A 220,502-nucleotide genomic window follows, 5' to 3' on the forward strand; every position below is an offset into this window, starting at 1 on the left:
ACCAGCGCGATGTCGAGAACATCGTCAACGCTATCCTTGACGGCATCATCGATGCGCTCGCTCGCGGCGATCGGGTGGAGCTGCGCGGGTTTGGGGCGTTCTCGGTCAAGGCGCGCCCTGCTCGCGTCGGCCGGAACCCGCGGACAGGCGAGCACGTTCCGGTCGACGGCAAGGTCGTGCCGTTTTTCAAGACCGGCAAGGAGATGCGCGTGAGGCTGAACCGGGACGAGGCCGAGGGCGCCCGGGCATGACGCTGCGTCGTCTGCTCGGAGGGCTGATCGGGGTTCCGCTCGCGATCGTCATCGTGCTGTTCGCGGTGGCCAACCGTCAGGACGTGGTCGTCGGCTTCGATCCATTCGCGCCGGACGCGCCGGCGCTTTCCGTCACCCTGCCCCTGTTCGCCGTGATCCTGGTCTCGCTGATGGCCGGAGTGGTGGTCGGCGGCGTCGCGTCGTGGCTGCGCCAGGGGAAGTGGCGGAAGGAGGCCAAGCGGCGCCGCGTCGAAACCTCAAGGCTCGAGGCCGAAAAGGAAGCGGCGCGTCGCGAGGTCGCCAGCGCCCGCGTGGCGCTACCCGCTCCGCCGCGCCACGCGGCCTGAGCCGTTTTTCCAGACGATAAGAAAATGGTCCGGGTGGACCCATGCATGTTCGAGCGTAAGCCTATCCACGCAGCTTTTGGTCAAGACCAGAGGGCGGCGGGGCGGAGAGGCCACGACGGCGGTCCCCGCCTCAGGGCTGGCCTGCGAACGTGTTGCACTTCTTCGGGTCGCCGCCGTCGACGCCCGTGCGGAACCACTTGACGCGTTGCGCCGAAGAGCCGTGCGTGAAGCTGTCCGGCACCACTGCGCCGCCTGAACGCCGCTGCAGCGTGTCGTCGCCGATCTGCGTCGCAGCCCGAAGCGCGCTCTCGACGTCTCCCTGCTCGAGGATGTGGTATTTCTTGTCGGCCCAATTTGCCCAGACGCCGGCGAAACAGTCGGCCTGAAGCTCGATCCGCACTGAAATCGCGTTCGATGCCTCCTCGGAGCCCGCGCGCTCGCGGGCGGCGTTGGCTTTCTCCATGATGCCGAGCTGGTTCTGCACGTGGTGGCCGATCTCGTGCGCGATGACGTAGGCGCGGGCGAAGTCGCCAGGCGCCTTGAACTTGCGCGCGAGCTCGTCGAAGAACTCGGTGTCGAGATAGACGCGCTGGTCGGACGGGCAATAGAACGGGCCCATCGCCGATTGCGCGCGTCCGCAAGCGGAGCGCGTCACGCCGCTGAACAGCGTCAGGCGCGGCTTCTGATAGGTCGAACCGGACTGCTTGAAAATGTCGTCCCAGACATCCTCGGTCTGGGCGAGCACGGCGCGCACGAAATCCCCCTGCTTCTGCTCCTCAGGGCTCAGCTCGCGCTGTTTCTGACCGGGCTGGTCCTGCTGGCTGTAGCCGGATCCGCCCCCGCCCTGCACGGTCTCGAGTCCGGCGAGGATCAGCCGGGGGTCGACGCCAAGCGCCCACGAGATCAGGCCGACGACGATCAGCCCGCCGATGCCGACGCCGCCCCCGCCGCCCGGAAAGCGAAAGCCGCCCCCGCCGCCGCCCTCGTCGCGGACGTCATCGACATTGCTGCTCCGTCGAAAATCGTCCCAACGCATGGCGCTTCCCCCAACTCTGTCCGTCGTTTGCGGACATAGCGCATTTCCGAGAGCCGGAAACGGCAGATCGGTAATCCGAAGCGGCGCCTCGACCGAGACCCGCCGCTCGTTTTATAATCATTCTGAGAAGCGATGACGCGATCCGAAGCGTCGCGTGTCGCCGGAGGCGATTGATGCACCTCGACCCCGACATCCTCGCGCGGCTGCAATTCGCCTTCACCGTGTCGTTTCACATCGTGTTTCCGGCGTTCTCGATCGGCATTTCGGCCTATGTGGCGACGCTGCTGCTGCTCTGGCAGAAGACCGGCGCGGATCGATTCCACCGGCTGGCGCGGTTCTGGACCAAGATATTCGCCGTCTCCTTCGCGATGGGCGTCGTCTCAGGCATCGTGCTTAGCTACCAGTTCGGCACCAACTGGAGCCGGTTTTCGGAGGTCGTCGGCAACGTCATCGGTCCGCTGATCGGCTACGAGGTGCTCACCGCCTTCTTTCTCGAAGCCACCTTTCTCGGGATCATGCTGTTCGGCTGGGACCGGGTGCCGGCCTGGCTGCACGTGCTCTCGGCCTGCGTGGTGGCGTTCGGCACCGCGATCTCCGGTTTCTGGATTTTGTCGGCGAACAGCTGGATGCACACGCCGGCGGGCTTCGAGATGCGGGACGGGATCGCTTATCCCGTCGACTGGGTAGAGATCATCTTCAACCCGTCCTTCCCGTACCGCTTCGCGCATATGATGACAGCGGCCTATCTCACCACCGCCGTCGTCGTGCTCTCGGTCGGCTGCCGCTACCTGCTCGCGGGCCGATTCGGCGAGGACGCGCGCACGATGGTGCGCATGGCGGTCGGCATGATCGCGATCGTCGCCCCGCTGCAGGCCTTCATCGGAGACGAGCACGGACTGAACACGCTGGAGCACCAGCCGGCGAAGGTCGCCGCGATGGAGGGCCACTGGGACGGCTCGGCGCCCGTGGCGCTTTCGCTGTTCGCGATCCCGAACGCCAAGACCGAGCGCAATGACTACGAGATTTCGATTCCGCGGGTTTCCGGCCTGATCCTGACCCACCAGTGGGACGGTCGGATCAAGGGGCTGCTCGACTTCCCCAAGGAGGACCGGCCGCCGCTGATCGGCGTGTTCTTCGGCTTCCGGCTGATGGTCGCGATCGGCTTCCTGCTGATCGGGACAGGCCTCGCCGGCGCCTATCTCCTGTGGAGAGGCGAAATCTGGGATGCGCGCTGGTACCAGCGCGGCGCCTCCTATCTCTGGCCGCTCGGCTTCGTCGCGATCCTCTCGGGCTGGATCGTCACCGAGCAGGGCCGCCAGCCCTGGGTCGCCACGGGAATTCTGCGCACGGCTGATGCGATGTCGCCGGTCTCGACGACAAGTCTCCTGATCTCGCTGAGCCTGTTCGTGCTGGTCTACTGCTGTGTGTTCTCGGTCGGCGTCTACTACATCAACCGCCTGATCAATCGCGGTCCCGATCCTTCGATCATCGCCCCGCCGCGTTCCGGCGGCGCGAGCCGCCCGCTTTCGGCGGCAGAAGACGCCGCCCGAGACGCCATCGAAGGCTCCGGGCAGATGACGCCGGCTGCGGGGTGATGGGCATGGAATGGTACCTACCGCTCGCATGGGCGTGGATCATCGGCGCCGCGGTCGCGATGTACGTCATCCTCGACGGCTTCGACCTCGGGATCGGGATCCTCTTTCCCTTCACCAAGGACGAACACGAGCGCGACCAGATGATGAACACGGTCGCGCCGTTCTGGGACGGCAACGAGACGTGGCTGGTGCTCGGCGGCGGGGGGTTGTGGGTCGCGTTCCCCAAGGCCTACGCGGTCATCATGCCGGCGCTCTACCTGCCGGTCATCGTCATGCTGCTCGCCCTGATTTTCCGCGGGGTGTCTTTCGAGTTCCGCTGGGTCGCGAAGCCTAACAAGAGCGTCTGGAACGTCACCTTCGCAGGGGGCTCGATCGTCGCCGCCTTCTGCCAGGGCTTGATCCTCGGCGGTCTGATCCAGGGCGTGGACGTCCAGACGCAAGGCGCCCTCGGCCCCCAGTTCGCCGGCGGCGCGCTCGACTGGGCGACGCCGTTCGGCGCGCTTTGCGGGATTGGCGTGGTGCTCGGCTACGCGCTGCTCGGCGCGACCTGGCTCGCCATGAAGACGGACGGCGAAGTCGCCGCCCGCTCGCGTCGGCAGGCCGCGCCGCTGCTGATCGCGATGATCGTCGCGATGGGTCTCGTCAGTCTCTGGACGCCGCTCCTCGTCGATCGAATCTGGGAGCGCTGGTTCTCGCTGCCGAACCTGCTGTTCCTGTGGCCGATCCCGCTGGTGACGGCCGGCGTCGCCTGGCTCGTCTGGCGCGGGATCGAGAACGGCCGAGAGATCGGTCCCTTCGTAGGCTCGATCGCGCTGTTCGTGCTCGGCTTCATCGGACTCGCGATCTCGACCTACCCATATCTCGTGCCACCTCATATCACCTTCTGGGACGCGGCCGCGGCGCCGGCGTCGCAGATCTTCATGGGGGTCGGCACGGTGGTGATGTTCCCGATCATCATGGGCTACACCGTCTTCGTGTACTGGATCTTCCGTGGAAAGGTGCGCGCCGGCGAGGGCTATCACTGAAGCGCGGTTGGATCGAGCGCTAGCCGGCGGCTGATCGATGTCCGTTCCGTCATCAAGACCGCCTACCCGCCGCGGCGTCGTAAAGGCTGCAATCGGGACCGCCGCCACGGTTTTCGGCGCCATGTTGCTCTGGCGCGCGCTTAGCCGGTACAGCGGCGCCCAACTCGCCGCCGCAATCGAGGCGGTGCCTGTCGCGCGGCTGGCGGGAGCCGGCGCCTTCAGCGCAGCATCCTATCTCTGCCACACCGGCTATGACGCGCTGGCGTTGCGCTACGCCGGAGCTCCGCAGCGGTGGCGCCGGGCCGCGCTCGCCTCGTTCTGCAGCACATCGATCTCTCATACGCTGAACCTAGCGGGCTTCGGCTCAGCCATCCTGCGCTGGCGCTTCTATGCGCGCTGGGGGCTGACGGCGGAGCAGATCGTCACGGCCCTGGCGTTTCTGAGCGCGACCGTGGTGCTAGGCCACATCGTGCTGGCTGGCTTCGCCTGCCTGCTTGCGCCCGACGTCGCGGCGCTTGCGACCGGCCTGTCGGCCGGCGGCGTCCGCGCCTTGGGCCTCGGATGCCTCGCCGTCATCGGCGTCTACCTCTGCGCCGCCGCGATGAGCCGGACGCCCTTCACGGTCAGGCGGCGCGTGTTTCGTATGCCGTCCCTGCGGCTCGCGATCGCGCAGGTCGCGGTCGGGGCCGTCGATTACGCCTGCGTCGCGGCGTCCCTTCATCAGGTCATCGCGGCTGTCTCTGAGGCGTCCTATCCGACCGTCGCCGCGGCCTACGCGGCGGCGAACGCCGCGAGCGCCGTCACCCGCGCGCCAGGCGGCCTCGGCGTGCTCGAAACGGTGGTGCAGCGTCTGCTGCCGGCTCAGGACCTCATCGGCCCGCTGCTCGTCTACCGGGCCGTCCACTTCCTCGCGCCGCTCGTGCTCGGACTGTCGGCCTTCGCGCTGAGCGAGATCGTAGCCAAGCGTCGCGTCCTGAAAGTAGAATAAATAGTCGCTGACGGCGAACATCTAGACATTTGAGGCGCTTGTCGTTTGCAAAATCTTCCTCCTATGATGGAGGCTCACATGTAGTCGTTATCGATCATCCTCGATGGAGGATCTGATCGGACAGCTTGGAGGCTCCCCCATGCTCGACTCATCGACCACCAAACTCGGCGCGTGTCCGCATGACTGTCCCGACACCTGCGCGATGATCTACACGACGGAGGAGGGCAAGCTCACCTCCGTCAAGGGCAACGCCGAACACCCGATGACGCGCGGGTCGCTGTGCGTGAAGGTCAAGGACTTCGAGAAGCACCACTACAATCCCGACCGCCTGATGTTCCCGATGAAGCGCGTCGGGCCGAAGGGCGAGGGAAAATTCGAGCGCATCTCATGGGAGGAGGCGCTCGACACGATCCACGCCCGGTTCAGCGAAACGATCGCGACACACGGGCCAGAGGCCATCCTGCCCTACAGCTATCTGGGCAACGAGGGCCTGGTGCAGGGGCTGACCGTCGGCGACGCGTTCTTCAACAAGCTCGGCGCGACGGTCGCGGAGAAGACGTTCTGTGGCTCGGGCTCCTCGACCGCGTGGCTGTTGACCAACGGACCGACCAACGGCACCGATCCGCTGTCCTTCACGCACTCGAAGTACATCGTGATCTGGGGCTGCAACTCGATCTCGACCAACATCCACCACTGGCACATCGTGAAGGACGCGCAGCGCCGCGGCGCCAAGGTGGTGGTGATCGACCCCTACCGCTCGCGGACCGCCAAGGAGGCCGACTGGCACATCCAGCCGAAGCCCGGCACCGACGGCGCGCTCGCGATGGCGATGATCCACGTCATCATCAACGGCAACCTGACCGACATGGACTATGTCAGCCGCCACACCGTCGGCTTCGACCAGCTGAAGGAGAGGGCGCAGGCCTTCACGCCAGAATACGCCGCCACGCTGTGCGGCGTGCCGGCCGAAGACATCCGCATGCTGGCGCATGAATACGCCACGACCAAGAACGCAGCCCTCCGGCCCGGCGTCGCGGTCGAGCGGTCGGCTGGCGGCTCCCAGGCGCTGCGCGCGATCTTCTCGCTGCCGGCGCTGACCGGCTCGTGGAAGGATGCGGGCGGCGGCATCTATGCGATGCCGATGTGGGAGTTCCCGGTGCACTGGGACCGCGTCTGCCGACCGGACCTGATCCCCGAAGGCACCCGCACCGTCAACGTGCTGAAGCTTGGCGCGGCGCTCACCGGCGAAAGCGATCTCAAGCCCGGAATCCACGCGCTGATGGTCTACAACTGCAACCCGGTCTCGCAGTCCGCCGACACCGACAAGATCGTGAAGGGGCTCGAGCGCGAGGACCTGTTCACCGTCGTGTCGGAGCACTTCATGACCGACACCGCCCGCTACGCCGACATCCTGCTGCCGGCGACCATGGCGGCAGAGCACGACGACCTGATGTTCTCGTGGGGCCACTTCTTCTTCACGCTGAACGAGAAGGCGATCGAGGCGCCGGGCGAGACGGTGTCCAACGCCCAGCTGTTCCGCATGCTGGCCAAGCGCTTCGGCTTCGACGAGCCGCAGTTCTCGATGGACGAGAAGGAGCTGATGGAGTGGTACGTCGACTGGTCGTCGCCGAAGATGGCGGGCTGCGACATGGACTACTTCCGCCGCCACGGCTTCTGGCGGCTCGCGGTCGGCGATCCCTCGACGCGCACCCCGCACGCCGAGGGCGATTTCCCGACGCCGTCCGGCAAGGTCGAGTTCTATTCGCAGTCCGCCGTCGACAACGGCAACTTCGTCGCCCCGCCGTTCCGGCAGATGTACGAGAAGATGCAGGGCGGCGAGGCGCTCGATCCGCTGCCCGGCTATGTCGCGCCGAACGAGGCGCGCGAGACCAACCCGGCCGCCGCCGCCCGCTTCCCGCTCAACATCGTCTCGCCGAAGAGCCACGCCTTCCTGAACTCGCAATACGCCAATGAGGGCCGCAAGATCGCCGTGCAGGGCGAGCAAGCGATCCTGATCAACCCGGCGGACGCGGGCGCCCGCGGCGTCGGCGACGGCGCGATCGTGCGGGTGTTCAACGACCGCGGCCAGTTCCACGGCGCCGCCAAGGTGACCGAGGACGTGCCGCCCGGCGTGGTCGTGGCCTCGCTCGGCTACTGGCGCACGCTGAACCGCGGCGGGGCGGTGAACATCATCTCCTCGTCGACCTACGGCGGCATGGGCCACTCGCCGACCTTCTCGGACAATCTCGTCGAGGTCGGGCTCGCGGTCTGAAATCGTGCTCGACGGCGGCCGGCTATGCCTCGTCGCCGTCGAGCGCGCGCCTGATCGCCTTCAGGTCGCGCCAGGCGAACTTCTTCTGCGCGGGGCTGCGGAGCAGATAGGCCGGGTGCAGAGTCGCCATCGCCTTCACCCGGCGTTTTCCGGTCTCGTAATCGAGCCAGCGGCCGCGCAGCTTGAGGATGCCCTCCCTGGCGCGGAACAGGCTCTGCGCCGCCGAGCCGCCGAGCGCGACCAGGACGTCGGGGTCGCAGAGCTCGATCTGCCGGCGGATGAAGGGCAGGCAGGTCTCGGTCTCCTGCGGGGTCGGCGTGCGGTTGCCGGGCGGGCGCCAGGGGATGACGTTCGCGATGTAGACCGACGTGCGGTCGAGCCCCACGCTCGCCAGCATGCGGTCGAGCAGCTGGCCGGAGCGGCCGACGAAGGGCAGGCCGGAAATGTCCTCCTCGCGGCCGGGCGCCTCGCCGACCAGCATCAGCCGCGCGCCCGGAGCGCCGTCGGCGAACACGGTGCGGCTCGCTGTGGCCTTCAGCGCGCAGCCGTCGAAGCGCTCGAGAATCGCGCGGAGCTCGTCCAGCGTCGCGGCCGTGGCCGCCGCCGCGCGGGCGCCGGCGGCGCTCTCCTCGGGGGTCGCGAGCAGGGCGGAGGCGGGCGTCGCGGGACGGGGACCCGGCTGCTCGTCCCGCGCCGGTGGCTGCGGCGCGCGGCGCGCGGCGCTTTCGGCGTAGCGGTCCTGCGGCGTCTCCTCGATCGCGACGTCGGCGCCCATCGCGACGTGCCATTCGAGCAGCGCGCGGACGTCTTCGCGGGAGGGCGGGGGGGCGGTCATCGCGGCTGAGCATACAGCCCGCGGGGCCGCCCCCGAAGCCTCACTTGTCGGCGCCGGGGGTGCGGACGACCTTGCCGTCGCTGAGGATGATGTCGCCCGGCTTCTGCCCCGGCTCGCAGTCGCCGAGACGGCGGTTCTCGATCACGGTCTTCAGCGTCAGCGGCTCCTTGAGGCCGGGGATGCCGGTCATGGTGGTGGAGGTCTCCATCCTCACCGTGGTCTCGAAGTCGCCGGTGATGACGCCGCCGCCCTTCGCGGTGACGTCGCCGACTTTGCAGTTGGTGGCGACGGTGTAGCCCTCCGCCGTCTTGGTCACGATGGTCTTGTCGCAGGCGTCCGGCGCGGCTGCCTGGGCGAGCTTGTCGGTCGAGGCGTCGACGCATTGCCGGGCGACGGTCTCGCCGTCCTTGCCCATGGTCTTCGATTCCCACAGCCCGGCCTTGCGGGCCGGCAGTTCGTCGGCCGCGGCGGGGCCTGCGACCGCGAGCGCGGCGAGGGCGGCTGCGAGCATGGGTCTCATGGGTGTCCCCCGGAGGTTCGTTGCGGGCGCGCGCCTCACCGGCCGGCGCCCTCGACGTGGATGATCTGCCCGTTCGGCAGGATGATGTCGCCGGGCGTCTGCCCCGGCTCGCAGTCGCCGATCCGGCGCGCCTCGATGGTGGTCGAGAACGAGCGCGTCCCGCCGTCGCCCGACAGCCCCGTCATCTCGGTCACGGCGCGGGCGCGGGCGAAGGTCTCGAAATCGCCGGTGACGGTGACGAGCGTGTCGGTCGACATGCCGCCGGAGCTGCACTTCGCGCCGGCCGACCAGCCGTCCGCGGTGCGCTTGAAGTCGTCGTTGCGGCAGGTGAGGCCGGAGGTCGCCTGCCGCACCAGCCGGTCGGTGCGGGCGTCGACGCATTCTCGCGCGCCCGAACGGCCGGCGTTGGTGATGGTCGCGGTCTCCCACAGGCCGGCCGCGCGCTTCGGCGGCGTGTCGGCGAGCGCAGGGGCCGCGAGCAGCGCTCCCGCGAGGACGGCGCAGACGGCGATCGGCTTCATGGTACGGCTCCCTCGTCGCTTCCCGGCGCGACGGTCCGGGACCGGCGGTTCGAGCCGGCACGGATGCTTTAGCGGAGCGGCCGCGATCGGCAATGCGGTTTTGGGATGACGGCGCGCCAAATCCGCCGCCGGCTAACGCCCGCGGCTGGCTTCAGTCCTCGCTCTGGTCAACGCCACGCTACAAATTCAACGGGGGAGGGCGCAGAGCGCCGGGCCACCGTCATGGGGCATTTCCGTTAGTCGGTCGCCCGGCGCTCCGCGCGCGGCGATTTCTGATCCCCTGCGGACGAATTCTCGGCGCACATGGTTCTCATGGGCGAGCCCTCCCTCAGGGAGCCAGCTCGCCTCGGGCCAAGACCCCAGCCTGTCGGCCTTTGGAGCCGGAAGCCGAAAATCCCGCCGCCACGCGCCTTACNGAGAGGAACGAGCGAGCCCCGCGGGCGCCGCAGATGCGAACCTCCCGGGGCGGAGACATCCGGTCATCCCCGCCGCAGGCGCCGCTCCTCCCCCGCATGGCCGGCCGGTCCGGACACGCCTCCCGTAACGGGGAAGGACGCCGGAAAGGTGTGCGAGGAATGAGGAAATGTCAAGGACTATGTTCCTAGCGCCGTCCGCATCCCGCTACGCCGTCATGCCGGGCTTGTGCCGGCATCCATTCCCGCGACGCTCGCAAGACCGGCCGCCGCCCGGCCGTCGCGCGTCTTCCGCCTCCCGTCGCGCGTCTGGATTCCGGCATTCCGCTGACGCTCCAGCCGGAATGACGGCGCGCTCGCGCCCGTCGCGCCGGCGCAAGCGGGATGGAACGGGAGGCGCGCTCGCGGGCTTTAAAACGAGATGCCGCATGCGCTCCCCGCGAGCGGCTGGAGAGGGACAGCCGCATGGCCAATGGATCCGGAGACGTCTGGCTGCTGATGACCGTCATCGGCGTCATCATCCTGGGCGGCGCGCTTGCCTACGCCATGGTCCGCAACCGCGGCATGACGCGGCGGCAGAAAGAGGTCTCGGAGAACGCGACCGAAGATCTTTACGCCCGCGAGAACGCCGACCCCGCGAACCGCGACTGACGGCGTTCGACTGGGCGCGCCGTCATGCCCGGCGCAGCCGGGCGTCCACGACTTCGGCGTCGGGCGCGGCGGGGCAGGCAAGTCGCGGATGCCCGCAAAGGCGCGGGCATGACGGGAGCCGGTATTCGCCGCCTTTCTAGGCCCCGTCGGACAAAACGCGTCATGCCCGGCGCAGCCGGGCATCCACGACTTCGGCGTCGGGCGCGGGCGGGGCGGGCAAGTCGTGGATACCCGCGAAGGCGCGGGCATGACGGCTGAGGGCTTCATCGACCGTTGCGCCAGGTCCTGACGTGCAGGACGATCCCGCCATGCGGTTCTCCTTCGTCTACCTCATGGCCAACCGGCCAAACGGCGTGCTGTACGTCGGCGTGACGAGCGACCTCGTCCGTCGGGTCTGGCAACACCGGACAGGCGCGCTTCCTGGCTTCACCAGCCGCTACGGCCTGAAGACGCTGGTCTGGTTCGAGGCCCATAACGACATCATGGCGGCGATCGCGCGGGAGAAGGCGATCAAGCATTGGACGCGCGCCGCGAAGGTTCGGCTGATTCAGGACGCAAACCCGGATTGGCGCGACCTCTGGCCCGACATCTCAGGCTGACAAAGCGCCAGCGCCGTCATGTCCCAACGACGTCATGCCCGGCGCAGCCGGGCATCCACGACTTCGGCGTCAAGCGCGGGCGGGGGCAGGCGAGTCGTGGATACCCGCGAAGGCGCGGGCATGACGGAGCCGGTATTCGCCACCTTTGTAAGCTCCGTCGGACAAAACTCGTCATGCCCGGCGCAGCCGGGCATCCACGACTTCAGCGTCGGGTGCGGCGTGGGCGGGCAAGTCGTGGATACCCGCGAAGGCGCGGGCATGACGGGAGCCTGTATTCGCCGCCTTTCTAAGCTCCATCGGACAAAGCGCGTCATGCCCGGCGCAGCCGGGTATCCACGACTTCAGCGTCGGGTGTGGGCGGGCAAGTCGTGGATACCCGCGAAGGCGCGGGCATGACGGGAGCCGGTATTCGCCACCTTTCTAGGCCCCGTCGGACAAAGCGCGTCGTGCCCGGCGCAGCCGGGTATCCACGACTTCGGCGTCAAGCGCGGGCGGGGGCAGGCAAGTCGTGGATACCCGCGAAGGCGCGGGCATGACGTCGTTGCTGTCCCGCGATTAGCCTATACTTGCACCCATGACCGAGGCCGCCCCGTCCGACGACCCCGCGCTGAAAAAGCTCGCGACCCTCGCCGTGCTGGCGGTCGCGCTCGGCTTTGCCGTGCAGGTCGCGGTGCTGGCGGCCAAGCTCGCGGCGGGCGGGCCGTTTCCGGGGATCGCCTTCGCCGCCGACGTCGCGGGCGGGGTGGCGTGGTCAGGAATCGTGTGTCTCGGCGCCGGGATCGGGACGGCGCTCTATCCTCTGCGCGCCAGCCTCGCCGGGCTGGTCGCGGCGCTGTTCGCGCCGGTCGCGGTCGCGGTTTCCAAGGCCGCGAACCAGGTCGTGGCGTCGGCGATCCGCGCGGTCGACCAGCCCGCCGCCGCCTCGCTGATCGGGCTCGCCGCGGTGAAGGCGGTCGAATACGGCCTGCTCGGCTTTCTGCTCGCGACGCTCGCCGCCCGCGGCGCCAAACTCCCGGCGTTTCTCGGAACCGGCGCCGCGGTCGGCCTGACCTTCGGCGCGGCGGCCCTCGCCCTCCGCTGGGGCGGTGCGCCCGCCGCGGAGCTCGCCGCCACGGCGGTCAATGAGATGGTGTTCCCGGTGGGGTGCGCGGCGGTGGTTTATGCGGGGACGGTGGTGGGGGGGGCGAAGTAAGTTCAGCTTATTTCTTCAGCCATTTTTTTACGTCCGTCGAACAAAGAAACTCGACAACGACGCCTATTGCGGTGAGGTCCGTTAGATGTTCCAGCCAATCAGTATCAACCGCGTTTGCGACGGGGCACTTAGCCCTGATTGCCAAAGCGGCAAATTTGCGGTCACTTTGGTCGAACCGCCTCAAGGAGCCCGTGACAGGAAAGTCGGTAAATTCCCCTTGTCTGTTTTTTGTAATATCAACTCGCGTAAGTCGCGAAGAGGCAGTGGTTAAAAAGGCTTGGATGAATCGATTGCCCACGCCGGGTTGGCCGAACGATAAGTTTTTCTTGTATTCTGCTTCCACCTCACCGGCGAGATCAACGATGAGCGTTCCAGATGTCATCATATTCTCTAGGAAGTCTATAGTAGCGATCCTGCATTCTGGCGTGGCATCTGAACGCTGGCCGTTTGCAACGACCGCAACATTTGTGTCGACCACGTACCTCATGCTTTGCTTTTCATCCGTTTGAGGCGTGCCCTCTCCGCAGCAACCGTCTCGCCGAATGCATCCCCCATAAAATTTTCAGGCCAGTTCGATATCTGGCCATATTCATCAATCTCTAAACGGGAAAGCTTTGATTTATTTTTGTTCGTATCACAAAAATAGAGGCTGACGTCGGACGAAAGAATTTTTTCCTCAGCGATCCTGCGCTGCAACCGCAAAAGCAGGTGCTCGGAATGGCTCTCAAAAATTACCTGAACATTCCTGTTTTGTGAAACATTAATAATAAGATCGGCGAGATTTGCTTGCGCCAGAGGATGTAGATGAATCTCAGGCTGCTCTAGTATGACAGTTGACCCTTCGGGTACAAAGTAAAGCAGAGTTATTATAGGTAAAACTTGCGAAATCCCGAATCCCACGTCTGTAAGAAGGGCTGTAGAGCCTCCCTCCCTAACAACGACCTTGGCTTGCCAATAATTCGAGCCTTTTGCAAGTTCTGTTACTTGGAAGTCGTGAATAAGACCTAACTCCTTTAGCCAATGCGCAACCATTTCTTGAAAGCTCCACAGTCGAGTTTTGGGCTTAAGGTTGCGTCGTTCCTTCGTTACGGTCGCAGAAAGTAAGGCATCAATAACTTTTTCGCCACGAATGCCAACATCTCGCGGTCGGGACCGCGCCCACGTATACTCACGCTTAGGATGTTCTCTTAGCGGGCCTAGATAATAGATATCGTCCATTTGCCGTTCATAGGCGACTTCAAGATCGGACAAGAACGAGGCGTTCTGAAAGTATGTTCGGGCTTGGTCAGGATACGCATAGCTCTTGATCGGGCCTGGGATTTGCCAAGCGCGCCCGGAATTTCTAATAAAGCGAAAGTCCGTTCCGTTTGAGCGTAAGTCAAACGCTGCAGAATCTTCTTTTTTCTGAGAAAGAGAGAACGTCGGATCCGTTCCAAGACGGTATGAAAGTCGGCGAGATGCGGGCCCAGACGGGCCGGACCCCACTGCACCCGAAACGGTTAGCTCGCGTGCGCGAATAAAGGGTCGGGTTCGACGCTGCGTCGCACTAAACAGGCTGAGAGGTTCTGGGAGTGAAAAGGAAAGCTCCCAACTCAGCTCGTTTTTCTCATCATGGCTAAAAATAATATCATTAAAATTTCCTAAATTCACGTATTGATCATTTAAATCAAGAGATGTCGTGCGATCAGTTGCTTCACGCGTCTGTTTTAGCAAGAGTAGAAACTGTATTATACTAGATTTTCCAGAAGAATTTGTGCCAAATAGGCCAGTAATCGGACCGAAGCCAATATTCAAGTCGGACCAAGCTTTGAAATTTTTTACATTAAGAGATTGAAGCATGTTGAGCGTCCAGAATTCGTCTCTTTATGTTTCGGGAGCTTGTGCATTTATTTGTTAATTTGGTCTCACATCCCCGAATAATTCGGTCCCCCGCCACCTTCCGGCGCGACCCACACAATGTTCTGATTCGGGTCCTTGATGTCGCATGTCTTGCAGTGCACGCAGTTCTGGGCGTTGATCTGGTACCTGGGCTCGTCCCCGTCCTCCAGCCATTCATAGACGCCCGCCGGACAGTAGCGCTGGCTGAGGCCCGCATAGACATCGTGCTCGGACGACTTCTGCAGCGCAAGGTCTTTCACCACGAGATGCGCGGGCTGGCCTTCCTCGTGGTTGGTGCTGGAGAGGAACACCGAGGACAGCTTGTCGAACGAGATCACGCCGTCCGGGCGGGGGTAGGGGATCTTGGCGTAGTCCTTGCCCGGCTTCGTCGCGGCGTAGTCGGGCTTGCCGTGGCTCAGCGTGCCGAACAGCGAGAAGCCGAACTGGTTCGTCCACATGTCGAGGCCGCCCAGCACGACGCCGAGGCGGGTGCCGAACCTCGACCACAGCGGCTTGACGTTGCGCACGGGTTTCAGATCCGCGCCGACCGGACTGTTACGCCAGGCGGCCTCGTAGGACGCGAGCTCGTCGTGGGAGCGGCCGGCCTTCAAGGCCTCGGCGAGGTGCTCGGCGGCCAGAATGCCGGTCAGCACCGCGTTGTGGCTGCCCTTGATGCGGGGCACGTTGACGAAGCCCGCGGCGCAGCCGACCAGCGCGCCGCCGGGGAAGGCGAGCTTCGGGACCGACTGGAAGCCGCCCTCGGTGATGGCGCGCGCGCCGTAGGACAGGCGTTTTCCGCCCTCGAGCGTCGGGCGCACCGCCTTGTGCTGCTTGAAGCGCTGGAACTCGTCGAACGGCGAGAGGAACGGGTTCTCGTAGTTGAGATGCACCACGAAGCCGATCGCGACGAGGTTGTCGCCGTAATGGTAGAGGAACGAGCCGCCGCCGGTCCGGTTGTCGAGCGGCCAGCCGAAGGAGTGCTGGACGAGGCCGGGCCTGTGCTTCTCGGGCGCGACCTGCCAGAGCTCCTTGAGGCCGAGGCCGTATTTCTGCGGGTCGCGGCCCTCGTGCAGCGCGAATTTCTGGATGAGCTGCTTCGAGAGCTGGCCGCGGGCGCCCTCCGCGAAGATCGTGTAGCGGCCGCGCAGCTCCATGCCGCGGGTGAAGTTCGGGCCGGGCTCGCCGTTCTTCTCGATCCCCATGTCGCCGGTCGCGACGCCGATCACGGCGCCGGCGTCGTCGTAGAGCACCTCGTTCGCGGCGAAGCCCGGATAGATCTCGACGCCGAGCGCCTCCGCGCGGGCGCCGAGCCAGCGCGTGACGTCGCCGAGCGACACGACGTAGTTGCCATGGTTCGACAGGATTTTCGGCATGCCGAAGCCGGGCAGGCGGACGGTTGCTTTCTCCGTGAGGTAGAGGAAGACGTCGTCCGTCACCGGGGTCTTGGCGAAGCCGTCCGGATCGTCGCGCCAGTCGGGGATCAGCCTGTCGAGGCCGATCGGGTCGATGACGGCGCCGGACAGGATGTGGGCGCCGACCTCCGAGCCCTTTTCGAGCACGACGATGGAGAGCGCGTCGTCGAGCTGCTTCAGGCGGATGGCGAGGCTGAGGCCCGCGGGGCCGGCGCCGACCACGACGACGTCGAAGTCCATCGCCTCGCGCTCGGGCAGCTCCGCCCCCGCCTGCTCCTGCCCAGCCGCCATCCCTAACGCTCCCTGCCCGAATCCGCCGTTCCCTTGAACGGTTCGCATTCGCTGCGGCGCAAAACTAGGGCGACGTTCGTCCGAGGGGACGTCACCAATTGCTGCGCCGGAGCGAATCCGGTTCGGGGGAAAGCCGCCGTTGCGTTCAGTGCGGGCGGCGCTCCTCGACGACGACGGTGTCGACAATGCCGGCCGGCTCGTAGAGCCAGCGCGCGATCACGCCCGCCAGCATCGCGCCGGCGATCGGCGCGAGCCAGAACAGCCAGAGCTGCGCGATGTGCTCGCCGCCGGCGAACAGAGCGGGGCCGGTCGAGCGCGCCGGGTTCACCGAGGTGTTGGTGACCGGGATGGTGATGAGGTGGATCAGCACCAGCGCGAAGCCGATCGGGATGCCGGCGAAGCCGGTCGCAGCCCCCTTGGAGGTCGTGCCGATGATGATGAACAGGAAGAAGAAGGTCGCGAGAACTTCCGTCAGCAGGCAGGCGGCGAGGCCGTACTTGCCGGGGCTGAGCTCGCCATAGCCGTTCGAGGCGAAGCCGCCCGGGACCCAGCCGGCCTGGCCCGAAGCGATCACGTAAAGCACCGCGGCGCCCAGGATCGCGCCCAGGACCTGCGCGACGATGTAGGGGACGACATGCTTGTTGGCGCAGCGGCCGGCCGACCACAGGCCGAGCGTCACCGCCGGGTTGAAGTGGCCGCCGGAGATGTGGCCGACCGCATAGGCCATGGTCAGCACAGTGAGGCCAAAGGCGAAGGCGACGCCGAGGAAGCCGATGCCGAGCGCAGGAAAGGCTGCGGCGAGCACCGCCGCCCCGCAGCCGCCGAAGGTCAGCCAGAAGGTGCCGAAGAATTCCGCGACCACGCGGCGCGTCAGGTCGTCGCCCATGCCCATTCCCCCTCGATGAGGCCGCCCCCCGGCGGATCCATTGATTGCGAGTTAGACCCCCCGACGCGTCGCAGTCGAGCGATCATCTCGTCGAATAAGGAGCGGGGATACAGCGCTTCGCCGCGACGCCAGACCAAAGCGGGGGCGCGCGGCCGCCGATTGGGCGCTATACCCGGCCTCGAAACCCGGAACGAAAATCCCAAGGGAGAACGCTCATGATGTCCACCATCGCAGTCCTGACGGCAGCGCTCGGCATGTCGTTCGCGATGGCCGCAGTCCCCGCGGCCGCTGCGGGGGCCGAAACGGTCACCACGGCGTCCGGCCTCAAATATCAGGACGTCAAGGTCGGCGACGGCGCGCCCGCCGTCCCGGGCCGCGGCGTCAGCGTCCACTACACCGGCTGGCTCTACGAGGACGGCAAGAAGGGCGCGAAGTTCGACTCTTCCGTCGACCGCGGCCAGCCCTTCACCTTCCGCCTCGGCGCCGGCAACGTCATCGCCGGCTGGGACGAGGGCGTCGCCGGCATGAAGATCGGCGGCAAGCGCACGTTGATCATCCCGCCGGAGCTCGGCTACGGCGCGCAGGGCGCCGGCGGCGTCATCCCGCCGAACGCCACGCTGATCTTCGACGTCGAGCTGCTCGGCGTGAAGTGAGTCCGGCGCCTCAGCGCTTCGAGAGCGCGCGGGCGCACAGGATGTCGATCACCGTGACGGCTGCGACCACGGCCACCGCCGCCGCAGCCGCTCTCCGCCGCGGGTTGCGACGGGAGAGCGCGGGGGCGAGCGCCGCCAGGTCCATGGCGTCGCCCGCGACCCGCGCCCAGACGAGAAAGGGGCGGGCGCGGCCGCGCTTCCAGTTGAGCAGGCCGGTGCCCGTCGCCATCTCGCGCATGCCGAGGCCTTTGAGGAAGGCGTGGTCCTGCCGCAGCCCGATCGAGCGGGCGAGCGCGCCGGGTTTCGCGAGTTCAAGCGCGGCGATCGCAAGCGACAACAGGCCGAGGCCGACAGTGATCCGTTCCGCTTCGTGCTCGGTCGGGACGGGAATGGCGGGCAGCGGCATCGGGCGTCTCCTCCGGACCGGTCCTCATGACGGGCCAGACGATGGTTTGGAGCGGGCCGTCTCCGTGTCCAGTCCGGCCGCGGGCGCCTGACGCGTGGACCGCGCGCCCTAGCTTTGCATCGACGAGGCGCCGTCCGCGCCCCTCATCCGGGAAAACGATGTCCGCACACGGTTCGACCTCCGTCATCTATGCGGCGCTCGCCGGCAACCTCGCGATCGCCGTCACCAAGTTCGGCGCCGCCGCCTATACCGGCTCGAGCGCCATGCTGTCGGAGGCGATCCACTCGCTGGTCGACACCGCCAATCAGGGGCTGCTGCTGCTCGGGATCAAGCGCGCGGCGCGGCCGGCGGATTCGAGCCACCCGTTCGGGCACGGCATCGAGATCTACTTCTGGGCGTTCGTCGTCGCGCTGCTGATCTTCGCGCTCGGCGGCGCCGTGTCGATCTACGAGGGAATCCACAAGCTCTCCGCCCCCGAGCCGATGGAGCGCGCCTGGGTCGCCTTCGTGGTGCTGGGCGCAAGCGTCGTCATCGAGGCGCTGTCATTCCGGGTGGCGTTCCGGGAGCTGCGTTCGGCCTATCCCGGCGTCTCGGCCTGGACCGCGATCCGCCGCAGCAAGGACCCGAGCGTGTTCGCAGTGCTGTGCGAGGACGCTGCGGCGCTGGGCGGCCTCGCGATCGCGCTCATCTGCGTCACGCTCTCCTACGTGCTCGACGAGCCTGCGTTCGACGCCGCCGGCTCGATCGCCATCGGCGTGCTGCTCGTCGTCACCGCGATCTTCCTGTCGCGGGAGACGCTGAGCCTGATCACGGGCGAGAGCGCCGCGCCCGAAACCCGGGCGGAGGTGCGGGAGATCCTCGCCCGAGATCCCCGCGTCGCTTCGGTGCAGGAGCTCCTCACCATGCATCTCGGGCCGCAGGAAATCCTGCTGGCAGCGACCCTCGACCTGAAGGACGACCTCACCGGCGCCGAGCTCGAACAGGCGGCGCGCGACCTCACCGAGCGGATCGAGGCCGCGCATCCCGAGATCACCCGGGTCTTCCTGCGGCCGGCGCTGCGGACCGGCGTCGTGCTTCCAGTCGGCGCGGGCGCCTCCGAGACGATTGCGGCGCCCGCTGGCGGCACAGCCTGACACGCCGGTCCCAGGCGCGGGCGCTGAGCGCGAGCCTTCCGCCTCACTGCACCGTCGCGCCGGCGTCCTGAACGCGGGCGGTCTCGGCGATCTGGTTGTTGAGCGACTGCAGCAGCGTGCGCATGAAGGGTCGCGCCTCCAGCCCGATGGTCAGGATTCCGCCGGTGTTCTCCGAGGTCTCGGACTTCGGCGCGGACAGCGCGGTCTCCCAGCCGAAGGTGTCGATCAGCGGATAGATCGTGTAGCCGAGCATCGGCACGCCGTCGGCCATCGCCTGCGCGCATTCGAGCAGCATCTGGGCGTGCCAGCGGGCGCCATAGGCGTAGAACGGCGTGCCGGTCTCGCCGATCATCATCGGCAGGCGATAGCGGTTGTAGTAGTCGACCAGCAGCGGGTAGAGGCCCCGCCGTTCGCCGGCCGCCATCTGCGCGGCGTAGAGTTGCGGCTGCGGGTCGAGCCAGGAGCCGCTGGCGCCGCGATCCTCGTTGTGGGCGTAGTAGTCGGCGGCGAACAGCGTGTCGGTTCCCATCGTCACGTGGAAGTCGCGCGCCAGCGCCTGGTGCAGCGCGCGAAGACCGGACACCAGCGCGACCAGCCGCGTCCGGTTGGCCTCGCGCTCCTCCTGGTCGTGGGGCCACAGCACGTAATGGCGAATCAGCCAGTCGAGAGAGGTGCGCGCGGCCGCCGTCTTCAGCCGGTCGAGCCGCGCCAGCGTCGCGAGCGGCTGGTCGGTCAGCGGCTTGAGATCGGACGTCATCAGCCAGTCCTGCCCGAGAATGAGGTCGCTAGGCAGGAAGCGCGTGAAGCGGTTGAACTCCGGCCGGCCCGGTTTGAACACCGCGCCCTCGGTGTGCATGAAGAGGACGCGCCGGCCGGTCTTGCGCATCTCGGCCTCGATCGCGACGCGCGCCTTCACGGCGGCGGTCGCGATCGCGAAGGCGCGCTCGACGTAATAGAAGCCGTGCCTCGGATCGCCCCAGCCTGGGAAGGCGCCGTTCCACATCTCACTGTTGAAGCCGACCGTCGTCTCCGGTTCGTTGATCAGCGTGACGGCCCTGATCTTGTCGCCGTAGCGCGCGAACGCCTCGGCGGCGAAGCGGGCGAAATAGTCAGGCCACTCCGGGTGGAGGTAGTAGCTCGCCTCGTTCAGCGTCGTCCCGTCGTCGGCGACTGAGCGGAACCGGTCCTCGACGCCGAAATGATGCAGGTCGAGGCTTAGGTTGAGGCCGGCCGCGGCGAAATCGGCGACCAGCGCGTCGTGCTCCTTCCAGGTCGATGCGTCCTCGAGGTCGATCTCGTGGTTCGACAGGCCGATCCGGACATTGGTGAGGCCCAGAGCCTGCAGTTCCGAGACGACCTTAGCGCGCTGTTCGGGATCGAACAGTCCCTGGTCGCGCAGCGAGTTCCAGCGGTAGCCTTCGTTGCGCGTCAGCGGGTTGCCGGTTTCGATTCCGGTCCACAGCAGGGTTGACGGGGCGTTGGCGCCGATCGCCGCGCGATAGGCGGCGACCGTCCGGTCGCTGCGCGCCTGCTCGGCCGCCGTCAGCCGCCTGACCATGGCGCCGCCGATGGCGAGCGGGACGGGCTCGTCGTAATTGGCGTCCGCCGGGCTCGCCGCCGCGTCGCTCGCCCGGATCTCGATCGACTTCTGCGCGGCCCAGTCGCTGAGCCACGTCTGCTGGGCGAGCGCGGAGGCCGGGCGAAGAGCTCCGAGAAGACAAAGGGCAGCCAGCCCGACTGCGAATCGACGCGCCAATCATCCCCCTTCTCGCATCTGCGAGATTCGTCGTGTGAGCGACGACGATGGCAGTCGGGAGTCCGCGGCGAAAGCCGTGTCACGCGGTTGTGCGCGGTATTGAGGTGAGGTGTGACGCAAACGCGCCGCTGCGTTTCGCCGCCGCCGCGGCCGGCCGCCGGCGTCGCCGGACCGAGCTGCGCAAACGCAGGCCGCGCGAGCCCTGCGACGTCACGGCCGGCTCCCTAATTCCGCCGGGCTTGTGGCGTGGGGTGCGCCGGTTCATCTTGCGCGCTCACGCGCGACGCGTCGCGGTCCGCATGGCGGCGCAGCCCGGAGGCACCTAGACACGTGACCCTTATCGATCGACGCATCGCGTCTCTCGCCCTCGCGGCCGCGGTCTTCGCGGCGTCTCCGGCCGTCGCCAATTCCGGATCGGACGCCGAGGTCGCGGCGGCGCGCACCTCGCTCGCTGGCAACTACCTCGCCGGCCGCGCGGCCGGCTCGCAGCGCGACGCCGCCGCCGCGGCCGCCTATTTCCGCGCGGCGCTCAAGGAAGATCCGCGCAACGCCGAGCTTCTGGAGCGCACCTTCCTGCTGACGCTGGTCGAGGGCGACATGGACGGGGCGATGCGGCTCGCCGAGCGCGTCGTCTCGAACGACCCGTCCAACCGCATGGCGCAGCTCGCGCTCGCGGCGCGCGCGGTCAGGTCCCACAATTACGCCAGCGCCCGCAAACACCTGGCGCGAGGGGCCAAGGGCCCGCTCGCCGACCTCACCGCCAACCTGCTGACCGGCTGGACCTGGATCGGCTCGGAGAAGACGGCGAAGGCGCTCGAATCGGTCGACAAGCTGCAGGGCGCCGACTTCTTCGGCACCTTCCGCGACTACCACGCCGCGCTGATGGCAGACCTCGGCGGCCGTCGGGAGGAGGCATCGAGGCGTTTCGCGGCGGCGCTCTCCGGCGACGGCGCGGCGCTGCGGATCGTGCAGGCGGCGGCGATCTTCCGCGCCCGCAACGGCGACCGGGACGGCGCGCTGAAGCTGCTCTCGGATTTCGAGAAGACGGCGCCGCGGCATCCGCTGATGCGCGAGACGCGCACGGAGATCGAGCAGGGCCGCGAGGTCCGCAGGACGGTGACCGACGTCAGCGACGGCGTCGCCGAGGTGCTCTATGGCATCGGCGGCGCGCTCGGCCGCCAGGGCGGCGAGGACCTGTCGCTCGTCTACCTGAAGCTCGCCCTCTACATCGAGCCGACGCACCCGATGGCGCTCGTCACCATCGCCGACCTCTACGACCAGCTGAACCAGTTCCAGGACGCGATCGATTCCTACGCCAAGGTGCCGGACAGCTCGCCGCTGAAGCGCAACGCCGACATCCAGAGCGCGATGGACCTCGACCGGCTCGACAAGACCGACGAGGCCAAGGCGACGCTCTCCAAGCTGATCGCGGCCGACCCGACCGACCAGGAGGCGATCGTCGCGCTCGGCAACATCGAGCGCGGCCGGGAGCAGTTCAAGGAAGCGGCCGAGACCTATTCGCGCGCGATCGCGCTGGTCGAGGCGCCGCCCTCCCAGACCGGCGCGACGCCGGCGAAGGCGGCCGAGCCCACCGCCTACGTCGTGAAGTCGGGCGAGTCGCTCGCCGACATCGCCCAGGACGTCTACGGCGACCGCAACCGCTGGCGGGATCTCGCGGCCTTCAACCGCACGCCCGAGGCCGAACGCGCCAATGGCGGCCCGCTGCCGAAATCGAACGGGGTGAAGGCCGGCCAGAAGCTGTTGCTGCCGCCGAAGGCCATGACCGGCGACGAGGCGGTCGAGAAGGCGCCGCCGAGCGCGCTTGCAAATGGCGCGAAGCCGACGGGCGAGGGCGCCCCGGCCGCCGGCTCCTCGCCGCAGCCCGACCCGAACAACTGGTCGCTCTATTACGTCCGCGGCATCGCCTATGAGCGGTCGAGCGAGTGGGCGAAGTCCGAGGGCGACCTCAAGAAGGCTATGGAGCTGTCGCCCGACCAGCCGCTCGTGATGAACTATCTCGGCTATTCCTGGATCGATCAGGGGATCAACCTCGACGAGGGCATGAAGCTCATCAAGCGGGCGGTCGAGCTGAAGCCGGACGACGGCTACATCGTCGACAGCCTGGGCTGGGCCTATTTCCGCCTCGGCAAGCTCGACGACGCGGTTCGCGAACTCGAGCGCGCGGTCGAGCTCAGGCCGCAGGACCCGGTGATGAACGATCATCTCGGCGACGCTTACTGGCGCGTCGGCCGCAAGCTCGAGGCCCGCTTCCAGTGGAGCCACGCGAAGGACCTGAAGCCGGACGAGAAGGATCTTCCGAAGATCGAGGCCAAGCTGAAGGACGGCCTGCCCGACGAGAAGAAGACCGACGCGGCCGAAATGCCCGACAAGAAGAACGGCGGCTGAGACCGCAGTTCGCTTGCCCACGCGCTGGCGGGGAGGGCGTCGCGCTCTGACGCGTCCCTTCGCCCTTATGCGCCGGCGCCGGCGATGCTAAGTCGCGCGGATGCTGCTCCGCGCGCGCGCCCCCGCCAAGGTCAACCTCACGCTGCACGTGCTCGGGCGGCGCGCCGACGGGTTCCATGAGCTCGACAGTCTCGTCGCCTTCGCGGGCTGCGCGGCCGACGCGCTGACGCTGGAGACGGGACGCGCGCTCGCGCTCGGCGCCGTCGACGGCCCGTTCGCTGCGGCCGCGGGCCCGGACGGCGACAATCTCGTGCTGAAGGCTGCGCGCGCGGCGCAGGAGCGCATCGAGGGACTGACCCTCGGCCGGTTCTCGCTGACGAAGCGCATCCCGGTGGCGGCGGGCCTTGGCGGCGGTTCGGCGGACGCTGGCGCCGCGCTGCGGCTGATCGCGGAAGCGAACGGGCTTCGCCCGGACGATCCGAGGCTGGTCGAGGCGGCGGAGGCGACGGGTTCTGACGTCGCGGTCTGTCTCGTCTCGCGCGCGGCGATGATGCGCGGCCGCGGCGAGAGCGTGACGCCGGTCGCGATGGCGCCGGTCGCGGCGGTGCTCGCGAACCCGCTGAAGCCGCTCTCGACCGTGGCGGTCTATAAGGCGCTGAAACTCGCCGCCGGCGAAGCGTTCGACGGCGCGCCGTCTCCGGTTCCGGCGGAGGGCGGCGTCGACGGAGCGCTCGGCGCCGTGGCGCGCGGCCGCAACGATCTCGAGCCGCCCGCTTGCGCCTTCGAGCCGGCGGTGAGGGTGGGGATCAGCGCGCTCGGGGCGAGTGAAGGCTGCCGGCTCGCCCGCATGTCGGGCTCGGGCGCCACCGTCTTCGGCCTGTTCGACGATCTGCGCGCCGCCCGCCGCGCGTCGCGGGCTCTCGCAGCCGCGCTGCCCGGCTGGTGGCTGCGGCCGACGACCTTGCGCTGAGGGGAGACCGAATGACCGCCGCCATCTATGTCGCCGCGGCGCTCGCCGAGATCGCCGGCTGCTTCGCCTTCTGGGCCGTGCTGCGGCAGGGCGCGTCCGGGCTCTGGCTGATCGCGGGCTGCGCCTCGCTGCTTGTCTTCGCCTGGCTGCTCACCCGCGTCGACGTGGACGCCGCGGGCCGCGCCTACGCCGCCTATGGCGGAGTCTACGTCGCGGCCTCGCTCGGCTGGCTCTGGGCGGTGGAGGGCGTCAGGCCCGACCGCTGGGACCTCGCCGGCTCCGCGCTGTGCGTGGCGGGCGCCGCTGTCGTGCTGTTCGGTCCGCGGGGGTAAGCCTCGCAACCATGTCGAGAAAGTTGGGGCGCCCATAACCGAAAATTAGCGGCGGCGCGCTTTGCTGCTCGCGGACGACCGCGAGAGGAAGCCGCGCCATGATCGACAAGCCGCCCGGGGCGTTCGAGCTCGCGAAGGAGGCGTTCTCAGGCGCGGCCGCGGCCGCCCGCGCCATGCCCGCTCTCTTCCTTGTTTCATTTCTGCTGTTCGCGGCCGCATCCTGGTTCACTGAGCGGAGTCAGCCCGCCGATCCGAAGGACGCGCTCGCGGTCGCCTCGCTTCTTCCAGTCGTCGTCTTCGGGGCCATCGTCAGTTCGGTTCTCGCGGTCGCCGTTCACAGGTTTTACCTGCTTTCGGAGCGCAACGGGCTCATGTCTCTGCTGGAGCGACACAGCAGGACGGTCGCCGAGTTCATGGTGACGATGCTGGCGTTCAACTTCATCCTCATCATCACCATGCAGATATTGCGTCTGGGAGACGTCGAGCGGCCTCTGACGGTCCTCATCGCGTTTCTGCTGTTCGTCGTCGTGTGCCTCGTATTCCTCTACGGAATGCTCCGTCTCTCGCTGATTTTTCCGGCGATCGCGGTCGAGACGCCTGGACGAAGCCTTGCAAGCGCCTATCGCGCCGGGCGCGGATTGGTCTGGAGGCAGATTTGCGCCGGCGCTCTTCTCGCGGTTCCGCTCTTCGTCCTGCCTCTGGCCGCTCGGCTCGCCCTGGCCGGTTCGCCCGCGGGCGCTGTGGCGGCCGCGCTCGTGAGAGGTGCGGCGACGTTGGCCCTCACGGCGGTCTTCGTGGTCCTAGCGTCCCGCCTGTTCGTCTGGCGACAGGAGCGCTGGAACGGCACGGACGCATTCCGGATCGGAGCGACCTGAGGGCCGCCGCCCCTCGATCGGACGTCGGCGGACTTCAGTGCGCGCGGGCCGTCACGAACCCGACCACGTCCAGCAGCGCGCGGGTCTCCGGGCGGTCCTGGAACAGGCCGAGCGCGTCGCGGGCGATGGCGCCGTAGTGGCGCGCGCGGGCGAGGGTGTCCTCGATCGCGCCGTGCCTGACCAGCAGCCGGATCGCCTCGGTGAGGTCCGAATCCTCGATCTCTCCGTCCTCCAGCGCGCGCTTCCAGAACACGCGCTCGTCGGCTGAGCCGCGGCGATAGGCGAGCACCACGGGGAGCGTGATCTTCCCCTCGCGGAAATCGTCGCCGACCTTCTTGCCGAGATTGGCTTCGCGGCCGCCATAGTCGAGCGCGTCGTCGACGAGCTGGAAGGCTACGCCGAGATTCATCCCGTAGGAGCGGGCGGCGGCCTGCTCGGCCTTCGGCCGGCCGGCGATCACCGGGCCGACCTCGCAGGCGGCGGCGAACAGTTCGGCGGTCTTGCCGCGGACCACCGCGAGATAGTCGTCCTCGGTCGTCGTGGTGTTCTTCGCGGCGGAGAGCTGCATCACCTCGCCCTCCGCGATCACGGCGGCGGCTTCGGAGAGGATGCGCAGCGCCTCGAGCGAGCCGACCTCGACCATCATCTTGAAGGCCTGGCCGAGCAGGAAGTCGCCCACCAGCACGCTGGCCTCGTTGCCCCAGAGCATGCGGGCGGCGAGCTTGCCCCGGCGCATCTCCGAACCGTCGACCACGTCGTCGTGCAGCAGGGTGGCGGTGTGCATGAACTCGACGGCGGCGGCGAGCTTGACGTCGCCGTCGCCGGAATAGCCGCACAGCGCCGCGGTCGCGAGGGTGAGCATCGGCCGGAGCCGCTTGCCTCCGGACGAGATCAGGTGGTTCGCGACCTCCGGAATCATCGCCACGTCCGATCCCGTGCGCGACAGAATGAACGCGTTGACGCGCTCCATGCCGGGCGCGACGAGCTGCGCCAGCGGCTCGATGCCTGCCAGTTCACCCGCGCCCGAGCGGTCCTCCAACGGTACGACGACGCCCAAGGTCGCGAAGCTCCTATCCATTTCGAGACAGGCGCGGACCGTATCCAGACCCCTTTTGGCGGGCAAGCCGTAAAACGCCCGGCGCTCTCAGCCGACCCCGAGCGCGCCGCGCGCCGCGAGCAGTTTCTCGGAGGCGATCAGCAGCAGGACCAGAGCGACGACGAGCGCGGTGAGTTCGGTTCGCATGGGCGGCGGGCTCCGGCGCCGACGACGCGCCGGCGGGGACAGTGATCGCCGCGGCGGCTGGCTGAAGTTGGGCGCGGGCGTGGCGTTTTCCGTCTAATAGGTAAACGCCCGTAAACACGCGGCGGCGGAGCTGAAAAATGGCCGGCGAGCGCGCCGTTGCCGCGCGCTGCTCCGCGGCCCATTGTGACGGGGGAGTCTCCGTGAAAGGCGTCAGTTCTTGCAAGAAATCCTGCGCTGCAACGATCCGGTCCTGCTGTCCTTCGTCCGCGCCACGCTGACGCAGGAGGGCGTCGAGCATGTGGTGTTCGACGGCAATATGAGCGTGCTCGAAGGCTCGCTCGGCGTTCTCGCAGCGCGCGTGCTGGTCCACGAGGACGACGCCCCGCGGGCGCGCCGCGTGCTGAGCGAGAGCGGCCTCTCCCACGAGTTGCGCCCCGAGGCGCCGTGACGGCCGACCTCACCGACGACCTCTTCTTCGGCGGCCGGCTGCGCCTGCTGCAGCCGCGCCGCGGTCACCGCGCAGGCAGCGACGCGGCCTTGCTGATCGCGGCCGCGCGTTCGCGGCTCGGCGAGGGACTCTCAGTGGCGGACCTCGGCGCCGCGACCGGGGCGGTCGGCCTGTCGCTCGCGCTCGCAGGCGCCGGCCGCGTCGCCCTAATCGAGATCGATCCGGGGCTTGCGGTCGTCGCAGAGGAGAACGTGGCGCGGAACGGTCTTCGCGACCGCGTCGTCGTGGCCGCCTGCGACGTCGCAGCCGCCGGCGCCCGGAGCGGGCCGCCGTCGATCGCCGCCGGGGCGTTCGGCCTCGTGGTCGCAAATCCGCCCTTCGACGCGGTCGTCCGCTTCCGCGCTTCCCCCGATCCGGCGAAGGCGCTGGCGCACGCCGCGCCCGAGACGCTGATCGACGACTGGTCGAAGGCGGCGGCGCGCCTGCTCAAGCCGGGCGGCTCGCTGGTGATGATCCACCGGCCCGAAGCGCTGGACCGGCTGCTTCGGGCGGTCGGTCCGCGCTTCGGGGACGTACGGGTCCTTCCGATCCACCGCGACGCCGCGTCGCCCGCGTCGCGCATCCTTATCGCTGCGCGCAAGGGCCGCCGCGGCGCGCTCGCGCTGCTGCCGGGGCTGGTTCTCCACGGCGAAGACGGCGCCTTCACGCCACGCGCCGACGCCGCCCAGCGCGGGGACGTCGTGCTGGCGATGGGATAGGGCCGTCGCAAACAGAAAGGGCGCCCCCGACGGGAGCGCCCTCGATCGGCGTCATGAACGCCGCGCGCTCAGTAGTACCGCCGGCGGCAGTCTTCACGGGTGCGGGTGACGTAGCGATAGCCGTTCCAGAAGCGGGTGGTCACCAGGCGACATGCGGGCCGGTAGGCCGGGCGGTAATAGCCATAGGGCCGCGGACGATACCGCGGCGCGTAATAGCCGTAGGGCCGAGGCCGATAGTAGCCCCCTCCGTAATAGGGGCGATGCCGGTAGTATCCGCCATAGCCGCCGCCGGCGTCGACATAGATCCCAGCCGATGCGGGCGCGGGGGCGGCCGCGAAACCGCCGGCGGCGAGAGTTGCGGCGAGAGCCAGATTGCGAAACATGACTTCCTCCTCGAACAGTGATGACGCTCGACGACGGTTCTTCCGCCCGTCGCCCGAGGCCCCGCCCGCGCCTCTTCACGGTGACACGGCGTACGGCTTGGCTCCATGCGTACGAAAGTTGCGCTGAACTGGTCGTGAGATCGTCATTCAACGGCGGTTCATCGCGGCGGTTCGGCTCATTGTGGCGGCGTCGCGCGGCCCTATCTTAGGTCGCCATGAGCACATCGTTTTCCGACCGTCTCCGTCGTTTCGCCGCTCCCATGCTGCCCGAGCGCATGCGCGGGGAACGCCCCGTGGTTCCGGTCGTGCGCCTGTCCGGCGCAATCGGGATGGGCGGCCCCTTGAGGCCCGCGCTGACGATGGCGTCCGTCGCCGCCTCGCTGGAAAAGGCGTTCGCGACGCCGGGGGCGAAGGAGGTCGCGCTCGTCATCAATTCGCCCGGCGGCTCGCCCGTGCAGGCCCATTTGATCTTCCTGCGCATCCGTGCGCTGGCGGAGGAGAAGGAGATCGGCGTCGCCGCCTTCGTCGAGGACCTTGCGGCGTCCGGCGGCTACATGATCGCCTGCGCGGCCGACGAGATCGTGGCCGACCCCTCGTCGATCGTCGGCTCGATCGGCGTGGTCTCCTCCGGCTTCGGCTTCGACCGCGCGATCGAGCGGCTTGGCGTCGACCGGCGGCTCTACACCTCGGGCGAGAACAAGGCGATCCTCGACCCGTTCAGCCCCGAGAAACCGGACGACGTCGAGCGGCTGAAGGAGCTGCAGCGCGAGGTCCACGAGCAGTTCATCGCGCTGGTGAAGGACCGTCGCGGCGCTGCGCTGTCGGGCCATCCCGACCTGTTCACCGGCGCGTTCTGGACCGGCGCCTCGGCGCTCGGCCTCGGCCTCGTCGACCGCGTTGGCGACCTGCGCTCCACGATGCGCGAGCGCTGGGGCGACAAGGTCGAGCTCCGGGCGATCACGCCCAAGACCTCGTTGCTGAAGCGCCTGACGGGCCGGGGCGACGGCGGCGTCGCCGCCGGGCTCGCCGAAGAGGCGATCGCCGCCGTCGAGGCGCGCTCGCTCTGGAGCCGCTACGGGCTTTGATCGACCGCCGCACGGCCGCCAAGATCGCGGGCGACGTTCGCGCCTCTCACCGCCTCACCGGAGCCCGACGCGGATGCCGCCCTTCCTCCTGATCGCAGCCGCAGCCGCGGGTGCCCTGTTCGGAGCCAAGGCGCTGAAGCGCGAATGGCTGCGCGTGAACCGCGAGCTCGAACGCACCGAGCGCGAGCAAGCCGGTGACGCCGAGCCGCGCCCGACGTTGAAGCACGACAAGACGACGGGCGAGTGGCGGCCGCAGTAGGGTGACGCGTGTCCCGGCCGAAGAGCCGGGATCCGGAGCCGTCGCCGGTCAGAAGGATCCGGATCGGCCGACAGTCTCGTCTTCGACCGCTGCGGGTCTGAGGGCCGCCTCGTCGGCCGGGACGCGGCTCCGCCTTGACCCCCCACCGGCCCGCAACTAGCGTCCGCGCGCTTCTTCCGACCCCGGACGCGACATCTCCATGACCTACGATCCGATGGCCCCCGAGAACTCGTTCCAGGGGCTGATCCTCACGCTCCAGCGCTACTGGGCGGAGCAGGGCTGCGTCATCCTGCAGCCCTATGACATGGAGGTCGGGGCAGGCACCTTCCATCCTGCGACCACGCTCCGCGCGCTTGGGCCGCGACCCTGGAAGGCGGCCTATGTGCAGCCCTCGCGGCGCCCGAAGGACGGGCGCTACGGCGAGAACCCCAACCGCTTCCAGCATTATTACCAGTTCCAGGTGATCCTGAAGCCGTCGCCTGACAACCTGCAGGAGCTTTACCTCGACAGCCTGAAGGCGATCGGCCTCGACCCGACCGTCCACGACGTGCGCTTCGTGGAGGATGATTGGGAGAGCCCCACGCTCGGCGCCTGGGGCCTGGGCTGGGAGTGCTGGTGCGACGGCATGGAGGTCAGCCAGTTCACCTATTTCCAGCAGGTCGCGGGCGTCGACTGCAATCCGGTCTCCGGCGAACTGACCTATGGGCTGGAGCGGCTCGCGATGTACATCCAGGGCGTCGATCGCGGCTTCGACCTCAACTTCAACGGCCGCCAAGGGGCGGAGAAGATCACCTATGGCGACGTGTTCCGGCAGGCTGAGCAGGAATATTCCCGCTTCAACTTCGAGCACGCCGACGTCGAGCTGCTGAAGCGCCATTTCCGCGACGCCGAGCAGGAGTGCCAGGCGCTGCTGACCGCCGGCGACAAGGACGGCCGCCACGAGATGGCGATGCCGGCCTACGACCAGGCGATCAAGGCGAGCCACGCCTTCAACCTGCTCGACGCCCGCGGCGTGATCTCGGTCACCGAGCGCCAGAGCTACATCCTGCGCGTGCGCGAACTCGCCAAGGGCTGCGGCGCCGCCTGGCTGAAGACCGAAGCGGGCGGCGCGGTCGCCGCATGATTGCCTCCGCACGACCGACGCCCGGCCTCACCCTCACTTTCAGCCCCCGCCTGCTTCGGCGAGGGGAATAGAGCGCGTCATGCCCGATTTCCTGCTCGAACTGTTCTCCGAAGAGATTCCCGCCCGCATGCAGGCGAAGGCGGCGGATGATCTGCGGAGGCTCGTCACCGACGCGCTCGTCGAGCGCGGGCTGACTTACGAGGGCGCCAAGGCGTTCGCGACGCCGCGACGGCTCGCTCTGGTCGTCGGCGGGCTCGCCGCCCGCCAGCCGGACCGGCACGAGGAGCGAAAAGGCCCGCGCGTCGGCGCGCCGGAGAAGGCGCTGGAAGGGTTCCTGAAGGCGGCCGGCCTCGCCTCGATCGACGACGCGGTCGTCCAGTCAGATCCCAAGGGCGACTTCTATGTCGCGCGCATCCACAAGCACGGCCGCGCGACGACCGAGGTGATCGCCGACGTCATGCCGGACATCGTGCGCGGCTTCCCCTGGCCGAAATCGATGCGCTGGGGCTCGGGCTCGCTCCGCTGGGTGCGGCCGCTGCACGCGATCGTCGCGACCTTCGCCGCGCCGCAGGAGGAGGCGGAGGTCATCCGCTTCGAGATCGACGGGATCGTCTCCGGCGACGTCACCCGCGGCCACCGCCTGCACGCGCCGGGCGAGATCCGCGTCAAGCGCTTCGATGACTATGTCGACAGCCTGCAGAAGGCGCATGTCGTGCTCGACGCGGAGCGCCGCCGCGACATCATCCGCGCCGACGCCCGCACGCTGGCGCAGGCGCAGAATCTCGAGCTGGTCGAGGACGCGGCGCTGATCGACGAGGTCGCAGGCCTCGTCGAATGGCCGGTCGTGCTGATGGGCTCGTTCGAGCCGGAGTTCCTGGAGGTTCCGGACGAGGCGATCCGCGCCACCATCCGCGCCAATCAGAAGTGCTTCGTGCTCAGCGACCCTGCGACGGGCCGGCTCGCGAACCGCTTCATCCTCACCGCCAACCTCGACGCCGCCGACGGCGGCGCGGCGGTGATCCACGGCAACGAGCGCGTGGTGCGGGCGCGGCTGTCGGACGCCCGGTTCTTCTGGGAGACCGACAAGAAGATCCGGCTCGAGGATCGGCTCGAGAAGCTGAAGTCGATCACCTTCCACGAGAAGCTCGGCACGCAATACGAGCGGGTCGACCGCATCGCGCGGCTCGCGAAGGAGCTTGCGCCGCTGGTCGGCGCCGATCCGCAGAAGGCCGAGACCGCCGCCCGGCTCGCCAAGACCGATCTCGTCACCGAGATGGTCGGCGAGTTCCCCGAGCTTCAGGGCCTGATGGGCCGCTACTACGCCGCCGCCGAAGGGCTCGATCCCGAGATCGCAGCCGCGATCGAGGAGCACTACAAGCCGCAGGGGCCGTCCGACCGCGTCCCCACCGCGCCGGTCTCGATCGCGGTGGCGCTCGCCGACAAGATCGACACGCTGGTCGGCTTCTGGGCGATCGACGAGAAGCCGACGGGCAGCAAAGACCCGTACGCGCTGCGGCGGGCGGCGCTCGGCGTGGTTCGGATCGTGCTGGAGAACGGGCTGCGGTTACCTATCCTAAAAATATTAATTCTTGCCTTAGTCAATTATATTTACCAAGGTTATCCTGATATTGACGAGCAGCATTTTGAAAATCTCGAATTTCTTAATCGAATAGAACTTATAAAAAATATACAAGCCGCCGTAACGAGCGAAATGCGCAGCCCTACAATAATGCAGGGTGCTGAACGTTTTAGCCTTCGTAAGGGGGGCAATGCATTAGTTAACTTGATATATTTTATGGCCGACCGCCTGAAGGTCCAACTCCGCGAGCAGGGCGCGCGGCATGATTTGGTCGACGCGGTGTTCGGATCGAGTGCACCCTCTGCCCTTGAGGGAGAGGGTAAGGTGAGGGGTGATGGCGGCGGTTCGTCCGGACAGGGCGCAGCCCCCACCCCCGAACCCTCCCCGCAAGGGGGAGGGGAGAGCGCCCCCGCATCCGGCGCCCGACAAAACGACGACCTCGTGCTCGTGGTCCGCCGGGTCGAGGCGCTGGCGAAGCTGCTTGCGACCGAGGACGGCGAGAACCTGCTCGCGGGCTACAAGCGGGCGGCGAACATCCTGAAGGCGGAAGAGAAGAAGGACGGGGCAGGGGCGTTCGAGGGCGCTCTGGACCCGGCCCTGCTGTCCGATCCCGCCGAGATCGCCCTGTCGGGCGCGCTCGACGTCGCGGAGCCTGCGGCGGCGGACGCCGTGGCGCGCGAGGACTTCGCTGCCGCGACGTCGGCGCTTGGCGCCCTTCGCCCCCAGGTCGACGCGTTCTTCGACCAGATCATGGTCAACGCGCCCGATCCGGCGCTCCGTGCGAACCGGCTGAAGCTGCTTGCGCGGCTTCGGCGCGCGACGCGCGCTGTCGCCGATTTCGATCGCATCGCCGGCTGAGCCGAGCGTCAGGCCGTCGCGAAGCGAAAGCGTTCGCGGCGCGCGGCCGGCGCCGGATAGTCCAGCGGCTTCGCGAGCTGCGCCTCGGCGAAGCTGCGATACAGCGCTCGCTCCTCGAATGTGGCGGCCTCGGCCCTGCTGCGATCTTGCAGGCCGGGACGCCACGAGCGTTCGGGATGATCGCGTCGGAACAGGTTCATCGCCAGCGCTTCGGCCCGGTCCGTCCTTATCTCCATGCCCATCGGACTTCCTCATGACGATCGATAACGGTCAGCGCGGGAAGGAGTTCTGGCCGGCTCCCGCCAAGTCTAAAGGGGGTTAACGTAGTCCTGCTACAGCCTATTCTCGCGCCTCGATCTTGCGTCTGTCTTAAGTCTACCCGGATTTCATAAACGCCAATGATCCGAAGAGGGCGCTGAAGCGTTAAACGCGCGTGACCGTCCGCTTGTGCGCGGTTTTAGGATGTCCGTGCCGTGAAATTCCCCCTGGCGGCCCCCCCTTCGGCAGCGGTGCTCGTCGAGCTCGTCGGATTGCTCTATTCGGCCGCCGTTCCGATCGTGCTCATCGGCGCGGCCCTGACGTCCGTTGGTGTGTTCGCGATGACGATCGACGACGACGGAATCGTCGCGGCGCTGACCTATTCGAGCATCGTCATCACCGGCGCGCGGCTGCTGCTGGTCATTCTGTACCGGCGGCGCGCAGCGCGGCTCGCCCTCACCGTGGAAGAAGCGAGGCGATGGGAGCAGGCGTATGGCGCGGCGTGCATCGTGGCGGCGCTCTGCGTCGGCGGATTTGGCGCGCGTTTCACGCTGCTTGAGTCCTCCACGCTTCAAACCATGGGGGTCGCTCTCCTGTTCGCCTATTGCGCGGGACAGGTCACGCGCGTCTGCATCCGACCCTGGATCTGCGTCCCGACCCTCATAGCGGCGGCCCTTCCCGTCATCGTCGCGCTGGCGTGGCGCGGGGGAACCGACGCGTTCGCCCTCGCTGCTTTCCTTCTGTTCTTCCTGTTCGCGAGCTTCGAGACCGTCGCCTACGGTCATCGCACAGCGCTGACCCTGATCCTCGCCAAGCAGCAATTGGCGGCGCTGGCGCGGCGTGATCCGCTGACCGGATTGGAGAACCGCGCCGCGCTCAGGGAGACGATCGCCGCCGCCGCGCTCGGACTGGAGGGGACCGGCGAGTCGCTTGCGGTCCACTGCCTCGATCTGGACCGGTTCAAGGAGATCAACGACCAGCACGGGCATCCGCTCGGAGACGCCCTTCTCAAGGCGGTCGCCGCGCGATTGACCGGCGCGATCCGTGCGCAAGACACTGTGATACGCCTCGGCGGGGACGAGTTCGTCGTCGTGCAGGCCGGCGGCGTCGATCCGACCTCCGCAGAGATGCTCGCCCGCCGGATCCTCCAGTCGATCGGCGCCCCCTTCGCCATCGATGGCGTCGAACTCTGCGTCGGCGTCAGCATCGGCATCGCGCTCGCGCCGAAGGACGGCTCGACCATGGATGCGCTGATGGCGCGGGCGGATCAGGCGCTCTACGTCGCGAAGGCGAAGGGGCGCAACAGCTTCCGCTTCTTCGATCCGAACGACGGGCTTGCCGCGAACGACGCCATCGTCGCGGCCTGGCGAGCTCGCAAGGAGACGGCGTGACGGAAGCGGCGGCCTACTCGGCCGCCTCGCGCTCCGGCTCGTCCTCGAGGAAGCCGCCGGACTGCCGCCGCCAGAGCGAGGCGTAGAGGCCGTCGCGCGAGATCAGATCGGCGTGGCCTCCTTCCTCTGCGATCCGGCCCTTCTCGAGCACCACCAGCCGGTCCATCCGCGCGATCGTCGAGAGCCGGTGGGCGACGGCGATCACGGTCTTGCCCGCCATCAGCGCTCCGAGGCTGGCCTGGATCGCGGCCTCGACCTCGCTGTCGAGCGCGCTCGTCGCCTCGTCGAGCACGAGGATCGGCGCGTCCTTCAGGATCACGCGGGCGATCGCGATGCGCTGGCGCTGCCCGCCGGAGAGCTTGACGCCGCGTTCGCCGACATGGGCGTCGTAGCCCGTGCGGCCGTTCAGGTCCGTGAGGCCGAGGATGAACTCGTGCGCCTCGGCCTTCTTCGCGGCCGCCACGATCTCGGCGTCGGTCGCGTCCGGCTTGCCGTAGGCGATGTTGTCTCGGATCGAGCGGTGCAGCAGCGAGGTGTCCTGCGTCACCACCGAGATCTGCGCGCGCAGGGATTCCTGCGTGGCGTCCGCGATGTCGGCGCCGTCGATCAGGATGCGGCCGGAGGCTGTGTCGAAGAAGCGCAACAGCAGGTTGGCGAGCGTCGACTTGCCCGCGCCGGAGCGGCCGACGAGGCCGATCTTCTCGCCCGGGCGGATGTGCAGCGAGAAGTCGTCGATCACGGTCTTCGCCTGTCCATAGCCGAAGCTCACATGATCGAAACGGATGTCGCCGCGCGAGACCTCGAGCGGCCTCGCGCCGTCGCCGTCGAGCAGCTGGAGCGGCCGCGCGATGGTGCCGAGGCCCTCCTGCACGACGCCGACGTTCTCGAAGATCGCCGACACCTGGAAGGCGACCCAGCCGGACATCGACACGACCTGCCATGACAGCGGCACCGCCATCGCGACCGCGCCGACCTCGATCGAGCGGCCGGAAGCGAGCGCGATCGCGGCCACCGTGATGGCCGAGACGAGCAGCGCGTTCAGCAGCTGCAGCGTCACCGCGAACATCGTGACCAGCCGGAACTGGCCCTTGAAGCGATCCATCAGCACGTCCATCGCGCCGCCGACATAGGTGTCCTCGTCGCGTGCGCGCGCGAACAGCTTGACCGTCAGGATGTTGGTGTAGGTGTCGACGATGCGTCCGGTGAGCTGCGAGCGCGCCTCAGAGGCCAGCCGCGAGCGGTCGCGCATGCGCGGCACGAACCACCAGAGCAGCGCGGCGTAACCGACGAACCAGACGGCGAGCGGGATCGCGAGCCGGGCGTCGGCGTGGCCGAGCAGCAGCAGGGCGCTCGTGCCGTAGATCGCGATGTACCAGATCGCCTCGACCGTCTGGACCACGCTCTCGCGCAGGGCGGGCCCGGTCTGCATCACCTTGTTCGCGATGCGGCCGGCGAAGTCGTTCTGGAAGAACCCCCAGGACTGGCGGACGACGTGGTAATGCGCCTGCCAGCGCACGAGGTTGGAGAAACCCGGTCCGATCGCCTGGTTCGCGATCAGTCCGCGGGCGAACAGCACCGCGGGCCGGAACACCAGCAGCACGCCGACGAGGCCCGCGATGACCGGCCAGCCCTCGGCGAGCAGCCGCTCGGGCGGCGTGTCGCTGACGAGGGTCACGATGCGGCCGACGAAATAGGGCACCGAGGCGTCGCCGAGGGCGAGCAGCAGGCCGGCGCCGAGCAGTCCGGCGAACAGCGCCTTCGCCTGCCTGAGGAAGTGCCAGTAGAAGGCGATCAGTCCGGACGGCGGCTCCGGCCGCTCCGGCGTCGCAGTCGGATCGATGAGGTTTTCGAAGAAGCGGAACATGCGGCCGTTATATGGGAGCAGGCCCGCGCGCGCCTAACGTGGCGCCGAAAAGGCCGCAGCCCGCGTCATCCCGCCTTGAACAGGTCGGCCACCACGTCCTCGCCGATCGCGAAGGCGGCGCTTGCGCCGGCGCCTGCGCCTGCGATCACCACGCGGACGTTGTCCTCAGGCGCTTCGACGAACAGCGGGCGGTCGACGGAGAATGCGTAGGTGCCGGTCCAGCGCGACAGGATCTGTTTCGGCCGCTTGCCGAACACGGCCGCCAGCTCCTCGAGAATCAGATCGTCGATCGCCTGGGACTGGAACGGGTCGGGCGTCGCCTCGAGCGTCCGGCTGGAGCCGACGACGAGCGAGCCGTCGGCCGACTGCGACGCCAGCATCACCACGCCGTGCTGGATGTGCTCGGGCTGCTCCGCCTCGAGCCTCGCGCGCAGCGCCTCGACGCCGTCGAGGCCCTCGAGCCCGGGCATGCGCGGCACCGACAAGTCGGTCGCGACGGCGCCGGGCAGCTCAAAGCCTTCCTCGTAGCGCACGCGCAGCATCTGCGATTTCGCCCGCGTCAGTCCGGCCGCGGCGAGGCGCTCGCCATAGAGCGTGCGGAAATCGTCGCCGGGGCAGACCACCACGGCCTGCGCCGAGACCGGCCCGCGCGAGGTCCGCAGCACATCGCCCTCGATCGCCGTCACCGCGGTCTCCCAGCGGAACGCGACGTCGTGGGTGTCCTCGAGCCACGCGGCGATCTTCGGCAGCGCGGACTTCGCCTCGACGCGGATCTCGTCCGGGCTCCAGAACACGCCGGCGATGTCGCCCCTGAACTGGGGGAACAGCGCGTGGGCGTCGTCGGGTCGGTAGAAGGCGCAGCCGGGAGCGGGCTCGGTCGCGGCGTAGGCCTCGAGCGCGGTCGCAGCCTCCGCGCGACGGGCGACGATCGACAGGCCCTCATGTTCGATCCTGAGGCCGGCCTGAGAACATACCTCGGCCCAGACGTCGCGCGAGCGCTTCGCCCGCCGGGTCGCTCCGCCGGCGGCGTGGCCGGCCACCGTGACGAGGCCGGACATCCTGACGGACGCGCCGTTCGCGCGCGCATCGCGCTCGAACACGACGACGCGCCGTCCGCTCCGCGCCGCCGCCAAGGCATGCGCGAGTCCCAGAATGCCGCCGCCGACGACTGCGAGATCGTAGTTTTCCGTCATGTCCGCCTCAGTGAAGTCGGCGGACGCTGGCCAGAAGTGGCGGCCTGCGTCAATACGCGGGCGCACTGCGGCAGTGGAGCGAATGTCCCGGGGCGGACCCCCTTCAGGCGCGCCCTTCGGCCCAGCGCTCGCGCTTGCGGTAGATCGTCGAGGGGCTGATCTCGAGAGCGGCCGCCGCCCGCGCGGTGTTGCCGCCATAGGCCGCGACCGCCGTCTCGATGATCCGCCGCTCCTGGATCCAGAACGGCTCGATCGCACCGCCGGCCGCTGCGACGGGAGACGCCGCGCGCGCGCCGGAGAAGTCCGGCGGCAGCATGTCGAGCGTCACCTCGTCGCCGTCGCCGAGCACCACTGCGCGGCGGATGACGTTCTGCAGCTCGCGGACGTTGCCGGGCCACGGATAGCTCAGGAAGCGCTCGACCACGGCGGGTGAGAGCCTCGGCGTCGGCCGGCCTTCCTCCCCCGCGAAGCGTTCAAGAAAGGTGTGAGCCAGCGCGATCACGTCGTCGCCGCGCTCTCGCAGCGGCGGCGTCCGGATCGGCAGGACGTGGAGGCGGTAGAACAGGTCCTGCCGGAATCGGCCGGCTGCGACCTCGGCGAGCGGGTCGCGATGGGTCGCGCACACGACGCGGACGTCGGCATGTCTCGGTCGCGCCTCGCCGACCCGGCGGTACTCGCCGGTCTGCAGCACGCGCAGCAGCTTCGCCTGGAGACCAAGCTCCATCTCGCCGATCTCGTCGAGGAACAGCGTGCCGCCGCCCGCGACCTCGACCGCGCCCGGCCGGTCCTCGGTCGCGCCGGTGAACGCGCCGCGGACATGGCCGAAGACCTCGCTCTCCATCAGCTCGCGTGGGATCGCCCCGCAATTGAGCGCGACCAGAGCTTTGCCCGCGCGGCCCGAACGGGCGTGGATCGCCTCGGCGCAGAGTTCCTTGCCCGAACCGCTCTCGCCCGTGACGAACACCGCGGCGCGCGACGGCGCGATGCGCGCGATCTCGGCGTAGAGCGCGCGCATCGGCTGCGACTGGCCGACGAAGCCGCCGAAGTCGCCGCTTCCGGAGACCGGCGCGGGGCCGCCGCTCGGGCTCTTGCTCGCCTTGGCCCTCCCTTCGCCGAAGCGGGGCGCGAGACGGCGGGCGAGCGAATCCGGCGAATAAGGCTTGAGGACGAAATCGATCGCGCCCCGGCGCATCGCCTCGACCGCTAGCGCGACCGAACCGGAGCCGCTGGTCGCGACCACGACGAGGCCGCGGTCGACGAAGCGCTCCACCAGCGCCAGCGCCTCCCGCCCGGGAATGTCGATGATCGCGATCTCGGCGTCGTGGCCCACATCCCCAGCGATCGCAGCATTCGGGGCGATGGTCGTCAGGACCTCGCCCCCCGCCGTGGCGATCGCCGTCGTCGCGACCCGCACCGACGCGGGATCGGCGTCGATCAGCAGGACGCGCGTCCGCGCCGCGACGCGGGAGGCCTGAAGGTCCGAGATCTGCGTGTTCGGCATAGGGCGGCTCGCCTCGGGCCGCCGCGGCGTCGAGCCGCGTCTGGCCGACCGAAAGTCGCCCAACACGGTAAACGAAAGGTGTTCATTCGGATGAGAGCGGCGCCCGATCGTCCCAACGCGCGCGCCGCAACGCCTCTTAGGCGGCGGGCCGGGCTTCGTAGCCGGCGCCGTTCACAGCGGCTGCGGCCTGCTCGGGCGACAGCGTGGTCTCGATCTCCACCCGGCCTGCGGCGCGGCTCACCGTCACCTTCGCGGAAGGGTCGTCCGCTTCGATCGCGCGGGCGACCGATCGCGCGCAGCCCTCGCAGACCATTCCTGAAACTTCGAGCGTGACCATGACGCCTCCCGGAAGCCGGTTTTCCGCTTTTCATATGGAGACGAAGGGGATCCCTTGCGAGGGATTGGCCCGGGAATCACGAATCGAAGATGATCGGGGCGCGCATTTCCCTGGACCGAACGACATGACGAAATCCGCTGCGTTCTTCGTCGCCGCCGCGATGGCGGTGACGGCGGCGTGCGTCGGCGTCATTACGTTCTACGGTCTTGATCTGAGCATCGGGGTCTCGGCGCTGGTCGCGTTTTGCGCGCTGGGCGGCATGGCCGTGACCCAGCTCGCCTTCACCCGCGCACCGGCGGGAGACCCCGGCCGCCTCGATGATCTCGACTGGGTGGTGACGGACCTGCAGAGCAGGCTGGAGACCATCGAGGCGCGGATGTCGACGCTGGACGCCGCGAGCGGCGAGCGCGCACGCAACGCGACCCGTCCGGTCGTCGAGGAGCTCGCGGCGCTCGGCGGCCTCGTCACCTCGATCGCCAAGGAAGTCGCCGCTCACGACGTTAAATTCGCGCAACTGGCGGCCGAAAAGGCGCGCGAGGCCGCAGAGGCGCAGATCGCGGCCGAAGGCCCCGCTCCACCGTGATTTGCTTGACCTCTCCGGCCCGCGCGCTTAGCGGGAGGCGAGATGTCCGACTCCTCCCCCGTCTTCGCCCGCTTCGCCCCGCTCGCCGCGGCCTACGACGTCGCGCTTTGCGATGTCTGGGGCGTGCTGCATGACGGCGTTCACGCCCACCAGGAGGCCGGCGACGCGCTGACCCGCTTCCGCGCCGGCGGCGGCGTCGTCATTCTGGTGTCGAACGCTCCGAAGCCGTCGGAATGGGTGATCGAGCACCTCGACGAGCGCGGGGTGCCGCGCAGCGCCTGGGACGCGGTGGTGACCTCCGGCGACGTCGCGCGTCACATGCTGGCCGTGCGCGACTGCTGGACGGTGCATCACATCGGCCCCGACCGCGACCTGCCGTTGATGGGCGATTCCCGCCTCAAGCTCGTCGGCCCCGACGAGGCGCCGATCGTTGTGGTCACCGGGCTGATCGACGACCAGACGGAAACCCCCGAGGATTATTCCGATCGTCTCGCGGCGCTCAAGGAACGCCGCCTTCCGATGATCTGCGCCAACCCCGACCTTGTCGTGCAGGTCGGCGAACAGAAGCTGTGGTGCGCCGGCGCGATCGCCGATCTCTACCAGACGATGGGCGGCGAAACGCTGTTCGCCGGCAAGCCCTATGCGCCGATCTACGACGCCGCGATGCGGATGGCCGAGGAGATTCTGGACCGCAAGCTCGACCGCTCGCGTGCGATCGCGATCGGCGACGCGGTGCGGACCGATCTCGCCGGCGCGACGGCGGCCGGCGTCGACTGCGTGTTCGTCGCCGACGGCATCCATGGCGAGGAGCTCGGCCGAGGCTCGCCCGACCCCGAGAAGCTCGCCGCTCTGTTCGCCGAGCACGGCTATGCGCCGGTCGCCGTCATGCCGAGGCTCGTCTGGTGATCCCGGACTAAGTTTTTCTTATATCGACCGCACGCGCCGCCGCTGCGTGAAGTGCGCGGCGTCCACGCGCCGCCAAGACCCATGGGAGACACCGAAATGAGCAACCGAATCGTCCTGCGCGCCGGAGAGGCTCTGGTCGCCGGCGGCCCTCCCGGCACCGCCGCCGAGCCGGAAGTCGTGATCGGCGAACTGGACGGCCCGGTCGGAACCGCGCTCGCGACGCTGACGGGCGACCAGGTGAAGGGGCACACCCGCGTCTTCGCGCTGCTCAACACCGACATCATGGTCCGTCCGGTGACGCTGTGCGTCTCCAAGGTCACCGTCGACAACCCGCGCTACACCAACATCCTGATGGGCACCGTGCAGTTCGCGATCGCGAACGGCGTGCTCGACGCGGTCCGCGCCGGCTACATTCCGAAGGACAAGGCCAACGACCTCGGCATCATCTGCTCGGTCTGGCTGGCGCCCACGATCGTCGACGTCGAGAACCTCGACCACAAGGTGCTGTTCGACATCCATCGCAAGGGCATGCTTGAGGCGATCCGCAAGGCGATGGCCTCCGAGCCCTCGATCGACTGGCTGCTCGAGAACCAGGAGAAGATCACGCACAAATATTATCAGATGGGGCTCGACGGGAAGGTCTGAGGCCTGACTCGAGCTCGGGCGCGCGAGGCGTCCGAGCTCGATAGCCTGGAGCGGAGAGGCGCTCAGCCCTCCTCGGAGGCCGCGGCCGCCCGCCAGCCGATGTCGCGGCGGCAGAAGCCTTCGGGCCAGTCGATGAGGTCGACGGCGGAATAGGCGTTCATCTGGGCTTCGGAGGCGTCGGCGCCGATCGCGGTCACGGCCAGCACGCGGCCGCCGGCGGCGACCAGTTTTCCGTGATCGAGCGCGGCGCCCGCTATGAACACGGTGACGTTCGGCCGCTTCTCGGCCGCCGCGATCCCGCGGATCTCAGAGCCCTTCTCATAAGGCCCTGGATAGCCCTTCGCAGCCATCACCACCGCGAGCGCGGTTTCCCGGCGGAAGACGGGCTTGCGGCCCGCGAGCTCGCCGGAGACGGCGGCCACCATCAGCTCCAGCAGGTCGTCCTTCAGCCGGGGCAGCACGACCTGCGCCTCCGGATCGCCGAAGCGGACGTTGTATTCGACCAGTCTCGGACCGTCCGGCCCGATCATCAGCCCCGCGTAGAGGAAGCCGACGAAGGGCGTCCCGTCCGCCTTCATCGCGGCGACGGTCGGCCGGACTATCTCGGCCATCGCCTTCTCGACCAGCGCATGGCTCAGCACAGGGGCCGGCGAATAGGCGCCCATGCCGCCGGTGTTGGGGCCCTCGTCGCCGTCGAAGGCGCGCTTGTGGTCCTGCGCGTCGCCGAACAGCAGGGCGGTCGTCCCGTCGCACAGCGCGAACAGGCTGGCTTCCTCGCCCGCCATGAACTCCTCGATCACGGCCTCCGCTCCGGCGTCTCCGAGCTCGCCGCCGAACACGTGATCGACCGCCTGATGGGCCTCCTGAAGCGACGTCGCCACAACGACGCCCTTGCCGGCGGCGAGGCCGTCAGCCTTCACCACGACAGGCGCGCCGAACGCCTCGACGGCCGCGTGGCCCTCCTCGGCGGAGCGGCAGCGGCGGAAGGCGGCCGTGGGGATGCCGTGCGCCTCGCAGAGCTCCTTGGTGAAGGCCTTGGAGCCTTCGAGCCGCGCTGCGGCCGCGCTCGGGCCGAAGGCCTTGATTCCGGCCAAGGTCAGCGCGTCGACGACCCCTTCGACCAGCGGCGCCTCGGGGCCGACGACGACGAGGTCGACCTTCTCGGCCTTGGCCAGCGCCACGACGCCCGCGACGTCGTCGGCCGCGACAGGCCGCAGCTCGGCGTGCGCCGCGATTCCCGGGTTTCCGGGCGCTGCGATCAGCCGGGTGAGAAGCGTGCTCCTTGCGAGCGAGGCCGCCAATGCGTGCTCGCGTCCGCCGGAGCCGAGGAGAAGTACGATCATAATGAGAACGTCGCCGGCTCTGTGGGACCCGGCGACGTTCTAGCGGCCTTGGGCCTGGCGCGAAAGCTCGCTCGCTCCCGCGCTACTCGACGATGACCTTGCCCTTCATCACCGCCGAATGCGGCGTGCAGATGTAGTTGTAGGTGCCCGGTTCGACGAACTTGATCGCGTAGGAGTCGCCTGCGTTGAGCATCGGGCCCATGGCGCCCTTGACCGTCTTGGCCGGACCCTGGCGCATGTGCACGTTGTGCGCCATGCCCTCTTCCTTGTTGGTCCAGCGCACGATCTGCCCCGACTTGATCGTCACCTCAGGCGTCAGGAACGCCATGGAGTTGATTTCGATGTCGGTGATCTCGCCCGTCGCCGCCTTGGCGTCCGGCAGGATCTCGATCGGGTCGGCCGCATAGGCGACGCTGAGCGGCAGCACGACGCAGAGCGCCGCGAGCAATAGTGAACGCATGGGCTTTTCCTCAACTACGAAAGCTTTGTGGGAGCTGCGCCATTCCGGACTGCCAGCGGCGCTGATCGGCCGAATATACCCGCTTCGGCCAGATCAGAAGGGAAATCCGGAGTGCAGATGCAATACCATATCGGCCTATACGCCACATGGCAAATAGCGCCGCCGGCGCAGCCGGCATTGCGAACAGGAAGTCACTATCAAGCATCGGCTCTTCCACATAAGAACTGATATAATTCAATTTCTCGTTATTATATACCTGATGGATATGCGCCGACCTCGTGATCAACAAGGATAGAGTGACTCTAAACCGATCAGAATTTTATGATCATAATCTTATGTTTCTAGATTGGCGGCTCACGCGCGCTGGGCCCGAAATGCGCAGGCGCGATGATGAGCCTGGGGAAGGCCGTGTTGAGCCGGGGCCCCGACCCATCCGGTCGGAGGTCGCCTGCTTCCGGATAAGCGGCTAGGATTCGCGCCATGCCAGACGCGGTCCTCAGCAACGCCCCCGAAGTCTCCGTCACCGAGCTCAGCCAGGCGCTGCGCCGCACGGTCGAGGACACCTTCGGCTATGTCCGGGTGCGGGGCGAGATCTCCGGCTATCGCGGGCCGCATTCGTCGGGCCACGCCTATTTCGCGCTGAAGGACGACGGCGCGAAGATCGACGCCGTCGTCTGGCGCGGGACCTTCGGCAAGCTGAAGTTCAAGCCGGAGGAGGGGATGGAGGTGATCGCCACCGGGCGGCTCACGACCTATCCCGGCAAGTCCGCCTACCAGATCATCGTCGACGTCATCGAGCCCGCCGGCGTCGGCGCGCTGCTCGCGCAGCTCGAGGAGCGCCGCAAGCGGCTGGCGGCGGAAGGCCTGTTCGACGAAGACCGCAAGCGCCGCCTGCCGTTCCTGCCGGGGGTCGTCGGCGTCGTGACGTCGCCCACCGGCGCGGTGATTCGCGACATCCTCCACCGGCTGGCGGACCGGTTCCCCCGCCGGGTGCTGGTGTGGCCCGTGCGCGTGCAGGGCGAAACGGCGGCCGCCGAGGTCGCGGCGGCGATCATCGGGTTCAACACGCTTGAGCCGGACGGCGTCATCCCGCGGCCGGACGTGCTGATCGTCGCCCGAGGCGGCGGCAGCCTGGAGGACCTCTGGGGCTTCAACGACGAGGCGGTGGTGCGGGCGGCGGCGGCAAGCGCGATCCCGCTGATCTCGGCGGTCGGCCACGAGACCGACACCACGCTGATCGACTTCGCCTCCGACCGCCGCGCTCCGACGCCAACCGCCGCCGCCGAGATCGCGGTGCCGGTGCGCGCCGAGCTGCTGGCCGCGACCGTGGAGCGCGGCGCGCGGCTGCGCGCGACGATGGCGCGGGGTCTCGAGATCCGGCGCACCGAGCTGCGCTCGGCGTTCCGCGCGCTGCCGAAGCTCGAGGCGCTGGTGCAGCTTCCCCGGCAGCGGCTCGATCACGCAGCCTCAAGACTCGCGCCCGCGCTGACCGCGAACGCCGCCCGCCACCGCGCCAGCCTCGCCGCCGCCGGCGCGCGGCTGTCGCCGATCGCGCTCAGGAACCGGATCGTGCTGTCGCGCGAGAAGCTGGAGACCCTCCACGCCCGGATGGAGCGGGCCGAGCGCGCGCTGACGGACCGGCGCCGTGCGAAGCTCGAATCCATCTGGACGCTGGTCCGCAGCCTCAGCCACGAGGGCGTGCTCGAGCGCGGCTATTCGCTGGTGCTCGACGCGGACGGCCATGTGCTGCGCCGCGCGGCGACGGTCTCCGAGGGTCAGGCGCTGACGCTTCAATTCGCCGATGGCGCGGTGCCGGCCATCGCCGGCGGCGAGCCGGCGCCGCCGAAACGCATGGCCAGACCGAGGCCGTCCGGCGCGAAGCCGCAGCCCGATCTGTTCGGTTGAGGCCAGCGATGACAGAAGCGCTTCCGGACCTGTTCCCGGGTTTCGAATCCAGGCTGATCAAGGTCGGCGAGGTCGAGATCTTCGCGCGGATCGGCGGAGAGGGCCCGCCGCTGCTGCTGCTTCACGGCTATCCCCAGACGCACGTGTGCTGGCACAAGATCGCGCCGGCGCTGAGCCGAAGCTTCACGCTGATCCTCGCAGACCTCCGGGGGTACGGGGCGTCCTCCGCGCCGGCGCCCGTCGCCAATGGCGCGAACTACGCCAAGCGCGAGATGGCGGAGGACATGGTCGGCCTGATGCGCGCGCTCGGCCAGAAGCGCTTCGCGGTCGCCGGCCACGACCGGGGAGGGCGGGTCGCCTATCGCATGGCGCTCGACCATCCGGAGCGCGTCGCGCGCCTCGCCGTGCTCGACATCGTGCCGACAGCGCGGATGTGGTCGGGCATGGACTCCCGCATGGCGATGAAGGCCTACCACTGGCTGTTCCTCGCCCAGCCCGCGCCGCTCCCCGAGACGCTGATCGGCCGCGATCCCGACTTCTTCATTGACTGGACGCTCGCGAGCTGGACGGCGTCGAACAACCTCGAGCCCTTCGACCAACGCGCGCTCGCGCACTACCGCGCCTTCTTCCGCCAGTCCGCGCGCATCGCGGCGACCTGCGGCGACTACCGCGCGGGCGCGACCGTCGACGCCTCGCACGACGCCGTCGACCATGAGGCCGGCCGGCGCATCACGGCCCCGCTGCTCGCGCTTTGGGGCGCGAAGGGGTTTCCGAGCGAAGGCTCGGGGCCGCTGGAGATCTGGCGGACGTGGGGGACCGACGTGCAGGGCCGCGGGCTTCCCGGCGGCCACTTCCTGCCGGAGGAGGTGGAGCAGGAGACGGCGGACGCGCTGCTTGCGTTTTTCAGCGCGGGGGAGCGGTGAGGCGCGCGACCGGTCAGCCGTCGCGCATCGGCCTGGCGCTCGGCGGCGGCGGCGCGCGGAGGCTCGCGCATCTCCATGTCCTCGAAGCCTTTGACGAGCTCGGCGTCCGTCCCGCGGCCATCGCCGGCGCCTCGATCGGATCGGTGTTCGGCGCTGGCTACGCTGCGGGACTGACTGCGCTCGAGCTTCGCGCCCATGCTTCCGCAATGCTGAAGAATCGCAGCGTCGTCGTCGCCAAGCTGCTGAAGGCTCGCGTGGGCCGGATCACGGACCTGTTCGGGGCGGGATCGCGCAATCCCGCTCTGATCGACGCAGAAAAGCTGCTGCCGCTCTTTCTGCCGGAGAGGGTGCCGGCCACGTTCGAGGAGTTGGAGATCCCGTTTCTCGCGATCGCCACCGATTTCTTCGGGCACGTCGAGATCGTGATCAGCGACGGACCGCTTCTTCCGGCCATCGCGGCGTCGTCGGCGATTCCCGGGATATTCCGTCCGGTCCTTCACAAGGGACTGACGCTGATCGACGGAGCGATGACCAACCCGCTGCCTTTCGACGTGCTTTCGGATAAGGTCGACTCCGTCATCGCAGTCGACGTCACGGGCGGCCCGGTCGTGTCCGGCCGCGCATTTCCCAACGCGTTCGAGACGATGCTTGGCGCAACTCAGATTCTTCAGGCGACGATCATAGGCGCGAAGGTGGCCGGCGGCGGTCCCGACGCGCTGATACGCCCGGACGTCCGCGGCGTGACCCTGCTCGACTTCTTCAAGACGACAAGCGCGCTGCGCAGCAGCGACGCGGCGAAAGATGAGGCGAAGCGCGCCATCGAGAGGCTGATCGCAGGCTGATTGCTACTCCCGCCTCGTCCCTAGCGCCGCCCCTCGAAGTGCCGCCTCAGCAGCCTCATGTTGCGGCGGTTGGCCTTGAAGGCGGCGTCGAACACCGTTCCGATCACGGGCACGCTGCCGGCCACCGTGTCGAAGGCGACGTTGCCGACCATGCGCGCCAGCACATGTCCGGGCGCGCCGAGGTCGTGCGCGCGCTTGATCATGTAGATCGAGACGATCGCGGTCGAGACGTCGCCCGCCACCGGCACGATGCTGGCGATCGCGTCGACGCCGAAGCGCCAGTTGGTTCCCGGGATGCGCCAGCGCGAGTCGAGCAGGTTCGCCAGCCGGTCGAGTTGGTCGAGCGTCTCGGCGAGACGTGGAGCCGGATCGTGCATGCGGCCGGCGAAGCCGGTTGCGGCGCGTGCGGTCATTTTCTGAGGATCACCCAGATGGCGTGGATGACGCCGGGCAGCCAGCCGCACAGTGTAAGCAGGATGTTCAGCCAGAACTGCAGGCCCAGACCGACCTGGAGAAACACGCCCAGCGGCGGCAACAGGATCGCTAAGAGGATGCGTACGACGTCCATGGCCTCGCCCGTGAAAGCACCGGGCCTCCAGATGCGGCCCTACCGCGATGCAACGCGAAAGAACGGCTTTTCGTTCAGTCACGCGCTCGTGCGCGGCCCTCATGGCTTTTGGAGCCCCCGGAGTTCAGCGTGTCTGGAGGCCGTGACAACCCCGGAATGACGGTGGAGGGTCAACCCTCGCGACGCTCGCGGAAGAACGACCGCAGCAACTCGGCGGACTCCCGCTCGGCGAAGCCCGGATAGACCTCGGGCGCGTGGTGGCAGGTCGGCTGACCGTAGAGCCTGACGCCGGAGGTCACGGCGCCCCCCTTGGGGTCGTCCGCGCCGTAATAGAGCCGCCGTATGCGCGCGAAGGAGATCGCCGCCGCGCACATCGGACAGGGCTCCAGAGTGACCCAGAGATCGCAGCCGACGAGGCGCTCCGAGCCCATCGCGTCGCAGGCCATGCGGATCGCCAGCATCTCGGCGTGGGCGGTCGGATCGGAGAGCTCGCGGGTGCGGTTTCCAGCCTGCGCGATCGCCGCGCCGTCGCGCAGGACGACCGCGCCGACCGGGGTCTCGCCGCGCGCGGCGGCCGCGCGGGCCTCAGCGAGCGCAAGTTCCATCGGGGATGTGTGGTTCGTCCTCGTCAACGGCCCGCCGCCATGCTATCGCCCGCCTTGTCATGACAGAGCCGACCGAAACGCCGGACGCCGCCGAAAAGGCCGCGCCGCAAGATCACGCGCCGACCCATCCGGGCGAGCGCCTCGCCAAGGCCATCGCCCGCGCCGGCCTCGGCTCCCGCCGCGACGCCGAGGTCTGGATCGGCGAAGGCCGCGTCAAGGTCAACGGCAAGGTCGTGGAGAGCGCCGCGCTCAACGTCGTCGACAGCGACAGGATCGAGGTCGACGGCCGCGCGCTGCCCGCCCGCGAACGGACGCGGCTCTGGCTCTACCACAAGCCGCGCGGCTATGTGACGACCAACCGCGACCCGGAAGGACGGGAGACCGTGTTCTCCGTGCTCCCGGCCGGGCTGCCGCGGGTGATGACGGTCGGGCGGCTCGACATCAACACCGAGGGGCTTCTGCTCCTCACCAATGACGGCGGGCTGGCGCGCGTGCTGGAGCTGCCCGAGACCGGGTGGCTGCGCCGCTACCGCGTCCGCGCCTTCGGCCGCGTGACGCAGGAGGCGCTGGCTTCGCTCAAGGACGGCGTCACCATCGACGGCTTCTCCTACGGGCCGATCGAGGCCGAGCTCGAGCGCCAGCAGAACGACAATGTCTGGCTCCAGATCGGCCTGCGGGAAGGCAAGAACCGCGAGGTGAAGCGCCTCGCAGAACATCTCGGCCTCGCCGTCAACCGGCTGATCCGCATCTCGTTCGGCCCCTTCCAGCTCGGCGCGCTGGCCGAGGGCGAAGCCGAGGAGGTCCGCACCCGGACTTTGATGGACCAGCTCGGCAAGCGCCTGACGGAAGAATCCGGCGCCGAGTTCGAGGCGCCCGTCGCGCATAACGAGGAAGCGCCGCGCATGACCGGCGGCCGCGGCGCGGGCCGCGCCCCGACGCCGGAGCCGCGCGCCGACAAGTCCCGCCTCGCCGATCCCTCGCAGCGCGTCGGCCGCCGCGCGCCGATCTCGCGTCCGCGCGAGATGGCGCCGCCGGCCGAAGGCGTCGCCGCCGAAGACGCGCCGGCCCGCGTCAAGCGCGGCGCTCCGATCGCCGATCGCCGCGGCCGCAAGGTTGCGGTCGAGCGCGTGTCGCGCACTGTCGACGAGCCGGCGCCGAAGCGCGTCAGCAAGCGCGACGCCAACGCCGCCGAACGCTTCGGGGCGGCCGGCCGCCCCGCACGGCCGCCGCGCGCCGGAGCCAAGCCCGCCGGAGCCAAGCCCGCCGACGCCCGTCCGCCGCGGCGCGAGGACGGCCCCCGCGAGGATCGTCCGGCGCGCGCTCCCTACGGGGACAGGCCCGCGCGGGCGCCTTACGGCGATCGTCCCTCGCGGCCGCCCTCAGGCGACCGGCCAGTTCGCGCCCCATATGGCGACAAGCCGTCCCGCGCGCCCCACGGCGAACGGCCGTCGCGTCCGCCGTCCGGCGATCGCCCGGCGCGCGCGCCCTATGGCGACCGTCCGGCCCGCGGCGAGCGGCCTTACGCGCCGCGCCCGCCGCGCGACGACGCGCGCCCGGATCGTCCGGCCCGCGCGCCATATTCCGATCGGACGGAGCGTCCGCGCTCCGAGGCTCCGCGCGCCGCCCCGCAGTGGCGGGACGACGCCGCGCCGCGCGCCGTGACGGAACGCCCGCAGCGCGAACGGCCCTCGCCTCAGGGCGAGCGCCCGCCGCGCCGCGAGTGGAAGGACCGGCCGACCAACGGCCGCCCTGCGCGCAGCGAAGGCGGCCGTCCGCCGCGTCGCGCGCCGGGCGACGCGCCCGAGCGCCCCCGGTCCGATCGTCCGCAGGGCGACCGTCCGGCGCGCGCTCCCCGTGGCGAAGGCGCCGCGACCTCCGAGCGTCCCGCGCGGCGCGAATGGCGCGACAGGCCCGCCGGCGGCAAGCCGGAAGGCGGCCGCCCCGCCCGCAGCGGCGATCGCCCGAAGGCCGGCGAGCGCCCGACCGGCGCGGCAGGCCGCGTCGCCGGCAAGCCGCGGCCCTCCGGCGGCGGCTTCAAGCCGGGCGGACCGGGCGGCAAGCCTCGTCCGGGCGGAGCAGGCAAGGGTCGCCCGAGCGGCGGCGGCAAGGGACGGCCGGGCGGCGGTGCGGATCGTCGGCGGTAGGTTCAAGGGCCGCGCGCTGAAAGGCCCGCCGGCGGAGTCGCGCGCGATCCGCCCGACCAGCGACCGGCTGCGCGAGGCGGTCTTCAACGTGCTCGCGCACGCCTATGACGACCCTGTGACGGACGCCCGCGTGCTCGACCTGTTCGCCGGCACGGGAGCGCTCGCGCTCGAGGCGATGTCGCGCGGCGCGCGCTTCGCGCTGTTCGTCGACGACGGCGCCGAGGCCCGCGCGTGCCTCCGCGAAAACGTCGAGGCCTTCGGGCTCGGCGGCCAGACCAAGATCTTCCGGCGCGACGCCACCGCACTCGGCCCCGCGATCGCCCAGGGGCCGTTCGACCTCGTCTTCGCCGACCCGCCCTACGGCAAGGAGCTCGGCCAGCGCGCGCTCACCTCGGCCCGCGATGGAGGCTGGCTGAAACCCGGCGCGCTGGTCGTCTGGGAGGAGAGCGCGGAGGCCGAGGCGTCGGCGCCGGAGGGATTCGAGACGCTGGAGGTCAGGGCTTACGGCGACACGCAGGTTTCGATCCTGCGGGCGGCCTAGGACGCGTCAGCCGGGCCACCATCCAAGCGTCTTTGCGAAGTGAGGCTGGGGCGCGCAGAACGCCCGCGTCGTTATGCCGAGCTTGCTCTGAACGTTCGCCGGGACAGGCTCGAACCCGCCGCGTCGGTACGACCAGTTCATGACCCGTCTGCCGTCGCGGCCTTCGATCGTCAGCAGCATGTGAGGGTCATTCGAGAAGACGGACAGCGACGTCATTCTGAAACCGGTGAGATCTACGAGGTTTCGGACGGGCCTTGTGTGGCGTCCCAAGCAATATGGATCGTCACCCGCGGCCGCCTCGGCCGACGCGACCACCGACGGCGGCAGCCGGGCCGCCCAGACGCTTGCGCCTGCGAGCCAGCCGCCGAGGCAGGCGGCCATCGCACCCGACCACAGAAGCGGCGTAAACCGCGTAGCGCGCCTGACGTACAGAGCCAGGGTGAGCGCCGCTGTCTCCATGTAGAACATCGCGTAAAGACCAAACATGATGAGGGGGGCGAAGATTTCGCCAACGCCGCCGCCGTGCTCAGTTCGGGCCGTCAGCGCCATGACGATAAGGAACGACGTGAAAGCTGCGTGATGAATTTTAAGGGCGTCGATCGCCGCGGGATTGCGGGCGAAGGGCGCAAGAAATGTCAGCGGCAGCCATAAGAAAATCAGAACGAGCAGAAGCGCGGCCGGTGCTGCAAGAGGCGAGCCGCGGTCTTTGCGAGGAACAGCCCAGTCGTTGAGCACGAGAAACGTGCTGGCGGCGACGATGATCGCAATAAGGACGCAGATTTTGAGCGGGATGATCCGGTGAGACGCGATCGTGGTGGCTTTGCTCTGCTCGATCATCGTCGATTGCGAGTCTTCCCAGACTGGCCGTTTCGATTCTGCGCGCGATCTGGCCGTCCGTCACCGTAGCTCCATCGTCTCGGCCGAGACGACGCAGTTGCGGCCTGCGGTCTTCGCCGCATAGAGCGCGACGTCGGCGCGCGCGACCATCGCGTCGATCTCGATCTCGCCCGGACGGCGGCTCGCCGAGCCTATGCTGACGGTGACGGTGAGGTCGGCCATCACAGGCTTCGCCATGATCGCGCGCCGCAGGCGCTGGGCGATCGCCGCCGCCTGGGCCGGCCCGGTTCCGGGCAACAGCACGGCGAACTCCTCGCCGCCCATGCGCGCGAGCAGGTCGTCCTTGCGCAAAGCGACCTGCGCCCGTCGCGACACCGCGGTCAGCACCTCGTCGCCCACGCTGTGCCCGAACGTGTCGTTCACGGTCTTGAAGTGGTCGAGGTCGATCATCAGCACGGTCAACGGTTTCGCCGCGCGCCGGTCCGCGAGCAACGTCTGCGCCCGCTCGAAGAAGCTGCGGCGGTTGGCGAGCCCCGTGAGGCTGTCCGTCCGCGCGATCTCGCGCAGTTCGCTCTCGAGCCGGCGCTGGTCGGTGACGTCCCACAGCACGAGCGAGAAGCCCTGATCCGCGTGCCTGTAGTAGAACTGGATCGCGCGGCTCAGGCCGTCGCGACAGGTCACCTCCCATTCCGCCATGTAAGCCCGGCCCGGATCGCGCGCGGCGTTGCGGGTGATGACCCGCCATTCGGCGCGCGCCGCCTTGCGGCGCTTCGCGTCCGGGAAGGCGAGCTCCCACCAATCCTCGTGATTGTTCATGGGACGGTCGGAATAGTCGAACAGATCATCCGATTTCTTGTTGTAGAACAGTGCGTTGAAGTGCCGATCGTAGAGCTCGATACCGACCGGGAGGGAGTCCAGCGTCGCCCGCGCCTGGGCGAGCGCCTCCATGCCGGTGAGCGGAGCCTCCGCGCGCAGCGTCAGCACGAAGGAGTTCGCCTCGCCCGGCGTGCGGGCGACGTCGACCGCCAGCGACCGTTCTCCCGCCGGGGTGACGCACTGGAGCCGCAACGACGCGCCGACGCCGTGCTGCGGCAGGGCGCGCAGGAACTCGGAAAGCGTCGCGGCGGCGTCCGCACCGACCAACTGCTCGAGCGGCTTCACTTCGCCCGCTCGGAACCGAAAGCCGAAGAGGCGAGCCGCGGCGGGATTTGCGGCCGTCTGCGGCGTGGACGTTCCGGCGACCACCACCACCGGGTGATTGACGGCCTCGAGCGGCCCGAGTTCAGGATCCATCCCTTTCATCTTCGCCCGAAAAGCTTCTCCAGGTCGACCGTGCTCAGCGTCACGAACGTCGGGCGGCCGTGGTTGCAGGTGGAGGCCGCCGGCTCGGCCTCGATCGCACGGAGCAGGGCGTTCATCTCGTCGGGTTTGAGGCGCCGGCCGGCGCGCACCGATCCGTGGCAGGCGATGGTCGCGAGGATCAGGTCGAGGCGCCGCGCCATCGGGGTCGCGTCGGTCGCGCCCTCCGCCAGCGTCTCCGTGATGTCGCGCACCAGCTGCGCGCCGTCGCACGGGCCGAGCGGCGCAGGAGTCGCGCGCACCAGCAGCGCGCCCTGCCCGAAGGACTCGACCACGAGGCCGAGCGTCTCGAGCTCACCGGCGACGGCCAGCACGCGTTCGGCGTCGGCGGGATCGAGATCGACGACGTCGGGCACGAGTAGCTCCTGCCGCGGCACGCCGGCGACCGCGCGAAATCGCTTGAGCGCCTCGTAGGTCAGCCGCTCGTGGGCCGCATGCGCGTCGACCAGCACGACGCCGTCGCGGGTTTCGGCGAGGATGTAGGTGGCGTGGAGATGCGCTTTGGCGGCGCCGAGCGGACGGTCCATCGCGTCTGGCTCGGCTTCGGTCACGCGGGCGGCGGGCGCAAGGTCGATCAGGTCGGCGGAGAAGGCGGCCTGATCGCCTTCCGCGAAGCCAGGGGAGGCGGCGGCCCAGCCTCCTCCTGCCGGCCGCGGATAGGACGTCGGCCTGGTGAAATTCGTGGCCGGCGGGGGGGCGGCGAAGCGGGCGATCTCCGCGCCGCCGGCTGCGTAGGGCTGAGGCCCGGCCTCGCCGAGGGCCGCACGCACCGTCGACACCACCAGCGCGCGGATCAGCCCCGGGTCGCGGAACCGCACCTCGGCCTTCGCCGGGTGGACGTTGACGTCGACCTCGCCGGGACCGACCCGGATGTCGAGAGCCGCCACCGGCCAGCGGTCGCGCGGCATGACGTCCTGATAGGCCGCCTTCAGCGCGCCGACCAGCAGACGGTCCTTCACGGGGCGTCCGTTGACCGAGAGGTGGACGGAGCCTGCGGTCGCGCGATGCAGATGGCCGAGCCCGATATGGCCTGAAAGCCGCGCCGCGCCGCGCTCGCCTGCGACCGCCACCACGGCGTCCGCCACGTCGGCCCCCAACACCTGAGCGAGGCGCTCCGACAGGCGGTCGGCGGCGACAGCGGGGAAGCGGAGCGTCCGCTCCTCGATCACCAGCGTCCAGTCGACATGCGGGCTCGCGAGCGCGAGGCGGCGCACGACGTCGGCTGCGGCCTGCGCTTCAGAGCGGTCGGATTTCAGGAATTTTGCGCGCGCGGGCGTGGCGAAGAACAGGTCGCGCACGTCGATCCGGGTGCCCTTCGGCAGCGCCGCCGGCACCGGCGCGCCCTTGGCGCCGCCCTCGACCTCCAGACGCCAGCCGTGCGGCGCGTTCGCCGTCCGGGTCTGGACCGTGAGCCGCGCGATCGCGCCGATCGAGGGCAGCGCCTCGCCGCGGAAGCCCATGGTCGCGACGCCGACGAGGTCCTCGTCCGACGTGATCTTGGAGGTGGCGAAGCGCTCGACGGCCAGGGCGAGGTCCTCGCGATCCATCCCGCAGCCGTCGTCGACCACTCGGATCAGCCGGGCGCCGCCGGCCTCCAGCACGATCTCGATGCGGCTCGCACCGGCGTCGAGCGCGTTCTCGGCGAGCTCCTTCACGACGGAGGCCGGGCGCTCGACCACCTCGCCGGCGGCGATCCGGTTCGCGACCGTGTCGGCGAGAAGACGGACGGGCATCGGCGCTCGCGAGGTGGAATCAGGATGGGCCGAGCCTAGCACGGCGGACGGCGCAGAATCCCTGCCGCACGCCTGAAACGCATGATGGCGAGGGGAAATAGTCTTGCCCGAAGTCCCCGGCATGGGGCACATGGAAGAGACTTTCAAAGGACCCTTCATGGAACATGCGACGACCGCAGGGCCGCTGATCGGCGCGCTCGTCTTCCTCGGGGCGGCGGTGGTCGCAGGCCCTCTTGCGCGGCGCATCGGGCTCGGGGTCGCGGTCGGCTATCTCGTCGCCGGGATCGTGATCGGCCCCGCGGGTCTCGGTTTCATCGAGGATCCTGGCGCGGTGCTGCAGGTCGCCGAGATCGGCGTCGTCATGCTGTTGTTCCTGATCGGGCTCGAACTGCGCATCGAGCGGCTGATCGCGCTGCGCCGGCTGATCATCGGGCTTGGCGGTCTGCAGATCGCGCTCACGACCGCCGCGCTCGCCGCGGTGGCGTGGGAGCTCGGCATGACGCCGCCGGCGGCGCTTGCGATCGGCATAGCGCTCGCGTTCTCGGGCACGGCGATGGCGCTGCAGATCCTCGGCGAGCGCGGCCATCTCAACCGGCCCTATGGCGAGAAGACCTTCTCGGTCCTTCTGGCGCAGGACCTCGCGGTCGTGCCCGCGCTGGCGCTGATCCCGATGCTGGGCGACGGCCCGACCGAGCCCGCCGACTGGATGCAGGGACTGATCTCCGCGGCGATCGGGGCGGCGGCGCTCGCCGGCATCGTGTTCGCCGGACGCTACCTCCTGAACCCGTTCTTCAGGTTCCTCGCGGGCGTCGGCGCGCGCGAGGTGATGACCGCGGCGGCCCTGCTGGTGGTGCTGGGCGCGGCCGAGGTCGCGCACGCAGCGGGGCTTTCGATGGCGATGGGCGCCTTCCTCGCCGGCGTGCTGCTCGCGGGCTCGTCCTACCGGGTGGAGCTCGAGGCCGACGTCGAGCCGTTCCGCGGCCTGCTGATCGCGCTGTTCTTCATGGGCATCGGCATGACGATCGATGTGAAGGTGGTCGTCGAGAACTGGGCGCTGCTCGCCGTCGGCGTCGTCGGCTATCTCGCGATCAAGCTGCTGGTCGCGACCGCGCTCGCGCGCGCGTTCGGCTCGCCGCTGCCATACGCGCTACGGATCGGCGCGCTGCTCGCCGCCTCCGGCGAGTTCGCCTTCGTGCTGATCCCGCTGAGCGCGACGGAGGGGCTGATCGACCAGGGCGCCGCCAGCCTGCTGTCGGCGCTCGCGGCCCTCAGCCTGATGGTGGCGCCTGCGATCGCGATCCTCGCCGAAAAGGTCGCCGAGCGGGCGACGCCGCCGGCGGCCGGACCTATCGAGGACTACTCCGACGTCAAGGGCGAGGTGCTCGTGATCGGCTTCGGCCGCGTCGGACAGATCGCGGCGCAGCTGCTGCTCGCCGAGGGCGTCGAGGTCACCCTGATCGACGCAAACGCGGCCCGCGTCGAGCAGGCCGCCAATTTCGGCTTCAAGGTCTATTACGGCGACGGATCGCGGCTCGACGTGCTTCGCGCGGTGAAAGCCCACGAGGCGCGGGCGATCGTTATCTGCGTCGACGACGCCGCGGTGACCAAACGCATCGTCGAGGTCGCGCTGACGAGCTTCCCGCTGACCAAGCTCGTGGTGAAGGCCTACGACCGGGGGCACGCGCTGGACCTGTTCGCGCTGGGCGTCGAGCAGGTGGTGCGCGAGACCTTCGAGAGCGCGCTGCTGCTGGGACGCCTCGCGCTTGAGGCCGCCGGCGTCGATCCCGAGCGCGCCGCCGAGATCGAGGCGGACGTGCGCCGCCGCGACGCCCAGCGGCTGGAGATCCAGCGCGTCGAGGGCATCAGCGGCGGGCGCCACCTCGCCTACACCAACAAGCCGATCCCCGAGCCGCTGTCGCTCCCGAAGCGCAAGGGCGAGATGCTCGACGGAACTGAAGCCGAGGTCGTTGGCGCGCCTGCGGAATAGAGCGGGGCGTTGGCTCCAAGAACGAAACGCACTGGCCGCCATGGCCGGCCCGTGTCGACCCCTCGCAGCGGGAGAGGTCGGCCCGTGGGGGCCGGGGAGGGGGAATCTTCCGGACCTCGGCTCTTTCCCTTCACCGCCCTTCGTCCCGTTGCGCGGCGGACGCAAGCGCCTAGTCTTCTCCGATAACGAGCGCCGTCGGGCGCCGGCGAGGGGGACGCGCGATGTTCAACATGTTCGATCTGTTCCGGCAGGCGCAGGGCGGCGCGGCGTTCGACAATCTGGCCCGGGCCTACGGCATGCAGCCTGAGCAGATGCGCGCGGCGGTGGCGGCGCTGACGCCGGCCTTCGCGCAGGCGTTCCAGCGCCAGCAGGCCACGGGGGACGCGCAGCGCTTCGCCGACCTCATGCAGACGGAGGCCTATGCGCGCGCCTTCGAGGCGCATGCCGCGGCGCTCGACCCCGAGAACAAGAGCGCCGGCGACGACGCGCTCGGCGCGCTATTCGGCTCCAAGGACGTGTCGCGCGCGGTAGCCGCGCAGGCCGCGGCCGTGTCCGGCGTCCAGGCGGAGATCATCCGGAAGGTGCTGCCGGTGCTCGCCAGCATTCTGGTCGGCGGCTTCATGAAGGCGGCGCAAGGCGCCGCGCAGCCAGCTCCTGGCGCGGGCGCGGGGCTGCCCGGTCAGATGGCCGAGTTCTGGAGCCAGATGATGCGCAATGCGGGCGCCGCGCCGGGCGCGTCGTCCGGCCCTGCCCCGAAGGAGGGCCGGCCGCAGGAGGCGGGGGCGATGATGATGGGCGACATGATGGCCGAGATGCTCGGAAGCATGTTCGGCGGCGGGGCCGCCAAGGCGGGGCGGGGCCCCGAGCCCGAAGCTCCGAAGGAGCCTCCGGCCGGCGACGGGAGCCGGCCGGAGGGGCCCGCGGCGGGGACCCCGTTCGACGAGATCGTCGAGACGGGCCGCGAGCTGTCCGCCCAGAACGCCAAGGCGATGGAGCAGATCTTCGAGGCGTTCTTCAGCACCCGGAAGGACGGCGGCTGAGCGCGGTCCTTCCGATCACCCGCCGACGTTGAGCGCCGCCGAGGCGCGCCGCTCCTCGGCGAGCTCGTTCAGCCGGTCGGTCGGATCGCCCCACAGCGACCAGCGCGAGGCCTCGTGAAGGTCCGAGCGGGTGAGCCCGAGATCCGACAGCATGCGGTCGTCGAGGCGGCCGAGATCCTCGACCATCTTGCGGCGCGTCAGCGAGGCGCCGAAGGCCCTGAGGCCAGCGAGCAGGCGGCCGGCGCCGCCGCTCCGATGAAGTCCGGCGCCAGCCGGCCGGTAAGAGTCGCAATGAGCCGACATGGCTCCCTCCAGCGTCCTTGTCTCCCGTGGCCGGGGACGTCGATGATGCGGACCGAACCGTCCGCCTGTGACGCTGAGATAGTCGGCCCGCATTGATCAGTGAAACGAATGTTCGTAATATAGGCCATCATAAGCAGTGATGATTGGGAGAGCCATGAACGCGCTTCTCGACGTCGACCAGCTCCGCACCTTCATCGCGATCGTCGACACCGGGTCGTTCACCCGCGCGGCCGACGTCGTGTTCAAGACGCAGTCGGCGGTCTCGATGCAGATGAAGCGGCTCGAGGAGCGGGTGGGACGCGCGATCTTCGCGCGCGACGGCCGCGGCGTGAAGCTGACCGACGACGGGGAGCGGCTGCTCGATTACGCCCGCCGCATCGTCCACATCTCGCGCGAGGCCGTCTCCGCATTCGAAGACGACGCGCTGACCGGCCGGGTGCGGCTCGGCCTGCCGGACGACTACGCCGAGCGCTATCTGCCGGAGATCCTGGCGCGGTTCTCGAGCTCGAACCCGCGGGTGGAGGTCACGGTTGTCTGCGAGCCGTCGGACTACCTGACCGAGATGATCGACCGCGACGAGGTCGATCTCGCCATCATCACCCACGCCTCGCGCAAGCCCGTCGGCGAGATCATCCGCCAGGAGCCGCTGCTCTGGGTGACGTCGCAGCGCTCGGTCGTGCACGAGGACGCCGTCATCCCGATGGCGCTCAGCCACGCGGCCTGCACGTGGCGCGAGAGCGCGGCGGCGAAGCTCGAGGAGATGGCGAGGCCCTACCGCGTGCTCTATTCGAGCCGCAACTTCGCAGCGGTCGGCGCCGCGGTGCTGGCGGGGCTCGCGGTGTCGGTCGTGCCGGAATCAGCGCTCAGGCCCGGCATGCGCGTGCTCGGGCCGTCCGACGGCTTCCCGACGCTTCCGAGCTGCAAGATCGCGCTGCTGCGCAATCCAGGCGCGGTGACGGAGACCGTCATGGCTCTGGCCGACCACATCGTGGCGAGCCTCGACAACATGTCGACGAGCTTCGAGCCGGTCGCCGCCGAGTGACCGGCCGGCCTTGACGAGCGACGGCTCTCGGCCGATCTCACGAGCCTAGGCCCATAGGGAGCCTCCGATGCATCACTCCGCGGCCCACCGCCACGAGGCGTCGTTCGAGCACGAGCACCGCTTCCTCGGCGGCGATCACGCCCGGAACGCGCGGCGCACGCTCGCGGTCACCGTCATCACGGCCGCGACGATGGTGGTCGAGATCCTCGCCGGCTGGGCCTTCGGCTCGATGGCGCTGCTCGCGGACGGCTTCCACATGGCGACGCACGCCGGCGCGATCGGCGTCGCGGCGCTCGCCTACAAGATCGCCGCGTCGCGCTCCTCCGACCCGGGGCTCGCCATGGGCGCCGGCAAGATCGGCGACCTCGCAGGCTTCGCTAACGCCATCGTGCTCGGCGTCGTCGCGATCGCGATCGGCTGGGAATCGCTGTGGCGACTCGCGGCGCCCACGTCGGTCGCCTATGGCGAAGCCGCGATGGTCGCCGTGCTCGGCCTGATGGTCAACATCGCCTGCGCCGCGCTGCTCGGCGGACACGGCCATGCCCACGCCGACCATGATCACGCGGGTCACGCCCACGATCACGCCGGCCACGATCACGCCCACGCCGAATCCCGCGGGGAGCATGGCGGCGACCGCAATTTGCGGGCGGCCTACGCCCATGTGCTGGCCGACGCGCTCACCTCGGTGCTCGCGATCGCGGCGCTGTTCGCGGGGTGGACGCTCGGCTGGCGCTGGATCGACCCTGCGGTCGGCGTTCTCGGCGCCGGGATGATCGCGTCCTGGGCCGTCTCGCTCGCCCGCGAGACAGCGGCGACGCTGACCGATTCGCCGGCCGACCCCGCGCTCGAGAAGACCATCCGCGCGCGGCTCGAGGTCGGCGACGTCCGCGTCTGCGACCTGCATCTCTGGCGCGTCGGCCCCGGCCACCTCGCCGCTATCGTCGCGCTTGTGACGCACGAGCCGCAGGAGCCGGAAGCCTACAAGGCCAAGCTCGCCGACCTCGACGCGCTCAGCCACGTGACGATCGAGGTCAACCGCTGCCCCGGCGACCGCTGCGCGGCTTGATTCGCCGCCGGCGCGCGCCAGACGTTTCTTCGTGAAGTCGTCCTCGGCCTGCGAAGCGGCGGCGCGCCTGAGAAAAGGTCGCGCGTCTTACCTCGCCCCGTTCGGCTCCAGCAGCCTGTGCAGGTGCACGACGAAATAGCGCATATGGGCGTTGTCGACGCTGGCCTGAGCCTTGGCCTTCCAGGCCGCGCGGGCGCTGTCGTAATCGGGGAAGATGCCGACGATGTCGAGGTTCTCGACGTCGTGGAACGACACGCCCGACACGTCCTCGAGCTCTCCGCCGAAGACGAGGTGGAGAAGCTGCTTGGGCGCGACGTCGGTCATCGGTAGGGCTCCAGGGCGGCGAGGGCGTCGCGCTCGACTTCGAGGGCGGCGAGAAGGGCTGCGCGACGGGCGTGGGGGGCTGCGACCAGCCCGCCGTGACGCGTCGTTTCGCGGTTGTAGGTCGGAGGGACGCCGTCGAAGCCGGTGAGCCCGGCGCCGGCCTCCTCCAGGATCAGGTGGGCGGCGGCGATGTCCCAATCATGGGCGTTGGGACGGGCGAGCGCTGCGTCGAGGTCGCCGGAGGCGACCTTCACCAGCCGGTTGGCGAGCGCGTAGAGCCATGGGCCCTTCTGAACGCCATGGCTCTTCAGAGGGCCGAGCAGGGACTGCGGGCCGCCGACCCGCACGCCCTCGAGCGAGCTCGAGTCGGCGGGCGAGAGCCGTTCTCCGTTGCGCCAGGCGCCGCCGCCGCGGACCGCGCTGAACGCCACGTTATGGCAGGCGTCGAGCACGATGCCAGCGATGGGCGTCCCGTCCTCGACGAGCGCGACCGATACCACCCATTCCGGCGCGCCCTCGATGAAGGCGCGGGTTCCGTCGATGGGATCGACGACCCAGACGCGCCTCAGTCCGAGCCGCTCGGCCGAATCGGCGGTCTCTTCCGACAGCCAGCCCGAACGTTCGACCAGCTTCGGCAACTCGGCGAACAGGAAGCGGTCGACCGCGATGTCCGCCTCGGTCACCGGACTGTCGTCGGCTTTCGTCCAGCGCTCCGCCCCGTTCTTGAAGAAGCCGAGCGCGATCGCGCCCGCCTTGCCGACGATGTCGGCTAGCGGGCCCGCGAGGCGTTCAAGGTCGATCGGCGCATCGGTCGAGGGCACGTGCTGAGGAAATCCGTCTGAGGGCTGGATGGAGGCGGTGATGGCGAGCCCACAAAGTGTCGGGTTGATGGCCCGGGCGCAAGCGCCGCGGTCGCCGCAGCCCCGCGACCCGGACCTGCCGGCTTGCGGAGCCGCCGAACGGAAGGACCCGACGTCGCCGCTGCTCTTGTCATCGGGCCGAGATGGAAGATCAGGCGGCGCGCTTCATCCAATTCTTACCCTTCGCCGAAAGGTATTCTTCAGCATGGCGGCAGACGAATGCCCGAAACGGTCGGGATTACGAAGGATTCACCAGCTCCGTTAAGCCGATGCTTCCTGCTCGCCAGTCATGGTGCAGCAACAAGCGAAGAGCCCAAGACCACGGCGGGCCTTCAGGGAGACTGTACATTGGGACGTCTAACCGGAACCGGCGCACGAGCGTGCGCCGCAACGGGGTCGGCCGACCGGCTCGATCCCTTCGCGCTTCCCCACCGTTTCGCGGCGCCGGACGCCGCGGCCGATGGCGGCGAGCGACGCGTCACGCTGGAGAGCGGCCGCGTGGTGGTGGACAGGATGGTGCGGAGCATGGTGATGCGGATTGCGGTTCCTCTGGTCAGCTTCTCGGGCGTCGCGATGCGCGTCGCACCGGGCGACAAGCCCGAGGCCGACCGCGTCGAGGTCGTCCTCGCCCACCGCGACCGCGCGCTCGACGTTCCGCTTGCGACCGAACCCTTCGACGGCGACGGCTTCGCCGAATGGCGCTCCTGGGGCCGCTCGCTCAACCTGCCGCTGCTGATCGAGGACCTCGACGGCACCCGCAAGACGCCGAGCGTCCATCTCGGCGCGCTGGAGGTCGGCCGGCCCCGCGCTCGTCGGCGCCACAGCCTGCTGAAGGGGCGCCGCACCCGCTTTCAGGCCAAGCGCAAAACCGGCGAACTGACGGCCGAGACGCCGGTCCATCGCGACGAGCGCGAGATCATCGCGCGGAACTGAGCGGCGCTACCCCCGCGTAAAAAACCATGCGCCGATCGCGATCACCACCACTGCGGCGATCGCGAGCCTGAGCGCAGCCTGGCTGAGCACGAAGCGCTTGTGCTCCGGCGGGAGGGGGTCCTTCACGACGGGGTCTGGCATCGAGCGATCCTCTAGAGCCGCAGCAGGCAGTCGGCGCACAGGCCGGCGAAGAACAGCGCGCCGGCGTCCCGATTCGACTTGAACAGTCTAAGGCAGAGCGCAGGGTCGGCGATGTCGAGCCTTACGGTCTGCCAGGCGCAATGCGCGGCGAAGGCGGCGACGCCCGCAAAACTCAGGACGCCGCCGCCGGCGAGCGACGTAGCGAGCGCCAGCAGCGCCACGGAGCCGGCGTAGAAGCCCGCGAGGATCGGCTGGGTCCGCTCGCCGAACAGCAGCGCGGTGGAGCCGACGCCGACCAGAGCGTCGTCCTCCTTGTCCTGGTGGGCGTAGATCGTGTCGTAGCCGATGATCCACAGCAGGGCGGCTGCGAACAGCGCGAGCGGCGCCGCGTCGAGACGCCCGAAGGTCGCGCCCCACCCCATCAGCGCGCCCCAGCCGAAGCAGACGCCGAGCATCGCCTGCGGCCACCAGGTGACGCGCTTCATGAAGGGATAGAGCGCGACCGGCAGCACCGAGCAGATCCCGATGAGAATCGCGAAAGGCGGCAGCGAGATCAGCACGGCGAAGCCGATGGCGAGCAGTGCGGCCAGGAAGATCGCGGCCCCCCTCGGCGTCACCTGTCCGGAGGGCAGGGGACGCGAGCGGGTGCGCGCGACCTTGGCGTCGATGTCACGGTCGACAAGGTCGTTATAGGTGCAGCCAGCGCCGCGCATCGCGATCGCGCCGATCGCGAACAGCGCGATCAGGAGCAGGCTCGGATACGGCGCGCCGGAGGCGACGGCGGACAGAGCCGCCGACCATGCGCAGGGCCAGAACAGCAGCCACGCCCCGATCGGCCGGTCGGCGCGGGCGAGCCTGAGGTAAGGCCGCCACGCGCGCGGCGCCACGGCGTCCACCCAGTTCCTGGGGACGGCGTCGGCGACGATCTGATCGGGGAGGGCGTCGGTCATGGGGCGAAGCGACGCCATTGCGGCGTGGGGGTCAAGCGCCGCGTTCGTCTGGTCCGGCTTGACCGGACCACCTACCGGCGGCGTAGAGCTAGCCGCGCGTGGGTCCTCCGGTCGAGCCGGAGCACGACGAGCTCCGGGAGTCCGATGGCCGCCTACGACTTCACCTCCACCCGCCTTTTCGTGGACGACGCGCTCGCCGAGGGCGCGGAGGTCGCGCTCGGCGATTCGCAGGCGAACTACGTCCGCAACGTCATGCGGATGGCGGCGGGCGATGGTCTGCTGCTGTTCAACGGCCGCGACGGCGAGTGGGGCGCGCGGATCGCGGAGGTCGCGAAGAAGCGGGTCGTGCTGGTCGCGGAGCGGCGCCTGAGGGAGCAGACCCCGCCGGGCCGCCTGCGCTACCTGTTCGCGCCGCTGAAACACGCGCGGCTCGACTACATGGTTCAGAAAGCGGTCGAGATGGGCGCCTCGCGCCTGTCCCCCGTCATCACCCGTCGCACCCAGGCCGCCCGCGTGAATCTGGACCGCATGCGCGCCAACGCGGTCGAGGCCGCCGAGCAATGCGGCGTGCTGGCGATCCCCGAGGTCGACGAGCCGGCGCCGCTGGCGCGGGTTCTCGACGGCTGGCCCGAAGGCGACGCGCTCATCTTCTGCGACGAGGACGCCGGCGCCGGCGATCCGCTCGTCCCGCTCGTGGCTCTCCGCGGACGCCCCGTCGCGGTGCTGATCGGCCCGGAGGGTGGGTTCGACCCGGAGGAGCGGGCCGCGCTGCTGCGATCGCCGTCGATCGTCCGGCTGACGCTCGGGCCGCGCATCCTGCGGGCCGACACGGCGGCTGTCGCGGCGCTGGCGCTTGTCCAGGCCGTAGCCGGAGACTGGCGGGTCTAAAGCGGGCCGCATCCTCGCTTCACCGACGTTGACGGCCTGTTAACCATAGCTTCGCAACGTTGAAGGACGGACAGCGCGCGATGGGCTGGCCGGCTTTTCCTGCGTTGCCGAAATATCGCACTGCGGGGCGATCGCCGCGGGCCGGCAAACTTGGCATGCCGCGGAGACGCGGAGCGGCGTATAGCCGTGATGGCGCCGTCGACACGCGACGGAGTTGGATCTTTGAGTCGAGTGCGAACGTCTCCCATGTCGACAGCCTTTATTCCCGCAGGCGTTCGCGCCGCTGCAACAGTTTGGGCGCGACGCGCCGTCGTGGCGGCGCTGCCCGTGCTGCTCGCCGCCTGCGCAGCCTCGCAACCGCTGCCGTCCGCAAGCCCCGCCGCGCCGATCGCCTTCGCGCCGGCGCCCGTGCCTGCGTCCCCCGTGTTTTCGTCGGATGCGTCCGACGCGGTCCGCTACAGCGACACCGCGAACCCCGACGAGCCGTTCCCCGTCAAGGCGGTCAATCTCGCGAAGGTCGATCCCCAGTTCCTGAAGCAGGTCGTGCCGAACACCACGGGCGAAGCGCCGGGCACCATCGTCATCGACCCGCATGAGCGGCACCTCTACCTCGTCCAGAACGACGGCACCGCGATCCGCTACGGCGTGGGCGTCGGCCGCGAGGGCTTCGCCTGGAGCGGTCAGGCCTATATCCGCCGCAAGCTCGAGTGGCCCGACTGGCACCCGCCGGCAGAGATGGTGGCGCGCGATCCGCACGCCCGTCCCTACGCCGACGGCATGCCCGGCGGCCCCGGCAATCCTCTGGGCGCGCGCTCCATGGCGCTCTGGGAAGGCAATCGCGACACGCTGTTCCGCATCCACGGCACCATCGAGCCGTACTCGATCGGCAAGGCGGTGTCGTCGGGCTGCATCCGCATGATGAACCAGGACGTCATCGACCTTTATTCCCGCGTGCCGCTCGGCACCAAGGTCGTCGTCCGCGGTTGAACCACCGTTCCGGATCCGCCTCGGGGGAGAGCGGGTCCACGTCGGGCGCCTTGAGCGCCCGCCAGTGATCGGCCGGGCCGCCTTTCGGGGCGGCCCGGCCGAGACGCTCTGTTCAAAACGGATCCTCCCTTATGACAAAACGCATCGTGACCCAGCAGGCCGTCATCGGCCTGAGCCGCCGCGCCTTCGTGTCGGCTCTCCCGCTAGCGCTCGGCGCCTGCGCGGGGATGCCGAGCTTCGACATGGGCGATCTGTTCGACGGCGACAGTGGCTTCGACTATTCCGAGATCTACGGCCCCAAGCCGCAGGAGCAGTTTCCGCTTGCGGCGCTGCCGTGGCGCTCGCTCGATCCGACGGTGCTGCGCCGCCGGGTCGACGATCCGACCGGCGAGGCGGCGGGCACCATCGTCGTCGACACCTACAAGAAGCACCTTTATTACGTGCAGGGCGGCGGCAAGGCGGTGCGCTACGGCATCGGCGTCGGCAAGGAAGGCTTCGAGTGGCAGGGCCGCGCGACGATCGCGCGAAAGGCCAAATGGCCGACCTGGACGCCGACGCCTGAAATGATCCAGCGCGACCCCAAGCTCAACAAGCCGTGGGCAGGCGGCATGCCGGGGGGCCTCAGCAATCCGCTCGGCGCGCGCGCCCTGTATCTCTATCAGAACGGCCGCGACTCCTCCTATCGCATCCATGGCACCACCGAGCCGCGCTCGATCGGCAAGGCGATGTCGTCGGGCTGCATCCGGATGTTCAACCACGACGTCATCGACCTCTACGACCGCGCGACCGTCGGGACCGAAGTGATGATCCTGTCGTAAGCCGACGACCTACTGGACGCTCCCCGGGCGACCACATAGTTGTCTGCGGCTGCGCCCTCAGGAGCCGCCATGGCCCGCGACCAGAACGATCCAACCTTCATCGCCTCGCGGGACGAGCTCGTCGGCTGGTTCGAGGCCGGCTGCAAGCCGGTCGAAGCCTTCCGCATCGGGACTGAGCACGAGAAGTTTCCCTTCCGTCTCGCCGATCATTCGCCCGTCGAGTATGACGGCCCGGCGGGCATCCGCGCGCTGCTCGAAGGCATGCAGGGCCTCCTCGGCTGGGAGCCGATCCTCGAGGGCGACCACATCATCGGGCTCTACGACGTCACCGGCGGCGGCGCGATCAGCCTGGAGCCGGGCGGTCAGTTCGAGCTTTCCGGCGCACCGCTCGAGACGATCCACCAGACCTGCTCGGAGCTTCACGCGCATCTCGCGCAGGTCCGCGAGATCGCGAATCCGCTGGGCCTCGGGTTCCTCGGCCTCGGCATGAGCCCGAAATGGACGCTGGCCGAGACGCCGGTGATGCCCAAGGGCCGCTACGACATCATGACCCGCTACATGCCGAAGGTCGGTCGCTACGGCCTCGACATGATGTACCGGACCTCGACCGTGCAGGTGAACCTCGACTTCTCGGACGAAGCCGACATGGTCAGGAAGATGCGGGTGGGCCTGGCGCTTCAGCCGATCGCGACCGCGCTGTTCGCCAATTCACCGTTCACCGAAGGCAAGCCGAACGGCTTCCTTTCGATGCGATCCGAGATCTGGCGCGACACCGACAACGCCCGCGCCGGCATGCTGCCCTTCGCCTTCGACGACGGCTTCGGTTTCGAGGCTTACGTCGACTACGCGCTCGACGTGCCGATGTATTTCGTGAAGCGCGGCGACCGCTATCATGACGTCGCCGGCGCCTCGTTCCGCGACCTGATCGACGGCAAGCTCGCGCAGTTGCCGGGCGAACTCCCGACCGTATCGGACTGGGCGAACCACCTCTCGACGATCTTCCCCGAGGTTCGGCTCAAGCGCTACATCGAGATGCGCGGCGCCGACTCGGGACCGACAGGCCGGATCTGCGCGCTGCCGTCCTTCTGGGTCGGACTGCTCTATCACCAGCCGAGCCTCGACGCGGCCTGGGAGCTCGTGAAGCGCTGGTCGGCGGAAGAGCGTGAGGCGCTGCGCGACGCCGTCCCGCGCGAGGGCCTCGCCGCCCGGATCGGCAACCGAACCGTGCTCGATGTCGCCCGCGACGCGCTCGCGCTCGCCGACGCCGGGCTGGAGGCGCGCGCCCGGATGAACAGCTTCGGCGACGACGAGCGCGTCCACCTGGCGCCGATCATGCGCGTCGCGCAGGAAGAGAAGAGCCTCGCCGAGACGCTGCTGCAGAAGTTCGAGGGGCCCTGGCGGCGCTCGGTCGAGCCGGCCTTCGACGAACTCGCCTATTAGGGTCCCCGTCTCGGGCTGACGCGCGAAGTCAGCCCTTGCCGAGAGCGCGGGTTAGCGCCGCGTCCGGGCCGGAATAGGCCTCCTGACGCTCGACGCTCCAATAGCGCAGCTCCTCCAGCGGGATTTTCGCGCCGGTGACCGCGCAGCGGACGAAGCCGCCCGGGCGGATCACGCGGAAGTCGGCGTCGAGGTAACGCAGCTCCGCCTCCTCGGACGAGGGCGGTCGCTCATAACGGTTCATCGGCTCAAGGGTCTCCGGTCCGGCCTCCATATAGGCGTCGGACCGGGACGAGGCAAAGAGCGCCCTGTTCAGTCGTTCCTGACGGCAGTCGAGAATCGGTTGCTCCGTTCGCGCCCGCGCGTCCGACAAAAGGCGCGTTGCGTCGCAACAGAGGCCGCCGCAGAGTGCCGCCTTTCCAAAAGAAGACCGCGCCATTCATGACCGCCGCCCTCCAGCCGCTGGACGACGCCCACGAACACGGGCCCAAGATCGCGTTCGAAGATCTCGAGGTCGGCCAGACCGCCGAGATCCGGCACGAGGTGTCGGAGGAGGGCGTGAAGACCTTCGCCGCGCTCACCGGCGACACCAACCCGATTCATCTGTCGGAAGCCTATGCGGCGAACACGCGCTTCGGGGGGCGGATCGCGCATGGGCTCTACACTGCGAGCCTGATCTCCGCGGTTCTCGGCACCCGGCTGCCGGGACCGGGCGCGGTCTATCTCTCCCAGACCATCAAGTTCCGCGCGCCGGTGCGGCTCGGCGACGTCGTGGTCGCGCAGGTCGAGATCACCTCGCTCGACCCCGGCCGGCAGCGCGCGACGTTCTTTTGCACCTGCACGGTCGGCGACAAGGTGGTGCTCGACGGCGAGGCCCAGGTCATGGTGCCGACCCGCGACGAGATCGAAGCGGAGCTCGCCTGATCGGCCGCACGCACTGACGCGACCCGCCGGCGGGCGCTTGCGCCGGGTCGATGCGGCGACCTCGCCCTTGACGGTGGACGCCCGCGCAGGCCATCTCGCGTCCGCGAAAAACCGTCGGACCCGATGGCCGTTCCTTCTGCTTCCCCGCCGCTGCTGATCGACCCGCCCGACCTTCCCGCTGACCTGCGCGACGGTCATGTCGTCGTGGGCAATTTCGACGGCGTGCATCGCGGCCATGCGAGCGTGCTGCGTGAGGCGGCGGCGCCCGCGCACGCCGCCGGGCGCCCGGTCGTAGCCCTCACCTTCGAGCCGCATCCGCGGACCTTCTTCCGGCCCGACATCCCGCTGTTCCGCCTGACCGAGCGGGACGAGAAAGCCCGAATGCTCGCCCGCGCCGGCGCCGACGCGACGGTTGTGCTGACCTTCGACGAGACGCTCGCCGCGATCGACGCCGAGGCCTTCGTCGCCGATGTGCTGGCGAACCGGCTCGCCGCCCACACCGCGGTCGTCGGCTGGGACTTTCATTTCGGCCGCGGCCGCGAGGGCTCACCCTCGTTCCTGGCCGAGGCGGGCCCCCGTCATGGCATGTTCGTCGAGGTCGTCCCGCCTTACGGCGGGGCGACGCCGGTGTCGTCGAGCGCGATCCGCGACAAGCTGGCGAGCGGCGACGTCGTTGGCGCGAACCGGCTGCTCGGCCGTCGTTGGATCGTCGAGGGCGAGGTCGTCCACGGCGACAAGCGCGGCCGCGAGCTCGGCTTTCCAACCGCGAACGTCCGGCTTGCGCCGGAGACGCGGCTCGCCCACGGCATCTACGCGGTCAAGGCGCTGGTCGACGACAGGGTCGTGGAGGGCGTGGCGAACTTCGGCCGCCGCCCGCAATTCATGGAGAACGGCGCGCCGCTGTTCGAGCCTTATCTGCTCGATTTCTCGGGCGATCTCTACGGCAAGCGGTTGCGCTTCGAACTCGTCGCGCATCTGCGGCCGGAGGCGAAGTTCGACAGCGTCGAGGCGCTGATCGCCCAGATGGCCCGCGACGTCGAGGCGGCCCGCATGGCGCTCGCCGCCCCGGAAGACCCGCTCGCGCCAAGCGCGCTGACGTGAACGCTGTCCCGGCCGGTGGGAAGGTGGGCGAGCGCTGCGCGACGACGCGAAATAGCTCTGCAATTTTTGCCGGCCTAGAGTTCGGAGCCATGAAGCGTGCTGGCGCGATCATCCTGAAGTCGGCCGTTGCGGCGTGCCTGTCGGTCGTCGCGACCCTCGCGGTCGTCGTGACGGTCGTCCCCGCGATTGGCGGCGTGGTGGACGGCAACGCCTGGCTTATGTGCGTGATCTGCCCTCTCGTCGTGGCTGCGCCGGCGAGCGCGTGGCAGTTCTGGCAGAACGACCGGCAGCGGATGGCGCGGGCCGAACTCGCGGCTGTGCATGTCAAGCTCGACGAGGCCCACAGAGCGCTGGCGGCCGCCTATGACGAACTGGCTGAAAGGGCGAAGCACGACGATCTGACGGGGCTGCTCGGGCGAGGCGGCTTTCTCGAGGTCGCCGCGGAACGCCGCAGGTCGGGGGAGGGCTGGCTGATGATCCTCGACGTCGACCACTTCAAGACGATCAATGATCGCTTTGGTCACGCGATCGGGGACCGCGCCTTGCGCCAGGTGGCCGCGACGTTCATCGCGGCCGGACCCGCCGACGCCGTGTTCGGCCGGATCGGGGGGGAGGAGTTCGGCGCGGTCCTGTCCGCCAAGGACAGGGACGACGCGGTGCGGATCGCCGAAGCTCTGCGGCGTGAAATCGCGGAAGCGCCGCTGCGGCTCGACGAGCCTGAGGCCGTCTCGTTGACCGTCAGCGCCGGCGTCGTGAGGCTGACGACCGGCGACACGCTTTCCGACGCCGTCCTGGCGGCCGACGAGTTGCTCTACGAGGCCAAGAGGAGCGGGCGCAACGCCGTCGCGTTCGCCGAGGCGGCTCCCCCCGCCGACGAACTCCGCGAACTGACGCCGGTCGCCGCTCCGTCGCTCGCCGCCGCCGCGCGGTCGGCCCTCCGCCCCTCTGGCTTGTGCGACGGCGCGACCCTGCTACAAGGCACGGGCGCTTCGACAGCCTGACGTGAGACGCGCCGCTTCAGCATCAGGTCGCTGACCGCCGCGGCGCGAAGCCAGTTCGACGAACATCCGGACGCCCGATGCCCTCCGACGCCACCGCCGCTTCGCGCGACTATTCCGAAACGCTGTTCCTGCCCAAGACGGATTTCCCCATGCGCGCGGGGCTGCCGCAGCGCGAGCCGGAATTCCTTGAGCGGTGGGCGCGCATCAAGCTCTACGAGCGGCTGCGCGAGGCCTCGGCCGGGCGGCGCAAATACGTGCTGCACGATGGGCCGCCTTACGCCAACGGGCACCTCCACATCGGCCATGCGCTCAACAAGGTGCTGAAGGACGTCGTCGTCCGCACCCGTCAGATGGGCGGCTTCGACGCCAATTACGTGCCGGGCTGGGACTGCCACGGCCTGCCGATCGAGTGGAAGGTCGAGGAGGGCTACCGCGCCAAGGGGCTCAACAAGGACGACGTGCCGGTCATCGAGTTCCGGCAGGAATGCCGGACCTATGCGCAGCACTGGATCGGCGTGCAGTCGGAGGAGTTCCAGCGCCTCGGCGTGACCGGCGACTGGGCCGACCCCTACACCACGATGAAGTTCTCCGCCGAGGCGCAGATCGCCCGCGAGATCATGACCTTCGCCACGACCGGCCAGCTCTATCGCGGCTCGAAGCCGGTGATGTGGTCGGTCGTCGAGCGCACCGCGCTCGCGGAAGCAGAGATCGAGTATCACGAGTTCACCAGCGACACGGTGTTCGTGGCGTTTCCCGTCAAGGACGGAGCGCTCGACGGCGCCTCGGTCGTGATCTGGACCACGACGCCCTGGACGCTGCCGGGGAACCGCGCGATCGCCTATTCGCCGAAGATCGCCTACGGCGTCTATGAGGTGACCGAGGCGCCGGAGGACAACTGGGCCAAGGTCGGCCAGCGCTTCGTGCTGGCGGACGGATTGGCGGAGGGCGTCTTTAAGGCCGCCAAAGTTCTTGGTTACCAAAAGCTTAAGACCGTTCCCGCATCCGATCTCGAAGGGCTGGTCGCAGCTCATCCGTTGCTTGAGCTTGGCTACGACTTCGCCGTTCCGCTGCTGCCGGGCGACCACGTCACGGACGACGCCGGCACAGGCTTCGTGCACACGGCGCCGGGACATGGCCGGGAGGACTTCGACCTCTGGGTCGACAGCAAGGCTGTGCTCGAGGCCCGTGGAATCTCATCGAGAATTCCGTATACGGTCGACGCGGAAGGCTTCCTGACCAAGGACGCGCCAGGCTTCGAAGGCCGCTCCGTCATCACCGACAAGGGCGACAAGGGCGACGCCAACCAGGCGGTCATCCAGGCGCTGGTCGCGGCCGGCCGGCTCGTGGCGCGCGGCAAGCTGCGGCACCAGTACCCGCATTCCTGGCGGTCCAAGAAGCCCGTCATCTTCCGCAACACGCCGCAGTGGTTCATCCACATGGACCAGGACATCGCAGGTCCCGCCGACACGCTGCGCTCGCGCGCGCTCGCCGCGATCGACGCCACGGCGTTCCATCCGCCGCAGGGGCGCAACCGCCTGCGCGGCATGATCGAGCAGCGGCCGGACTGGGTGGTCTCGCGCCAGCGCGCCTGGGGCGTGCCGATCTGCGTCTTCGTCCACAAGCTGACGGGCGAACTGCTGAGCGACCGCAGCGTGGACACGCGCATCGCCGAGGCCTTCGAGCTCGAAGGCGCCGACGCCTGGTTCGCCGACGACGGCCGCCGCTTCCTCGGCAACGACTATTCGCTCGACGACTACGAGAAGGTCGGCGACATTCTCGACGTCTGGTTCGATTCCGGCTCGACCCACGCCTATGTGCTCGACCGGCGGCCGGACCTCAGCCCGAAGCGCGCGGTCGACGGCGGAGAGGATTTCGTCCTCTATCTCGAAGGCTCCGACCAGCACCGCGGCTGGTTCCATTCCTCGCTGCTGGAGAGCTGCGGAACGCGCGGCCGCGCGCCCTACGACGCGCTGCTGACGCACGGCTTCGTGCTCGACGAGCAGGGGCGGAAGATGTCGAAGTCGCTCGGCAACGTCGTCGCGCCGCAGGACATCATCAAGCAGTCAGGCGCCGACATCCTGCGGCTCTGGGTGGTGATGGCGGACTATGAGGACGACCTGCGCATCGGCCAGGAGATCCTGAAGACCACCACCGACGCCTACCGCAAGCTGCGCAACACGCTGCGCTGGATGCTCGGCACGCTCGCCCATTTCCATGAGAGCGACGCCGTCGCCTTCGCCGAGATGCCGGAGCTCGAGCGCTACATGTTGCACCGGCTCGCCGAGGTCGATCTGGAGATCGGCGCGGCCTACGACGCGTTCGACTTCAAGCGCGGCTTCGCAGGCCTGTTCACCTTCCTCACCAACGACCTTTCGGCCTTCTACTTCGACGTCCGCAAGGACGCGCTCTATTGCGACCCGGCGTCGTCGCTGACGCGCCGGGCCTGCCTCACCGTCGTCGACCGGCTGTTCCGCACCCTCGTGACGCGGCTGGCCGCCCTTCTGCCGTTCACGGCGGAGGAGACCTGGCTGTCTCGCTTCCCCTCCGACGAGGGCTCGGTGCATCTCGAGCTGTTCGCGCTCGCCGACCCGTCCTGGCGCGACGAGGCGCTCGCGGCGAAGTGGGAGAAGGTGCGGCGCGTCCGGCGCGTGGTGACCGGGGCGCTCGAGATCGAACGCGCCGCGAAGCGCATCGGCTCGTCGCTCGAAGCTGCGCCCCTGGTCCATGTCACGGACCCGGAGCTTCTCGGCGCGCTCGAGGGCGTCGACCTCGCCGAGGTCGCGATCACGAGCGCGGTGCGGCTCGTCTCGGACGAGGGCCCGGACGACGCGTTCCGCTTGGCCGAGATCCCCGGCGTCGCGGTGGTCCCGGCGCGCGCCGAGGGCCGCAAATGTGCGCGCTCCTGGAAGGTGACGCCGGACGTCGGCGCCGATCCCGAGTATCCCGACATCACCCCGCGCGACGCGCAGGCGATGCGGGAATGGACGGAAGCGGCGGAGAAGGCGGCGTGACCGCCCTCGCGGGATGACCCCCCTGGCTCCCCCCGCCCGTCGCGCCTTCCTCGTCGCGCTGCTCGTCTTCGTCCTCGACCAGGCGATCAAGCTCTGGGCGCTGTTTCCCTTCGACCTCGCGTCGAAGGGACGCGTGCCGGTCCTGCCCGTGTTCGACCTCGTGCTGATCTGGAACACCGGCGTCAGCTACGGCCTGCTGCAACAGGACGGCGAGGTCGGGCGCTGGGTGCTGGTCGCCGTGCATATCGTCGCGTCGGTGTTCATCGCGCTGTGGATCCGCCGCGAGGAGCAGATGGTCTCCGCGATCGGGCTTGCGCTGATTCTCGGCGGCGCCGTCGGCAATGGCCTTGATCGCGTCGTTTATGGCGCGGTCGTCGACTACGCCCTTCTGCACTGGGGCGAGGTCACTTGGTACGTGTTCAATCTTGCGGACGCCGCGATCGTTGCGGGGGTTCTGCTGCTTCTGTATGGTGCGCTCCGCGGCCAGAGGGCTGAGCGCGAGGTAGGCTGATCCGCCGCCGCTCGCCGCCGAAGCCGCCGGAAGGAGCATCAAATCCATGCGCCAGATCACAGCATGCCTCGCCTCGGCCGCGATCGCCCTCGGGGCGGCGTCCGTCGCGGGTCCGGCCCTCGCCGCCGACGACATGGGGTCGAATCCGATCACGGAGTTCTTCGACAGCCTCGGCATGGGCGAGAAGGAAAAGCCGGACATCGACTACAAGGAGCGCGCCCCGCTCGTGCCGCCGAGCTCGAATGCGAGCCTCCCGCCGCCTCAGGCGAAGGGGCCCGGCCGTTCGGACGACGCCTGGCCGAGCGATCCGGACGCGCAGGCCCGCGCCGAGCGCAAGGCCCGCGCCAACGAACTGCCGACCGAAACCTATAACGCGCGGATAGACCGGAACTCGCGGCTGAGCCCGGACGAGCTCCAGGGGCGGCGCACCGCCGGCGCCGGCGCCGTGACGGAGACCGGCGGCTCGACGACCTACGACAACACGATCCAGCGGATGTCGCCCGACGAACTGAAATCCCAGCGGATGAACCGGACCGCGGACGCCGCGCCCGCCGGCTCGCGGTCCCGGCTCAGCGATCCGCCCCCCGGCTATCTGGTCGGAAACGGCGTAAGCGCGCAGGTCAAGCCCGAAGCGAAGCCCTGGTACGGACGGCTGTTCGGAAACTGAGGCCGCGGCTTGCGCCGCGCGCGTCCAGTCACGACTTGAATGTGTAACTGGTCCGTCGGCCACCGCCGGCGGACCGTTCGCCTTAATCAGCGCCATGCGCGCCTGACGCCTTATCTCCAGGCGACGCCGGAAGGATCCAGAAGCTGATGGCTGAAGCCACGCCGGCCGGCGCGCCCGGCCTGAAGCCAGCGGAGATCGTCGGGACCGGCCGCAGTGCGGGACCAGAGGTCACGACCTTCACCCTCGCCAACGGGCTGCAGGTCGTGGTCATCCCCGACAGGCGCGCGCCGGTCGTGACCCACATGATCTGGTACAAGGTGGGCTCGGCCGACGAGTCGCGCGGGGAATCTGGCATCGCCCATTTCCTCGAGCACCTGATGTTCAAGGGCACGGAGAAGAACCCCGCCGGCGCCTTCAGCCATGCGGTGGCGGAGCTGGGCGGCCAGGAAAACGCCTTCACCTCCTACGACTACACCTCCTATTTCCAGCGCGTGGCCCGTGAGCATCTGAAGACGGTGATGGCCTTCGAGGCCGACCGCATGGAGGGGCTTCAGCTGACCGATGACGTCGTCGATCCTGAGCGCGACGTGATCCTCGAGGAGCGCCGCTCGCGGGTCGAAGGCGATCCGGGCGCGCAGCTCGGCGAGGCGGTCGCCGCCGCGCTGTTCGTGAACCATCCCTATGGCGCGCCGATCATCGGCTGGGAGCACGAGATCGAGAAGCTCGACCGGCGCCACGCGATCGCGTTCTACGATCGCTTCTACACGCCGAACAACGCGATCCTCGTCGTGGCGGGAGACGTCGGGGCCGATGAAGTCCGAGCCCTCGCCGAGGAGACCTACGGCAAAGTCGCCCGCCGCGCCGAGACCGGCGCGAGGCTTCGGCCGCGCGAGCCCGAGCCGCGCGCGGCGCGCCGCGTCCAGCTCTCGGATCCGCGCGTCACCCAGCCGTCGATCCAGCGCAACTATCTCGCCCCGTCCTACGAGACGGCGGAGGGCGATCGCGCCTATGCGCTTGATCTGCTCTCCCAGATTATGGGCGGCGGCACGACGGCGCGGGTCTATCGCGCGCTCGTGGTCGACAAGGCGATCGCGGCCAACGCCGGCGCCTGGTATCACGGCGACGCGTTGGACGACGGCCGCTTCGCGATCTACGCCGTGCCACGCGACGGACGGGCTCTGATCGAGCTCGAGGCTGCGATCGACGAGGAGATCGCGAAGATCGCCGCCGACGGGCCGACCGCCTCCGAACTGGAGCGGGCCAAGACGCGGCTCGTCGCCGACACGATCTACGCGCAGGACAGCCAGGCGACGCTCGCCCGCATCTACGGCGCGTCGCTCGCGACCGGCGGCACGATCGAGGACGTCCGCGAATGGCCGTCGCGCATCCGCGCGGTCAGCGCCGAGTCGGTCCGCGACGCCGCTCGCGAGGTGCTCGACAAGCGTCGCTCCGTGACGGGCGAACTGGTCGCGGCGCCCGCGGCCGCGTCGCGCCCTTAAAGCTCAGCGCCGGCGGCCTCGGCCGCCGCGTCGCCCCTCAGGATGTTCGACGCAACCATGTCCGCAGCCCCGACGCTCGCCGCCCAGACGCCCGCCCGTGCGACCGACATCCAGCGGGTGAAGACCCCCGGCGGCGCCGAGGCCTGGCTTGTCGAGGAGAACACCGTTCCGGTGATCTCGGTCGAGATCGCGTTCCGGGGAGGCGCAGCGCAGGACCCCGAGGGCAAGGCCGGCCTCGTCAGCCTGATGACGACGCTGCTCGATGAAGGCGCAGGCGACATGCCCGCCGACGTCTTCCAGGAGACGCTTGAGGAAAAGGCGATCGAGCTGTCCTTCTCGTCGAATCGAGACGCGGTGACGGCGAGCCTGCGGACGCTGCCTGAAAATCTCGACGAGGCCTTCCGGCTGCTGACCGAGGCTCTTGCATCGCCGCGCTTCGACGAGGACGCGGTCGAGCGCATGTGCGGGCAGCTTTCCGCCCAGCTTCGGCGCGACGCGCTGGATCCCGACGATCTCGCCGGCCGCGTCTTCTTCGCCGAGGCGTTCCCGGGCCACCCCTATGGCCGCCCGACGCGAGGCGCGATCGACAGCCTCGAGTCGATCTCCCGCGCGGATCTGGTGAGCGTCCATCGCAAGGTGATCGCGCGCGACAACGTCGTGATCGGCGCGGTCGGAGCGATCCAGCCGGAGCGTCTCGCCACGCTCGTCGATCATCTGCTGGCTGGGCTGCCAGAGACGGCGGAGCTCGTCACGGTGCCGACCGTGGCGCCCCAGGGCGTCGGCAGCACCGTCGTCGTGACGCTCGACGTTCCCCAGAGCTCGATCGTCTTCGGACGGCCGGGACCGCTGCGCAACGACGAGAGCTTCATTCCAGCCTATGTGGTGAACCACATTCTGGGCGGCGGCTCGTTCTCGTCGCGGTTGTTCACCGAAGTCCGCGAGAAGCGCGGTCTCGCCTATTCGGTCTACAGCTACCTGTCGCCCTACGACCATTCCGGCCTGTTGCTCGGCGGCGTCGCGACGCGCAACGACAGGGCCGGGCAGTCGATCGATCTCATCCGTTCCGAAATCGTCCGGATCGCGGATGAGGGGCCGACTTCGAAGGAGCTCGAGAGCGCCAAGAAGTTCCTCATCGGCTCCTACGCTCTGCGGTTCGACACCTCGGCCAAGATCGCGAACCAGCTCGTTCAGCTGCAGCTCGACCATCTCGGCGCCGACTACATTTCGAAGCGCAACTCGATGGTTGCGGCGGTGACCGAGGCGGAGATCAGGGCGGCCGCCAAGTCGCTGTTCGGCGAGGGCGATCTGTTCGTCGTGGCGGTCGGCAAGCCGACGGGGCTGCCCGGCGCGGTCGTGCGGGCCGCGCCCGGCGCAGGCGGATCGAAGGCCGACGCGGCCGTCTGAGCAGGAAGCAGAGACCCTCCTCAGAGGAGCGGCAGATCGGGCGCTGATTTGGCCGCCAGCCGTTCCTCGATTTCTTTCCGGCCAAGGGCAGTAATCTGCCAGCCGGTCTCTTGCGCCTTGATCATCCCCAAGGCGGCCAGCTTGGAAACCGACTGTCCGTCGACCATCAAAATTTCGTCTTTCAAAAATAACTGCTGAAGAATTTCAATATCTGACGCGCTCAATGCGTGCGGATCGCGGGACATTTATTTGGTCTCCAAAGAATTCCAACGTGGATTTGGAGAATTCGTTCCAGATTTTGCTCGACAGAAATCTTTCGAGTCCTATGAAAGAGCGTCGCCGGATCCGGCGACGATCGAGCGTCGGCTGAAGGCTGCTGGCCGGTGGTCGCGACCGATAGGGCTGTCAGAACAGAACGAAGACCAGGCCCGCCAGCGCAAACCCCATCACGCTGATCAGCGTCTCCAGCACCGTCCACGTCTTCAGCGTGGTCTTCAGGTCCATGTCGAAGAACCGGCCGACCAGCCAGAAGCCGGAATCGTTGACATGGCTCGCGATCACCGATCCGGCTCCGAGCGCGACCACGATCGCGGCGCGCTCCAGTCCCTGGTAGCCCGCCGCCTCGACGGCCGGCTGGACCAGCCCCGCCGCCGTAATGAGCGCGACCGTCGCCGATCCCTGCGCGATCCGCAGCGCGGCTGCGATGACGTAGCCAGCGATGAAGATGTGAAGTCCCATCCCGTCGAGCACATGCGCAAGCGCGTCGCCGATGCCGCTCGCGCGCAGCACGCCGCCGAACATGCCGCCCGCGCCGGTGATCAGCGTGATCGCGCAGATCGGACCGAGCGAGCTATCGAGCAGCTTTTCGATCGCAGCGCGGCTCTTTCCGCGCCTCACGCCGAGCACATAGGAGCCGACCAGCACCGCGACGAGCAGCGCGACCGGCGTCGCGCCGAGCCCGCGCGCGACCAGGAACCATCCCGCCTTGCGGTCGACCACGCCGAGCGCCCCCAGCGTGTCGAGCCCGGTGTTCACGAAGATGATCGCCAGCGGCAGCAGCAGAAGCAGCACGACGGTCGAGGATTTCGGAGGATTCAGGTCGCGCTCGGCCATCGGGCCGCCGCTGAGCAACTCCGGCACCTTCACGTCGATGCGCTTGCCGATCCACAGGCCGAACAGATAGCTCGTGAGGTACCAGGTCGGGATGGCGATCGCGACGCCGAGCAGGGTGACGAGGCCGATGTCGGCCTTGATCAACTCTGTCGCGGCCACCGGCCCCGGATGCGGCGGCGCGAAGACATGCATGCACGAGAATGCGCCGGCGGCTGGAATGCCGTAGCGCAGCAGCCCGCCGCCGAGCCTGCGCGCGACCGTGAAGATGATCGGCAGCATCACCACCAGCCCGGCGTCGAAGAAGATCGGGAAGCCGAAGATCAGAGAGGCCACCCCGAGCGCGAGCGGCGCCCGTTTCTCGCCGAAGAAGCCGATCAGGTCGTCGGCGAGCGCCTGCGCGCCGCCGGACACCTCGACAAGCCTGCCGAGCATCGCGCCGAGGCCGACCAGCAGCGCGACGCTGGCGAGGGTCGTTCCGAAACCGCTGAGCAGCGTAGGCACCACCTTTTCCGGCGCGATCCCGGCGGCGAAGGCCGTCAGCAGGCTCACCAGAACCAGCGCCAGAAAGGCGTGGATCCTGAAGCGCATGATGAGGACGAGCAGCGCGAGGATCGCGACCGCCGCGATCAGCAGCAGCGGGCCGGTGGCGAGCGCGGGGGCCGGACTGGCGGCGGCGTTCATGGGATTCGCCCTTCGTGCTCTTAAGGCGTTGCGGCGTGACCGGAACGCGCCTTTACGTGCGGGACGCGGTCTTCGCGACGACCGGGGATCGCGCGGCGTCGGCGATCCCGAGCGCTGCGAGCGCGTCGCGGACGATCGCCTCGGGCGGCGGCCCGACATCGACCGCGACGCCGTCCTCGTCATCCTCGAGCGGTTCGAGGGCTGCGAACTGCGAGGCGAGCAGCGAGGCCGGCATGTAGTGGCCTGTGCGACTGGCGAGCCGGGCCTCGATCAAAGCGGGCTCCGCGGCGAGCGCCAGGAACCGGACATGCGCGACGGCCTCGCGGAGCACGTCGCGGTAGCGCCGTTTCAGCGCTGAGCAGGTGACCACCGTGTCGCGGCCGTGAAGCGCCTCGTCGCCGATCCAGTCGCGGATCAACGCGAGCCAGGGCGCGCGGTCATCGTCGTCGAGCGGAATCCCCGCCGACATCTTCTCGATATTGGCCTTGGGATGAAATTCGTCGGCTTCGGCGAAGGTCCAGCCGAGCCGCTCGGCGAGCATTCGGGCGATGGTGGTTTTGCCGACGCCGGACGGACCCATCACGACGACGCAGACGCGGCCATGAGCCGCTGGCTTCCCGGACTCCGCCATTTGCGCGCTCCCTTTGCGCAGCCTTGACGGCTGCGGCGCTCTGGTCTTGGCCGCCCGGAAAGGCGGCTAAGCGCTAGGCATAACATGGCTCGGCGCGTTCCAAAGCCCGCGTTCGACGCCTGCGCTTCGCGGAAGCGCATGACGTGGGAGCGACGCCCCTCTATCCTTGGGCGACAGACCGCCGGCGACGCCCGCGGCGGCGTAGCGCGTTCGGCAGATGCAGGTTCACGAGCTTCCGACGACAGACATGCCCATGCTGGCCGAACGGCTCGCGGGACTGCCGCATCTCGTCTTTCTCGACAGCGCGATGCCGCACGCGACCCTCGGCCGCTTTTCGTATCTCACGGCCGACCCCTACGCCGTGCTCGACGTGCGCGGGGCGACCGCGACGCTCGGCGGCCGGGCCGTGGAGGGCGACCCGCTCGCGGCGCTCGGTCAGGCCCTCTCGGAGCCCCGGATCTCTTCTCATCCCGACCTGCCGCCGTTCCAGGGCGGCGCGGCGGGCTTCATCTCCTACGAATACGGCCGCAGGCTCGAGCGGCTTCCGACGCCCGACGTCGACGATCTTGGCATCCCGGACGCGGTGCTACCGCTTTACGACTGGGTGGTCGCCTGCGATCACGCGGCCGACAGAGCCTGGCTGATCTCGACCGGCGCTCCCGAAGCGGACACGGCGGCCCGCGAGGCGCGCTCGGCGGCTCGGGCCGAGGCGGCGCTCGCGCTGCTGTCGCGTCCGGCGACCCGGTCCGCGCCGGTGGTCGCGCCGGCGCCGCTGCTGTTCTCCTCGAATTTCGACCGGGCCGCCTATGTCGACGCGATAGCGCGCGTCGTTGAATACGTGCTGGCCGGCGACATCTTCCAGGCGAACGTCGCGCAGCGTTTCCTCGCCGATCTTCCCGAGGCCTTCGACCCCTGGGCGTTCTATCGCCGTCTTCGCACCCGCAACGCCGCGCCGTTCGCCGCCTATCTCGATTTTGGCGACGTGGTGGTGGCGTCGAGTTCTCCGGAGCGCTTCGTGCGGGTCGAGGGCGACCGGGTCGAGGCCCGGCCGATCAAGGGCACGGCGAAGCGCTGGGCCGACCCGATCGCCGACGGCTCCTCCTCGCGCGCGCTGCTCGGCTCCGAGAAGGACCGGGCGGAGAACGTGATGATCGTCGACCTCTTGCGGAACGACCTGTCGCGGGTCTGCCGTCCCGGCACCGTCGAGGTCCCGACGCTCTGCGGTCTCGAGACCTACGCCTCGGTCCACCACCTCGTGTCGGTCGTCACAGGACGGCTGCGCGAGGGGCTCGGCGTCATGGATCTGCTGCGCGCGAGCTTCCCCGGCGGGTCGATCACCGGCGCGCCCAAGCTCCGCGCGATGGAGATCATCACCGAGATCGAGCGCCATGCCCGCGGCGTGTATTGCGGCTCGATCGGCTGGCTCGGTTTCTCGGGCGACGCGGATTTCAACATCGCGATCCGCACAGCTACGATCTCCGGCGGCAAGGTAGTGTTCCAGGCCGGCGGGGGGATCACGGCGCTCTCCGATCCCGCGGCCGAATTCGACGAGACGCTGACCAAGGCGCGCGCGGTGTTCGAGGCGTTCGGCGGCGCCCTCGCCGACGGGGCTTCCGGCGCGTCGCCGCGCGCGGTCGCGGGAGGGTTGAGATGATCCTGCTGCTCGATAATTACGACAGCTTCGTCTTCAATCTGGCCCGCTATTTCGAGGAGCTCGGCGAGACGACCGAGGTCGTCCGGAACGACGCGGCGACCGTCGACGACGTCGTGCGGCTTGCCCCGGATTCGATCGTGATTTCTCCGGGCCCCTGCACGCCGAACGAAGCAGGGATCTCGCTAGACCTGATCCGCAGGCTCTCGGGCGTGACGCCGATCCTCGGCGTGTGCCTCGGCCATCAGGCGATCGGAGCGGTCTTCGGCGGCCGGGTCGAGCGCGCCCACCGGCCGCTCCACGGCCGCGCCTCGCGGGTGGAGCATGACGGGACAGGCCTGTTCGAAGGGTTGCCGAACCCGGTTTCGGTCGCGCGCTATCACTCGCTGATCGTGGAGTTCGACGAGGGCTACGCTGGTCCGCTCAAGGTGACCGGGCGCTCGGAGGAAGGCGAGGCGATGGCGCTCGCCCATGACCGGCATCCGACCTTCGGCGTGCAGTTCCATCCGGAATCGATCCTGACGGAGGGCGGCCACAGGCTGTTGCAGAACTTTCTCGCGATAGCCGGACAGTGGACGCCATGCATCGCCTGAATGGCGTGATCCAGAACCCGTCCGCGGCCGCGTTCGACCTAGGGGATCGCGGGCTGACGCTGGGCGACGGGCTGTTCGAAACGATCGCAGTGTTCGGCGGTAAGCCGGCGCTGCTCGACCGCCATCTCGACCGCATGATCGCGGCGGCCGCAGAAATCCGCCTGCCGGTCAACCGCGGCCTGCTCGAGCGGGAGGTCGCGGCGCTTGCAGGCGCGGGCGGCGACCTCGTGATCCGGCTGACCGTCACGAGGGGCGCCGGCGCGCGCGGGCTGGCCATTCCGGAAGGCGGCTCAACGACGGTGATCGCCTCGTCTTCGCCCTATCCGAGTTCGGCGATGTTCACGCCCGTGAGCCTCGTGACCGCCTTGGTCCGACGCAATCCAAGCTCCTTCGCGTCCCGCGCCAAGACCCTGAGCTATCTCGACAACGTGCTCGCCTATGACGCTGCGCGCTCGGCGGGCGCGAATGACGCGCTGATGCTGAACGTCAGCGGACGCGTCGCATGCACGTCGATGGCGAACCTCTTCATGGTTAACAAAAATTTGATCGTGACCCCGCCGATCGGAGAAGGCGTGCTCCCCGGCGTGGTTCGGGCGCTCGTTCTGGAGTTGGCGCCGAGCGTTGGCCTTCATCCGTCAGAGCGCGCGATGACGCCCGAAGAATTCGCCGACGCCGACGCGGCGTTCGCAACCAACAGCGTACGGCTGCTGACGCCGGTGAACGCCATCGACGGAGAGAAGAAGACAGGTCGCGGCCTCGGCGAGGCCGTCATCCAGCGCGTCGCGGCGGCGGTCGCGGAGGCTTGCGGCGCTACGCTCCAGCGCTAACGGGGCTCGGCTCAGGGCAGCGCGTCGAAGCCCGGGCCGAAGCCGTTGAGCGACACGGGCACGCCGATGCCTTCTTCGGGCGTCTGGAAGATGATGAAGGTCGCCTGCTTGCCGGTCTTCAGCTGGTTCACAAGCGTATCCTCGAGCACGACCTCGGCGACGCAGCCGTTCGGCAGACAGCGCACGAAGCCGGCCCGACCCACCTCCACCTGATCGATTCGCAGTCCAAGCCCCGAGGGCAGCAGCACGCCGAGCGGCGCCAGCACGCGCAGCAGCCTGCTCTTCTTGTCGGCTGTCTTCAGCACGATGACGGTGAGGCCGACGTTCGGCCGGTCCTCGGCCGTGACGCTCTGGACGAGCGCGCACTGCTCGCCCTGCGCCCCAGGCGGCGTGTCGCAGCGCATCTGCCAGTCGCCGTGCGTCGCCTTGACTGCGCCCTGGGCCGATGCTGCGACCGGCGAGAGCACGAACAGCGCCGCGGCGAGAGCGAAAGCCGATTTGCGGAAGGTTGGCACGGTCGGCGGTCTCCGGATCAATCGGCGAAACAGGGGGGTAACAGAGCCCGATGCGGTGTCAAGCAAGGTGGCGCGACGGACGAACCCTCTGAGGCGTCGCGGGCTTTTGCCTTTTTCGCGCCCAAATGCCGCATGAACACCCACAAATCGTCACATTGAGCTTTTGGAACGCTTATGGTTTCAACGTTCCGCTGATAAGTAAGGCGCCTGAAGGCGACGCTGGATTCGTCGCTACGGACATCTTACCGGTGACGCCAAAACGCGGCGCGGTCGACCGGGCACTTGCTCCGACGAGCCCGCCGCATGACAACGAGGGGCCTTCGACAAGGTCTCAGGGAAGCGACGAAGAGGCTCGCACGCACATGCTCCGAACCGGACGTCAGACGACGCTATCGATCGCGGCCCTCGCAGCCTCGCTCGCGACCGCCGCCCCGGCCTATGCGGGCGTCGGGCAGCCGTCTCCCTGGGAAATCGGCTTGCAGGACGCCGTCACGCCGGTGTTCCGCCAGGCGCACGAGTTCCACAGCTTCATCGTCGTCATCATGGCGGCGGTGGTGCTGTTCGTGCTGGCGCTGCTCGTCATCGTCGTCGTCCGGTTCCGCGAGTCGAAGAACCCGGTTCCCTCGAAGACGACGCATCACACCCTGCTTGAGGTCGCTTGGACGATCATACCGGTGCTGATCCTGGTGGTGATCGCCGTTCCGTCGTTCCGCCTGCTCTACGCGCAGTACTCGCCGCCGCCGGCCGACCTCACCATCAAGGTCATTGGCCGCCAGTGGAACTGGGACGTCATCTATCCGGACGCCGGCGGCCTGACGATGACCCAGATCATGCTCCAGCCCGACGAGCTTCAGCCGGGACAGCCCAACAAGCTCGCCACCGATTACAAGGCGGTGGTGCCGGTGAACAAGGTCGTGCGCGTCGAGGTGACGGCGTCCGACGTGATCCACTCGTTCACGATCCCGTCCTTCGGCGTGAAGGTCGACGCCGTTCCTGGCCGTCTGAACGAGACCTGGTTCAAGGCGGAGAGGGAGGGTCTCTATTACGGCCAGTGCTCCGAGCTCTGCGGCCTGCAGCATTCGGGCATGCCGATCACGATCCAGGTCGTCGCCCAGGACGTCTATGACAAGTGGCTCGCGGCCGCGAAGACCGATCTTGACGGCGCCGACAAGCTCCTGGAGCAGGCGGACGCCGGCTCCGCCAACACGTCGGTCGCGTCGCGCTAACGGGCGCCTAGAAAATACGGAGGAGACGACCGTCATGGCGACAGCTACGGCGCACGGCCACACCCCCGCCGGTCATGCCCACCCAACGGGCTGGCGCAGGTACGTCTATTCGACGAACCACAAAGACATCGGCACGATGTACCTGATCTTCGCGATCTGCGCCGGCATTCTCGGCGGGGCGCTGTCGGTCGGCATCCGCATGGAGCTGCAGAGCCCCGGCATGCAGATCTTCGGCAACGAGAACGTCTTCAACGCCTTCGTCACCTCGCACGGCCTGATCATGATCTTCTTCATGGTGATGCCGGCGATGATCGGCGGCTTCGGGAACTGGTTCGTCCCGCTGATGATCGGCGCGCCGGACATGGCGTTCCCGCGCATGAACAACATCTCTTTCTGGCTGCTGCCGCCTGCGATCGGCCTGCTGATCATCTCGCTGTTCGTGCCCGGCGCGCCCGGCTCCCACGGCGTGACCGGCGGCTGGACGATCTATCCGCCATACTCCTCCAAGCAGGGCCAGCCGGGCCCCGCGATGGACTACGCGATCCTGGCTCTCCATATCGCGGGCGCGTCGTCGATCCTCGGCGCGATCAACTTCATCACCACGATCTTCAACATGCGCGCGCCGGGCATGACGCTGCACAAGATGCCGCTGTTCGCCTGGTCCGTGCTGGTGACCGCCTTCCTGTTGCTGCTGTCGCTGCCGGTTCTCGCCGGCGCGATCACGATGCTGCTGACGGACCGCAACTTCGGCACGACCTTCTTCGACCCGAAGGGCGGCGGCGACCCGATCCTGTTCCAGCATCTGTTTTGGTTTTTCGGCCACCCGGAAGTCTATATCCTGATCCTGCCGGGCTTCGGCATCATCAGCCATGTGATCTCGACTTTCTCGAAGAAGCCGATCTTCGGCTATCTCGGCATGGCCTACGCGATGGTCGCGATCGGCGTCGTCGGCTTCGTGGTGTGGGCGCACCACATGTACACGACCGGCATTTCGGTTAACACGCAGGCCTATTTCGTGTTCGCCACGATGGTGATCGCGGTGCCGACGGGCGTGAAGATCTTCTCCTGGATCGCGACGATGTGGGGCGGCTCGATCTCGCTCCGCACCCCGATGATCTGGGCGATCGGCTTCATCTTCCTGTTCACGCTCGGCGGCGTCACCGGCGTCGTGCTGTCGAACGCCGGCATCGACCGTTCGCTGCAGGACACCTATTACGTCGTGGCGCACTTCCACTACGTGCTGTCGCTCGGCGCCGTGTTCGCCATCTTCTCGGGCTGGTACTACTGGTTCCCGAAGATGTTCGGCTACATGTACAACGAGACCATTGGCAAGGCGCACTTCTGGGTGACCTTCGTCGGCGTCAACCTGGTGTTCTTCCCGCAGCACTTCCTTGGTCTGGCCGGTATGCCGCGCCGCTACGCCGACTATCCGGAGGCGTATCACGGCTGGAACATGATCTCGTCGATCGGCTCCTACATCTCGGCCTTCGGCGTGCTCATCTTCCTCTATGGCGTGTTCGAGGCGTTCGCGAAGAAGCGGATCGCCGGCGACAATCCGTGGGGCGAGGGCGCGACGACGCTGGAATGGACGCTGTCGTCGCCGCCGCCGTTCCACCAGTTCGAGACGCTGCCGCAGATCAAGTGACGATCCGGGAGGCGGGCGCTTAATCGCTCGCCTCCCGCCCGATGGGCGGACGAATGAAGGGGCGCCGCCGGCGCATCGTTCGTCGTCGAAGCATCACAGCATCCGGCCCGGCCGCTTCGGCCGGTCCGCCGCGTAAAGGTCGTTCGTCGTCTCATGTCGCTGATCGAAAAAGACCACATCGAAGCGGGAGCGTTGCCCGGACCGAGCCTTGCCGGCGTCGGCGACTATCTCGCGCTGCTGAAGCCGCGGGTGATGTCGCTCGTGGTCTTTACGGCGCTGACCGGCATCGTCGCTGCCCCCCACGGCCTGCATCCCGTCCTTGCTGCGATATCCCTGTTCTGCATCGCGATTGGCGCGGGGGCCTCGGGCGCGCTCAACATGTGGTGGGACGCCGACATCGACGCGGTGATGACCCGCACCGTCAACCGTCCCGTGCCGTCGGGCCGCGTCACGCCGGGCGAGGCGCTCGCGTTCGGGATGACGCTGTCGGTCGGCTCGGTGCTGATGCTCGGCCTGACGGCCAACTGGCTGGCGGCCGGCCTGCTCGCCTTCACGATCTTCTTCTATGTCGTGATCTACACGATGTGGCTGAAGCGCTGGACGCCGCAGAACATCGTCATCGGCGGCCTCGCCGGCGCCATGCCGCCGATGGTCGGCTGGGCCGCCGCCGCCGGCTCCGTCGGCCTCGAGGCCGCGGTGATGGTCGCGATCATCTTCATGTGGACGCCGCCGCACTTCTGGGCGCTCGCGCTCATCAAGTCGGACGACTACGCCCGCGCGGGCGTGCCGATGCTGCCCGTCGTCGCCGGCCCCGACGAGACCCGTCGCCAGATCCTGCTCTATGCGCTTGCGCTCGCGCCGCTCGGCGTCGTTCCGGCCTTCATCGGGCTCGGAGGTCTGGTCTATCTGATCGTTTCGATCATCGTCGGCGCGATCTTCGTGCAGCGCGCCTGGATGGTTTACCGGCTTCGCGAGGGCGAGTCCGCGAGGCGGGCGGCGGGACAGCTGTTCGGCTTCTCGTTGATCCACCTGTCCGCGCTGTTCTTCGTGCTGCTCGCCGAGAAGGCCGCCGGCGCGCCGGCGTTCACCGCGCCGTTCCACGGCTGGATGTGAGCGATGGCCGGCGAGGAGCATAAGGGGATCGTCCTCACCGAAGAGCAGAAGCGTCGCCGCAATGCGCGTAGCGTTGCGATCGCGGTCGCGCTCGCGGTTCTCGTAGCGCTGTTCTATCTCGTGACCATCTTCAAGATGGGCGGGAACGTCGCCAACCGGCCGCTGTAAGCGTGGGAGAACGACCATGACCGACCCCCGCGATCCACGCCCGTCGCCATCGGGTTCGAACCGCCGCCACGCCGCCGTCGGCGTCGCCTGCGCCGCCCTCGTCGCGGCCATGGTCGGCGCGTCCTACGCAGCCGTCCCGCTGTATAATATGTTCTGCCGGGCGACAGGGTACGGCGGCACGACGCAGGTCGCGGAACAGGCTCCGAAGGCCGTACTCGACCGCGTGATCACGGTGCGCTTCGACGGCAACGTCTCTCCGGGCCTGCCGTGGAAGTTCGGGCCTGAGGCGAACGAGGTGAAGGTCAAGATCGGCGAGACCAAATTGGCGCTGTTCAAGGCGACGAACGTCTCGGATCGGGTCGTCACGGGGACCGCGAGCTACAATGTGACGCCCGACCAGATGGGCGCGTATTTCTCGAAGATCCAGTGCTTCTGCTTCACGCAGCAGACGCTCCAGCCCGGCGAGTCGATCGACATGCCGGTGGTGTTCTTCGTCTACCCGTCGATCGCCGACGACCCTCAGCTGGACAAGCTGACCCAGCTGACGCTGTCCTACACCTTCTATCCGGACAAGGGGCCCAAGTCCGCCTCCGCCGCCGGGCCGGAACGACCGAAGACATAATGCGCCGCCTCTGCGACGGCCGCTTCGACGGGACGCGCGGAGGATGAGAAAATCGAAGGGGAGCACGATGGCCGACGCCCACGCCAAGCATCACGACTACCACCTCGTCGACCCAAGCCCCTGGCCGTTCGTCGGCGCGGTCTCGGCCTTCGTGCTCGCGGTCGGCGCGGTGCACTGGTTCAAGGGCGCGCCGCCTTACGTCGCGCTCGCGGGCTTCGCCGGCGTGCTCCTGACGATGGTCGCCTGGTGGCGCGACGTCATCCATGAGGCGAACACCGGGCTGCACACCCGCGTCGTTCAGCTCCATCTGCGCTACGGGATGATGTTGTTCATCGCCTCCGAGGTGATGTTCTTCGTCGCCTGGTTCTGGGCCTATTTCGACGTCGCGCTGTTCCCGAACGAGGCGCATCAGTTCCAGCGCACCGCGCTTACCGGCGGCGTCTGGCCGCCGAACGGGATCGAGACCTTCGACCCCTGGCACCTGCCGCTGCTCAACACGCTGATCCTGCTGACCTCCGGCACCACCGTCACTTGGGCGCATCACGCGCTCATCCATGGCGACCGCAGGGGCCTGAAGCTCGGCCTCCTGCTGACGATCGTGCTCGGCCTGCTGTTCACGACCTGCCAGGCGATCGAGTATTCCGACGCGGCGTTCAACTTCAAGGGCCACATCTACGGCTCGACCTTCTTCATGGCGACCGGCTTCCACGGCTTCCACGTCATCGTCGGCACGATCTTCCTGATCGTCTGCCTGTTCCGCGCGATGGCCGGCCAGTTCACGCCGAAGCAGCATTTCGGCTTCGAGGCGGCGGCCTGGTACTGGCACTTCGTCGACGTGGTCTGGCTGTTCCTGTTCGCCACCATCTACGTCTGGGGCCACGGCGCCTCGCACGCGGGCTGAACGTAGGGTTCCGGCGCAAACCGCGTCTGGCGTGAGGGGCCGTCGGCGTCGAGCCGGCGGCCCCAAGCTTTTGGAGAGCGGCATGGACCGAGCACCCACCGCGCTGACGCCCGGCGGCGCTGCGCTCGCCGGCGTGTGCGGGCGTTGCCCGGCCTGCGGGCGGGGCAAGCTGTTCACCGGCTACATCAAGGTCCGTCCGGCTTGCGACGTCTGCGGCCAGGACTTCGCGTTCGCCGATTCCGGCGATGGGCCGGCCGTCTTCGTCATGCTGATCGCCGGCTTCATGGCGATGGGCTTCGTGCTGTGGTTCGAGTTCACCTACGAGCCGCCGTTCTGGGTGCATCTCGTGGTGTCTCTTCCCGTGGTTCTGCTGGTCTGCCTCGCGCTGCTTCGGATCTTCAAGGGACTGCTCATCGCGCTCCAGCATCGCAATGACGCCGCCGAGGGGCGGCTGGACGTCTAGTCCGATGGCCTTTGCGAAAGCGCGCCTGCTCCGCGCGGGCCTCGCCTCGGCGATCGGCGTGGCGATCCTCGTCGGTCTCGGAACGTGGCAGCTCGAGCGCCTCGCTTGGAAGAACGGTCTGATCGCGCTCGTCTCCGAGCGCATGTCGGAGCCTCCGGCGCCCCTGCCTCCGAAGGCCGAATGGACGAAACTCGACATCGAGGGCTGGAGCTACCGGCGCGTCTCGGCGACCGGCGTGTTCGACGGCGCGAGGGAATCCCGGGTCTACACCGTCCTGTCCGACCAGAAGGGCCGGTTCGGGGGCCCCGGCTACTGGATCATGACGCCGCTTGCGCTTCGCGATGGCGGCGTGGTGATCGTCAATCGGGGCTTCGTGCCGGAAGGGCTCGGCCGTCCCGAAGCGGAGGGGCGCGGCGACCCGAAGGGCGAGGTGACCGTCGTCGGTCTGCTGCGCGGTCCCGAAGGCCGCAACGCTTTCACGCCGAACGATTCGGCCGACGAACGCCTGTTCTTCGCGCGTGATCCGGCGCCGATAGCGGCCGGGCTCGGCATTTCGGACGCCGCGCCGTTCACCATCGACGCCGACGCCACGCCGAACCCCGGCGGCCTGCCGCAGGGCGGCGAGACGCGGATCGCGTTTCCCAACCGGCATCTCGAATATGCGCTGACATGGTATGGACTTGCGGGCGCGCTGGTCGCCGTGTTCATCGCCTTCGCGCTCAAGGCTCGGAAGGACGAGCCGGCGTCGTGAGGGGCAGGCCCCCCGCCCGGTCGCTTGCGGCGAAACCCCTGCGCGCCTAGGTTGGCGACCTCATTTCGCACTCAGGAAAGACCGTCCGGACCATGCCTGTCGCCTATGTCTCGACCCGCGGAGAGGCGCCCGTTCTCGGCTTCGCAGACGCGTTGCTGGCCGGGCTAGCCCGCGACGGCGGCCTCTATGTCCCGGACGCCTGGCCGACGCTGTCGCACGAGCAAATCGCTGATCTCGCTGGCAAATCCTACGCCGAGGCCGCCGAGGCCGTGATCGCGCCGTTCGTCGGCGATTCGATCGCTCCGGATAAACTCAGGGCGATGATCGAGGAGGCCTACGCGACGTTCCGGCATCCGGCGGTGTCGCCGCTGGTCCAGACCGGCTCCAATCGCTTCGTGCTGGAGTTGTTCCATGGTCCGACGCTCGCCTTCAAAGACGTCGCGATGCAACTTCTCGCGCGGATGATGGATCACGTGCTCGCTGAGCGCGGGCTGCGGACGACTATAGTCGGCGCGACATCGGGAGATACCGGCGGCGCCGCGATCGACGCTTTCAGAGGCCGCGACAGGGCCGATGTCTTCATCCTGATGCCGCACGGCAAGGTGAGCGAAGTCCAGCGCCGGCAGATGACGACTGCGGTCGAGGACAACGTCCATGCGATTGCGATCGACGGTTCGTTCGACGACGCCCAAGCGCTCGTTAAGGCGCTGTTCAACCACCATAATTTCCGCGACCGGCTGGCGCTCGGCGGCGTCAACTCGATCAACTGGGCGAGGGTGCTGGCGCAGGCGGTGTATTATTTCGTCGCGGCGGTCGCGCTCGGGGCGCCGGCGCGCGGAGTTAATTTCGTGGTGCCGACAGGTAACTTTGGGGATATTTTCGCAGGATATGTCGCGAAGCGGATGGGCCTGCCGATCAACCGGCTGGTGATCGCCACCAACGTCAACGACATCCTCGCCCGCACGCTCGAGACCGGACGCTACGAGGTCCGCGGAGTCGAGCCGACGACCTCGCCTTCGATGGACATCCAGGTCTCCTCCAACTTCGAGCGGCTGCTGTTCGACGCAGGCGGGCGCGACCCGGAGACGGTGCGGCGGGCTATGTCCTCGCTCGCGCAGTCCGGCGCGTTCGAGCTCGATGCGGCGACGCTCGCCAACATCCGGACGGACTTCGACGCCGGCCGCGCCGACGAGGCGGCGGTCGCCGAGACCATCGACCGGGTGCGGCGCGAGACCGGCTACCTGCTCGATCCCCACACGGCCGTGGCCTACGCCGTCGCCGAGAGGGCGGATCTCGACCCCGCGACGCCGACGGTCGTGCTGTCGACCGCCCACCCCGCCAAGTTTCCGGACGCCGTAGAGGCGGCGTCGGGGGTGCGGCCGGAGCTGCCGCCGCATCTCGCGGAGCTCCTGGAGAAGCCCGAAAAGCTGGTGCGGCTGCCGGGCGAGCTCGGCGCGATCGAGAGCTTCGTCGAGAGCCACGCCCGCGTCGCCCGCGGGGCCGCGGCGTGAGCGCGCGAGTCACGATCCTGCCGTCGGGCCTCGCCGTCGTGACCGACGCGATGCCCGAACTCGGCACCGCGGCGATCGGCGTCACCTTCGGCGCCGGCTCGCGGTCGGAGGCCTCCGACGAGCACGGCCTCGCCCATCTGCTCGAGCACATGGCCTTCAAGGGCACGCGACGCCGCTCGGCGCGGGCGATCGCCGAGGAGATCGAACAGGTCGGCGGCGACCTCAACGCCGCGACCGGCGTGGAGCAGACCGGCTACTCCGCCCGGGTGCTGTCGGCGGACATCGGGCTCGCGCTCGACATCCTGTCGGACATCGTGGTGGAGCCCGCCTTCGACGAGGTCGAGCTCGCCCGTGAGAAGAACGTCATCGTGCAGGAGATCGGCGCGGTCGAGGACACCCCCGACGATCTGGTGTTCGACTGGCTGCAGGACGCGGCCTTCCCCGGCCAGTCGCTCGGCCGCTCGATCCTCGGGACCGAGACGAGCGTGAATGCGCTGGACAGCGCTGCGCTCAGCCGGTTCCGCGACCGCGGATACCGCACGCGCGACGCCGTGGTGGTGGCGGCGGGCGCGGTGGACCACGACCGGGTCGTCGAGGAGACCATGCGCCGTTTCGCAGGGCTCAACGAGGGGGAGGGCCCTGCGCTCACTCCCGCCCGCTATGTCGGCGGCGACCGGCGCGAGAAGCGCGACCTCGAGCAGCTCCACGTCACGCTCGCCTTCGAGGGCCGGCCGTTCGACGCGCCGGACGCCTATGCGGCGCAGGTGTTCGCCAACCTCGTCGGCGGGGGGATGTCCTCGCGGCTGTTCCAGGAGGTCCGCGAGGAGCGGGGCCTCGCTTATTCCGTCCACGCCTTCCACTGGGGCTATGCGGACGCCGGGCTGTTCGGCGCCTACGCCGGAACCAGTCCGAAGGACGCGGCCGATATCCTGCCGGTGATGCTCGACGTGCTGATGGAGGCCGCGGACAACGCCGACGAACGGGAGGCGCAGCGCGCCAAGGCGCAGATGAAGGCCGGCCTGCTGATGTCGCTGGAGCAGCCCTCGGCGCGCGCCGACCAGCACGCCCGCCACCAGCTCGCCTATGGCCGTCCGCTCGACGCCGCCGAGATCATCGCGAAGATCGACGCGGTCTCGGTCGAGGACGCGCGCCGCGCCGGCCGCGCGATGCTGGCGTCGCGCCCGACGCTCGCCGCCATCGGCCCGATCCGGAGGCTGACCCCGCCGGAACGCCTCGCGGAGCGCCTCGGCGTCCGCGCCTCCGCCGCCTGAAACGGGAATGGCGTTCTTCCGCACGCTCGCTGCGGCCGAGACGATCCCGACGCTGGCCGGCGACGGCGTCACGCTGCGCGTGCCGGCGATGGCCGATTTCCCGCGCTGGAGCGCCTTGCGCGAGGAGAGCCGCGCGTTCCTGCAGCCGTGGGAGCCGACCTGGCCGGCGGACGACGTCTCGCGTCTCGCCTTCCGCAAGCGTCTGAAGCGCTACATGCGGGAGATCGAGCAGGACCAGGCCTACCCGTTCTTTGTGGTCCGGAAGGACGGCGTTCTGGTCGGCGGCGTCACGGTGAGCCAGATCCGGCGCGGCGTCGCGCAGACCTGCTCGATCGGCTACTGGATGGGCGCTCGCTACGCCGGCCGCGGGCACATGACGGCGGCCGTCAACGCGCTCACGCCCTTCGTGTTCGACACCCTGAAGCTGAGGCGCATCGAGGCCGCGTGCCTGCCGCGGAACGCCGCGTCGATCCGTCTCCTCGAAAAGACCGGATTTCAACGCGAAGGCTACGCCCGCGAATATCTCTGCATCGCCGGAGTTTGGCAGGACCACCTGCTCTATGCGCTTCTGCGCGGCGACGTGCTGGGATAACGTGCAGCCGGTTCGCGCCGTTCGGGCGCAAGACATTACGACGCCGGGAGTTCTCCCGACGACCACGGATCGCTCCGGTCCGGTATTTCAGGGAGAGCTGAGGCGTTGCGTTTTCTCCGCGCCCTCCTTCAGGCGTTCGTCGTCGCGACCGCCCTCGCCGGGGCCGTAGGGCCTGCGGCCGCGCTGCAGCCGCTTTCGCTCCAGCCGGACGATCAGGCCGTCGACCTGACGGGCGTGGTCGAGCGGCCGATGGGCCAGCCCGACCGCATCCAGGTCGCGACCCTCCCTGGCGCCGACGGCATCGTCCGGCAGATCGAGGTCCGCTCCGAACGTCATGGCGACGGCCGGCAATGGGCGGTGTTCGCGCTCAAGAACGAGGGCGACGAGCAGATCGACCGTCTGCTGGTCTCGCCGCATTACCGATTCGTCGGCTCCGGCGCGCTATGGCCGGATCTCGGCGAGCAGCGCATCCAGAACGTTACCGCGAGCCAGGGCATCCGGCCGGACCGGCAGGACGCCGACGATTCCGACACCTATGTGCTGACGATCGACCCCGGCGCGACCGTGACCTACGTCGTCGAGCTGTCGTCGCCGCGGCTGCTCCAGCTGACGCTCTGGGATCCCGACGCCTACAAGGACAAGGTCAACTCCTTCACGCTCTATCGCGGCATCCTGCTCGGAATCGGCGGTCTGCTCGCGCTCATCCTGACCATCGTGTTCGTGGTGAAGGGCTCCGTGATGTTTCCGGCCGCCGCGGCGCTCGCCTGGGCGGTGCTGTTCTATCTCGGCGTCGATTTCGGCTTCTGGCGGAAGGTCTTCGACCTGGCGCCGGAGACCGAACAGATCCTGCGCGCCGGCAGCGAGGCGGCGTTCGCGGCGACGCTGCTCGTGTTCCTGTTCGCCTATCTCAACCTCAACCGCTGGCACGTCCGCTACGCCCACATCATGGGAGCGTGGCTGGTGTTCCTGGTCGCGCTGGTGTGGCTTGCGGCCTATGACGCGCCGGTCGCGGCCGGCATCGCGCGGCTGTCGCTGCTCGGCGTCGCCGCCGCCGGCTTCGGCGTGATCGTCTGGCTGGTGACAAAGGGCTACGACCGCGCCGTAATGCTGGCGCCGACATGGCTGCTGCTGCTCGCATGGGTCGGCGCCGCGGGCGCGGCGGTCGCCGGAGCCCTCTCGAACGAACTTGTCGCGCCGGCGCTGGTCGGCGGCCTCGTGCTGATCGTCCTGCTGATCGGCTTCACCGTGATGCAGCACGCCTTCGCCGGCGGCGCGGTGCTGCACGGCGCGGTCTCCGACATCGAACGTCGGGCGCTCGCGATCACCGGCGCCGGCGACTTCGTCTGGGACTGGGACGTCGGCGGCGACCGCATCCACACCAGCCCGGAGCTCGAACAGGCGCTCGGTCTGAAGCGGGGCGCGCTGGAGGCCTCGCCCGCCGACTGGCTCGAGGTCGTGCATGTGAGCGACCGCGACCGCTTCCGCGCGGCGCTCGACGCGCTGCTCGACGAACGCCGCGGGCGGCTGACGGAGACCTTCCGTCTGCGCGGCTCGGACGGGCGCTATGTCTGGCACCAGCTCCGGGCGCGGCCGGTGGTCGGGGCCGACGGAGAGGTGGTGCGCTGCGTCGGCACGCTGCTCGACGTCAACGCCGGCAAGACCACCGAGGAGCGCCTGCTCCAGAACGCTGTGCACGACAACCTGACCGGGCTTCCGAACCGCGAGCTGTTCCTCGATCGCCTGGAGGCCGCGCTTGCCTTCTCGCGCGAGAATCCGGGCTTTCGTCCGACCGTGATGGTCGTCGACATCGACCGCTACAAGAAGATCAACGACGCCGTGGGCGTCGCGACCGGCGACACGATCCTGATCACTGTGGTGCGCCGGCTGTCGCGGCTGCTGAAGCCGCAGGACACGCTGGCCCGGCTGAGCGGCGACCAGTTCGGCGTGCTGCTGATGTCGGAGCGCGACGCGGCGGCGATCCCGGTCTTCGCGGAGACCCTGAAGCGCACGCTGCGTTCGCCGATCGCCTTCGGCGGCAAGGAGATCTTCCTGACCGGCTCGATCGGCCTCGTCACGGGCGAAGCCGGCCCGGACGTCTCGGGCGAGGAGCTGATCAAGAACGCCGAAGTCGCGATGTATCACGCCAAGCGCTTCGGCGGCGACCACATCGAGATCTTCCGGCCCTCGATGCGGGCGGCGACCACCGACAGGCTGCTGATCGCGGGCGAGCTCAACCGCGCGCTCGAACGCAACGAGATCAAGGTGTTCTACCAGCCGATCGTGCGGCTGGACGACCGCTCGATCGCGGGCTTCGAGGCGCTGCTGCGCTGGGACCACCCGCGCTACGGGCGGCGCCCGACGTCCGAGTTCATCGCGATCGCCGAGGAGAGCGGGCTGATCGTCGACATCGGCCTGTTCGTGCTGGACGAGGCGGCGCGCCAGCTCGCCCGCTGGCAGGCGCAGGTGCCGGGCGAGCCGCCGCTGTTCATGTCGGTCAACGTCTCCAGCCGCCAGTTCCTGCGGCAGGACCTGGTGCAGGACATCCGCAACGTGCTGACGCGCGCGGCGCTGCCGGAAGGCTCGCTGAAGATCGAGCTGACCGAGAGCCTGGTGATGCAGAATCCCGAGCACGCCGCGCAGATGCTGACGCGGCTGAGGGAGCTCGGGGCCGGGCTCTCGCTCGACGATTTCGGCACCGGTCATTCGAGCCTCGCCTATCTCCAGCGCTTCCCGTTCGACGTGCTGAAGATCGACAAGTCGTTCGTGCGGCCGGTCGGCGGCGGCCAGCGTCCGATCCTGCTCTCCTCGATCGTGCGGCTCGCCCAGGATCTCGGGATGGAGGTCGTGGCGGAAGGCGTCGAGACCGACTCCGACGCGGTCGAGCTGTTTCACTTGGGCTGTGAATACGCGCAGGGCTTCGCCTTCGGCGAGGCGATGGCCGCCGACGCCTGCGACCGCATGCTGGGGCTCGCCGCCCCCGGCGTCGCGCGCCGCATGATGCAGGGCGCGCTTCGGCGGGGCTGAGGCTCAAATCAGTGAAGGCCGGGGCCGGTCCCTCCTCGCCTTAGCGGGGAGGGGTGCGACGCCGGCCGGGCGCGGGACCGGCGGGACGGGGCTCGGCGTCGGCTCCAGACGGCACGATCCCCCGCTCGGCCAAGGCCATCCTCCCCGCTGAGGCGAGGAGGGACCCGGAAGCGGTCAGCTCTTGAAGCCGCCCTCGATCACCGCGATGCGGAGCATATTCGTCGCGCCGGGGGTGCGCAGGGGCACGCCCGCCGAGATGATCACGCGATCACCGTCGATCGCGAAGCCTTCATCATGCGAGAACGCGCAGGCGCGGTCGACCATGTCGTCGAGATCGTGGGCGTCGGGCGCGAGAATCGAGTGCACGCCCCAGACCAGCGTCAGCCGGCGGCTGGTGTCGACGTTCGGGGTCAGCGCGATGATCGGCGTCTTCGGCCGCTCGCGCGCCGCGCGCCGGCCGGTGGTGCCGCCCGAGGTCCAGCAGATGATCGCGGCGAGGTCGAGCGTCTCGGCGACCTGGCGGGCGGCGGCGGAGATCGCGTCGGCCGGCGTCGATTCGGGCTCGGCGCGCTGGGCGTCGAGGATGGAGCGGTAATAGGGGTCGCTTTCAACGCTGCGGGCGATCGAATCCATCATCGCGACGGCTTCGGTCGGATAGGCGCCGGCTGCGGACTCCGCCGAGAGCATGATCGCGTCGGCGCCCTCGAACACCGCGGTCGCGACGTCGGAGGTCTCGGCGCGGGTCGGCGTCGGCTGGGTGATCATCGACTCCAGCATCTGGGTCGCGACGATCACCGGCTTGCCGGCCCTGCGGCAGGCGCGGGTCATCTGCTTCTGCAGGCCCGGCACCTTCTCGATCGGCATCTCGACGCCGAGGTCGCCGCGGGCGACCATCAGCGCGTCGGACAGGGCGATGATCTCGGCCAGCCGGTCGATCGCCTGCGGCTTCTCGATCTTGGTCATCACCGCGGCGCGGCCCTGGATGATGTCAGTGGCCTCGGTGATGTCCTCCGGACGCTGCACGAAGGACAGCGCGATCCACTCGCAGCCGGTCTCGAGGGCGGCGGCCAGATCGGCGTGATCCTTCGCGGTCATCGCGGAGGTCGCGATCAGCGTGTCCGGCAGGCTGACGCCCTTGCGGTCGGAGAGCCTGCCGCCGACCACGACTTCCGTCACAGTCTGGGTCGGCGTCGAGGAGATCGCGAGCAGCTTCACCTTGCCGTCGTCGAGCAGCAGATGATGGCCCGGCTCGAGCGCCTCGAGAATCTCGGGGTGGGGAAGGTGGACGCGGGTCTTGTCGCCCGGCGTCGGATCGGCGTCGAGGATGAACCTCTGGCCCTTCTCGACCATCACGGCGCCGTCCGCGAAGCGGCCGAGCCGGAGCTTCGGCCCCTGCAGGTCGACGAGGATGCCGATCGGGCGGCCGACCTCCTTCTCGATCCCGCGGATCGACGCGACCAGCTCGCGCATCCGGTCGTGGCTCGTGTGGCTCATGTTGATGCGGAAGACGTCGGCGCCGGCGTTGAACAGGCGCGTCATCATCTCGGGGCTCGAGGACGACGGTCCGAGCGTGGCGACGATCTTGACCTTGCGAAGGCGTCTCATTGGACCGCCGCTCCGGGTTCGAGGCCGGCGCTGTGGGCCGGGGCTGGCGTGGTCGCGGGAAAACGGATCGATCCGGACACGGCGGGCTTCGCCGTCGGCTCGGTGAGCTGCACCGTCCAGCTCTTCTGCTCGCCGGTGTCGATCTCGAAGAAGCCCGAGCGCTCGAAGCCGCGCGCGAGACAATCCTCGATCCCCTTGATCGTGAATTCCTTATCGCGAGTGCACATGTAGGCCTTACCGTTCCACTCGCCGCCGCGGTCGTAGTCGATCGCGTACACATAATAGAAGCGCGCCGACAGCGGCCCGCGGAGCAACGTTTCGCACGAATTCGCGCCGACGTTCCACCATCCCTCGGTCGACCACGTCTCCAGGTCCTTGTAACCGATCGAGACGCCGACCCGGCTCTCGGTCTTGTTGCAAAGCCGGAAGTCGGCGCGGGCCGGATCCGAGAGCCCCGCAAACGCCGTCGCCAGCGCGAGGCAGGAGCCGAGCCGGATCAGGGCGCGGAGTGAAACGGTCATTCGAATCATCATGTTGACGGGGGCCGGTTGGCTGAACCCTGTCAGCCCGGTTTGTGCTGCGAGGCGCCGGCGCTGTCAACGAGCACGATGCGCAGATCGTTGACGTTCGTGCAGGTCGGTCCGGTCTTCAGCACGTCGCCGGTCTCCTCGAAGAACCCCGTGCTGTCGTTGTTGGCGAGGAACGTGGCGGCGTCGAGGCCTTTGGCGCGCGCGCGCTCGCTCGTGCCCGGATCGACGACGGCGCCGGCGGGGTCCTCGGGCGAGCCGCCGCCGCCGTCCGCGCCGTCGGTGTCGCCTGCGAGCGCCGCCCAGTTCTCGAAGCCCGCGAGGTCGCGCACCAGCGCCAGCGCGTATTCCTGATTCGGGCCGCCGCGGCCGCCTTCGCCGACAATCGTGACGGTCAGCTCTCCGCCCGAGATCAGCGCGACGGGCCTTGCGACCGCCCCCAGCCCGCGAGCGATGCCTGCGTGCTCCGCCGCGACGTCGCGCGCCTCGCCTTCGAGGTCGGCGCCCACGACATGGACCTCGACGCCTGCGTCCTCCAGCGTCTTGATCGCGGCCGCCAGCGCGTCGGCGGGTCGCGAGACCACGGTGAAGCTGGTGTTCGCGAACGCCTCGTCGCCGGGCTTCGGGCTCTCGTTGGCGGGATCGCTCAGCGCCTTCGCGACGTCGGCGTGCGGCGTCACCTTATACCGCTCGAGCGCCGCGCGGGCGTCCGCGAGCGTCGACGGATCGGGCACGGTCGGACCCGACGCGATGACCGAGGGGTCGTCGCGCGGCACGTCGGAGATCGCAAGCGCGACCACGCGGGCGGGGTAGGCGGCGCGGGCCAGCCTGCCGCCCTTGATCTTCGACAGGTGCTTGCGGACCGTGTTGATGGCGTCGATCGGCGCTCCGGAGCGCAGCAGCGCCTTGGTCGTCGCCTGCTTGACCGAGAGGTCGAGGCCGTCCGCAGGCGACACCCAGTTCGCCGAGCCGCCGCCGGTGATGAGGGCGACCACGAGGTCGTCGGGGCCGGCTTCTTCGGCGAGCCTCAGGCTGTCGGCCGCGCCCTTGAGGCCTGCGGCGTCCGGCACAGGGTGGCCCGCTTCGATCACGGTGACGAACTCGGTCGGCCGGCTGTGGCCGTGGCGGGTGACGGCGAGGCCGGTCAGCCGGTCGGGGCCCAGGCCGTATGTCTCGCGGTAGAACTTCTCCGCCACCTCCGCGCAGGCGCCCGCGCCCTTGCCGGCGGCGAGCACGATGACCCGGCCCTTCGGCGGGGCGGGCAGGTGAGGCGGGATGCAGATCGCCGGATGCGCCGCGGCGACCCCTGCGTCGAACGCCCGGCGGAGGAGCGTGCGGCGTTCTTCGGGGCTCATGGGCGCTGCTCCAGGAAGAGGTCAGGCGCGCCGGAAAGGCGCAGGGTGGGGCCAAGGGCGGCCCTTCCTATGGCATCAACGGGCCGGCGTCACTATTGTGCGGAAGGCCATGACCCGCGACGCATTTTCGCCCACGACCAAAGACGGAGGCGCGCCCTTTGAGATGGTCGAGGGCCGCGGCCGGCTGCTGCTGCTCTGCGACCACGCCTCGAACCGCGTGCCCGAAGACCTCGGAAGCCTCGGCCTGCCGGCGGCGCAGTTCGAGCGGCACATAGCCTACGACATCGGCATGCGCGGCGTGACGCTCGCGCTCGCGCGGATGCTCGGCGCGCCGGCCGTGCTCTCGCGATTCTCCCGGCTTGTGATCGACCCCAACCGCGGGCCGGACGATCCGACGCTGCTGATGCGGCTTTCCGACGGGGCGATCGTGCCTGGCAACGCCAAGGCCGACGCCGCCGAGATCGAACGCCGCACGGCGCTGTTCCACCGCCCCTACCACGATGCGGTGTCGACCGCGCTCGACGCCATCGTCGAGCGCGGCGAGACGCCGGTCATCGTGTCGATGCACAGCTTCACGCCCGCCTGGAAGGGCGTTCCCCGGCCGTGGCATGTCGGTCTGCTGTGGGACGTCGACGATCGGCTGGCGACGCCTCTGCTCGCCTCTCTGACGGACGAAGGCGACATCGTGGTCGGCGACAACGAGCCCTATGACGGCGCTCTGGTGGGCGACACCATGCACCGCCACGGCACCGGCCGGGGCTTCCCGCACGTGCTCGTCGAGATCCGCCAGGATCTGGTCGCGGACGTCGAGGGTCAGGAGGCCTGGGCGCGCCGATTCGCGCGGCTGCTCCCGCCGCTTCTCGACCGGCCCGAGATGAGCCGCATCGTCCATTACGGCTCGCGCGCCGAGATCAGGAGACCGCAGCAATGACCGAACTGCCGGGCGTCGACGACCAGACCCGCGACGCGCTGGAGGCCGAGGTGTTCCGCCGGCTCGTCCAGCACCTGCGCGACCGACCGGACGTGCAGAACATCGACCTGATGAACCTCGCCGACTTCTGCCGGAACTGCCTGTCGAACTGGCTGAAGGACGCCGCCGACGCGCGCGGGCTGCCGCTCACCAAGGAGCAGTCGCGCGAGGCGGTCTACGGCATGCCCTACGAGGAGTGGAAGGCGCGCCACCAGAAGGACGCCTCGCCCGAGCAGCAGGCGGCGTTCGCCGCGGCTCAGGCGAAGCACTGAGCTTTTTCGGCGAGTAGAGAACCCCTCGCTCGGAGGGCTGGCTTCCTCCGACATCGCCCCGTCGGAGAGAAGTCGTGAGCGAAGCGAGTGGGTGAGGGGGCGTCGCGCCGAAGATTGCTCCATCCGGGCATTTCGACGTGGACTGCGAGGACAACCTCGGTCCGCGCCTTGACGCGGCGGCGCTGGTCTGCGACCCCGACCGCCTCACGAGCCCGCTTTTGCCTACCTCGACACTTGGTCAGGATCCGACGATGAACGCACGCCCCGATCCGAACGCCGACATCGCCTCCACGGGCGTGGCCGGCGAAGAGCTGAAGCAGTTCATCGAGCGCATCGAGCGTCTCGAGGAGGAGAAGGCCGGCATTGCGGACGACATCAAGGAGGTGTTCGGCGAGCTCAAGGGCCGCGGCTTCGACACCAAGATCGTCCGCAAGATCGTCGCCCTCCGCAAGCAGGACGCCAACGAGCGCCAGGAGCAGGAGGCGATCCTCGAGCTTTATATGCAGGCTCTGGGAATGCAGTGAGGGGCCTGACCCCGAACCGAGCCTGATTGGCTCGGTCGCCTCCCGTGTCCGGCCTCGGCTGGAGCCCCAGAGCCAGACGCCCGAGAAACGAAAAAGCCCCGGTCCGAGCCGGGGCTTTTTGCATCTGTGTTCCGCTGAGCGTCAGCCGTGGGAAGACGCCGACGCGTAGGCCGCGGCCGGCATGAAGGACTGCGTCCGCAGCAGCATGACCGAGGAGCCCGAGAAGCGGTCGGTGCGGGCGCCGTGGGTGGGGTCGCCGTTGAAGCCGCCGACGAGCGCCGCGTTCGGGGCGACCATCAGCGAGGCGACATGGAACTGGTCGGGATGGACCATCACCGCCTGGCGGGCGGCCGGCACCGGGCTTGCGGCGGCGCGGAGCGTCGTCGTGTCCATACGGGCCGTCACCATGCCCTCGGGCGCCGAGAGCGTCGCCCGACGCTTCTGCGGCGCGGCGGCGGCGGCGTAGACCGCAGCCGGCGTCGCATAAGGCGACAGGACGCGGACGTTCGGGTCGGTCGGCGCGGTCGCCGAGACGCGCGTCTGCGGCGCTACGGCGGGACGGGTCGACGCCGGCGAGGTCGACGGCAGCTCGATCTGCGGATCCGCGTAGGCCATTCTCATCTCGCCGGCCGACGCGCTCTTCTTGGAGGTGAAGGCGTCCGGCAGGCGCGGGAAGGTCCCGGCCTCGGCCTGATAGGCGCTGGCGACCTGCGGATCGATCTTGCGCAGCCTGGAGGACGAGCCCTCGGCGCTCGAGGGCGCCGGCAGCGCGGCGAGGACCGCGACGGCGCTTTCCGTCGGCCGCGGCCGCGGCGTGGGAACGTTGGAGGCGGCGGCGAGGCCGGCGCTGGTCGGATTCTGGCCGACCGGCTGAGCTCCGGCCTGCCAGACCATGTCGGGGCCGGCGTCCGCGGCCGGCGGAGTCTCGATCGAGGCGAGCTCGTAGGCCGGCGCGGACGGCGGCAGCGGCACAGGCTTGGCCGCGACCACGGCCGGCGCGACCGGCGGCAGCGGGATGTTGGCGGCGGCGACCTGCATCGGCGCCTCGACGGCGGCGCGGGCGGGGCCCACGGGCGGCAGCGGGATCGACGCCGCGGCGACCGCGACCTCGGCCGGAGCGCTGCGAATCATGTCGGACGGACGCGCCATCGGCACCGGAACGCGAATCGTCGCGACCTTGGTGGCGGGGATCGCGGCGGTCGATTCCTCGTCGTCGCCGCCACGAGACGGGGCGGAGGAGGCTGCGGCGCGGGCGGGGGCCGCGGAGGCCACCACGGTCTCGGCGTCGTCGCCCTCGTCGCCGCCGCCGAAGAGACGTGCGAAGAAGCCCTTGCCGGTGCTGCGCGAGGCGTAGGCGTCCTGGACCGAGACGGAGCCGCGCGCCTTCAGCTCGGCCATCGCCACCTGGTAGCCGGGCAGCGGCTTGCCGTCGGCCGGCACATGGACGGTCTTGCCGTCCGGGAACAGTTTGACGAGCTGGGTGCGCGTCATCCGCGGCCAGGCTCGGACGTTGCCGGCGTCGAGATGCACGAAGGGACGGCCGGAGGTCGGATAGAAGCCGACGCCGCCGCGCTGCAGCCGCATCCCGGCCTCGCGCACCGCCGATACCGGCACGCCGGTGATGTAGAAGTCCATCGCGCGGCCGAGCATGTGCTGGCTGAACTTCGCGACGCCCTGGGAATGCGAGCGGAGATAGGCGTTCGTCTCGGGGGAGCGATAGGACGAGACGATGTTGATCATCCCGCCGCGGCCGACCTGACGGTGGACCTCCCAGACGATGTCGAACAGCCGCGGCTCCATCCGCGTCTGCTTGTCGTTGCGCCAGTCGCGCAGGAAATAGCTGAGTTGTTTCAGACCTTCGGCGTCGTAACGGCCGTCACGCTTGAAGGTGATGGTCGTCGTGTCGCCGCGGTGCGTGTGGTACAGCGTCAGGCTGCGGGTGTCGCCGTTCGCCTGAGCGTTCTCGGTGGCCTCGGAACCCACGAAGACTGCGAGGGTTCCCAGGAGGACTGCCCCAGCGCGGCGAGAGAAGAAACGCGCGGCGGGACGTCGTGACGAGCGGGTTTCGAACAATGATCCGTCCTGACGCTTAGAAGACCACCGGCCTCCGTCGCCGCGTGAGCGCGACGACTTGACGATTGATCAACAAAGTCTCAGCGAGGGTGGTTAACATGCGGTGACTAACCGCGAAGAAACAACCCCCGATCCCCCGAACCGTGACTTGGTAGCCGTGGGAGACGGAAAACGCCAGCGCGAAATTGTCGTGTTGAGGCAAAAAGGCGATAGCGTTCTTTTTATCGCCGCAATTGCTCCAGGGCCTCAATAGCGGGAATCACCGAAGATCCGCGCCAGCCAGTTGGCCGGGCCGGGCCGTTGCTGCACCGGGGGAGGCGGCGCCGCGGTCGCCGTCTGGGCGCCGGGGGCCGGCTTCGGGCGGGGCTTCGCCGCGATGCGCGGCAACGCCTCGACGGGGATCGGAGGCAGCGGTTCGCCGCGGAGCGCCGCGTTCAGCCGTCCGTCGATGCCGTAGAGGTCGTTGCGCGCCTGCAGCTTGCCGCCGTCGTCGACCCATCCCGTGAAATAGGTGAGATAAACCGGAATCGTCGTCGAGAGCGGAACGCCCCGCTCCTTGCCGCCGATCATCGTCTTCAGCTTGTCGCCGCTCCAGCCCTGGTCGCCCGACAGCGCGTCGGCGAATTCAAGCGGCTTGTCGACGCGGACGCAGCCATGGCTCATCGCGCGGTCCGACCTCGCGAACAGGCTGCGCGACGGGGTGTCGTGCAGGTAGACCGCGTGGCTGTTCGGGAACAGGAACTTGATATGACCGAGCGCGTTGCGCTCGCCCGGCGCCTGGCGGATCCGCATCTTGCCGGCGCGCACGCTCTCCCAGTCGATCGAGCCTGCGTCCACGACCTTGCCGCGGCTGTCGACGACTTCGAAGCCGCGCAGCGAGCCCTGGCTGAGCTCCTTGATCGCGATCGAGACAGGCACGTTCCAGTAGGGGTTCACGACGATCTGGTTGATCGCGCTCGACAGCAGCGGCGTCTGGTTGCTCGCCTTGCCGATGATGACGCGGGTGTCGTAGGTCGAACGCCCGTCCTGCATCACGTGGAGCTCGAAGGCCGGCAGGTCGACGAACACATATTTCGCGCCGAGCTCGCGCGGCATCCAGCGCCAGCGCTCCATGTTCGCGACGATCAGCGTGGTGTCGTCCTGCGGACGGGCGTTGGCGTTCAGCGCGCGCACCGTCTGGCGATTGACGAGGCCCGAGGCGCCGATCTTGGCGCCTTTCTGGAAGGCGATGACGGCGTCGGCGAGCTCGGTGTCGTAATAGAAGTCGTCCTCGCCGCCGGTGAGGCCGAGCCGGGTTCTCAGCGTGGGAACGCGCGGATCCTCGTCGCCGGGCTGCAGCAGCTTGCCGAAGCCGATCTGCGGATGCTCGACGCGGTCGCCGCGTGAGGCGCGCGCCTCGACCAGCAGCTTGCGCAGCGCCTGGAACTGGGGGTGCTGCGGGTTGAAGCCGTCGAGCGTCGCGGCGACGTCGTTCGCGCCGTCGAGCGAGGCGAGCGCGGCGGTCGCGTCGAAGGCGTCGGGGCGCGAGGAGATCGAGGGGCTGACGGAGCCCGGCGCGACGCGTCCGCCCCACGCCTCGCGGGCGTAAGCCAGGGCTGCGGCGGAGAGCTGGATCTCGGCGCGCGCGGCGCCGGCTGCGTCCTCGGGGTTCGAGGGGACGTCGGGAAGCCTGAAGCGGCCGGCGTCCAGTCCGTCGTCCGCGGCGGCGGCGATCCGCGCCTTGGCGGCCTCGGCCTTCGGGGTGAAGCGGCCGTCGGCGACCCACAGCGGCGCGCCCTGGCGCGCGACGTAGAAGGCCTGCAGCGTCGCGCGGTCGGCGGGCGACAGCTTGAGACCGCTGGCGGCGCCCGGCGCGGCGAACAGATCGGCGATCGCGGCCGGAACCGGCCCCGCGGCCTTCATGGCGTCGATCGGGGCGGCCTCGGCCGAGCCGGGCGCCGGCGCAGGCGCCTGCTGGGCCGCAGGCGCGGCCGGTTCTGTCGTCGGCGGGGTCTCGGCGTCGATCGAGCCGGTCGCGTCCCGTCCGCCCGGCGATATGTTGAAGTCGCGGTCGCCGACCTGCGGCAGCGCGATGTCGGGGACGGGAATCGCGGTCTCGGCTTCGCCGGACGCGGCGCGGCCCGCGCCGCCGGCCGCGGCCGCCAGCGCGACCCCGAGCACGATTGCGGACGCCGAGCGGCGGAGCCCTGCGCGCCGGCTCAGCGGGCGCGCCATCGCAATGTTCGACATGGGCTCCAGTCCCTCTTCCAGCGTATGACGATGTGGCCGGCGGCCGCGCGATTCAACTACGGCGCCGAACACGATTCATTTATGCGACGGCTTCGTCAGGCTTCGTGTCTCTGCCGCCACATTCCTCATCGAGACCGAGTTCTTTCAGGCGGCGGTAGAGCGTCGACCGGCCGATGCCGAGTCGCCGCGCGACCTCCGTCATCTGCCCGCCGAGATGGCGTATGGCGTAGCGGATCGCGTCCGCCTCGAGCTGCTCGAGCGGGCGGATCTGGCCGTCGCTCGCGAACAGCGGCAGCGCCGGCACGTCGAGCCGCCGCTCAAGCTCGGGCTCTTCGAGATCGCGGGCGAGCGAGGGCAGGGGCTCGTCCTCGAAAGCGTCGGGCTCCTCGCCCATCAGCGCTGCGATATGCGGGAAATCGGCGGGCCGTAGCTCCGGCCGCTCGGCGAGCACCACGGCGCGGAACACGGCGTTTTCGAGCTGACGGACGTTGCCCGGCCAGTCGAAGCGCTCGAGCAGCGCGATCGCAGCCGGCGAAAGGCCTGTGACGGTGCGCCTCTCCTCCGCGGCGAAGCGGGTCAGGAAGCGGCGTGCAAGGTCGTTGACGTCGGCGCGGCGGGCGCGCAGCGGGGGCACCTTCACCGGAAAGACGCTCAGCCGATAGTACAGGTCCTCGCGGAAGGCTCCCTCGCGCACGCGCTGGAACAGGTCGCGGTTGGTGGCGGAGATGATGCGCAGGTCGACGCGAACGGGCCGCTTGGCGCCGACCGGATCGACTTCGCCCTCCTGCAGCGCCCGCAGCAGCTTCACCTGCGTGTCCTGGGGCAGTTCGCCGACCTCGTCGAGGAACAGCGTGCCGCCGTCGGCCTCCACGAATTTGCCGACATGGCGGTCGGTCGCGCCGGTGAAGGCGCCGCGCTCGTGCCCGAACAGGATGGACTCGACGAGGTTCTGCGGGATCGCCCCGCAATTGACGGTCACGAACGGCTTGCCGCCGCGCTCGCCGGAGCCCGCGATGGCGCGGGCGAACAGCTCCTTGCCCACGCCCGATTCGCCCTCGATCAGCACGGGGATGTTGGAGCCGGCGGCGCGCTCGCCCAATCGCACCGCCTCCGCCATCGCCGGCGCGCGGGTCGGCATGTCGCGGAAGGACAGGGTGCCCGCCTCGCGGCGGCCGATGCGGCGGATCTCGCCCTGCAGCGCATCCGTGCGCAGCGCGTTGCGGATCGAGACCTGCAGCCGCTCCGGTCCGACCGGCTTCACCACGAAGTCTGCGGCGCCCGCGCGCATCGCGCCGATCACGGCCTCGATGGAGCCGTTTGCGGTCTGCACGATGACGGGGGTTTCAAGGTTCAGCTCGCGCATCCGGGCGAGCACGCCGAGCCCGCCGAGCTCCGGCATCACGAGATCGAGGAACACGAGATCGTAGGCCGCGTCCGGCGCGGTCAGCGCCTCGATCGCGCCGACGCCGTCCTCGGCGGTGCGCGCCTCGTAGCCGAACCGGCGCAGCTGCGACTCGAGCAGGCGCCGTTGCACCGGATCGTCGTCGACGATGAGGATAACGGCGCTCATTCGGGACTTTCACTGGAGGCGCTGAACTCGGCCACCATCGCCCCGACACGGTAAACGGCGGTTTAAGTCGCCCGCGCATTTCCGCAGGGCTCCGTTGCAAGCCGCGTCGTCGCGGGGCGGCGTCCTCGGCCCTCTTCTCGCCAGGACGTTCAGCCCCGCTGTTGAACCTCCGGTGCGGCCTTGCGATAGGTTGGCGGCTGACCATCTCCGGTGGCGCAACCCCGCCGCCAAACAAGAAGAGCACGCCCCGTTGTCCCAAACCGCCGCCCTCGGAAACCTTCCTGTCTGGAACCTCGCCGATCTCTATTCCGGCGTCGACGCGCCGGAGATCGCGGCGGACCTCGCGCGCGCGGACGCCGACGCGCGCGCCTTCGAGGAGCGCTACAAGGGAAAGCTCGGCGAACTCGCGGCCTCCGGCGGCCTGATCTCAGCGGTCGAGGATTTCGAGGCGCTCGACGACCTGACCGGCCGGATCGCCTCGTTCGCCAGCCTGATCTATTCGCAGAACACCACAGATCCGACGGGCTCGAAGTTCTACGGCGACGTTCAGGAGAAGCTGACCGACGTCTGGTCGCACCTGCTGTTCTTCAGCCTGGAGATCAATCGGCTCGACGACGCGCTGATCGAGACGGCGATGGCCGAGCCGAAGCTCGGGCGCTACCGGCCGTTCCTCGAGGACGTCCGCAAGGAGCGGCCGCATCAGCTCGAAGACCGCGTCGAACTGCTGTTCCACGAGAAGTCGGTGACCGGCCGCGGCGCCTGGAACAGGCTTTATGACGAGACGCTGGCTGCGCTGCGCTTCGACGTCGACGGCGAGGCGATGACGCTTGAGCCGACGCTCAACATGCTCTCGGACCCCGACACCAAGGTCCGCGAGAAGGGCGCTCATGCGCTGGCGAAGACCTTCAAGGAGAACGTGCGGACCTTCGCGCTCGTCACCAACGTGCTCGCCAAGGACAAGGAGATCTCCGACCGCTGGCGGCATTTCGAGGACGTCGCGGACTCGCGCCATCTCGCCAACCGCGTCGAGCGCGAGGTGGTGGACGCGCTGGTCTCGGCGGTGCGCGACGCCTATCCGCGGCTGTCGCATCGCTATTACAAGCTGAAGGCCAAGTGGTTCGGCGTCGAGGCGCTGGACTTCTGGGACCGCAACGCGCCGCTGCCGACCGCGCCGACCCGCATCATCAGCTGGGACGAGGCCAAGGCCACGGTGCTCGGCGCCTATGGCGGCTTCGCGCCGGAGATGGCCGACATCGCGCGGCGGTTCTTCGACGAGAAGTGGATCGACGCGCCGTCGAGGCCGGGCAAGGCGCCGGGCGCCTTCGCGCACCCGACGGTGCCGTCGGCGCATCCGTATGTCCTGTTGAACTACCTGGGTCGCCCCCGCGATGTGATGACGCTCGCCCACGAACTCGGCCACGGCGTGCATCAGGTGCTCGCCGCCCCGAACGGCGCGCTGATGGCGCCGACGCCGCTGACGCTGGCCGAAACGGCGTCGGTGTTCGGCGAGATGCTGACCTTCCGCGCGTTGCTGAAGGGCACGACCGATCCCGTCCAGCGCAAGGCGATGCTCGCCTCCAAGGTCGAGGACATGCTGAACACGGTCGTCAGGCAGATCGCGTTCTACACCTTCGAGCGCCGGGTCCACGAGGAGCGCCGCAAGGGCGAAATCCCGGCCGACCGCCTGAACGAGATCTGGCTTGGCGTGCAGGGCGAGAGCCTCGGACCGTCGATCAGGCTGAACGACGGCTACGAGGTGTTCTGGACCTACATCCCGCACTTCATCCACTCGCCGTTCTACGTCTATGCCTACGCGTTCGGCGACTGCCTCGTGAACTCGCTCTATGCGGTCTACGAGGGCGCGGCGGACGGCTTCGCGGAGCGCTATTTCGCGCTGCTCTCGGCCGGCGGCACGAAGCACCACTCCGATCTGCTCGCGCCGTTCGGGCTCGACGCCGCCGATCCGGCCTTCTGGCAGACCGGTCTCGGCCTCATCGAGCGGATGATCTCCGAGCTCGAGGCGTTGGAGCAGTAACCGGCAACCCACGACGCGGCCTGTCCGAAGCGGACGAGCCGCGTCGTTTTGGCGATCCCATGGATGGCGCCGCTCTCTTGACTTCGGGCCAGTTTCGCAATTTGGCCTGATTCGTTGTCAAAGAGTAAAGACGAGGGTGCGACCCCGTCGTCGTGAGGCCTGAAGTCCATGTCCATCAATCACCGCGCGAGCGCTCTGCTCGGCGTGGCGGCGTCGGTTCTCGGCGGCGCCGCCTTCGCCGTCGCCGCTCCCGCGGACGTCCCCAGCGCGCCAGGCGCCGAACAGGCGACGGCGCTGGTGTCCGACGGCGTGCAGCCGAAGGCCGAGAGCGATCCGACCTGCCCGAAGATCGTGGTCGAACCGGACGGCGGCGTGTTTCCGCGCCGCGACGACGCCTACAAGGCGACAGTCGAGGGAATCGCTCGCGACTGCGCCGATCTCGGCGCCGAAACGATCCTCAAGGTCGCTGTGGTCGGGGAGGGGGAGCGCGACTCGAAGGACGGGCCGAGCTGGTTCAACGCGCCGCTTCGCCTCGCGGTAAAGGACGCCGAGGGCAAGCCGGTCGAGACCCGCAAGATGAAGGTCAGGGTGCAGTTGCCGACCGGCGTGCAGAAGGTGTCGTTCAACCACCTCGAGGAGAACGTCTCGCTGCCCCCGGTCGAGGGCGGCTACGCCAACTGGACGGTCGTGGTCGGCTTCGATCCCTCAGGCGGCGGCGCCGAACGCCCGGCGAAGGCGGTCCGGCGACAGGCGCCGCGCCGCGCCGCCGCGCGCGTGCGCGCTCCGGCCCCGCTGCCGCCGGTCGCGACCGGTGCGGCCGCGGTCATTAGGCCGGCGGCCGAGCCCGTCGCATCGACGACGATGTTCCAGAAACTCGCAGCCGACAGGACCGCCCGCCAGATCCGCGCGCGCGAGGCCCAGTCCCAGAAGGCGCGCCAGCAGCAGCTCGCCGCTCGCGTCCCGCAGGCGAGGCCCGCTGTGGCGCCGCGCCCGCAGTCCGCGTCGCCGCAGCCGCCGGCCCGGGTTCGCACCGCTTCGGAGTAAGGCGGCGTCCGGCGGCCGGAAATCTCCAGCCGCCCCGGTCGTTGCGCGGCTCTCCAACCACCGACGAAAAAGGCCGCCCGGAGGCGGCCTGATATCACGTCGTGACGCGCCGGCGGCGATCAGTTCAACTTGGCGCGGACCTCGCTTACGCCGCGCTCGAACAGCGAGTCGCCGAGCCCGTCCTTGACCTGGGCGCTCAGCACCCGCTCCGCGGCGGCGACGGCTGCGTCCGCCGCGGCTGCGCGGACTTCGGCGATCGCCTGGCTCTCGGCGAGCGCGATCTTCTGCTCGGCCGCCTTCGTGCGGCGCGCGACGAACTCCTCGGCCTTCGCCTTGGCGGCGAGGGCGAAGCCGGCGGCGTCCTTCCTGGCGTTCTCGACGATGACCTTGGCGTCCTGCTCGGCCTCTTCGCGCTTGCGCTTGTATTCGGCGAGCAGCTTCTGCGCCTCTTCACGCAGCGCGCGGGCGTGGTCGAGCTCGGCCTTGATCCTGGCCGCGCGCTGGTCGAGCGCTCCCGTGATCTTCTTGGGCACGCCGACATAGACGACGATGCCGAGGAAGATCACGAAGGCGACGGCGACCCAGAGTTCTGCGCTTCCCATCCCACGTCTCTCCGTCAGGCCGCGAGCGAGGCGTCGACCGCCTGCTCGATCTCGGGCGCCGCGGGCGCCTTGCCGGTCAGCCGCTCGACGATCGCCGAGCCGGCCTCGATCGCGATGCCGCGCACATTGCCGAGCGCGGCGGTCTTGGCCGCCGCGATCTGAGCGTCGGCCGTCTCGAGCTTGGCGTTGAGCTCGGCCTCGAGCTTGCGGCGCGCCTCGCCGGCTTCCGCGGTCGAGCGCTCATGCATCGCGGTCGCGATCGATTGAGCTTCGGCGCGGGCGTCCGCGAGCTCCTTCTCGTAGGCCTGGATCGCCGCGTCCGTCTCCTTCTTCAGCCGGTTGGCCTCGGAGATGTCGGCGGAGATCTTCTCCATCCGGCCTTCGATGATGTTCTGGACGCGCGGCAGCGCGACCGTCTTCATCAGCCAGTAGAGCGCCCCGAAGAAGATCGCGAGCCACAGCAGCTGGCCCGCGAAGGTCGAGGAGTTGAACGGCGGGAACGGCGCGCCGTGGCCCGCTCCATGCCCGCCGCCCGGCGCTTCCGTGCCGGCGGCGTGCGTCTCCGCAGGCGCGTGGTCCGCCTGGGCGAGCATGAAGGTCTGGCCGGCCGGGCCGACGCTCTCGGTCATCGCGATCTCCATGCGCTCGCGCGGGGCTCAGCGGAGCCCTGCGCAAGTCCTTTCGGGCTGATCAGACGGCGAACAGCAGGAGGAGCGCGACGAGCAGCGAGAAGATGCCGAGCGCTTCCGTCACCGCGAAGCCGAAGATCAGACGGGCGAACTGGCCGTCGGCGGCCGACGGGTTGCGCAGCGCGCCCGCGAGGTAGGCCGCGAAGATCTGGCCGACGCCGATGCCGGCGCCGGCGAGGCCGATGGTCGCGAGACCAGCGCCGATGTACTTGCCCATCTCTTCCATGGTGATGCTCCTTGAGACTTCTGTTCGTTCGTCGAAAAGGGTGAAGGCGTCCGCCTGGCCGGGACGGCTCGAGACCGTTCAGTGGCCGGGGTGAAGGGCGTCGTTGAGGTAGATGCAGGTCAGGATCGTGAACACGTAGGCCTGCAGGAAGGCGACGAGAAACTCGAGAGCCGTGATCGCGACCGCCATGAACAGCGGCAGGACGCCGACCGCGAGCCCGAGCGCGCCGAGGCTCGCCGACAGCATGGTCACGAAGCCCGCGAACACCTTCAGCGTGATGTGCCCGGCCAGCATGTTGGCGAACAGACGGACGCTGAGGCTGATCGGGCGCGACACGAAGGAGATCACCTCGATCAGCACCACGAGCGGCAGGATGTAGACCGGGATCCCGTGAGGCACGAACAGCTTCAGGAAGCCCACGCCGTTCTTCATGAAGCCGTAAATGATGACGGTGAGGATCACCGCCATCGCCAGCGCGAAGGTGACGATCAGGTGGCTCGCGACCGTGAAGGTGTACGGCACCAGCCCGATCAGGTTCGACACCAGGATGAACATGAACAGCGAGAACACGAAGGGGAAGAACCGCATCCCCTCGCGTCCGGTCGTCTGGTGCATGGTGTGCGAGACGAACTCGTAGGACATCTCGGCGAGCGACTGCCAGCGTCCCGGCACCAGCGTGCGCGCGGAGGTCGCGAGCAGCAGGAAGCCGGTCACCACGGCGACCGTCAGGCCCATATAGAAGGCGGAGTTCGTGAAGGCGAAGGTCCCGTCCCCGATCAGGGGGACGATCTGGAACTGGTGGATCGGATCGGTGTCGCCGGCCATCGTTCCCTTGGATCCTGTCTCGGCGCGCGCCATCCGGCGGCGCCGCCCTTGCTGCACAAACCCTGCGGATCGTTCGATCCGCCGGGATCAGTCACTTCCCGGCCCGGCCGACAGGCCCGCCGAGCGCATCACGTTCAGCACGCCGGCCGCAAAGCCGATCATCAGGAAGACGATGAGCCCCCACGGCTTCGTCCCCAGCACGTAGTCGAAGGCCCAGCCCACGAGCGCGCCGGCGACGACGCCGGCGACGAACTCCGAACTCAGCCTGAGCGCACGCGCAAGACCCGCGGCGTCGGATCGCGTTTTCCGCTCTCCGGCGTCTTGGGCCGCGCCTGCATCCGAGCGCTGCGTCAGCTCACGGCCGAGGCGGTCGAGCCGCCCCGAGAGATCGCCTTCGCCTTCCGGCGCCGGGCCTCCCGAATGTCCGTCTGAGCCTTGCGTCATGTCGCGTCAGCCTTCCGGACCTCCGGAGCCGCCGACGCCCCCTGAAACCGCGGGCACCCTATTTTTTGCGTCCGGGCCTGTCAAGGTTCCGCCGCAAAGTAGTAAGTCCTTGATAAGAAAGACAAATCTGCCGTGATTTGGGCGTTTCGAGGATGCGCCCGCTCACGATGTCGTCGATCGTGGCTCAAACGGCCGGGAATCGCGGCCGCCCCGCCTCTATACCGCCTCGGCAAGCCGCTCGGCGGTCTGGAGGTCGACCGACACGAGCTGGCTGACGCCGCGCTCCACCATGGTGACGCCGAGCAGGCGATCCATTCGCGCCATCGTGATCGGGTTGTGCGTGATCGTGAGGAAGCGCGTGGTCGTGGTCCGCGCCATCTCGGCGAGCAAGGCGCAGAATCGCTCGACATTGGCGTCGTCGAGCGGCGCGTCGACCTCGTCGAGCACGCAGACCGGCGCGGGATTGGTGAGGAACACCGCGAAGACCAGAGCGAGCGCTGCAAGCGCCTGCTCGCCGCCCGAGAGAAGGGAGAGCGTCTGGGGCTTCTTGCCCGGGGGCTTGGCGATGATCTCGAGCCCGGCCTCGAGCGGATCGTCGGACTCGACCAGCTCCAGCCGCGCCTCTCCGCCCTCGAAGAGGGTCTCGAACAGGCGGCGGAAATGTCCGTCGACCACCTCGAAGGCGGCGAGCAGGCGGTTGCGGCCCTCCTGGTTGAGCGAGCGGACGGCCGCGCGCAGCCGGGCGATCGCCTCAGTCAGGTCCTCGCGCTCGGCGATCAGCGTGTTCCGGCTGGTCTCGGCCTCCTCCAGATCCTGCTCGGCGCGCAGGTTGACGGGCCCAAGCCGCTCGCGCGCGGCGATCGCGCGCGCGAGCCGCTCCTCGACCGCCTCGACCGGCTGGCGGGGAACGTCGGCGAGCTGACCCGCGAGTTCGGCGGGCGTCAGGCCCCGCGCCTCCATGATGCGCTCCGCCGATTCCGCGGACCTTTCACGGGCCGCCTCCAGCCTCGCGCCGGCGCGGGCGGTCTCCTCGCGGGTTTCGCTCAAGCGATCGAGCGCCGCACGGCCGGCCTTGCCGTCCTCGCGATGCGCAGCTTCCGCAACCGCGAGGGCGTCGGCGGCTGCGCGCGACTTCGTCTCGGCTTCGCCGAGCGCGCCCTTCAGCAGCCGGCGCTTCTCGGCGAGTTCGTCCGGCCGCTCGCTCAGCGCCTCGCGCTCGTCCGTCACCTCGATGCGGCGGGCGGAAAGGTCGGCGAGCCGGGCCGCCGCCCCTTCCTTGCGGCGCGTCCAGGAGGCGACGCCGCCGGCGAGCTCCTCGCGCCGCGCGACGCGGCGTCGGGCTTCCGCCGCCATGGCCTCGACCTCGGCGCGCCGCGCCGCGGCCTCGCGCCGGGCGTCGGCGACCGCGGCCTTGAGCGCTGCGAACGCCGCCTCGTCCTGCGGGGCGGGGAGGCGGGCGATCGCGTCTCGCGCAGCTTCGGCTGTGGTCTTTGCGGCGACGCGCTGAGCGGCGACGCGGTTCGCCGCCTCCTCGACCGCCGAGCGGCGCGCCGCGACTTTCGCCCCTGCGCGCTCGGCCGCCGCGTGAGCCTCGCGAGAGGCGTCCGCCGCCTGACGAGCGGCCTTCGCAGCGTCTCGCGCGGACTTTTCGGCGGCGGCCGCCACCGTCGCCCGGCTGCGCGCGGCGTCGACGATCTCGCGCAGCCGCAACGCCTCGCCGCGGGCCTCCAGCGCCTCGCGCTCGACCGCCCCCAGCCGGTTCTTCTCGGTCAGCCTTCGGGCGGCCGGCGTCGGCGCGTCGGCCGCGAGCGTCAGGCCGTCCCAGCGCCAGAGATCGCCCTCGCGGCTGACCAGCCGCTGTCCTGGCGCGAGAGACGCGCGCAGCCGTTCACCGTCAGCGCGCTCGACGACGCCGATCTGCTCGAGCCTCCGCTTCAGTTCGGGCGGAGCGACGACATGCGCGCTCAAAGGCCGCGCGCCGTCAGGCAACGCGGTATCGGACGCGCCGGGGACCACGGTCCAGCGGGCGGACGAGCGCGGATCGATCGCGGCGTCGAGATCGTCGCCGAGCGCGGCGCCGAGGGCGGTCTCGAAGCCGGGATCGACCAGCAACAGGTCGACAACCGGCGGATAGACCCGCGCGCCGTCCGTGGCGAGCAGCTTGGAGAGCGTCCGCGCCTCGGTGGTGAGCCGTTCGGCGAGGGCGTTGGATTGGGCCGCCGGCGCGCGGGCCGCCTGCTCGGCGTTGCGTGCGGCGGCATGGGCCGCCTCCGCCTCTTCCGCCGCGCGCTCGGCCTCCGCGAGCCGCGCCCGGTCGGCTTCCGCGCGCCGGCCGAGTTCGGCGACATCGCCCTCGCGGGCGGCTTCGGCCTCCAGCCGGCGCGCTTCGGTCTCGATCTCGCGGGTCTCGCGTTCGAGCGAGGCGACGAGGCGCGAGGCCTCGTCCAGCCGGCGCTCGAGGTCGCGGCGTTCGGCCGTGCGGGCGGCCTGCGCCTCGTTCGCCCTCGCAAGCTCGGCTTCGGCCGCGGCAGTCGCCGCCTCGGCGGCCGCAAGCCGCGCCGCGGCCTCTGCGCCATCGCCGACGTCTTGCTCGGGCTGGAGCGCCGTAAGCTCGCGCTCCAGCGCGTCGAGCGTGGTCGCGGCGTCGGCCGCCAGGGCCTGCTCGCGGGCGAAGTCGCCGTCGATCTGGACGAGCCGGTCGGCAAGCTCCTTCAGCCGGGCGCGGGCGCGGGTCTCCTCGCCCTCGAGCGCGCCGGCCTCCTGAACCAGACGGCGAAGGCCGGCCTCCGCCTCGGTCGCGGCGAGGCGCGCCTGCTCCAGCACATGGGCGGCGACCGCCGCCGCGCGCGCCGCCTCGCCCTGAACGCGCATGGCTTCGGCGACGGACGCCAGCGCCGCCGCTTCCGCCTGTTCCGCCGCCAGCACGCCGGAGGCCGCGGTTTCGTGGCGCATCAGCAGGGAGAGGCCTTCCGCCGCGCGGATCTCGTCGCTCAAGCTCCGGTAGCGCTCGGCGCCGCGCGCCTGTTTGCGCAGCGTGTCGGCGCGGTCGGCGAGCTGCCCGAGCACATCCTCGACGCGAGTGAGGTTCTGCTCGGCGCCGGTGAGGCGCATCTCCGCCTCGCGCCGGCGGGCGTGCAGCCCGGCGACGCCCGCCGCCTCCTCCAGGATGCGGCGGCGCTGCTCGGGCTTGGCGTTGATGATCTCGCCGACGCGGCCCTGGCCGACCAGCGCCGGCGAACGCGGCCCGGAGGAGGCGTCGGCGAACAGCAGCTGCACGTCGCGGGCGCGGGCCTCGCGGCCGTTGATGCGGTAGAGCGAGCCGAGCCCGCGCGAGATCTTGCGGCTGACCTCGATCTCCGGCGAATCGTTGAAGGCTTCCGGCGCGGTGCGCGCGGAATTGTCGAGGGTGAGCGAGACTTCGGCGTGGTTGCGGGCGGGGCGGCCGCCGGAGCCGCCGAAGATGACGTCGTCCATGCCGGAGGCGCGCAGGCTCTTGAACGAGCTCTCGCCCATCACCCAGCGCAGCGCCTCGACGAGGTTCGACTTGCCGCAGCCGTTCGGGCCGACGATGCCGGTCAGCCCGGGCTCGATCGGCGCCTCAGTGGCGTCGACGAAGGTCTTGAAGCCGGAGAGACGGAGCCGGGTGAAGTTCACGGGCTGGCCCCCGTCCCGGCGCTTCGCGTCGCTACCGTTGCGGCGCGGCGGGCATGGCCGCCGCCCGACGCGGCGCAGGCAGGCTCAAGGCCTGCGAAGATCTCAGGCCTTTTCGAGCAGCGGCTGCAGGATCTTCTCGAGGTCGGCAAATTCGATGGCCCCCCGGTAGATCTTCCCGTTGATGAAGAAGGTCGGCGTCGAATTCACCCCGAACTTCTCGACTGCGCGCTCACGCACTGCGTTCACACCGTCGAGCAGCTCCTGATTCGTCAAGCAGGCCTGAAAGCTCTCCTGTGTGAAACCCATCTGCTTGGCGAGCGCCTGAAGGCCCTCGACCGGCTTGTCGGCGTAGGCCCACTGCTTCTGTTCCTTGAACAGCAGGTCGACGACCGGGAAGAATTTGTCGTCCCCCGCGCAGCGGGCGATCATGAAGCCGGCGGCGGCGAGCGGATCGAGCGGGAACTCGCGCAGGATGAATTTCACCTTGCCGGCGTCGATGTACTGCTCCTTCAGCTTCGGGAAGGTGTCGGCGGCAAAATGGGCGCAGTGCCCGCAAGTCATCGAGGCGTATTCGATGATCGTGACCGGCGCGTCGGCCTTGCCCTCGACCTTGTCGCCGAGAGGGCCGGCGACCGCGAGCTCCTGCGGATCGGGCGCCTGGGCGGAGGCCTCGGAGACGAAGCCGAACGGACGCAGCAGCGACATCGCCGCAAAGCCCGCGGCGGACAAAGCGGCGGTTTCCAGAAGACGGCGGCGGGTCAGCGTCACGGGCGGTTCCTCAGGCGTCGCGGGCCGCGTGTGCGCGGCCTCGTGAGAAGGCGGCCGCAAACCTCGCGGCATCCGCCTCTATTCGCAAGCGGATTGTGGCGTCAAAAAGTTGCAGGCCCGGTCGAGCCGATCACGGCCGCTCCATCCGACCCTTGGCGAGCGCCGCCTGTCCAAGCCGCTCGAGCGCGGACGCCAGCCCTTCCTCCTCTACGGACGCGGTGGCCGCGCGGACCCTGCGGGTCTCCTCGTCCGTCGCGGGAGGAGGCGGCTTCGGACCGGTCCGGGCGGCGCGATAGGACGCGGCCCCGCCCTGCCTGAGCTTCACCACGCCGACGCAGCGCCAGCCGAGATGGGCGTTGACGCGCTCCACAATCTCCGGCGCGCGGTGCTGGATCTCCAGCGCGAAAGCGCCCTCGACCCGCAGCGTCAGCGTCGAAAGCGGCGGCGGCTGGTCGGTTTCAGGGCCCTGGGGGCGGGGCGCCGCGAGCTTCACGGGCGCGGCGCACGCCGCGATCTCCGGGCCGACGATCGTCTCCCAGCGCGACACGATCTCGGCGCCGGCGAAGCCCTGGCGAGCGGCGGCCGGCCCGAGCGCCGCGGGCAACAGATCGGACAGGCGTTTGGCGCGTGACGGCTTGAGCATGGCGCTCCGGCGCTCGATATGGCGTACACGACCGGCGACGCCCGTCGCCTCTCTTCCAGGATTTCGAGTCTATCGCTTGGCCGCCGCCGCCGAAACCCTTCCAGACCCCGCCGCCCTTCTCGCCTGGTACGACCGCAACCGGCGGACGCTGCCGTGGCGGGCGTCTGCGGGCGAGGCCGCCGATCCCTATCGCGTCTGGCTGTCGGAAATCATGCTGCAGCAGACCACCGTGAAGGCGGCGGGGCCTTACTTCCTGCGCTTCCTGAAGAGCTTCCCGGACGTCGCGAAGCTCGCCGCCGCGCCGCTTGAGGACGTGCTGAAGCTCTGGGCGGGCCTCGGCTATTACTCCCGCGCGCGCAACCTGCACGCCTGCGCCAAGGCGGTGGCGGAGCGTTACCGCGGCCGATTTCCGGAGAGCGAGGGCGAGCTGCTCTCGCTGCCGGGGATCGGCGCCTATACGGCCGCCGCGATCTCCGCGATCGCCTTCGGCCGCAAGGCGACGGTGGTCGACGGAAACGTCGAGCGCGTCGTCTCGCGCCTGTTCGCGGTCGAGGCGCCGACGCCGGGCGCAAAGCCGCTGATCCGCAGGCTCGCGGCGTCGCTGTCGCCGCCCGGCCGTTGGGGCGACTTCGCGCAAGCGATGATGGATCTCGGCGCGACGATCTGCACGCCGCGGCGCCCGGCCTGCGCGCTCTGCCCGTGGTCAGGCCCTTGCGCGGCCCGCAAGGCCGGGACGCAGGAGCTCTATCCCCGCAAGGCGCCGAAGGCGGTCCGTCCCACGCGGCGCGGCGTCGCCTTCTGGGTCGAGCGCGAGGACGGGATGGCGCTGGTCCGCACCCGGCCCGAAAAGGGCCTGCTCGGCGGAATGACCGAAATTCCGACCGGGCGTTGGGCCGAAGACGTCGATCTCGACGCCACGCCCGCCGCGCTCGAGGCCGAGGCTCCGCTCGCGGCGCGCTGGAGCAGGGCGTCGGGCCTCGCGACCCATGTGTTCACGCATTTCGCGCTGGAGCTCGCGGTTCTGACGACGCGCGTTCCCGCGGCGACGGCTGCGCCCGACGGCGCGCGCTGGGTCCCGATCGCGACGCTCGACGGCGAGGCGATCCCCTCCGCCTTCCGCAAGGTCGTCATCCACGCCATCGGCGCCGCGCGCAGCGCCCCGCAGGCGCGATGACGGCTTCCGTCGCAGCGGCGCCGTCGCGCTCCGGTCTGCAACGCGCCCGCGTCGCGGTGACCGCGCTGATGTTCGTCACCGGCGCCGGCCTGGGCGTCTGGGCGGCGCATATTCCGTTGCTGAAGGCGGGGCTGGCGCTCGACGACGCCACGCTCGGGCTCGTGCTGCTCGCGATGGGCGTCGGGGCGGTCGCCTCGATGCCGGCGGCGGCGATGCTGATCCATCGCTTCGGCGCGGCGCCGGTCGCAACGTGCGCGGGAGCGAGCTTCGCCGCGGCGCTCGCCGCGCCGCCCTTTGCGCCGACGGCCCTGGCGCTTGCGGGCGCCGCGCTCGCCATCGGGCTTGCGGTCGGCGTCCTCGACATCTCGATGAACGCGCAGGCGGCCGCGGTCGAGCGCGCCTGGAGGCGGCCGATCATGTCGTCGGTCCACGCCTTCTTCAGCGTCGGCGGGCTCGCGGGCGGCGCCGCGGGCGCAGGGCTGATCGGGGCCGGCGCCGGCGCGCCCCTCGGCATGGGCCTGGTCGCAGCGGTCCTGATCTCGCTGGTCGTCGGAACGAGCCGATGGCTCGCTCTGGCGGGCGGCGAGCCGTCGACGGGGGAGCGCCCGTTCGGCCGGCCGAACGCCGCCGTCGTCGCGCTCGGCGCGCTGACGCTCTGCTCCTTCGTCTGCGAGGGCGGGCTGATGGAGTGGGGCGCGGTCTTCCTGCGCGACGCCGCGGGCGCCCCGCTTGCGGTCGCCGCCGGCGGATACGCCGCGTTCTCCGCCGCCATGACCGTCGGCCGTCTGCTCGGCGACCGCATCGTGGGAGGGCTCGGCGCCGGCCGCGCGATGCAGGCCTCCGGCGCGCTCGCGACGCTCGCGCTGGCGCTCGTCGTCGTGGCGCCCAATCCGTGGGTGGCCTATGCCGGCATCGCTCTCGCGGGCTTCGGCTTCGCCAACGTCGTCCCGATGCTGTTTTCGGCGGCGGGCCGCGTGGCCGGCGTGGCCCCGGCCGCCGCGCTCTCGATGATCGCGACGGTCGGCTATGGCGGGCAGCTGCTCGCGCCGCCCGGCGTCGGCTTCCTGGCGCATGCGTTCGGACTGCGCGTCGGCTTCCTCGTCTTCGTCGCCGCCGCCGCGGTGATCGCGGTCTTCGGCCGCCGCGTGGTCAGCCCGCCAGCGCGCCTTCCGCCCGGATGACGTCCCGGAAGGCGTCGATCGGCTTGAGGGTCCGCCCTTCGGCCACATGCCAGAAGGTCCACCCGTTGCAGGCCTCGCGGCCCTGCACGATCGCGCCGATGCGGTGGATCGAGCCGATCACGGCGCCGAAGCCGAGCGTGCCGTCGGCGCGCACGATCGCCTCGTGGCGGCCGCGCTCGTCGGTCAGCCGGGTTCCCGGCGGGACGAGTCCGCGCTCGACCACCGTGGCGAAGGCGACGCGCGCCGCCTCGCGCTTCGCCGGGGCCTGGGCGATCGACTCCTCGCTTTCCGGCACGACCGCTGCGATGCGGGCGGTCGCGGCGGCCGCGTAGTCGCGGTCGCGCTCGACGCCGATGAAATGGCGGCCCAGGCGCTTCGCCACGGCGCCGGTCGTGCCGGAGCCGAAGAACGGGTCGAGCACCACGTCGCCGGGCTTCGAGGCCGACAGCAGCACGCGCGCGAGCAGCGCTTCCGGCTTCTGGGTCGGGTGCGCCTTGCGGCCGTCCAGACCCTTGAGGCGTTCAGCCCCCGAGCAGATCGGGAACAGCCAGTCGGAGCGCGGCTGAAGATCCTCGTTTCCCGCCTTCAGCGCCTCGTAATTGAAGGTGTAGCCCTTGGCGTCCGCGCCGCGCGACGCCCAGATCATCGTCTCGTGGGCGTTGGTGAAGCGGCGGCCCCGAAAGTTCGGCATCGGGTTGGTCTTGCGCCACACCACGTCGTTCAGGATCCAGTAGCCGAGGTCCTGAAGGCTGGCGCCGACGCGGAAGATGTTGTGGTAGCTGCCGATCACCCACAGCGTGCCGGTCGGCTTGAGCACGCGGCGGACCGCGAGCAGCCAGGCGCGGGTGAAGGCGTCATAGGCCTGGAAGCTCTCGAACTGGTCCCAGGCGTCGTCGACCGCGTCGACCAGGCTTTGATCCGGCCGGCGCAGATCGCCCTGGAGCTGGAGATTGTAGGGCGGATCGGCGAAGACGAGGTCGACGGACGCCGCCGGCAGCTTCTCGAGTTCGGCGATGCAATCCCCGAGCAGGATCGTGTCGAGGGGGAGCGATGGAGCATCGATCCGGGCGGCGAGAGCCGCGCCGTTACGCTGGAACGCCATGAAATGAATCCGTCCTGCTTAACGCTTCTGACAGGTCGGATTCTTGGTTCGGTAACGTAAAGTCGGGGTTAGGAAACGCGGTTAACGGAACGCTTACGCCGCAAGCAGCGCTGCGATCGGGGCGAACTTCCGCCGGTGGTGGGAGCAGGGGCCGACCGCGGCGAGCGCCGCGAGATGCTCCGGCGTGCCGTAACCCATGTGCCGCTCGAAGCCATAGGCCGGAAAGCATTCGCCGAGCCGCGCCATCATCCGGTCGCGCACGACCTTGGCGACGATGGAGGCGGCCGCGATCGACTGCACCAGCGCGTCGCCCCCGATCACGGGCTCGGCCCGGCAGGCGAGGCCGGGCGGCGCGTCGCGGCCGTCGACCAGCACGAGATCAGGCCGCACGCCGAGGCTCGCGACCGCGCGCGCCATCGCCCAGAGCGTCGCGCCGCGGATGTTGATGCGCTCGATCCGGTCGGTCGAGGCCGCGGTGAAGGCGACTGCTGAGGTCGCCATGATCTCGATGAACAGCTCCTCGCGGCGAACGGCGCTGAGCATCTTTGAGTCTGCGAGGCCCTTCGGGACGTGGCGTGGGTCCAAGACGACCGCCGCCGCCACCACTGGCCCTGCAAGCGGGCCGCGGCCGGCCTCGTCGACGCCCGCGACGCAACGCGCGCCGGCCTTCATCGCGTCGCGTTCGCGCTTGAAGCTCGCGACGGGCTTGGGCGGTGCGACGGGTTTCGAGACCATCGGCCGATCATCGATGATTCGGCGGAAGACGTCTCCCCGTCAGTCCGGCAGGCGAAGCCTTCCCTCGTCGTCGAACGGGAAGAACGGGTTGTGCGCGATCTCCCAGAGATGGCCGTCAGGATCCTCCGCATAGCCTGCGTAGCCGCCCCAGAATGTCCTGTGCGGCGGCTTCACCAGCGAGCCGCCGGCCGCCACTATCCGCACCACCGCCTTGTCCACCTCGGTGGGCGAGCCGAGGTTCCAGGCGAGCGACTGGCCCCTGAACCCCGAGCCGTCGGCGCTTACGCCCGCATCCGCCGCCAACGCTTCACGACCGAAGAGAGCCAGGGCGACGCCGCCGCTTTCGAAGAACGAGACGTCCGCGTTGCTGGCGCTGGACCGCTTGAGTCCGAGCGCCTCATAGAATGCGGTGGAGCGCGCGACATCGGCGACGCCGAGAGTGAGCAAAGTCAAACGAAGGGGCGGCTGCACGGCGAACCTTGAATCCAGCGAGGCGTCGTCTCAGAACAGCGACAGCTGGGACGATCTCTCGCCGCGTCCCTCCCGAACCGGAGGCGTGAACAGGTCGGTCCGGAGCTTCAGGTGGCGCCGGTCGAGGCCAAGGCGCCGCGAGGCGATCTCGAAGCGGCGGCCGATCGTCCAGGCGATCACGCCCTCGCCGGTCTGCCGCTTGCCCCAGCCGGCGTCGTAGAGCTTGCCGCCGCGGGTCTGGCGCACCAGCGACAGGATGCGCCGCATCTTGTCCGGATGATGCTCGAGCAGCCACTCCTGCACCAGATCCTTGATCTCGTCGGGGAGCCTCAGCAGCACGTAGCCGGCCTCGCTCGCGCCGGCCGCCGCGGCAGACTCCAGCAGCCGGTCGATCTCCTGATCGTTGAGCGCGGGAATGATCGGGGCCGTCAGCACGGCGACGGGCACGCCCGCCTCCTTGAGCGCTGCGATCGTCGCCAGCCGGCGGGCCGGCGTCGGCGCGCGCGGCTCCATCTGGCGGGCGAGCTCAGGATCGAGCGTCGTCACCGAGATCGCGACCTTGGCGAGCCCCTGCGCCGCCATCCGCGACAGGATGTCGAGGTCGCGCAGCACCAGCGCCGACTTCGTCACGATACCGACGGGGTGACGCGTCTCCTCCAGCACTTCGAGGATCTTGCGGGTCAGCCGGTAGGTCTTCTCGATCGGCTGGTACGGGTCGGTGTTGGTCCCGAGCGCGATGGTGCGCGGTTTGTAGCCCGGCGCCGAAAGCTCTCGCCGCAGCAGCTCCGCGACATTCGGCTTCGCCGTCAGCCTGCTCTCGAAATCGAGCCCGGGCGACAGACCGAGATAGGCGTGCGTCGGCCGTGCGAAGCAATAGACGCAGCCGTGCTCGCAGCCGCGGTAGGGGTTGATCGAGCGGTCGAAGGCGATATCCGGCGACTGGTTGCGGGTGATCGCGGTCCGCGCAGTCTCGATCGCGACTTCGGTGCGGAACGGCGGACGGTCGCCGAGCCCCTCCCAGCCGTCGTCTTCCTCGATGCGCGACAGCGGCTCGAAACGGCCGCTGGCGTTGCTGACGGCCCCGCGGCCGCGACGGCGCCCGCCGCCAATCGCGGCGGCCTCGGGATCGGGAAATGAGCGTGCGGGTTGCGACATGACCTTGAAGCTAGGTCTCGCAATCGAACAAATCAAGAACATCAGCTGAAATCGCGTATTTTTGCGGTCGAAGCGGGCCCAAACGCCACGGACTCCGCGGTTTTCCCATGCTAGGCAGCTTGTTATGCTGAGCGTGGTGATCCCCACCCGAAACCACGAGCGCTCGCTCGTGACGACGCTCGCGGCCCTCGTGCCGGGCGCCGCGGACGGCGTCGTGCGCGACGTCACGATCGCCGATGGCGGCTCGACGGACGCGACCCTCGAAGTCGCCGATCTCGCGGGCTGCAACGCGCTGAAGGGCGGTCTCGCCCGCGGCGACCGGCTCGACGCCGCGGCGCGTCGCGCCAAGGGGCCCTGGCTGCTGTTTCTCGATCCCGACGTGACGCTGGAGGAGGGCTGGCACCGCGAGGTGCGCTCGCTGATCGACGCGTTGGAACGCACGGGCGAGGCGGATCGGCGGGCGGCGGTGTTCGGCTATGGCGTCGACGGCTTCGGCGGGCGCGATCGGCTGGCGGAACGGCTCGCGGGGCTGGCCGGGCTGCTCACGGGATTGCCGCGTCCGGAACAGGGACTGCTGATCCACAAGAGCTTTTATGAACGGCTGGGCGGCTTCCGCCCCTTGCCGGCGATGGCGGACGCGGACCTCATCCGCCGCATCGGCCGCGGACGCATCGTGCGGCTTCGCGCCCGGGCGCTCGCCCCGGCGCCCCGGGCCGAAGCGTGGCGGGCCGGGCCGAAAGCGGCGCTCGGCGCCGGTCTCCTGATGTTGCGCGTCCCGCCTCGGCTGGTGGCGCGCCTTTACGGCTGAGTCGTCAGAAGGCGTCCTTGCGAAGGGTGATCAGCCCCTCCGCGACGACGCGCTCATGGTTTTCCGTCCGGCTCTTCACCCGGTATTGCGGCTCCAGATCCTCGCGGGTCGCCGGCATCAGCCGGAGAATCTCGAACGCGCCCGACGCGCGGGCGGACCCGCTGGCGGCGAGCGTGACATGCTGGCCGATCGTGAATTTATGGTCCGACATGTGAAAGCCGTTCTGTTTCGGAGGTGGACGCCCTCGCGCGACTCGCCGCGCGATCGCGAGGCGCTATATCGATACGAGGGAGAATGCGGCCCCTGGCGTGCGACGCCTGGGCGCGTTGCATTAGACGCTCTTTTCGGCGGGGCTAACAGAGATTTCTCGCGGAATTTTATTCCCGTTGTATTTCCCGGTAAGATCTCTAGATAAGGAGACGCTCAGGCAAAAATAATCCGATCCTGCGTTCGGCTGTGAATTCGAACTCTGGGTTGTGATTGCTCCACCAATTCCGCCTGGGCGCAGATCACTAGAGGTTTTTCTAAAATGGCGACTGGTACGGTTAAATGGTTCAACGCCCAGAAGGGCTTCGGCTTCATCGCGCCGGATGAAGGCGGCGCCGACGCGTTCGTCCACATCAGCGCCGTTGAGCGTTCGGGTCTGAGCGAGCTCCGCGAAGGTCAGAAGGTCAGCTACGAGATCGTTCGCGATCAGCGCAGCGGCAAGAGCTCGGCCGAGCGTCTCGCTCTGCAGTGAAGCTTTGAACGCCGGCGACGCTTCATGATCCGCGGCCAGTCGCGGGTGACGGTGAAGCGTCGCGTGGCGCTTTCGGAGATTCTCGAGAGGAGCACGGGACTATGCGCTATCTGGGCTCTCTCACGTGTTCCGGAATTCTCGAAATGGACGGCGAACGCGCTCCGGCCAGGTTCGAGTTCGAATGCTACCTCGCCAAGATGGGGAGCGTAGCCGCTTCCGGCGAACTGACGACCAGCCCCTCGGCGCTTAAAAAGATGCACGGGGTGCGGGACGTCGATTTCCTCGCCGACACGGGTCATCACCTCAAGCTGACCCTGTCGGACAAGAAGGCGACCCCGACCGGGGCCTCCGCCGACGTCGTCGCGGCCGGCGATCTACCGGTCTTCAAGGATGGCGTTCTGCAATGGCTTGAGCCCGCGGACGCCCGGGCGGCCTGAAAATTCGTGCGGGTGGTCGGCTCTCTTCGTGAGGGCGGGCGTCCGGCGTTCATGTCGCTCTTGGATCCAAACTCATTCGATTAGGAGACGTTTTGCTAGTCGTCGTTCGAGACAATAACGTTGATCAGGCTCTCAAGGCTCTCAAGCGCAAGATGCAGCGCGAGGGCGTGTTCCGCGAGATGCGCCAGCGCCGGGCTTACGAGAAGCCTTCGGAACGCCGCAACCGCGAGAAGGGCGAGGCCGTGCGCCGCGCGCGCAAGGCTGCGCGCAAGGCCGCTCAGCGCGAGGGCCTCATTCCCGGTCCGAAGAAGAAGGTCCTGGCTCGTCCAGGCATGCCGGTCCGCTCGACCGGCGCCTGACGCCGGCCTTTGCGCCGACTGATTTTCAACCGAACTGATCGTCAGCCCACGCCGCGCCTCGTTGCGCGTCGCGGGCTGATCGCGTTCAGGGCCGCGGCGTCACGCCCAGCAGGCGATTGACCCGCTCCCGCTCGCTTTCGGGAAAGACGACCTCGAGCTGGTGGGGGTCGTCGTCGTCCCACCACCGCACGGCGTCTCGCAGCGTCGCGAGGTAGGCCTTGAGCTCCACGTCGGAGAGCTTCGGCAGCCGCTCGTGGACCAGCACGATCTTGCGGTCCGTCATCCAGCCGAAATCGCAGAGGCAGGCGAACAGGCCTTCCCAGCCGGACTGGAAATCCCGCGGCAGCCACAGCGCCTTTGCGAAGGCGGAGAACAATTCGCCGGCGTGGACGATGTCCGGCGGCAGCCGCCAGTGGAACGAGGCGCCGTTGATCCGGCCGGTGAGGTCGGCTGCGAACATGAAAGTCCCGGTCCGCTGGCCCACCGCCGGTCTCCAGCTCTCAGGCGCCGGCGCGCAGCTTGCCGCGCTTCAGGTGCTCGTCGAGGCGCGGCAGGATCTCGACGAAGTTGCATGGGCGGTGGCGGTAGTCGAGCTGGGCCCTCAGCACGCCGTCCCAGGCGTCGCGGCAGGCGCCGGTCGAGCCCGGCAGCACGAAGACGAAGGTCTTGCCCGCGACCCCCGCGGTGGCGCGCGACTGCAGCGTGGACGTGCCGATCGTACCGTTCGAATAGGCGTGGAACAGGTTCGAGAAGCCGTCCATACGGCGCTCGAACATCGGCTCCAGCGCGTCGGGACTGACGTCGCGGCCCGTGAAGCCGGTGCCTCCGGTGGTCAGCACGACGTCGACCGAAGGATCGGCCACGAAGGCGCCGACCGCGGCGCGCAGCGCCTCGCGCTCGTCGCGCACGATCACGCGGCCCGCAACGTGGTGGCCAGCCTCGGCGATGCGGTCTGCGAGGACGTCGCCGGACTTGTCTTCGGCGGCGCTGCGCGTGTCCGACACCGTGACGACGGCGATGCCGAGCGGGACGAACGTCCGTCCCTCGTCGAAACGCGACATGACAGACTCCTTCCAGCCGAGACGGCGCAATCATACCAGACCGGCCACGGCCCGGGCGAGGCCGCTCCCGAGGTCGTGACCATCGACCTGGCGGCGGCCGCGACTTGTGGCGATCGCGCCTTCGACCCATCTTTCACGCGCAGAAACCGCGGATCCGACGCCGGCATGACAATCAAGACGATCGCGCCGCCGTTCGCCGCCGCTCTCGCGCCCGCGACATGGGAGCGTCTCCGCGGCGAATCGGAGATTCGCGCCCATAGGGCGGGCGAGACCATTCTCGCCCGGGACCGAACGACGGAGGAATTCTACTTCCTGCTCAGCGGCCGCTGGACCATGCGGCGTTTCGTGCGCGGCGTTTCGGAGGCGCTGGTCTGGCGCGACGACGCGCCCGGCGCCTGGGTGTCGGGCGTCGCGGCGCTCGAGGCGATCGCCCCGACCGACGTTTTCGCCGACAGCGACTGCGAGGTGCTGGTCGCGTCCCGCGACCTCGTCCACGGCTTGATCGCCGTGGATCCGGCGCTCGCGACCCGGCTGCTGCGCGACATCCACCGCTGGAGCGAGCGGCTGGAGGTCCATGCGGCGCTGATGCGCGCAAAGACGCCGTAATGGGCGCGCGGGCCGTCCGGGTGATCGACTGGGTCTCGCGCGGAAGCCGGGTCGCGCTCGCGGCGTCGGTCGGCGCGGTGGCGATCGGAGCCGCGTCCGACTTCGGCTTCACCGTCCCCCTTGAGGTCGCGATCCAGCGTGGTCTGTCGCAGGTAGCGACGCCCGAGGCGCTCGACGCCAGGGCGCAGGCGGCGCTCGACGCCGACGACGTCGCGCTGGCGCGCGGGCTCGCCGATCTCGGCGCGGAGCTCGGCCGGCCTTTGCCTGCGGAGACCCTCCAGCGGCTGACCGCCGCGGAGGCGCCGGCGGCGGTCGCGTGGCGCGACGCGCGCGGCCTCGCGCATGGCTTCGCGACCGGAGAGATCGACGGCTCGGCGTCGCTCGTCGGCGCGCTGGCCGCGGACCTGACGCTGGTCGGCGACGTCCGCGACCTCGCGACCGAGGGATCGAAGATGGCGCGCGGCGAGGACCACAGCAATCTCATCCTGGGTCTCGCCGCGGCCGGCGTCGCGGCGACCGCCGCGACTTACGCGACGGCGGGCGCGGGCGCGCCGGCGCGTTTCGGCGTCTCCATCCTGAAGGCGGCCCGCAGAACAGGCGTCATGACGGCGGAATTCGCCGCCGATCTCGGTCGCCGCATCGCGAAGACCGGAGAGACGTCCGCAATTCGCGCATCGGGCCGCGAGGCCGGCGCCGTCGAGACCCTCCTCGGCGCTTCGACCGAGCTCCGCGCGGTCGGCGGCGCGGTCGGCTCGGCGGAGACCGTGCGGTTGATGAAATATGTCCGCTCCGTCGGCGAACTTCCCGAGCTTCGCCGCTTCACCACGCGCTTCGGAACCCGAAGCCGGGCGGTCGCCGAACTCACCGGCAAAGCCAGCCTGCGCGTCTTCCGCACGACGCTGCGGGTGGGCGAGATGTTGATGAGGCATCTGCTGGCGGCGCTGATGTGGTTCGGAGGGCTGATGCTTGGCGCGATTTCGAACATCGGCTGGCGTGGGCTGAGGTTCCTTGCCGCGAAGGTCTGAGCGCAACAATTCGTTGCGCCGGGACGGACGGTTTCAATCATCCGTTATGCTTTATTCCGCATCATTTCCAAGGATGCCCGTCGCGATGCTCCTTGGGGGACCGACTTTGGACGAGCCGCTTCGCGACTTCCCTACCGAGACCGCCGAAAACCCCGATCTCGTCGACGTCGAACGCGTCCACTTCGGGCAGGAGCCGGCGAACGCCAAGTTCCTCGGCGACATCTTCCGGCTCGTCCACACCATGAAGAGCGCCGTGCGGCGTCTCGGGGACAACGATTTCGGCCTGCCAGCGGCTCAACCACGTCACCGCCGAGCTGCAGGAAGGGTCATGAAGACCCGGATGCATCGCGGCGTGATGTGAACGAAGGCGCGCCGCCCCGGGACGGCGCCGGAATCCGGAGCTTGGGAGTTCATGAAACACTGTCTCGTCGTCGACGACTCGAGCGTCGTCCGAAAAGTCGCCCGCCGCATCCTCGAGAGCCATGATCTGCGGATCTCCGAAGCCGAGAACGGCGAGACCGCGCTTGCGCTCTGCAAACAGGCGATGCCCGACGGCATCCTGCTCGACTGGAACATGCCGGTGATGGACGGCTTCGAGTTCCTGACGGAGCTGCGGTCGCTGCCGGGCGGCGACGCCCCGAAAGTGGTGTTCTGCACCACCGAGAACGACGTCTCCCAAATCACCCGCGCGATGCGCGCGGGCGCGGACGAATATGTGATGAAGCCCTTCGACAAGGAGATCATCGCGTCGAAGTTCACCGAGGTCGGGCTTCTCTGAGCCGGCGGCAGGATCGATCTCGCCGATGATCTCGCCAGCCCGTCCGAGCGCCGCGCTCCCGACCGCACGGTCGCAGGCGTAACCGGCGCGCATTACGCGTTTCGACATCGTGTTCTGCCGCAACGTGCGGATCTATTTCGACGAGGCGACCAAGGCCGACGTCGTGGCGCGCATCGCCCGGCAGACGGCGCCGGACGCTTCCTGGCGCTTGGCGCGGCCGAGAGCCTGATCGGGCGCGCGGTTCGCGCCGCATCCCGCGCACCACTTCGTCAATCAGCCCCTCCAGCGTGAGCCGCCGCCGCGCATGACGGTCGTCGGACGCTGCGTGCGACTTCGGCCGCCCTGAAAAAGCAAAAGCCCCGCGCGGCGACCGCGCAGGGCTTTTTGTAGAGAGGCTGACGGGGCGATCAGGCGACTGCGCGGGGGCCGTCGTCCTCGTTGGGCTCGCGCAGCACATAGCCGCGACCCCAGACCGTCTCGATGTAGTTCTTGCCGTTGGTGGCGTTGGCGAGCTTCTTGCGGAGCTTGCAGATGAAGACGTCGATGATCTTCAGCTCCGGCTCGTCCATGCCGCCATAGAGATGGTTGAGGAACATCTCCTTGGTGAGCGTCGAGCCCTTCCTGAGGCTCAGAAGCTCGAGCATCTGGTATTCCTTGCCCGTCAGATGCACCCGTGCGCCGCCGACCTCGACGGTCTTAGTGTCGAGATTGACGATGAGGTCGCCGGTCGTGATGACCGATTGGGCGTGGCCCTTCGAACGGCGGACGATGGCGTGGATGCGGGCGACGAGCTCGTCCTTGTGGAACGGCTTCGTCATGTAGTCGTCGGCGCCGACTCCCAGGCCGCGAACCTTGTCCTCGATGCCTGCGAGGCCGGACAGGATCAGGATCGGAGTCTTGATCTTCGCGACCCGAAGCGCGCGGAGCACCTCATAGCCGGACATGTCGGGCAGGTTCAGGTCGAGGAGGATGATGTCGTAGTCGTAGAGCTTACCGAGATCGATGCCCTCTTCTCCGAGTTCCGTCGTATAGACGTTGAAACTCTCGGACTTGAGCATCAATTCGATGCTTTGAGCCGTAGACCTGTCGTCTTCTATGAGAAGAACGCGCATGCGATTCCTCCATCGATGCCCGCGCTACCTGCCCCGGAAGAAGCGGGCAACACGGTGAACCGATCGTTTCCAGTCCGATTCAAGCTTAGTGGCGAAAGGTTAACAGAATGTGATTCTGCGCCGCAAGCTCGTTCTGATTCATCCGCTCATTTGCCGTAACCGACTGAAATTGGACAGTTTTTCCAAAATCGCGATTTCGACTACTTTCTTAAAGAACGAGGCTAACTGACTCTTTCGACTCAAGCTTTGGGTCGCGAGGCGGTTTCCGATCCCTTAAGGCGGCAGTCTCATAATTAAGCAGAGCGGTAAATGAAGGGTTACCCTCGGGCCGTCCGGTCAGGATTCGATAAGCTTGTTTTCAACGGGCGCGCTGCGCGGCCTGCCGCAGACGGTGGAGGCCGCCCGCAGTCGCCAAGCGTTCGGCCGTGTCGTCGGGGTGCGCGGCCTGCTGGTCGAGGTGGCGGGCCCGCTCGGCGCGATGGCGGCGCCTATCGCCCGGGATCGCGCCGGAGGTCGACGAGGCGATCGCGCTCAATCAGCCGTTCGAGCAGTTTCTGACGCAAGGTAAGGAAGAAGCAACACGTCTCAGCGAAGGCTATGCGCTGCTTCGTACGATCTTAAGCGTTCCGGCAACCGGACGCTAACCGGCGTGTGTTTCCATGGCTGACATGAAGTCCCGAGACACCCTCCTTCGCCTCAAGCGCTTCCAAGTCGACGAGAAGCGCCGCCAGCTCGTCCAGATCGAAACCATGATCGCCGAATTCGAGCGCATGGCGAACGACCTCGACCGCGAAATCCTGCACGAGCAGGAAAAGGCGGGCATCCACGACATCGCCCATTACGCCTATCCGACCTACGCCAAGGCCGCGATGGCCCGTCGCGACAACCTCAAGCGCTCGGCCGACGAGCTCGCCGGCCAACTGACCGACGCGCAGGACGCGCTGGCGGAAGCGTTCGAGGAGCTGAAGAAGGTCGAGCTGCTGGAAGAGCGCGACGTCGCCCGCGAGCGTGTGGCGGACGCCGCCCGCGACCAGGCCGAGATGGACCGCACCGGGCTCTCGCGCACCGAGATGCGGGTGGGCTGATCGAGCTCCGGCCGATTCAGGCGAACGACACGCTGTCCGTCATGCCCGCGTCTTCGCGGGAATCCGCGCCTTTCCTTCAATCGCCGGCTTGACGATCCAAGTCGTGGATACCCGGCTGCGCCGGGCATGACGGCTTAGTCGGAAGCGTCGCGCGTTCGGGACATCGGCGTCCCGCTCAGTTCGCGAAGCGGAAGTGCAGCACGTCGCCGTCGGCGACGACGTATTCCTTGCCCTCGAGCCGCATCTTGCCGGCGTCCTTCGCGCCGTTTTCGCCCTTGAGGGCGACATAATCTGCGAAGGCGATCGTTTCCGAGCGGATGAAGCCCTTCTCGAAATCGGAATGGATGACGCCCGCGGCCGCCGGCGCCTTGGTGCCGCGCTCGATCGTCCAGGCGCGAGCCTCTTTCGGGCCGACAGTGAAATAGGTGACCAGCCCGAGCAGCTGGTAGCCGGCGTGGATCAGCCGGTCGAGGCCGGCCTCGCGCAGGCCGAGCGCCTCCAGATATTCGGCGCGCTCCGCCGTGGGCAGAACGGCGATCTCGCTCTCGATCTTCGCTGAGATCGCGACCGCGACCGCGCCTTCCGCCTTCGCCCGCTCCATCACCTTCGCGGAATAGGCGTTGCCCTCGACCGCCGAGCCCTCGTCGACATTCGCGACATAGAGCACGGGCTTCGAGGTCAGCAGGTTCAGCGCGTCGAAGGCGGCGCGCTCGTCGTCGGCGATCTTCGCCAGCCGCGCCGGCTTGCCGTCGCGCAGCAGCGGCAGGACCCGGTTGACGATCTCGAGCTGCTCCTTGGCTTCCTTGTCGCCGCCGCGCGCGCGCTTCTCAAGCGCGACGACGCGCTTCTCGAGGCTTTCGAGGTCGGCGATCATCAATTCGGTCTCGACGGTGTCGGCGTCGGAGAGCGGATCGACCTTGCCCTCGACATGGGTGACGTCGTCATCCTCGAAGCAGCGCAGCACATAGGCGATGGCGTCGACCTCGCGGATATGCGCGAGGAACTGGTTGCCGAGACCTTCGCCCTTGGAGGCTCCGCGCACCAGCCCCGCGATGTCCACGAAGGTCAACCGCGTCGGGATGATCTCCTTGGAGCCGGCGATGCCTGCAAGCGTCTCCAGCCGTGGGTCCGGCACGGCGACCTCGCCGACATTCGGCTCGATCGTGCAGAACGGATAGTTCGCGGCCTGCGCGGCCGCGGTCTGGGTGAGCGCGTTGAAAAGCGTCGACTTGCCGACGTTCGGCAGGCCGACGATGCCGCATTTGAAGCCCATGGGGAGAGATCGCTCGTCTTGTCAGGTCAGGAGGAGGCGGCTTCTAGCACGTGGAAGGGATCAAGTACGAGGGTCGCCAAACCCCGCCGCCTCCATCCGGAGGTGCGCCTTGTTCTGGAAGCTGTTGTCTTCGCCGGCCGCGAGCAGGTCGGCGCCGTCGGCCACGGCCTCGGTGAGCACGTCGACCCACTCCATCTCGCCCTTGCCGAAGTCGTTCAGCACATAGGACAGCACGGCGTCCCTGCCGGGATGGCCGATCCCCAGCCGCACCCGCTTATAGTCGTTCCCCATATGGGCGGTGATCGAGCGCAGGCCGTTGTGGCCGGCGTTGCCGCCGCCGACTTTCACGCGCAGCTTACCCGGCGCGAGGTCGAGTTCGTCGTGCAGCACCGCGATGTCGGGAAGCGCGATCTTGAAGAAGCGGGCGGCCTCGGCGACCGACCGGCCGCTCTCGTTCATGTAGGTGCGGGGTTTCAGCAGCAGCGTCTTCACGCCGCCGATCGCGCCTTCCGCGACGTCGCCCTGAAAGCGCGACCGCCATGGCGCGAAGCCATGGCGGGACGCGATCCGGTCGACGGCCATGAAGCCGATGTTGTGCCGGTTCTTCTCGTATTTCGGCCCCGGATTCCCGAGGCCGACCAGGAGCAGCATGGAAAGAGCTCCCGCCAGGCCGATCAGTCGTCCTGCGACTTGCGGCTTTCGGACTTCTTGTCCTCGTCCTGCTTGGCGTCGGCGTCTTCCGCGTCCGTATCCGCAGCCTCGCCCTCGGCGCCCTCTTCGGGCTCCGCAGTCTCGCCACGGTTCTCTGCGGCGGCCTCGGCCTGCTCCTCGGCGATCTCTTCGGCGACGACGGTCGGCGCCGCGATGGTCGCGATCGTCAGTTCGTCGAGGTCGTCAGCCGCGAAGGTGACGCCCTTCGGCAGCTTCACAGAGTTGGCGTGGATGATGTCGCCGATCTGAAGACCCTTCAGGTCGACCTCGATCGCGCTCGGGATGTCGTTGACGCCAGCCTTCACATGCACTGCGTGCAGCACGACGTTGAGCACGCCGCCACGCTTCTTGATGCCGGGGCAGTCGTCTTCGTTGAGGAAGTGCACCGGCACCTCGACGTCGACGACCGAGGAGGCCGAGACGCGGAAGAAGTCGATGTGCAGCAGCGTGTCCTTGACCGGGTCGCGCTGGTAATCGCGCGGGATCGCCCGCTCCTTGCCGGAGCCGGTGTCGATCTCGAACACGGTGGTCTTGAAGCCGCCGGCGTGGAGCAGCAGAGTCAGCTCGCGCCGGTCGAGCGAGATGCCGACAGGAGCTTTCTTGCCGCCGTAGATCACAGCGGGAATCTTGCCTTCACGGCGAAGCGCGCGGGCGGCCCCCTTACCGGCCTTCTCGCGCGCCTCGGCCTTAAGAGCCTTGGTCGCGGACATTATGATCTCTCCGAAATTGAAACGGCCGCCCACCGGGGCGGCCTGCCGCAGCGAACCCCTCCAGGGGTGTGGGACGCCGCGCGCGAGGCAATAGCGGATCGCGCCCGAAAATACAACGGAACCGCCGGCGGCTACTCGCCCGAAAGGCGCCGGTCTTCGTCGTCCTGCTCCTTCGACATCGCCAGCACCGAGACGACGACCGAAAAGCTGCAGACGACCACGGCCCAGAACCACGGCTCGTTGAGCTCGGTGTAGGTGACGCAGAGAAAATCCATCACGAAGAGCACCGCCAGAAAACTGGCGAGGACCCCGAGACTGAAGCGCAGCCAGCTCATGAGCCTTCTCATGCAGGATATGATGCGGTCCGCCGCGGATAAACGCCAGCGGGCGGAGGGCGGATCAGTCGAAGAGGCTGGAGACCGATTCTTCCGACGAGGTGCGGGCGATCGCTTCGCCGATCAGGGTGGCGATCGAGATCGTGCGGATGTTCTTCGCGACCCTCACCGCCTCGGTCGGCTGGATCGAGTCGGTCACCACCATCTCCTTGATGCGCGACGCGGAGATGCGCGCGACCGCGCCGCCCGAGAGCACGCCATGGGTGAGATAGGCGTAGACGTCCTTGGCGCCCTGCTCGAGCAGGGCGTCGGCGGCGTTCACCAGCGTGCCGCCGGAATCCACGATGTCGTCGACGAGGATGCAGGAGTGGCCCGCGACGTCGCCGATGACGTTCATCACCTCGCTCTCGCCCGGCCGCTCGCGGCGCTTGTCGACGATGGCGAGCTGGGCGTCGATGCGTTTCGCGATCGCGCGGGCGCGGAGCACGCCGCCGACATCGGGGGAGACGACCATCAGATTGCCCTGCGGCAGCCGCTCCTTGATGTCGCGCACCATTACGGGGGCGGCGAACAGGTTGTCGGTCGGGATGTCGAAGAAGCCCTGGATCTGTCCGGCGTGAAGGTCGAGCGTCAGCACCCGGTCGGCGCCGGCCTGCGTGATCATGTTGGCGACGAGCTTCGCCGAGATCGGCGTGCGGCCGGCGGCGCGGCGATCCTGCCGGGCGTAGCCGAAATAGGGCATGACCGCGGTGATGCGGCGCGCCGAGGAGCGGCGCAGCGCGTCGATGATGATGAGAAGCTCCATCAGGTGGTCGTTCGCCGGGAACGACGTCGACTGGACGACGAACACGTCCTCGCCTCGGACGTTCTCCAGGATTTCGACGAACACCTCCATGTCCGCGAAGCGGCGCACGTTGCATCTCGTAAGCGGCGTGGCGAGGTAGGCCGCGATCGCTTCGGCGAGCGCGCGGTTGGAGTTGCCGGCGACGACCTTCATGCGATTTGATCCCGAAAAGTCCGGCCGGCCAGCGGGAGACAGCGCCGGCGCTTAGGAGGCGAGGGGCTCTTAACAGCGATTCCAGACAGCCTCAACGTCATGAAGCGTCGGAACGGCAACTTGCCGCGCCGGTGTGTCCGTCGGGTTAAGCTGCTTGGTTTACGAAAGAGCGATCGCGGCGATCAGCCGGCCGTAATCCGGCTCGCCTCGATGGGTCGCCCGGCGGAAGCTGAAAAAGCGCCGCTCGTCGGCGTAGGTGTCGATCCCGAGATCGTCGACCGCGCCGACGCCCGCCGCCTCGAGCCGCGCCACGACATAGCCGCCGAGGTCGAACAGCGAATGGCCAAGCTTCGGCGACTCCGCAAAGAAGCGGGCGTTGGCGGGATCGGCCGTGGTGAAGCGGGCGACGAATTCCGGGCCGACCTCATAGCTCTGCTGCCGGATGCATGGTCCGAGCGCGGCGGTGACGGCTTGCCGCGACGCGCCGAGCTCCTCCATCCGGGCGAGCGTCGACTCCAGCACGCCCGAGAACGCGCCCTTCCAGCCGGCATGCGCCGCGGCCACCACGCCTGCGTTCGGATCGGCCAGCAGGATCGGCCCGCAGTCTGCGATCGTGACGGCGACGGCGAGGCCGCGCGTCGCCGTCGCGACGGCGTCGACATGCGGAGCGCCGTCCCGCGACCAGGGGCCGGCGGCGGCGACGGAGTCTGCGGAATGCACCTGCCACGGCACCGCGAGGCGGCCGGGCTCGACGCCCAGCGCCTCCGTCATTCGCCGCCGGTTCTCGCGCACGGCTTCGGGATCGTCGTTCGAACCGAGGCCGCCGTTGAGGCTGGCGTAGAGTCCCTGCGAAACGCCGCCCTCGCGGGTGAAGAAAGCGTGGCGCACGCCAGGAAGGGCGCCGAGGAGAGCCGATTGAACGATCGGGACGGCGTCGGTCATGGCGTCGGTCCTTCAGAAGGAGCGGAAGAGGGCGAGGGTGCGAATCCGGGGAGGGGACCGAGACGAGGATCGGCGAAGGCGAGCGCCTTGAACAGGGCGCCCATGCCGGTCGGAGCGCGGTCGGTCAGGCGGGCGACCGCCGCGACGATCGCGTCCCGCTGGGCGTCCGAGGCTTTCGCGCAGAGCTGCGCCGCTCGCGCGGCGAGGCCGAGCGCGTCGAGAAGATCGCCCTGCGTCGCGAGCCGCATCGCCGTCGCGCCGCGGCTGCGCGCGGCGGCGGCGAGCGCGCCGAAATCGACATGGGCGGTGAGGTCGGCCTCGCCGGGCTCGGCGAGCGGATCGACGAAGCCGTGGGCGCGCACCGCCTGCAACGTATCTCCGGCGCTGAAGCCCGAGCCGTAGTCGATCGCGAGCGCCGCCCCGCCATGGGCGGCGACATGGCCGCCCAAGCGCGCTGCGATGGCGAGCGCCTCGGGACAGACTTCAAGCAGGGCGCCGGTCGGACGCTCCGGCGGATCGAGATCGGACGGCGCCTCCGGCGCCAGGCCGAACACGAGCGCGCCCTCATCGGAGAGGCCGACGAGCCGCTCCCGCCAGCCCGCGGCCGTCCTGGCGAACTGGCGGATCGGGAGGGCGTCGAAGAATTCGTTCGCCACGGCGACCACGGGATGATCGTGATCGAGCGCCTCATCCACCGTCGCCGCCCACCTCACAGCGACGCCGGCGGTCTGCAGCGTCCGTTCCTGCACTGCGCGCAGCGTCGGGCTGGTCTCGACGAGCGTGACCGCGACCGCATCGCGAAAGTCCGGCGCCGCCTTGGCCGCGCGGAGCATGTCGGCCATCAGCGTGCCGCGGCCGGGTCCGAGCTCGATCAGGGCGACGCGCTTCGGCGCGCCCATCTGCGTCCAGACCGCCGCGCACCAGAGCCCGATCAGCTCGCCGAACATCTGGCTGATCTCCGGCGCGGTGACGAAATCGCCGGCCGGGCCGAAGGGATCGCGAGTGGCGTAGTAGCCGTGCTCGGGATGGCCGAGGCACAGCGCCATGTAGCGCGCGACGCTGATCGGACCCTCCGCGGAGATCAGCGCGGCGATCTCCCGACCAAGCGGGGTCATCCGTTGGCGGGGCGCTTCGACGCGATCACGACAACGGCGAGCCCGATCGCGACCATCGGCAGCGACAGCAGCATCCCCATCGTGAGCCCGCCGGCGAGAAAGCCGAGCTGCGCATCCGGCTCGCGGAAGAACTCGCCGACGATGCGGGCGAGGCCATAGCCGGCGACGAAGGCGCCGGTGACGAGACCGGGCCGCTTGAGCGCGCCCCTGCGCACGAGAACCTGAACGAGCACGAACAGCACCACGCCTTCAAGCGTCGCCTGGTAAAGCTGGCTCGGGTGGCGCGGGTCCGGGCCGCCATTGGGGAACACCATCGCCCAGGGAACGTCCGTCACCCGGCCGAACAGCTCGCCATTGATGAAATTCGCGATGCGGCCGAAGAACAGGCCGATCGGGGTCACGGCGGCCGCGACGTCGAACACCGGCATCAGCGGCAGCTTTTTCAGGCGCGCGAACAGCGACAGAGCGACCGCTGCGCCGAGGAAGCCGCCGTGGAAGCTCATGCCGCCATGCCAGACCTCGAGCGCCTCGAGCGGGCTCGCGACGTAGTGCGGCAGATCGTAGAACAGGACGTAGCCGATGCGGCCGCCGAGGATGACGCCGAAGGCGACCCAGACGATGAGATCGTCGATGTCGAGCGGTTTCAGCCGGGGCGTCGCGCCCCACAGCGCGTCCTTTGCGCAGATGCGCTTGGCGAGCCACCAGCCGAGCAGGAGGCCTGCGATATAGGCCAGCGCATACCAGCGGATCGCGATCGGCCCGATCTGCAGCGCGACCGGGTCGATCATCGGGTAGGCGATCGCGAACAGCGGCATTCGGACGGGCTTCCTGCGGATCGAGGCGGGTGATGAGCGGAGCGGGGAGGGGTGTCAAGGCGCGCCGTCTCGGCCTCGGCGAACGGCCGGGCTCCGCATGGCGTAGCGCAGTGATGGGGACGGGCGCCGCCACTCTTGCTTGACCGTCCGAAACGGCTCCCTTAGCCTTTCGTTCAGGAGCAAGGGAGCTCCCGCTGGTTTGGCTTCGGCCCCGCGGGAGCTCCCTTTTTTGTTTTCGGGTCGCGCGTCGGCCCCGCCGGAGATCGAGCATGCCGAGGTTCACCGCCGCCGCCGTGCAGTTCGAACCGACCATGTTCGAGAAGGAGCGCAACATCGCGCGGCTTCTCCAACTGGTCGAGGAGGCCGCCGCCGGGGGCGCGGACCTGATCGTCACCCCAGAGATGGGCACGACCGGCTATTGCTGGTTCGATCGCGACGAGGTCTCGTCGCAGGTTGAGACGATCCCCGGCCCGACGACCGACCGCTTCGCCGCGGCCGCAAAGGCGACCGGAGCGCATGTCGTCGTCGGCATGCCCGAGGTCGAACCGACGACCGGGCTCTACTACAACTCCGCGGTGCTGATCGGACCCGACGGCGTCATCGGCAAGCATCGCAAGACCCATCCCTATATCTCGGAGCCGAAATGGGCCGCCCCCGGCGACCTCGGCCATCAGGTGTTCGAGACCGCGCTCGGCCGCATCGCGCTGCTGATCTGCATGGACATCCACTTCGTCGAGACCGCGCGGCTGGTGGCGCTCGATGGCGCCGACGTCATCTGCCACGTCTCCAACTGGCTGTCGGAACGCACGCCTGCGCCCTACTGGATCAGCCGGGCCTTCGAGAATTCCTGCTGGCTGATCGAGAGCAATCGCTGGGGGCTGGAGCGCACCGTGCAGTTCAGCGGCGGAAGCTGCGTGATCGCGCCGGACGGGACCATCGCGGCGGTCATCGACAGCGGCGACGGCGTCGCCTACGCCGCGATCGACACAGACCGCTCACGCGCCCGCTCCGTGCTCGGCGAGGCGACGTTCGCGCAGCGCCGACCGCAGCTCTACCGCGAATTGCCGACCGGACTGTCCGGTTGGAACCCGCTCGACTTCTTTTCGCTCTACGGCCATCGCTCGCCGCCGCCCGGAAAACTGTCCAAGGTCGCGGTCGCGCAGTTTCTTCCCGGCTCCGACGTGGCTGGGAACCTCTCGAGGATCGCGGAGCTCGCCGCCGAGGCGGCGCAACGCGGCGCCGACCTCGTGACGTTTCCCGAACTCTCGGTGACCGGCCTCGACGATCCGGCGGATCGCGCCGAGCCGGTGTCGGGCCACGCCGTCACCCGCCTGATGGCCATCGCGTCGCGACACAACCTGCATCTGGTCGCGGGCCTTGCGGAAAAGGACGGGGCGCGTCTCTACAACGCCGCCGTGCTCGTCGGCCCCGAGGGCGTGGTCGGCGTCTACCGGAAGATCCATCTCGACGCGCGCGACCGGCCTTGGGCCGAGGCCGGCGACGCCTGGGCGGTCTACGACATACCGATCGGACGCGTCGGCCTCCTGATCGGGCACGACGCATTGTTTCCGGAGGCCGGGCGCATCCTGGCGCTGCGCGGCTGCGATCTGATCGCCTGTCCGGCGGCGCAGGCCGGCATGTTCTCATTCGGCCATGCCGGCAGCGCGGTGAAGCAGAGCTTCCCGATCCCGACAGGCGCGGACCCGTTTCACTGGCACCACTTCCGGGCGCGCGCCGGCGAGAACAACGTCGTCTTCGCCTTCGCCAACGTCGTCGACCCCGATCGGGGCTTCCCGGGGATGAGCGGCGTCTTCGGACCCGAGACCTTCACCTTCCCGCGCCGCGAGGCGATCGTCTTCGAAGGCGAGGGCGTCGCGCTGGCGGAGCTCGACACCACCAATCTCGACACGCCCTATCCGACCAATCCCATCCGTCGGAAGGATCTCGTGACGATGCGCCTGCCTCAGCACTACGTCCCGCTCGCCGTCGAGCGCGGCAACGAGCGCGCCGCCGGCTGAGCGAGAGGGGCCCCAGGGCGCGCGCTGCGATCTGGCGAAGCGCGGCGCGCTCGCTTATCAAAGTGCGCAGGGATCTCGACGCAGGGCGGACATGGGCATGAAACGCATGGCGTCGTTAATTCTCGCCCTCGCATGCGCCGCGACGCCGCAGGCGGTCCGGGCGCAAGCCGATCTCGCCGGCCCGCTCAAATCCTTCAAGGACTGGACTGTCGGCTGCGACAACCTCCGGGCCTGCGTGGCGCTCGGGCTTGCGCCGGAAGAGGACGCGAACGCCTATGTGAGAATAGAACGCGGGGCGGGCGCCGCCGACGAGCCGCTCGTCGCCTTCGCGGCGATCCTCGACACCGAGCCCAAGGCGCCGACGCTCGCCGTCGCTCTCGACGGCAAAGCCGCTCCGGGGTTGCCCTCCGGCCCGATCGCCGCCGTGGCGGACGGGCCTTACGCCCGCGCGAAGCTCGCGCCGGCGGAGGCGCGGGCCTTCATCGCCGCGCTGAAGTCAGCCAAGAGCCTGACGCTGGCGGTGCGCGACGGAAGCGAGACAGTTGGGACCTTCAAGGTTTCGCTCGCCGGCTCGGCCGCAGCGCTGCTGTTTCTCGACGACCAGCAGAAGCGCGTCGGCGGCGTGACGGCGCTCGTTTCAGGCGGTCCAGCGGCGTCGTCCGCCGTGCCGCCGGCGCCCGCCATTCCGGTGATCTCCGCCGTTCGGATGACCGGGATCGACAAGACGCCTCCGACGCCGCGCGGCGTGAAGCGCGACGCGGACGCCGACTGCGACGACGTCAGCGCCATCCGGCTCACGGCGTCAAAGACGCTCTGGGCGGTGTGCGAGACGCAGGCCGCCTACAACACGACCTATCGGATGTGGATCGCGGAGGGCGACACCGCCGCCCATGCGGACTTTCTCGAGCCCGGCGCGACGCCAAGCGACGACAGTTCGACGCTGACCTGGCCGACCCTGTCGGAGGATGGGCTGACGATGGCGGCGTTCGACAAGGGACGCGGGCTCGGCGATTGCGGACAGTCCGCGTCCTGGGCGTTCGACGGCTCGGCCTTCCGGCTCGTATCCCTCGCCCGCGTGGATGATTGCCGCGGCGTATCCCCCGACGACTGGCCGACGCTCTATCGGGCGCGACCACAGCGCGCCGGCTGAGGCGGGCGCAGACGCCGTCGGGGAAAAGGCTTGCGCCTGAGGGGGCGGAGAGCCATCTCATGGCGCAGACGGACCTTCCGGAGACCTGACGCCGATGACCGAGACCCGAGGCCGCGTGTTCGACGAGATCGGCCGCCTGATGACCGACGCCGCCGGCGCCGCGTCCGGCCTGCGCCGTGAGGTCGAGACCGTCGTGCGCAGCCAGGCGTCGCGCATCCTGTCCGATCTCGACCTCGTCCGCCGCGACGAGTTCGAGGCGGTGCGCGCGATGGCGCAAAAGGCGCGCGAGGAGAACGAGAAGCTCGCCGAGCGCCTGGCCGCGCTCGAAGCCTCCGCCGGGTCGCACCGCGACGATTTTCGCGGGGAGCCGACGCCGGACGCCGTTCCAGAGCCGGCGCCCGAGGGCGGGCCGAAGGGCCTCGACGACGCAGTCGGGGATTAAATTCTGAAGCCGCGCTATCGCCAGTGTGCAGCGCGGCAAGCGGCGCCATATACTGTATATGGCGGCTCGAATCGTCGGGGTGTGCATCGACGACTTCAGGGCCGCGGTTGACGGACCGCCCTTGGTCCGTCCGTCACGCGTGACGTCGTTCCCACGCCCGTTTCGCCGGGCCTCACCCCGGGAGGAGCTCATGGCTCTCATCGACGTGGACGCCGATCGCCAGGGCCATCCTGTCGACATGATCGAACGCATCGCGACGTTGAACGACTGGTCTTTCGACCGGTCGGGCGACGACGAGATCACGATCTCCGTCGACGGATCATGGACCGACTACCACGTGTCTCTCACGTGGATGAGCGAGCTGGAGTCCCTGCACCTCGCCTGCGCCTTCGATCTCAAGGTTCCCGATCGCCGAAAGACGGAGATTCTGCAACTGCTGACTCTGGTGAACGAGCAGATGTGGCTCGGTCACTTCGACCTCTGGAGTGCGGAAGGGGTGGTGGCCTATCGCCATTCGCTGCTGCTCTCCGGAGGCGCGGAAGCGAGCGCCGCCCAGTGCGAGGCGATGCTCGAAGCCGCGATCGAAGCCTGCGAACGCCATTACCAGGCGTTCCAGTTCGTGCTCTGGGCCGGCAAGAGCGCAAAGGAGGCCATGGAGGTGGTGGCTTTCGAAACGGTGGGGGAGGCGTGACGACCTCGATTTCCCGATGACTTCGCATGAGGCCGGGCCGCTCGATCCGGGCGGCCCGGTTCTTCTCGTGGGCGCAGGAAAGATGGGCGGCGCCCTGCTCGACGGATGGTTGGCGCGCGGGCTCGACCCGAAGACCGCCTTCGTCATCGACCCGGCGCTGCCGGACGTCGCGGTCGAAAAGCTCGAGCGCCTCGGCTGCACTGTGGGGCCGCAGGCCGGCCAGCTTTCCAATCCCGTCGCCATCCTTGTCGCGGTGAAGCCGCAGATGGCCAAAGCCGCGCTACCCGCCGCCGCGGCGTTCGCGGGCCCCGGCACGGTCATTATCTCCATCATGGCCGGCACGACTCTTTCGACCCTTGGGCGCGGACTGGCCGAACGGCAGGCCATCGTCAGGGCGATGCCGAACACGCCGGCCGCGGTCGGCCGCGGCGTGACCGGCTGCGTCGCCGGCGCCCATGTGACCGCAGATCAGCGCGCATTGACGGACCGCCTGCTGACGGCTGTAGGCGACGTCGTATGGGTGGAGGAGGAGGCGCTGATCGACGCCGTGACCGGCGTCTCCGGCTCGGGGCCGGCTTACGTGTTCCTGATGGTCGAGGCGCTTGCGCGGGCGGGCGTCTCCGCCGGGCTGCCCGCCGACCTCGCCCAGACGCTCGCCCGCAAAACCGTCGAGGGCTCGGGCGTTCTGCTCTCGCAGTCCGCCGAGCCGCCGGAAGTCCTGCGCAAGAACGTGACCTCGCCGAACGGCACCACGGCTGCGGCGCTCGACGTTCTGATGGCCGATGACGGTCTTGCGCCGCTGATGGAGCGCGCGGTCGCCGCGGCGACCCGAAGGGCCAAAGAGCTCGCCGGCTGAGCGTTTTCCGCCTTGGTCTTGGACCTGACGCCTCCCGCGACCTATGTTCCTCGTCACGCGACCGCATCGAGGAGAACCGCCATGACGTCGTCGCCATCCGATCCGATCGACCCGAGGCCCGGTCAGGGCGCGTCGCCCCAGCCGAAGCCCATCGGCGATCCGCGCGAAAAGATCGTCGACGCGCTGTTCGCGCTGCTCGTGGAAAAATCCTGGGCCAATATCGGCCTCTATGACGTCGCGGCGCGCGCGGGCGTTTCGCTCGCGGAGCTTCGCGGTCTGTTTCCCTCGAAAGGCGCGATCCTCGCCGGCTTCGTCCGCAAGATCGACCTCGACGTGCTGGCGAACGACACGCGGGACATGGCCGACGAGCCGGCCCGGGAGCGGATCTTCGACGTCCTGATGCGCCGCTTCGAGGCGCTCGCGCCCTATCGCGACGCGCTGCGGACGGTGCGCGACGGCCTGCGCACCGACCCGCTCGGGGCGGCCGCGATGAACCAGCTTGCGGTGTCCTCAATGCAATGGATGCTGGCGGCGGCGGGCGTGCAGGAGGCCGGGCCGCTCGGAACCGCCCGGGCGCAGGCGCTCGTGCTGATCATCGCCCGCGTTTTCGCGACATTCCTCAATGATCCGGACGAAGGCCTCGCCCGGACCATGAAAGCCCTGGACGAAGAGCTCCGCAAAGCGGAGCGCTGGGCGCGGCGCGCCGAAGACGTCGGCCGGCTGACCGCGCCGTTCCGCGGTGTTCTCGACCGCGCGATGGGACGGCCGCGGGACAGGACCGCTCCCGAAGACGTCGCGCCCGCGGCATGAGCGGACCCGCCGCCGGGGAGATCGCGTTCGGCGATTTCACGAAGGTCGACATCCGGGTCGGCACGATCGTCGAGGCGGAGCCTTATCCCGAGGCGCGCAAGTCTGCGATCAAGCTCCGGATCGACTTCGGCGCGGAGATCGGGGTGAAGCGATCGTCCGCGCAGATCACCCGGCATTACGAGCCGGCGGCGCTTGTGGGCAAGCAGGTGGTCGCGGTCGTGAACTTCCCGCCGCGGCAGATCGGGCGGTTCATGTCCGAGGTTCTGACGCTTGGCGTTCCCGACGCCGACGGCGAAGTCGTGCTGCTCGCGCCGACGACCGGCGTCCCGAACGGCGGCCGGATGTTCTGAACGTCGTCATAAAGCGCGCCATCGTCCGCCGGTGACCGGAGGATCCACGTTTTAGTGTAGCCCCCGCCGTTCGAGATGGATGGTCCGGTCAAGCCGGACCACGACGAGCCATGGTCTGAACCGGCCTGCCGAATGATCGTCCTTACGCCGGCACCCTGACCACTGCTCTCAGCCCCCCGAGAGGACTCGATTCCAGCGTGACGTCGCCGCCATGGCTTCGCGCGATGTCGCGGGTGATCGCGAGACCGAGGCCGGACGAGCCGCCTCCATCCTGGTTGCGCGCCTCGTCGAGCCGCAGGAACGGCCGGAACGCCTCCTCGCGCTGATCGAGCGGAATGCCGGGTCCGTCGTCGTCGATCCGAACCTCCAGCAATCGCCCGTCATGGACCGCGACGATCGCGATGCGGCGGGCGTAGCGGGCGGCGTTGGCGACGAGGTTCTGCAGGCAGCGCCGGAAGGCGTCGGGGCGCACGATCGCGATGTTCTCGCCGTGGCTCTCGACCGTCGCGACCGCGCCCGAGGTTTCCGCCGCGCGCTTCAGGTCCTGGAGCATCAGCGAGATGTCGGTCGGGGAGGCGGGCTCGCCGGCGTCGCCGCGCATGAAGGCGAGGTAGGCCTCCAGCATACGCGACATCTCCTCGACGTCGCTGTTCATGTCCAGCACCTCCGGCGTCTCCTCGAGCAGCGCCAGCTGCAGGCGGAAACGCGTGAGGATCGTTCTCAGATCGTGGCTGACGCCGGCCAGCATCGTAGTGCGCTGCTCCATCGCGCGTTCGATGCGGTCGCGCATGTCGATGAAGGACATTGCGGCCAGCCGGATTTCGCGCGCCCCGCGCGGACGGAAGTCGGGCGTCGGCCGTCCCTTGCCGAAGCGCTCGGCGGCCTCCGAGAGCGCCAGGATCGGCCGGAGCTGCGCGCGCAGAAAATAGATCGCGAGGCCGATCAGCACGAGCGAGGCTGCGACCATCCAGATCAGGAAGATGTGGCTGTTGGAGGCGTAGGTCTGGTTGCGGCGCGCAAGCACCTTCATGACGGCGTCGCCGAGCTGGATGCGGATCTCGACGAAGTTCGATCGTCCGATCGTGTCGATCCAGAACGGAAGCTTGATGTCGTCGGCGATCTCGGACGACAGCCGCTCGTCGAGGATCGAGAAGAACGGCTTCGGCAGCGGCGGCGGCAGGTCCTGGGGGGCGAGGAACTCGACCTGCAGCGCGAGCCGTTCGCGGGCGATGCGCACGATGTTCGCGTCGGTCGCGGGGCTCGGCGAAGACTGGTGCAGGTCGACCAGCGCCGCGATGTCGCGGCTCACCGCCGAGGACAGGCGCTTGGTCACCAGTTCGTAGTGACGCTCCATGAAGACGAACGCGACGACGCCCTGCAGCAGCACCATCGGCGCGATGATGATGATCAGCGACTGGGTGTAGAGACCGCGCGGGGCCTGCCGTTTGATCCAGCCGATCAGGCCGGTCTTGCCGCTCATTCGTCGGTGAGGAGCCGGTAGCCGAGCCCGCGCACGGTCTGCAGCAGGATCGGGTTCGCCGGGTCCGTCTCGATCTTGCGCCGCAGCCGCGTCACCACGACGTCGACCGCGCGGTCTCCCGGCGCCGCGTCGTCGCCGGCGATCGCGGAGCGCGGCACGGTCTGACCCGGCCGTTCCGCGAGCGCGGCGAGAAGATCCCGCTCACGTTCGGTGAGACGCACGACCTCGTCGCCTCGCTTCAGCTCGCCGCGGCCGCGATGGAACGCGAACGGGCCGAACCGCACCTCCGGCGCCGAGGCGGCGCCCGCCGTCGGCCCCGCGCGGCGGAGGATGCCGCCGATGCGCAGCAGCAATTCGCGAGGGTTGAACGGCTTCGACAGATAGTCGTCGGCGCCGGTCTCGAGCCCCGCGATGCGGTCGTCGGTCTCGGTGCGGGCCGTCAGCATCAGGATCGGGACGGCCGAGCGCGCCCGAACGGCGCGGGCAAGGTCGAGGCCGTTTTCGCCCGGCATCATCACGTCGAGCACCAGCAGATCGAAGGTGAGCTGGTCGAGCTTGATGCGGGCCTCCGCGGCGGACGCGGCGGTCGTCACGCGATAACCGTTCGACGTCAGGAACTTGTGGAGCAGGGACCGGATGCGAGAGTCGTCGTCGACGACCAGCAAATGCAAGGCGTCGTCCAGAATTGCGCGAGGCTCGGCGACGGAGATCGCCATGCTAGCTCCGTTCGCCGGTCGTCGAGCCCGTGAGCGCGGTCACCTTCGGCCGCTCCTCCGCGTCGATCATCTCGAACAGGAAACGCCGCACGGCCTCTCCCGCCGCAGGGCTGCATTGCGAGAGCGCATGCGCCACGCGGCGCGTCTGCAGGCGGTGAAGCTCGTTCACCAGCCGATCGCCCCGGTCGGTCACGAAGAGCAGCCGCTGACGGCGGTCGGCCTCGCCCTCGCGCTGGACGACGAAGCCCTTGTCGACGAGCTCGCGGAGCACACGGCCGAGGCTCTGCTTGGTGATCTTCAGGATATCCAGCAGTTCGGTGACGCGCAGGCCGGGATGGCGGTCGACGAAATGCAGGACCCGGTGGTGGGCTCGGCCGAATCCATAGGCGATCAGCGCCTCGTCGGCGTCCCGCACAAAGTCCCGATAGGCGAAGAACAGCAGTTCGACGATGTCGAAGGCCGGCCGCGCCGGCGCCTCGGAAGCGGTTGAGACCGGCGGACGGTCGGTGCAGCTGTCGGCCGAAATTACGTCAGTCATGTTGACTTAATTCGATCCTGTCGCCAGAGTGCCGGCCGCTTCCAGGGAGCCCCGCCCGAAATTCGACGGCTCCGGTCTTCCGCGCCATATTGGCGATCCTTCGTGGCGTCGCGGCGACGATACCGGGTTGGAAGCGGCGACGCAAAAGCGCCTTGCCGGCCCGGTAGGGCGCGCTCATCTCCCTCGCGGGAGACGCAGAGCGGTTTTCTATGTCGGCTGACGGCCGACGCAAATGACGTCCTGAGGAGATCAAGCCATGGCCGACGGCCAACCCTTCGATAGTCGCGACGGCGAGATCTGGTTCGACGGCGCCTTCGTGCCGTGGTCGGACGCCAAGGTGCACGTGCTGACGCACGGCCTGCATTACGCGAGCGCCGTGTTCGAAGGCGAGCGCGCCTATGGCGGCGTGATCTTCAAGATGCACGAGCACAACCAGCGTCTGGTCAATTCGGGGAAGCTGCTCGGCTTCGACATCCCGTTCTCGGTCGACGAGATCGACCGGGCCTGCGAGGCGACGCTGGCGCGGCAGGGCTTCGAGGACGCCTATATCAGGCCGATCGCCTGGCGCGGCAGTGAGATGATGGGCGTCGCGGCGCAGAGCAACACCATCCATCTCGCGATCGCGGTGTGGCAGTGGCCGAGCTATTTCGACCCGGCCGAGCGGCTGAAGGGCATCCGCGTCGACCTGGCCGAGTGGCGCCGGCCTGACCCGCGGACCGCGCCGTCGAAGGCGAAGGCGACCGGGCTCTACATGATCTGCACGCTGTCGAAGCATGCGGCCGAGCGGAAGGGCTACGCCGACGCGCTGATGCTCGACTGGCGCGGCCAGGTCGCGGAATGCACCGGCGCCAACGTGTTCTTCGTGAAGGACGGCGCGATCCATACGCCGACCCCGGACTGCTTCCTCGACGGCATCACCCGCCGCACCGTGATCGGCCTCGCCAAGGCGCGCGGCATTGAGGTGATCGAGCGGGCGATCATGCCCGAGGAGCTCGATGGATTCGAGGAGTGCTTCATCTGCGGGACGGCGGCGGAAGTGACTCCGGTCTCTGAGATCGCCCAGCACCGCTTTGCGGTCGGCGACATCACCAAGACCCTGATGAACGACTACGCCGCGGCGGTCCGTCCGGCGCCGAAGGCGGCTGTCGCCGCCGCCTGAGAACAAAGCTCCGTCGCTCCGGGCCAAGGCTCGGGGCGACGGCGGCGGGCCGCTCGAATGGTCGAACTCAGGCGGTCTTGCTGCGCCGCGCCATGCGGCGGGCGAGCTTCGCCTCCAGGCTGTCCGGTCCGCGCCGCTCCTCCGACGCCGAGACGAGCGCCGCGAGGCGATCGGGGTCGGCTTCGATCGCGACCGCGATCAGCGAGCCGGCGTCGTGCGCCAGCAGCGCGGCGAGACGGGCGAGGATGGCGGCGCTCGGGATCAAAGTCGCGAACCACATGCCGGGCATCGCCGATATGCCGCCTTGCGGCAGGCCGCTCGCCTGCAAGGCGTGCAGCCCGACTTCGGTGGATTTCGCGATCGCATAGAAAATCACGAGCGCGGTCACGTAGTTGATCGCCTTGTCGACGCCGAGCAGCGTCGCGCCCTTGTTGAGCGTCCCCCAGGCGAAGCCGCCGGCGGCGAGCGCGCTGATCAATCCCCAGGACATCGCTGCGACCAGCGCGTAGAGCGCGGCGGTTCCGGGCTCTCCCGCCAACCGGAGCGCGGCGATTCGGACGGTTGTGGTCTCCGGCATCAGCCAGGAGACCTGCGGGACGTAGTGGCCGACCGGCCGCCAGAGGTCGTGGCCCGAGGCCAGAACCAGCAGTCCGACGATCACGACATAGGCCCCGACGATCAGGGCCGCGCCGGCGCGGAAGGAGAAACCTTGGACCATGGTCCGATCTTAGCGATGATCCCGGCCAAACGGGATTAACCCTTCATTAGGGTTAACGCGCGTTAACCGCCGGTTTATCGCGGGATGATTCAGCGAGACCAGCGCGTCGCCGCTTCGTCGTCGGTGGCCTTCGACGCCACCCATGCGGGTCCGTCTTCGGTCTCCTCGCGCTTCCAGAACGGCGCCGACGTCTTGAGGTAGTCCATCAGGAACTGCGCCGCCTCGAACGCGGCCGCCCGGTGGGGGGAGAGCGTGACGACCAGCACGATCGGCTCGCCCGGCAGGATGCGGCCGTAGCGGTGGATCAGCAGCAGGTCGGCGATCGGCCAGCGCGTCCGCGCCTCCTGCTCGATGCGCCCGAGCTCCTCCTCGACCATGCCGGGATAGTGCTCGAGGGTGAGGGAGATCAGCGGGGCCCCGGAATCGGCGCGGTCGCGGCAGAGGCCGGAGAAGGTGACGACGGCGCCGGCGTCGCTGCGGCCAGCGGTCAGGCGGGCGACCTCGGCGCCGAGGTCGAAGCTCTCGCGCTGGAGGCGGACCGCCATCGATCAGCCGCCGGTCATCGGCGGGAAGAACGCGATCTCGCGGGCGCCGGCGATCGGGGCGTCCGGCTTCGCGTGGCGCTTGTCGATGGCGGCTCGGATCGAGGGGCCGGCCTCGAAGGCGCGCTCGTATTGCGGCCCGCGGCTCCTCAGCCAGCCGATCAGCTCGGCGACGGTCGCGACGCCGGCCGGCGCCTCGGCCTCCTCTTCGGCGCGCCCGATGCGTTCGCGCACCCAGGCGAAGTACAGCAGCTTCATTCCGAGGGATCCTCGAGCACATGCCTCAGCCCCACCCGGAGATAGTCGTAGCCGGTGTAAAGCGTAAGGATCGCGGAGATCCAAAGCAGCGTCAGCCCGATCGTGACGTTGCCGGGCAGCACGGCCTCGCCGGCCGGTCCGACCAGCAGAAAGCCGAGCGAGATCATCTGCGCCGTGGTCTTGTACTTCGCGAGCTGGGTCGCCGGCACGCTGACGCGCAGCTCCGCGAGGAACTCGCGCAGGCCCGACACCAGCATCTCGCGGCACAGGATCACTACCGCGGCCCAGATCGACCAGCCGGAAATGGTGTTGTCGGAGGCGAGCATCAACAGGCAGGCGGCGACCAGGAGCTTGTCCGCGATCGAATCGAGCATGCGGCCGAGCGGCGACTGCTGCGCCCAGGCGCGGGCGAGGTAGCCGTCGAGAAAATCGGTGACGGCCGCGATCGCGAAGATGGCGAGCGCCGCCCAGCGGAACGGCGGGCCGCCGACGAACAGGCAGCCTGCGACCATCGGCACGGCGGCGATCCGGCCGTAGGTCAGCAGGTTCGGCAGGCTCAGAACGTGCAGCCGCGAGGGATTGGCGGCGGGCCGCGGCCGGGGCGCGGCCGTCGGTTGAATATGGCTTTCGGCGCTCATTTTTCTGCTGTGAAACTCAGGTGCGGCCCTGTCCGGGACACGACCACGGGGCGCCGCGGGCGTCAACACGCGGCCGGGGGAGGGAGCGGTCGGCGGAGCGGGATCTGTTCGCTTATGCTCATCCGCCGTCGCCCTTCTCATGGAAGAAATCGTAGATGGTCTGCGCCGTCGCCCGGTTCACGCCCGGGGCCTTCTGCAGGTCGGCGACGCCGGCGCGCGCGACCGCCTTTGCGGTGCCGAAATGGCGCAGCAAGGCCCGCTTGCGGGTGGGGCCGACGCCCGGCACCTCGTCGAGCGGGTTCGCGACGAACTCCTTGGAGCGCCGCGCCCGGTGCGTGCCGATCGCGAAGCGATGGGCCTCGTCGCGCAGCCGCTGGACGTAATAGAGCACGGGGTCGCGCGGCGGCATCCGGAACGGCGTCTTGCCCTCGAGGAAGAAGGTCTCCCGACCGGCCTCGCGGTCCATTCCCTTGGCGATGCCGACCAGCGGCACGCCGGTCACGCCGAGCTCCGCCAGCGTCTCGCGGGCGGCGGTGAGTTGTCCCTGTCCGCCGTCGATCAGCACGAGGTCCGGCCACGGCGGCGCGTCATCCGCCGCGCGGCCTTCGCCGTCCCGCGGCGATTCCTTCTGGAGGCGGGCGAAGCGGCGGCGCAGCACCTGCCGCATCATGCCTGTGTCGTCGCCGGGAGTGAGATCCTCCGGCCTGATGTTGAACTTCCGGTAGTGGTTCTTCTGGAAGCCCTCAGGCCCCGAAACGATCATGCCGCCGACCGCGGCCGTCCCCATAATGTGGCTGTTGTCGTAGACCTCGATCCGCTGCGGCGTTTTCGGAAGTCCGAACGCGGCGGCGACGCCCGCCAGGAGCTTCGCCTGCGTCGAGGTCTCCGCCAGCCTTCGGCCGAGCGCCTCGCGGGCGTTGTTTAGCGCGCGCTGGACGAGGTCCTTCTTCTCCCCGCGGACCGGTGCGGAGACCTCGACCCTGCCGCCCGACCGCAAGGTCAGCGCCTCGGCTAGCAGAGCGCGGTCCTCGATCTCCTCGCTCAGCAGCACGAGCCGCGGCGGCTCCTCGGAATCGTAGAACTGCGCGAGGAACGAGCCGAGCACTTCCCGCGGCTCGAGGCTTCCGTCCGCCTTCGGGAAGTAGGCCCGCGCGCCCCAGTTCTGGTAGGCGCGATAGAAGAAGGCTTCGACGCAGGTCTGGCCGCCTTCGCCATGGATCGCGAACACGTCGGCCTCTTCGACGGTGCGCGGGTTCACGCCCTGGTTCGACTGGATCGCGGCGAGCGCCGCCAGCCGGTCGCGCAGCACCGCGGCGCGCTCGAAGTCGAGCGACTCGGACGCGCGCGCCATCGCGTCGTTCAGCTGATGTTTCACAGTGTCGCTCTTGCCCGACAGGAAGTCGCGCGCCTCGCCGACGAGCTCGGCGTAGTCGTCGAGCGCGATCTCGCCGGTGCAGGGGCCCGAGCAGCGCTTGATCTGGAACAGCAGGCAGGGACGCGTGCGGCGCTCGTAATAGCTGTCGGCGCAGGAGCGCAGCAGGAAGGCGCGCTCCAGCGCGTCGATCGTGCGGCCGACGGCGCCCGCGCTCGCGAAGGGGCCGTAATAGTCGCCCTTGCGGACGCGGGCGCCGCGGTGCTTGGAGATCTGCGGGGCGGGGTGGTCGGTCGCGAGCAGGATGTAGGGGAACGACTTGTCGTCCCGCATCAGCACGTTGAAGCGCGGCCGCAGCCGCTTGATGAGGTTGGCCTCAAGCAGCAGCGCTTCGGTTTCCGTCTCGGTCGAGACGAACTCCATCGACGCCGTCTCGGCGATCATCCGGGCGATGCGGGTGTTGTGGCCGAGCCCGCGGGCGTAGGAGGTGACCCGCTTCTTCAGCGAGCGCGCCTTGCCGACGTAGAGCACGTCGCCGTTGGCGTCGAACATCCGGTAAACGCCGGGCCCGTTCGGCAGATGCTTCAGCGTCGCGCGAATCGCTTCGACGCCGCGGCGCAGGTTTTCGGGCGCGGCTTCGCCGTCCGCGTCCTGGGTCGGGAGCGGCTCATATTCGTCGATCTCTTCGACAGCGTCGGACGCTGTCGGAGGAATGTCGTCGTCTGTCGTCATTCGAATCGTCGAATCTGGCGCTTGGCCGCGCCGGGATCGAGCCCTCTATCGCCGGAAGCCGCCGATCGGGCCGGGCGCGCTGTCCCTATCTAGTCGTCGCGCGGCGCTTCCGCGAGCCGGAAGCTCCGCGCGACCGCCGGCGGTCGGATCTCGCGCGCGAGCGTTTGCGGCGCCCGACGCCGCGCCTCAATTCGGTCGGCTGGCCGCCACATTGGCGCGCGCATCGTCCCCTAGTGCATTGCAGCGCGAGGCGCGGAACCAAAGCTTCCGTCGCGCGTTGAATGTGGCAGTCGACCGTCGGGGGTCCTGACGCTTTCGCGGATTTCGCGAATTCGGGAGTCGGAAATGAACAGATCAGCATGGCTCTTGGGCGCGATGGTCGCGCTCCTGGCGGGAGGCGCGGCGTCCGCCGCCGATCTCCCAGCCTATGAGCCTGCGCCGGCAGCCTCCGTCCCGTCGTTCTCATGGACCGGCGCATATGCCGGCGTGCAGGCGGGATACGACTGGTTCGACGCCGACAACAAGGTCAACGGTTTTTCGCCGCAGTCGAAGCCGGACGGTTTCACCGTCGGCGGCTACGTCGGCTACAATCAGCAGCTGAACGGCTCGCCGCTGGTCCTCGGCATTGAAACCGACCTCAATTATTCGGGCGCCGATTCCAGCCGCCGATTCGGCGCGGGATCCGGCGTCAGAAACAAAATCGACTTCACCGGCGCGGTGCGCGGCCGAATCGGCTACGCCTTCGATCGCTTCCTGATCTATGGCGCCGGCGGACTCGCCTACGCCGATCACGACGTGAAGGGGCGCGGCGGCGGCTCGGACGACACCATTGCGGTCGGTTGGACAATCGGCGGCGGCGTCGAAGCCGCGCTTGGCGACAACGTCAGCGCGCGTGTCGAATATCGCTATTCCGATTTCGGGACCGACTCCTTCAGTGTCGCAGGCAGTCGTGTGAAGTCCGACGTCACCGACAATCGGGTACTTCTTGGCGTCGGATACAAGTTTTCGAGCGGTTGGTGAGTCTTCAAGCTCGGGGGAGAGTAATCATCTCTTAGGATTTTAAGGATCTGGCTATGCGAGCGCCGCCCGGCGGCCCGGGTGTGGCTGGTTGCGCTGGTCCATGAACTTCCCGTGAATCGCCGAGTGTTGCCAAAGCGTCACGTAACTTCGCATTCGCCGTCTGCGATCTATCGTCGGGCCATCGCCTGCGTTATATGAAATGTCACAAAGCAAGCTTTGAGGAGTTACTATGTTCCGCCAACTCGCCCTAGGCGCGGCTTCGGTCGCCGCCCTTGCGCTCTTCGCGCCCGTCGCCCAGGCGGCTGATCTTCCGGCTTACGAACCCGCTCCCGCCGTGATCGCTCCTGCGGCGTTCACCTGGACCGGACCCTATGTCGGCATCCAGGGCGGCCACAGCTGGGGTCGCGCGTCCAAGGCCCGTCCCGATGGCTGGCTGATCGGCGGCTACCTCGGCTACAACTACCAGGTCGAAGGCTCGCCTGTCGTCGTCGGCATCGAGACCGACATCAACTGGGCCGACATCGACGACAAGCGCGGCAGCCCGCGCGGCGGCACGACCAAGGTGTCGTCCGACTGGAACGGCGCGACCCGCGCTCGCCTCGGCTACGCTTTCGACCGCTTCCTGGTCTACGGCGCGGCCGGCGTCGCCTACTCGGATCGCGAGATCAAGCGTCCGGGCGGCAAGGACAGCAAGACCGCTGTGGGCTGGACCGTCGGCGGCGGCGTGGAATACGCCGCGACCGACAACATCGCGATCCGCGCCGAGTATCGCTACAACGATTACGGCAAGGACAAGTTCAGCCTCGGCAACTCTGTGAAGTCGAGCTACACCGATCAGCGCGCGATGGTCGGCGTCGCCTACAAGTTCGACTCGCCGTTCTGAGTCGACCCGCCCGCAAGGGCGTCTTAAAATCTTCGGAAACCCCGCGGCGAAAGTCGCGGGGTTTTCTTTATGTTCCGATAACCTTCACCACTCGCTAACGAATGGACGGCTAGGGTCATTCAACGCCCCGCGCCCTGTCACGGCCGGGCGGTTCTTCGCCAGTCGTCTTGTTGCGTTCCGGATACCCCCGTCCGGCTGAGTATCGAGGTTCAGTCATGTTGCGTATCGCTCTTCTCGCGGCCGTCTCGACCGCTGCGGCCGCCGTCGCGGCTCCCGCTTTCGCCGCCGATCTGCCGGCCTATGAGCCTGCTCCGGCGTACGCCGCTCCGGCGGCCTCCTCCTGGACCGGCGGCTATGTCGGCGCCCAGGCCGGCTATGGCTGGAACCACGCCAAGAACCGTTCCGGCGTCTCCAACACCAGCCCGAACGGCGCGGTCGTCGGCGGCTACGCCGGCTACGACTACCAGTTCGACGGTTCGCCCGTCGTGGTCGGCATCGACACCGATCTCAACTACAACACCGCCAGCGACCGCAACCACACCGGCAAGAACGAGCTGAACTGGTCCGGCGCGACGCGCGGCAAGCTCGGCTACGCCATGGACCGCGTGATGGTCTACGGCGCCGGCGGCGTGGCTTACGGCGACCACAAGCTGAAGGTCAGCGGCGCGGGCTCCGACAGCAAGACGGCTGTCGGCTACACCGTCGGCGGCGGCGTCGAGGCGCTGGTCGCCGACAACGTCACGGTGCGCGGCGAGTATCGCTACACCAACTACGGCACCGACAAGATGAAGCTCGACGGCGGCTCCGTGAAGTCCGACCTCACCGAGAACCGCGTCACCGCGGGCGTCGCCTACAAGTTCTCCGGCTTCTGATCGCCGGAAATTCCGCTGCTCTGAAGGCCCCGCGGCGCGAGTCGCGGGGCCTTTGTGCGTTTCGGGAGCCGTTAAGGATTTGTTGACCGCCCTGACTTTTAGCTGTCGCCGATACGGTTCGTTAACCTGACGGTCGCGCGGCCGGTCCAGGCTGCGGGAGCGAAGAGCGCGGCCGGCAGGCCCGCTCGCAAGGAGCCCCGATGGCGCTTTCGAGATTGCTGATCGCAGGTCTCGTCCTCGCACTTTCCAGCGAGGCGCATGCGTTCGAGCAGTCCGGGGCGACGTCCTCGGGTCCCGATCCGGTCGCCGGGCCCTGGGTCGCGCTGCGCTCGTTCGGATTCGGCGGCGAGGCGGTCGAGGGCGAGCCCAAATCCCTGTTCGACCGGATCGTGCTTGGCGTCGACGGCGACGTCGTGGGCGGCGGCCTCGACGCCCGTCTCGTGGGCGCAGGCGCCGACGTCACGCCGTTCTCGGGCATCGAGGCGCGTATCGGCTACGCCTTCGACCGCTTCGTGGCGTATGGAGCGGCCGGCGTCGCCTTCGCCTCGGACGGCTTCGCGCGAACGCGCGAGCGCGCCACGGCGGCCGGCTGGTCGGTCGGCGGCGGCGTCGAGACGGCGCTGTTCGCCGGCGTCGCCGTGAAGGCCGAATATCTCTATGTCGATCTCGACCGCCGCAGTCTCGACCAGTCGGGCGACATCAGCCTGACGCCCGCCGGCGGCCAGTTCCGCGCCGGACTGAACTATCGTTTCTAACGGGCCGCGCGCCCTGTCCGGCCGGGCCGCCCGCGTTATGTGCCCCTCGACCTTCACGGAAGGACGGGAGTGAAACCACATGGGCGTGTTCGACTTCATCAAGGATGTCGGCGAGAAGCTGTTCGGCGCCAGCGAGGCCAAGGCCGCGTCCGCCGACTCCATCAAAGAGCAGCTGGACAAACTCGGCATCGACACAAAGGGCGTCACGATCGACGTCTCCGGCGACACCGTTAAGCTGGGAGGCGCGGCCGCCTCCAACGAGCTGCGCGAGAAGATCATTCTGGCCGCCGGCAACACGCTCGGGACCGCGAAGGTCGAGGACGCGATCACGGTCGACCAGCCGGCCGCGGACTCGAAATTCTACACGGTGCAGAAGGGCGACAACCTCTCGAAGATCGCCGAGGCGCAGTACGGCAAGGGCCACGCCGGGCGCTACAAGGACATCTTCGAGGCCAACAAGCCGATGCTGAAGGATCCGGACAAGATCTACCCCGGCCAGATGCTGCGGATCCCGGCGTAACAAGTTCGATCCCTCCCCGCGCTTCCGCGCGGGGAGGGACTTTTGACGCTCAGTGCGCCCGGGTCTTCTCGAAGGCGGGCGTCGCCGCCGAGAAGGCGTCGAGCCAGGCGACGAGATTCGGGTGCTCCGTCCGCCAGCGTCCCTCGAACCTGAGGTCGAGATAGCCGAGCGCGCAGGCGGTCGCGATCGAGCCGGCGTCCGGAACGATCGGCGGCGGCGCGTCCTCGAGATGCTTCAGCGCGCGCGCGACCTTGGCGGCCTGGTTCGCGATCCAGCTCGGCGACCGTTCGGTCTCCGGGCGCGACCGGACCTCGTAGATCTGCAGCAGTGCGGCGTCCATCAGCCCGTCGGCCAGCGCCTGCGCCGTCAGCACCGTGAAACGCGCGGCCGGATCGAGCGGGAGCAGCTTGCCGCCGCCGGCGAGCCAATCGAGATATTCGACGATGACGCGGCTGTCGTAGAGCGTCGTGCCGTCGCCGAGCTCGAGCGCCGGGATCTTGCCGAGCGGGTTCAGCGCGCGGATGGGGTCGTCCTCGGCGGTCGTGTCGGTCGCTATCACATCGATGCGGTCCGTCAGTCCGAGCACGGCGGCCGCGATCTTGACCTTGCGGCCGAACGGGGAGGGCGGGGACGAGCGAAGCGTGAGCATGGGGACTTGTCCGTGGACGGGGAGGGGCTCGGGCCGGCCTTACGTGCCACGCGTCGGGCGGCGGAGGAAGCGGGTTCTGCGAAGCCTCCGCGGCCTCTCGAGCCGTCGCACGGGCCTCGAGCCGGACTTGAACGACAGAGGGCGGCGTCGAACCGATCGGCCCAACCAGGGCCGGGCGCGGAGCCGTGCAAGTCGAGGCTCTGGGTCCCGGTTCAAGGCCGGGACGTCATGGCGCCGCCCGGCTTCAGGCGCTCATGGCCGCGCGACCTCGACCCGCCCGCAAACGCAGGCAGGCGCCGAAAAAACAGCCAGCGGCAAGACGTCCCCGTCAGCTGACCGAGATGTCGACAGCCTTCGGGCCCTTGCCCTTGCGGTCCGGCTCGACCTCGAAGGTCACATGCTGGCCTTCCGAGAGGGTCGTAAGGCCGGACCGGGTCACGGCGGAGACATGCACGAAGATGTCGACGCCGCCATCGTCGGGCTTTATGAAGCCGTAGCCCTTTTCACTGTTGAAGAACTTGACTGTACCGGTCTGCGCCATGAACGCCCCCATTCACCATGCCCCGCTCCTGCGGGCCCGGTGACCCGGGCGTTCGCAAGAGGCTCTATGGTCTCGCGCGGGCGCATCTCTCGCCCGGCCCGCGACGTCGCCGCCAGAGCCAATATTTGGTAGCGGCTCGCCCGTAATAATGGCAAGGCGAAAAAATGGCGGTTTTAAAGCAATCGTCGCCGCATTCCTAAGCGGCGCCTATGCTTTCGACCACCGCCCGCGCGCCCGGCGCCTGCGCAAGCAGGGCTGCGATCTCCGGAAGTCCCGATCGAAGCTCGGTTTCGAGCGTCCACGGCGGGTTGGCGACGATCAGACCGGAGCCCGCGAGCACGCGCGGGTCGGCCGGCTCGCGGACCATCAAATCGACCCGCAGCAGCTTCGGGACGCCCCCGGCGAGGCGGTCGAGCACGAGGCCGGTCTCCGCCGGATCCTTGATCGGCCGCCACAGCATGAAGGTTCCTGTGGGCCAAACGCGGTGCGCCGCGACGAAGGCGTCGAGCATGCGGTCGAGTTCGCCTTGCTCCTCGAAAGGCGGGTCGACCAGCACCAGCCCGCGCCGCTCGCGCGGCGGCAACCAGGCGCCGAGCGCGGTCCAGCCGTCGATCTCGACGACCTTCACCCGCTTGTCGCGGCCCATGACCTCGGAAAGCGTCGCGCAGTCCTTCGGATGCTTTTCGCAGAGACGCAGCCGGTCGTCGGCGCGCGCGAGACGCCGGACGATCTCGGGGCTGCCGGGATAGAGCAGGGGAGCGCCGCCGTCCGCCACGCGGTCGAGCGTGGAGCGCCACGGCGCGAGGATCGCCTCGGCGGGCTCGCCCAGCGTGCGCCCCGCCAGCCGGCCGACGCCGTTCCGCCACTCGCCGGTGCGCGTCGCCTCGTCGCCGCCGAGGTCGTAGAGGCCGACGCCGGCATGGGTGTCGAGATAACCCCACGGCTTCGGCTTGGCGTTCAGATGCTTCACGATCATCGCCAGCACGACGTGCTTCAGCACGTCCGCGAAGTTCCCGGCGTGAAAGGCGTGGCGGTAGTTCATGGGGCGGGCCGCGCTCGAATAGGGATGCCGTCCGCCCCCTCACCCGGCGCTACGCGCCGACTTCTCCCCGCCGGGGAGAGGTCAAGAGCGGCGCCTCTTCCTGCACCTCTCCCCGGCGGGGAGAGGTCGACATGGCGATAGCCATGGCGTGTGAGGGGGCCTGGTCGGCTCTGGAAAATGTCAATGCGATTGAGCGGAGCTGTCACGCTCCGTCGTCTGGCGGCGGCAGCAGGACGACGAAGTCTTTGGAGCAGTCCTCGATCACCGTCCAGACTCCGGCGAAGCCCGGCTCGAGCACCATGGCGTCGCCGGGGCCGAGCGGGACGGGCGCGCCGCCGTCGGGGGTGACGACGCACCGGCCCGAGCGCAGGCGGCACCATTCCCACTCGTCATAAGCGACGCGCCATGCGCCCGTCGTCGCCTCCCAGACGCCCGCGACCAGCCGTCCGTCCGGCGCCTCGTAGGTGACGCCCGTGCGGAAGGTCGGCGCGCCCTCGACGACACGGTCCTCCGGCGGCGCGCTCTCCTCCCAGTCGGTCGGCTCGGCGCCGAGAAGATGGAGCCGCATCGCGGCGTCAATCGCGTCCGTCATGGCCGTCACTGCTGGTCTATCGAAGGGAGCGTCACGCGCGACGACCGGCAGGCGCGACGGTCGATTTCGGCGCAGGGGCGGAAGGCGAGGTCGGGCGTCATGCAGATGCGGACCTCGCTCACGAGGCCGCCGTCGCACTGGACCGCGATCATCGAGGGCTGAAGCCTCGGGTTCACGGCGATGAAGGCGCGCTCGACGTCGCCGGGCGAGGTGTCGAGGTCGCGGTCCGCGGTCTGGAACGCGGGCGGAATCGTCACCTTCGCATTGGCCGCGCGGGCGAGCGCGAAATAGGAAGCGGGGTCGAGCCCCGAGCAGGTCCCGTGCGTGCGCCACTCGTGGCGGACGAGGCCGGGGCTCGGCATGATCTCGAGCATCGAATCGACCTGCGCGCGCGTCGGGTTGCGGCCGGTTGTGCGGCAGTCGCTCGGGAAGCCGCGCGCATATTGCGGCCAGAGGCCGTGCATGACGAAAGCGCGGGCGCCGGTCGAGCACTGCGTCGGGTCGGCGCGTTCGCCGCGGCTGCGGCAATAGGTCGGCGACCAGGAGAGCGACAGCACGTAGAAGTCGAAATCGCCGGGCCGTCCGCCCGCTCGCGCGTCCACCGTTCCGACGGACAGCGCGGGCAGGGCGATGGCGAGCGCGAGGCGACGCCCCGCAGACGCAAGCCTCACGGGCGCGCCATCTTGCAGTCCGGAGCGTAGGCGTAGTTGCGGTCGAGGCCCGATACGCACCAGTCGACCCCGGTCGTCAGCGCGCCGCCGAGGCGCTCTGCGACGTGCCAGTACACCTCGCGGCGGACGCCGTCGGTGGTGACGGCCGTCGCCGAGCAGAACCGGCGCGGAATGAAGGAGCGGCCCCAGCTGCGATAGCCGAGCTCGACCGGCTGCACGAAGGTCGAGAGCTGCAGCCCGGAATGCCAGTATTCGCGCTCGCGCCGGCCGAAGGACGCGATGATCGAGTTGTGAATCCCGGCGTCGGCGCAGGACGGCAGGTTTCCGGTGTAGGGCGGGCGGCTGTAGGCCAGGTCGCGGAAGCTGTGGACGGTCGTCCTAGACGGATAGGTTCCGTAGACGATGTCGGCGGCCTGCGCGCTCCCGAGCCCTGCGAGGCCGATAAGCGCTGCGATGATCGGTCGGAATGTCATGGGCGGAGGTCTCATGGGCTGGTCCCCGTGCGACATTCGTTCGCCGCCGCTCCCAAATCAAGCGCCGGGGACCGTTGTCTTGGGATCGCCGCAAGCGAGGTGTTAGAGCGGGACGACTGGTTATGGTCGACATCGCGTCGGCGACGGCGGGTGAGGGGGCTTCCCGTCACGGAAATCGCTCTGAAGGAGCCCTCGGCGGAATGCAGAAATTCGAGACTGCGCGCGAGGCGGCGCTGGCGCTGCGGCCGGACCGGCCGCTCTACGGCTTCCGTCCCGCGGTGCTTGAGCAGGACGCCGGAGCCTTCCTGAAGGCCTTCCGCGGCGAGACCGCCTATGCGGTCAAGACCAATGGCGAACCGTTCGTGCTGGAGACGCTGACGCGCGCCGGCGTTTCGGCCTTCGACGTCGCGAGCCCGGCCGAATTCGCCGCCGCGCGAGCGGCCGATCCGAAGGCGCGGCTCTATTACATGCACCCGGTCAAGGCCCAGTCCGACGTCAGGCTCGCGCTCGAGACCTATGTAATCCGCGCGATCGCCCTCGACCATGAGGACGAGGTCGCGAAGATCCTGCGCGTGGTGCGGGCGCAGGATCTCGCGCCGGAGGACGTCACGCTGTTCGTGCGGCTCGCGACCAAGGGGCATGCGGCCTACGAGCTGTCGAAGAAATTCGGCGCCGCGCCGGCGCACGCCGTCGAACTCGTCCAGCGCATCGACCGGATCGGCTTCCGAGTCGGGCTCACCTTCCATGTCGGCAGCCAGGTCGAGGACCTCGAATCCTACGAGCGCGCGATCGCAACCGCGGCATGGGTGAAGGGCCGCTCCGGCGTCGAGATCGCGGCGCTCGACATCGGCGGCGGCTTTCCCGCGCAATATGGCCGCGACCCGAAGAAGCCGGGGCCGGCTGCGCCCGATGTGACGGCGCTGGTCGGCCGCATCCAGCGCGAGGTCGACGAATGGGGCCTCGGCGACCTGCCGCTGATCGCCGAGCCCGGACGGGTGATCGTTGCGCGCTGTCTGTCGGTCGTGGTGCGGGTGCTGCTGAAGAAGGGCCAGCGGCTCTACATCAACGACGGCATCTGGAGCTCGCTGTCGGATTCATGGACCGGCAAGCTGCTGCTGCCGGCGCGGCTGATCCCCGATCCGGCCCGCAGGCGCAAGCCGGGCGCGGCTGCGCCCAAGCTCACGCCCTACCGGGTGTGCGGCGCGACCTGCGATTCCGTCGACATCCTGTCGCGGCCGTTCTGGCTGCCGGACACCGTCGACACCGGCGACTGGATCGAGATCGGCCACATCGGCGCCTACAGCCTCGCGCTCAGGACCCGGTTCAACGGCTTCTACCCCGACGATTTCGTGGAGCTTTCATCGCCGTTCGAGGACGCCGACGGTCTGCAGGGCTTCGCGACCGTGGAGCCGCGCGCGGGGCTGGGGTGAAGGAGCGCGTCTTTAGCGGTCCCCGCGGAAGATGATGGGGAATTTCTCGGGCTGCCCGACGCCGTCGCACTCTTCCTTGGCGCGGTATTCGATCATGCGGAACGCCTCGCCGACCCATTCCCAGGCCCCATACGCGCCGCAGTCGCCCTGCGAGCGGCCCTTGTCGAAGGCGGTGAGCTGGCGCTTCTCGGGGTCGTAGGCGGCGTTGGTCAGCGTGTCGACGCCGGTCCAGCCGAGCGACTCGACGAAGGCGGCGAACAGCAGCGGGTCGAACCGGTTGGCGGCGCGCGAGGGGTCCTCGACGAACAGCGCGAAGTCGACGTTGTAGGCGCCGGACGCGCAGACGATGCCCCACAGCGTGCGCCCGCCGCCGAGATCGGCGGCGAAGGATTCCTCCGCCAGAAAGGAGGGATTGGACTCCGTCTGGTCCCAGACGGGGCAGTCGCGGGCGATCATGGTCTTGCGCAGCGATTCGGGCACGGCGTCGCGGGCGACGTCGCGCAGACGTCCTGCGAGCGCCGCAGGCGAGGCCCCGCCGATCAGGGCGGCGAGCGCGTCCGGACGATCCGCGCGGCCCTGACGCGCGTCGATTTCGGCGGCCGCCGGCGCGAAGCCGGGCAGCGCGATCTCCGCCACCAGCGGCTCGCCGCCCTCGCCGGTGATCGTCGCCTGCAGGATCTTGCCGCGGCGCAGGAACGGCAGCAGCCGCCTGGTCGCGCCGTCGGAGAGCTTGAGATCGACCGTGGCGGGCGCCGCGCCCGCGCCGGTCGCGAGGTCGGAGCCGGACGCCAGCCGGATCGGCGGCCCGCCGTCGACCGCAAGACCGAGCCGTGGCCGGGGCGGCGCGCCGACGCCGCCGACCAGCGTGAAGATCAGATGCGGAACCGCGTCCTTCGCCGGCCCACGCAGCACCGTCACCCGGACGGTCTGCCCGCCGGACGCTCCGCCTTCGGTCTCGATCGCGCAGTCGGCGCCGGCCTTGACGTCCGCGCATCGCGCCACCCAGCCTTCGAACCGCGCCTCGGTCGCTGAGGCCGGGCCCGCGAGGGCGAACAACAGGAGCAGCGCGGCGGCAGGGCGCATCGGTCATCCTTGGATGGAGCGTTCGGGCGGCGGACCCTAACCCGACGGGCCCCGCGACATGAATCTTCACGTCACGCAGACGTTACGTTCAAATCCGCATTAGCGGCTTGCGGCGCCCAAAACGCGGCGAGAGCGCCCTATCTTGTCACTGGGGAGCGGGGTTGAGCTCGCGATTTCGATCGCGCGGCCTGATTAAGGAGAAACTCATGAAGAAGACTTTCGCAATCGCGCTCGCGGCGGCCGTCGGGATCGTCGGCGTCAGCGAGACCATCCCGGCGGCGTCTGCGGCGGAGGTCTCTCCGGCCACGCTCGATCAGGTGCGCGGCGACGCGCTCGCGCGGCTCGCGGCCGGCGACATCCAGACGGTCGACCGTCGCGGCCGCGGCGGCAGGGGTCACTGGGGCGGCGGCGGCCGTCGCGGTTGGCACGGCGGCGGCGGCCGAGGCTGGCGCGGCGATCGCGGCTACCGCTACGGCCGACACGGCTATGGCGGCCGACGCTATTACTACGGCCGACGTCACCGTGGGCATGGCGGCGCCTATCTCGGCGCCGGTATCGCGGGACTCGCTCTCGGCGCCGCGATCGCCAGCCAACCGCGCCGATCGTACAGAGGCAGCTCCTGGTGCGCCCAGCGTTACCGCACCTATGACCCGCGCAGCGGCACCTATATCGGCTCCGGCGGCGTCCGCCGCTACTGCCCCTAAGACAAGCCGTCTCCTCCTGCCCGCGTGAACATCGGGCAGGCCCGTGCGAAGGACGGAACCGCGTCCTTCGCACGGCGTTTCGCTCATGAGAACGAAAACGGAACCGGAGACCGATGATGCGTGACGAAAGCACTCCTGCGAGCCGCACCGACGCCCGTCGCGCGGCGGACCCCGACGCGCCGAAGCCCGGAACGGCGGCGAAGGACGTCGATCCCAATCCGAAGACTGCGCCCAATCCCGAGGGCAATACCGAGAAGGATCCGTCCGACTGGGTGTCGGGCGACGAGCCGATGACCGGCGCGCAGGCGTCCTACCTCAAAACGCTGTCGGAGGAGACCGGTGCGGAGGCTTACAAGAGCGATCTCACCAAGGCGCAGGCCTCGATGCTGATCGACGAACTGAAATCCGCGCGCAACGAGAAGCGGTGAGCGCCAGCCGCTATCCGGCCGGCGCGCCGGGACCGTCGGGCTGCAAGTGGCCATGGGCGGCTTCCGGCGCACGCTGGAGCGAGCGCCGGGTTCCAGGCGAATGACGACCTCGTCGGTCCCGACCGTTCTTCTTCGCCGCCGTCACACCCTGTCGGGCGCCGGCACCACGTAAGGCGGGCGATCGACGCGGCGGGTGAGGGCGGCGGCCTCCTCGTCCCCGATGATCGCGCCGGTCTCCGGATTGGTCTTCAGCGTCCGGCCGAGCGTCAGCGGCGCATTCGCCTTGTGCTTGGTCAGGTGCGCGCGGACGCGGGCGAGCGTTTCGTGTCCGAAGGCGGGAGCCTCCATCGCGTCGAGCGCGGCGTCGACCTCGGCGTCGGTCGAGGGCTTGCCGACGCGGTAGGAAATGTTGCCGAGGTGACAGAGGCCGCTCGATACGTGGCCCTCGAACAGGTCGCCGGTCAGGCTTTGCGGCTCGTTCGCCTTCATCGCCCGCACGAAGTTGGCGTAGTGGTTCTCCTGCTTGCCGTCGAAGCGCGAGATGAACTGACCCGAGGCGTCGCAGAGCGACGCGCCGCCCTTGTGGTAGATGATGGTGTTGCCGGCGCCGTAGAAGATGATGCCGTTCGACACGGTCTTCCAGGCGGGGGTCGGCATGCCGAGAACCTCCTGGACGATCCAGGTGTCGCCGAAACGGTGCAGCGCGATCTGGGTGTTCGGCGTCTCCGCGCCGTCGTCGGGGCCGAAGCGGCCGCCGAAGCTCATCGTGGAGTCGCCGAAGCCTTTCAGGCCTATGCCGATGCGGGCGGCGTCGATGCGGTGGATGCCGTTGTTGCCAAGCGCGCCGTTGCCGTATTCCCAGAACCAGTGCCACGAATAATGGAAGCGCCCGCGCTTGGGCGGCGCGTTCGAGGCCGGGCCGCACCAGAGGTCGTAGTCGACGCTCGAGGGCGCCTTGACCGGGATGCTCGGTATCGGCGGGCGCGGCTTGTAGACGATGCAGTGGACGATCTTCACGTCGCCGAGCTTGCCGCTCTGGATGAATTCGCCGGCGGCGCGCAGCGAGGTGTTGGAGCGCAGCTGCGTGCCGCACTGCACGACGCGGCCATATTTGCGGGCGGCCGCGATGATGCTCTCGCCCTCGCTGAAGGTGTGGCTGATCGGCTTCTCGAGATAGACATGCTTGCCGGCCTGGAGCGCCCAGATGGTCGCCAGCGCGTGCCAATGGTGGGGCGTCGCGATCGAGACCGCCTCGACCGACGGATCGTCCAGCGCGACGCGAAAGTCCTGCACCACCTTGGGACGGTAGCCGGCGAGCTGCTCGACATAGGCCGCGCCCTCCTCGCCGACCGTCAGGTCGACGTCGCAGATGTAGGAGATCCGGCAATCGCCAAGCGTGAGGAAGTTCTCGATGTGCTTGCGGCCGTGGCCGCGGACGCCGAGCACGGCCACCGAATGCTGTTCGGCGAACGGCTTCGCGGCCGCGCGGATGACCGCGGGCGACGGCGCCTTTGCAGGCGTCGTCGGGGGCGGCGGGGCCTTCGCGACCTTCGGCGCGGACGAGGGAGACAGGAATGAGGTCGGCGCCGGAGTCCCCTGGATGAAGGGCGTTCCCGGCGCCGATCGTTGCGGCGCGGCTGCGGGCGCCGGCGCCGGAGCGCGCGGCTCGGCGCGCAGCGCTCCAGACGGAGGGGGCGCGATGCGAGCCGCCTGAGCCGACCCGAATGACCCGAGAGCGGCGAGCGCCTGCTCTATGCGGGAGAGCCTGCCCTCGATGAGGCTGAGCCTGGACTGGACGTCAGCGGGATCGGGAGGCGCCGCGGCGCCATTGGTTGCGCCAGCGAGCGTCGCCTCGTATGCGTCAGCCAAAGGTTCTTCCTCGTCCTGGCAAGATTCAGCCAGCCTAATGCGCCGTGGCCCCCACGCAAGCTCTGGTTGCTGCGCCCGCCGAATTTGCGAGGCGACATAGCCGGCATGCTCCGGTAGGCGTTCGCGGTCCGGCGCGCGCGGTCCAGGTTTCTCCGACATGGAACAGAACGAAGCGGCGCCCGTCCCGGCTCCTCGAAAGGCCGGCCTTTCTCTCGGCGGCAGGGCGCCTGCGCTGCACTGGGGCGCGCTGCTCGGTCTTTCCGCGATGTTCGTGCTCGGCCTCGAGGCGCTGCGCCTGCCGGCGGCGCTGCTGATCGGCCCGATGGTGGCGGGCGTCGCGGTGGCGATCAGCGGCGGCGACGCGCGCATGCCGCGCGGGGCGTTCTTCCTCGCGCAGGGATTGATCGGCTGCATGATCGGTCGCAGCGTCCCGCCGTCGATTCTGACGGAGATCGCGAAGAACTGGCCTTTGCTGCTCGCCGCCGTGATCTCGGTCGTGATCGCGAGCAACGCTCTCGGCTGGGCGCTGGCGCGCTGGGGCGGCCTGCCGGGCGCCACCGCCGTATGGGGGTCGTCTCCCGGAGCGGCCTCGGCCATGACGATCATGTCGGCGAGCTACGGCGCGGACATCAGGCTCGTCGCCTTCATGCAGTACACCCGCGTGGTGATGGTGGTGATCGCCGCTTCGCTGGTGACGCGGATCTGGACGGCGCCGGGCGGGCGGACGGCCGCCGAGGTCGTGTGGTTCCCCGCCGTCGACTGGCCGGCCTTCGCGGCGACCCTCGCCATCGCCTTCGTCGGCGCGGGGCTTGGGCGGCTTCTGCGCATTCCCGCAGGGTCTCTGCTCGTCCCCTTCGCGCTTTCGGTCGCGCTGCAGGGCGCGGGCGCCGTCGCGATCGAGCTGCCGGAATGGTTGCTCGCGACGGCCTATGCGGTGGTCGGCTGGAGCATAGGGCTGCGGTTCACCCGCCCGATCTTCCTGCACGCGGCCCGCAGCCTGCCGCGAATCGCGGCCTCGATCCTCGCGCTGATCGCGATCTGCGGCGGCTTCGCCGCCGCGCTGGTGTTCTTCGCCGGCGTCGACCCGCTGACCGCCTATCTTGCGACGAGCCCCGGCGGCGCGGATTCGGTCGCGATCATCGCGGCCTCGAGCCATGTCGACGCGCCGTTCGTGATGGCGCTGCAGACGGCGCGGCTGGTGGTCGTCATCATCACCGGCCCGCCGATCGCCCGCTTCATTTCCCGGCGGACGACGTCGACCCCGCAGGATTAAACTCGTCGTGGTTCGGCTTGACCGGCCTGCCCCTGCCGGGAGTGGAGCGCTACGCGAAACATGGGTCCTCCGGTCGAGCCGGACGACGACGGCGAGCTTTATGATGCGCGAAGGGCGGCTTGACCGCGGACGCCCCGCGGCCAAGATCGCGGCCTGATCGCCCGGAGACACCGATGACCCACCTCGCCGAAGGACCGACGGCCGCGATCGCGCGGCGGATCGAGCAGGGCAGGGGGCTCGAGGTCGCCGACCTCGTGATCAAGGGCGCCCGCGTGCTCGACGTCGTCACCGCGACGTTGTTCGAGAGCGACGTCGCGATCTGCGGCGACACGATCGTCGGGACCTTCCAGTCCTACGACGGCGTCGAGACGATCGACGGCCGCGGCCTGACCGTCGTGCCCGGGTTCGTCGACACCCATCTCCACATCGAGTCCTCGCTGCTCACCCCGCTCGAATTCGACCGATGCGTGCTGCCGCACGGCGTGACGACGGCGATCTGGGACCCGCACGAGATAGCGAACGTGCTCGGGACGGCCGCGATCGATTACGCGATCGCCGCGGCGGAGGCGGCGGTCATGGACATTCGCGTCAACCTGTCCTCCTGCGTGCCGGCGTCGCCGCTGGAGACCTCGGGCGCGCGGCTGGAGGTCGACGATCTCACGCCGTTCCGCGACCACCCGAAGGTGATCGGCCTCGCCGAGTTCATGAACTTTCCCGGCGTGCTGAACCGCGACCCCGGCTGCCTGGCCAAGCTCGCGGCGTTCCGGGACGGCCATATCGACGGCCATGCTCCGCTGGTGCTGGGCAAGGATCTGAACGGCTATCTCGCCGCCGGCATCCGCACCGACCACGAGGCGAACAATTACGACGAAGCTTTAGAAAAGCTGCGCAAGGGCATGAGCGTGCTCATCCGCGAGAGCTCCATCGCCAAGGACCTCCATGCGCTCTGGCCGCTGATCACGCCGCAGACCTCCGCCTTCATCGGCTTCTGCACCGACGACCGGAACCCGGTCGAGATCGCGGAGGAAGGCCATCTCGACCACATGATCCGCTGGACGATCGCGCAAGGAGCCGAGGCCGCCCACGTCTACCGCGTGGCGAGCTGGTCCGGCGCCAACGCCTTCGGGATGCGCGACCGCGGACTGGTGGCGCCCGGCAAGCGCGCCGACCTCGCGCTGCTGTCGGACTACGAAGGCTGCCGTGTCGAAAAGGTCATCGCCGCGGGCAGGCTGGTGACGCCGGACCTGTTCGGCGCCCGCCGCCAGCCGGCGCCGGTCGGCCTCGACAGCATGAAGGCCGATCCGGTCACGGCCGCCGACCTCGTCCTGAAGGGCCGCGGCGGACCGCGGCAGGTGATCGGCGTCGTGCCGGGCAAGATCGTGACGGAGAGCCTGACGCTCGACCTCGTCGAGCGCGGCGGAGTCGTGCCCGCCGACACGTCGAAGGACGCGCTGTCCGTCGCCGTCGTCGCGCGCCACGGCGTCAACCGCAACATCGGCCGCGGCTTCGTGAAGGGCTTCGGCCTGCGCGGAGGGGCGATCGCCTCCTCCGTCGGCCACGACAGCCACAACATCTGCGTGGTGGGCGCCGACGCCTCCGACATGGCGGTCGCGGTCAACCGTGTGATCGCGCTCGGCGGCGGCTTCGTGGTGACGGCCGACGGCGCGGTGACGGCGGAGCTCGCTCTGCCGCTCGCAGGCCTCATGAGCCTCGACCCGCACGAGACGGTGCGCCTGAAGCTGGTCGCGCTGCGGACGGCGGCGAAGGCCTTGGGCTGCGTGCTGCCGGAGCCTTTCCTGCAGGTCGCCTTCCTGCCGCTCTCGGTGATCCCGCATCTCAAGATCACCGATTTCGGCATGGTCGACGTCGACCGCTTCGAGGTGCTCGCGGTCTGAACCCCGCGAGCCCCGTAGATGCCGCGCGAGAGCTGGAGCCTGCCGCCCGATCTGCCTGAGCGCGGCGTCGTCGTGGTGTCCGACCGCTATCCGCCGGACGCCGCCGGGGGCGCCGAGCTCAGCCTGCATCTGCTGCTGCGCGAGCCGCTGCTGCGCGACGGGGCGCTGGTCGTCACCTTCGACCGCGCGCTGTGGACGCCCGAGCGCAGACGCCTCGACGGCGTCGAGATCGTCGCGCTGCCGGCGCCCGCCGCATGGCCGCTGCATCGCATGTCGCAGGCGCGCGTCGACCGGCTGAAGCGTCTGCCGTTCCGGCTGAAATGGGCGACGTTCTGGGCGCAGGCGGCCCTCGGCGCGCTGCGGGCCCCGGCGATGCATCTGCCGGCGCTCGCGCTCCGCATCGCCGGGGCGCCGCCGGGCGGCGTGCGGATGGATCACGCGACCACGCCCGAGTCTCCCGCGCCCGCGGCCGTCAGGGCTGTCGTCGAGCGGGCGCGGGCGCGTCTCGTCCACGCCGACAACGCCCGCGCGATCATGACGGCGGCCGAGGCGCTGAAGGGAAGCGGCGTGCCGCTCCTGGCCGTCGTGCGCGACCATCGCTTCACCAGCGCGCGCTTCGATCAGACCGACGCGCCTCCGCCGGCCGCGGGCTGGCGCGACCGGCTGGCCGCCGGGATCGCCGACAAGGCGCTCGCCTATCGCCAGCGGGCGCTCCGGGCGGCGGCGGTCGTGGTCGCGACCAGCCGGCATCTGGAGGAGACGCTGCAGGGAATCGTTCAGCCTGCGCGCCTGACGCGGGCCGGGCTCGTGCCCGTGGAGCCGGCGCCCGCCGCGGCGCCGCGCGACCCGAGATCGGGCTTCCGGATCCTCGTCGTCGGATCGCTCACCGCCAACAAGGGGCAGGTTCATCTGCTGGAGAACTGGTCCAGGCTTGCGGCGCTGATCCCCGGCGTCGAGATCGACGTCGCGGGCGACGGGCCGGACCGCGACCGGCTGGCCGCGATGATCGAGGCCGACGGCGCAGGCGCGCTGGCGCGTCTGCATGGCCGGCTGTCGCCGGAGGCGCTGGGCCGGCTCTACGCGACCTGCGACGTCGTCGCGCTGCCGACGCTGTGGCGCGAGCCGTTCGGCCGCGTGCCGCTGGAGGCGGGCGCAGCCGGCCGGCCGGTCGTGGCCTACGCCTCGGGAGGCCTCGCCGAGACCGTGGTCGACGGCGTCACCGGGCGGCTTGTCGCGACCGGAGACGTCGAGGCCTTCATAGCCGCGCTCGCCGCGCTCGCAGCCGACGAGGCGAAGCGACGCGCGATGGGCGAGGAGGGCCGCCGCCTGGCCTCGGCGCGGGCGGCGGACAGGCTGGCGGAGATGCTGGAGCGACTCTGGGCGAAGGCCGGCGAAGGTTCTTCGGACCGATCGGGACAGGCGTAGCGCGCGCGTCGGGGCCTTCGCCTCACCTCGGCATGCGCCCGATATTCCCAATCGCATCGCGCGAAGCCCCCGCGCCGGTGTAATGACATCGCATGTCCGCCCCCGCCGACCTCGTCGTGGTCTCCTCGCCGCTGCAGTGCATGAACGCCGTCGAGCATCGCGCGCGGACAGGAGGGCTCGCGGACGTCGTGCTGATCGGCGACCGGGCGGGCGGCGGCGCGGCGGCGCTCGACGTGCTCAAGCGGCGCCCGGGCCTGTGGCGGCGCATCCTCTCTCACCCGCGCCGGCCGCAGCCCTCCCGCCTGCTGCCGCTGTTCGCGCGCGACCTGCTGGACGCCGGCCACCGCGCCAGCCTCGAACGGCTCGCGAGCACGCTCGGGCCGCGGCGCACGCTGGTGTTCGGCGATTACCGCAACGTCTCGCAGCGCGTGATGGTCGAGCGCGTCCCGCATGACGAGCTCGTTCTGGTCGACGACGGCTCGGTCGCGCCCCAGGTCGCGGCCGCGCGCGCCGGACGACCGCAGGCGGCCGATGCGGCGCGGTTCCAGCCCGGCTGGTTCCGGACCGGGCTCGGCCGGTCGGCGCTCGGCGAGCGTCCCCCCGCCGCGCCGCCGGCGCTCACCTTCTTCACGATCTACGGAACGCTGATGGAGGGCGTTCTCGCCCCTTCCGACCGCGTCGTGGCTCACGCCTACGAGGCATGGCGGACGGGCGAGCGCGAGATCGCCCGCGGCGACGCCGTCTGGACGCTCGGCTCCAACCATGTCGAGGCCGGGATCTGCTCCGAGGAGGCCTACCGGTCGCTGGTGCTCGGCGGCGTCGCGGCGCTTCGAGGCGAGGGGCGAAGCGGGCCGTTCCTTTACCGGCCGCATCGCGGCGAGAACGCGGCCCGCGCCGCGCGGCTCGCAGCCGAGGCAGGCATGACGCTCGCGCCGGCCGGCCCGCCGGTCGAACTCGCCTTCCTCGACGCCGATCCGCGTCCGTCCGTCGCGATGGTGATCGCCTCCACCGCCGCGGATACGCTGAGCGTGATCGATCCCGGTCTCGAGATCGTGCGTCTTGCGCCGCCGGAGGGCTATCTTCGCCGCCAGCGCGACCACATCCTCGCCGTGATGGAAGGGCACGACGCGTTCAATCGGCGACTGCGCGTGATCCGTCCGCAAGCTTCGAGTCCGGCATGACGATGGAGACCCCTGAGCCAAAGCCCTCAGGCCGCTTCGCCGGCCGCCGGGTGCTTGCGCTCGGGACATTCGACAGCTTCGTGAAGACCGCCGCCGCCATCGGACGCCTGTTCGAGGCGGAGGGCGCGAGCATGCGGATCGCGGCTCTCGCCGCCGACGCCGGCCAGCTCTCGGCGCGGCAGTTGCGGGCGGGCGGCGTGCACGAAAGCGTTCCGGTGCTCGCCGCCGAGACGCTGGTCTCCGCGCGCCTGTTCCGGGACGCGCAGATCGTGATCGCCGTCGTGGACGGCGGCCGCGCGCGCGAACTGTTCCTCGCGATGGCGGCGGCCGACTTCAGCCGCGAGCCGTCGCGGCCGATCGTGGTGGTCGCCTCGCCCGGCGTCGTGCTGGCCGATCACCTCGCGGGCTTCATGAGCCGGGCGCCGGCCGACATCCTCTGCTTCAACACCCCGGCGGACCGCGCGCTCTACGAGGCGGCCGCCGCCGAGATCGGCGTCGACGCCACCAACGCCATCGTCACCGGACTTCTGGGCCTCGACCGGCGGCCGCGGCCGGAGCCGACCGGCCGCCCGTCGATCGTGTTCTTCGAGCAGCCGGTCATTCCTTCGCGGCGGATGCAGCGGACGCATCTGCTCTCCGGGCTTATCGACGTCGCGAAGCGCTTTCCGGACGCCGACGTGCTGGTGAAGCTGCGCCACGCCCGCGACGAGCGCGCCCATCACGCCGCGCGTTTCCATCTCGACGATCTGGCGCGCGAACTGTTCGCACGCGGCGGCCGGCCTGCGAACCTCAGCTTCACGCATGAGCCCGCGCATGAACTGATCGAGCGCGCGTCGGTGGTCGCGACCGTGAGCTCGACGGTCGCGATCGAGGCGATGGCGCGCGGCGTCCCCACCCGGATCGTCTCGGATTTCGGCGTCTCGGAAATCCTCGGCACCACCTATTTCGTCGGCTCCGGCTGCCTTGCGCCGATCGCGGCGCTCCGGCCGGATCTGGCCGCCCAGGTGAACCCCGGCTGGCTGGCAGGCTCCGGCGCCGCCGCCGCTCCCGAAGCGCTCCTGTCGCAATGCGCAAGCCTGCTCGACGGCCAGGACAGGCTGGAGGCGGCGCTTCCGCTCCGCGCTCTGATCCCGGCTTACGGTTCGGACGCCTGGCTGAACTTTGCGCTCGGCCGCGGGGGCGCCGTGGCGCTCCATGCTCCCCATCTCGCCGAAAAGCCGCGCCGGCTCGGCTTCATCGCGGCGGTCGCCAGCCGGTTGCGGCAGGCGCGCCGGTTTACGCCGCGCGGGTGACGCACGCCGGGCGGGTAGGAATCGGGCCGTCCGCGGGTTAGCTTGCGCTGCGGGCATAATGGCTCGGCGCGTGATCGCCGAGGGTTGCGGAGTTGGTGCGGATGGTCAGAGTAATCGCCGAAATCGGCTGTAACCATATGGGAAAGCTCGATATCGCAAAGCGGATGATCTCGGTCGCCGCGGACGAGTGCAAGGCGGACGTCGCGAAGTTCCAGAAGCGGAACAACCGTGAATTGCTAACGCCGAAGCAGTATGGCGAGCCCCATCCGAACCCCGCCAACGCCTATGGCGACAGCTACGGCGCCCATCGTGAGGCGCTCGAGTTCACCATCGAGCAGCACGCCGAGCTGAAGGCGTTCTGCGAGGAGCGCGGCGTCGTCTACGCGACCTCGGTGTGGGACCTGACCTCGGCGCGCGAAATCGCGGCGCTCGATCCGCATTTCATCAAGGTGCCGTCGGCCACCAACCTGAATTTCGAGCTGCAGGGCTGGCTCTGCGAGAACTATTCCGGCGAGATCCACGTCTCGACCGGCATGACGACGCGCGACGAGATCGAGAGCATCGTCAGCTTCTACGAGGAGCGCGACCGCGAGGACGACCTCGTGCTGTATTCCTGCACGTCCGGCTATCCCGTGGCTTTCGAGGACCTGTGCCTGAAGGAGGTGTCGCGCCTCAAGGAAGCCTATGGCGGCCGCGTCAAGCAGATCGGATTCTCTGGGCACCATCTCGGCATCGCGGCCGACATCGCGGCGCTCACTCTGGGCGCCGCATGGATCGAGCGTCACTTCACGCTCGACCGGACATGGAAAGGCACCGACCACGCCGCCTCGCTGGAGCCCGACGGCCTGCGCCGGCTGAGCCGCGACCTGCGCAACGTCGAGACCGCCCTGTCCTACAAGCGCAAGGACGTGCTCGACGTCGAGGACGAGCAGCGCAAGAAGCTGAAATGGCAGCCCGGCCTGCGCGCCGTGGGGTGAGGGGGCCGAGGGCCCTCCGCGGCGCCCAGACGATCTCCAGCGTTCCCCCGACGCGTCTTGCTCCCCGCGCGCGCCCATGCGACACGGCCGAAATCATGTGGCCCAGCGTGGGAGCGGTCGTCAGTTGAAACGGGTGGCGGTCATTCCCGCGCGCGGGGGCTCCAAGGGCTTGCCGCGCAAGAACCTTCGTCTGCTCGGCGGCGTCCCGCTGGTCGCGCGCACCGTCGCCGCGGCGCGGGCCGCTGCGACGATCGATGCGGTCTATGTCTCGACCGACGATCCGGAGATCGCGGCCGCGGCGCGGGCCGCGGGCGCCGGGACGATCGACCGGCCGGAGGAGATCGCCGGCGATGCGTCCTCTTCCGAGAGCGCGCTCGTCCACGCCCTCGGCATGATCGAGGCGGAGGGCGAGTCGGTCGGCGTGCTCGTCTTCCTGCAATGCACCTCGCCCTTCACGACGCCCGCCGAAATCGACGCCTGCGTCGCGGCGCTCGGGCGTGAAGGGGCCGCCTGCGCCTTCACCGTCGCGCCCGACCACGGTTTCCTCTGGGGCGTCGGCGCGGACGGCGCGGCCTTCGGCGTCAACCACGACCATACGGCTCCGCGCAGGCGGCGGCAGGACCTCGAGCCGCGCTATCGCGAGACCGGCGCGGTCTACGCGATGGACGCGCTCGCCTTCCGCGCCGCCGGCTCGCGGTTCTGCGGAAAGACGATCCTCGTGCCGGTCGACGGGCCAACGATCGAGATCGACAGCGCGGCCGACCTCGCGCTCGCCGAGGCGATGCTGGTGGTCCGCGCCGATGCGCGCCCGCCGATTCCCAGCGGCCTGAAGGCGCTGGTGATGGATTTCGACGGCGTGTTCACGGACGATCGCGTGCTCGTCGATCAGGACGGCCGCGAGGCCGTGTTCGCCAGCCGCTCGGACGGCATGGGCCTCGACCGCCTCGCCAGGTTGACGGACATCAAGCTGCTGATCCTGTCCAAGGAGCCGAACCCGGTCGTCTCGGCGCGCGGGCGAAAGCTCAAGATCGAGGTGCGGCAGGGGATCGACGACAAGCTGCCGGAGCTCGACCGCTGGCTGGCGGAGCACGGCTTCGGCCGCGGCGAGGCCGCCTATATCGGCAACGACGTCAACGATCTGGCCTGCATGCGCGCGGTCGGCTTTCCTGTCGCGCCGGCCGACGCCCGGCCCGAGGCGCTCGCCGCCGCGCGCTACGTGACGAAGGCGGATGGCGGCAAGGGCGCGCTGCGCGAACTGTGCGAGGCGCTGATACTCGCCGCAGGCTAGCCGCTAGGCCGGAAACTCGCCGACGACCCGCCGGCGCAGCCGTTTGTAGGCGCCGTAGAGCCCGAAGCGGCGGGCGGCGCGGGCGGCGCGGCCCTCGCGGGTGCGCCAGGCCTCGTCGATAGCGCGCTGCCGGTCGGAGCGCTCGATCGCCGAGCCGAGACGGCCGATCGCCGCGCGGGCGGCGGCGCAATCGCCGGCCGCCCAGGCGGCCTCCGTCTCGTTCCGCGAGGCGATGATGGTCCTGGCGAACGCCGATGACGGCGCCGCGCCATGGGCGGCCTCCTCGAACATGTAGAGGGCGTTCGGCAGCGGGACGGACGGGTCGAAGGCTTCGAGCCGGTCGATCAGCGCATCAGGGGAATGCTGGTCGCCATAGCCGACGCGGTCGAGCCACTGCGGGTCGGGCGCGCGGCGCGGCGCGGCGTCGAGCGAGGCGAGTTCGCCCAGCTTCACGCTGAGCCCGCTGCCGAACACGACATGGGCGCCGTGCGCGTTGCGGACGCCGAAATCCGCGACCAGCAGGCTCGGCACGCCATTGTCGAGCGCGTCGAACAGCGCGGTCGAGGAGATCGTGCCGAACAGGTCGGCGCGCGGCAGCAGATCGTCAAGCGGCTCATAGGAGACGAAGAGGTTCGCCGGCCGGTCGGGCAGCTTCGCGACCAGCTTCTCGACATGGCGGGTCTGGTCGTGGAAGGTCTGCTCCTCCGGGCGCACGCGCGCCTTGATCGCGACGTCCCATCCCGGGCTCGCGGCGGCGAGCCGCGCGAGCGCCGTGACCAGCTCGAACCGCCGTCTGGGATCGGCGGGCGCAGCGACCTGCTCGGCGAACACGAACAGCCTGCGGCCCGGCCCCGGCTGCGGCTTCATCGGCTGCGGCGCGGCGTCGGTCCGGCGCCTCAGGCCGGTGACGACCACCGGTTGTCCGGAAAATTCCGTGGTCGTGACGAAATGCGAGAACGCCTCGCGGTCGCGCGGCCCGTTGAGGCAGATCTGGTCGAAGCCGAGACGCCAGGCGACGCCTTCCTCGAACCGGTTGAGCACCAGCCCGTTGAAGCCGCAGAACAGCGCAGGCCGCGGGCGCCCGAGCACGCGGGCGGCCAGCTCCGCGGCATGGCGGAAGAGCGCGACCCGGCTGCCGGTCGCATAGACCCCGATGGCGTCGCAGCCGAGCGCGTCCTCCTGGACGGCGAGCGCGCCGAGCGAGCGCTCGATGATCTCGAACCGGCCGGAAAGCCGCTCGCGAACCGCGCCGCCCATCCGTCCGGCGTCGATCGCGAAACCGACGCGCCAGCCGCGTGCGGCGAAGGACAGCGCGAGCGGTAGCGCGCCGAAGACCTGACTGTCGAGGTCGCATGCGAACAGAACGCGGCGTTGTTTCATCGAGACGTCATCGATCCGTCGCGCGGGCGGCGTGAATTTTGCCTGTCGATAAAGGCAACGATCATAGGCGTGCAGGCGTTTAACGGCCGTATGCGCGTCCCCGCTTCCGCTCCAGATTCAGGCGTCACATCATGCCCCTCGTCCCGCCGGCCGCCCGAGCGATCCAGCGACGGTCCTCATGAAGGTCCGCGTGGGTTTCGAGATCGCCTACACGTTCCAACAGACCACCCCCTTGCTCGCGATGCTGAACATACATCCGAGCCGGGAGAAGGACCTGATCGTCTCGGACCGAATTACGGTTGAACCTCACGTTCCGATCTCCGTCTATCTCGACGGTTTCGGCAATATCTGCAGCCGCATGACCGCGCCGGCCGGCGATTTCACCCTGAGGACCAACGCGCTTGTCGCCGACAGCGGCGAGCCTGACCTTTACGCGCCGGACGCCGTCCAGATCGCCGTCGAGGACCTCCCCGACGACACGCTCGTCTACCTCCTCGGCAGCCGCTACTGCGAAACCGATCGGCTGAGCGAGACCGCATGGAGCCTGTTCGGCAATACGGCGCCGGGATGGAGCCGCGTTCAGGCGATCGTCGACTACGTTCATCACCGCATCAATTTCGGCTACCGCTTCGCGCGGCCGACGAAGTCCGCCTACGAGGCTTATGAGGAGCAGCAGGGCGTCTGCCGCGATTTCGCGCATCTTGCGGTCACGCTCTGCCGCTGCATGAACATTCCGGCGCGCTACGCCACCGGCTATCTCGGCGACATCGGCGTGCCGAAGGACCCGGCTCCGATGGATTTCAGCGCCTGGATGGAGGTCTATCTCGGCGGCCGCTGGTACACCTTCGACGCCCGCCACAACAAGCCCCGCATCGCCCGCATCGTCATGGGCCGCGGCCGCGACGCCTCCGACGTCGCGCTGACCAACGTGTTCGGCCCGAGCTACCTCAAGACGTTCAACGTCTGGACCGACGAGGTGGTGGAGTGACGGCGGCCCCGCCCGAAGGCGCCGGCCGCCGCGACGTCTCGCGCGCAGCCAGCCGCTGAGGGCCGGGGCGTCGGACGCTAGCGCCTCGACAGAGCGACCAGAACGAGCCCGAAGATCGCCAGCGCGGCGCCGTAATAGGCCCATTCGCTCTGGTTGATCATGAAGCTTTCGCTCGGCCAGGCGATATAGCCGGCGCCCTGGCCGATCCAGAGGCCGCCGATCGCAAGGGACAGGACGCCGACGATCAGGAGAAGCGCTTTCATCATGTGATTCCTCTTGGTCGCCCGGATCGGCGACTGCTTCTGGGCGCTATAACGGCGCCCGTCATATGGCGCGCTTGATATGACGCCGCAGCGTCATTGCGGGCGCCGGTCTCGCGGACCGCGATCCGGCGCACGGGAACATGACCGCGGGCCGCGGAGTTCTCCCAGCAAGATCCTCGGACTGACGATTGCGCCTCGAGACAATTCTCGCGTGCTCGTGCAGCCGAACATCCAGCGAGGAGAACCGCATGACCCGGACGGTCGGCGACTATTTCTGGGACCGCCTCAAGGCCTGGGGCGTGACCCGCGTGTTCGGTTATCCGGGCGACGGCGTGAACGGTCTGCTGGGCGCTCTCAACCGCCGGGACGGCGACATCAAGTTCGTCCAGACGCGCCATGAGGAGATGGCGGCCTTCATGGCCTCGGCTCACGCCAAGTTCACGGGAGAGCTTGGCGTCTGCCTCGCGACCTCGGGGCCTGGGGCGTCCCACCTTCTCACCGGGCTCTATGACGCAGCCGCCGACCATATGCCGGTGCTCGCGATCGCCGGCCAGCAGGCGCGCACCGCGCTCGGGTCGCACTACCAGCAGGAGATCGATCTCAAGGCGATGTTCAAGGACGTCGCCGGCGCGTTCTGCGAGCAGGCGAACGTGCCGAGCCAGGTCCGCCACCTGATCGATCGGGCGGCCCGCATCGCGATCGGCGAGCGCGCGGTGACGGCTTTGATCTTCCCGAACGACCTGCAGGATCTTCCCTATGAAGAGCCGCCTCGCCTCCACGGTTCGGTGTTCTCGGGCGTCGGCTACGCAAAGCCGAAGGTCACGCCCTATGAGCGGGACCTGAAGCGCGCCGCCGCCGTGCTGAACGAGGGCTCGCGGGTCGCCATCCTGGTCGGGGCCGGCGCTCTCGGCGCCACCGACGAGGTGATCGAAATCGCGGAGCGCCTGGGCGCAGGCGTCGCCAAGGCGCTGCTCGGCAAGGCCGCGCTGCCGGACGACCTGCCTTTCGTCACCGGCTCGATCGGCCTGCTCGGGACGCCGGCGAGCTCCGAGATGATGGAGGCCTGCGACACGCTGCTCATGATCGGCACGGGCTTTCCCTATTCGGAGTTCCTGCCTGAGCCGGGCCAGGCGCGCGCGGTCCAGATCGACCTCAAGCCGGGCATGCTGTCGCTGCGCTATCCGGTCGAAGTCCCGCTCGTCGGCGACGCCGCGGAGACGCTCGCGGCGCTCCTGCCGCTGATCGAGCCGAAGGACCGCGGCTCGTGGCGGCGGAAGGTCGAGAAGAGCGTCGAGAAATCCTGGAGGACGATGGAGAAGCGGGCGATGGTCTCCGCCGAGCCCGTCAATCCGCAGCGCGTGTTCTGGGAGCTCAGCCCGCGGCTGCCCGAGCGCGCGATCCTGACCTCCGACAGCGGCTCCTGCGCGAACTGGTACGCGCGCGACCTCAAGATCCGCCGCGGCATGAAAGCCTCGCTGTCGGGCGGCCTCGCGTCCATGGGCGCCGCCGTGCCTTACGCGATCGCCGCGAAATTCGCGTATCCGGACCGTCCCGTCATCGCGCTGGTCGGCGACGGCGCCATGCAGATGAACAACATGGCCGAGCTCATCACGATCCAGAAATACTGGCGCGAATGGGCGACCCCGAACCTCGTGGTGATGGTGCTGAACAACGAGGACCTGAACCAGGTCACCTGGGAGCAGCGTGCGATGGAGGGCGATCCGAAATTCGAGACCTCCCAGGCGCTTCCCAACGTGCCCTATCACCGTTTCGCCGAACTGATCGGCCTGAAGGGTTTGTATGTCGACGATCCGGACAGGCTGGGCGAGGCGTGGGACGACGCGCTGTCGGCCGACCGCCCGGTGGTGCTCGAGGTCAAGACCGACCCCAACGTCCCGCCGATGCCGCCACACCTTACGCTCAGCCAGATCCGCGCCTTCATGACCTCGTGGCCGCGCGATCCGGAGCGCGGCGGCGTCTTGCGCAACACCGCGAAGGCGGCGCTCAGCGTGCTGACGCCGGGATAGGCGGCGAAAGAGGAGGGCGCAGCCATGGCTTCACCGAAGCAGAGCCACGCGAAAAGCGGGGAGAAATGGTCCCAGGAGGTGACGGAGACCAGCGACGCTCTCGATCTCGAAGAGGGCGTTTTCACCAAGGACGACCCGGCCGAGATCGCCGGATCGCTGAAGCGTTCGGCGGAGAAGAGCGACCGCCGGAAATCCGATCCTTACCGCTCGGCGATCTCGATGCTGACGTTCCACATCAACCGCTCGGGCAAGAATCTCGACGCAGGGCGGCGCAAGACGCTCGAAGCCGCCAAGGATGAACTGCGCAAGCTGTTCGGAAGGGAGGAATAAGCGCGGCGCTTTAGCAGGGCCATCGGCCCTCGGTTGATCGGGCGGCCTCCGGTCACCAGATCATTCGCCGAAGAACATCTTCTGTTTGTATCGGCGGCTCGAGGAGGCCGACATGGCGAATCCTGCAATCACCACAGGCCTTGTCGCCATAGGCATGGGACTCCTGTTCGGAGCGCTTCGCGCGACGCTTCGACAGGTCGGTCAGCCTCACCAGGCGGCGCAATCCGAGAGGCGCCTTCTGACGGATCTCGCCAGGGACAGCGTCCTGTGCGGCGGCATCGTCCTCGCCGTCATCGCGGCCGGCGAGTCGCTCGCGGCGTTCGTCCTGGCGCATTGAGGACGGCGGCCGGCCGGCTTAGGCCTCAGCGGTCTTGGTCGGGCGGCCTTTCGGCTTCGGCTTCATGGCGGCCTTCGCGTCGGCTTTCTCCTTCTCCAACCGCGCGAGCCGCAGCCTTGCGGTCTTGGCGTCTCGGGCGGCGGTCTCACGATCGATGATCTCGCGCGCAGAGCGCGTCGTCTCATCGGCTTTCGAAGCCGCGAACAGTTTGCCGGTACGGCCAATGGCTTGATCGGACATCGGCTCTCCTTTGCATGACGCGGAGCCGGATCGGCCCCACGGGCAAACACCTTAGCATTACATTGCCCAGTCCGCCTTCCCCGCGCCGGTCGCCGCCCTCGAAGAAGGCCGCATCCCCTCCGGAAGCCGGGCGCGGACGCGCTTCAGGCCAAGCCGCTCCAAGAGCGCCGGCGCTTCCGGTCGCTCACTTGCCGCCGGTGACGTCGAGGACCGTGTTGGTGATGAAGGAGGCCTCGGCGCTCGCCAGCCAGAGGATCGCCTGCGCGACCTCCTCAGGTTGGCCGCCTCTTCCCATGGGGATCGCGTCCTTGACGCGATCCACCCGTCCCGGCTCTCCGCCGCTGGCGTGCATCTCAGTGTAGATGTGCCCAGGGCGAATGCAGGCGACGCGTATCCCCTCCCGCGCGACCTCCTTGGCGAAGCCGGTGGAGAATGTCTCAAGCGCGCCCTTCGAGGCGGCGTAGTCGACATATTCGTTCGGACTGCCGAGCCGGGCCGACGCCGATGAGATGTTGATCACGACGCCGCCCCGCCCGTTGTGACGATACGACATGCGCTTCGCCGCCTGCTGCGCGCAGAGGATCGGGCCGATCGCGTTGACCGCGAAGATCCGCTGCATCCGCTCGAATCCGAGATCCTCCAGCCGCGACTGCCGCCCGATTATCGCGGCGTTGTTCACCAGCACATCGATCCGGCCGAAGGTCGCGTCGATCGCGGCGAAGAGCTGGGCGACCTGCTCGGGATCCGCGCTGTCCGCGCGCACGGGCAGGGCCCGACGCCCTAAAGCCTCGACATCGGCCGCCACCTCAAGGGCGGCGGACTCGTTCGAGACGAAGCTGATCGCCACATCATAGCCTCGTGCGGCGGCGAGCCGCGCCGTCGCTGCGCCTACGCCGCGGCTTCCGCCTGTGATCAGGATCAGCGGCGCCTGAGAGATCGTTTCCATTTGGCGAACCTTCATGTGGCGCTCAGCGCGACAAGTGCGGCGCGAGCAGGACCGCGAACGGCAGCGTGAGCAGCGCCGTCGCCGCCGCCCCGGCCATCCCCCAGGCCCAGCCGCCGGCGTCGCCGACGACGCCATAGAGGACGGGGGCGAGCGCGCCGGAGCCGATGACGGCGGTGTAGAAGATCGCGAAGGCGTTCTCCACGCGGCCGGCCGGAGCAATCTCGGGGACGGTGCCGTAGAGGACCGTCGATGTGCCGTTCAGCGCGACGCCGACCGCCGGCAGGAGCGCGAGCGCCGGAACCAGGGGCAACGTCATGGATCCGAGGATCAGGACGACGGTGGCGCCTTCGGTCAGCAGAACGGTGCGCAGAACGCCGAGGCGCTCGCCCAGCCAGCCGCAGGCGAACTTGCCGGCCGCGCCGCCGACGAACACCGCGGCGAAAGCGCCGCCAATGGTGGGAAGCGTCGCGCCTTTCGACTGAAGCATGAACGGCAGGAACGTCAGGAAGCCCATGCGGGCGGCCGTATCCAAGCCGCCGATGGCGCAAAGCAGCGGGAAGCCGCCCCGGCGTCCGACGTCGCTTCTGCTGCGCTCCGGAGCCGCCGTCTCCGCTCTGCGAATCGCCGGCATGAACGCCACCGCCGCGGCGGCCACCAGTCCGAGTGCAGCCAACACCAAAAGCGCGCTTCGCCAGGACGTCAGCGTCAGAAGCACGGAGGTCAGAGCCGGCAGCGCCGCCTTTCCGAGGTCGCCGCTGAAATTGTATGTCCCGATCGGGCCTCGCGCGGCCTTGCCGAAAGCCCGCGACACCGCCGCCGACGCGATCGGATGCTGGGTGCTCGATCCGGCGCCGGACACGGCGAGGCTTGCGCAGAGACCGATGAAGCCGCCCGAGAACCCGGCGAAAACATATCCGAGAACAGCGAGCGCCGTCCCCGCCGCGAGGATCGCGCGCCCGTCCATTCGCTCCGCCAGACGTCCCGACGGCACCTGCAGCGCAGCCATCGCGCCGGCGTAGACGCCGCGAAGGAGCGCGAGCAGGCTGTAGCTCAGGCCAAACTCCGCCTGCCAGATCGGCAGGAGCACGTAGATGAGGTCCGTGTATCCGTCATGCAGGGCGTGCACGAGGCTGGTGATGGCCAGCGTGCGGTTGGCGCCTGCTCGGCCGGACACATCAGCGGAAATCGAATGGGCCAACGACATGGGAGTCCAGTGCGAGAGGTTTCGTCACACATCGCCTGGGTGGATCGCTCTGACAAACGACTTATCCTGACATGATCTGTGAGGAAAACTGATGCGAACGGATCGCCGGCTCCCCCCGTTGAACGCCCTGCGAGTCTTCGAGGCCGCCGCCCGGAACCAGAGCTTCACCCGCGCGGCGGAGGAGCTTCATCTCACGCACGGCGCGATCAGCCGACAGGTCCGCGCACTGGAGGACTGGTTCGGTCGGGCGCTGTTCATACGCACCAACCGACGCGTCACGCTGACGGAGAGCGGCGCGGCCTATCTCGCAGAAATCGGAGCGGCCTTCGATCGGATCTCGGCGGCGACCGCGCGGCATCTAGAGCAGGGTCCGGGTCGGCTGCTGCGCGTGAACGCCCTGGCGACCTTCACGCTTCGCTGGCTTATCCCGCGTCTATCGGCGTTTCAGCTGGCGCATCCCAACGTCGAGGTTCGACTGACGACATCGAACGCGCCGCTCCACGATCTGCACGATCCCTATGATGTCGCCATCCGCGGCGGCCCGGAGCAGATCCATGGCCACGTCGCGCAGCTTTTCCTGCCGGAAACGCGCATCCCGGTTTGCAGTCCGCGGCTGCTGCAGCGTCTTGCGTTGACCGCGCCCGAGGATCTCGCGCGCCACACCCTGTTGCACGCAGCCACGCTGCCCGGCGTCTGGCCGCAATGGCTCGTCGCAGCAAGAGTGCCGAACCTGGCGCCCGCAGGTTCGGTGACGTTCGAGCATTTTTACCTGACGCTGCAGGCGGCTCTCGACGGGGTAGGGATCGCCATGGGGCCGACGGCGCTCGTTGCGGACGACGTGAAGGCCGGCCGTCTCGTCATGCCGTTCGAAGGGCCCGCGCTCGCGGCCCGAAGCTACTTCACTTACGTCCCCGACGCTCGCGCCGATGATCCCGCCGTCCAGGCGTTCTGCAGCTGGCTTCGCCGACCCGACAGGCGATCGGACTGACCGCTGGCCCGTCGCCTCAACGGTCATGCCGGCAGGCCATGCGCCCGACAGCCGTTTTTTCGTGCGCGTCCGGCGCGCGCCCGGTAAGACCTGACGATCAGATGTCGCAGAAAACCATGAAGCATCCTGGGCATAGATTCTCGGTCGCGCCGATGATGGACTGGACCGACCGGCAGTGCCGGCTGTTCCATCGGGCGCTGAGCGGGCGGGCGCAGCTCTACACCGAGATGGTGACGACCGGGGCCGTGCGCTTCGGGCCGCGCGAGCGGCTGCTGGGGTTCTACGACGAAGAACATCCCGTCGCGGTCCAGCTCGGCGGGTCGGAGCCGGGCGAACTCGCCGAAGCCGCGCGGATCGTCGAGGGCGTTGGCTATGACGAGATCAACCTCAATGTCGGATGCCCCTCCGACCGCGTGCAGGACGGCCGGTTCGGCGCCTGCCTGATGGCGGAGCCAGACCGGGTCGCCGATTGCGTGGCCGCGATGAAGGCCGCGGTCGCGATCCCCGTGACGGTGAAGTGCCGGATCGGGATCGACGACCAGGATCCGGAAGAGGCGCTCGACCGTCTGGCCGACGCTGTGGTCGCGGCCGGGGTCGACGCGCTGGTGGTGCACGCCCGCAAGGCCTGGCTCAAGGGCTTGAGCCCGAAGGAGAACCGCGAGGTTCCGCCGCTCGATTACAGCCGGGTCTTCCGTCTGAAGCGACGCTTTCCCGATCTGCCGGTCTCGATCAACGGCGGCGTTGCGACGCTGGACGAGGCGCTCGCGCTGCTCGAGCCGCGCGACGGGGCGGCGCTCGACGGCGTCATGCTTGGCCGCGCGGCCTACCAGAACCCGGAGCTGCTGCTCGGCGTCGACCGCGCCGTGTTCGGGGTCGCTCCCCCGCACGAGACGGCGCGCGAGGCGGCGGAAAGCCTGTTCCCCGCGATCGAGGCGCATCTCGCACGCGGCGGCCGCCTGTCGAACTTCACGCGCCACATGCTCGGCCTGTTCCCGGGACGGCCGGGCGCGCGCGCTTACCGCAGGCTGCTGAGCGAAGAGGCGCCGAAGGCTGGCGCGACGGTCGACGTGCTTCGCCGCGCGCTCGACCTCGTCGACGACCACGCGCTCGCGAACGAAGCGGCGTGACCGGGCTTCTCGGCTCGACGCCGGTCAGCGAGATCGTCGAACTGGCGCTCGGGCTGCTGGCGGCGGGCGTCGTCACCGGCGTGCTCGCCGGCCTGTTCGGCGTCGGCGGCGGCGCCGTCATCGTGCCGGTGCTGGCCGAGCTGTTCCACCACATCGGCGTCGCCGACGACGTCGAGATGCAGCTTGCCGTCGGCACGTCGCTCGCGATCATCATCCCGACCTCGATCCGCTCGTTCCGGTCCCATCAATTGCGGGGTTCGGTGGATGAGGTCGCGCTGAAAGCCTGGATCGTCCCGGTGATCATCGGAGCCGTCCTCGGCGGGGGCGTCGCCGGCTATGTCGGCTCCGACGCGCTGAAGGTCGTGTTCGCGGTCTTCGCGGCGGCGATGTCGGCGAACCTGATCTTCGGCCGCGACGGCAGGCGCATCGCCGACGAGCTTCCCGGGCGCGCCGTCACCGGTCTCTGGGGCTTCGTGATCGCCGTGCTGTCCGCGCTGATCGGCATCGGCGGCGGCACGCTCGGCACGCTGTTCCTGACGCTTTACGGGCGACCGATCCACAAGGCGATCGGCACCTCGGCCGGCCTCGGCGCGCTGATCTCGATCCCGGCGGCGCTGGCCTATGTCGTCGCCGGGTTGCCCCATCTCGACAAGCTGCCGCCGCTCTCGATCGGCTACGTCTCGCTGATCGGCGTCGCGCTGATGGCGCCGGTCTCGGTGCTGTGCGCGCCGATCGGCGTGCGGATCGCGCACGGGCTCTCCAAGCGCAAGCTGACCATCACGTTCGGGATATTTCTGGCGCTGGTCTCCGCGCGCTTCGTCCAGGACCTGCTGACGTGAAGGCCGTTCAGCCCGCGCCGTAGGAATAGGCGAGCGCGACGGCGCAGGCGATGGCGAGCCAGACCGCGATCGCCTTCAGCGCCGCCCCGCCGTTCCCGCGGTAGCGTCGGAACACGCCGGGCCCGATCCAGACGGCGAGGCACAGCATGGCGATCGCCGAGGCCCACCGGCCGTCCGGGAAGGTCCCGAACCCGCCGGCGAGATCCGCCACCACGAAGGTCGCGATCGCCGCCAGCACCACCGCGACGAGAATTTCAGAGATCCGCCTGTTGCTCACGGGCGCAAGCTTTCCGCAGCCGCGGCCCTGCGCGCCGGCAGCAACGCCATCACCCGGTCGCGTTCGTCCGGAGACAGCCGCGACCAGCCGCCGATTTCGGCGAGCGTCCGGAAACAGCCGTCGCACAGGCCGGTCTGCGCGTTCATCACGCAGACGGAGACGCAGGGCGACTGGATCGGTCGGCGGTCGAGCATGGCCGAGACTTGGCGCGGCGGACGGGTGGACGCAAGACGCGATTTCGTGGGGGGAGGGAAGGCGTCAGGCGAACGCGGCAAGCGCGGCGAGAGCCGCGATCTCCGCGAGTTCGGCCGCGGCGCCGCAGACGTCGCCGGTGTAGCCGCCGATCTGGCGGCGGGCGAGGGCGACGACGCCGAGCGCCGCAGCGCCGCCGAACGCCGCCGCCGCCACGCCGCCCGGCACGCCGCCGAAGGCGATGGTGGTCGCAAGCCCGAGCGCGCATCCGATCGCGACCGAACGCGCCTTCGGCCGGGCGGACGCGCCGGCGCCCTCGCCGCGTGCGGGCGCGGAGAGCCGCGTCGGCAGCAAGGCGAGCGGGCGGGACAGCGCGGCGGCCGCGATCAGTGCGAGGACCGCGCTCTCGGGACCAAGCGAGGCGACGAGGCTCGCGACGAGCGCGACGCGGGCCATGAGCGCGAGGCTGAGCGCGGTCGCGCCATAGGCTCCGACGCCGCTGTCGCGCATGATCGCGAGCTTGCGCTCGCGGGTCGCTCCGCCGCCGAAGCCGTCGACGACGTCGGCCAGCCCGTCCTGATGAAGCGCGCCGGAGACCAGCACGCCGGCCGCGACGGCGAAGACGGCGGCCGCCAGGGGCGCGAGGCCGAGCGCGAGGCAGGCGGTGAGAGCGACGCCGGAGAGCGCCCCGATCACCGCGCCCGCAAATGGAGCAAGCGCCGCGACGCCGTCGAAGATCCTGTCCGGCTGACGCGTTCCCCAGCCCGGCGGCACCGGCAGCCGCGTGAAGAACCGCAACGCGTCGCCCGCCGCGTCGAACGGGTTGCCGGCCGCGGCGAAGATCTTCGGGGGGCGCGCGTCGTATGCCATGGTCGGGGATGCTCCTTCGCCATCGTCATGCCCGACTTTCCGGTCGTCCACGACTGTTTCGTCGCGGTCCGTCGATCCGAAAAGCGGAGAGCGGCGGCGGACGCCGGCGGCGCGGCGTCTGGTCCCGCTTGGCGCAGGTCCGTGGTTCCGCTAAGCCGCAAGCCTTGGAAACACGTCACGGGGCTGTCATGACGCAGGTGACCGAAGCGGCCGCTCCACCGAGTCAGACGGGGCTGCCCTTCGACGACATCCGGGCGCTGGTCGCGCGGATCAAGGGACCGGACGCGGAGGCCGCGGCGGTCGTCTGCGCCCGCGAGGCGCAGCTGGTCAAGCCTGCGGGCTCGCTCGGCCGGCTGGAGGAAATCTCGGAATGGCTTGCGGCCTGGCAGGGCAAGGACCAGCCGACGGTCGACCGCCCGCTGGTCGCGATCTTCGCGGGCAGCCATGGGATCGCCGCACGCGGCGTCTCGGCGTTCCCGGCCTCCGTGACGAGCCAGATGCTGGACGCGTTCTCGGCGGGCCACGCCGCGATCAACCAGATCTGCTCGACCTTCGGGGTCGGACTGAAGGTCTTCGACCTCGCGACCGAGAAGCCGACGCCCGACTTCACGGTCGAGCCGGCGATGACCGAGCAAGAATGCGCGGCGACGATCGCCTACGGCATGGAGGCGATCGCGGGCGGCGTCGATCTGCTTGTCGTGGGTGAGATGGGCATCGGCAACACCACGGTGGCCTCGACGCTCGCCTGCGCTCTGTTCGGCGGAGAGGCGAGCGACTGGGTCGGTCGCGGCACCGGCGTCGACGACGAGGGATACGCCCGCAAGGTGGCGACCGTCGAAGCCGCGCTCGAGACCCACGCCGGCCATCTTGACGACCCCCTCGAGGCGCTCCGGCGCGTCGGCGGCCGCGAGTTCGCGGCGATGGCGGGCGCGATCCTTGCGGCGCGGCTTGAGCGCGTGCCGATCGTGATCGACGGCTTCGTCGCGACCGCCGCCGCCGCCGTCCTGCACGCCCTGGACGCCAGCGCGCTCGCGCATTGCCTGTCGGGCCACCAGTCCGCCGAGGCCGCGCACAAACGCCTGCTGAAACGGCTGGAGCTCAAGCCGCTCTTAAATCTCAACATGCGGCTCGGAGAAGGGTCGGGCGGCGCGCTCGCGGTCGCCATCATCAAGGCGGCCTGCGCCTGTCACACCGGCATGGCGACCTTCGCGGAAGCCGCAGTGGCCGGCAAGGGCGAGGGCTGAGCGGCCTCAGCCGCGCCTGAGCGCCGGATCGTTCTTCAGCGCCGAGCGCACGAAGGCGGTCACCGCCCAGACGCCAAGCCCGAGACCGACGGCCTCGAGCGCGTAAGCCACGTATTCGCCCAGTCCCAGGAAGCCCGCGATCGCCCAGCCGCCGGCGACGGAGGCCGCGATCGTCTGGGTCGCGATCAGCACCGTCGCGCCGACGAGCGTCACGATGCGGGCTGCGCCGCTCGACGGGGTCCGGGTGGTCGCGTCGGACATGATGGCTTCTCCGAGAAAGACCCGTCGCGCGTTCTGATGCGGCGCGATCCAAGCGCCCTTTTAGCACGCTCCGCGCGGCCGTCGAGACGGGCGGGTTGCTCCCGCGGGGCGCCGGCTATACGCCTTGCCTCCCTGCCTCGACCTCCAAAAGGGCCCTGATGAACGGGACAGCCGTTTCGAACCGCGGCGTCGTCGCCGCGCCCCACTCCGCGGCCGCCGAGACCGGCCGCTCGATCCTGCGCGAAGGCGGCAACGCCTACGAAGCGATGGTCGGGATGGCCGCGACCATTGCGGTCGTCTACCCCCATATGAACGGGATCGGCGGCGACGGCTTCTGGCTGGTGCGCGAACCGAACGGCAAGGTGCGCTACCTCGAAGCCTGCTGCCGCGCCGGATCGCGCGCGACCATCCCGCTCTACCGGGACCGCGGCTACGACGTGATTCCCGCCCGCGGCCCCCTGGCTGCGCTCGCCGTGCCCGGCGCGCTGAACGGCTGGCGGACGGCTTTGGAGCTTTCCGCCGAGGCCGGCGGCCGTCTGCCGCTCGACCTGTTGCTCGGCGACGCGATCCGCGCGGCGCGCGAAGGGTTTTCCGTCTCCGCCTGCCAGGCTCGAACGGTCCCGAAGCTGTGGGACGACATCCTCGCCGCGCCGGGCTTCGCCGAGACCTATCTGAACGACGGCAAGCTGTTCGCGGCCGGCGAGACGCTGAAGCAGGCGAAGCTGGCAGATACGCTGGAGCATCTCGCGCGGGTCGGCGTCGGCGATTTCTATACGGGCGACATCGCCCGCGAACTGGCGGCCGATCTCGACCGGATCGGCGCGCCGGTGTCGCGCGAGGATTTCGCCGCCCACCGCGCCCGGCTGCTGCAGCCGCTGAAGATGCCGATCCGGGGCGGGACGATCTACAATTCGCAACCGCCGACGCAGGGGCTGGCCTCGCTCATCATCCTCGGCGTGATGGAGCGCCTCGGCGTGACCGACGACCGCGACGCGCCCTACGTCCATGCGGTGGTGGAGGCGACCAAGCGAGCCTTCGGGGTCCGCGGCCGGATGTGCGTGGACTATGACACCCTGATGGCCGATCCGCAGAGCTACCTGACGCCGGAGCGTCTCGACCGCGAGGCGGGCGGCGTCGATCCACGCCGCGCCGCCGCGTTTCCGGCGCCGAAGGTCGACGAGGGCGACACCGTGTGGATGGGCGCCATCGACAAGGACGGCCGCGCGATCAGCTACATCCAGAGCGTTTACTGGGAGTACGGCTCCGGCTGCGTGCTGCCCTCGACCGGCGTGCTGATGCAGAACCGCGGCTCCGCCTTCTCGCTGCAGGACGGTGACGACAACCCGCTCGCGCCCGGCCGCCAGCCGTTCCACACGCTGAACCCGCCGCTCGCGGTGATGGATGACGGCCGCGTCATCGTCTACGGCACGATGGGCGGCGAGGGCCAGCCGCAGACCCAGGCGATGATCTTCTCGCGCCATGTCTGGCTCGGCATGCCGATCGACGAGGCGATCGCCGCCCCCCGCGTGAGGCTCGGGCGCTCCTGGGGCGAGGACGACGCCTCGCTGAAATATGAGCCGCGCTTCGATTCCGCGACGATCGACCGGCTGGCCTCGATGGGCCACGAGCTCTCCGCGCTCGACGAGCCGTTCAGCGACGAGGTCGGCCACGCCGGCATGATCGTGCGCGACGCCTCCGGCCGGATCGAAGGCGCGCACGATCCGAGGGCCGATGGCGGGGCGGCGGCCGCCTGATGGAGACGATCCTGACCAACGCCCGGCTCGTGCTCCCCGACCGCGTGGTCGACGGCACGCTGGTGCATGAGGACGGATTGATCCGCGAGATCGCCGAAGGACGCTCGGCGGCGGCGGGCGCGATCGACTGCGAAGGCGATCTCGTCGCTCCGGGGCTGGTCGAGGTTCATACCGACAACCTCGAGAAGCACTTCGTGCCGCGGCCCGGCGTGATCTGGCCGAACCCGCTCGCCGCCGCGCTGGTTCACGACATCCAGATGGCCGGCGCCGGGGTCACCACCGTCTGTGACGCCGTCTGCGCCGGCGGCTACGACGCCGACAACGACTACCGGCGCGCGATCTTCCACGACATGGTCGACGCGATCGAGACCGGCGTGGCGGAGAACGTGTTCCGCATCGACCACCGGCTGCATCTGCGCTGCGAACTGAGCGACCCGCAGTTCCCCGAGGACGTCGCGCCGCATGTCGGCCGGCCGCTGGTCGCTCTCGCCTCGCTGATGGACCACACGCCGGGACAGCGGCAGTGGAGGAACCTCGCCGACCTCCGGAGGTTCATGACCGGCGAGGGGCTGAACGTCGCGGACGCCGACGCCCTTCTGGAGAAGCGCATGCGGAATGGAGCGGAGGCGGTCGCCGAGAACTGGCCGCTCGCAGTGCGGCTGTTTCGCGAACAGGGCGTTCCGCTCGCAAGCCATGACGACACGACGGCCGCCGACGTCGCGCAATCGGTCGCTGCGGGCTGCGCGATCTCGGAGTTTCCGACCACGCTCGAAGCCGCGCGCGCGGCGCATGACGCCGGTCTCCCAACGGTCGGCGGCGCGCCGAACGTCGTGCGCGGCGGCTCGCACTCCGGCGGCGTCGCGATCGAGGAGCTCGCGCGCGCCGGAGTGCTCGACGCGTTGTCGTCCGACTATGTCCCGGCGAGCCTCCTGCAGGCGGTCGAGCGTCTCACCCGGACCGTAGGCATGGCGCTGCACGACGCCTTCGCGCTGGTCACGTCGCGGCCGGCCGCCATGCTCGGCTTCGCCGACCGGGGGAGGCTCGCCGTCGGCCTGCGCGCCGACCTCGTGCGCCTCAGGTTCCTGAAGGAGACGCCGGTGGTGCGGGGCCTCGTCTCAGCCGGCCGGAGCGTGCTGTGAACCGGGCCCGCTACGCGATCTATTACGCGCCGGCGCCCGGCACGCCGCTGTGGTCGTTCGGCTCGTCGGTGCTCGGCTACGACGCTGCGACCGGCGCGGCCAAGCCGCCGCTGGCGCCCCCCGGCGTCGGTCCGGAGGACTGGGCACGCATCACCGCCCAGCCGCGCCGCTACGGCTTCCACGCCACGCTGAAGGCGCCGTTCAGGCTGGCGGAGGGCGCGCGCGAGGATGATCTGGTCGAGGCGGGCCGGACGTTCGCGCGCAAGCGGCGCTCCTTCGCGCTGCCCGACCTCGGGATCGCCGCGCTCGACAGTTTCGTGGCGCTGACGCCGACGGCGCATTCCGAGCCGCTGCACGCGCTGGCGGCCGCCAGCGTCGAGGCGTTCGAGCCGTTCCGGGCGCCGCTCGCCGAGGCCGAGCTGGCCCACCGCCTCGAGGCCCGCCTCAACCCGCGCCAGCGGGAGGCGCTGGCGCGCTGGGGCTATCCTTACGTCTTCGAGGACTTCCGCTTCCACATGACCCTGACCGGCCCGCTGCAGGCCGAGACGATCCCGCTGGTGATGAGCGGCCTCGCCGGGCTCTACGCCGACCACGTCGGCGGCGTCCCGACGACGGTCGACGCCGTGACGCTCTATGTGGAGGAGGCGCCGGGCGAGGATTTCAGGATCGTCGACCGGTTCGTGTTCGCCGCGAGTTGAACGACGCGGGAGCTAAGGAGGGCGCCCCGATGATCGCCGTCATCTTCGAAGTCACGCCGGCCGAAGGCCGAGCCGCGGACTATTTCTCCATGGCGATGGCGCTGAAGGCCGACGTGGAGCGGATGGACGGCTTCATCTCGGTCGAGCGCTTCGAGAGCGTGACGACGCCGGGCAAGTTCCTCTCGCTGTCGGTATGGCGCGACGAGGCGGCGCTGACCCGTTGGCGCGCCCACGGCCGCCACCAGACGATGCAGAAGGCGGGCCGGTCCGAGGTGTTCGCCGATTATCGCCTCAGGGTCGCCTCGGTCATCCGCGACTATGGCATGACCGAGCGCGGCGAGGCGCCGGAGGACGCCGTCGCGCTGCACGGCTGACTTGTCAGGCCGCGAAGGGCGGCCCTTCGAAGACGTCGAGGGCGGCGAGACGGCGTTCGATCTCCGGGAGATCGCGACAGCATCTCGACGACAAACCGTGGCTCTATCGCCCGTCATGCCCTTGAGATCGGCCGAGCCGCATCCGCCACGATCCTAACACGAAGCGCCTGCGTATCCGATCCGGCGGGCGGGATGACTTCGCGGCGCCCGCTCTCTATCTAGAGCCTCTCCAGACAAAGGCGGCCGCAGCAGCCAATGAACGCGTCATTTCCTTCGAACGCCGTCCACCTTCCGGCCGACCACCCGCCCGTGAAGGTCGGAAGGATCGGCGTGCTGCTGGTCAATCTGGGCACGCCGGACGGCACCGACTACTGGTCGATGCGGCGTTACCTCAAGGAGTTCCTGTCGGACCGCCGGGTGATCGAGACCCCGCGCGTCATCTGGTGGCCGCTGCTCAACGGGATCATCCTGACCACGCGTCCCGGCCGCAAGGGCAGGGACTACGCGTCGATCTGGAATCGGGAGCGCGACGAGAGCCCGCTGAAGACCATCACGCGCAGCCAGTCCGAAAAACTGGCCGCCTCGGTCGCCTCCGCCGCGCCGCAGCTGATGGTCGACTGGGCCATGCGATACGGCAACCCTTCGATGGCGTCGCGGCTCGATGCGCTCCAGAAGGCCGGCTGCGACCGCATCCTGCTGGTCCCGCTCTACCCGCAATATGCGGCGGCGACCTCGGCCACGGTCTGCGACAAGGCGTTCGACGCGCTGAAAGCCATGCGCTGGCAGCCGGCGCTGCGGGTCGCGCCGGCCTGGGCGGACGATCCGGTCTATATCGAGGCCGCGACCACGTCGCTGAAACAGGAAATCGCCAAGCTCGCCTTCGAGCCCGACATCGTCCTCGCCTCCTTCCACGGCGTGCCGAAGTCCTATTTGCTGAAGGGCGACCCGTATCACTGCCAGTGCCACAAGACAGCGCGGCTGATGCGCGAGGCGCTCGGCTGGGACGAAAAGCGTTTCCGCATCACGTTCCAGTCGCGCTTCGGGCCGACCGAGTGGCTGCAGCCCTACACCGACAAGACGGTCGAGGCGCTGGCGAAGGAGGGGGTGAAGAACCTCGCGGTCTGCATGCCCGGATTCACCGCGGACTGCCTGGAGACGCTGGAGGAGATCGCGGTCGAGAACGCCGAGATCTTCCATCACAATGGCGGCGCCAACTTCGCGGCGATCCCCTGCCTCAACGATTCGGAGGAGGGCATGCGCGTGATCGAGCACGTCGTCCGCCGGGAGCTGATGGGCTGGATCTAGATCAACGAAGCAATTAACGGCTTTAGTGTCGCTAAAATCAGTGCATTCAGTGTAGGCACTGATAGTGAAAATACAATGATACGAGCCCAGCGTCTATAAGCTTCTTTTCTTCCTGGAAGTTTATGTTCGCCTGCAGACCAAAAGAACGGCGTATAGCTAAGTATATTAATGGTTGTAATAGCTACAATAATGAGGCCAATGAAATTTGCGAGGGAGCTCGATGTTTTTTCACCTGCGGCGTAAAAGGCCCCCGCAACAGTAGACCACTCAAAGATTTTTACGACGCCTTCGCATATGGCCCTAGTCTGCTCTCGCGCTTCGTGCGGCCCGAGGCCAGTGTGCCACTGTTGCTGAAGCTCCCGCTTCCACCCGCGCCAGTCCCAAAAATCGATCATTCGAGTAGGCCATTATTGATATGGGGATGCTTGATACACCATCCTCAAGCATCTCAATTATGTATAGTGATCTGCGGTTCAGCGGGAGGTTCAATTGTGACTCAGCTAGGCATGTCGGGCTTCGACATCGCGGCGCTCGTCGTCGCCGCGCTGGTGATCTTCGTGATCTTCGCGGGCGTGAAGACCGTGCCGCAAGGCTACAACTACACCGTCGAGCGCTTCCAGAAATACACCCGAACGCTGCATCCGGGACTGACGATCATCGTGCCGTTCATCGATCAGATCGGCCGTAAGATCAACGTCATGGAGCAGGTTCTCGACATTCCGAGCCAGGAGGTCATCAGCCGCGACAACGCGACCGTGCTGGTCGACGGCGTCGCGTTCTACCAGGTCGTCGACGCGGCCCAGGCCTCCTACGAGGTCACCAATCTCGAGCGCGCCATCATGGCGCTGACGATGACCAACATCCGCTCGGTGCTGGGCTCGATGGACCTAGACCACATCCTCTCCCAGCGCGACGAGATCAACACGCGGCTGCTGCACGTGGTCGACGCGGCGGCCGGGCCGTGGGGCGTCAAGGTCACCCGCATCGAGATCAAGGACATCACGCCGCCCGCCGACCTCGTCGCCTCGATGGGCCGGCAGATGAAGGCGGAGCGCGAGAAGCGCGCCTCGATCCTGGTCGCCGAGGGCGCCAAGCAGGCGCAGATCCTGGAGGCCGAAGGCCGCAAAGAGGCCGCGTTCCGCGACGCCGAGGCGCGCGAGCGGTCCGCGCAGGCGGAAGCGACCGCGACCAGCCTCGTCAGCGATGCGGTGTCGAAGGGCGACGTCGCGGCGCTCAACTATTTCATCGCGCAGAAATACGTCGACGCGCTCAAGGCCATGGCCGCGTCGCCAAACCAGAAGACCTTCGTGCTGCCTTACGAGGCTACGGCGCTGCTCGGCTCGCTCGGCGGCATCGCGGAGATCGCGCGCGACACCTTCTCGGGCGGCGCCGCGGCGACTCCGGCTGCGCGGACGGCCGGGCGCTCGCGGCCCGGCGTGCCCTCCGCGGGATCCGCCGTCCCGCCCGGCCCGGAATCGGTCTGAGCCGTGCTCGCCAACGTCGTCGTCGCGCTAGGAGCCTGGCGCTGGCTGGTCTTCGGCCTGCTGCTGCTGATCGTCGAGTTGGTCGCGCCGGGCACCGTGCTGCTGTGGCTCGGCGTCGCCGCGATCGCCGTGGGGATCATCGCCTTCCTGTTCGATCCCGGTTGGCAGATCGAGGTGGTGGCCTTCGCGATCCTCGGGCTTAGCGCCGCCGTGGTCTGGTGGCGGCTCGGCCGGCCGGACAACGCGGCGTCGAGCGACCGGCCGATGCTGAACCGGCGGGCGGAGCGCCATGTCGGCAAGGTCTTCACCCTCGACAGCGCGATCGTCGGCGGCGACGGGCGGCTGCGCATCGACGACACGACCTGGCGCGTGTCGGGACCTGACCTGCCGGCCGGCGCCCGCGTCAGGGTGATGGCGGCCGAGGGGATCACGCTTGTGGTCGCGGCGGAGGACTGAGCTCACCCGAGATCGAACGTCACGCCCTGCGCGAGCGGAAGGCTGCGGCCGAAATTGATCGTGTTGGTCGCGCGCCGCATATAGGCCTTCCAGGCGTCGGAGCCGGATTCGCGGCCGCCGCCGGTCTCCTTCTCGCCGCCGAACGCGCCGCCGATCTCGGCGCCGGACGGACCGATGTTGACGTTGGCGATCCCGCAGTCCGAGCCGGACAGGAAACGCTCCGCCTCGCGCAGGTCGTTGGTGAAGATCGACGACGACAGCCCCTGCGACACCACGTTGTGCAGCCGGATTGCCTCGTCGAGGCGCGAGTAGCGCATGACATAGAGAATCGGCGCGAAGGTCTCGTCGAGCGCCGGGCCGGTCTGCGCGGGCATCTCGACCAGCGCCGGACGGACGTAGAAGCCGGCGGGCGCCTGCTGCATCGCGATCCGCTCCCCGCCGAGCACCCTGCCGCCGTCCGTCTCGGCTCGCGCCAGCGCCGCCCGCATCGCCTCGAAGGCGTCGCCGTCGATCAGCGGCCCCACCAGCGTGGCCGGATCCGTCGGATCGCCGACCACGACGCTGGCGTAGGCCTGCCTGAGACGGGGAACCAGCGCCTCGTAGATCGACTCGTGCACGAACAGCCGCCGCAGCGTCGTGCAGCGCTGTCCGGCCGTCCCCATCGCGGCGAAGGCGACGGCGCGCAGCGTCAGGCCGAGGTCGGCCGTTGGAGCGACGATCGCCGCGTTGTTGCCGCCGAGCTCCAGAAGCGCGCGGGCGAAGCGGCGCGCGAGGCGCGGCCCGACCGCGCGGCCCATCGCGGTCGATCCGGTCGCGGAGACGAGCGCCGCCATGGGATGGTCGACCAACTCCTGGCCCGTCGCCGCTCCGCCGATCAGCACCGTCGAGAGGTTTTGCGGGGCAGGGCCGAACCTTGCCGCCGCACGTTCAAGCAGCGCCTGAACGGCTAGCGCGGCGAGCGGGGTCTTCTCCGACGGCTTCCAGACCACGGAGTCGCCGCAGACCAGCGCGAGCGCCGCGTTCCACGCCCAGACCGCGACGGGGAAGTTGAAGGCGGAGATCACGCCGACGACCCCGAGCGGACGCCAGACCTCCATCATCCGGTGCTCCGGCCGCTCGCTCGCGATGGTGAGCCCATAGAGCTGGCGCGACAGGCCGACCGCGAAGTCGCAGATGTCGATCATCTCCTGCACCTCGCCGAGGGCTTCGGAGAGGATCTTGCCGCACTCGATCGTCACGAGCCGGCCGAGATCCGCCTTCGCCGCCCGCAGCTCCTCGCCAAACAGGCGGACGAGCTCGCCGCGCCGCGGGGCGGGGACGTCGCGCCATTCGAGGAACGCCGCGTGCGCCGCCTCGATGGACGCCGCCGGCGAGCGGGTGAGCGAGAGGGTCGCGATCGGCCGGCCGTCGATCGGGGAGCGCGCCTCCAGCTCGCCGCCGCCCAGCGCCGCGGCCGGAACGCCAAGGCGCGCGAGCAGCGTCGAGGTTTCCGCGGCGAGAGACGTGCTGTCGGTCATGATCTCCTCCATATCAGGTGAAGCGGACGTCCGGGAGAAGGCACGGCTGAAGGACTGCATGTGACCGATGCGATGGCGCTTTCCGATCCGGCCGAAGGGCGCCCGCAGGCTGCGGCGCGCCGCAGCGCGCTGCGAGGAGCGATCACCGCCGCGACGCTGCGGCGGGAGCCGGACTGCGTGCCCCCGCTGATCGAGGCTGCGCGGCTGCCGCCGGAGCGGATCGCGTCCGCGCAAGGCGTCGCCCGCAAACTCGTCGAGGCGGTCCGCGCCAAGGGGAGGTCGGACGGCGTCGAGGGGCTGGTGCAGGAATATGCGCTGTCGAGCGAGGAGGGCGTGGCGCTGATGTGCCTCGCCGAAGCTCTTCTGCGCATCCCGGACGCCGCGACCCGCGACTCGCTGATCCGCGACAAGATCGGCCGCGGAGACTGGCGCTCCCATCTCGGCCGCAGTCCGTCGCTGTTCGTGAACGCAGCGACCTGGGGCCTTGTCGTGACCGGGCGCCTGACGGCGACCGCGAGCGAGACCTCGCTGTCCTCCGCGCTCGTCCGTCTCGTGCGGCGCGGCGGCGAGCCTTTGATCCGCGCGGGCGTCGATCTCGCCATGCGGATGATGGGCGAGCAGTTCGTCACCGGCCGCACGATCGAGGAGGCGCTGTCTCGCGCGAAGCGCAGGGAGCGCAAGGGCTTCCGCTATTCCTACGACATGCTCGGCGAGGCGGCGACGACGGCGGAGGACGCCGCGCGCTATCTCGCGGTCTACGAGCATGCGATCCGCGCCGTCGGCCGCGCGTCCGGCGGGCGCGGGTGGCGCGACGGGCCTGGCGTCTCTGTCAAGCTCTCGGCGCTGCATCCGCGCTATTCGCGGGCGAAGCGCAGCCGGGCGATGACGGAGCTGCTGCCGAGGCTGATCGCGCTGGCCCGGCTCGCGCGGAGCCTCGACGTCGGTCTCAACATCGACGCCGAGGAGGCCGACCGGCTCGAACTCTCGCTCGATCTGCTGGAAGCGCTCTGCTTCGACCCCGCGCTCGAAAGCTGGGACGGGCTCGGCTTCGTCGTGCAGGCCTATGGACGGCGCGCAAGCCTCGTCATCGACTGGCTCGCCGACCTCGCGCGGCGCTCCAAGCGGCGGCTGATGGTGCGGCTGGTGAAGGGCGCCTATTGGGACAGCGAGATCAAGCGCGCCCAGGTTCTGGGGCTCGCGGATTTCCCGGTGTTCACCCGCAAGGTCCACACCGACGTCAGCTATCTCGCCTGCGCCCGGAAGATGCTCGACGCGCGGGACGCCCTCTATCCGCAGTTCGCGACGCACAACGCGATGACGCTCGCGACGATCCGCGAGATGGCTGGGCCGGACTGTCCGCGCGAGGCTTACGAGTTTCAGTGCCTGCACGGCATGGGCGAGCCGCTCTACGACGAGGTGGTGGGCCCGGCGAAGCTGGATCGCCCGTGCCGCGTCTACGCGCCGGTCGGAAGCCACGAGACGCTGCTCGCCTATCTCGTCCGCCGGCTGCTGGAGAACGGGGCGAATTCGTCCTTCGTGAACCGGATCGGCGATACGGAGGTCTCGATCGACGCGCTGATCGCCGATCCCGTGGCGGAGGCGCAGGCGCTCGCGCCCGTCGGCCGTCCGCATGAGGCGATCGCAGCGCCCCGGGATCTCTATCGCCCGCGGATCAATTCGGCGGGCCTCGACCTGACGAATGACGACGTTCTCGCGGCGCTCCACGCCGCCGTCGCGGCGAGCTACGGGCGCGACCATCAGGCGGCTGGCCCGACCGACGCCGGAGGGGCGTGGTCGCCGGCGCTCAACCCTGCGCGACGCGACGACGTCGTAGGCCATGTCGCGGACGTTTCGCCGGAAGCGATCGACGCCGCGTTCCGACGCGCCGTCACGGCGGCGCCGTCCTGGGCGGCGTCGCCTCCGCCCGACCGCGCGGCCGCGCTCGAGCGCGCCGCCGATCTCATGGAGGCGCGGACGCTGGAGCTCGTCGCGCTGATCGTGCGCGAGGCGGGCCGGACGCTGCCCAACGCGCTTTCGGAAGTGAGGGAGGCGGTCGACTTCCTGCGCTATTACGCGTCCGAAGTCCGTCCGTGGGGGCCGCGCGCGCGGCCGCTCGGACCGGTGGTCTGCATCAGCCCCTGGAATTTCCCGCTCGCGATCTTCACCGGTCAGGTCGCCGCGGCGCTGGCGGCGGGAAACCCGGTCCTGGCGAAGCCCGCCGAGGAGACGCCGCTGACCGCAGCGGCCGCCGTCGCGATCCTGCACGAGGCTGGACTCCCCGACGAGGTCGTCCAGCTGCTGCCGGGCGCCGGCGAGGTCGGCGCCGCGCTGGTCGCGGACAGGCGCGCCTGCGGCGTGGTCTTCACCGGCTCGACGGAGGTCGCCCGGCTCATCCAGAGGGCGCTGTCGGAGAGGCTGGGACCGGACGGCCGGCCGGTTCCGCTGATCGCCGAGACCGGTGGGCAGAATGCGATGGTGGTGGATTCGTCGGCTCTCGCCGAACAGGTCGTGGTCGACGCGGTGGCGTCGGCCTTCGATTCCGCCGGTCAGCGCTGCTCCGCGTTGCGGGCGCTCTGCGTGCAGGAGGACGTCGCCGACCGCATGCTCGCCATGCTGCGCGGGGCGATGGCCGAGCTCGACGTTGGCGACCCCGCGAAGCTCGAGACGGATGTCGGGCCGGTGATTTCAGAGCAGGCGCGCCGCGCGATCGAGGACCATGTCGCCGCGATGCGCGGCAGGGGTTTTCCGGTGCATTCCGCGGCGCCGCCGGCCGGATGTTCGGGCGGCGCCTTCGTCGCGCCGACGCTGATCGAGATCGGCCGGCTGTCGGATCTCGAGGGCGAGGTCTTCGGCCCGGTGCTGCATGTGGTCCGCTATGCGCGTGAAGATTTCGGACGGTTGCTCGGGGAGATCGACGCCACGGGATACGGGCTGACCTTCGGCCTGCACACGCGCATCGACGAGACCATCGAGCGGGCGCTCGGCGCGGTCGCCGCCGGCAATGTCTACGTCAACCGCAACATCATCGGCGCAGCGGTCGGCTCGCAGCCGTTCGGGGGGCATGGCCTGTCAGGCACGGGCCCGAAGGCGGGCGGTCCGCTTTATCTCCGCCGGCTCGTCGCTCAGGCCCCGGCCGACCTTGAACTCCACGGCGCCGCCGCCCCCGCGGCGGAGGCGTGGGCCGCATGGCTGCTGACGAGCGGCCGCCATGCGCTCGCCGCGCGCTGCCGGGCCCTTGCGGCGCGTTCGCCGCTCGGCGCCGCGCTTGCGCTCCCCGGTCCGGTCGGCGAGCGGAACACCTACGAGCTTCGACCGTGCGGGGCGGTGCTCTGCCGCGCCCGGAGCGAGGAAGGGCTGATCGTCCAGATCGGCGCCGCGCTCGCGACGGGCAATGTCGCGCTGGCGGCCGGGCCTCCGGCGATCGAGGGCCATCTCGCCCGGCTGCCGGCGCCGCTGTCCGACTGGGTGATGATCGGCCGCCTGCGGCAGGACAGGCCGCTGTCGGCTGTCCTCGTGGAGGACGACGAACGCGAGATCCTCGCCGCGCTCCGCGAGACCGCGGCGCTCGCGGGCCAGATCGTGCCGGTGCATGTCACGCCGCGCGGGGACGACGATGGGGCGATCCCGCTGGAATGGCTCGTCGCGGAGCGCAGCGTCAGCGTGAACGTGGCGGCGGCGGGCGGCGACGCAGCGCTGATGACCCTGGATGGCTGAGCAACAAATGAGCCTGCCGAAAAAAGTGCCGCGACGCGCTTGCGCGACTCGTCCAGGGCGTCGATATTTTGCGGGTCGTCAACAACCGAAAGGAGGTGATCCAGTGTCTCATTGTCACGATCGACGTTCCGAGAACGCCGTAACCTGGATCCTGGCCTTCACTGGGGTTCGCGCCTGATTGAGGCGAGGGTTTCGGTCGTTTCAGGACCGTCATCTGCAATGGGAGGGGTCGTCCGCAAGGGCGGCCCCTCCGCTTTTCAGGCGTCCGCTCGTCCGGCCGGCGTCGTGAAATCGAAATCGACCGCGGGCAGCGTCTCGAATCCGGGGCGTGCGAAGAGATAGCCCTGCATCAGGGTGACGCCTGCGCCTTTCAGGACCGAGAATTCCGCTTGGGTTTCGACGCCTTCGGCGATCAGCGCGACGCCGAGCTCGCCCGCGAGCCTCACCATGGCGGTGACGATGGCTTGCCGCACCTGGTCCGTCGCGATCCCCTGGACAAGCTCCATGTCGAGCTTGATGACGTCCGGCTGGAATTCCGCGAGCAGGTTCAGGCCGGAATGACCGGCGCCGAAATCGTCGATCGCGGTGATGAAGCCCTGTCGCTTGTATTCCGTGAGAATGGCTTTGAGATGCGGGCGGTCCTCGATCCGCTCGCCCTCGGTGACCTCGAACATGATGCGCTCGATCGGGAAGTCGTGGCGGCGGGCGGCGGCGAGCGTGGTGCCGAGGCACAGCGCCGGCTGATAGACCGCGTTCGGCATGAAGTTGATGCTGACTTTGCTCTCGACGCCGAGCCGGGCGGCGTGCTCGACGGCGCGGCGCCGGCAGAGCTGGTCGAAGGCGAAGCGGTTCTCTTCCGTGACCTGCGAGATCACGGCGCCCGCGCCCGAGCCGTCCAATCCGCGCACCAGAGCTTCGTAGGCGAAGACCGAGCCGTCGGAGACGTCCACGATCGGCTGGAACGCCATCGTCAGGTCCATCGCGAACGGAGTCCGGCAGCCGGGGCACCCGGCTTCAGCCAATAGGTCTAGAGATTCATTGCCGGCGCTCATGCCATCTTTCCTCAACAGGCGCATCGGTCCGCGCGAGCTCCGGTGAGCATGCTAGCTTAACGCTTTACTGGTCGTTACCGGCGGATACGTGAAAAGACATGGATGTCGATGGATTATATTTCAGCTTACAAGACGTCTCTCGCTGATCCCGAAGGTTTCTGGCTGAACGCGGCGCAGGCGATCGATTGGTTCGAGCCGCCGACGCGCGCCTTCGCTCCGGAGCTGGGCGTCTATGGCCGCTGGTTCCCGGACGGCGTCGTCAACGCCTGCCACGTCATGCTGGACAGCCATGTCGCCGGCGGGCGGGGCGACCGCACGGCGCTGATCTACGACAGCCCGGTCACAGGGACCAAGCGAACCTACAGCTATGCGCAACTGCTGACCAAGGTCTCCCGTTTCGCCGCAGTGCTGTCTGATCTTGGAGTGGGGAAGGGCGACCGCGTCGTCATCTACATGCCGATGGTCCCCGAGGCGCTGATCGGGATCTACGCCTGCAACCGATTGGGCGCGATCCACTCCGTCGTTTTCGGCGGGTTCGCGGCGAACGAACTCGCCAAGCGCATCGACGACGCGGCGCCCAAGGTGATCCTCACCGCCTCCTGCGGGATCGAGCCGACCCGCAAGGTCGCCTACAAGCCGCTGCTCGACCAGGCGATCGCGATGTCGGCCTGCCCGCCGGACGCCGTGATCGTGCTGCAGCGGCCGGAGCTCAAGGCCGAGATGATCCCCGGCCAGGACCACGACTGGGCGGGCCTGGTCGAGGCGGCCAAAGGGCGCGGTACGCCGTGCGCGCGGATGAAGGCGACGGACCCACTCTACATTCTCTACACCTCCGGCACCACCGGCACGCCGAAGGGCGTGGTGCGCGACACAGGCGGCTACCTCGTCGCGCTCGCGTGGTCGATGGGCGCGCTCTACGGGATCAAGCCGGGCGAGACCTTCTTCTGCGCCTCAGACATCGGCTGGGTGGTTGGCCATTCCTACATCGTCTATGCGCCGCTGATCGTCGGCTGCACGACAATCCTCTACGAGGGCAAGCCGGTCGGCACGCCCGACGCCGGCGCCTTCTGGCGCGTGGCGGCGGAGCATAAGGCGGCGGCGCTGTTCACCGCGCCGACCGCGATCCGCGCCGTCAAGAAGGAGGATCCGCGAGGCGAGAAGTTCGCGACCTACGACCTCTCGCATTTCCGTGCGCTGTTCCTCGCCGGCGAACGGGCCGACCCCGCCACGCTCGAGTGGGCGGAAGGCCTTCTGAAGACGCCGGTGATCGACCATTGCTGGCAGACCGAAACCGGCTGGGCCATCGTCGCGAACCCGCTCGGTCTCGGCGCGCTCCCAGTCAAGCATGGCTCGCCGACCGTTCCCATGCCGGGCTATGACGTCCGCGTGCTGGACGACGCCGGCCATCCCGTTCCGGCGGGAACGCTCGGCAACATCGTCATCCGACTGCCGCTGCCGCCGGGCTGCCTGCCGACGCTCTGGAACGACGAGGCGCGCTTTCGCAAAGGCTATCTCGAAGGCTTCCCCGGCTACTACCAGACCTCGGACGCCGGCTTCATCGACGAGGATGGCTACGTCTTCTTCATGGCGCGCACCGACGACATCATCAACGTCGCGGGGCACCGTCTGTCGACGGGCGGCATGGAGGAGGCGATCGCCTCGCATCCGGACGTCGCGGAATGCGCGGTGGTCGGCGTCGCCGACGCGATCAAGGGCCAGAGCCCGGTGGGCTTCGTGGTGCTGAAGTCGGGGGTGTCGCGCACGGAAGCCGAGATCGAGCGCGAGATCGTGGCGTTGGTCCGCGAGCGCGTCGGTCCCGTCGCCGCGTTCAAGATGGCGCTCACCGTGGCCCGGCTGCCGAAGACCCGCTCCGGCAAGATCCTGCGCGGCACGATGCAGAAGATCGCCGACGGCGAGGACTGGACGATGCCGGCGACGATCGAGGATCCGGCGGTCCTCGATGAGATCGGCGGGGCGTTGGCGGGGCGGAAGTGACGGCCGCAGCGGGCGGCCGTCCAGCATCAGGAATGGGTGACGTCGGACGCGCGGCGACGCCTCAGCGGCGGTCGTCGTCGCCGTCGTCGTCCTCGTCGTCCCGCTTCAGCTGCTTGAGCTTGGCGAACACGCTCTGAACGTCGAGTTCGCGCTCCGGCTCGCCCGTGGTGATCTCGGTCGGCAGCAGCGTGTCGACCTCGGCCTCTTCCTTGTGAAGCACGGCGTCCGGGTTCGCCTTGGCGCCCTTCGCCACCTCCATGTCGAGGTCGATCTGCGAGCAGAGGCCCAGGGTCACGGGGTCGGAGGGCGTCAGGTTCTGCGCGTTCCAGTGGGTGCGATCGCGGATCGCGGCGATCGTCGTCTTGGTGGTGCCGACGAGGCGCATGATCGCGCTGTCCTTCAGCTCAGGATGGTTCCGGACCAGCCAGAGGATGGCGTTCGGACGGTCCTGGCGGCGCGAGACCGGCGTGTAGCGCGGCCCCTTGCGCGGCTTCATCGGCGGAAGGCGGACTTTGGAGACCGCGAGCTGCAGGCGATAATTCTCGTTGTTCTGGCCGCGCTCGATCTCCTCGCGGGTGATCTGTCCCGACGTGATCGGATCGAGGCCGCGAATGCCCTGGTCGGCCTCGCCGTCGGCGATGGCTTTCACCTCGAGCTCGTGGAGCTTGCAGAAATCGGCGACCTGCGAGAACGACAACGAGGTGTTTTCGACGAGCCAGACCGCGGTCGCTTTCGGCATCAGCGGCGCGTTGGACATGGTGCAAAACTCCTCTCGCTCTGCCGCCGCGTCTGCGGCGGAGCCCTGACCGAAATATCGATGACGGGATAGGGATCGATATAGAGCCTCCGGAAGGCGGGCGCAACGGACGCGGAGTCCTGTCCCGAACAAGGACGGCGAAAGGCCGGCTTGCGGGCGGGCGTCCCCTTGCGGCACGCTGCGGCGTGCGCGGACGTGGATTGAGGAGGCTTCCGATGGCGGTTTTCGACGAGGACGCCGGCGCGGCTCCGGCGCGCCGGACGGCCCACGAAATCGGACAGGAGCTCTCGGCGCTCTCCGTCGAGGAGCTCGGCCATCGCATCGCATTGCTGAAGGAGGAGATCCTCCGCCTCGAGCGCGAGGCTTCGGCGAAGTCGGCGCAGATGAGCGCGGCCGACCTGCTGTTCAGGCGCTGAGGTCGAAGCCCGCGGCGATCAGGCGGTCGTTACTCGCGGCGGTCTCATTAGCCGTTCAGGGCCATTCGCCGGGATATTCAGGACGCCAGGGTTCAGCGGTCTCGCGGCACTGTGATCGAGGTGCACGCGTCGTCGCCTGTTCGACGGCCTCGACGGTCGGCCTCCTTCTGGTCTTAAGCTTTCGGTAACCTCGCGGTCAGTCATGCGTGGGGATGCGCGGGGGTGGTCCACCGTTTGCCACCATCCCAGCGTTGATGCGAAACTTGGCCGCCGGTATCAGGTCGATGCCGCGGGCGTTCCAGAGGTGTGCGAGACATGACGGACAGGAGCGTGAAGGCCGAGGCGGACGCGGTGTCGTTCGGCGCCCGTCTCGTCGGCTCGGCGGGGTTCACCTCCCTGTTCCGCGAAGGCATGGGTCTGGTCGAGGAGACGGCGGCCTATCTCGACGGCGACGGCCGCACCGAATCGCGCAAGCTCGGCCGTCCGGAGTCGATCGCCTACGCCACCGAGAGCATGCGTCTGACGACCCGGCTGATGCAGATCGCGTCCTGGCTGCTTGTCCAGCGCGCGGTCAATGAGGGCGAGATGTCGTTCGATCAGGCGCGCGACGAGAAGCAGAAGGTGCGGCTCACGCCGATCGCCTCGACGCTTGCGCCCGATATCTTCACCCGCCTGCCTGATAGGCTCCGGGATCTGGTCGAGCGCACCGGTCGCCTCCAGGAGCGCGTTCAGATTCTCGACAGCCAGCTCGACGGCAAGGCCACGCCCGAGCAGATGGTCGGCAACCCGCTCGAGGGCCAGATGGAGCTGCTGCGCCAGGCGTTCGGCGCCGGGCGCTGAGAGTCTGACGGGAAGCGCCGCTTCAACGCACAAACGAAAACCCCGGCCGCAGGGCCGGGGATCAGCTTCGGAAGCTTTGCTGGCGCGCGGAGGGCTTTCTACCCGCCGTCGCCCCTCAGTTCGTCTTCGAGACGCTCAGACCGCCGAAGCGCTTGTTGAAGCGCGACAGGCGACCGCCGCGGTCGGTCAGCTGGGCCGAGCCGCCGGTCCACGCCGGATGGGTCTTCGGGTCGATGTCGAGCTGAAGGGTGTCGCCTTCCTTGCCCCAGGTGGAGCGGGTCTCGTACTCGGTCCCGTCGGTCATCAAGACCTTGATCGTGTGGTAGTTCGGGTGGATGTCGGCCTTCATGGTCGTCTCTATCGGTTGCGCGCGGCGTAGCCCGCGGCGCCTCACGGAATTGGCGATGGCTTCAAGCGGCCAGCCTATAACGCAAAGCCCCGCCACGAACAACCGTGCTCACGCGGAGCTTCGACGCGTAAGGCGCTGGGCGGCGGCCGAAGCCATGCGCGCCGACGCGCCGCGGCGTCAGGGCTTGTCCTGCAGGGCCTCAGGGGCCATTACCTCCCCCATGTCTGGAACGACCCCAAAGAAGGTTGCCGATGGCGCGTCGCCCTGCCGCTGTTGAATCAGGCGCTGCGGCCGCGCCGCCGACGCGGTCGCTCAGGCCGCTCGCCGCGCTTCGCCCGTATGCGTTCGCCCACAAGGGCCGGCTGGCGGGCGCGTTCGTCGCCCTCGTCGTCGCCTCGGCTGCGACGCTGGCGATCCCGGTCGCCGTCCGCAGGCTGATCGATTTCGGCTTCTCCAACAGCCATCGCGGCATGGTCGACGAGTATTTCGGCGCCATGCTCAGCGTGGTGTTCGTGCTCGCAGTGGCGAGCGCCTGCCGCTACTGGTTCGTCACGACGCTTGGCGAGCGGGTCGTGGCGGACCTCAGGACCGCGGTGTTCGCGCATCTGACGCGGCTCACGCCGTCCTTCTACGACTCGGCGCGTTCCGGCGAGATCGTCTCGCGGCTGACCGCCGACACCACCCAGATCAAGTCCGCCTTCGGCGTCACGGCGTCCCAGGCGCTGCGCAACCTGTTCCTGTTTCTCGGCGCCGCGGCGATGATGGCGGTGACGAGCCCGAAACTGTCTCTGATGGTGCTGGGAGCGATCCCGGCTATCGTGCTGCCGCTGTTCGCGTTCGGCCGCTCCGTCCGCCGCCGCTCGCGCGCCGCGCAGGATACGCTCGCCGAGGCTTCAGCGCTTGCCGGCGAGGCGATCGGCTCGATGCGCGGCGTGCAGGCGTTCAATGGCGAGCGGGGCCTCGTCCGGCGCTTCTCCGCCGTGGTCGAGAGCGCCTACGACGCGGCGCAAAGCTCGATCACCGCGCGCGCGTTGCTGACCGGCATCGGGATATTCCTGGTGTTCGCGAGCGTCGTCGCCGTGCTCTGGTACGGGACGACCGGCGTGCTGTCGGGCGAGATGTCTGCGGGGACGCTCGGCCAGTTCGTGCTCTATGCGGTGTTCTCAGCGGCGGCGATCGGCGAGCTCTCCAACGTGTGGGGCGAGATTTCGCAGGCCGCCGGCTCCGCGGAACGCCTGAACGAATTGCTGCGCACGGCGCCGAGCGTCGCCGAGCCCGCGTCGCCGCGCAGCCTGCCGGCTCCGCCGCGTGGCGCGCTCGCCTTCGAGAACGTGACGTTCGCCTATCCGGCTGAACCCTCGACGACGGTCCTCAATGGCGTGAGCCTTTCGGTCGCGCCCGGCGAGACCGTCGCCATCGTCGGGCCGTCCGGCGCGGGCAAGAGCACGCTGTTCCACCTCGCGCTGCGTTTCTACGACCCGACCGCCGGCCGCGTGACGATGGACGGCGTCGACATCAGGCTGACCACGCTCGAGGAGGCGCGCTCGCGCGTCGCCCTGGTGCCGCAGGATCCGGTGGTGTTCGCGGCGAGCGTCCGCGACAACATCCGCCTCGGCCGCGAAGAGGCGAGCGACGCGGAGGTCGAGGCCGCTGCGAAGCTCGCCGGCGCCGAGCGGTTCATCGCGTCGCTCCCGCAGGGCTACGACACCATCCTCGGCGAACGCGGCGTGACGCTCTCCGGCGGCCAACGCCAGCGCGTCGCGGTCGCGCGCGCCCTGTTGCGGGATGCGGCCGTCCTGCTGCTCGACGAGGCGACCTCCGCGCTCGACGCCGAGAGCGAGACGCTGGTGCAGGAAGCGCTTGCGGCGACGCGCGCCGGCCGCACCACGATCGTCATCGCCCACCGCCTTGCGACGGTGCTGGCCGCCGATCGCATCGTCGTTGTCGAGGGGGGACGGATCGTCGAGGAGGGCTCGCATGCCGAACTCGTCGCACGCCGCGGACTCTACGCCCGGCTCGCGGAGCTTCAGTTCGGCCGTCACGACGGGCCGCGCCGCATGGAGATCGTGGCGGGGTAAGCGCTGTGGCGCTTCAGATCGTTCTTGCCGACCCACCTGCCCAGGAAGACCGTGACGCGATCGTCCGGCCGCTGGTCGCCTTCAACACCGAGAGTTTCGGGCCGTCCGGCTTTCGCCAGATCGCCCTGCTGCTGCGCGATCCCGAGACCGGCGAGAGCGTCGGCGGGCTATGGGCGAAGGCGAGCTTCGGCTGGCTCTATGTCGAGCTGCTGGTCGTCCCCGAAGGCGCACGGCGGGGAGGTCTCGGCTCCGCTTTGATGCTAAGAGCGGAAGACGAGGCGAGACGTCTCGGATGCCGCGGCCTTTGGGTCGACTGCTTCGGACCGATGCGCGGATTCTACGAGAAAGCGGGCTACGAGGCCTTCGGCGCGATCCCGGATCATCCCGAGGGCGTCGAGCGGGTTTTCTTGAGGAAGCCGCTGCTACCGCTCGGTCAGTTTTAGCTCGATCCGGCGGTTCTTCTTGTAGGCGTCCTCGGTCTGGGCCGTATCGAGCGGCTGGAACTCGCCGAAGCCGGCGGCGACCAGCCGCTGCGGGGGGACGCCCTTCGACACGAGATACTGCACCACCGCGATCGCGCGCGCCGACGACAGCGACCAGTTTGACGGGAACGCCCCGCGCGTCGGGCGGATGTCGGTATGGCCGTCGACGCGCATCACCCAGTTGATGTCGGGCGGGATCTCGGCCGCGAGTTCGATCAGCGCCGCCGCGATCTTGTCGAGCTCGGGCTTGGCGGCCTCATTGAGCTCGGCTTGTCCGACGTCGAACAGCACCTCTGACTGGAACACGAAGCGGTCGCCGACGACCCGCACGTCCGGCCGGTCGGCGAGGATCTCGCGCAAGCGCCCGAAGAAGTCGGAGCGGTAACGCGACAGTTCCTGAACACGCTGGGCGAGCGCCACATTGAGGCGCGAGCCGAGGTCGGCGATCTTCGCCGAGCTCTCGCGATCGCGCGCTTCGGATGCGTTGAGCGCGTCCTCCAGAGCCGCGATCTGGCGGCGCAGCGCGGCAATCTGCTGGTTGAGGAGCTCGATCTGGCTGAGCGCGCGGCCGGTGACCTCCTTCTCTTGATCGAGCTGGGCCGTGAGCGCCGCCGTCCTGCCGCCCTCCGCGTCGGCGCGGGCCGCCCCGCTTTCGGCCTCCGCCTTCAACCTGTCGCGTTCGGCCTGCGTGGTCGCGAGGTTGGCCTGCAGGCTCGAGAGCTCGTCCTTGCTGGAGCGCGTCGTGGCGCGTTCGAGCGCCAGCAGCTCCGTCAGCTCCGCGATCTGAGCGTTGAGGCGCTGCATCGCCGTGTCCTTGCCGGAAACCTCGCGGCCGAGCAGGAACTGCGCGATCATGAAGACGGTCAGCAGGAAGATGATGACGAGCAGCAGCGTCGACAGCGCGTCGACGAAGCCTGGCCAGTAGTCGACCGAGCGGTACCGCCGCCGTCCGCTCAGCGCCATGGCGGCCGCCGCTCCGTCACTGGTCGGCCTGCTGGCGGCTCGCGAGCACGCGTTCGAGCAGCGCCTTGATCTCGTTCTGCTGGCTGGATTGCGCCTCGACCCAGTCACGGATCATCTGCTGCTCGGAGCGCATGTGCTTGACCAGTCCCTGAATGCCTTCCGCGAGATGAGCGGTCGCCCTGGTCGCCGACTTGGAGCCGGGCTCCGACATGATCGCCGAGAGCCGCTCGATCGCCGCCGCGAGCTGCGGCGAGGCGTCGGCGGTCGCAAGGCCCTGCCGGGCGTCGTCCTCGATGAGGTCGTCGTCGGCCGACACGATCGCCGCCAGCCAGTCCTCCAGCTCGTTATGGAAGCGGTTCTGGGCCTGCCCGGCCTGCAGGTCGAGGAAGCCGAGGATGAGAGAGCCAGAGAGGCCGAACAGCGAAGCGGAGAACGACGTGCCCATGCCCGCGAGCGGGCCAGCGAGACCCGACTTCAGCTCCTCGAACAGCACGCCGGTGTCCTGCGTTCCGCTGCCGCCAAGCGTCGATATCACGTTCGAGATCGAGCCCACCGTCTCCAGCAGGCCCCAGAAGGTGCCGAGCAGGCCGAGGAAGACGAGAAGCCCGGTGAGATAGCGGCCGATCTCGCGCGCCTCGTCGAGCCGCGTCGCGATAGAATCCAGAATCGAGCTCATCAACGGCGCGCCGATGGGGACGACGCCAAGACGGTCGCCGAGCAGGGACGCCATCGGGGCCAACAGCTTCGGCTGTTCGCGCAGCGCGAGCCCAGGCTCCGACATGCGGAAGCCGTTCACCCAGCGCACTTCGGGAAACAGCCGGATCACCTGGCGGAACGAGAGCAGCACGCCGATGATGAGCACGGCGAAGATAAGCCCGTTCAGCCCGGGATTGGAGACGAAGGCCTTCCTGATCTGCTGGTTCAGGATCAGCGCCACGAAGGCCGCAAGCGCGAGAAAGATCAGCATCCGAAGCAGGAAAACCCGGGGCGACGACAGCTTGTAGGGATCGAGCTCGGAAAAGGTCATCAGACGCCGGCGGGTTGCGAGCCGTGGAACGGCCAAATTTACACCACGCTTTCAGGCGTCAAGAAAGTGCGGTCGGGCGACACTGCGATGGAGAAAGCGTGGACCCGCGCCGCGAAGCGTCAGCCGCGCTGGCGGCCCGCCTCTCCCGGCCGGACAAAGCCGCGGCGCGGCCGCTGCGCCGCGCGGGCGGCGCCGGCTCGCTCGACGGCGCCGGACGGATCGAACAGCGGCTCGTGCCGGGCTTGCGGCTTCGCGATCTCGCCGCCGATCAAGGCCGCGACGAGATCCGCGGCCACCGCCCGGGACGTCGTTTCCGCGACCTCGACGAGTTCGAAGAAGCTCGTCACCGACTGCGCGATCTCGGGCTTGCAGACCAGCAGGGCCCGGGCGACGCCGTCGGCTTCGACGCCGGCGGCGCGCAGCATCATGATGAAGGCTTCGCCGCTCGGCTCCGCCGCGAGCCAGGAGGCGTCGGAAGGCTTGAGGCCGAGCGCCTGGCCCAGCGCCTCGGCGATCACGTGGCCGCGCCCGCTTTCGGCCGCCGCCTCGACGAGAGCGGCGTCGACGGCGTCGACGTTGCGCAGGGGACGGGCCGCGAACGCGGAACGCGTGGTGCGGGCGGCGAGCGCCGCGCGGATTTCCGCGCGGCGCTCGCGCGGCGCATGGAGATAGAGCGGAGCAAGGCCGGCGGCGTCGAGATCCGTGCGGGCGAGCAGGCCGCTCGCCAGCGCCGGGGACTGCAGGGCGCGCCCGACGAGGGCGGCGAGCGTCGCCTCACCAGGCTTGGCGGCCAGGTTTGCGACAAGAGTTTCGAGGACCAGATCGTCCGGATGATGGGCGAGGATGCGGACCATATCGCCGTCGATATCGGCGCGGCCTGCGACCGCTGCGGCCTCGGCCGGACCGCCGTCGAGAGCGAGCGTCAGCAGCGTCTGGCGCGGCAGGTCGGGGAAGCGGCTGAGCAACGGTGCGGCGACCTCCAGTTCATCCTGGAGCAGTCTTGCGATGATGGTGCGCGGCGCGCGTGGCTCATCGGCGAGCTTCCGGGCCACGATCGCGCGCGTCTCGACGTTGACGACCTCCAGAAGCTGAAGCGTAAGCTCCTCGTAGCGCGCGACTTCCTCGGGGGCGTGGTGGGGCTTCTGGATGAACAGATCCGTCAGCACCCGGACCAGGATCGGCCGCACGTCGACGCCTTCCTGCCGCGACAGGCTATCAAGCGTCTCCACGGGCAGCAGATCTTCGGTCATCGTGCGTCCGCAATGAAGGAGAGCGCGCCGCTGGCCTCGTGCCGCTTCGCGCTCAGAGTCTAAGAAAGCCATGGTTAGCGAAGGGTTAATTATGACGGCCGGCGCGAACTCGGCGCTTTGGTCAAAGCTCTTGCGCGACGCGTAATCCCCACGCCCACGCCGATAGTGGTTGCACTGCAACATTGGGGCGGCGCCGGCGCTTGTCGCATGGCCGGTAACCGCTCGTTAACCACTGCGAGCCCTCAATTCATACAGAGGGCCCGCAGTTGGGCGTATCCGTCCCGGGCCGCAACCACACCCTGACCCCTCGCTTGGGGGAGGAGCGACCCATGGGCCTCGTGCTCGCATTCCAGACGGCGCCGCGATCGGCGCCTCGCCCGCCGCAGCAGCGGCGCGCCGAACCAGCGTCCAGCGCCGACATCCTGTTCTTCACCGGCGTCCGCTACGAGAGACGGTCGGACGGCACGGCGTCGCCCGCCTCGCCGCCCTCGGATGACTCCGTCAGCGTTCCGTCGATCTCGTGAGGTAGGCCCCTGCGCGGGCGTTCTCCGCTGCTGGCGGAAGAACGCGGACCCGTATCGGCTGACCGACGACGAACAGCGGATGCGCGATCTCGGATGGCGGATCGTGATGCCGCCGCTCGAGGACCAGAGCCGCGCGCGGGCGATCGCCGAATTGCGGCGCGCCCGGATCCTGCCGGTCGACCGGCGGCGCTTCGATCGGGTGGATTATGTCCGCACGCTGATCGTCAACCTTACGTCTGGAGCGCTGCGCGCTATGCCCGCCTGAGGACGTGGTGACGGATACGCTGCGCAATGATCGCCTGGGTGCGCCAGTCGTTCGACGAGCGCCTGGGGTCCTATCGCTATGCGCTTCAGCGTCTGACGCCCGAGACGCCGGACAAGGCGGCGATCGACGCATTCGGCGCCGTGCTCGGCAGCCTACGGCCGCTCGACGCCCCCCGCGCGGCGTGTTCAAGGGCTGAGGGGTTCACCGCTCGCGGTTCAGGGAGTAAGCGTCCTCGTCGCCGCCCGGCCGCAACTGGCCTTGGACGCGAGATCCCGCAGGCCGGGGCGGGCGCTTTCGCCGGAGGCGAACAGTCTGACCAGCACGAAGCCGGTCGGGGTCGGAGACACGATCCGCAAAGCCGGCCGCCCCTCCGGCGGATCCTGCACTTCGGCCGCCGCGACATCTTCCGCGCTCAGGATGGTGACCTCGACCGCGCCGTCGGTCGTCGCGCGGTCGGTCAGCGCGTAGAACGGCAGGCCCGACCTGTTGTGCACGGAGAGCACGCCGTAGGTCGACGGCAAGGCGGCCCGTATGGTCACGGATCCCCGCGAAAGGTCGTAACGGCAGACCGCGGTCACGAAGGCCGGGTCGCGGAAGGGAAGGGCGTCCGCCTCTCCGCCGTCGTCCGCCAGCACCGCGAAACGCCCGTCGGCGTTCGCGCCGCTCAGCCGGTCATAGGCGCTGTCGCGCGCGAGCGACGGCACCGCGAGAAGGCTGGCGATATGCACGAGCCCGCCGAGCGTGAGACCGAGCGCGAGCGCATAGAGAAGCCGCATCATCGGCAGGCGCCTCGCGTGATCGTCAGCAAGGCCGAGGGCTGCTCGCGGTCGAGCGGAGAAGCGAGCGTCGTGTCGTAGAGGGAAAGTCTCACAAGGAACGGGCCGGAGCCTCCGAGCGCCGCCCAGTTGCCCGGCCGGGCGTTCCGCGACAGCAAGATCGTAAGCGGCTCCCCGTCGGCGCGCATCGCGTTCGCGCTCGTCAGCGCCGGCTCGTCGGCGTCCGTCCGCAGGCGCCGGCCGGCGCTGTCGAACAGCGCGAGCGTCCAAAGCCGGGCGGCCGGCAGGTCGCCTTCGAGCCGATAGTCGCAGGCTGCGTCGAGCGGCCGGCCGGCGTCGTCGGTCGCTGCGGTGAAAGCGAGACCGTCGCTCGCCGCGAGCGGCGCCTCGCCGCGCCTCGCCGCGCCCGCGCGCTCATAGGGGTCGGCGCGGAGCGTGCCGGCGTCGGGTTCGCTTCGCCACGGGCCGATCGAGAGCCCCGCCGCAGGCAGACCGTTCGCGACCGCCCACCATGTCGCCCCAAGCCCGAGGGCGGCGGCGAGCGTGAAGACGACCAGGACGCCGAGAACGGATCGCATCGCGGTCTCTACGGCGTCACGACCGGCGCCCCGGCGCCGGCGGCGGGAAGGATGAGAGAAGCGCGCTCCGGCTTCGGACCCCCGGCCGCCGCCACGTCCGAGACGATGGCGTTCAGCACGCGCGCGGCGTCGTCGGTCAGGTTGCGCGAGCGCGAAAGCCCGGAATCGCCGCTATCGGCCGGCGCCTGAGAGGCGACCGCCTGTCCTCCGGCCGGCAGCTTGAGGCCCGGGATCGGCCGCGGCGCGAAGCCCTGATGGGCGAAGGTCATGATGTCCTTCCACGTCATCGCGGGCAACGAGCCGCCGGTCATCTCACGCGTGGCCGTGAAATCGTCATTGCCGAACCAGACGCCGCCGACCAGCGAGCCTGTGAACCCGACGAACCAGGCGTCGCGGTAGGACTGCGAGGTGCCGGTCTTGCCGCAGACCTGGAAGCCGTCGAGCCGCGCGCGGCCGCCGGTGCCGCCTTCAGTCACCGCCAGCATCATCCGCGTCATGTCGGCGACGATATAGGGGGCGAGCGCCTGCTCCGGCTTCTTGCCGTCGCGGTCGCGCCGCCAGACCACGTCGCCCTTGGAGTCCGCCACCTCGATCGCCGCATAGGGCGGGGCGCGGCGGCCGCCATTCGCGATGGTGGCGTAGGCCGAGGTGTGGTCGAGCACGGTGACTTCTTCAACGCCGAGCGCGAGCGCGCGGCCCGGATCAAGCTTGGTGCGAATGCCCATGCGGTGCGCGATGTCGATGACCGGCTTCTGCCCGATTGCAAGCGCCAGACGAACAGGCACAGTATTGATCGACCTCGCATAAGCGTTGATGAGTTGGACTTTGCCGGCGAAGCGGCGTCCGTAGTTGCGCGGGCACCAGTTGCCGACGCAGAACGGCGCGTCGACGATGACGCTGTCGGGCGTATAGCGGCCCGAGGCGAAGGCGGCGGCGTAGACGTAGGTCTTGAACGACGAGCCCGGCTGCCTCAGCGCGTCGACCGCGCGGTTGAACTGGCTCTGGCCGTAATCGCGCCCGCCCACCATGGCGCGCACCGCGCCTTCCGGCTCCATGACGACGGCCGCCGCCTGGTCGACGTCGTAGCGGTCGCCGTACTGCCGCAGCATCTGCTCGATCGAGCCTTCCGCGTGGCGCTGCAGCGCGGGGTCGAGCGCGGTGCGGACCGTCAGCACCCGCTGGTCGCCGAAGGCGCCGTCCTTCGCCATCTGGCGGACCTCGTTGAACGCCCAGTCCAGGTAATAGTCCGGGCTCGACGCCTGCGCGACCGCGACCGGCGTCGCCGGATTGAACCGCGCCGCCTGCACCTGGCCCTCGGTCATGAAGCCGGCGTCGACCAGATTGTCGAGCACCTGGTTGGCCCGCGCCCGCGCCGCGGCGAGGTTGACGTGCGGCGCGAACTTGGTCGGCGCCTTGAACAGCCCGGCGAGCATCGCGCTTTCGGCGAGCGTCACCTCCTTCGCGGACTTGCCGAAATAGAAATGCGCCGCCGCGTCCACGCCGAACGCCCCGCCGCCCATATAGGCGCGGTCGAGATAGAGCTTCAGGATCTCGTCCTTGCTGAGGTGGTGCTCCAGCCACAGCGCGAGGAACGCCTCCTTGATCTTGCGCTCCAGCGTCCGCTCGTTCGACAGGAAGATGTTCTTCGCGAGCTGCTGGGTGATCGACGAGCCGCCCTGCCGCACCCCGTTCGCCTTGGCGTTGGTCACGATCGCGCGCAGCGTGCCGGCGACGTCGATGCCGAAATGCTGGTAGAAGCGCCGGTCCTCGGTCGCGAGCGCCGCCTTGATCAGGTGGTCGGGATATTCGCTCAGAGGGATGCCGTCGTTCTGCATCACGCCGCGCTTGCCGAGCTCGACGCCGTGGCGGTCGAGGAAGGTGACGGAGAGGTCGGCGCGGCTCAGCCAGTCGTCCCCGGTCTCCTGGAACGCCGGCACCGCGAGCGCAAGCAGCAGGGTGGCCGCGACCGCGCCCATCGTCAGCCCCTCGCACGCGAGCTCGACCGTCCAGCGCCGCCAGCCGCGGACGCGGAACCCGTCGAACGCCGCGCAGACCGAATCCCACTTGCGCGACAGCGTCGGCCCGGATTTCCAGACCGTGTCGTCGAGCCAGGAATCGAGCCCGAGCAGCGCGTTCCGCCAGCTGAACGGGCGCCGGACCTTCGTCGATGCAGGCCGCCCTTCTTCACCTCTCCCCAGCGGGGAGAGGTCGGCGCGCAGCGCCGGGTGAGGGGGCCTGGACCTTTCCGGAGAACGCGACACCCCCTCACCCGCCGCGGCTGACGCCGCGTCGACCTCTCCCCGCCGGGGAGAGGTGAGGGCCTGCGCCTCGTTCGGTCCCCGCCCGATCGCCGGATCGCGCTCTTCACCTCGCCCCGGCTCAATTCGGGTGTTCCCGAATTGAGCGAGCCGGAATGGCGAAGTCGGAAACATCCGACTTCGCTTGGAGAGGTCGGCGCGCAGCGCCGGGTGAGGGGGCCTGGACCTTTCCGGAGAACGCGACGCCCCCTCACCCGCCGCGGCTGACGCCGCGTCGACCTCTCCCCCCAGGGGAGAGGTGAAGGCTCGCGCCTCTTTCGTCTGTCTTTCCTGCTCGGCCGCGGCGCGGCGCTCGGCCTTCGCCGCCTCGGCCGCCGTCAGCGTGCGGTCGGCCCAGGCCTCGAACCGGCGCTGCGCCTCGTCCGCCGCCCTCAGCCCGTGGTCGAGCCCGCGCGCGGCCGCCCGGCGCAGGCCGGCGGCCAGCCGAAGCGCGCTGTCGCGCAAGCCTTGCCCGAACTCGTCCAACCCCCCGAACCTCGCTTGAGCGTGGCGTCAGCCCGGGACGGACTTGACGCGTTCTCTCCCGCCGCGCAAGACCCATGCCGCGCGGTATCCCCATAACGCACGGAACCTGCATCCCGCGATGAGCCACCACCTTCTCGAAATGGCCAAAAACCTTCTCGGCGCAGCCCAAGAGGACGACGTCCAGCCTTTCTGGAAGGTGAAGGGTCTCGACGAGATGACCGCGCCGGAATGGGAGAGCCTGTGCGACGGCTGCGGCCGCTGCTGCCTGCTGAAGCTGCAGGACGAGGACACCGAGCGCGTCTACTACACCGACGTCTCCTGCCGCCTGCTCGACTGCGCCTCCTGCCGCTGCTCGGACTACCCCAACCGCGCGGCGGTGGTGCCCGACTGCGTGCAGCTCACCCCGCAGACGGTCGAGGACATCGGCTGGCTGCCGCTCACCTGCGGCTACCGCCTGATCCGCGACGGCAAGGACCTCGCCTGGTGGCACCCGCTGGTCTCCGGCTCCCCCGACACCGTGCACGAAGCCGGAATCTCGGTCCGCGACAAGGTGTTCGGCCCGGAGACCGAGGTCGGCGTCGACGCATTGGAGGACCGCATCGTCAGCTGGCCGGGCAAGTGGGTGAAGCGGGGCAAGAGACGGACGCCATGATCCCCTGGGTCCATCTCGACACGGCCAAGGCGCCGGGCGGCGGCGGCGAGCTCAGGCTGTCGCGGCGGGGAAGCGAATTCTCGATCCGCATCGGGCAGGCCGAGTTGATGAACAGCCGGCTGAGCGGCTCCGAAAAGGCGCTGGCGACGCTCGCTTTCGAGAAAATCAGCGACCGCGCGCGGCCGCGCATGCTGATCGGCGGCCTCGGCATGGGCTTTACGCTCGGCGCCGCGCTCGAGGTCCTGCCGGCCGGCGCCTCCGTCGTGGTCGCGGAGCTGGTCCCGGCGGTCGTCGCCTGGGCGCGCGGGCCGATGGCGGAGATTTTCGGGGACAGCCTGAGCGATCCGCGGGTCACGATCGTCGAGGACGACGTCGGCGCCGTGATCCGCGCCGGGCGCGGCGGCTACGACGCCATCCTGCTCGACGTCGACAACGGCCCGGAGGGCATGACGCGCGCCTCGAACGACGGCCTCTACGGCGTCGAGGGCCTGGGCGACGCCCGCGCGGCGCTGAAGCCCGGCGGCGTGCTCGCGGTGTG

At 69.2% G+C, this 220,502-nt stretch carries 228 protein-coding genes and 1 pseudogene (2 of these 229 cut by a window edge); 128 read left to right on the forward strand and 101 right to left on the reverse strand.

Features of this window, described 5'->3' with window-relative positions; genetic code table 11:
• Together ihfB and PKE75_RS06515 are read left to right on the forward strand one after the other, a co-directional pair.
• Positions 1-251 carry the 3' portion of an integration host factor subunit beta gene (gene ihfB, locus PKE75_RS06510; protein WP_271167903.1) on the forward strand. It extends 52 nt beyond the left edge of the window, so only the last 251 of its 303 coding nucleotides appear in the window; its start codon lies beyond the left edge, outside the window; it ends in the stop codon at positions 249-251.
• Entirely contained in the window at positions 248-598 is a 351-nt protein-coding gene (locus PKE75_RS06515; protein ID WP_271167904.1) for a LapA family protein, read from the forward strand. Before ihfB ends, PKE75_RS06515 begins: the two co-directional genes overlap by 4 nt.
• A gap of 130 nt (positions 599-728) precedes the next feature.
• Here PKE75_RS06515 and ypfJ read toward each other — a convergent pair whose 3' ends face one another.
• Positions 729-1,634: a KPN_02809 family neutral zinc metallopeptidase gene (gene ypfJ, locus PKE75_RS06520; protein WP_271167905.1), complete on the reverse strand. Its 906-nt coding sequence runs from the start codon at positions 1,632-1,634 to the stop codon at positions 729-731.
• A gap of 173 nt (positions 1,635-1,807) precedes the next feature.
• Between ypfJ and PKE75_RS06525 the strand changes: the two genes are divergently transcribed.
• The 4 genes from PKE75_RS06525 (at position 1,808) to PKE75_RS06540 (ending at position 7,514) form a co-directional block, all read left to right on the forward strand.
• Positions 1,808-3,229, forward strand: coding sequence for a cytochrome ubiquinol oxidase subunit I (locus PKE75_RS06525; protein ID WP_271167906.1), 1,422 nt, complete (start codon positions 1,808-1,810; stop codon positions 3,227-3,229).
• Between the two features lie 5 nt (positions 3,230-3,234).
• Positions 3,235-4,254 carry a cytochrome d ubiquinol oxidase subunit II gene (cydB, locus tag PKE75_RS06530; protein WP_271167907.1) on the forward strand — a complete coding sequence of 340 codons (1,020 nt, stop codon included), beginning with the start codon at positions 3,235-3,237 and terminating at the stop codon, positions 4,252-4,254.
• Between the two features lie 121 nt (positions 4,255-4,375).
• Positions 4,376-5,242, forward strand: a complete 867-nt coding sequence (locus PKE75_RS06535) for a lysylphosphatidylglycerol synthase transmembrane domain-containing protein (protein WP_271167908.1) — start codon at positions 4,376-4,378, stop codon at positions 5,240-5,242.
• A gap of 139 nt (positions 5,243-5,381) precedes the next feature.
• Entirely contained in the window at positions 5,382-7,514 is a 2,133-nt protein-coding gene (locus PKE75_RS06540; RefSeq protein ID WP_271167909.1) for a molybdopterin-containing oxidoreductase family protein, read from the forward strand.
• 22 nt (positions 7,515-7,536) lie between these two features.
• On the opposite strand, the gene PKE75_RS06545 is transcribed toward PKE75_RS06540, so the two are convergent.
• From PKE75_RS06545 to PKE75_RS06555, 3 genes are read right to left on the reverse strand one after another with little or no spacing between them, the layout of a single operon-like run.
• On the reverse strand, positions 7,537-8,349 hold the full coding sequence (locus tag PKE75_RS06545) for a uracil-DNA glycosylase (protein ID WP_271167910.1): 813 nt from the start codon (positions 8,347-8,349) through the stop codon (positions 7,537-7,539).
• Between the two features lie 40 nt (positions 8,350-8,389).
• Positions 8,390-8,860, reverse strand: coding sequence for a DUF3617 domain-containing protein (locus PKE75_RS06550; protein WP_271167911.1), 471 nt, complete (start codon positions 8,858-8,860; stop codon positions 8,390-8,392).
• A gap of 44 nt (positions 8,861-8,904) precedes the next feature.
• The gene (locus PKE75_RS06555) at positions 8,905-9,390 is read right to left on the reverse strand and encodes a DUF3617 domain-containing protein (RefSeq protein WP_271167912.1); all 486 of its coding nucleotides are present in this window, start codon (positions 9,388-9,390) and stop codon (positions 8,905-8,907) included.
• Positions 9,391-10,268: 878 nt separating this feature from the next.
• On the opposite strand from PKE75_RS06555, the gene PKE75_RS06560 reads away from it, so the two are divergent.
• The 3 genes from PKE75_RS06560 (at position 10,269) to PKE75_RS06570 (ending at position 12,245) form a co-directional block, all read left to right on the forward strand.
• Positions 10,269-10,454 (forward strand): hypothetical protein, encoded by a 186-nt coding sequence (locus tag PKE75_RS06560; RefSeq protein ID WP_271167913.1) that lies wholly within the window; start codon positions 10,269-10,271, stop codon positions 10,452-10,454.
• Between the two features lie 308 nt (positions 10,455-10,762).
• Positions 10,763-11,053, forward strand: coding sequence for a GIY-YIG nuclease family protein (locus PKE75_RS06565; RefSeq protein WP_271167914.1), 291 nt, complete (start codon positions 10,763-10,765; stop codon positions 11,051-11,053).
• Positions 11,054-11,627: 574 nt separating this feature from the next.
• A complete protein-coding gene (locus PKE75_RS06570; protein ID WP_271167915.1) occupies positions 11,628-12,245 on the forward strand; it encodes a hypothetical protein in 618 nt (205 codons plus the stop codon).
• A 7-nt stretch (positions 12,246-12,252) separates the two neighbouring features.
• Here PKE75_RS06570 and PKE75_RS06575 read toward each other — a convergent pair whose 3' ends face one another.
• From PKE75_RS06575 to aqpZ, 4 genes are all read right to left on the reverse strand, one after another.
• A complete protein-coding gene (locus PKE75_RS06575) occupies positions 12,253-12,732 on the reverse strand; it encodes a hypothetical protein (RefSeq protein ID WP_271167916.1) in 480 nt (159 codons plus the stop codon).
• Positions 12,729-14,084 (reverse strand): DUF3696 domain-containing protein, encoded by a 1,356-nt coding sequence (locus tag PKE75_RS06580; protein ID WP_271167917.1) that lies wholly within the window; start codon positions 14,082-14,084, stop codon positions 12,729-12,731. The genes PKE75_RS06575 and PKE75_RS06580 overlap by 4 nt, the downstream gene beginning before the upstream one ends.
• A 65-nt stretch (positions 14,085-14,149) precedes the next feature.
• A complete protein-coding gene (locus PKE75_RS06585; RefSeq protein WP_271167918.1) occupies positions 14,150-15,826 on the reverse strand; it encodes an electron transfer flavoprotein-ubiquinone oxidoreductase in 1,677 nt (558 codons plus the stop codon).
• A gap of 145 nt (positions 15,827-15,971) precedes the next feature.
• Positions 15,972-16,712, reverse strand: coding sequence for an aquaporin Z (gene aqpZ, locus PKE75_RS06590; protein WP_271167919.1), 741 nt, complete (start codon positions 16,710-16,712; stop codon positions 15,972-15,974).
• Between the two features lie 215 nt (positions 16,713-16,927).
• Between aqpZ and PKE75_RS06595 the strand changes: the two genes are divergently transcribed.
• Complete coding sequence (locus tag PKE75_RS06595; protein WP_428979115.1) at positions 16,928-17,365, forward strand: FKBP-type peptidyl-prolyl cis-trans isomerase; 438 nt, start codon at positions 16,928-16,930, stop codon at positions 17,363-17,365.
• A gap of 10 nt (positions 17,366-17,375) precedes the next feature.
• Here PKE75_RS06595 and PKE75_RS06600 read toward each other — a convergent pair whose 3' ends face one another.
• Complete coding sequence (locus PKE75_RS06600) at positions 17,376-17,771, reverse strand: hypothetical protein (protein ID WP_271167921.1); 396 nt, start codon at positions 17,769-17,771, stop codon at positions 17,376-17,378.
• A gap of 158 nt (positions 17,772-17,929) precedes the next feature.
• Between PKE75_RS06600 and PKE75_RS06605 the strand changes: the two genes are divergently transcribed.
• Entirely contained in the window at positions 17,930-18,904 is a 975-nt protein-coding gene (locus PKE75_RS06605) for a cation diffusion facilitator family transporter (RefSeq protein WP_271167922.1), read from the forward strand.
• A gap of 43 nt (positions 18,905-18,947) precedes the next feature.
• On the opposite strand, the gene PKE75_RS06610 is transcribed toward PKE75_RS06605, so the two are convergent.
• Positions 18,948-20,660: a hypothetical protein gene (locus tag PKE75_RS06610; RefSeq protein WP_271167923.1), complete on the reverse strand. Its 1,713-nt coding sequence runs from the start codon at positions 20,658-20,660 to the stop codon at positions 18,948-18,950.
• Positions 20,661-20,990: 330 nt separating this feature from the next.
• On the opposite strand from PKE75_RS06610, the gene PKE75_RS06615 reads away from it, so the two are divergent.
• The 4 genes from PKE75_RS06615 (at position 20,991) to PKE75_RS06630 (ending at position 25,243) form a co-directional block, all read left to right on the forward strand.
• Positions 20,991-23,066, forward strand: a complete 2,076-nt coding sequence (locus PKE75_RS06615) for a tetratricopeptide repeat protein (RefSeq protein WP_271167924.1) — start codon at positions 20,991-20,993, stop codon at positions 23,064-23,066.
• 100 nt (positions 23,067-23,166) lie between these two features.
• Positions 23,167-24,036, forward strand: coding sequence for a 4-(cytidine 5'-diphospho)-2-C-methyl-D-erythritol kinase (locus tag PKE75_RS06620; protein WP_271167925.1), 870 nt, complete (start codon positions 23,167-23,169; stop codon positions 24,034-24,036).
• An 11-nt stretch (positions 24,037-24,047) separates the two neighbouring features.
• Positions 24,048-24,368 (forward strand): YnfA family protein, encoded by a 321-nt coding sequence (locus PKE75_RS06625; RefSeq protein ID WP_271167926.1) that lies wholly within the window; start codon positions 24,048-24,050, stop codon positions 24,366-24,368.
• A gap of 98 nt (positions 24,369-24,466) precedes the next feature.
• Positions 24,467-25,243, forward strand: a complete 777-nt coding sequence (locus PKE75_RS06630) for a hypothetical protein (RefSeq protein WP_271167927.1) — start codon at positions 24,467-24,469, stop codon at positions 25,241-25,243.
• A gap of 34 nt (positions 25,244-25,277) precedes the next feature.
• Here the strand turns inward: PKE75_RS06630 and PKE75_RS06635 are convergent, their stop codons facing one another.
• Positions 25,278-26,300 carry a polyprenyl synthetase family protein gene (locus PKE75_RS06635; protein ID WP_271167928.1) on the reverse strand — a complete coding sequence of 341 codons (1,023 nt, stop codon included), beginning with the start codon at positions 26,298-26,300 and terminating at the stop codon, positions 25,278-25,280.
• Positions 26,301-26,703: 403 nt separating this feature from the next.
• On the opposite strand from PKE75_RS06635, the gene PKE75_RS06640 reads away from it, so the two are divergent.
• Together PKE75_RS06640 and PKE75_RS06645 are read left to right on the forward strand one after the other, a co-directional pair.
• Positions 26,704-26,934 carry a putative signal transducing protein gene (locus PKE75_RS06640; RefSeq protein WP_271167929.1) on the forward strand — a complete coding sequence of 77 codons (231 nt, stop codon included), beginning with the start codon at positions 26,704-26,706 and terminating at the stop codon, positions 26,932-26,934.
• Positions 26,931-27,692, forward strand: coding sequence for a tRNA1(Val) (adenine(37)-N6)-methyltransferase (locus PKE75_RS06645; protein WP_271167930.1), 762 nt, complete (start codon positions 26,931-26,933; stop codon positions 27,690-27,692). Before PKE75_RS06640 ends, PKE75_RS06645 begins: the two co-directional genes overlap by 4 nt.
• 68 nt (positions 27,693-27,760) lie before the next feature.
• Here the strand turns inward: PKE75_RS06645 and PKE75_RS06650 are convergent, their stop codons facing one another.
• Complete coding sequence (locus tag PKE75_RS06650; RefSeq protein ID WP_271167931.1) at positions 27,761-28,075, reverse strand: hypothetical protein; 315 nt, start codon at positions 28,073-28,075, stop codon at positions 27,761-27,763.
• A gap of 215 nt (positions 28,076-28,290) precedes the next feature.
• Here PKE75_RS06650 and PKE75_RS06655 point away from each other — a divergent pair, with 215 nt between their 5' ends.
• From PKE75_RS06655 to glyS, 4 genes are all read left to right on the forward strand, one after another.
• Entirely contained in the window at positions 28,291-29,160 is an 870-nt protein-coding gene (locus PKE75_RS06655) for a S49 family peptidase (protein WP_271167932.1), read from the forward strand.
• A gap of 73 nt (positions 29,161-29,233) precedes the next feature.
• Positions 29,234-29,419 (forward strand): hypothetical protein, encoded by a 186-nt coding sequence (locus tag PKE75_RS06660; RefSeq protein ID WP_271167933.1) that lies wholly within the window; start codon positions 29,234-29,236, stop codon positions 29,417-29,419.
• 214 nt (positions 29,420-29,633) lie between these two features.
• Complete coding sequence (locus PKE75_RS06665; protein ID WP_428979128.1) at positions 29,634-30,542, forward strand: glycine--tRNA ligase subunit alpha; 909 nt, start codon at positions 29,634-29,636, stop codon at positions 30,540-30,542.
• Positions 30,543-30,621: 79 nt separating this feature from the next.
• Positions 30,622-32,979 (forward strand): glycine--tRNA ligase subunit beta, encoded by a 2,358-nt coding sequence (gene glyS, locus PKE75_RS06670; RefSeq protein WP_271167935.1) that lies wholly within the window; start codon positions 30,622-30,624, stop codon positions 32,977-32,979.
• A gap of 8 nt (positions 32,980-32,987) precedes the next feature.
• Here glyS and PKE75_RS06675 read toward each other — a convergent pair whose 3' ends face one another.
• Complete coding sequence (locus PKE75_RS06675; protein WP_271167936.1) at positions 32,988-33,215, reverse strand: hypothetical protein; 228 nt, start codon at positions 33,213-33,215, stop codon at positions 32,988-32,990.
• A gap of 237 nt (positions 33,216-33,452) precedes the next feature.
• Between PKE75_RS06675 and PKE75_RS06680 the strand changes: the two genes are divergently transcribed.
• Positions 33,453-34,628 (forward strand): GGDEF domain-containing protein, encoded by a 1,176-nt coding sequence (locus tag PKE75_RS06680; RefSeq protein WP_271167937.1) that lies wholly within the window; start codon positions 33,453-33,455, stop codon positions 34,626-34,628.
• A 13-nt stretch (positions 34,629-34,641) separates the two neighbouring features.
• On the opposite strand, the gene PKE75_RS06685 is transcribed toward PKE75_RS06680, so the two are convergent.
• The 4 genes from PKE75_RS06685 to PKE75_RS06700 all read right to left on the reverse strand — a co-directional run bounded on the left by PKE75_RS06685 (position 34,642) and on the right by PKE75_RS06700 (position 39,523).
• The gene (locus tag PKE75_RS06685; protein WP_271167938.1) at positions 34,642-36,492 is read right to left on the reverse strand and encodes an ABC transporter ATP-binding protein; all 1,851 of its coding nucleotides are present in this window, start codon (positions 36,490-36,492) and stop codon (positions 34,642-34,644) included.
• 65 nt (positions 36,493-36,557) lie between these two features.
• Positions 36,558-37,685 (reverse strand): TIGR03364 family FAD-dependent oxidoreductase, encoded by a 1,128-nt coding sequence (locus PKE75_RS06690; RefSeq protein WP_271167939.1) that lies wholly within the window; start codon positions 37,683-37,685, stop codon positions 36,558-36,560.
• Between the two features lie 103 nt (positions 37,686-37,788).
• Complete coding sequence (locus PKE75_RS06695) at positions 37,789-39,186, reverse strand: sigma-54-dependent transcriptional regulator (RefSeq protein WP_271167940.1); 1,398 nt, start codon at positions 39,184-39,186, stop codon at positions 37,789-37,791.
• Positions 39,187-39,322: 136 nt separating this feature from the next.
• Positions 39,323-39,523, reverse strand: a complete 201-nt coding sequence (locus PKE75_RS06700; RefSeq protein WP_271167941.1) for a heavy-metal-associated domain-containing protein — start codon at positions 39,521-39,523, stop codon at positions 39,323-39,325.
• A gap of 124 nt (positions 39,524-39,647) precedes the next feature.
• Between PKE75_RS06700 and PKE75_RS06705 the strand changes: the two genes are divergently transcribed.
• The 3 genes from PKE75_RS06705 (at position 39,648) to PKE75_RS06715 (ending at position 41,657) form a co-directional block, all read left to right on the forward strand.
• Positions 39,648-40,106 carry a hypothetical protein gene (locus PKE75_RS06705; RefSeq protein ID WP_271167942.1) on the forward strand — a complete coding sequence of 153 codons (459 nt, stop codon included), beginning with the start codon at positions 39,648-39,650 and terminating at the stop codon, positions 40,104-40,106.
• Positions 40,107-40,148: 42 nt separating this feature from the next.
• A complete protein-coding gene (locus PKE75_RS06710; protein WP_271167943.1) occupies positions 40,149-41,012 on the forward strand; it encodes a TIGR01459 family HAD-type hydrolase in 864 nt (287 codons plus the stop codon).
• 96 nt (positions 41,013-41,108) lie between these two features.
• Positions 41,109-41,657, forward strand: coding sequence for a formaldehyde-activating enzyme (locus tag PKE75_RS06715; protein WP_271167944.1), 549 nt, complete (start codon positions 41,109-41,111; stop codon positions 41,655-41,657).
• A 62-nt stretch (positions 41,658-41,719) separates the two neighbouring features.
• On the opposite strand, the gene purD is transcribed toward PKE75_RS06715, so the two are convergent.
• Together purD and PKE75_RS06725 are read right to left on the reverse strand one after the other, a co-directional pair.
• Positions 41,720-43,000 carry a phosphoribosylamine--glycine ligase gene (gene purD, locus PKE75_RS06720; RefSeq protein ID WP_271167945.1) on the reverse strand — a complete coding sequence of 427 codons (1,281 nt, stop codon included), beginning with the start codon at positions 42,998-43,000 and terminating at the stop codon, positions 41,720-41,722.
• Between the two features lie 82 nt (positions 43,001-43,082).
• The gene (locus tag PKE75_RS06725; RefSeq protein ID WP_271167946.1) at positions 43,083-43,460 is read right to left on the reverse strand and encodes a plastocyanin/azurin family copper-binding protein; all 378 of its coding nucleotides are present in this window, start codon (positions 43,458-43,460) and stop codon (positions 43,083-43,085) included.
• Between the two features lie 480 nt (positions 43,461-43,940).
• Between PKE75_RS06725 and xseA the strand changes: the two genes are divergently transcribed.
• From xseA to PKE75_RS06740, 3 genes are read left to right on the forward strand one after another with little or no spacing between them, the layout of a single operon-like run.
• Complete coding sequence (gene xseA / locus PKE75_RS06730; protein ID WP_271167947.1) at positions 43,941-45,365, forward strand: exodeoxyribonuclease VII large subunit; 1,425 nt, start codon at positions 43,941-43,943, stop codon at positions 45,363-45,365.
• Between the two features lie 8 nt (positions 45,366-45,373).
• Positions 45,374-46,288, forward strand: coding sequence for an alpha/beta fold hydrolase (locus tag PKE75_RS06735; protein WP_271167948.1), 915 nt, complete (start codon positions 45,374-45,376; stop codon positions 46,286-46,288).
• Positions 46,285-47,130 (forward strand): patatin-like phospholipase family protein, encoded by an 846-nt coding sequence (locus PKE75_RS06740; protein ID WP_271167949.1) that lies wholly within the window; start codon positions 46,285-46,287, stop codon positions 47,128-47,130. Before PKE75_RS06735 ends, PKE75_RS06740 begins: the two co-directional genes overlap by 4 nt.
• 20 nt (positions 47,131-47,150) lie before the next feature.
• On the opposite strand, the gene PKE75_RS06745 is transcribed toward PKE75_RS06740, so the two are convergent.
• The 3 genes from PKE75_RS06745 to PKE75_RS06755 form a co-directional block, all read right to left on the reverse strand.
• Complete coding sequence (locus PKE75_RS06745; RefSeq protein WP_271167950.1) at positions 47,151-47,543, reverse strand: DUF4112 domain-containing protein; 393 nt, start codon at positions 47,541-47,543, stop codon at positions 47,151-47,153.
• Complete coding sequence (locus PKE75_RS06750) at positions 47,540-47,698, reverse strand: YqaE/Pmp3 family membrane protein (protein WP_271167951.1); 159 nt, start codon at positions 47,696-47,698, stop codon at positions 47,540-47,542. Before PKE75_RS06750 ends, PKE75_RS06745 begins: the two co-directional genes overlap by 4 nt.
• 170 nt (positions 47,699-47,868) lie before the next feature.
• The gene (locus tag PKE75_RS06755) at positions 47,869-48,303 is read right to left on the reverse strand and encodes a nucleoside deaminase (protein WP_428979116.1); all 435 of its coding nucleotides are present in this window, start codon (positions 48,301-48,303) and stop codon (positions 47,869-47,871) included.
• A gap of 59 nt (positions 48,304-48,362) precedes the next feature.
• On the opposite strand from PKE75_RS06755, the gene PKE75_RS06760 reads away from it, so the two are divergent.
• Positions 48,363-50,447, forward strand: a complete 2,085-nt coding sequence (locus PKE75_RS06760; protein ID WP_271167953.1) for a pseudouridine synthase — start codon at positions 48,363-48,365, stop codon at positions 50,445-50,447.
• Positions 50,428-50,988 carry a 16S rRNA (guanine(966)-N(2))-methyltransferase RsmD gene (gene rsmD, locus PKE75_RS06765; RefSeq protein WP_271167954.1) on the forward strand — a complete coding sequence of 187 codons (561 nt, stop codon included), beginning with the start codon at positions 50,428-50,430 and terminating at the stop codon, positions 50,986-50,988. The genes PKE75_RS06760 and rsmD overlap by 20 nt, the downstream gene beginning before the upstream one ends.
• A 6-nt stretch (positions 50,989-50,994) precedes the next feature.
• Here the strand turns inward: rsmD and PKE75_RS06770 are convergent, their stop codons facing one another.
• Genes PKE75_RS06770 through mutL form a run of 3 tightly spaced genes read right to left on the reverse strand, consistent with a single transcriptional unit; the run spans position 50,995 to position 54,917 of the window.
• A complete protein-coding gene (locus tag PKE75_RS06770; protein ID WP_271167955.1) occupies positions 50,995-51,825 on the reverse strand; it encodes a hypothetical protein in 831 nt (276 codons plus the stop codon).
• A gap of 60 nt (positions 51,826-51,885) precedes the next feature.
• Positions 51,886-53,118, reverse strand: coding sequence for a sensor domain-containing diguanylate cyclase (locus PKE75_RS06775; protein WP_271167956.1), 1,233 nt, complete (start codon positions 53,116-53,118; stop codon positions 51,886-51,888).
• A gap of 5 nt (positions 53,119-53,123) precedes the next feature.
• Complete coding sequence (mutL, locus tag PKE75_RS06780; protein ID WP_271167957.1) at positions 53,124-54,917, reverse strand: DNA mismatch repair endonuclease MutL; 1,794 nt, start codon at positions 54,915-54,917, stop codon at positions 53,124-53,126.
• A 157-nt stretch (positions 54,918-55,074) separates the two neighbouring features.
• On the opposite strand from mutL, the gene PKE75_RS06785 reads away from it, so the two are divergent.
• Entirely contained in the window at positions 55,075-56,904 is a 1,830-nt protein-coding gene (locus tag PKE75_RS06785; RefSeq protein ID WP_271167958.1) for a monovalent cation:proton antiporter-2 (CPA2) family protein, read from the forward strand.
• 221 nt (positions 56,905-57,125) lie between these two features.
• On the forward strand, positions 57,126-57,944 hold the full coding sequence (locus PKE75_RS06790) for a DUF937 domain-containing protein (RefSeq protein WP_271167959.1): 819 nt from the start codon (positions 57,126-57,128) through the stop codon (positions 57,942-57,944).
• 15 nt (positions 57,945-57,959) lie between these two features.
• Here the strand turns inward: PKE75_RS06790 and PKE75_RS06795 are convergent, their stop codons facing one another.
• Positions 57,960-58,247, reverse strand: coding sequence for a DUF1127 domain-containing protein (locus PKE75_RS06795; protein ID WP_271167960.1), 288 nt, complete (start codon positions 58,245-58,247; stop codon positions 57,960-57,962).
• A 154-nt stretch (positions 58,248-58,401) separates the two neighbouring features.
• Between PKE75_RS06795 and PKE75_RS06800 the strand changes: the two genes are divergently transcribed.
• Both PKE75_RS06800 and dmeF read left to right on the forward strand, forming a co-directional pair.
• Positions 58,402-59,289, forward strand: a complete 888-nt coding sequence (locus PKE75_RS06800) for a LysR substrate-binding domain-containing protein (RefSeq protein WP_271167961.1) — start codon at positions 58,402-58,404, stop codon at positions 59,287-59,289.
• Positions 59,290-59,356: 67 nt separating this feature from the next.
• Positions 59,357-60,355: a CDF family Co(II)/Ni(II) efflux transporter DmeF gene (dmeF, locus tag PKE75_RS06805; protein WP_271167962.1), complete on the forward strand. Its 999-nt coding sequence runs from the start codon at positions 59,357-59,359 to the stop codon at positions 60,353-60,355.
• An 87-nt stretch (positions 60,356-60,442) separates the two neighbouring features.
• Here the strand turns inward: dmeF and PKE75_RS06810 are convergent, their stop codons facing one another.
• Together PKE75_RS06810 and PKE75_RS06815 are read right to left on the reverse strand one after the other, a co-directional pair.
• Entirely contained in the window at positions 60,443-60,679 is a 237-nt protein-coding gene (locus PKE75_RS06810; protein ID WP_271167963.1) for a DUF4170 domain-containing protein, read from the reverse strand.
• Positions 60,676-61,500 (reverse strand): 3'(2'),5'-bisphosphate nucleotidase CysQ, encoded by an 825-nt coding sequence (locus PKE75_RS06815; protein ID WP_271167964.1) that lies wholly within the window; start codon positions 61,498-61,500, stop codon positions 60,676-60,678. Before PKE75_RS06815 ends, PKE75_RS06810 begins: the two co-directional genes overlap by 4 nt.
• A 387-nt stretch (positions 61,501-61,887) precedes the next feature.
• Between PKE75_RS06815 and PKE75_RS06820 the strand changes: the two genes are divergently transcribed.
• Positions 61,888-62,472 (forward strand): DUF6101 family protein, encoded by a 585-nt coding sequence (locus PKE75_RS06820; protein ID WP_271167965.1) that lies wholly within the window; start codon positions 61,888-61,890, stop codon positions 62,470-62,472.
• Positions 62,473-62,478: 6 nt separating this feature from the next.
• On the opposite strand, the gene PKE75_RS06825 is transcribed toward PKE75_RS06820, so the two are convergent.
• Together PKE75_RS06825 and ubiA are read right to left on the reverse strand one after the other, a co-directional pair.
• On the reverse strand, positions 62,479-62,613 hold the full coding sequence (locus PKE75_RS06825; RefSeq protein ID WP_271167966.1) for a hypothetical protein: 135 nt from the start codon (positions 62,611-62,613) through the stop codon (positions 62,479-62,481).
• A gap of 11 nt (positions 62,614-62,624) precedes the next feature.
• Complete coding sequence (gene ubiA / locus PKE75_RS06830) at positions 62,625-63,563, reverse strand: 4-hydroxybenzoate octaprenyltransferase (RefSeq protein WP_271167967.1); 939 nt, start codon at positions 63,561-63,563, stop codon at positions 62,625-62,627.
• 144 nt (positions 63,564-63,707) lie between these two features.
• Here ubiA and PKE75_RS06835 point away from each other — a divergent pair, with 144 nt between their 5' ends.
• The 4 genes from PKE75_RS06835 to PKE75_RS06850 all read left to right on the forward strand — a co-directional run bounded on the left by PKE75_RS06835 (position 63,708) and on the right by PKE75_RS06850 (position 67,696).
• Positions 63,708-64,451, forward strand: a complete 744-nt coding sequence (locus tag PKE75_RS06835) for a 16S rRNA (uracil(1498)-N(3))-methyltransferase (RefSeq protein WP_271167968.1) — start codon at positions 63,708-63,710, stop codon at positions 64,449-64,451.
• 321 nt (positions 64,452-64,772) lie between these two features.
• A complete protein-coding gene (locus tag PKE75_RS06840; RefSeq protein WP_271168522.1) occupies positions 64,773-65,438 on the forward strand; it encodes a L,D-transpeptidase in 666 nt (221 codons plus the stop codon).
• Between the two features lie 131 nt (positions 65,439-65,569).
• Complete coding sequence (locus tag PKE75_RS06845) at positions 65,570-66,256, forward strand: L,D-transpeptidase (RefSeq protein WP_271167969.1); 687 nt, start codon at positions 65,570-65,572, stop codon at positions 66,254-66,256.
• Positions 66,257-66,325: 69 nt separating this feature from the next.
• Positions 66,326-67,696: a glutamate--cysteine ligase gene (locus PKE75_RS06850; RefSeq protein WP_271167970.1), complete on the forward strand. Its 1,371-nt coding sequence runs from the start codon at positions 66,326-66,328 to the stop codon at positions 67,694-67,696.
• Between the two features lie 28 nt (positions 67,697-67,724).
• Here PKE75_RS06850 and PKE75_RS06855 read toward each other — a convergent pair whose 3' ends face one another.
• Positions 67,725-67,937, reverse strand: coding sequence for a DUF2093 domain-containing protein (locus tag PKE75_RS06855; protein WP_271167971.1), 213 nt, complete (start codon positions 67,935-67,937; stop codon positions 67,725-67,727).
• 197 nt (positions 67,938-68,134) lie between these two features.
• Here PKE75_RS06855 and PKE75_RS06860 point away from each other — a divergent pair, with 197 nt between their 5' ends.
• The 8 genes from PKE75_RS06860 (at position 68,135) to PKE75_RS06895 (ending at position 77,811) form a co-directional block, all read left to right on the forward strand.
• Positions 68,135-68,617 carry a MaoC family dehydratase gene (locus PKE75_RS06860; RefSeq protein WP_271167972.1) on the forward strand — a complete coding sequence of 161 codons (483 nt, stop codon included), beginning with the start codon at positions 68,135-68,137 and terminating at the stop codon, positions 68,615-68,617.
• Between the two features lie 123 nt (positions 68,618-68,740).
• Positions 68,741-69,718 carry a bifunctional riboflavin kinase/FAD synthetase gene (locus PKE75_RS06865; RefSeq protein WP_271167973.1) on the forward strand — a complete coding sequence of 326 codons (978 nt, stop codon included), beginning with the start codon at positions 68,741-68,743 and terminating at the stop codon, positions 69,716-69,718.
• A gap of 89 nt (positions 69,719-69,807) precedes the next feature.
• Positions 69,808-70,719 (forward strand): GGDEF domain-containing protein, encoded by a 912-nt coding sequence (locus PKE75_RS06870; RefSeq protein ID WP_271167974.1) that lies wholly within the window; start codon positions 69,808-69,810, stop codon positions 70,717-70,719.
• Between the two features lie 77 nt (positions 70,720-70,796).
• Positions 70,797-73,730, forward strand: a complete 2,934-nt coding sequence (gene ileS / locus PKE75_RS06875; protein WP_271167975.1) for an isoleucine--tRNA ligase — start codon at positions 70,797-70,799, stop codon at positions 73,728-73,730.
• A gap of 13 nt (positions 73,731-73,743) precedes the next feature.
• Positions 73,744-74,241: a signal peptidase II gene (lspA, locus tag PKE75_RS06880; protein ID WP_271167976.1), complete on the forward strand. Its 498-nt coding sequence runs from the start codon at positions 73,744-73,746 to the stop codon at positions 74,239-74,241.
• A gap of 46 nt (positions 74,242-74,287) precedes the next feature.
• On the forward strand, positions 74,288-74,908 hold the full coding sequence (locus PKE75_RS06885; protein ID WP_271167977.1) for a hypothetical protein: 621 nt from the start codon (positions 74,288-74,290) through the stop codon (positions 74,906-74,908).
• 146 nt (positions 74,909-75,054) lie between these two features.
• A complete protein-coding gene (locus tag PKE75_RS06890) occupies positions 75,055-76,407 on the forward strand; it encodes a M16 family metallopeptidase (protein ID WP_271167978.1) in 1,353 nt (450 codons plus the stop codon).
• A gap of 57 nt (positions 76,408-76,464) precedes the next feature.
• On the forward strand, positions 76,465-77,811 hold the full coding sequence (locus PKE75_RS06895; protein ID WP_271167979.1) for a M16 family metallopeptidase: 1,347 nt from the start codon (positions 76,465-76,467) through the stop codon (positions 77,809-77,811).
• A 20-nt stretch (positions 77,812-77,831) separates the two neighbouring features.
• On the opposite strand, the gene PKE75_RS06900 is transcribed toward PKE75_RS06895, so the two are convergent.
• The 3 genes from PKE75_RS06900 to PKE75_RS06910 form a co-directional block, all read right to left on the reverse strand.
• The gene (locus tag PKE75_RS06900; protein ID WP_271167980.1) at positions 77,832-78,056 is read right to left on the reverse strand and encodes a hypothetical protein; all 225 of its coding nucleotides are present in this window, start codon (positions 78,054-78,056) and stop codon (positions 77,832-77,834) included.
• 160 nt (positions 78,057-78,216) lie between these two features.
• A complete protein-coding gene (locus PKE75_RS06905; RefSeq protein ID WP_271167981.1) occupies positions 78,217-79,605 on the reverse strand; it encodes a GntP family permease in 1,389 nt (462 codons plus the stop codon).
• Between the two features lie 52 nt (positions 79,606-79,657).
• Entirely contained in the window at positions 79,658-80,236 is a 579-nt protein-coding gene (locus PKE75_RS06910) for a gluconokinase (RefSeq protein WP_271167982.1), read from the reverse strand.
• A 247-nt stretch (positions 80,237-80,483) separates the two neighbouring features.
• Here PKE75_RS06910 and pabB point away from each other — a divergent pair, with 247 nt between their 5' ends.
• Genes pabB through PKE75_RS06925 form a run of 3 tightly spaced genes read left to right on the forward strand, consistent with a single transcriptional unit; the run spans position 80,484 to position 83,307 of the window.
• Positions 80,484-81,890, forward strand: a complete 1,407-nt coding sequence (gene pabB / locus PKE75_RS06915) for an aminodeoxychorismate synthase component I (protein WP_271167983.1) — start codon at positions 80,484-80,486, stop codon at positions 81,888-81,890.
• On the forward strand, positions 81,887-82,480 hold the full coding sequence (locus PKE75_RS06920) for an anthranilate synthase component II (protein ID WP_271167984.1): 594 nt from the start codon (positions 81,887-81,889) through the stop codon (positions 82,478-82,480). The genes pabB and PKE75_RS06920 overlap by 4 nt, the downstream gene beginning before the upstream one ends.
• Positions 82,468-83,307 carry an aminotransferase class IV gene (locus tag PKE75_RS06925; RefSeq protein WP_271167985.1) on the forward strand — a complete coding sequence of 280 codons (840 nt, stop codon included), beginning with the start codon at positions 82,468-82,470 and terminating at the stop codon, positions 83,305-83,307. Before PKE75_RS06920 ends, PKE75_RS06925 begins: the two co-directional genes overlap by 13 nt.
• Before the next feature lie 11 nt (positions 83,308-83,318).
• Here PKE75_RS06925 and PKE75_RS06930 read toward each other — a convergent pair whose 3' ends face one another.
• Positions 83,319-83,822, reverse strand: a complete 504-nt coding sequence (locus PKE75_RS06930; protein WP_271167986.1) for an invasion associated locus B family protein — start codon at positions 83,820-83,822, stop codon at positions 83,319-83,321.
• 362 nt (positions 83,823-84,184) lie between these two features.
• On the opposite strand from PKE75_RS06930, the gene coxB reads away from it, so the two are divergent.
• The 12 genes from coxB to PKE75_RS06990 all read left to right on the forward strand — a co-directional run bounded on the left by coxB (position 84,185) and on the right by PKE75_RS06990 (position 97,109).
• Positions 84,185-85,048, forward strand: coding sequence for a cytochrome c oxidase subunit II (gene coxB / locus PKE75_RS06935; protein WP_271167987.1), 864 nt, complete (start codon positions 84,185-84,187; stop codon positions 85,046-85,048).
• Positions 85,049-85,082: 34 nt separating this feature from the next.
• The gene (gene ctaD / locus PKE75_RS06940; RefSeq protein ID WP_271167988.1) at positions 85,083-86,693 is read left to right on the forward strand and encodes a cytochrome c oxidase subunit I; all 1,611 of its coding nucleotides are present in this window, start codon (positions 85,083-85,085) and stop codon (positions 86,691-86,693) included.
• A 153-nt stretch (positions 86,694-86,846) separates the two neighbouring features.
• Positions 86,847-87,806 carry a heme o synthase gene (locus PKE75_RS06945; RefSeq protein WP_271167989.1) on the forward strand — a complete coding sequence of 320 codons (960 nt, stop codon included), beginning with the start codon at positions 86,847-86,849 and terminating at the stop codon, positions 87,804-87,806.
• A gap of 3 nt (positions 87,807-87,809) precedes the next feature.
• Positions 87,810-87,974, forward strand: coding sequence for a hypothetical protein (locus tag PKE75_RS06950; RefSeq protein WP_271167990.1), 165 nt, complete (start codon positions 87,810-87,812; stop codon positions 87,972-87,974).
• Positions 87,975-87,990: 16 nt separating this feature from the next.
• A complete protein-coding gene (locus PKE75_RS06955; RefSeq protein ID WP_271167991.1) occupies positions 87,991-88,596 on the forward strand; it encodes a cytochrome c oxidase assembly protein in 606 nt (201 codons plus the stop codon).
• Positions 88,597-88,663: 67 nt separating this feature from the next.
• Positions 88,664-89,497 carry a cytochrome c oxidase subunit 3 gene (locus PKE75_RS06960; protein WP_271167992.1) on the forward strand — a complete coding sequence of 278 codons (834 nt, stop codon included), beginning with the start codon at positions 88,664-88,666 and terminating at the stop codon, positions 89,495-89,497.
• An 82-nt stretch (positions 89,498-89,579) separates the two neighbouring features.
• Positions 89,580-89,960: a DUF983 domain-containing protein gene (locus tag PKE75_RS06965; protein ID WP_271167993.1), complete on the forward strand. Its 381-nt coding sequence runs from the start codon at positions 89,580-89,582 to the stop codon at positions 89,958-89,960.
• A 4-nt stretch (positions 89,961-89,964) separates the two neighbouring features.
• Entirely contained in the window at positions 89,965-90,711 is a 747-nt protein-coding gene (locus PKE75_RS06970) for an SURF1 family protein (protein ID WP_271167994.1), read from the forward strand.
• Positions 90,712-90,803: 92 nt separating this feature from the next.
• On the forward strand, positions 90,804-92,222 hold the full coding sequence (gene thrC / locus PKE75_RS06975) for a threonine synthase (protein ID WP_271167995.1): 1,419 nt from the start codon (positions 90,804-90,806) through the stop codon (positions 92,220-92,222).
• Entirely contained in the window at positions 92,219-93,493 is a 1,275-nt protein-coding gene (locus PKE75_RS06980) for a M16 family metallopeptidase (protein WP_271167996.1), read from the forward strand. The genes thrC and PKE75_RS06980 overlap by 4 nt, the downstream gene beginning before the upstream one ends.
• A 7-nt stretch (positions 93,494-93,500) precedes the next feature.
• Positions 93,501-94,085, forward strand: coding sequence for a GNAT family N-acetyltransferase (locus tag PKE75_RS06985; RefSeq protein WP_271167997.1), 585 nt, complete (start codon positions 93,501-93,503; stop codon positions 94,083-94,085).
• A gap of 105 nt (positions 94,086-94,190) precedes the next feature.
• On the forward strand, positions 94,191-97,109 hold the full coding sequence (locus PKE75_RS06990; protein WP_428979117.1) for an EAL domain-containing protein: 2,919 nt from the start codon (positions 94,191-94,193) through the stop codon (positions 97,107-97,109).
• Positions 97,110-97,283: 174 nt separating this feature from the next.
• On the opposite strand, the gene pyk is transcribed toward PKE75_RS06990, so the two are convergent.
• From pyk to PKE75_RS07005, 3 genes are read right to left on the reverse strand one after another with little or no spacing between them, the layout of a single operon-like run.
• Entirely contained in the window at positions 97,284-98,714 is a 1,431-nt protein-coding gene (gene pyk / locus PKE75_RS06995) for a pyruvate kinase (RefSeq protein WP_271167998.1), read from the reverse strand.
• Positions 98,711-99,235 carry a DUF1036 domain-containing protein gene (locus PKE75_RS07000; RefSeq protein ID WP_271167999.1) on the reverse strand — a complete coding sequence of 175 codons (525 nt, stop codon included), beginning with the start codon at positions 99,233-99,235 and terminating at the stop codon, positions 98,711-98,713. The genes pyk and PKE75_RS07000 overlap by 4 nt, the downstream gene beginning before the upstream one ends.
• A 41-nt stretch (positions 99,236-99,276) precedes the next feature.
• Positions 99,277-100,596 (reverse strand): glycerate kinase type-2 family protein, encoded by a 1,320-nt coding sequence (locus PKE75_RS07005; protein WP_271168000.1) that lies wholly within the window; start codon positions 100,594-100,596, stop codon positions 99,277-99,279.
• A 109-nt stretch (positions 100,597-100,705) separates the two neighbouring features.
• Between PKE75_RS07005 and PKE75_RS07010 the strand changes: the two genes are divergently transcribed.
• From PKE75_RS07010 to PKE75_RS07020, 3 genes are all read left to right on the forward strand, one after another.
• Positions 100,706-101,527 carry an N-formylglutamate amidohydrolase gene (locus PKE75_RS07010; protein ID WP_271168001.1) on the forward strand — a complete coding sequence of 274 codons (822 nt, stop codon included), beginning with the start codon at positions 100,706-100,708 and terminating at the stop codon, positions 101,525-101,527.
• Positions 101,524-101,838: a DUF1244 domain-containing protein gene (locus tag PKE75_RS07015; protein ID WP_271168002.1), complete on the forward strand. Its 315-nt coding sequence runs from the start codon at positions 101,524-101,526 to the stop codon at positions 101,836-101,838. Before PKE75_RS07010 ends, PKE75_RS07015 begins: the two co-directional genes overlap by 4 nt.
• 251 nt (positions 101,839-102,089) lie before the next feature.
• A complete protein-coding gene (locus tag PKE75_RS07020) occupies positions 102,090-102,362 on the forward strand; it encodes a DUF2312 domain-containing protein (protein WP_271168003.1) in 273 nt (90 codons plus the stop codon).
• 141 nt (positions 102,363-102,503) lie between these two features.
• Here PKE75_RS07020 and PKE75_RS07025 read toward each other — a convergent pair whose 3' ends face one another.
• The 3 genes from PKE75_RS07025 to PKE75_RS07035 form a co-directional block, all read right to left on the reverse strand.
• Complete coding sequence (locus PKE75_RS07025; protein ID WP_271168004.1) at positions 102,504-104,345, reverse strand: peptidoglycan L,D-endopeptidase MepK; 1,842 nt, start codon at positions 104,343-104,345, stop codon at positions 102,504-102,506.
• 336 nt (positions 104,346-104,681) lie between these two features.
• Positions 104,682-106,664 (reverse strand): L,D-transpeptidase family protein, encoded by a 1,983-nt coding sequence (locus PKE75_RS07030; protein ID WP_271168005.1) that lies wholly within the window; start codon positions 106,662-106,664, stop codon positions 104,682-104,684.
• 79 nt (positions 106,665-106,743) lie between these two features.
• Entirely contained in the window at positions 106,744-108,234 is a 1,491-nt protein-coding gene (locus PKE75_RS07035) for a sigma-54-dependent transcriptional regulator (RefSeq protein ID WP_271168006.1), read from the reverse strand.
• Between the two features lie 250 nt (positions 108,235-108,484).
• On the opposite strand from PKE75_RS07035, the gene PKE75_RS07040 reads away from it, so the two are divergent.
• Together PKE75_RS07040 and PKE75_RS07045 are read left to right on the forward strand one after the other, a co-directional pair.
• Positions 108,485-110,269: a M3 family oligoendopeptidase gene (locus tag PKE75_RS07040; protein ID WP_271168007.1), complete on the forward strand. Its 1,785-nt coding sequence runs from the start codon at positions 108,485-108,487 to the stop codon at positions 110,267-110,269.
• A gap of 168 nt (positions 110,270-110,437) precedes the next feature.
• Positions 110,438-111,313, forward strand: a complete 876-nt coding sequence (locus tag PKE75_RS07045; RefSeq protein ID WP_271168008.1) for a hypothetical protein — start codon at positions 110,438-110,440, stop codon at positions 111,311-111,313.
• A gap of 119 nt (positions 111,314-111,432) precedes the next feature.
• Here PKE75_RS07045 and PKE75_RS07050 read toward each other — a convergent pair whose 3' ends face one another.
• The 8 genes from PKE75_RS07050 to PKE75_RS07085 all read right to left on the reverse strand — a co-directional run bounded on the left by PKE75_RS07050 (position 111,433) and on the right by PKE75_RS07085 (position 119,164).
• Entirely contained in the window at positions 111,433-111,915 is a 483-nt protein-coding gene (locus PKE75_RS07050) for a F0F1 ATP synthase subunit B family protein (protein WP_271168009.1), read from the reverse strand.
• A 14-nt stretch (positions 111,916-111,929) separates the two neighbouring features.
• Positions 111,930-112,544 carry a F0F1 ATP synthase subunit B family protein gene (locus tag PKE75_RS07055; RefSeq protein ID WP_271168010.1) on the reverse strand — a complete coding sequence of 205 codons (615 nt, stop codon included), beginning with the start codon at positions 112,542-112,544 and terminating at the stop codon, positions 111,930-111,932.
• A 61-nt stretch (positions 112,545-112,605) separates the two neighbouring features.
• Positions 112,606-112,830 (reverse strand): F0F1 ATP synthase subunit C, encoded by a 225-nt coding sequence (locus PKE75_RS07060; protein WP_271168011.1) that lies wholly within the window; start codon positions 112,828-112,830, stop codon positions 112,606-112,608.
• Positions 112,831-112,908: 78 nt separating this feature from the next.
• On the reverse strand, positions 112,909-113,655 hold the full coding sequence (locus PKE75_RS07065; RefSeq protein WP_271168012.1) for a F0F1 ATP synthase subunit A: 747 nt from the start codon (positions 113,653-113,655) through the stop codon (positions 112,909-112,911).
• An 87-nt stretch (positions 113,656-113,742) separates the two neighbouring features.
• The gene (locus tag PKE75_RS07070) at positions 113,743-114,099 is read right to left on the reverse strand and encodes an AtpZ/AtpI family protein (RefSeq protein WP_271168013.1); all 357 of its coding nucleotides are present in this window, start codon (positions 114,097-114,099) and stop codon (positions 113,743-113,745) included.
• Between the two features lie 216 nt (positions 114,100-114,315).
• The gene (gene smc, locus PKE75_RS07075) at positions 114,316-117,753 is read right to left on the reverse strand and encodes a chromosome segregation protein SMC (RefSeq protein WP_271168014.1); all 3,438 of its coding nucleotides are present in this window, start codon (positions 117,751-117,753) and stop codon (positions 114,316-114,318) included.
• 102 nt (positions 117,754-117,855) lie between these two features.
• On the reverse strand, positions 117,856-118,521 hold the full coding sequence (locus PKE75_RS07080; RefSeq protein ID WP_271168015.1) for a DsbA family protein: 666 nt from the start codon (positions 118,519-118,521) through the stop codon (positions 117,856-117,858).
• 130 nt (positions 118,522-118,651) lie between these two features.
• Complete coding sequence (locus tag PKE75_RS07085) at positions 118,652-119,164, reverse strand: DUF721 domain-containing protein (protein ID WP_271168016.1); 513 nt, start codon at positions 119,162-119,164, stop codon at positions 118,652-118,654.
• Positions 119,165-119,240: 76 nt separating this feature from the next.
• On the opposite strand from PKE75_RS07085, the gene mutY reads away from it, so the two are divergent.
• Together mutY and PKE75_RS07095 are read left to right on the forward strand one after the other, a co-directional pair.
• Entirely contained in the window at positions 119,241-120,338 is a 1,098-nt protein-coding gene (mutY, locus tag PKE75_RS07090) for an A/G-specific adenine glycosylase (protein WP_271168017.1), read from the forward strand.
• A complete protein-coding gene (locus PKE75_RS07095) occupies positions 120,335-121,519 on the forward strand; it encodes an MFS transporter (protein WP_271168018.1) in 1,185 nt (394 codons plus the stop codon). Before mutY ends, PKE75_RS07095 begins: the two co-directional genes overlap by 4 nt.
• Here PKE75_RS07095 and PKE75_RS07100 read toward each other — a convergent pair.
• From PKE75_RS07100 to PKE75_RS07115, 4 genes are all read right to left on the reverse strand, one after another.
• Complete coding sequence (locus PKE75_RS07100; protein ID WP_271168019.1) at positions 121,488-122,621, reverse strand: site-specific DNA-methyltransferase; 1,134 nt, start codon at positions 122,619-122,621, stop codon at positions 121,488-121,490. The two genes, PKE75_RS07095 and PKE75_RS07100, sit on opposite strands and share 32 nt — an antisense overlap.
• Before the next feature lie 93 nt (positions 122,622-122,714).
• Positions 122,715-123,356 carry a ribonuclease HII gene (gene rnhB / locus PKE75_RS07105; protein ID WP_271168020.1) on the reverse strand — a complete coding sequence of 214 codons (642 nt, stop codon included), beginning with the start codon at positions 123,354-123,356 and terminating at the stop codon, positions 122,715-122,717.
• Positions 123,357-123,395: 39 nt separating this feature from the next.
• The gene (locus PKE75_RS07110; protein WP_271168021.1) at positions 123,396-123,827 is read right to left on the reverse strand and encodes a VOC family protein; all 432 of its coding nucleotides are present in this window, start codon (positions 123,825-123,827) and stop codon (positions 123,396-123,398) included.
• A gap of 30 nt (positions 123,828-123,857) precedes the next feature.
• The gene (locus PKE75_RS07115; protein ID WP_271168022.1) at positions 123,858-124,982 is read right to left on the reverse strand and encodes a PA0069 family radical SAM protein; all 1,125 of its coding nucleotides are present in this window, start codon (positions 124,980-124,982) and stop codon (positions 123,858-123,860) included.
• A 124-nt stretch (positions 124,983-125,106) separates the two neighbouring features.
• On the opposite strand from PKE75_RS07115, the gene PKE75_RS07120 reads away from it, so the two are divergent.
• Complete coding sequence (locus PKE75_RS07120; RefSeq protein WP_271168023.1) at positions 125,107-125,790, forward strand: glycosyltransferase; 684 nt, start codon at positions 125,107-125,109, stop codon at positions 125,788-125,790.
• A gap of 4 nt (positions 125,791-125,794) precedes the next feature.
• Here PKE75_RS07120 and PKE75_RS07125 read toward each other — a convergent pair whose 3' ends face one another.
• Positions 125,795-126,001: a hypothetical protein gene (locus PKE75_RS07125; RefSeq protein WP_271168024.1), complete on the reverse strand. Its 207-nt coding sequence runs from the start codon at positions 125,999-126,001 to the stop codon at positions 125,795-125,797.
• 318 nt (positions 126,002-126,319) lie between these two features.
• Between PKE75_RS07125 and PKE75_RS07130 the strand changes: the two genes are divergently transcribed.
• From PKE75_RS07130 to rpsU, 3 genes are all read left to right on the forward strand, one after another.
• On the forward strand, positions 126,320-126,529 hold the full coding sequence (locus PKE75_RS07130; RefSeq protein WP_271168025.1) for a cold-shock protein: 210 nt from the start codon (positions 126,320-126,322) through the stop codon (positions 126,527-126,529).
• A gap of 143 nt (positions 126,530-126,672) precedes the next feature.
• Entirely contained in the window at positions 126,673-126,966 is a 294-nt protein-coding gene (locus PKE75_RS07135; protein ID WP_271168026.1) for a hypothetical protein, read from the forward strand.
• Between the two features lie 92 nt (positions 126,967-127,058).
• Positions 127,059-127,325 carry a 30S ribosomal protein S21 gene (gene rpsU / locus PKE75_RS07140; RefSeq protein WP_271168027.1) on the forward strand — a complete coding sequence of 89 codons (267 nt, stop codon included), beginning with the start codon at positions 127,059-127,061 and terminating at the stop codon, positions 127,323-127,325.
• An 85-nt stretch (positions 127,326-127,410) separates the two neighbouring features.
• On the opposite strand, the gene PKE75_RS07145 is transcribed toward rpsU, so the two are convergent.
• Together PKE75_RS07145 and moaB are read right to left on the reverse strand one after the other, a co-directional pair.
• On the reverse strand, positions 127,411-127,785 hold the full coding sequence (locus tag PKE75_RS07145; protein WP_271168028.1) for a barstar family protein: 375 nt from the start codon (positions 127,783-127,785) through the stop codon (positions 127,411-127,413).
• Positions 127,786-127,825: 40 nt separating this feature from the next.
• A complete protein-coding gene (gene moaB / locus PKE75_RS07150; RefSeq protein WP_271168029.1) occupies positions 127,826-128,386 on the reverse strand; it encodes a molybdenum cofactor biosynthesis protein B in 561 nt (186 codons plus the stop codon).
• 165 nt (positions 128,387-128,551) lie between these two features.
• Between moaB and PKE75_RS07155 the strand changes: the two genes are divergently transcribed.
• From PKE75_RS07155 to PKE75_RS07175, 5 genes and pseudogenes are all read left to right on the forward strand, one after another.
• Positions 128,552-128,992, forward strand: a complete 441-nt coding sequence (locus PKE75_RS07155) for a cyclic nucleotide-binding domain-containing protein (RefSeq protein WP_271168030.1) — start codon at positions 128,552-128,554, stop codon at positions 128,990-128,992.
• A complete protein-coding gene (locus tag PKE75_RS07160; RefSeq protein WP_271168031.1) occupies positions 128,992-130,017 on the forward strand; it encodes a hypothetical protein in 1,026 nt (341 codons plus the stop codon). The genes PKE75_RS07155 and PKE75_RS07160 overlap by 1 nt, the downstream gene beginning before the upstream one ends.
• 85 nt (positions 130,018-130,102) lie before the next feature.
• Positions 130,103-130,378 carry a hypothetical protein gene (locus PKE75_RS07165; protein ID WP_271168548.1) on the forward strand — a complete coding sequence of 92 codons (276 nt, stop codon included), beginning with the start codon at positions 130,103-130,105 and terminating at the stop codon, positions 130,376-130,378.
• A 51-nt stretch (positions 130,379-130,429) separates the two neighbouring features.
• Positions 130,430-130,795, forward strand: coding sequence for a response regulator (locus PKE75_RS07170; protein ID WP_271168032.1), 366 nt, complete (start codon positions 130,430-130,432; stop codon positions 130,793-130,795).
• Between the two features lie 97 nt (positions 130,796-130,892).
• A pseudogene (locus PKE75_RS07175) lies at positions 130,893-131,086 on the forward strand (CheR family methyltransferase); the annotation flags it as partial.
• Between the two features lie 116 nt (positions 131,087-131,202).
• On the opposite strand, the gene ctrA reads toward PKE75_RS07175, so the two are convergent.
• Both ctrA and PKE75_RS07185 read right to left on the reverse strand, forming a co-directional pair.
• Positions 131,203-131,907 carry a response regulator transcription factor CtrA gene (gene ctrA, locus PKE75_RS07180; protein WP_271168033.1) on the reverse strand — a complete coding sequence of 235 codons (705 nt, stop codon included), beginning with the start codon at positions 131,905-131,907 and terminating at the stop codon, positions 131,203-131,205.
• Between the two features lie 358 nt (positions 131,908-132,265).
• Positions 132,266-132,442 (reverse strand): hypothetical protein, encoded by a 177-nt coding sequence (locus PKE75_RS07185; protein ID WP_271168549.1) that lies wholly within the window; start codon positions 132,440-132,442, stop codon positions 132,266-132,268.
• Here PKE75_RS07185 and PKE75_RS07190 point away from each other — a divergent pair.
• Positions 132,432-132,551 carry a hypothetical protein gene (locus PKE75_RS07190; protein ID WP_271168524.1) on the forward strand — a complete coding sequence of 40 codons (120 nt, stop codon included), beginning with the start codon at positions 132,432-132,434 and terminating at the stop codon, positions 132,549-132,551. The genes PKE75_RS07185 and PKE75_RS07190 overlap by 11 nt on opposite strands.
• A 24-nt stretch (positions 132,552-132,575) precedes the next feature.
• Positions 132,576-132,992 carry a flagellar export protein FliJ gene (fliJ, locus tag PKE75_RS07195; RefSeq protein WP_271168525.1) on the forward strand — a complete coding sequence of 139 codons (417 nt, stop codon included), beginning with the start codon at positions 132,576-132,578 and terminating at the stop codon, positions 132,990-132,992.
• 175 nt (positions 132,993-133,167) lie between these two features.
• Here fliJ and ychF read toward each other — a convergent pair whose 3' ends face one another.
• The 8 genes from ychF to lgt form a co-directional block, all read right to left on the reverse strand.
• Complete coding sequence (gene ychF / locus PKE75_RS07200; RefSeq protein WP_271168034.1) at positions 133,168-134,265, reverse strand: redox-regulated ATPase YchF; 1,098 nt, start codon at positions 134,263-134,265, stop codon at positions 133,168-133,170.
• Positions 134,266-134,325: 60 nt separating this feature from the next.
• Positions 134,326-134,916: an aminoacyl-tRNA hydrolase gene (pth, locus tag PKE75_RS07205; protein WP_271168035.1), complete on the reverse strand. Its 591-nt coding sequence runs from the start codon at positions 134,914-134,916 to the stop codon at positions 134,326-134,328.
• Positions 134,917-134,939: 23 nt separating this feature from the next.
• Positions 134,940-135,686 (reverse strand): 50S ribosomal protein L25/general stress protein Ctc, encoded by a 747-nt coding sequence (locus PKE75_RS07210; protein ID WP_271168036.1) that lies wholly within the window; start codon positions 135,684-135,686, stop codon positions 134,940-134,942.
• Between the two features lie 131 nt (positions 135,687-135,817).
• Entirely contained in the window at positions 135,818-136,021 is a 204-nt protein-coding gene (locus PKE75_RS07215; protein WP_271168037.1) for a hypothetical protein, read from the reverse strand.
• 64 nt (positions 136,022-136,085) lie between these two features.
• Complete coding sequence (locus tag PKE75_RS07220) at positions 136,086-137,018, reverse strand: ribose-phosphate pyrophosphokinase (protein WP_271168038.1); 933 nt, start codon at positions 137,016-137,018, stop codon at positions 136,086-136,088.
• Positions 137,019-137,177: 159 nt separating this feature from the next.
• Entirely contained in the window at positions 137,178-137,960 is a 783-nt protein-coding gene (locus PKE75_RS07225) for a purine nucleoside phosphorylase YfiH/LACC1 family protein (protein WP_271168039.1), read from the reverse strand.
• Positions 137,957-139,075 carry a class I SAM-dependent methyltransferase gene (locus tag PKE75_RS07230; RefSeq protein WP_271168040.1) on the reverse strand — a complete coding sequence of 373 codons (1,119 nt, stop codon included), beginning with the start codon at positions 139,073-139,075 and terminating at the stop codon, positions 137,957-137,959. Before PKE75_RS07230 ends, PKE75_RS07225 begins: the two co-directional genes overlap by 4 nt.
• Positions 139,072-139,890 (reverse strand): prolipoprotein diacylglyceryl transferase, encoded by an 819-nt coding sequence (lgt, locus tag PKE75_RS07235; protein WP_271168041.1) that lies wholly within the window; start codon positions 139,888-139,890, stop codon positions 139,072-139,074. The genes PKE75_RS07230 and lgt overlap by 4 nt, the downstream gene beginning before the upstream one ends.
• A gap of 269 nt (positions 139,891-140,159) precedes the next feature.
• Between lgt and PKE75_RS07240 the strand changes: the two genes are divergently transcribed.
• The 7 genes from PKE75_RS07240 (at position 140,160) to PKE75_RS07270 (ending at position 146,207) form a co-directional block, all read left to right on the forward strand.
• Positions 140,160-141,908: a nitrilase-related carbon-nitrogen hydrolase gene (locus PKE75_RS07240; protein WP_271168042.1), complete on the forward strand. Its 1,749-nt coding sequence runs from the start codon at positions 140,160-140,162 to the stop codon at positions 141,906-141,908.
• Positions 141,909-142,005: 97 nt separating this feature from the next.
• A complete protein-coding gene (locus tag PKE75_RS07245; RefSeq protein ID WP_271168043.1) occupies positions 142,006-143,058 on the forward strand; it encodes a DUF1176 domain-containing protein in 1,053 nt (350 codons plus the stop codon).
• A 94-nt stretch (positions 143,059-143,152) separates the two neighbouring features.
• Positions 143,153-143,500, forward strand: coding sequence for an accessory factor UbiK family protein (locus PKE75_RS07250; protein ID WP_271168044.1), 348 nt, complete (start codon positions 143,153-143,155; stop codon positions 143,498-143,500).
• 190 nt (positions 143,501-143,690) lie between these two features.
• Complete coding sequence (locus PKE75_RS07255) at positions 143,691-144,191, forward strand: type III secretion system chaperone family protein (RefSeq protein WP_271168045.1); 501 nt, start codon at positions 143,691-143,693, stop codon at positions 144,189-144,191.
• 16 nt (positions 144,192-144,207) lie between these two features.
• Complete coding sequence (gene proC / locus PKE75_RS07260) at positions 144,208-145,047, forward strand: pyrroline-5-carboxylate reductase (RefSeq protein WP_271168046.1); 840 nt, start codon at positions 144,208-144,210, stop codon at positions 145,045-145,047.
• An 81-nt stretch (positions 145,048-145,128) separates the two neighbouring features.
• Positions 145,129-145,857, forward strand: coding sequence for a TetR/AcrR family transcriptional regulator (locus PKE75_RS07265; RefSeq protein WP_271168047.1), 729 nt, complete (start codon positions 145,129-145,131; stop codon positions 145,855-145,857).
• The gene (locus tag PKE75_RS07270) at positions 145,854-146,207 is read left to right on the forward strand and encodes a tRNA-binding protein (protein WP_271168048.1); all 354 of its coding nucleotides are present in this window, start codon (positions 145,854-145,856) and stop codon (positions 146,205-146,207) included. Before PKE75_RS07265 ends, PKE75_RS07270 begins: the two co-directional genes overlap by 4 nt.
• A gap of 142 nt (positions 146,208-146,349) precedes the next feature.
• On the opposite strand, the gene PKE75_RS07275 is transcribed toward PKE75_RS07270, so the two are convergent.
• From PKE75_RS07275 to PKE75_RS07285, 3 genes are read right to left on the reverse strand one after another with little or no spacing between them, the layout of a single operon-like run.
• Positions 146,350-147,687 (reverse strand): ATP-binding protein, encoded by a 1,338-nt coding sequence (locus PKE75_RS07275; RefSeq protein ID WP_271168049.1) that lies wholly within the window; start codon positions 147,685-147,687, stop codon positions 146,350-146,352.
• The gene (locus PKE75_RS07280) at positions 147,684-148,403 is read right to left on the reverse strand and encodes a response regulator (protein ID WP_271168050.1); all 720 of its coding nucleotides are present in this window, start codon (positions 148,401-148,403) and stop codon (positions 147,684-147,686) included. The genes PKE75_RS07275 and PKE75_RS07280 overlap by 4 nt, the downstream gene beginning before the upstream one ends.
• Position 148,404: 1 nt before the next feature.
• Complete coding sequence (locus PKE75_RS07285; RefSeq protein ID WP_271168051.1) at positions 148,405-148,941, reverse strand: MarR family winged helix-turn-helix transcriptional regulator; 537 nt, start codon at positions 148,939-148,941, stop codon at positions 148,405-148,407.
• Between the two features lie 256 nt (positions 148,942-149,197).
• On the opposite strand from PKE75_RS07285, the gene PKE75_RS07290 reads away from it, so the two are divergent.
• Positions 149,198-150,100: a branched-chain amino acid aminotransferase gene (locus PKE75_RS07290; RefSeq protein ID WP_271168052.1), complete on the forward strand. Its 903-nt coding sequence runs from the start codon at positions 149,198-149,200 to the stop codon at positions 150,098-150,100.
• Between the two features lie 67 nt (positions 150,101-150,167).
• Here PKE75_RS07290 and PKE75_RS07295 read toward each other — a convergent pair whose 3' ends face one another.
• The 5 genes from PKE75_RS07295 to uvrC all read right to left on the reverse strand — a co-directional run bounded on the left by PKE75_RS07295 (position 150,168) and on the right by uvrC (position 154,360).
• Complete coding sequence (locus PKE75_RS07295) at positions 150,168-150,818, reverse strand: hypothetical protein (RefSeq protein ID WP_271168053.1); 651 nt, start codon at positions 150,816-150,818, stop codon at positions 150,168-150,170.
• An 89-nt stretch (positions 150,819-150,907) separates the two neighbouring features.
• Entirely contained in the window at positions 150,908-151,363 is a 456-nt protein-coding gene (locus tag PKE75_RS07300; protein ID WP_271168054.1) for a molybdenum cofactor biosynthesis protein MoaE, read from the reverse strand.
• Positions 151,364-151,366: 3 nt separating this feature from the next.
• Entirely contained in the window at positions 151,367-151,618 is a 252-nt protein-coding gene (moaD, locus tag PKE75_RS07305) for a molybdopterin converting factor subunit 1 (protein WP_271168055.1), read from the reverse strand.
• Positions 151,615-152,256, reverse strand: coding sequence for a CDP-diacylglycerol--glycerol-3-phosphate 3-phosphatidyltransferase (gene pgsA, locus PKE75_RS07310; RefSeq protein ID WP_271168056.1), 642 nt, complete (start codon positions 152,254-152,256; stop codon positions 151,615-151,617). The genes moaD and pgsA overlap by 4 nt, the downstream gene beginning before the upstream one ends.
• A gap of 118 nt (positions 152,257-152,374) precedes the next feature.
• Entirely contained in the window at positions 152,375-154,360 is a 1,986-nt protein-coding gene (gene uvrC / locus PKE75_RS07315; protein ID WP_271168057.1) for an excinuclease ABC subunit UvrC, read from the reverse strand.
• A gap of 345 nt (positions 154,361-154,705) precedes the next feature.
• Here uvrC and PKE75_RS07320 point away from each other — a divergent pair, with 345 nt between their 5' ends.
• The 5 genes from PKE75_RS07320 to lysM all read left to right on the forward strand — a co-directional run bounded on the left by PKE75_RS07320 (position 154,706) and on the right by lysM (position 158,410).
• Complete coding sequence (locus PKE75_RS07320) at positions 154,706-155,380, forward strand: outer membrane protein (protein WP_271168058.1); 675 nt, start codon at positions 154,706-154,708, stop codon at positions 155,378-155,380.
• 229 nt (positions 155,381-155,609) lie between these two features.
• Complete coding sequence (locus tag PKE75_RS07325) at positions 155,610-156,263, forward strand: outer membrane protein (RefSeq protein ID WP_271168059.1); 654 nt, start codon at positions 155,610-155,612, stop codon at positions 156,261-156,263.
• 215 nt (positions 156,264-156,478) lie between these two features.
• Entirely contained in the window at positions 156,479-157,135 is a 657-nt protein-coding gene (locus PKE75_RS07330) for an outer membrane protein (RefSeq protein WP_271168060.1), read from the forward strand.
• A gap of 200 nt (positions 157,136-157,335) precedes the next feature.
• The gene (locus PKE75_RS07335) at positions 157,336-157,890 is read left to right on the forward strand and encodes an outer membrane protein (protein WP_271168061.1); all 555 of its coding nucleotides are present in this window, start codon (positions 157,336-157,338) and stop codon (positions 157,888-157,890) included.
• Between the two features lie 79 nt (positions 157,891-157,969).
• Positions 157,970-158,410: a peptidoglycan-binding protein LysM gene (gene lysM, locus PKE75_RS07340; RefSeq protein WP_271168062.1), complete on the forward strand. Its 441-nt coding sequence runs from the start codon at positions 157,970-157,972 to the stop codon at positions 158,408-158,410.
• Positions 158,411-158,459: 49 nt separating this feature from the next.
• On the opposite strand, the gene PKE75_RS07345 is transcribed toward lysM, so the two are convergent.
• The 6 genes from PKE75_RS07345 to PKE75_RS07370 all read right to left on the reverse strand — a co-directional run bounded on the left by PKE75_RS07345 (position 158,460) and on the right by PKE75_RS07370 (position 162,378).
• A complete protein-coding gene (locus tag PKE75_RS07345) occupies positions 158,460-159,059 on the reverse strand; it encodes a glutathione S-transferase family protein (protein WP_271168063.1) in 600 nt (199 codons plus the stop codon).
• Positions 159,060-159,387: 328 nt separating this feature from the next.
• Positions 159,388-159,600, reverse strand: a complete 213-nt coding sequence (locus tag PKE75_RS07350; RefSeq protein ID WP_271168064.1) for a cold-shock protein — start codon at positions 159,598-159,600, stop codon at positions 159,388-159,390.
• A 196-nt stretch (positions 159,601-159,796) separates the two neighbouring features.
• Positions 159,797-160,642, reverse strand: a complete 846-nt coding sequence (locus PKE75_RS07355; protein WP_271168065.1) for a 23S rRNA (adenine(2030)-N(6))-methyltransferase RlmJ — start codon at positions 160,640-160,642, stop codon at positions 159,797-159,799.
• 202 nt (positions 160,643-160,844) lie between these two features.
• Positions 160,845-161,234 (reverse strand): cupin domain-containing protein, encoded by a 390-nt coding sequence (locus tag PKE75_RS07360; RefSeq protein WP_271168066.1) that lies wholly within the window; start codon positions 161,232-161,234, stop codon positions 160,845-160,847.
• Positions 161,235-161,239: 5 nt separating this feature from the next.
• Entirely contained in the window at positions 161,240-161,905 is a 666-nt protein-coding gene (locus PKE75_RS07365) for a ribonuclease T2 family protein (protein ID WP_271168067.1), read from the reverse strand.
• Positions 161,902-162,378 carry a hypothetical protein gene (locus tag PKE75_RS07370; protein WP_271168068.1) on the reverse strand — a complete coding sequence of 159 codons (477 nt, stop codon included), beginning with the start codon at positions 162,376-162,378 and terminating at the stop codon, positions 161,902-161,904. Before PKE75_RS07370 ends, PKE75_RS07365 begins: the two co-directional genes overlap by 4 nt.
• A gap of 200 nt (positions 162,379-162,578) precedes the next feature.
• Here PKE75_RS07370 and PKE75_RS07375 point away from each other — a divergent pair, with 200 nt between their 5' ends.
• On the forward strand, positions 162,579-163,808 hold the full coding sequence (locus PKE75_RS07375) for a type III PLP-dependent enzyme domain-containing protein (RefSeq protein WP_271168069.1): 1,230 nt from the start codon (positions 162,579-162,581) through the stop codon (positions 163,806-163,808).
• A 12-nt stretch (positions 163,809-163,820) separates the two neighbouring features.
• On the opposite strand, the gene PKE75_RS07380 is transcribed toward PKE75_RS07375, so the two are convergent.
• Positions 163,821-164,891 carry a DUF1176 domain-containing protein gene (locus PKE75_RS07380; RefSeq protein WP_271168070.1) on the reverse strand — a complete coding sequence of 357 codons (1,071 nt, stop codon included), beginning with the start codon at positions 164,889-164,891 and terminating at the stop codon, positions 163,821-163,823.
• Between the two features lie 206 nt (positions 164,892-165,097).
• On the opposite strand from PKE75_RS07380, the gene PKE75_RS07385 reads away from it, so the two are divergent.
• Complete coding sequence (locus tag PKE75_RS07385; protein ID WP_271168071.1) at positions 165,098-165,595, forward strand: BA14K family protein; 498 nt, start codon at positions 165,098-165,100, stop codon at positions 165,593-165,595.
• A 116-nt stretch (positions 165,596-165,711) separates the two neighbouring features.
• Positions 165,712-166,023, forward strand: coding sequence for a DUF3072 domain-containing protein (locus PKE75_RS07390; RefSeq protein ID WP_271168072.1), 312 nt, complete (start codon positions 165,712-165,714; stop codon positions 166,021-166,023).
• Between the two features lie 141 nt (positions 166,024-166,164).
• On the opposite strand, the gene PKE75_RS07395 is transcribed toward PKE75_RS07390, so the two are convergent.
• Positions 166,165-167,892 (reverse strand): Gfo/Idh/MocA family protein, encoded by a 1,728-nt coding sequence (locus PKE75_RS07395; RefSeq protein WP_271168073.1) that lies wholly within the window; start codon positions 167,890-167,892, stop codon positions 166,165-166,167.
• Between the two features lie 157 nt (positions 167,893-168,049).
• On the opposite strand from PKE75_RS07395, the gene PKE75_RS07400 reads away from it, so the two are divergent.
• From PKE75_RS07400 to PKE75_RS07430, 7 genes are all read left to right on the forward strand, one after another.
• The gene (locus tag PKE75_RS07400) at positions 168,050-169,165 is read left to right on the forward strand and encodes an AbrB family transcriptional regulator (RefSeq protein ID WP_271168074.1); all 1,116 of its coding nucleotides are present in this window, start codon (positions 168,050-168,052) and stop codon (positions 169,163-169,165) included.
• A gap of 173 nt (positions 169,166-169,338) precedes the next feature.
• Positions 169,339-171,060, forward strand: a complete 1,722-nt coding sequence (ade, locus tag PKE75_RS07405) for an adenine deaminase (protein ID WP_271168075.1) — start codon at positions 169,339-169,341, stop codon at positions 171,058-171,060.
• Positions 171,061-171,078: 18 nt separating this feature from the next.
• A complete protein-coding gene (locus tag PKE75_RS07410) occupies positions 171,079-172,485 on the forward strand; it encodes a glycosyltransferase (protein ID WP_271168076.1) in 1,407 nt (468 codons plus the stop codon).
• Between the two features lie 92 nt (positions 172,486-172,577).
• Positions 172,578-173,666 (forward strand): hypothetical protein, encoded by a 1,089-nt coding sequence (locus tag PKE75_RS07415; protein ID WP_271168077.1) that lies wholly within the window; start codon positions 172,578-172,580, stop codon positions 173,664-173,666.
• Positions 173,663-174,958: a DUF6716 putative glycosyltransferase gene (locus PKE75_RS07420; protein WP_271168078.1), complete on the forward strand. Its 1,296-nt coding sequence runs from the start codon at positions 173,663-173,665 to the stop codon at positions 174,956-174,958. Before PKE75_RS07415 ends, PKE75_RS07420 begins: the two co-directional genes overlap by 4 nt.
• Before the next feature lie 137 nt (positions 174,959-175,095).
• The gene (locus tag PKE75_RS07425) at positions 175,096-175,935 is read left to right on the forward strand and encodes an N-acetylneuraminate synthase family protein (protein WP_271168079.1); all 840 of its coding nucleotides are present in this window, start codon (positions 175,096-175,098) and stop codon (positions 175,933-175,935) included.
• A gap of 133 nt (positions 175,936-176,068) precedes the next feature.
• Positions 176,069-177,223, forward strand: a complete 1,155-nt coding sequence (locus PKE75_RS07430) for an acylneuraminate cytidylyltransferase (protein ID WP_271168526.1) — start codon at positions 176,069-176,071, stop codon at positions 177,221-177,223.
• 3 nt (positions 177,224-177,226) lie between these two features.
• On the opposite strand, the gene PKE75_RS07435 is transcribed toward PKE75_RS07430, so the two are convergent.
• The gene (locus tag PKE75_RS07435) at positions 177,227-178,603 is read right to left on the reverse strand and encodes a DUF6716 putative glycosyltransferase (protein WP_271168080.1); all 1,377 of its coding nucleotides are present in this window, start codon (positions 178,601-178,603) and stop codon (positions 177,227-177,229) included.
• 178 nt (positions 178,604-178,781) lie between these two features.
• On the opposite strand from PKE75_RS07435, the gene PKE75_RS07440 reads away from it, so the two are divergent.
• Entirely contained in the window at positions 178,782-179,591 is an 810-nt protein-coding gene (locus PKE75_RS07440; RefSeq protein WP_271168081.1) for a transglutaminase-like domain-containing protein, read from the forward strand.
• Between the two features lie 77 nt (positions 179,592-179,668).
• Here PKE75_RS07440 and PKE75_RS07445 read toward each other — a convergent pair whose 3' ends face one another.
• The gene (locus PKE75_RS07445; RefSeq protein WP_271168082.1) at positions 179,669-179,854 is read right to left on the reverse strand and encodes a hypothetical protein; all 186 of its coding nucleotides are present in this window, start codon (positions 179,852-179,854) and stop codon (positions 179,669-179,671) included.
• 248 nt (positions 179,855-180,102) lie between these two features.
• Here PKE75_RS07445 and PKE75_RS07450 point away from each other — a divergent pair, with 248 nt between their 5' ends.
• The 3 genes from PKE75_RS07450 to PKE75_RS07460 all read left to right on the forward strand — a co-directional run bounded on the left by PKE75_RS07450 (position 180,103) and on the right by PKE75_RS07460 (position 182,548).
• Positions 180,103-181,881 carry a thiamine pyrophosphate-requiring protein gene (locus PKE75_RS07450; RefSeq protein ID WP_271168083.1) on the forward strand — a complete coding sequence of 593 codons (1,779 nt, stop codon included), beginning with the start codon at positions 180,103-180,105 and terminating at the stop codon, positions 181,879-181,881.
• Positions 181,882-181,905: 24 nt separating this feature from the next.
• Positions 181,906-182,211, forward strand: a complete 306-nt coding sequence (locus PKE75_RS07455) for a DUF3175 domain-containing protein (RefSeq protein WP_271168084.1) — start codon at positions 181,906-181,908, stop codon at positions 182,209-182,211.
• A gap of 112 nt (positions 182,212-182,323) precedes the next feature.
• On the forward strand, positions 182,324-182,548 hold the full coding sequence (locus PKE75_RS07460; protein ID WP_271168085.1) for a hypothetical protein: 225 nt from the start codon (positions 182,324-182,326) through the stop codon (positions 182,546-182,548).
• An 18-nt stretch (positions 182,549-182,566) separates the two neighbouring features.
• Here the strand turns inward: PKE75_RS07460 and PKE75_RS07465 are convergent, their stop codons facing one another.
• The 3 genes from PKE75_RS07465 to PKE75_RS07475 all read right to left on the reverse strand — a co-directional run bounded on the left by PKE75_RS07465 (position 182,567) and on the right by PKE75_RS07475 (position 184,938).
• Positions 182,567-182,788, reverse strand: a complete 222-nt coding sequence (locus tag PKE75_RS07465) for a hypothetical protein (RefSeq protein WP_271168086.1) — start codon at positions 182,786-182,788, stop codon at positions 182,567-182,569.
• Positions 182,789-182,972: 184 nt separating this feature from the next.
• Positions 182,973-183,734 (reverse strand): SDR family oxidoreductase, encoded by a 762-nt coding sequence (locus tag PKE75_RS07470; RefSeq protein WP_271168087.1) that lies wholly within the window; start codon positions 183,732-183,734, stop codon positions 182,973-182,975.
• Between the two features lie 22 nt (positions 183,735-183,756).
• The gene (locus tag PKE75_RS07475; protein WP_271168088.1) at positions 183,757-184,938 is read right to left on the reverse strand and encodes an MFS transporter; all 1,182 of its coding nucleotides are present in this window, start codon (positions 184,936-184,938) and stop codon (positions 183,757-183,759) included.
• A 91-nt stretch (positions 184,939-185,029) separates the two neighbouring features.
• Between PKE75_RS07475 and gcvA the strand changes: the two genes are divergently transcribed.
• From gcvA to PKE75_RS07490, 3 genes are all read left to right on the forward strand, one after another.
• Positions 185,030-185,926, forward strand: a complete 897-nt coding sequence (gcvA, locus tag PKE75_RS07480; protein ID WP_271168089.1) for a transcriptional regulator GcvA — start codon at positions 185,030-185,032, stop codon at positions 185,924-185,926.
• Between the two features lie 101 nt (positions 185,927-186,027).
• Positions 186,028-187,053: a tRNA dihydrouridine(20/20a) synthase DusA gene (dusA, locus tag PKE75_RS07485; RefSeq protein ID WP_271168090.1), complete on the forward strand. Its 1,026-nt coding sequence runs from the start codon at positions 186,028-186,030 to the stop codon at positions 187,051-187,053.
• Positions 187,050-187,892 carry a sulfite exporter TauE/SafE family protein gene (locus PKE75_RS07490; RefSeq protein ID WP_271168091.1) on the forward strand — a complete coding sequence of 281 codons (843 nt, stop codon included), beginning with the start codon at positions 187,050-187,052 and terminating at the stop codon, positions 187,890-187,892. The genes dusA and PKE75_RS07490 overlap by 4 nt, the downstream gene beginning before the upstream one ends.
• A gap of 7 nt (positions 187,893-187,899) precedes the next feature.
• Here PKE75_RS07490 and PKE75_RS07495 read toward each other — a convergent pair whose 3' ends face one another.
• The 3 genes from PKE75_RS07495 to cobS form a co-directional block, all read right to left on the reverse strand.
• Complete coding sequence (locus PKE75_RS07495) at positions 187,900-188,169, reverse strand: hypothetical protein (protein ID WP_271168092.1); 270 nt, start codon at positions 188,167-188,169, stop codon at positions 187,900-187,902.
• Positions 188,166-188,363, reverse strand: coding sequence for a DUF1289 domain-containing protein (locus tag PKE75_RS07500; RefSeq protein ID WP_309298805.1), 198 nt, complete (start codon positions 188,361-188,363; stop codon positions 188,166-188,168). The genes PKE75_RS07495 and PKE75_RS07500 overlap by 4 nt, the downstream gene beginning before the upstream one ends.
• A gap of 64 nt (positions 188,364-188,427) precedes the next feature.
• A complete protein-coding gene (gene cobS / locus PKE75_RS07505; protein ID WP_271168093.1) occupies positions 188,428-189,231 on the reverse strand; it encodes an adenosylcobinamide-GDP ribazoletransferase in 804 nt (267 codons plus the stop codon).
• 188 nt (positions 189,232-189,419) lie between these two features.
• Here cobS and cobT point away from each other — a divergent pair, with 188 nt between their 5' ends.
• A complete protein-coding gene (gene cobT / locus PKE75_RS07510; RefSeq protein ID WP_271168094.1) occupies positions 189,420-190,475 on the forward strand; it encodes a nicotinate-nucleotide--dimethylbenzimidazole phosphoribosyltransferase in 1,056 nt (351 codons plus the stop codon).
• A gap of 6 nt (positions 190,476-190,481) precedes the next feature.
• On the opposite strand, the gene PKE75_RS07515 is transcribed toward cobT, so the two are convergent.
• Positions 190,482-190,736: a hypothetical protein gene (locus PKE75_RS07515; RefSeq protein WP_271168095.1), complete on the reverse strand. Its 255-nt coding sequence runs from the start codon at positions 190,734-190,736 to the stop codon at positions 190,482-190,484.
• 158 nt (positions 190,737-190,894) lie between these two features.
• On the opposite strand from PKE75_RS07515, the gene PKE75_RS07520 reads away from it, so the two are divergent.
• The 7 genes from PKE75_RS07520 (at position 190,895) to PKE75_RS07550 (ending at position 197,946) form a co-directional block, all read left to right on the forward strand.
• The gene (locus PKE75_RS07520) at positions 190,895-192,490 is read left to right on the forward strand and encodes a gamma-glutamyltransferase family protein (protein ID WP_271168096.1); all 1,596 of its coding nucleotides are present in this window, start codon (positions 190,895-190,897) and stop codon (positions 192,488-192,490) included.
• On the forward strand, positions 192,490-193,629 hold the full coding sequence (locus PKE75_RS07525; protein WP_271168097.1) for an alpha-D-ribose 1-methylphosphonate 5-triphosphate diphosphatase: 1,140 nt from the start codon (positions 192,490-192,492) through the stop codon (positions 193,627-193,629). Before PKE75_RS07520 ends, PKE75_RS07525 begins: the two co-directional genes overlap by 1 nt.
• Positions 193,626-194,327 carry a DUF1045 domain-containing protein gene (locus tag PKE75_RS07530; protein WP_271168098.1) on the forward strand — a complete coding sequence of 234 codons (702 nt, stop codon included), beginning with the start codon at positions 193,626-193,628 and terminating at the stop codon, positions 194,325-194,327. Before PKE75_RS07525 ends, PKE75_RS07530 begins: the two co-directional genes overlap by 4 nt.
• 29 nt (positions 194,328-194,356) lie before the next feature.
• Positions 194,357-194,701, forward strand: coding sequence for an antibiotic biosynthesis monooxygenase family protein (locus PKE75_RS07535; protein ID WP_271168099.1), 345 nt, complete (start codon positions 194,357-194,359; stop codon positions 194,699-194,701).
• A gap of 255 nt (positions 194,702-194,956) precedes the next feature.
• Positions 194,957-196,006: a ferrochelatase gene (gene hemH / locus PKE75_RS07540; RefSeq protein ID WP_271168100.1), complete on the forward strand. Its 1,050-nt coding sequence runs from the start codon at positions 194,957-194,959 to the stop codon at positions 196,004-196,006.
• A 506-nt stretch (positions 196,007-196,512) separates the two neighbouring features.
• Positions 196,513-197,490, forward strand: coding sequence for an SPFH domain-containing protein (locus tag PKE75_RS07545; protein WP_271168528.1), 978 nt, complete (start codon positions 196,513-196,515; stop codon positions 197,488-197,490).
• Between the two features lie 3 nt (positions 197,491-197,493).
• Positions 197,494-197,946: an NfeD family protein gene (locus PKE75_RS07550; protein ID WP_271168101.1), complete on the forward strand. Its 453-nt coding sequence runs from the start codon at positions 197,494-197,496 to the stop codon at positions 197,944-197,946.
• A gap of 2 nt (positions 197,947-197,948) precedes the next feature.
• Here PKE75_RS07550 and amaB read toward each other — a convergent pair whose 3' ends face one another.
• Positions 197,949-199,463 (reverse strand): L-piperidine-6-carboxylate dehydrogenase, encoded by a 1,515-nt coding sequence (gene amaB, locus PKE75_RS07555; protein ID WP_271168102.1) that lies wholly within the window; start codon positions 199,461-199,463, stop codon positions 197,949-197,951.
• A gap of 60 nt (positions 199,464-199,523) precedes the next feature.
• On the opposite strand from amaB, the gene putA reads away from it, so the two are divergent.
• A complete protein-coding gene (gene putA, locus PKE75_RS07560) occupies positions 199,524-203,177 on the forward strand; it encodes a trifunctional transcriptional regulator/proline dehydrogenase/L-glutamate gamma-semialdehyde dehydrogenase (protein ID WP_428979118.1) in 3,654 nt (1,217 codons plus the stop codon).
• 257 nt (positions 203,178-203,434) lie between these two features.
• Here putA and PKE75_RS07565 read toward each other — a convergent pair whose 3' ends face one another.
• Positions 203,435-204,157 (reverse strand): EAL domain-containing protein, encoded by a 723-nt coding sequence (locus PKE75_RS07565; RefSeq protein WP_271168103.1) that lies wholly within the window; start codon positions 204,155-204,157, stop codon positions 203,435-203,437.
• A 174-nt stretch (positions 204,158-204,331) separates the two neighbouring features.
• Between PKE75_RS07565 and PKE75_RS07570 the strand changes: the two genes are divergently transcribed.
• Positions 204,332-206,224 (forward strand): propionyl-CoA synthetase, encoded by a 1,893-nt coding sequence (locus PKE75_RS07570; protein ID WP_271168104.1) that lies wholly within the window; start codon positions 204,332-204,334, stop codon positions 206,222-206,224.
• Positions 206,225-206,285: 61 nt separating this feature from the next.
• Here PKE75_RS07570 and PKE75_RS07575 read toward each other — a convergent pair whose 3' ends face one another.
• Positions 206,286-206,981, reverse strand: coding sequence for a DUF1013 domain-containing protein (locus PKE75_RS07575; RefSeq protein WP_271168105.1), 696 nt, complete (start codon positions 206,979-206,981; stop codon positions 206,286-206,288).
• A 215-nt stretch (positions 206,982-207,196) separates the two neighbouring features.
• Between PKE75_RS07575 and PKE75_RS07580 the strand changes: the two genes are divergently transcribed.
• Together PKE75_RS07580 and rcdA are read left to right on the forward strand one after the other, a co-directional pair.
• Positions 207,197-207,397, forward strand: a complete 201-nt coding sequence (locus PKE75_RS07580; protein ID WP_271168106.1) for a DUF1192 domain-containing protein — start codon at positions 207,197-207,199, stop codon at positions 207,395-207,397.
• A 315-nt stretch (positions 207,398-207,712) separates the two neighbouring features.
• Positions 207,713-208,237, forward strand: a complete 525-nt coding sequence (gene rcdA / locus PKE75_RS07585; protein WP_271168107.1) for a protease adaptor protein RcdA — start codon at positions 207,713-207,715, stop codon at positions 208,235-208,237.
• A gap of 115 nt (positions 208,238-208,352) precedes the next feature.
• On the opposite strand, the gene rpmE is transcribed toward rcdA, so the two are convergent.
• The gene (rpmE, locus tag PKE75_RS07590; RefSeq protein ID WP_271168108.1) at positions 208,353-208,586 is read right to left on the reverse strand and encodes a 50S ribosomal protein L31; all 234 of its coding nucleotides are present in this window, start codon (positions 208,584-208,586) and stop codon (positions 208,353-208,355) included.
• A 251-nt stretch (positions 208,587-208,837) separates the two neighbouring features.
• On the opposite strand from rpmE, the gene PKE75_RS07595 reads away from it, so the two are divergent.
• Positions 208,838-210,664, forward strand: coding sequence for an ABC transporter transmembrane domain-containing protein (locus PKE75_RS07595; RefSeq protein ID WP_271168109.1), 1,827 nt, complete (start codon positions 208,838-208,840; stop codon positions 210,662-210,664).
• Positions 210,665-210,669: 5 nt separating this feature from the next.
• A complete protein-coding gene (locus PKE75_RS07600) occupies positions 210,670-211,107 on the forward strand; it encodes a GNAT family N-acetyltransferase (protein ID WP_271168110.1) in 438 nt (145 codons plus the stop codon).
• Here PKE75_RS07600 and PKE75_RS07605 read toward each other — a convergent pair.
• From PKE75_RS07605 to PKE75_RS07615, 3 genes are all read right to left on the reverse strand, one after another.
• The gene (locus PKE75_RS07605; RefSeq protein ID WP_271168111.1) at positions 211,087-212,109 is read right to left on the reverse strand and encodes a peptidoglycan -binding protein; all 1,023 of its coding nucleotides are present in this window, start codon (positions 212,107-212,109) and stop codon (positions 211,087-211,089) included. The genes PKE75_RS07600 and PKE75_RS07605 overlap by 21 nt on opposite strands.
• 16 nt (positions 212,110-212,125) lie before the next feature.
• Entirely contained in the window at positions 212,126-213,136 is a 1,011-nt protein-coding gene (locus PKE75_RS07610) for a flagellar motor protein MotA (RefSeq protein ID WP_271168112.1), read from the reverse strand.
• Positions 213,137-213,255: 119 nt separating this feature from the next.
• Positions 213,256-214,386 carry a DUF2336 domain-containing protein gene (locus tag PKE75_RS07615; RefSeq protein WP_271168113.1) on the reverse strand — a complete coding sequence of 377 codons (1,131 nt, stop codon included), beginning with the start codon at positions 214,384-214,386 and terminating at the stop codon, positions 213,256-213,258.
• 329 nt (positions 214,387-214,715) lie between these two features.
• Between PKE75_RS07615 and PKE75_RS07620 the strand changes: the two genes are divergently transcribed.
• Together PKE75_RS07620 and PKE75_RS07625 are read left to right on the forward strand one after the other, a co-directional pair.
• Entirely contained in the window at positions 214,716-214,910 is a 195-nt protein-coding gene (locus tag PKE75_RS07620; RefSeq protein ID WP_271168114.1) for a hypothetical protein, read from the forward strand.
• Positions 214,911-214,989: 79 nt separating this feature from the next.
• Complete coding sequence (locus tag PKE75_RS07625) at positions 214,990-215,175, forward strand: hypothetical protein (protein ID WP_271168115.1); 186 nt, start codon at positions 214,990-214,992, stop codon at positions 215,173-215,175.
• A gap of 215 nt (positions 215,176-215,390) precedes the next feature.
• Here the strand turns inward: PKE75_RS07625 and PKE75_RS07630 are convergent, their stop codons facing one another.
• From PKE75_RS07630 to PKE75_RS07640, 3 genes are read right to left on the reverse strand one after another with little or no spacing between them, the layout of a single operon-like run.
• The gene (locus tag PKE75_RS07630) at positions 215,391-215,954 is read right to left on the reverse strand and encodes a DUF1254 domain-containing protein (protein ID WP_271168116.1); all 564 of its coding nucleotides are present in this window, start codon (positions 215,952-215,954) and stop codon (positions 215,391-215,393) included.
• Positions 215,951-216,529, reverse strand: a complete 579-nt coding sequence (locus tag PKE75_RS07635) for a DUF1214 domain-containing protein (protein ID WP_271168117.1) — start codon at positions 216,527-216,529, stop codon at positions 215,951-215,953. The genes PKE75_RS07630 and PKE75_RS07635 overlap by 4 nt, the downstream gene beginning before the upstream one ends.
• A gap of 8 nt (positions 216,530-216,537) precedes the next feature.
• Positions 216,538-219,291, reverse strand: a complete 2,754-nt coding sequence (locus PKE75_RS07640; RefSeq protein ID WP_271168118.1) for a transglycosylase domain-containing protein — start codon at positions 219,289-219,291, stop codon at positions 216,538-216,540.
• Between the two features lie 160 nt (positions 219,292-219,451).
• Between PKE75_RS07640 and PKE75_RS07645 the strand changes: the two genes are divergently transcribed.
• Together PKE75_RS07645 and PKE75_RS07650 are read left to right on the forward strand one after the other, a co-directional pair.
• Positions 219,452-219,964 (forward strand): YcgN family cysteine cluster protein, encoded by a 513-nt coding sequence (locus tag PKE75_RS07645; protein ID WP_271168530.1) that lies wholly within the window; start codon positions 219,452-219,454, stop codon positions 219,962-219,964.
• Positions 219,961-220,502: the 5' portion of a spermidine synthase gene (locus PKE75_RS07650; protein ID WP_271168119.1), read on the forward strand. It continues 154 nt past the right edge of the window; 542 of the gene's 696 nt are visible here — the first part of the coding sequence; its start codon is at positions 219,961-219,963; the stop codon falls past the right edge of the window. The genes PKE75_RS07645 and PKE75_RS07650 overlap by 4 nt, the downstream gene beginning before the upstream one ends.

This window comes from Hansschlegelia plantiphila (assembly GCF_027922265.1).
Taxonomy (GTDB): Bacteria; Pseudomonadota; Alphaproteobacteria; order Rhizobiales; family Methylopilaceae; genus Methylopila; species Methylopila plantiphila.

Coding starts and splice junctions, on each gene's coding strand:
- PKE75_RS06800 (WP_271167961.1), top strand. CDS start 58,402: ATGAACGCGCTTCTCGACGTCGACCAGCTCCGCACCTTCATCGCGATC.
- PKE75_RS06745 (WP_271167950.1), bottom strand. CDS start 47,543: ATGACCGCACGCGCCGCAACCGGCTTCGCCGGCCGCATGCACGATCCG.
- PKE75_RS07045 (WP_271168008.1), top strand. CDS start 110,438: ATGTCCATCAATCACCGCGCGAGCGCTCTGCTCGGCGTGGCGGCGTCG.
- PKE75_RS07055 (WP_271168010.1), bottom strand. CDS start 112,544: ATGACCGAGAGCGTCGGCCCGGCCGGCCAGACCTTCATGCTCGCCCAG.
- PKE75_RS07445 (WP_271168082.1), bottom strand. CDS start 179,854: ATGAAAGCGCTTCTCCTGATCGTCGGCGTCCTGTCCCTTGCGATCGGC.
- PKE75_RS07545 (WP_271168528.1), top strand. CDS start 196,513: ATGTCGGGCTTCGACATCGCGGCGCTCGTCGTCGCCGCGCTGGTGATC.
- lgt (WP_271168041.1), bottom strand. CDS start 139,890: ATGCCGCTGTTCGCGATCGCCTACCCGATGATCGACCCGGTCGCGCTG.
- PKE75_RS07370 (WP_271168068.1), bottom strand. CDS start 162,378: ATGACATTCCGACCGATCATCGCAGCGCTTATCGGCCTCGCAGGGCTC.
- PKE75_RS06905 (WP_271167981.1), bottom strand. CDS start 79,605: ATGAACGCCGCCGCCAGTCCGGCCCCCGCGCTCGCCACCGGCCCGCTG.
- PKE75_RS07320 (WP_271168058.1), top strand. CDS start 154,706: ATGAACAGATCAGCATGGCTCTTGGGCGCGATGGTCGCGCTCCTGGCG.
- xseA (WP_271167947.1), top strand. CDS start 43,941: ATGCCAGACGCGGTCCTCAGCAACGCCCCCGAAGTCTCCGTCACCGAG.
- PKE75_RS07435 (WP_271168080.1), bottom strand. CDS start 178,603: ATGAAACAACGCCGCGTTCTGTTCGCATGCGACCTCGACAGTCAGGTC.
- PKE75_RS06665 (WP_428979128.1), top strand. CDS start 29,634: ATGGCCCCCGAGAACTCGTTCCAGGGGCTGATCCTCACGCTCCAGCGC.
- PKE75_RS06550 (WP_271167911.1), bottom strand. CDS start 8,860: ATGCTCGCAGCCGCCCTCGCCGCGCTCGCGGTCGCAGGCCCCGCCGCG.
- PKE75_RS07440 (WP_271168081.1), top strand. CDS start 178,782: ATGAAGGTCCGCGTGGGTTTCGAGATCGCCTACACGTTCCAACAGACC.
- PKE75_RS07035 (WP_271168006.1), bottom strand. CDS start 108,234: ATGAGCGCCGTTATCCTCATCGTCGACGACGATCCGGTGCAACGGCGC.
- fliJ (WP_271168525.1), top strand. CDS start 132,576: ATGAAGTCCCGAGACACCCTCCTTCGCCTCAAGCGCTTCCAAGTCGAC.
- PKE75_RS06690 (WP_271167939.1), bottom strand. CDS start 37,685: ATGACGGAAAACTACGATCTCGCAGTCGTCGGCGGCGGCATTCTGGGA.
- PKE75_RS07330 (WP_271168060.1), top strand. CDS start 156,479: ATGTTGCGTATCGCTCTTCTCGCGGCCGTCTCGACCGCTGCGGCCGCC.
- PKE75_RS06695 (WP_271167940.1), bottom strand. CDS start 39,186: ATGCCGAACACGCAGATCTCGGACCTTCAGGCCTCCCGCGTCGCGGCG.
- PKE75_RS07345 (WP_271168063.1), bottom strand. CDS start 159,059: ATGCTCACGCTTCGCTCGTCCCCGCCCTCCCCGTTCGGCCGCAAGGTC.
- hemH (WP_271168100.1), top strand. CDS start 194,957: ATGAACGCGTCATTTCCTTCGAACGCCGTCCACCTTCCGGCCGACCAC.
- PKE75_RS07565 (WP_271168103.1), bottom strand. CDS start 204,157: ATGGACCTGACGATGGCGTTCCAGCCGATCGTGGACGTCTCCGACGGC.
- aqpZ (WP_271167919.1), bottom strand. CDS start 16,712: ATGGGCGACGACCTGACGCGCCGCGTGGTCGCGGAATTCTTCGGCACC.
- PKE75_RS06620 (WP_271167925.1), top strand. CDS start 23,167: ATGCTGCTCCGCGCGCGCGCCCCCGCCAAGGTCAACCTCACGCTGCAC.
- mutL (WP_271167957.1), bottom strand. CDS start 54,917: ATGCCCGTCCGTCTTCTCGCCGACACGGTCGCGAACCGGATCGCCGCC.
- PKE75_RS06560 (WP_271167913.1), top strand. CDS start 10,269: ATGGCCAATGGATCCGGAGACGTCTGGCTGCTGATGACCGTCATCGGC.
- PKE75_RS07455 (WP_271168084.1), top strand. CDS start 181,906: ATGGCTTCACCGAAGCAGAGCCACGCGAAAAGCGGGGAGAAATGGTCC.
- PKE75_RS06970 (WP_271167994.1), top strand. CDS start 89,965: ATGGCCTTTGCGAAAGCGCGCCTGCTCCGCGCGGGCCTCGCCTCGGCG.
- PKE75_RS07400 (WP_271168074.1), top strand. CDS start 168,050: ATGGAACAGAACGAAGCGGCGCCCGTCCCGGCTCCTCGAAAGGCCGGC.
- PKE75_RS06900 (WP_271167980.1), bottom strand. CDS start 78,056: ATGTCCCGCGATCCGCACGCATTGAGCGCGTCAGATATTGAAATTCTT.
- purD (WP_271167945.1), bottom strand. CDS start 43,000: ATGATCGTACTTCTCCTCGGCTCCGGCGGACGCGAGCACGCATTGGCG.
- PKE75_RS06630 (WP_271167927.1), top strand. CDS start 24,467: ATGATCGACAAGCCGCCCGGGGCGTTCGAGCTCGCGAAGGAGGCGTTC.
- PKE75_RS06600 (WP_271167921.1), bottom strand. CDS start 17,771: ATGCCGCTGCCCGCCATTCCCGTCCCGACCGAGCACGAAGCGGAACGG.
- ctaD (WP_271167988.1), top strand. CDS start 85,083: ATGGCGACAGCTACGGCGCACGGCCACACCCCCGCCGGTCATGCCCAC.
- PKE75_RS07380 (WP_271168070.1), bottom strand. CDS start 164,891: ATGCGCCCTGCCGCCGCGCTGCTCCTGTTGTTCGCCCTCGCGGGCCCG.
- PKE75_RS06580 (WP_271167917.1), bottom strand. CDS start 14,084: ATGCTTCAATCTCTTAATGTAAAAAATTTCAAAGCTTGGTCCGACTTG.
- PKE75_RS07020 (WP_271168003.1), top strand. CDS start 102,090: ATGAACGCACGCCCCGATCCGAACGCCGACATCGCCTCCACGGGCGTG.
- PKE75_RS06855 (WP_271167971.1), bottom strand. CDS start 67,937: ATGAACCGTTATGAGCGACCGCCCTCGTCCGAGGAGGCGGAGCTGCGT.
- PKE75_RS06710 (WP_271167943.1), top strand. CDS start 40,149: ATGTCCGACTCCTCCCCCGTCTTCGCCCGCTTCGCCCCGCTCGCCGCG.
- PKE75_RS07500 (WP_309298805.1), bottom strand. CDS start 188,363: ATGCTCGACCGCCGACCGATCCAGTCGCCCTGCGTCTCCGTCTGCGTG.
- PKE75_RS07265 (WP_271168047.1), top strand. CDS start 145,129: ATGACGTCGTCGCCATCCGATCCGATCGACCCGAGGCCCGGTCAGGGC.
- PKE75_RS06845 (WP_271167969.1), top strand. CDS start 65,570: ATGACAAAACGCATCGTGACCCAGCAGGCCGTCATCGGCCTGAGCCGC.
- PKE75_RS06965 (WP_271167993.1), top strand. CDS start 89,580: ATGGACCGAGCACCCACCGCGCTGACGCCCGGCGGCGCTGCGCTCGCC.
- ypfJ (WP_271167905.1), bottom strand. CDS start 1,634: ATGCGTTGGGACGATTTTCGACGGAGCAGCAATGTCGATGACGTCCGC.
- PKE75_RS07230 (WP_271168040.1), bottom strand. CDS start 139,075: ATGACCCCGCTTGGTCGGGAGATCGCCGCGCTGATCTCCGCGGAGGGT.
- PKE75_RS07535 (WP_271168099.1), top strand. CDS start 194,357: ATGATCGCCGTCATCTTCGAAGTCACGCCGGCCGAAGGCCGAGCCGCG.
- PKE75_RS06770 (WP_271167955.1), bottom strand. CDS start 51,825: ATGATCGAGCAGAGCAAAGCCACCACGATCGCGTCTCACCGGATCATC.
- PKE75_RS07625 (WP_271168115.1), top strand. CDS start 214,990: ATGCGCGATCTCGGATGGCGGATCGTGATGCCGCCGCTCGAGGACCAG.
- PKE75_RS06895 (WP_271167979.1), top strand. CDS start 76,465: ATGTCCGCAGCCCCGACGCTCGCCGCCCAGACGCCCGCCCGTGCGACC.
- PKE75_RS07610 (WP_271168112.1), bottom strand. CDS start 213,136: ATGACCTTTTCCGAGCTCGATCCCTACAAGCTGTCGTCGCCCCGGGTT.
- PKE75_RS07515 (WP_271168095.1), bottom strand. CDS start 190,736: ATGTCCGACGCGACCACCCGGACCCCGTCGAGCGGCGCAGCCCGCATC.
- PKE75_RS07275 (WP_271168049.1), bottom strand. CDS start 147,687: ATGAGCGGCAAGACCGGCCTGATCGGCTGGATCAAACGGCAGGCCCCG.
- dmeF (WP_271167962.1), top strand. CDS start 59,357: ATGCATCACTCCGCGGCCCACCGCCACGAGGCGTCGTTCGAGCACGAG.
- PKE75_RS07155 (WP_271168030.1), top strand. CDS start 128,552: ATGACAATCAAGACGATCGCGCCGCCGTTCGCCGCCGCTCTCGCGCCC.
- PKE75_RS06750 (WP_271167951.1), bottom strand. CDS start 47,698: ATGGACGTCGTACGCATCCTCTTAGCGATCCTGTTGCCGCCGCTGGGC.
- PKE75_RS06885 (WP_271167977.1), top strand. CDS start 74,288: ATGCGCCAGATCACAGCATGCCTCGCCTCGGCCGCGATCGCCCTCGGG.
- PKE75_RS06945 (WP_271167989.1), top strand. CDS start 86,847: ATGTCGCTGATCGAAAAAGACCACATCGAAGCGGGAGCGTTGCCCGGA.
- gcvA (WP_271168089.1), top strand. CDS start 185,030: ATGCGAACGGATCGCCGGCTCCCCCCGTTGAACGCCCTGCGAGTCTTC.
- PKE75_RS07050 (WP_271168009.1), bottom strand. CDS start 111,915: ATGGGAAGCGCAGAACTCTGGGTCGCCGTCGCCTTCGTGATCTTCCTC.
- PKE75_RS07290 (WP_271168052.1), top strand. CDS start 149,198: ATGGCCGACGGCCAACCCTTCGATAGTCGCGACGGCGAGATCTGGTTC.
- glyS (WP_271167935.1), top strand. CDS start 30,622: ATGCCCGATTTCCTGCTCGAACTGTTCTCCGAAGAGATTCCCGCCCGC.
- PKE75_RS06955 (WP_271167991.1), top strand. CDS start 87,991: ATGACCGACCCCCGCGATCCACGCCCGTCGCCATCGGGTTCGAACCGC.
- thrC (WP_271167995.1), top strand. CDS start 90,804: ATGCCTGTCGCCTATGTCTCGACCCGCGGAGAGGCGCCCGTTCTCGGC.
- PKE75_RS07130 (WP_271168025.1), top strand. CDS start 126,320: ATGGCGACTGGTACGGTTAAATGGTTCAACGCCCAGAAGGGCTTCGGC.
- rnhB (WP_271168020.1), bottom strand. CDS start 123,356: ATGGTCTCGAAACCCGTCGCACCGCCCAAGCCCGTCGCGAGCTTCAAG.
- rpmE (WP_271168108.1), bottom strand. CDS start 208,586: ATGAAGGCCGACATCCACCCGAACTACCACACGATCAAGGTCTTGATG.
- PKE75_RS07145 (WP_271168028.1), bottom strand. CDS start 127,785: ATGTTCGCAGCCGACCTCACCGGCCGGATCAACGGCGCCTCGTTCCAC.
- PKE75_RS06775 (WP_271167956.1), bottom strand. CDS start 53,118: ATGGATCCTGAACTCGGGCCGCTCGAGGCCGTCAATCACCCGGTGGTG.
- PKE75_RS06755 (WP_428979116.1), bottom strand. CDS start 48,303: ATGGAACTTGCGCTCGCTGAGGCCCGCGCGGCCGCCGCGCGCGGCGAG.
- PKE75_RS07385 (WP_271168071.1), top strand. CDS start 165,098: ATGAAGAAGACTTTCGCAATCGCGCTCGCGGCGGCCGTCGGGATCGTC.
- PKE75_RS06865 (WP_271167973.1), top strand. CDS start 68,741: ATGGCCGTTCCTTCTGCTTCCCCGCCGCTGCTGATCGACCCGCCCGAC.
- PKE75_RS07630 (WP_271168116.1), bottom strand. CDS start 215,954: ATGATGCGGCTTCTCTATGCGCTCGCGCTCGGTCTCACGCTCGGCGGG.
- PKE75_RS07085 (WP_271168016.1), bottom strand. CDS start 119,164: ATGCTCAAGCCGTCACGCGCCAAACGCCTGTCCGATCTGTTGCCCGCG.
- PKE75_RS06825 (WP_271167966.1), bottom strand. CDS start 62,613: ATGCCAGACCCCGTCGTGAAGGACCCCCTCCCGCCGGAGCACAAGCGC.
- PKE75_RS06985 (WP_271167997.1), top strand. CDS start 93,501: ATGGCGTTCTTCCGCACGCTCGCTGCGGCCGAGACGATCCCGACGCTG.
- PKE75_RS07335 (WP_271168061.1), top strand. CDS start 157,336: ATGGCGCTTTCGAGATTGCTGATCGCAGGTCTCGTCCTCGCACTTTCC.
- PKE75_RS06785 (WP_271167958.1), top strand. CDS start 55,075: ATGGAACATGCGACGACCGCAGGGCCGCTGATCGGCGCGCTCGTCTTC.
- PKE75_RS07525 (WP_271168097.1), top strand. CDS start 192,490: ATGGAGACGATCCTGACCAACGCCCGGCTCGTGCTCCCCGACCGCGTG.
- PKE75_RS07120 (WP_271168023.1), top strand. CDS start 125,107: ATGCTGAGCGTGGTGATCCCCACCCGAAACCACGAGCGCTCGCTCGTG.
- PKE75_RS06925 (WP_271167985.1), top strand. CDS start 82,468: ATGCATCGCCTGAATGGCGTGATCCAGAACCCGTCCGCGGCCGCGTTC.
- PKE75_RS06605 (WP_271167922.1), top strand. CDS start 17,930: ATGTCCGCACACGGTTCGACCTCCGTCATCTATGCGGCGCTCGCCGGC.
- PKE75_RS06870 (WP_271167974.1), top strand. CDS start 69,808: ATGAAGCGTGCTGGCGCGATCATCCTGAAGTCGGCCGTTGCGGCGTGC.
- PKE75_RS07605 (WP_271168111.1), bottom strand. CDS start 212,109: ATGGCGCTGAGCGGACGGCGGCGGTACCGCTCGGTCGACTACTGGCCA.
- PKE75_RS07465 (WP_271168086.1), bottom strand. CDS start 182,788: ATGTCCGATCAAGCCATTGGCCGTACCGGCAAACTGTTCGCGGCTTCG.
- ctrA (WP_271168033.1), bottom strand. CDS start 131,907: ATGCGCGTTCTTCTCATAGAAGACGACAGGTCTACGGCTCAAAGCATC.
- PKE75_RS06725 (WP_271167946.1), bottom strand. CDS start 43,460: ATGCGTTCACTATTGCTCGCGGCGCTCTGCGTCGTGCTGCCGCTCAGC.
- ubiA (WP_271167967.1), bottom strand. CDS start 63,563: ATGACCGACGCCCTCCCCGATCAGATCGTCGCCGACGCCGTCCCCAGG.
- PKE75_RS06850 (WP_271167970.1), top strand. CDS start 66,326: ATGGCCCGCGACCAGAACGATCCAACCTTCATCGCCTCGCGGGACGAG.
- PKE75_RS06625 (WP_271167926.1), top strand. CDS start 24,048: ATGACCGCCGCCATCTATGTCGCCGCGGCGCTCGCCGAGATCGCCGGC.
- PKE75_RS06910 (WP_271167982.1), bottom strand. CDS start 80,236: ATGGCGGAGTCCGGGAAGCCAGCGGCTCATGGCCGCGTCTGCGTCGTC.
- cobT (WP_271168094.1), top strand. CDS start 189,420: ATGACGCAGGTGACCGAAGCGGCCGCTCCACCGAGTCAGACGGGGCTG.
- PKE75_RS07360 (WP_271168066.1), bottom strand. CDS start 161,234: ATGACGGACGCGATTGACGCCGCGATGCGGCTCCATCTTCTCGGCGCC.
- PKE75_RS06655 (WP_271167932.1), top strand. CDS start 28,291: ATGAGCACATCGTTTTCCGACCGTCTCCGTCGTTTCGCCGCTCCCATG.
- PKE75_RS07165 (WP_271168548.1), top strand. CDS start 130,103: ATGCTCCTTGGGGGACCGACTTTGGACGAGCCGCTTCGCGACTTCCCT.
- proC (WP_271168046.1), top strand. CDS start 144,208: ATGACTTCGCATGAGGCCGGGCCGCTCGATCCGGGCGGCCCGGTTCTT.
- ychF (WP_271168034.1), bottom strand. CDS start 134,265: ATGGGCTTCAAATGCGGCATCGTCGGCCTGCCGAACGTCGGCAAGTCG.
- PKE75_RS07005 (WP_271168000.1), bottom strand. CDS start 100,596: ATGAGCCCCGAAGAACGCCGCACGCTCCTCCGCCGGGCGTTCGACGCA.
- uvrC (WP_271168057.1), bottom strand. CDS start 154,360: ATGACGACAGACGACGACATTCCTCCGACAGCGTCCGACGCTGTCGAA.
- PKE75_RS07325 (WP_271168059.1), top strand. CDS start 155,610: ATGTTCCGCCAACTCGCCCTAGGCGCGGCTTCGGTCGCCGCCCTTGCG.
- PKE75_RS06535 (WP_271167908.1), top strand. CDS start 4,376: ATGTTGCTCTGGCGCGCGCTTAGCCGGTACAGCGGCGCCCAACTCGCC.
- PKE75_RS07135 (WP_271168026.1), top strand. CDS start 126,673: ATGGACGGCGAACGCGCTCCGGCCAGGTTCGAGTTCGAATGCTACCTC.
- PKE75_RS07425 (WP_271168079.1), top strand. CDS start 175,096: ATGGGAAAGCTCGATATCGCAAAGCGGATGATCTCGGTCGCCGCGGAC.
- PKE75_RS06795 (WP_271167960.1), bottom strand. CDS start 58,247: ATGTCGGCTCATTGCGACTCTTACCGGCCGGCTGGCGCCGGACTTCAT.
- PKE75_RS06760 (WP_271167953.1), top strand. CDS start 48,363: ATGACAGAGCCGACCGAAACGCCGGACGCCGCCGAAAAGGCCGCGCCG.
- PKE75_RS06960 (WP_271167992.1), top strand. CDS start 88,664: ATGGCCGACGCCCACGCCAAGCATCACGACTACCACCTCGTCGACCCA.
- PKE75_RS07270 (WP_271168048.1), top strand. CDS start 145,854: ATGAGCGGACCCGCCGCCGGGGAGATCGCGTTCGGCGATTTCACGAAG.
- moaB (WP_271168029.1), bottom strand. CDS start 128,386: ATGTCGCGTTTCGACGAGGGACGGACGTTCGTCCCGCTCGGCATCGCC.
- lysM (WP_271168062.1), top strand. CDS start 157,970: ATGGGCGTGTTCGACTTCATCAAGGATGTCGGCGAGAAGCTGTTCGGC.
- PKE75_RS07460 (WP_271168085.1), top strand. CDS start 182,324: ATGGCGAATCCTGCAATCACCACAGGCCTTGTCGCCATAGGCATGGGA.
- PKE75_RS07580 (WP_271168106.1), top strand. CDS start 207,197: ATGGCGGTTTTCGACGAGGACGCCGGCGCGGCTCCGGCGCGCCGGACG.
- PKE75_RS07300 (WP_271168054.1), bottom strand. CDS start 151,363: ATGGCGGTCCGCCTCCAGCGCGAGAGCTTCGACCTCGGCGCCGAGGTC.
- PKE75_RS06545 (WP_271167910.1), bottom strand. CDS start 8,349: ATGACCGCCCCCCCGCCCTCCCGCGAAGACGTCCGCGCGCTGCTCGAA.
- PKE75_RS07295 (WP_271168053.1), bottom strand. CDS start 150,818: ATGGTCCAAGGTTTCTCCTTCCGCGCCGGCGCGGCCCTGATCGTCGGG.
- PKE75_RS07095 (WP_271168018.1), top strand. CDS start 120,335: ATGACGGCTTCCGTCGCAGCGGCGCCGTCGCGCTCCGGTCTGCAACGC.
- PKE75_RS07210 (WP_271168036.1), bottom strand. CDS start 135,686: ATGTCCGCGACCAAGGCTCTTAAGGCCGAGGCGCGCGAGAAGGCCGGT.
- cobS (WP_271168093.1), bottom strand. CDS start 189,231: ATGGCATACGACGCGCGCCCCCCGAAGATCTTCGCCGCGGCCGGCAAC.
- PKE75_RS07215 (WP_271168037.1), bottom strand. CDS start 136,021: ATGAGCTGGCTGCGCTTCAGTCTCGGGGTCCTCGCCAGTTTTCTGGCG.
- PKE75_RS07065 (WP_271168012.1), bottom strand. CDS start 113,655: ATGGCCGGCGACACCGATCCGATCCACCAGTTCCAGATCGTCCCCCTG.
- PKE75_RS06810 (WP_271167963.1), bottom strand. CDS start 60,679: ATGACCGACGTCGCGCCCAAGCAGCTTCTCCACCTCGTCTTCGGCGGA.
- PKE75_RS07160 (WP_271168031.1), top strand. CDS start 128,992: ATGGGCGCGCGGGCCGTCCGGGTGATCGACTGGGTCTCGCGCGGAAGC.
- PKE75_RS07450 (WP_271168083.1), top strand. CDS start 180,103: ATGACCCGGACGGTCGGCGACTATTTCTGGGACCGCCTCAAGGCCTGG.
- PKE75_RS06685 (WP_271167938.1), bottom strand. CDS start 36,492: ATGTTCCGCTTCTTCGAAAACCTCATCGATCCGACTGCGACGCCGGAG.
- PKE75_RS07245 (WP_271168043.1), top strand. CDS start 142,006: ATGAAACGCATGGCGTCGTTAATTCTCGCCCTCGCATGCGCCGCGACG.
- PKE75_RS06835 (WP_271167968.1), top strand. CDS start 63,708: ATGGCCGCCTACGACTTCACCTCCACCCGCCTTTTCGTGGACGACGCG.
- PKE75_RS07255 (WP_271168045.1), top strand. CDS start 143,691: ATGGCTCTCATCGACGTGGACGCCGATCGCCAGGGCCATCCTGTCGAC.
- PKE75_RS06675 (WP_271167936.1), bottom strand. CDS start 33,215: ATGGAGATAAGGACGGACCGGGCCGAAGCGCTGGCGATGAACCTGTTC.
- PKE75_RS07240 (WP_271168042.1), top strand. CDS start 140,160: ATGCCGAGGTTCACCGCCGCCGCCGTGCAGTTCGAACCGACCATGTTC.
- PKE75_RS07170 (WP_271168032.1), top strand. CDS start 130,430: ATGAAACACTGTCTCGTCGTCGACGACTCGAGCGTCGTCCGAAAAGTC.
- PKE75_RS07520 (WP_271168096.1), top strand. CDS start 190,895: ATGAACGGGACAGCCGTTTCGAACCGCGGCGTCGTCGCCGCGCCCCAC.
- PKE75_RS07115 (WP_271168022.1), bottom strand. CDS start 124,982: ATGTCGCAACCCGCACGCTCATTTCCCGATCCCGAGGCCGCCGCGATT.
- PKE75_RS06920 (WP_271167984.1), top strand. CDS start 81,887: ATGATCCTGCTGCTCGATAATTACGACAGCTTCGTCTTCAATCTGGCC.
- PKE75_RS07010 (WP_271168001.1), top strand. CDS start 100,706: ATGACCCGCGACGCATTTTCGCCCACGACCAAAGACGGAGGCGCGCCC.
- PKE75_RS07375 (WP_271168069.1), top strand. CDS start 162,579: ATGCAGAAATTCGAGACTGCGCGCGAGGCGGCGCTGGCGCTGCGGCCG.
- rcdA (WP_271168107.1), top strand. CDS start 207,713: ATGACGGACAGGAGCGTGAAGGCCGAGGCGGACGCGGTGTCGTTCGGC.
- PKE75_RS06700 (WP_271167941.1), bottom strand. CDS start 39,523: ATGGTCACGCTCGAAGTTTCAGGAATGGTCTGCGAGGGCTGCGCGCGA.
- PKE75_RS07410 (WP_271168076.1), top strand. CDS start 171,079: ATGCCGCGCGAGAGCTGGAGCCTGCCGCCCGATCTGCCTGAGCGCGGC.
- PKE75_RS06595 (WP_428979115.1), top strand. CDS start 16,928: ATGATGTCCACCATCGCAGTCCTGACGGCAGCGCTCGGCATGTCGTTC.
- PKE75_RS06650 (WP_271167931.1), bottom strand. CDS start 28,075: ATGTTTCGCAATCTGGCTCTCGCCGCAACTCTCGCCGCCGGCGGTTTC.
- PKE75_RS07635 (WP_271168117.1), bottom strand. CDS start 216,529: ATGCGATCCGTTCTCGGCGTCCTGGTCGTCTTCACGCTCGCCGCCGCC.
- PKE75_RS07350 (WP_271168064.1), bottom strand. CDS start 159,600: ATGGCGCAGACCGGTACAGTCAAGTTCTTCAACAGTGAAAAGGGCTAC.
- PKE75_RS07100 (WP_271168019.1), bottom strand. CDS start 122,621: ATGGCGTTCCAGCGTAACGGCGCGGCTCTCGCCGCCCGGATCGATGCT.
- pabB (WP_271167983.1), top strand. CDS start 80,484: ATGCCCATGCTGGCCGAACGGCTCGCGGGACTGCCGCATCTCGTCTTT.
- lspA (WP_271167976.1), top strand. CDS start 73,744: ATGACCCCCCTGGCTCCCCCCGCCCGTCGCGCCTTCCTCGTCGCGCTG.
- PKE75_RS06540 (WP_271167909.1), top strand. CDS start 5,382: ATGCTCGACTCATCGACCACCAAACTCGGCGCGTGTCCGCATGACTGT.
- PKE75_RS06735 (WP_271167948.1), top strand. CDS start 45,374: ATGACAGAAGCGCTTCCGGACCTGTTCCCGGGTTTCGAATCCAGGCTG.
- cydB (WP_271167907.1), top strand. CDS start 3,235: ATGGAATGGTACCTACCGCTCGCATGGGCGTGGATCATCGGCGCCGCG.
- PKE75_RS06860 (WP_271167972.1), top strand. CDS start 68,135: ATGACCGCCGCCCTCCAGCCGCTGGACGACGCCCACGAACACGGGCCC.
- PKE75_RS06570 (WP_271167915.1), top strand. CDS start 11,628: ATGACCGAGGCCGCCCCGTCCGACGACCCCGCGCTGAAAAAGCTCGCG.
- PKE75_RS07285 (WP_271168051.1), bottom strand. CDS start 148,941: ATGACTGACGTAATTTCGGCCGACAGCTGCACCGACCGTCCGCCGGTC.
- pth (WP_271168035.1), bottom strand. CDS start 134,916: ATGCTGCTCCTGGTCGGCCTCGGGAATCCGGGGCCGAAATACGAGAAG.
- pyk (WP_271167998.1), bottom strand. CDS start 98,714: ATGAGACGCCTTCGCAAGGTCAAGATCGTCGCCACGCTCGGACCGTCG.
- PKE75_RS06565 (WP_271167914.1), top strand. CDS start 10,763: ATGCGGTTCTCCTTCGTCTACCTCATGGCCAACCGGCCAAACGGCGTG.
- PKE75_RS07570 (WP_271168104.1), top strand. CDS start 204,332: ATGTCGATGGATTATATTTCAGCTTACAAGACGTCTCTCGCTGATCCC.
- PKE75_RS07415 (WP_271168077.1), top strand. CDS start 172,578: ATGTCCGCCCCCGCCGACCTCGTCGTGGTCTCCTCGCCGCTGCAGTGC.
- coxB (WP_271167987.1), top strand. CDS start 84,185: ATGCTCCGAACCGGACGTCAGACGACGCTATCGATCGCGGCCCTCGCA.
- PKE75_RS07575 (WP_271168105.1), bottom strand. CDS start 206,981: ATGTCCAACGCGCCGCTGATGCCGAAAGCGACCGCGGTCTGGCTCGTC.
- PKE75_RS07070 (WP_271168013.1), bottom strand. CDS start 114,099: ATGACGCAAGGCTCAGACGGACATTCGGGAGGCCCGGCGCCGGAAGGC.
- PKE75_RS06555 (WP_271167912.1), bottom strand. CDS start 9,390: ATGAAGCCGATCGCCGTCTGCGCCGTCCTCGCGGGAGCGCTGCTCGCG.
- PKE75_RS07060 (WP_271168011.1), bottom strand. CDS start 112,830: ATGGAAGAGATGGGCAAGTACATCGGCGCTGGTCTCGCGACCATCGGC.
- PKE75_RS06790 (WP_271167959.1), top strand. CDS start 57,126: ATGTTCAACATGTTCGATCTGTTCCGGCAGGCGCAGGGCGGCGCGGCG.
- PKE75_RS07280 (WP_271168050.1), bottom strand. CDS start 148,403: ATGGCGATCTCCGTCGCCGAGCCTCGCGCAATTCTGGACGACGCCTTG.
- PKE75_RS06525 (WP_271167906.1), top strand. CDS start 1,808: ATGCACCTCGACCCCGACATCCTCGCGCGGCTGCAATTCGCCTTCACC.
- PKE75_RS06660 (WP_271167933.1), top strand. CDS start 29,234: ATGCCGCCCTTCCTCCTGATCGCAGCCGCAGCCGCGGGTGCCCTGTTC.
- pgsA (WP_271168056.1), bottom strand. CDS start 152,256: ATGAGCGCCGAAAGCCATATTCAACCGACGGCCGCGCCCCGGCCGCGG.
- PKE75_RS06585 (WP_271167918.1), bottom strand. CDS start 15,826: ATGGCGGCTGGGCAGGAGCAGGCGGGGGCGGAGCTGCCCGAGCGCGAG.
- PKE75_RS07475 (WP_271168088.1), bottom strand. CDS start 184,938: ATGTCGTTGGCCCATTCGATTTCCGCTGATGTGTCCGGCCGAGCAGGC.
- PKE75_RS07030 (WP_271168005.1), bottom strand. CDS start 106,664: ATGTCGAACATTGCGATGGCGCGCCCGCTGAGCCGGCGCGCAGGGCTC.
- PKE75_RS07470 (WP_271168087.1), bottom strand. CDS start 183,734: ATGGAAACGATCTCTCAGGCGCCGCTGATCCTGATCACAGGCGGAAGC.
- ade (WP_271168075.1), top strand. CDS start 169,339: ATGACCCACCTCGCCGAAGGACCGACGGCCGCGATCGCGCGGCGGATC.
- PKE75_RS07220 (WP_271168038.1), bottom strand. CDS start 137,018: ATGAAGGTCGTCGCCGGCAACTCCAACCGCGCGCTCGCCGAAGCGATC.
- PKE75_RS07615 (WP_271168113.1), bottom strand. CDS start 214,386: ATGACCGAAGATCTGCTGCCCGTGGAGACGCTTGATAGCCTGTCGCGG.
- PKE75_RS06705 (WP_271167942.1), top strand. CDS start 39,648: ATGACGAAATCCGCTGCGTTCTTCGTCGCCGCCGCGATGGCGGTGACG.
- ileS (WP_271167975.1), top strand. CDS start 70,797: ATGCCCTCCGACGCCACCGCCGCTTCGCGCGACTATTCCGAAACGCTG.
- dusA (WP_271168090.1), top strand. CDS start 186,028: ATGTCGCAGAAAACCATGAAGCATCCTGGGCATAGATTCTCGGTCGCG.
- PKE75_RS07645 (WP_271168530.1), top strand. CDS start 219,452: ATGGCCAAAAACCTTCTCGGCGCAGCCCAAGAGGACGACGTCCAGCCT.
- moaD (WP_271168055.1), bottom strand. CDS start 151,618: ATGAAGCTGCTGTACTTCGCCTGGGTGCGCGAACGCATCGGGCGCGCC.
- PKE75_RS07595 (WP_271168109.1), top strand. CDS start 208,838: ATGGCGCGTCGCCCTGCCGCTGTTGAATCAGGCGCTGCGGCCGCGCCG.
- PKE75_RS07015 (WP_271168002.1), top strand. CDS start 101,524: ATGACCGAACTGCCGGGCGTCGACGACCAGACCCGCGACGCGCTGGAG.
- PKE75_RS06515 (WP_271167904.1), top strand. CDS start 248: ATGACGCTGCGTCGTCTGCTCGGAGGGCTGATCGGGGTTCCGCTCGCG.
- PKE75_RS06950 (WP_271167990.1), top strand. CDS start 87,810: ATGGCCGGCGAGGAGCATAAGGGGATCGTCCTCACCGAAGAGCAGAAG.
- PKE75_RS07390 (WP_271168072.1), top strand. CDS start 165,712: ATGCGTGACGAAAGCACTCCTGCGAGCCGCACCGACGCCCGTCGCGCG.
- PKE75_RS07000 (WP_271167999.1), bottom strand. CDS start 99,235: ATGACCGTTTCACTCCGCGCCCTGATCCGGCTCGGCTCCTGCCTCGCG.
- PKE75_RS07420 (WP_271168078.1), top strand. CDS start 173,663: ATGACGATGGAGACCCCTGAGCCAAAGCCCTCAGGCCGCTTCGCCGGC.
- PKE75_RS07355 (WP_271168065.1), bottom strand. CDS start 160,642: ATGAACTACCGCCACGCCTTTCACGCCGGGAACTTCGCGGACGTGCTG.
- PKE75_RS07250 (WP_271168044.1), top strand. CDS start 143,153: ATGACCGAGACCCGAGGCCGCGTGTTCGACGAGATCGGCCGCCTGATG.
- amaB (WP_271168102.1), bottom strand. CDS start 199,463: ATGACCGACAGCACGTCTCTCGCCGCGGAAACCTCGACGCTGCTCGCG.
- PKE75_RS07125 (WP_271168024.1), bottom strand. CDS start 126,001: ATGTCGGACCATAAATTCACGATCGGCCAGCATGTCACGCTCGCCGCC.
- PKE75_RS07620 (WP_271168114.1), top strand. CDS start 214,716: ATGGGCCTCGTGCTCGCATTCCAGACGGCGCCGCGATCGGCGCCTCGC.
- PKE75_RS06890 (WP_271167978.1), top strand. CDS start 75,055: ATGGCTGAAGCCACGCCGGCCGGCGCGCCCGGCCTGAAGCCAGCGGAG.
- PKE75_RS06575 (WP_271167916.1), bottom strand. CDS start 12,732: ATGAGGTACGTGGTCGACACAAATGTTGCGGTCGTTGCAAACGGCCAG.
- PKE75_RS06715 (WP_271167944.1), top strand. CDS start 41,109: ATGAGCAACCGAATCGTCCTGCGCGCCGGAGAGGCTCTGGTCGCCGGC.
- PKE75_RS07225 (WP_271168039.1), bottom strand. CDS start 137,960: ATGACCGACGCCGTCCCGATCGTTCAATCGGCTCTCCTCGGCGCCCTT.